Genomic DNA, 230,686 nt, shown 5'->3' on the forward strand with positions numbered 1-230,686 from the left:
AGCGAAGTCACTGATTCAGGTTCTTTTTAGCCCGGTTCAGGCGAGCCTGCTTGGGATCAATCTTGAGTGGGCGGTATAGTTCCACCCGGTCGCCTTCTCTCAGAGCATGCTCGGCCGGGTTCTTCACCACTTTGCCAAACACCCCCATATCGATAGCGTCTGGATCAATCTCCGGAAAGATCTCGGTAATCCTGGAGAGCTTCACGGCTTCAAGAGCTGTAGTGCCCGGAGGCACCGCCACGGGCACAATCTGCTGCTTGTCCGGGCGGGCATAGGCCACTTCCACTTCCATCACACGATCCCTCCGCGATAAACCTCGTCTGCGCGACGACAGAAAGCATCCACCATGGTATTGGCCGCCTGATTAAATACCGGGCCGAAAGTCATTCGTGAAAGCGAGCCTGAAAATTCGAACTCGAGGGTCAGGATTACTTTGCAGGCGTTATCGTCCAGAGCCCGAAAGTGCCAGCGCCCCGTAAGATTTCTGAGCGGGCCGTCCACGAGCTTCATTTCAATGGTCTCTGGCATCAGCAACTGGTTTCGTGTGGTCAGCCGGTGGCGAACGCCCCCTTTGGAAATATCCAGTGAAGCCATGATTTCAGCGTCGTTCTGTTCGTGGACCTCTGCCCCGGCACACCAGGGTAAGAACTCAGGGTAACGAGCAACGTCATTGACCAGGTGGAACATACGCTCCGCCGAGTGCATAACCAATGCGGTCTTGTCGATCTGATGTGCCATGTATAAACCGGATTTCCTGCGTTTCAGACTTCGTTCCAGCCCTGCCGGGCCAGTCAGACACTATGATAAAGGATATCGCCCTCTTTGGGGGCATTTTCATCTGGTTCAGGCTGCCCGTTTTCCGCGGGCAGCACGGCCTCTTCGGGTGTCTTCGGAGGTACATCCTCCTCAACCGGACTGTCTTCAGGCGCCCTATTCTGCGCCTCAGCAGACGCTGTAGGTTGCTGGCACCAGATAGCAGCACTGCCGTTGTCACACAGGTTGCCGAGTGAGAAAAGCGTGTACTGTAGCCCGATCCAGGCCGCCACAACAGGAAGCACCAGGCGCATGACCCAGAACCAGATTCTCCGGAACACAACCGGCGCATTGCCCAGAATGGTTGCCGCGAAGCGCCGGGTGATACACCAGCCGGCAAATGTGGCAATGAGAATAGCCACCGCCGGTATCACAATGCCACCGGCGGCCAGTTCCAGCCATCGAAATACAGTGGCACCGCCTATGCGGTAATCGGCCCACAGATTGAAGGAGAACAGGGAAGCCAGCCCGGCGAACCAGACTGCAAGCCCGACAATGACCGCAGACCAGCCCCGAGGCGCCCCGGTCCACTCCCGGAACCATCCCACCACCGGTTCGAGCAGAGACAACCCCGTCGCCCAGACAATCAGCACCACCAGCAGAAAAACCGACGCGATCACCACCTGACTGTAGGGTAAGCCTGATAGCGCGACCGGCAGGGAAACAAAAAGCAGGCTGAAACCCCGTTCACCCTCAAGGCTGCTACCGTCCGCTGCAACTGAAAACATCATCAATCCGGCCATGATGGCGACCAGGGTGTCCATCAACACCACAGCCAGTATTGAGCGTTTCAGGCGGGTATGGCTGGTGGAATAGGCGCCAAATATTGCCCACACCCCCATTCCGAGACCCAAGGTATAAAAAGCATGGAAGAACGCTGCCTTGATACTGGCCGCTGTTACCTGCTCCGGCCGCATCACCAGAACGTGATCTATCCCGGACTGCAAGCTCCCCCGCATTGCTGCCAGCCCGAACAGCACCAACATCAACAGCAGGGTGCAGGGTACGATCATGCGCATCGATCGCTCCAGGCCCTTGACCACCCCGCGGGCAGAAACCGCAACCACGAGAATCATGAAGAAAACATGCCAGGCCATAAACTGCCGATAGTGGCCCGGGTCCGACACCAACTCCGACAGAACAGCAGTTGCTGAGGCCGCCGAAGCACCCTCGAAACGGTCAGTTGCACCGAAAAAGATGTAAGCCAGAACAATACCGCCAAAAACAGCGGTAAAGGAGAGCACCACGAACGCCGCAAGAATGCTAAGCGGCCCCGCCAGTCGCCAGAACGGTGAGCAGCCAGCGTTTTTCACCATACCGTCCATGGCCAGCACAATCCCATGCCGGGCATGACGGCCAATCACAGCCTCCGTCACCATCAGCGGCAGGGTAACAATCAGCAGACAGGCCAGGTACAGCAAGATAAACAAGCCGCCGCCGTGGATACTGGCCAGATAGGGAAACTGCCACAGATTGGCCAGGCCGACCGTGGCACCCACAGAAGCCCAGAAAAAGGTGGATTTTCGGGTAAACGACCCTATTGACGTCTGGTACTTGCGCAGCATTACTTCCCCAGGCAGTGACGAGCGCATCATTGTAGCCGAAGCAAGCCAGCAGGAACGACACTAAACCCGAGCCAGACGGCGAATCCGTGACCCTTCTTGCACTCCTGCGCTACAATGCGCGCTTTGCTGGCGTACCGACAAGACCAGCATCGTCATTCTTCCGATCCCGGACAGGATTCATGAGCAAGAAGAAAGCAAACGCCCCAACCAGCAACACCATCGCCCTGAACAAGAAGGCGAAGCACGAATACCATATTGAGGAGCGCTTCGAGGCTGGCCTGGCCCTGCTTGGCTGGGAAGTGAAGTCGTTGCGTGCCGGTAAGGCACAACTGGTTGACGCCTATGTACTGCTGAAGGACGGCGAGGCCTGGCTGTTGGGCTCCCACATCACGCCTCTGAACACCGCCTCTACCCATGTGATTGCGGACCCGACCCGCACCCGCAAACTGCTGCTGCACGCCAAGGAAATCGCCAAGATTGTCGGCCAGGTGAATCAGGCGGGTTACACCTGCATTCCCCTCGCCCTGTACTGGAAAAAGAACAAGGTAAAATGTGAGATCGCCCTGGTGAAGGGTAAGAAGCTGTTCGACAAACGCGCTACCGAAAAAGAGCGTGACTGGAACCGCCAGAAACAGCGCATCATGCGCGAGGCCAACACCTGACACCAAAACTGTGCCGCATATGCACCCTCTTTGCTGATTTCAAAAAGCCTCCTATACTTTTAGGCCTTTCGTCAGTTGGCCCCGATGGCAGTACCAGGCGGCCCGGACTCCGGCACAGAGCCTAGGGAGGGCTTATGTCAGCAAAACGGACGGCCATGACCTCCGTCGATCGCTCCTGGTTACGCATGGATACCCCGGAAAATCCCATGATGATTTCCGCGGTACTGGTCTTTGAACACCCCATTCCGCTCAAGCGACTCAAGCGCACCCTGGAAGAACGCTTCCTGAAATTCCGGCGCTTTCGCCAACGCATTATTGATAAAGGTGACAAAGTCTACTGGGAAGACGATCCCCTGTTCGACCTGGACAATCACCTGCACACCATCGCCCTGCCGGGAAAAGCCGGTAAGAGGGAACTTCAAGCCCTGGCCAGCGACTTTAACAGCACCGCCCTCGATTTCCGCCGCCCCCTGTGGCAGATACACTACATCGACAACTATGAGAACGGCTGCGCCCTGTTAATCAGGATTCACCACTGTATTGCCGATGGCATTTCACTAGTGCGGGTACTGCTTTCGCTGACCGATCGCACTCCTGAACCCAAGCTCGAGCGCGTTGCACACCCAAAGCTACCCGCAAAACCCAACGGCACCGCCGCCAGCCGGTTCCTGCACCGGATTGTAGACAGCACCCAGGCGGCCTGGGGACAGGCCAACCTGTTCGTGGATTCCATTCGCAAAGAGCCTGACTACCCACTGAAGCTGGCCACCACCGCCGGCGGTATTGTTCTGGACCTGGCCAAACTGGGACTTGCCCCCTTCGAGCCGAAAACCAGCCTGAAAAGCCCACTGCTGGGCCGCAAACAAGTGGCCTGGGCCGAGCCCCTTGAACTGGAAACCGTGAAACAGTGCGCGCGGACACTGGGGGGAACCGTCAACGACGTATTGCTTTGCGCCGCGACCGGTGCGCTGACCCGGCATTTTACGGAGCACGGCCAGAGCATTCCGGACTGCGGCATTCGGGTTGCCGTTCCTTTCAACCTGAGGCCACTGGACCAGCCCATCGAAACCCTCGGCAATCAGTTTGGCCTGGTGCTGGTGTGCCTGCCTGTTGAGGTAACGGATCCGATCATGTGTTTCCGCCAGGTTCAGGAAAACATGAACCGGCTCAAACGGTCATATCAGGCCCAGGTAACCTATAGCCTGCTGGACCTGTTTGGCCGCGGCCCGGACATTCTCGAACGCCGGGCACTGGACCTGCTCAGCAACAAGGCCTCAGCAGTTCTGACCAACGTTCCCGGACCACGCCATGCGGTTTACCTGGCGGGCAGCAAACTGATTCAACCCATGTTCTGGGTCCCCCAGAGCGGCAACATCGGTATAGGCATGAGCATTTTCAGTTACGCCGGCACGGTACAGTTCGGCATAACCGTCGACAAAGGCATCAAAGCCGACCCGGGCGAGGTGATGGATTATTTCCGTGACAGCTTCGAGAACCTGCATCAGGCTGCACTCGCGAAAGCCGGCGCCGGCGGTTTCCGCCAGGCCTCCTAGGCTCACCAACGCCAGGCGTAGGTACAAATAGTAACGCCGTTACACAAAGAAGCCTTGAAGTCCGGCAATCCGGACACATATACTGAAGGAACAAGGGGACGACTTGGCTTCGACGCCGGTGACGAACCCTTGGGTGCATGCCGAGATGGCAGCGAATCTCGTAAATCCAAAGCTGCAACGTAATAGTCGCAAACGACGAAAACTACGCACTGGCGGCGTAAGCCGTTCCAGTCGTCCTGGCTGAGGCGCCTATAACTCAGTAGCAACATCCCAGGACGTCATCGCTTATAGGCTGCTCCGTTCACCAGAGCTCACTGGTGTTCGGCTAAGATTAAAGAGCTCGCCTCTTGCACCCTGACCTTCGGGTCGCTTGAGGTTAAATCAATAGAAGGACACTAAGCATGTAGACCTCAAGGCCTAGTGCTGGCGGACGCGGGTTCAATTCCCGCCGTCTCCACCATTTCAAAAAGACAAACCCGTCTCTCTGGGGTCGTTCTCCGGGGTGACGGGTTTTCTTTTTCCCCTTGTTTATAAAGGGCTTGCGCCCGTTTCACATCTTTCCAAAGCACCTCTTCGCACCATCGATTCTCCCCATCCTCCCGCCTTTCTTTCTCTGTTTGGCCCCTGATTCTCTGGCATCGAAGGACCAAGTCTGAAGCTCGTCCGGAAAGCTACATCCTTGATTGATATGGGTTTGCGGCTGGTTGCCGTTTTGGGCGATTGTCTTAGGTCATCGCTCGATGCCGCAACCGGACGTTTTTTTCGAAATCGCCCGCCTCGGCCATGAAAAGAAGCGTGGTCAACTCCGGTTTCCTGCCCCCCAAAAGTAGAAAAGCCGACGCTGATGGTCGGCTCTCTGGGGTGGTCTCCGGTCCGGTCGTCAGTCGGTGGCGAAGCCGAACTGGCGGCGCTGCTCGGTCCAGTCCTCAGGGAAGGTCTGGGTCAGTTTGGCCAGCGAGAGCCCGTTGGGTTCCTCACCGTTGATCAGGGCTTCGACGATGTCGGGGGCCAGGGTCGTCAGCTTGAGGATGCGGGCTACATACGAGCCATCAACGTCGAGGGTACGGGCAAGCTCGCTGATGGAATTGATCTGGCCGGATTCGAGGATGTCGGCCCAGGAAAAGGCCCTTGCCAGAGCCTGGAGGACGGCGGACTGTACCGGCTCCTGCGCCCCGGGGATATCTCCATCCAGGGCCTGGGGAGCGATGACCGTCTTGCGGCCACGCATGCGCCGGATCAGCATCGGGATGTGGATCTGCAGGTTGCCGTTGTCGGCAACGGTAATGGTCGGCTTCATTTTCATCGGCTTGCCCTCCGTTCGGTGACTTCGCATGCCAGACCAGCCAGCTCGGCGATGAGCGTTGTCAGCCCGTTGGTACGCAGCTCCATGTCGATTCCGGTCTCGCGGATCTCGACCTTATCCACCAGGAGGCGGATGAGCCTGTTTCGCTCCACCGGGAAAAGATCTTCCCAGAAGCCCTCGACATTCTGAAAGGCCTCCGACACATCCTGTTCCGTGATGCTGTTCCCCTGGTAGGCTCTGCAGCGCTCGCTCACATGGGTCAGTTGTTTCGAGAGCTCGACCGCCTGGCGATTGACCGTCGTCAGCATCTCGGTCTTGCCCGGCTGATCGCTGCCGGGTTTCATCAGTTCGAGTGCCTGCTCCCGCGCCTGCGACAACTCCATCTCGAGCTGGGCTTTTTGCTTGAACAACCGCTCCCGCTCTGCCTGCTCGATGTCCCGGGCTGCGAAGTAAGTCTTGGCCACCAGCGTCGGTGTGCGGAACACCGCGCTCAACTGCTCGATCACCGCCTGCTCGATGTCCCCGGCGGGAATCCGTTTGAGCGGGCACCGGCTCACGGTCCGCTTGCTGTCTTTCTGGCAGATGTAATAGGTGTAGTGGCGGCCGTTCTTGCGGGCGTAGGTCGGTCCCATCGCGCATCCGCAGTGGCCGCATCGGATGACGCCTTTCAGCGGGGCGACCATTTTGGTTCTGGCCATGGAAACCTTGACCGGTTTGTTGTCCTCCAGGATGGCCTGCACCTTGTCCCAGGTCGCCCGGTCGATGATCCCTTCGTGCTCACCGGGGTAGCTGCGGTCCTTGTGGGCGATCTCGCCGATATAGATCCGGTTGTTTAGCAGCCGGTAGATGTGGGCGGTGTTCCATTCGGAGCCCTCGCGCACTCTGCCTTTCTTGGTAGTCCAGGCCTTGGTGCGGTAACCCTGTTCGTTCAGCTCCTGGCCCAGCTTTTTGGCCGAGCCGATTTGGATGAAGCGGCGGAAAATGTATTGCACTGTCCTGGCTTCATCTGGATTGACCAGCAGCTTCTTGTTCTCCCGGTCGACGTCGTATCCGAGGATGGGCACGCCACCGCAGTATTTCCCCCGGCGCTTGGCGGCCGCTACCTTGTCCCGGATGCGTTCGGCAATGACCTCCCGCTCATACTGGGCGAAGGTGATCAGGATGCCGAGAAACATCCGGCCGGTGGGATCGGTGGTGCTGAAGTGCTGGGTGACCGAGACGAAGCTGACACCCTTCTCGTTGAAGAGGTCGATCATCTTCATGAAGTCCAGCAGCGAGCGGGACAGCCGGTCGACCTTGTAGACGACGATCACATCGATCTTCCCGGCGTCGATGTCCGCCAGCAGGCGGCGCAGCCCCGGACGCTCCATGTTCCCGCCCGAGAAACCACCATCGTCATAGCGATCCGGCAGAGCCGTCCAGCCCCGCATCCTCTGAGCTTCGATATAGTGTTCCGCCGATTCCCGTTGCGCATCCAGCGAGTTGAACTCCTGCTCGAGCCCTTCCTCATGACTCTTGCGGGTGTAAATGGCGCAGCGCAGGGTCTTGTTTTTGCCCGGCGCGACATTGCTGTTATCAAGCATCCGAACCTCCCTCGGCTTTTCTGCCGTAAACCTTCTTCAGTCCGAAAAAGACTTTCCCGTTCCAGCGCGTCCCGGTGATCTCTCTGGCCACCGCGCTGAGCGACCGGAAGGTGCGGCCTTCGAACTCGTAGCCATCGGCAAGGACGATCACCTCATAGCGCCGGTCGTTCCATACCCGCACCAGTCTGGTCCCGGGCAGGATCGCCTCGTTTGATTTCCGCTCTTCAGGGATGCGTCGATTGACAGTGGCGACCGGGTCCTCCTTGGCGGCCTGCTGGAGATGGACCTTGGCCTGCTCGGACAGCCCACCGTAGAAAAGCTCCTGGATGCGATAGGCCAGCCGCTTGATGAGGAATTGCTTTTTGTACTGGGGCGGCTCTTCGCCGTAGAGGTCGAGCCATTTTTCCCGGAGCTGCTCCAGGGACATGGATTGCAGCAGGGCCATCTGCCGAAGGACCGAGTTTCGGGTTCGGTCCTGATTCTTGCCGCCCGTGGAGGCATTCTGTAACTCATTCATTTTCAACTCCTTATTTTGGTTTCCGGACGAGTTGTCATGAATGAATGCTCTGTTCCGGCAATGAATCAAGTCCTTCTCCGAGCACAGGGGAAGAATCTTCGAAAACCTCTAACTCATTGCCCACACATGCGTTTTTTGCCTTTCGGCGCAGGATCGCCGTGGCCAGAATGGAGGCGGCTGACTGGAGCCTCGCCTCACCCGACAGGCTGCCGGGTTTGCCGTTTTCGTCAGGGTCATCCGTCCCCGGCACTTCATTCATTTCCTGTACATCCAACATCGAACACCTCCGGTGGGACCGGGGGGCTGGATGGTGTGGATGCCAGAAAACGGTGGCGGTCGGGATGCGCGTTCGATGGCACCCACAACCGCCTCAGCTCCGCCTTTGGTCGGTTATCTGGTTGTGCCCGGCTTTAACCGGACTTGCGTTCGTTACCTACCGGAGGGACGAGCAAGATGTCGGAATCAGATGAAAAGTCCTGTTTTTGATTGACCTGATATTCATCAGGTCGTATATTTCTTGGTCATAAATTGGGCTTAATCCGCTCAGTGGCCATGACACGGAGCAATCGCCATGGGAAAGAAAAAACTATCGGAAATAACCGACCCGCAGGCCAGGACGCTGAGGGTCATTTGCCAAATCATCGATGAAAAGGGGTTGCCGCCAACGGTGAAAGAATTGTCGGAAGTCCTCGGTATCAGCCACGCGAGCGCCCACGAGCAGATCGCTCAACTGGTCCGTAAAGGCTATTTGAAGAAAGAAGCTCGTAAGGCCCGAAGCATCGTCGTCATCAGGAGGCCCGAATAACGATGCCGGGTCGCGACAAATAAGGAGATCGACATGGGGCACGTCAGACTTGGGAGCCTTCCAAGATCGAGGGCATGGAAAGAGGTGGTCGGCCTGATCACGGCCGGTGCCGACGTGTCCCAGATCGCAAACGCCACAATACGGGCGGCTGACAAGGCCTTCTCATTTGTGCTCAACGATGAGGGGTTTACCGAGGCGGTATGGCTGATGACCCAGCTTGCCATTGCCGCCAAGAAGGACAACTTCAACGATCACCTGCTGTCGGTCGGTATCAATCTGCCGCAGGACACCTCATTGCCGGACGTTGCCGCCGCTGTTGCAGAGGCAATGGATCGGAAGCTCGAGTCCAACGGTAGCCGCTCAGACTTGGGTGAGATGTCGCAGCGGGCCTTGGTTGGAGCATTGGTCGAACACATCTCTCCCAAGCTTCCCTCCTTGTTTGCACCAGAGTCCAGCGATGTTCAGGCAGCATTGGCGTCGCTCGGGAAAAAACGGGAGTTCGGCGAGCTGTCCCGCACGTTCTTCGCCAAGCTGACCAACGAGAGCATGAATTATTTCCTGTCAAAAACGCTGGCGACCCATCTGGGCGAAGGCCAGCGCTTTGCCACCATGAATGAAATGGGACAATTCGAGAAAGCCCTGACCACGCACTGCAAAGAAGCATCTCTGATCGTCGAACAGTTTTCGGCGGATTGGTTTTCCAAGCACAAATACGAAGAAGGCGGTGACATCTCCCGGGAGTCGTCCAACGGCTTCGCCTCCTATGCGCTGAAAAAAATGAAGGACGAATTGAAAGAAGGAGCGCGAGCCGATGCAAGATAAGCGTTACATCATCTGCGGAAACGCACCGACCAGCGGAATCGAGGAGAACCCGGATCGGGATTTGCGCCTGCGTTTGTGGGGCAAGGATGGGCCTGACAAGATTACCCTGCGCATCGAGGACATCCACAAAAAGATGAGCAAGGACGTGCCGAATTCCTTCCAGGATCTGCTCGAAATTGCCACCTACGTGTACAGCGCCGACCAGGCCATTCCCCGTGGGGCCGATGACGTTGATTCCTTTGGTCATGGTTGGCGGAGAAATCTGCATTTCATCATTCCGGTCCGGGACCCGGATTTCTGGAATGGTAAGGAGATTCAGCAGGCCCTGTGCTCGACGCTTGGGTTCCTGTCAGATGACAGTTACCACTTCGAATTCACCAAGCTGAAAGAGGCTCAGGCATTCCAGGGCTATCTGGACTTCAACGATGACGGGCGTCTTCTCGGTTATCCGGAGCAGGTGGTGATGTTTTCAGGCGGGCTGGATTCGCTGGCCGGAGCTATCGACGAGGTGTTGAACGAAAAGCACCGGGTCGTCCTGGTGACCCACAAGTCAACCCCGAAGCTCAATAAACGCCACCGCCGCCTGGAAAAGATGATTGCCGACAAGGCCGGTGAAAACGCTCCCCTTCACATCGGAGTTCGCGTCAACAAGAACAAGGGGCTGAACTACGAGTACACACAGCGGAGCCGCTCCTTCCTCTATGTGTCCATCGGGGCGACCATCGCAAAAATGATCAACCTGAAGAGCGTCCGATTCTACGAGAACGGCGTCATCAGTCTGAATCTGCCGGTCTGCGCCCAGGTCGTCGGCGGCCGAGCAACGCGCACCACCCATCCCAGGGTAATCCGAGGCTTCCAGGAAATCATCAGTCTGGTGGCTGGCGAACCATTCACCATTGAAAATCCCTACATCTGGAAAACCAAGGCTGACGTCGTCGGGGTCATCACCAAAGCCGGATGCCAGGAGATGATCGCGGCATCGACCACCTGCACGCACACCTGGGAGATGACCAATCACCATACCCACTGCGGCACCTGCTCGCAGTGCATCGACCGGCGCTTTGCCGTTATTGCGGCGAAGGCCGATCAATATGATCCTGTCGATGCCTACAAGGCCGATATCTTCACCCAAAGCCGAAGCAAGGACGAAGACAAGATCATGGCTGCTGCGTACCTGGAGCGTGCCAACCAGGTCCGTGATCAGGATGACATCACCCAGTTTATCGCTCGATTCAGCGAGGTGAGTCGGGTCTTCCGCTACCTGAATGGGAACCCCGGAAGCGTGGCCCAGAAGGTCTATGACCTTTACAAGCGCCACGCCAAGGAGGTCTGCGAAGCGATGGACACCATGGTCGCCCGCAACATCACGGCCATCCGCCAGCGCACCTTGCCAGGAGACTGCTTGCTTCGGACGGTCTATGAATCGGGATCGGTGATCTCAGTCCCCGCCATTCCGGTCGAGCAGAAGCAGCCGGACAACTATTTCAGGAAGCGCGGGGGTGTCTGGGCCGCACGCTTTAACGGCAACGCCGAGGTGCTCGTGACGGGTGTCGACAAAGGAGCCGAGTACATCAACTTCCTCCTGGCGAGGCCCAACAAAGAAACCTCGGTCTACGAGATCGTTTGCGGCTTCGCCATCGATAGCTGCAACACTTTCCTTGACTCCAACGAGACTGAGGATGGGTTCCAGGTCACCCAGGGGGTTCCATTGGGCGATACCGGCTTCGTTGCCGACCGCAAGGCTGTCGAGCAATACCGGGAGACGGCTCACAACCTTCTCCGAGAGATTGAAGAAGCCCGGGCAGAAAACAACGATGCCGAGATTCAGCGACTTGAAGACGAAATGAACCAGATCACCGCAGCGATCAATGAGGCGGTCGGACTGGGAGGTAAGCTCCGGACGTCCAACGACAAACGCAAGAACATCCGTGACGCCTTCCGGAGTGCCGTGAACCGGGCCATCAAGTATCTGGAGAAGTATGACAAGCCGCTGGCCGCCCACCTGAAGGAGTCCATCAAGTGCGGCAACGAACCGGTCTACCGGACCGAAGAGGAGATCGTTTGGGAGGTCCGCCCGATAGTCAACGAATGACCCGGGACCACCCAGGAAGAAAAAACTAAAAAAAATTTCCGCTACGCCAAATGTAGCCATTGCGACGCCGGATGTAGCGCCTTCCCCAATGAAGGCGCGATCCGGCGTTTTTTATTGGTCAGCACAGGGTTGGCCACCGGGCGTGCCAGAACTTCCGAACAAGGAGACTGGCAGTGGCACAAATCAACAAAGTACATCTCACCCCACCGAAGCGGCGACTCATCGAGTTGATGCAGGACATCAACTTCGGCCGCATCACCAACATTCCGGTCCGCGACGGCGAGCCGGAACTCACCCCTGACACGGTCATCGAGCGCGAGATCAAGCTGGGCGGACAGAGCGGTCCCAGGCCTGAGCGCGACCAAGATGACTTCATCCTCAAGCAAGAGGTCGTGACGCTGCTGGAGCACCTCGCGCAGATGGGCAGCGGAAAAGTCTGCCTGCTCGAGATCAAACACGGTCTCCCGTTCCTGATGCGCATCGAGGAACGGGCAGCCTGAACACGTAACGACCTGAACCCTTAGACACTGGACAACAAGCTGGACGCATGGCGGAGGCTGTTGTGGGTGTCGCCGAGCCGAATACGGCAATTGGCGGCGTACCTGCGACCCCTTCGCCCACGCGACAGCTTTGTCCTGTGATCTGGCCCGTGCCGACACCCACGCGGACCTCCTCCTCGCTCCGAGGAGGCCCCGATGGTTTCACAGAATTCTTACGACGGCATCGACAAGTATGCCGCCGACCTCATTCGGCACAAAGCACGTCAACTCGTAGGCAAGGCCGGATTCACCGAGGACGATAGACCCGACCTCGAACAGGAACTGATGATCGATCTGCTGCAGCGGATGCGACATTTCAATCCCGCCAAGGCCAAGAAGACCACCTTCATGGCCCGGATCGTCGAACGTCACATCTCCACCATTCTGGAGGCCCGGTTCGCCCAATGCCGGGACTGGCGGCTCTGCCAAACATCACTCAACGAACCCCTCGACAACGGTGAAGGCGACACCACCGAGCGGATCGACTTCCTGGACAGCGAAGGCTCTCTGGGAAGCGGCACCCGCGAGACAAGGGAGCATCTCGCCCATGAGATCCGCATGGACCTCGACCGGGCCATCGCCTCGCTGCCGGAAGAACTCCGGGATCTGTGCGTGCGCCTGCACGACAGCACCATGGCAGAAATCGCCCGGGAGATGGGCATTCCCAGAACCACCCTCTACGACCGGCTGAGCAAGCTGCGGGACGCGTTCAGCGAGGCTGGCCTTACCGACTACCTGTGATCTCCGACGCATCGACTCCGGCTCCGGTAAGTAAGCACCGTGCCGCATGGTGCGGCTATCCGGGGCCTCGGAAATCAGAACCTGAACAAAAGAGGAGTTCAACCATGACTCACGACACCTACAAATACCGTTTTGACGAGTCGGTCCCGGCCCAGGAACTGGAAGACACTTTCATGCTGGCGATGCTGGCCGTCGAAAGCCTGCACGGACGTTCCCGTGTGCGGATGGAGAGCCGGTTCAATCTGGACAAGGCCCGCCGTACCTGCGTGATCGACGCCTCCACCGATGTCGGCAGTGATCTCGCCCGCATCTTTACCGGCTTCGCCACCAAGGAGTACGGCGAACGCTCGGTCCTGATCGAACGAACCCAACCGTCGGGCTGCGCCTGCGCCTCCAAGCATCGCGCAGCGCCCGCCGCTGCTACAGCGGGGGTGGCGGTATGAGCGAGCTAATGACCACCACCTATTCCATGTGGCGGCTGTTCCGCAACTGCCGCATGGCCTGCAAGTGGCGCTACATCAACGAGCTGGTGCCGCTCGAGCGCGACCCCAATCTGGCCTTCGGCTCGGTCATTCACGACTGCCTGGAGTGCTGGCACGGCGAGCGGGATCTGGCCAAGGTCCTCGACCACATCGACCGGACCTATCCGAACCGGGCTCAGGACGATCATCAACAGGCCGACTGGCATCTCGCCCGGGCCATGATGAGCGCCTATGCGGAACACTACCCGGCCGAAGAGTTCGAGGTCGTCGCGCTCGAAAAGACCTTCGAAGGTCCCATCGTCAACCCGGCGACCGGCGCGACCTCGCGCAGTTTCATTCTCGCCGGAAAGGTAGACGGCATCGTCCGTCAGGACGGCCAGTATTTCCTGCTGGAACACAAAACCGCCTCGCAGATCGACGCCAGCTACCTGGAACGGCTGTGGACCGATTTCCAGATCATCCTCTACGCCTGGTACCTGGAGCAGACCCTCGGCATCACGGTCAGCGGCATCATCTACAACGTTCTGGTCAAAGCCAAGCTGCGCCAGGGCAAGGGTGAGACCGAAGCCGAATTCGAGACCCGCCGGGCGGAGCTGATCGCCAAGTCGAAAACCGGCAAGAGCAGCGCCAAGCGCAAGCTACCGGAGGATGACGACACCTTTCAGCAGCGGCTCCAGGAGAAGTACCTCGAGCCGGGCATGTTCCATCGCGAGGTGCTCTACATCTCCCGCGACCAGTTCGAGGAACTGCGGGCGGAGCTGTGGGAACTCTCCAAGGCCATGCTCGACGCCCGTCGGCGCGACACCTTCTACCGCAACACCAGCTACTGCTTCCAGTACGGAAGGCCCTGCGCCTACTTCCAGCTCTGCCGCTCAGGCGGCAACCCCAACGTCATCGAAAACCATTTCCAACGGATCGCCCCGCACGAAGAGCTGCGGGACGGAGCCGGTGAAGACGCCGCTCCGGTGTTTTGAAATCCCAACCATAAGGAGACGAAGCCATGCTTCCCAAGACCAAAAGCAAACCCAAACACACGCTCTCGGACCTCACCGCCCTAGTTTACGGCCCGAGCAAGATCGGCAAGAGCACCTGGTGCTCCAAGGCCGATGACGCACTGTTCCTGGCGACCGAGCCGGGCCTGAACGCCCTGGAGGTGTTTCAGACCCCGATCACCTGCTGGGACGATCTTCTGCAGGCCTGCGCGGAAATCGCCGAGGGCAAGCACGAGTTCAAGACCATCGTCGTCGACACGGTGGATAACGCCTACAAGATGTGCTCGGACTACGTCTGCAAGAAATTCAAGATCGAGCACGAATCCGACCTGGGCTACGGCAAGGGCTACGCGCTGATCAACAACGAGTTCCAGCGCGTCATCAACAAGCTCGCCTTCCTGCCCTACGGTCTGATCCTGATTTCCCACTCCCAGGAGCGGGACATTGAGACCCGGACCGGCAAACACACCCGCATCGTGCCGACGCTGCCGGAAAAGGCGCGAAAGCTGGTCACCGGTCTGGTGGACCTGATCCTGTTCTGCGACCTGGACATGAAAACCGGCGAGGACGGCAAGCCGGTATGGCAGCGCGTGATGCGCACCAAGCCCAGTCCCAACTACGACGCTGGTGACCGCACCGGCCGACTCCCCGAAGTCATCCCCCTCGATTTTTCGAGCTTCGTTAAAGCCTTCAACAACACGGCAGCCGGAGCTGCGGCGAGTGCCGCCCGGCCGAAGCCGGAGCCGACCGCGAGTGCGGCGGCGAAACCTCAACAGTAAGGAGATCCGACCATGGAACACTACGAAAACCAATCCAGCAGCAACCTTGACCTGGCGCAGTTCGACGACGCCTTTGAAACCGCCGAAGTCGAGGAACGTGAGTTCGAGGCCGTCCCCGACGGCAAGTACCAGGTCAACGTCGACCGGGTCGAACTGACCCGCGCCCAGACCTCGGGCAATCCCATGCTCAAATGGACTCTGCGCATTCTCGCGCCGACCCACAAGGGTCGTCTGCTCTGGCGCAACAACGTCATGGCCAGCAACGAGAACATCAAGTGGCTCAAGCAGGACCTCTACACCTGCGGGCTGCAGCTTCAGAAGCTCTCCGACCTGCCGGGCCACCTCGAGCAGCTTCTCAACATCAAGCTGGAGGTGACCAAACGCACTCGCGGTGAAAACGAGAACATCTACTTCAACCGTCGCATTGTCATGGCCGACGATGCCGGGGCTCCCGGCGCGGCGATGGACGACATGATCCCGTTCTGATGATGGACCGGATCACCGTTGTCGTCGACACCCGCGAACAGGAGCCCTACAGCTTCGATACAGACAAGGTTTCGGCAGTTCGCAAAGCGCTGCCCGCCGGTGATTACTCACTGGTCGGCCTCGAGGAACGGGTGGCGGTGGAGCGTAAATCCCTGACGGATTTCGTCTCCACCGTCATCCGGGGGCGAAAGCGGTTCCACCGCGAGCTGGAAAAGCTCTCTGCCTACGAATCCGCCTGCGTGGTTGTCGAGTGCAACTTTCGCGATCTGGTCGATGGCCGCTACCGCAGCGATGCCCACCCGCACGCGCTGATCGGAACGGTCGCCTCCATCGTCGTCGACTTCGGTGTCCCCGTCTACTTCTGCTCGGACCGGCAGGCCGCCTGCCGTTTTGTCGAGGAGTACCTGACACGTTTTCACCGGAGGATCGCGAGATGCCAAAAAGAAATGAGAGTAACCCGGCGCGACTCCGGGGAAGAATAGAGCGCGTTTACTATGCCGGACCCAAGTTCTCCGCAGGCCGACTGCTCACCCCGACCGGTGAGGAAGTCCAGTTCGCGGGCAATTTGTTCGCCCGGGAAAATCAGCCTGTGGTCCTGCTCGGGTCGTGGTCCACCCATCCCAAATACGGCCGTCAGTTCAAGGTCGACGGGATGGAGCACGACCTCGAACTCGATCCGGAAGGGCTGATCCACTATCTGGCCAACCATCCGGAGATCAAGGGCATTGGTCCGGCCAAGGCCAGATTGATCGTCGAGAGTTTCGGCGACGCCTTTGAAGAAACCCTTTTAAGTGACCCTGAGCGCATCGCCCTCAAAGCCCGATTGCCCCTGGATGCAGCCAAGCGGCTGCGTGACGAATGGTTGAAGAACCGCAGCGTCAACACCGTCATGGCCTGGCTTTCGGCATTCGGCCTGACCCATCATCAGGTCACCACCCTGGTCGAAAGACTCGGCGGCAATTGCCTCGATATTCTGAAAGAAGACCCGTACATCCTCATTCGGGAGATCCGGGGATTCGGCTTCAAGAAGGTCGACAAGATCGCCCGCAAGCTGGGAACCCCAAAGGACCACGTTCCCCGTATCCGGGCCGGTCTGCTGTTTTGCGTCCGTGATGCCCTGGACAATGGCCACTGCTGGATCGAATACGAGGATCTGGTGGATCAGGCCAATCTGCTGCTGGTCATGGATGCCCTGGACAGCCGGGTCCGTATCGAGAGCGCCCTCGACGCGCTCATCGAAGAACAGGCGCTTGCCTGCGATTCCCACGGCGGACGTTTCGTGGTCGCTCTGCCGGAGATCGTCCGCATGGAGCGGGAGCTGGCCTTGTTGTTCGGCCAGGCCGAAACACCGAATCCTCATTTCCAGTCCGTCAAGAAACTCGATGCCCTGATTCGGCGCTGCGCATCAACGCTGAACGAGAAGCAGCTCGACGCGGTCCGCTCGGCCCTCAATCACAGCATCAGCCTGATTTCGGGTGGAGCCGGTTCGGGCAAGAGCTACACCATTTCGGTCATCAACACCATCTGCGAGGAGAGCGACCTGGAGGTCGTGCTCGCCGCGCCGACCGGCAAGGCCGCCAAGCGCCTGGAGGAAGTCAGCGGCCGTAGCGGCACCACCATCCACCGTCTGCTCGGCTATGACGGCAAGGGTTTCTCGCGTAGCAAGGAGAACCCCATCGATGCCGACGTCTTAGTGGTCGATGAGTTTTCGATGGTCGACGTGCCGCTGGCCTGGCACTTGTTCGAGGCAGTCGACCTGTCGCGGACCACGGTGCTGCTGGTCGGTGACCACAACCAGCTTCCGCCGGTGGGACCCGGAAACATCCTGCGCGATCTGATCCAGACACGCGCCATCCCCACGGTCATCCTCGATAAGGTCGTGCGTCAGGCTGGCGTCCTCAAGGAGAACTGCACCGCCGTTCTCAAGGGCGAGGTGCGCAAGACTAGCGAGGCATCGGTGGCCGGATGCCGGGATTGGTATCTGGTGGATCAGTTCACCGACCCGATGGCGGCACGCTCGTTCCTGCTGGAGCTGTTTCAGGAGCGGCTCGACGCCCTGGGGTTCGACATCATCAAGGACGTGCAGGTGCTGACGCCGACCCACAAGGGGCCGCTCGGCACCAAGGAACTGAACGAGGAACTGCAGCGGCTCATCCAGCGCAAGCTCTGGAACGCCGAGGTACCGCCGGTCGCTATGGGCCGCCGCGCTCCGTTTCTCAAGCACGACAAGGTCATCCAGACCCGGAACAATTACGACCTGAATGTGATGAACGGTGCCATCGGCTATGTGGTCGATGTCCTCGCGAACGGCACCCTGGTCATCGACTTCGACGGCATGCCGGTGGAGATGGAAAAGGGTTCGCCCGACCTTCAGGACCTGCAGCTCGCCTATGCGCTCACCATCCACAAAACCCAGGGTTCCGAATTCCCCTGCGCCGTGGTGGTGGTCCACAAGGCGCATTCCTTCATGCACCACCGCAATCTGCTCTACACCGGGGTGACCCGCGCCCGGCGCACCGCCATTGTTCTGGGTGATCACTGGGGCATCCAGAACTGCGCCAAACGGTGCCAGGTGGATGACCGCCGGACCTTTCTGCCCCTGTTTCTGGACGCCGCCCAGCACGCGGAGGCCGATTTCGCCCGTGTCGCGGAGGCCGAATGAGTATGGGCGGAACGGATAACGTCAGGGAGTATTACCGGCTCGTCACCGAGATGGACATCGGTGACGTGGCCCGGGCACTCCTGCCGGGACGGATCACCCAAGAGACCGGCCAGCGCTTGATGTGCGACTGCCCCAACCATCAGAGCCAGTCGCGTCTGTCGCTGCACGTGATGCTCGACAAGCAGGGCTGGTACTGCTTCGGCTGCGGAGTCGGCGGTGATGTGCTGCAGCTCGTTGAGTTCATTCAGACGGGCTCGGTCACCGCCGGGCAATCCGGTCCGATGCCGGACAGCCACCGTCAGGCCCGGGACTATCTCGCCAAGAAGGCGGGCTTGCCGCCGCTGTCGCGCTATGGCCTCAGCCAGGAGCGTCTGGCCCAGACAGAGGCCGACCGTGCCTTCGAACTGCGGGTCAAGGACGCGCTGACCTCGCTGGCCAGGCTTTACCACGCCAGACTCAAAGAGTCGCCGGAGGTCCTCGACTGGCTGAAATCCAAATACGCCCTGAGCGAGGAGACCATCGACGATCTCCTGATCGGCTACGCGGACAACGCGTCCGGCGCGGTCGCCCAACTGACCGGGGGTGAGGACGGTTTTTCCAAGCGGGAGCTCGCCGCGACCGGCGCTTTCCGTCCCACCAGCCAGGACGGCCTGACGCCATTTTTCGAGCGCCGCATCGTCTTTCCCTACTGGAGCCGTGGCCGGGTAGTGTTCATGATCGGCCGCAAGACGCCGTGGACCCCGGACGTGGGCTGGGAGCAAGGGAAATACAAGAAACTGCCGGTTCATGACGAGCACCAGCGGCCCTACGTCGCAGACTTCATCAACAACGCGCTGCTGTTCAACGAGGACTGTCTGCTGGCCCGGCCCGGCAAGGTGATCATCACCGAGGGGGTGACCGATTGCCTGGCGCTGATGCAACTGGGCCTGCCCACCGTATCTCCGGTCACCGTCCGCATCCGGGCCGCCGATTGGGAGCGCCTGATCCCCAAGCTGCGCGGCGTCGAAACCGTCTACATCTGTCAGGACAACGAGCTCTCCCAGGCCGGTCTCAAAGGGGCGCTGCAAACCGCCCGCACCCTGGCCGAACACAAAATCGACACCCGCCTGGTGACGCTGCCCTTGTCGGAGACACAGCTCTCGGCCCGGCAGGAGCTGACCGAACGCTTCGGCCTGACGGCGAGCGTGGGGCCGAAGGAGCTGGCCAAGCTACTGGCGGGACGTCCCGCCGAGGAAATCCAGGCGGCCGAGGCGCTTCTCGCCATCGCCAAGATCGACGTCAACGATTACATTGCCGCCGGGCATACCCTGGAGGATTTCGAACGCCTGCTCGCCGAGGCCAGCACGCCCATCGAGTTCGGCGTGCGCTCGCTGCCCGAGGGCGCTGAAGAGGAAGAACGCAACCGCCTGCTCGAACCGATTCTGGGGGAGATTTCCGAACAGTCGCCGCTGGAACAGGCACGCCTGCTGAAGCTGGTGCAGGAGCGCATCGGCGGTGGTGTTTCCATGGCCACCCTGAAGGAACAGATCCGCGCCATCCAGAAGGACCGCAAGGTCGAGTTCCGCAACGAAAAGAAAAAGGCCAAGCGGATGTCCGGCGCGATGCCCGGATCATGCCGCGCCAGGGTCGACGAGGTGCTGATCGACACGGAACTGGAGAACGGCGCTCCCGACTACACCCTGGCCGCCGAGGCCGCCTACGACTGGTTCACCTCCAACGGTGCCCAGTTCTTTCACACCCTGCAGGGCGAGCCGTTCATGTATTTCGATAACGCCATCTACTGGATGGATTCACCGGACCGGGGCCGCAAGCGCCATTACGCGGCCATGCTCTACAAACACACGGGCATGGTGCCGACCTCCAACGGCGGACGAACATTTTTCGAGGTACTGCCCAGCCTGGCCATGATCCGTGGCCAGGTGCGCGACCATTTTTCCTGGCTGCACACCGATGTGGCCTCCTACACCGTCTATTTCAATCTGAACAATCCGGAGCACGAGATCGCCAAGATCACCCCGGACGAGATTCAGATCATGAAAAACGGCGGCAACGAGGACGGCATCATCCTGGACGGCTCGCGGAAGATGAAGCCGCTGAAATTCCTGCCCGACGCCGACCTCGAAGAGGCGGACCGGCTCCTGGTCGATCTATTGGTGGGCAACATGACCTGCCCGCAGGGGGATCGCTTTCTCATCCTTTCCTGGCTCTCCTGTTTCCTGCTGATCGACTTCGCCGGGACGCGGCCCATGACCCGCTTCGAGGGTTCGGCCGGATCGGGCAAGACCACCGCCAGCAAGATCACGTCGACGCTGCTTTATGGCGAGCCCCAGCACAAGAAGGCCACCGACGCTGCGAACTACACCGACGGTTCGCAGAACCCGCTCATCGTCCTCGACAACATCGAGGTCAAGCAGATGACCGAGGACCTGACCACCTTCATGCTGACCAGCATCACCGGCATCGCCAAGGAGAAACGCAAGAGCGGCACCGACAGCGAGACCATCACCGAGCGGACCAAATGCCTGCTGAACACCACCGGCATCGAGCCGCTGTGCGGGGAACTTTCGGAGATTCTGTCGAGGTCCTTCGTCATCAACTTCGACCTCGCCAACCAGGCAAGCGACTGCTTTCTGGAATCGGAGGTCATTTCCGCCATCCAGCAGAACCGGGACCTGATCATCTCGGCCATCATGAAGCGAACCAGTTATGTTCTGGCGATGATCCGGGACGGAGCCCAGAAACAGGTCATGCGCCTGCTGCACCGAACCATGCCGACCCATGGCAAGCGCCGGTGCAACGATTATCTGAGCCTGATGTACCTGATGATGCTGGCCGGGTCCGAGGAACACGAAGTGACCACCGGACTCGAGGAGCTGAGCCCGCTGTTCATCGAGCAGATCCATTCTATCAACGACACCAGTCAGGAGATGGCGCGGGAGTCGAACCCCATCGCAACGGCGCTGGCGTCGCTCTTCCACGCTTATCGGAACGCGGTGGAGCTGGATGAGAAGGCCCGCTACGGCGAGGACGACCGGGCAAACCATGTGGTGGGGTTCATCGAACGCTACCAGGTGAGGTTCGAGAACGAGAACACCATGGAACCGGTGTCTGCGGGAAGGCTGCTCGCTGCGCTGCGCAGGGTCGGCCGGGAATTCAACCTCGAGTTCGAATACAAGAAGCCCGCCCAGCTTGGTCGGCGCATCAGCAACGACCTGGACGTCATCCGGGACGCCGGGTTCGACATCGACCGGCAGCGCAACGCCCACACCAAGAATTTCGAGTACCGGATAGTCAAGGCCGCCAATCTCTGATTCCACCCCATACTGACGAAATCATCCAGGACGCTCTCGGGCGTCCTTTTCTTTTGCGGTGGTGCGGTGAACACCGCTGTCCCTTGCGGTGGATGACCACCGCACGCCAAACCCTTACCAGACAAGGCTTTCAGTACCTTTGCGGTGGATGCGGTGGTAAATCCAGAGGTCTCACCCCCTATGGGCTGAAATATTTTTTTGACTCATCGATTCGGCGGCTCCCGCCAGAGAAATTTTGGCCCAGCGTGAGAGACATTCCCAAAATACCACCGCAACCACCGCACTCTATCTTCTCTTTCTTCATAACTATCGAAAAACAATAAACAAACAACGCACCCCCCCTGCGGTGGGACGAGAAAACCTTCCACCGCACGACCACCGCAGCCACCGCACATATCCACCGCAGCTATTGGTCACCGACGGTTTCAGGGCTGCTCCGGTAAGTAACGGGAAAAGCGATTAACCCGTATTTCTGGAGCCTGAAACCATGAGCCTTCTGAAAACCATGATCAAGCACACCGCCGGAGGGCAGGAAGCCTCGGCAGGATGTGAAACCCCATCATTACCACCGCAACCACCGCAGCCTGCCATCTATGTCTCTACCGGACTCGATGTCCACGAGATCGAGGACGCTCGCGACTGGCCTGAAGACAGGGAGATCGACGGCACGCTGTGTCGCCGTCTGTCGCCTGAATACTTCGCCTGGCTACGCTCCCGCATGGTCACCGCCCAAGCCGCGCACAAGGCCGGAAAGCTCCCCGAGGATACCTGGAATACGCTACGGCAGCGATTCAACGCCCTGCAGGAGCTGGCCATCCGGGAGTTCGGCAAGGATAGCCTGCAGGAGGTCCTGCACTCCTTTTCTCCGAAGAACTACCGGCCACCCGCGCTTCGTCCCGAGCCCCAGGAGAAACCCGTCGAAGTTCCCAGAAAGGACTGGATTTATCCCGGGAACCAAGCTTGGAAATGTAAGCAGCCGGTGACTTCCCAGGCTGTCGCCAAGGTCGACACCATCCGTGAGGAGGCCATGGCCAAGGGCTGGTCCGAGGCACGCCTCTATCAGAACCAGGGCCGGTTCCGGTTTCCCTGCGGCGAGGACTACGGTCTGGTCTGCTTCGTCGATGGCGATCAGGAGATTGGCGAGGTCACCGAGCGTTCTATCGAAATTATCCACGGGCCGAAGTCCGGGCGTCCCAGCACGCTGCGGTTCTACAACCCGGACGTGCCGCAGCCGTGGATGAAGAAAGTGGAGGATTGAGCCGTGAAGAAAAAGAAACGCTACGCCAACGCCAAGGATGTCCTGCCCGAGGAACTGTTCGAGCAGATCCAGAAGCACTACACCGGAATTCTCTGGGTCCCGGCACCGAGCAGGTTTTACCAGGAGCGCCGCGACCTGGTGCTTGCCCTTCATATGCAGGGGATCAGCAGCCAGGAGATCTCCAACCTCGCCGGTGTGACCACCCGCCGAGTCAATCAGATCATCGCCGCCGAACGAAAACAGGATCGGGACCGACAGTTGAGCGCCGCTTCCGGTAAGTAACCCCTGAACCGGCGGGAGCGCGTTTGGAGGCTAAATCGGCCTCCCGCCCCGCATCCCGGCTTGGGAAAACAATATTCGGCAGGATTTCCACGTGGCACTGAACAAACCGGACAAAGAGACGCTGGACCGCTGGCACCGCAACGAGGGCAAGACCGAACCGCCCCGGCGCGGGCCTGGTGCGCCCGAGGGCAACCAGAACCGGCTGCGTCACGGCATCTTTGCCGACCGCTGCCTGACACCGGAAGAGAAGGTCATGTTCGACGCGATCATCGACCGCCTCAATCAGGACTTCGAGTTCAACAAGTCCAGCGACTTCCTGCAGGTGGAGCTGGTGGGCGTCTACTCGGTGAAGCTGGTCCGCGCCCAGATCGAGGGGAACACCGACGCTGCCGAGAAGCTCGACCGGATGATCCGCTGCCACATGAAGGATCTCAAGACCACCAAGATCGCCCGTGAGGGTGAGGAGCCGAAAGGTCCGCAGACCTCTCCGGCGGAATGGGCGGCGGCTCTGCTCGAGAAGGTGGCTGAGGCCGCCAACGCTCAGGGCGCGAAACCCTCCGGCCGCAAGAAACGCGGAAAGAATTGCGGATAACACCATGGAGGTCTTTTCCGATGACCCCGACACACGGCGACTTGCGGCAGACGACTTCAGCAGGAATTGCGGATAAGACGTGTTCCTTGCACTTTCGGAATCGGCATTCTTCGGCGGCCGATCATCATTCCCACTCCTCGATTTCTTCCTGCAGCTCCCGATATCCGCTTGGCATGTCTGCGCATAAGCCGAGCCGCATAAGCCAAGTAGATATTGGCATGTTCCCGCCGGAGCTCTCTCACACAACCCAAGTAAATATGGGCATGTCGAGCCCCAGGCAGAACCGGCCAGGCCCCGCAAACAGCCATTCCTTCGGCAGCGGCCCTCACATAAGCCAAGCAGATATTGCCATGTGTGTTCCGCGCCCGGAGCGCACAAGCCAAGCAGTTATAGCGATGTGCGGCCGACAGACAGAAAAGGAGAAATTACGGTCAATCGATATTTCCCGCTCTGCCAGGGAGGCTGAGAACCATCATCATGATCATTCATCATCGGCGGATGTGTTCTTCTGCGGGCACTGTCATTCACTGTCTTCGACACTGTCTCGTCCAACGAAAACAGGAGCAGCCGAGGCCGCTCCCATCATCGGGTCCGGAAGGATCAGAGGCGTTCGAGGGCTTCCTCGAGCTGGCCGTCCACGAGGTGGGTGTAGATCTGGGTGGTGGAAACGTCCCGGTGCCCCAAGGCCCGCTGCACCACGAGCAGGTCATTTGTCGCGCCGTAGAGGTGGGTGGCGAAGGTATGCCGCAGCCCGTGCGGCGTCAGTTCCTTTTCGATCCCGGCTTTCCGCAGCCAGTGGGCGAGCCGGTTGGCTATCTGCCGCTGGCAGAGTCTGCCGTCCCGGTTCGACAGGAACAGGGCTTCCATTTCTGGGCGGCCATGTCGACGACGCTCGGCCAGGTAACGGCGCAGCAATGTGCGGAGGTCGGTCTTGATGAACTTGACCTGCGGCACATTTCCCTTGGCCCGCACCCGCAGATGCTTGGCGTCGAGGTCGATGTCATCCATGTCGAGCGCGGCCAGCTCGCCAAGCCTGATCCCGGTGCCCAGCAGCACCTCGATCATGGCGCGGTCGCGCAGCGCGGAGAACTCGGTCCGCCCCTTGAGCTCCTTGAGAAGACGTTTCTTTTCGGCGGCGGTCAGGAAAACCGGCAGCTTTCTCGGCAGCCGATGCATGCGGATGGACCGGGCCGGATTGTCATCGACCACGCCAGCCTCGGCGGCCCAGGCGAAAAAGGCCCGCACCGCAGCCTTCATCCGATGGAGCGAAGCCGCCGAGCGTGGGCCTCGCCCGCTCTCGGTGACCGCCCCGGCGGAAAACACCTGGTCGAGGAGCCCGGCCGTGACCGCCCGGCAGACGATGCCCGGGACCAGCTCTTCGGCCACGCGGGCCACCAGGGCGAGGTCCCGGCGGTATGCGGCTATGGTCGCAGGGGAGCGTCCTTCGGCCGACAGGCGGGCACAGAACGCCTCTGTCGCGCCCGTCAGACCGAGGTCAGCCGTTCGGTTGCTCATCGCTGGACTCCTTCACCCGGCTGTGGCCCATGGGCGTGCTCTTGGGCAGCGGCAGCTCCTCGATGCGCCCCGACTCCCTGGCCCAAACCATCATCATGCGGAACACCCGGACGGTCTTGGCGACGGTGCGTTCGGCCCGCTCCTTGCCGTCAGGGAGTTTGAGCAGCAGGTCGGACTTGTAGAACTTTCCGACCTGGGGGAGCCGGATCTCGGCGAGCTGGCGATCCGCGCCGAAGAAGGCCTCCACCGCGTCGAGATCCTTCCGGTAGGTGTAGAGGGTCCGCTCCTTCTTTCCGGATTCCCGCAGGTGGCCGATGAAAGCCTCGGCGGCTTGATGCACGGTGCATTCGGTCATGTCGATGTCTCCTTTGTCGGTGGCCCGGTGTGTTCAGGACAGGAACTCCTCCAGCTCCCGCAGCAGTTCCTCGACGTGACCGAGGGAGCCGACGCTCGCCCAGGTGATGTCCGGCTGCTTCGCGTCCGCTTCGAGCTTGCCGCGAATGCCCTCTATCAGCCGGGTGATGTTCTCCTGCTTTTCTCGGTACGCCTTGAGTGCCTGCTGGCGGTTTCTGTCGTAGGTCATGGCCTGCCTCCGGTTCCGGTTTTCGTGGATGCGGGACCATCCCGCGTCACATCCAATGACGCTTCTATTTCGTTGGAAATCAAGTGTTTGCAGAGATCTTTCTGCATGTGCCCCAAACCCATAACCCAAAGGAGATCAACATGTTGAAGAAGACCCTCGAATGGACCATCCCACTGGCCCTGGCCGGGATCATGACCGGCTGCGCCACCTACCGGCCACCTGCCCAGATCCAGTCGGCGGTGGCCACCGTCAACCGCCACACGCCCGAGTACGTGACCGAGGCCAACAAGGCCCTGCGCGAGGTCGGCCACCCGGACGCCGAGCGCCTGACCGGAGTCGGTCTGCGCCTGCAGACCGCCGTGGACGCCCTTGACCAGTGGGCCAACGGCACGAACCAGGAGGCAGGCCAATGAAAGAGATTCTTCAGGAGAACAGCGATGCCGTTCGTCAGGCCGGTGAGGCCCTGGTCGAAATCGGCACCGAGCTGGCGGCGGGACGGATAGAGAACGCCCTCGGCCGTCTGGAAGCGGCCCAGCAGCAGTACCTGGCCTGGGCTGAGTTGGACCAGGCCATCATCGACATTCAGGAGGCTGTCCACGACCGGAAGAACACACTGGCCGTGCAGCAGATCCTGACGGAACTGGTGGGCACCATCCTCGGCAACGCCTTGAGGACGGGAATGCACTGATGGCGGTAACCGACAAGGAGCGCAAACTCGCGGCGACCCTGAGCGATCCCGTGTTGTGGGGGCAAGCCTACCTCTACAACCGGGATGGCTCAGGCCGCGACTACTGGCCGCACCAGGTGGAGGACCTGCGCTGCCCGGCCAAGAACATCATCCACCTCGACGGCCGGGACGTGGGCAAGTCCATCGTGCTCTCGACCGACGCGCTCCATTACGCCTTCACCACCCGGGGCGGCCAGGGCCTCATCGCGGCTCCGCACCAGGGGCACCTCGATACCATCATCGAAGAGATCGAGTTCCAGCTCGACAGCAACCCGGATCTGATGAACAGCATCGCTCTGACCAAGTACGGCAAGCCGAAGATCCACCGCAAACCCTATTTCCGGCTGGAGTTCACCAACGGTTCGGTGCTCTATTTCCGCCCGGCCGGGGCCTATGGTGACGCCTTTCGGTCCTTGCACGTGGGCCGCGTCTGGGTCGATGAAGGAGCCTGGCTGACCGAACGGGCCTGGAAGGCGCTGCGCCAGTGCCTCAAGGCCGGGGGGACGCTACGCATCTACTCCACACCCAACGGCCTGCGCGACACAACCTATTACCGGCTCACCTCGTCGGATCAGTTCCATGTGTTCCGCTGGCCGTCCTGGCTCAATCCCCTGTGGACCGAAGATCGCGAGGCCGAACTGCTGGAGTTCTACGGCGGCCGCGACAGTTCCGGCTGGCAGCACGAGGTGGCCGGTGAACACGGCAAGCCTTCCTATGGGGCCTTCAATGTCGAGCAGTTCAACCTCTGTCGGCAGGATCTGCTGGAGTATCAGAAGATCGTCATCACCGATTCCGAGCTACGCGATTGCGATACCGAGGAAGCGGCCCACGACCGGCTGGAGATGCTGCTCAACCTCACTCCCCGCAGCGGGCAGTTCTGGGTCGGCGGCGACCTGGGCTACACCAACGACCCCACCGAGATCGTCGTATTTCAGGAGATGGAGGTCGGCGAGCGGACGCTGCTGAAGATGATCCTGCGCGTGCATCTTGAACACGTTTCCTATCCGCACATCGCCCAGATCATTGCGCTGCTGGAGCGGTACTACACCCCGGCGGGCATTGGCGTGGACAACGGCGGAAACGGTCTGGCGGTGGTTCAGGAGCTGCTCACCCTGGACAAGTACAAAGGGCTGGAGCTGGAAGGCAGGCTCAAGGGATACGACTTCGGCGGCATGACCCGGCTGGCGGTGCGGGACGGCAAGGAAATCAAGAAGCGAACCAAGGAGCTGATGACCAGCCTCATCAACGGAGCCCTACAGCGTAAGCAGGTCATTTTCCCCTCGGACGACCTGGAGGTGGAAGACCAGTTCACCACCCACACCTACACCCTGCGGGACGGCAAGATCATCTATTCCAAGGGCAACGACCACATCATCGACGCGGTGCGCTGCGCCATGCTGATCCGGGAGGAAGGCAACCTCGACCCGGTCGGCGAAGAGGTGGTCTCGCTTAAGCCGATCCTCACTAACCCGGTCTTCATCTGACCGCATCCTCCGACGCTTTCCACCCCGCTCCGGTAAGTAACCGGCATCGAGCCGGGTTCGGCCCACACGGGCCGAATGTGCGGCTGTCATGGCCGAAACTACCGAGAGGATCACGTGGAAAGCACCGCCCATCAGGACGAACAACCCGAAAGCCTGGATACCACCGGCTTTGTCATCGCACCGTTGGCCGCAGCGGCAGCGCTCGACTCGGCCGCCTTCGCCAAGGTGAACGCCGCCGAAGCGATTCCTACCACCTGGGAAGAACGCGCCCGTAAGGCCTGGGAATACTACGTCGAGGAGCCGCTGGTGAAGAACTGCGTCAACTCCTGGCGCACCTTCGCCGTGGGCGACGAGATCAAGATCACCAGCGATGACGAGACCCTCAAGGAGCAGGCACTGGAGGCCGCCTGGCGGCTGAACGTCTCGCAGTTCATCAAGGACATGGTTCTTCAGCTCCTGGTGAAAGGCGACGCCATCGGCTTCAAGCGCTTTACCAAGTCCGGCCAGGACATCGAGGAGCTGGTCTGCGTCAACCCGGTTTCGGTCAAGGTCAAATACGCCCAGGGCGAACTGATCGAGGCCCGGCAATTTCCCGAGGACACCCCCGGCGGCGGGGAATCCATCCCGCTGCCCGTCGAACAGGTGGTCCACCTCAAATGGGACGCACCGGCCTTCTCGCCCCGGGGCAACTCCCTCGTGCTTCCAGCCTTTCAAGCCATCGAACTGCTGCGCGATTACCGCCGGGCCGAACAGGCCATCGCCAAGCGCTGGGCCACGCCCTTTCGCCTGCTCAAGGTGGGCGGCGCGTTCGGCCAGAAGATGGTGATGCCGGACCAGCGGATGCTCGAACAGGTCCGCGACATGGTCAACAAGATGGACATGAAAAGCGGCCTGGTGGTCCCGTTCTACGTCAATGTCGAAACCCACGGCACGGACGGCCAGGTACTCAACGTCGAGGACAAGGTCAAAGAGGTGAAGGAAGACATAGTGGTGGCCCTGGGGCTGTCACGCTCGCTGGTGACCGGAGACGGCCCGAATTTCGCCACCGCCTCGGTGAGCATGCAGAAGATGATGGTCATGATCCGCGAGATCAAACAGGCCGCACGCAAGCTCCTCGACTGGGTGTTCGACGACTGGATGGAGCTGAACGGCCATGGCGACAAGAGCATCCAGTTTATCTTCAACGACCTCGACCCCAGCGACGCGGTCGATTTCAAGAAGCTCCTCATCGAACTCTACGACCGCAAGCTCATCAGCCGCTCCAGCCTTCAGCTCAAGATGGACCTGGACCCGGACATCGAGGCCGCCAACCGCGAGACCGAACGTAAGCAGATCGACCTGATGGACGAGAAGCAGGTGAAGCCGGTGGTGGATATGGTCGTCTCCGGCATCCTCAGCGTGCCTCGCGCCCGCAAAATGCTCGGGATTCCGGCCGAGGACGATGAACCCACGGCGGAGGCGGCATTGGTCTGGTCAGGCGACCTGGAGTCCACCGGCATTGCTGCCGTGTGCGACGAGTGCAGCCACTTCATTGCTGACACCAACCACTGCCGGGTTCACAACAGCGAGCGCACCTTCGACGCCCCGGCCTGTCGTTTCATCGACCGCCGGGAGCCCCACTGATGCCGTCGGATCTTAAGCAGCGCATCCAGGCGGCCACCCTGAAAAGCCTGACGGCCCGCAACCGCTACAACGACCAGGTCACGGCCCAACTCACCCAGGCCCTGAAACAGGCCGAAGACGAGGTCGCCCGCGCCATCCTCCAGTACCGCTCCCTAGGCTCCCTGCCGGACAACAAGCTCGCCGCCCTCAAGGGGCTGGAAAAGCTCCAGCTCGAACTCGACGACACCATGAAGCGGCTCAAGCGGGAGCAGACCCTGGTCTTTCGCAAGACGACCAAGGACTCCTTCAAGCTCGGTATCCAGCAGGGAATCGGAGAGCTCGCCGACGCGGCGCTGCCGTTCTACGCCGACCTGAAGCCCGAGGGCATCGACAAGCTGGCCACCAAGGTGTTCACCATCGTCGACACCAATGCCCTCGACTTCATGGCGCAGTACAACCTCACGCTCGCCGGTGACGTCCACCGAGAACTCGCAGACGGCATCAAGCGCACCATCCTGAACGGCGTCGCCACGGGCAAGGGGGCCGACGACATCGTCAGGGACATGGGCAAGGTGATCGTCGACAAGGACTCCTTTCGCCAGGCCGGAAGCCGGGTGTTCAGCAAGGCGCAGTACCGCATGGAGATGATCGCCCGCACCGAGGTCCTCCGCGCCCACAACATGGGCAGGCTCAAGTTCCACGAGCGGGTCGGCATCCAGAAGCTGGAATGGCTGGCCATGGAGGACGAGCGCATGTGCCCGGTCTGCGGCGGCCTGGACGGCAAGACCTTTCCCATCGACAAGTTCCCCCAGCAACCCGCGCATCCACACTGCCGCTGCACCAACATCGTGGCCTGGCCGATGACCGTCTGCGGTAGCGAGATGGCCGCCAAGGCCGCCGCCCAGGCATCGCAGGGGGACGCATGCATTCTCCCGCCCCATGTGTTGGAAGGCATGGCCGACGCCCAGGCCAAGGAGAACGCCAAGCTCAAGAGCGCCTTTGAAAACGGCGATATCGCCGACCTCGGTTCGCTGACGGTCAAACAGCTCCAGACCCTGGCGAAACAGAACGGCGTGGCCATTGCCCGGACCAAGGCCGATTTCATCAAGCTGCTCGATCTGGCCGAACCGGGGATCGATCACGGCGACCTGGCCGGAGCGGCGCTCAGCGCCAAGCTCAAGGAACACAAGATCGGTTTGTTGCGGACCAAGGAAGAACTGGTCGAGCTTCTCGGACTGAAGCAGGCGGAACTCAAACAGGCCAAGCTGCTCGCCGCCCAGATGGCGAAGATTCCTCCCGCCGAGGGGCTGGATGGCATGACCGCTCAGCAGCTCAAGGAGATGGCGAAGGAGAACGGTATCTCCCTCAACATGACCAAGCAGGAGACCATCGAGCTGCTGGATAAGCTGGAACCCGGCGTGGATCACAGCGGCCTGATGGGCAAGGAACTCGCGGCGGCCAAACAGAAGCACGGCATCGGCATCCTCAAGAACAAGCAGCAGCTCGTTGAGGCGCTGCAGAAGAAGGCCGGTGCCGACATGGCCGAGTCGGTCAAGAAAAAGGCGGTCGACGAGGCCAAACAAAAGCTGCTCCTGAAACAGAAAACGGCACTCGAAGACGCCGCCAAGGCCGTGGTCGTTCCCGACACGCCGACCGGCTACAAGGATTTCCTCGACGCGATTGCCAAGGCGGAACAGGCGGTTTCCGGTGGCACCGATCTACCCCAGGATCTGCTGGCGGCCCACAGCAAGGAAATCGCCCTCAAGAAACAGCTCTTCCAGGACCAGGTCGGCAAGCTGAAATCGACGGAGCTCAAGACGCTCGCCAAGGAGACCAAGGTTCAGTATTGGCAGTGGGCCAACAAAGACGAGCTGACAACGCTCTTCACCGAGACCGATCCCGCGAAAATCAAGGCGGTTCAGGCCAGCATCGACACCAAGCATGCCGCCTGGGCCGAAAAACATGGCGGCAAGAAGAAAACCGCTTCTGCCAAGCCCGCCACGACGAAGAAAGAGCCGCCGAAACCGGCTCCACAACCGAGTCCGGTCAATCCGCCCGAGCCCAAGATCGTCAAGAAAGGCGCGGAGTTCGCCACCGACGATAACGCATGGCAGCAGAAGGGTTTGCCTTCGAAGTTCAAGAAATCCGGCAAGGCCGCTGTCGGCGGCGCACACGAAAAGGAGTTCTGGACCGATGAGAACGGCGACAAATGGCTGTTCAAGCCCATTGGGCGCAAGGACGACGAGTTCATCGCCTTCGGAGAGGAAGCAGCCTACAAAATCGGCCGCCTGATCGACCCCCATTCCATCGAGGTGCGCACCATCCAGTTGAACGGCCGCACCGGCTCCATCCAGAAATGGCGTACCGATCTGCGGGACGACTTCGATTTTCGCAACATTCTGCCCCAGGATCTGACCACCATCGAACTGGAGCAGATCCAGCGCGAGCATGTGGTCGACTGGCTGATCGCCAACCACGACGGACACTCCAAGCAATTCATCCGCGCCCGGGACGGTCGCGTCTACGGCATCGACAAAGGCCAGGCATTCAAGTTTCTGGGTCAGGACAAGCTCTCGATCGACTATCACCCCAACGGCGTCTGCGGCGAGGAAGAGCCGTTTTACAACAAGGTCTTCCGGGCGGCCAAGGAAGGGAAGGTACGGGTCGATCCGAAAGCGACCCTGCGCTACATCCAGGAAGTCGAAAAGATCGCCGACGAGGATTACCTCGATCTGCTGCGGCCTTACGCCGAGGGACGGTTCGCCAAGGACCCGGCCGGGCTGCGGCATTTCTACGATCTGGCCTTGGAGCGGAAACACAATCTCCGGCGGGACTTCGAGGGTTATTACGCCGATGTGCTGAGGGATCGGGGCTTCCGTTTCGACAAGCTGAGTACCGCCACCGGCAAGAAAAAGCTGCTCTCCTCCGCCGAAGAGACCCTGGTCGAGGAGGCCCGCAAACTCGGCTGGCAAGGCAAGACGTTGCCCTTCGACAGCGGCGACGTGGAGGACCAGAACGCGCTGATCTTCACTGAGAGCTTCAAGGGGAAGAAGCGCACCGTGGTCAAGATGAAGATCCGGCCGGACACCGACCGCCGCATCGACGAGGTGCTGCGCAGGTATGTGCAGACGGCGGCCGGGGAAAAGGGACAACCGCTGGTCGAAGACAGCTTCTTTCCGACGATTCTGGACGCCGTCAAAAACGTCAACTTTCACGTGGGCGACGGCAAGTACAACCGGACCAAGATCGACAAGGCCCTGCGCCTGCGCAAGAAACTGGAGACCCTGCAAAAGAGCGCCGACCCCAAGGTCAAGGAGATGGCGGACCACTATCTGAAATGGGTGAAGGAGATTGAGGAGTCCGTCGATTGGGACCGGGCCACCAATGGCGTTTTCGAGCAGTATCTGCCCAAGCTCGACGCGCAGAAACCCAAGGAGAAACCGCCCTTCAAGGTGGAACGCGGCAAGGTGACCCACACCAAGCGCAGGATCGGTTCCGGCACCATTACCGTCGAGGCCGACGACATCGACAACCGGACGCTGTTCAATCACAACTCCCGCATGCAGGACGGGCACCAGTACACCGTCACCTTCGAGGACGGAACCCGGGTCCGCTATCGCCCCTGGTCCGACACCAACCTCTATGCCCAGCGCGGCGAGCTGGAAATGATCCTGGACGGCGACGCTACCCCCGGACGGGTCGAGGCGATGCTGGAAAAGCTCGAACAGCTTGGGATCGATACCCGGGTGGCCACGGCGGAAAACGCGGAGCAGATGTACCTCGAAAAGCTCGCCTACATCCGCAAGACCGACAAGAGCGCCGACTACAAACGACTGCAGAAATCGCTCGACGACCGCAACGCCACCACCACCGAGCGGGTCCAGGCTTTGCGCGGCTATTGGCAAAAGGAACTTGGCGTCCAGGACATCACCCAGCTTTCCGGATACAACCCGCTGGGCGAATACCAGGCGGGTTTTCTGGACCGCGACGCCAAGGGCGGATACCGGCACCAGCTCCGGTTCGACATCACCGAGGAGGACCTGGAAAAACAGATGAAGGGCTATTCGCTGGTCCACGATCTGACCAACGGTGAGAGCATGTCCGGCTTCATCGACTCGATCATGGAGAACAACGGAGCCATGGTCAGCACGGTCGAGAAGATGCGCATGGGCGTGGCTCCGGGAGGAATGTCCCCGGTGGCCGACATGCAGACCGGGGGCGCGAGCTATTTCTTCACCCGCATCAAGAAGCAACCGGCCAGTGACGCCTCACCGGCCCTCTACTTCAAGAAACAGATGCTGCGGCGCATGGACGCCATCAGCTATGACCATGACGCCTACGGCAAGGTGATCGACGACTACGTGCAGCGCAACCGGGGAGCCAGCATCGACGACTGGAAGCGATTCTCGCAGCGCCATGGCAACGAGACCATCTTCAAATACTCGGTGACGCTGCTGGACAACATCGAGTTCATCGTGGCCAGAAGCGACAACGAACGCCGGGAGATCATCCAGAGTTTCACCCAGCGCGGCATCAAGATACTGCCCGACGGGCGCAAGGTGGAGGACATCGTCCATACCCCGCAAAGCTGGAGCAAACGCAAACAATGACCATGAAGGATTTTATCGAACAGGAGAAACGGCGGCTGCAGGAAGCGCTGCACTGGTTCAACAACCGGGGCAGCCGCATGACGGTCAGAGAATCCGGGGATCTCTTCCTGGATACCCTGGTGGACAGCTTCACCGTCACCCGGATCGCACCCCATTTCGACGCTGCTGGCAACCATCTGCGCACCGATTTCTGGCTGTTGTGGAAGGTACTCGGTTACGACGAGGGCTTCCAGCACGCCCACACCATCAAGGTGGTGGATGTCCGGGTCGAAGACACACTGACAGCCGAACACGACGGTAAGAAGGCCGAAGGGTGGCTGATTGTCGAGCTGACCGACGACCTGGGCCGCATTCACCATGTCGAAATGATCGAGCCGGTCTCGGAGCCCGAACTCGCGGCGGACTGGCAACGCTGGATCTCCTACAGGAAGAAAAACGCCGAGAGATTCCGCCGGATCGACGACCAGCTTCTGGCCGAACATCTCTGGATCGCGGAGGACTGGTCATGAAACTGCGCTATATGATCGACTCGATAGTCGCCGACCGGCAAGCCACCGTCCCGGAATACGTGCCCGTGGGCGTCTGGGTTCAGGGGCCGGGACCCGGCCTGGATGTGGAGATGTATTACCTCGACCGGGGGCCGAACGGGCTTGCCGACCGCAAGGATGAGGCCGTCTGGGTGGTCAACCGTCTGGTCGAGGCCGGGGCCACCTCGCTTCCGGCGGATTTTCTCGAATACCACCGGCTGTCCCGCTCTCCCTACGACGGGGTCTTTTCCGAGATCACCGAGAGCGACGAATACTCCTCCCTCGACGCCTGCGGCAAGGCCGTTCTGGCCCGGCTGAATCCCGCCCGCTGAAATTCGCCGTCACCCTCCGACACATCGCCGACGCTTCCGGTAAGTAACCGCTGAATGCTCCCCGCAGGTCGCGGAGAGCACAGCAAACTGACCGGAGACGTTGATGGAACTGTTCGCCACAGACCTGGAAAGGCTGGCGTTTCTACTGGAGGCCGATGCGGCGCTGACTCTCGATCCCGACACGCTCGGGACCGAGGCCGCCGAACAGTCCGCTCCTGAAGAGCTCCCTCCCGAGAAACGCCCCAAGTACATCACCAACTACATCGGCAGTAAGCAGAAGCTCGTCGACTGGATCTGGAAGCATACCCCGGAAGGCACTGGCACGGTGCTGGACGCCTTTTCGGGGTCTGCGGTCGTGGCCTACATGTACAAGACCAAAGGCCTCCAGGTCATCGCCAACGACCGGCTCCGCTACTGCCATCACGCCGCCAAGGCGATCATCGAGAACAACTCGGTTCGCCTGAGCGAGGACGAGATCGAGGCGCTCCTGGCCGACAACGCCAAGGCGGGCAGCTTCGTTCAGGACAACTTCAAGGGCATCTTCTTCGCCAAGGGCGTCCATGCGCTGATCGACACCATCCGCGCCAACTGCGACAAGCTCTCCGGCTTCAAGAAAGACATCGCCCTGTTCGGCCTCGGCAAAACCTGCATGAGCGGCAAGGGTGGCTTCGGCCACTTCTCGTCGTCCACCGATTATGGCCGCCGCCAGGACACTCCCGACGAGTTCAAGGATCGCCTGCGCAAGAACCTGCAGCGCATCAACGCCCTGGTCTTCGACAACGACAAGGAGAACAAGGCATACCGGCAGGACATCAACGATCTGCTGCCGAAAGCCAAGGCGGATCTGGCCTACTTCGATCCGCCTTACGCCACCGAGTTTTCGACCACCAACTACGAGCGGGCCTACCACTTCGTGGAGGGGCTCATGACCTATTGGGAAGGGCTCGAAATCAAAGCCGACACCAAGGTCAAGTATTACGAGACCGACCACAAGACCGTCACCAAGGCCAACGCCAGCGAGTTCTTCCAGACCTTTCTCGGCAACGCCAAGCACATCCCGCACTGGCTGATCTCCTATCGCGATCACGCCTATCCCAACGAGCAGGAGATGAAGCGGATCATCGGCTCCTTTGGCAAGCAGAGCCGGATGAAGTCCAAGGATCACCACTACGCCATCACTTCCAAGCACGGCGAGGCTTCCAACGCCAAGGAGCGTCTGTTCGTCTGCGCTCCCGGGGCCAAGGCCAGCGCCGAGCGGGAGGAGAAACCCGTTCCGATGGCCGCCGTCGCGAACTTCCACACCAGCATCCCCGTGGACATCCGGCTGGGCGAAGGCGAACGCCTCACGACCGAGGCCATGGATGTCGGCTCGGCGGGCGACCCCCAGTTCAGCTTCGTGCTCTGCCGCACCGGCACCAACAAGAACGGCGACCACTTCACCGCCGAGGAGTTGTCCGGTCGGCACATGACGGCCGTGAACAAGAAGGTCGATCTGCAGCATTCGCAGGAGTTCAACGACATCGTTGGTGGCATCGTCGCCGCCGACTACCTGGAGGACGACAACGGGGGCCGTGTGGAATGCGTCGGCGAGCTGTACGTCCACGACACCCCGGCCGCCCGGCTGGCCTACAAGCTGATGAAGCGCGGGATCATCTCCCAGGTCTCCATGGAGTGCGACTACCAGGAAGGCGAATGCTCGGTCTGCCACAAGCGCTTCCAGAACAAGGCCGACTACTGCACCCACCTGCGCAAATTCAAGGGCCGTGATTTCAACGGCCAACCCGTTTTCGAGATTCTGCACGGCGTCACTTTCACCGGACTGGGACTGCTCGACCGCAAAGGCGCGGACGAGAACGCCAGGATTCTGCAGGTGGCGTCCCTTCAGAGCCAGCCCGACCAATCCCAACCCGAAGGAGATTCCACGATGGAAGACAAAACCAAACCCACCGATGACACGGCCGTCGAAGCGGCCAAGAAGAAACCGGCCCAGCAGGAAGGCGATCCTGCCCGCGTTACCGACCTGGAAAAGGAAAACCGGCAGCTCAAGGCCCAGGTCGCCGAGCTGCAGAAACGCGTCCAGGAACTGGAAGCCGAACAAAAGGCTGCCGCCTGCCGCTCCCGGGCGAAGAAGCTGCTCACCCGGCTGGAGAAGCAAGGGCTCTCCTTCGCTTCCGATGAGGACCGGGAAGCCGAGCTGAAACGCCTGGCCGAACTGTCCGACGAAGCCTTCGCCGCCACCGAGGCCGCTTACGAGCGCCTGCCCAAGTCGGCAAAAGCGGACAAGGACAAGGAAGAGAAACCCGCCGACAGCGACCAGGGCGGCAAGCCCGCCGCCAAGGCATCGACGGAAACCCCGCTGCGCAGCGACGCCGGTGTCAGGCCCCACGATGTGGACGACCGCAAGGTGTCGCTCGAAGACCGTCTGCGCGACGGATTCATGGCCGCTTACCGCAACCGTGTCGGCGAGGACTCTCCCGAACACTCGCAAATCAACGCATAAGGAGGAAACACCATGTCATTCATCAATCCGTGTCACCGCAGCCTCGCCTATGGCGACGGCCACATCCAGGGCGACGGCCAGCTCGGCCAGGTGGTCCGCGTGGTCGGCGACGACCTGTTCGCCGTCAACACCGATCCCACCAAGCGCTCCTTCGGCATCCTGATCAAGGACTACGCCGGTGGCGAAATGCCCGGCATCTACTGTGACGGCGGCGTCTACGAGACCGACGCCTTCGAAGGGACCGTCGTCGCCGGAGACGACCTGAAAGTTTCAGCGGGCGGTCGCCTGACCAACGGCGTCGCGGCCGGAGAGCACGTCGTCGCCCACGCCATATCCGTACAGAGCGGCGTCCTCAAATTCCGCCTGCTCGTCTAACCCAAGGAGCCAACGCACATGAAAACCAATCAGTTGAAGATCCATTCCCAGGAATACATGGAAACCATGGCGCGGCTCATGAGCGAGGCTCTCGAGTCGCCCGAAGGCATGCGGGCGCTTGCCGCCGCCATTGCCGCGCCCATCGAACAGGAGATCAAGCGCAAGGAGATCTCCTCGCTGCTGCTCACCAAGCACACGCTGCCCAAGGGCGAACGTCCGGTCTACCAGAAGAAACCGACCGTCAAGGCCCACTGGATCAGCAAGGACGGCGACGCCCAGGAGCAGGAGGTGGGCAAGGACGAGGTCGAGTTCCCCACCAACCGCATCCACTCCAACCCGATGGTGGACGTTTCCGTCCTCAAGAACGGCAACATCGGCACGCTGATGGACATCCAGACCAGCGCCGCCGACGCCATCCGTAAGGAGATGGATCGCCGCACCATCTCGGTGCTCTCCTCGGCCATCCCGGCGGCCAACACCATCGAGGTCACCGGCGATTTGCTCACCGAGGATGCACTGAACGAGGCCATCTCGATCATCGAGGACCTGGAGCTGTCGGTGAAGTACATCGTCATGCGCGGCCGCCGGTTCAACGACATGCGCGGCTGGAACCTCGATCCCCAGACCAAGCTCGAGCTGCGCCAGAAGGGTGTCATCAAGAACTACGGCACCGGCGGCATTCTGCTGACCGCCTCCATGCCACTGGACGAGATCATCATCGTCCCGGATGAAGAGGTCGGGAAGATGCCGGTGCGCGAAAACCTGAAGACGGAGTCCATCGACCAGAAGACCCGCTTCAAGACCGGCTGGCTGGTGTGGTCCGAGATCGGTCAGGGCATTACCCGCCCCGACATCATGGCCAAGGTCAAACTGGTTCCGTAATCCGGGAGGTGACGTGAGATGAATCGAATCAAGAACATCCGTCCCGGCGTTCTGGTGATCCCCGACGCCGGGTTGAAACTCAAGCCCGGCCAGGTGGTCGAGGTGGAACGCCTCACCAAGCAGATCCAGGCGGCGCTCAAGAACGGCCGCCTGGCCATGGCCGACAAACCGAAGCAGGAACCGCTCGCCCCTCCAGAGCCCGACCAGGACGCGGAACCGGTGGACCTGAGCAAGCTCTCCGCCACCGACGCCATCTCCAGGGTCAACGAGGAAGCCAATCCAGAGACCCTCAAAGGCTACATGGACACCGAGAAACGCCGCACGGTGATCGACGCGCTCAAGAGCCGTCTGGAGGGTCTGCAAGGTGCTGCTGAGTGACCTGATCGCCGACCTGCGGCTCGACCTGTCCGATCCGGGCGCATCTCTCTTCGAAGACCAGACTCTGGAGAGATGCGTCCGGAAGGCCGTTTTCCGGGTCGGCCGTGACCTCGACCAATCGCTGACGGTCACGGCCGGAGAGATCACCCCCGATCCCACCGGCGAGGTCCGCGAGCTTCTGGTGATCATGGCGCAGATCCACGCCTGCCAGGTCATGCGTTCGGCCACCGCCAACGCCTTCTCCTTTTCCAGCGGCGACAAGCGGGTGGACAAAACCGGCCAGCCCGGCCACTGGGCCAAGCTTGAGGCCGATCTGCTCGCCGACTACCGGCAGCGGCTCACCGAGCTGCGTCCGGCCACCCAGCTCGACCAGGAAGCCTACATCCTGACCCCGAGCGGCCTTACGCCGGTCATCTACGAACAAGGGATCGATCTCGATGTTGTTGAATGACCGGGAGCGCGCCGAAGCCGTGGCCGACGTCGCCCGGCTGATCCTCTCCTCGGGCCAGACTGCACGCGTCCTGCGCGTGGTTCCCGGCGAGCGGCTCTACGGCACCGACGATGCCGAATACACGGAAATCTCCGTCATCCCCCTCGAACTGAACGAAACCCCGCCGGAGGAGCTGAGCGGCAAGATCGACGCGCTCGCCAGCGTCCTTCCGGATGCCGATGTGCGGGGTGAAGACCGTTTGGCCGCAGACCGGGAAACCTATCGCATACAGAGTGTGGAAGAAGAACACTTTTTCGGGGCCGTCACTCACAAGAACCTGCAACTGGTGAAGCTCAATGGGCGTTAGGCGAACCGGTGACTGGGACAAGGCCCGCGCCAAGCTGACCACCGGCATGGGGCCGCGCCTGGCCACGGCCCTGCGTCAGGCCACGATCCGCAACGCCCTTTTTCTGGTGCGCGAGATCCAGCGGGGGATTCGCTCCCAGGCCCCGGGCGGACAGGCCTTCGTGAAACTCGCCGAAAGCACCATCGAGCGCAAAGGCTCAAGCAAGGCGCTCATCGACACTGGCTTTCTCGTCAACGCCATCACCCAGAAGATCATGGCCGACAAGGCGTTCGTCGGCCTGCTGCGTGGCACCGTCAACAAGGACGGGGAAGACATGGTGAACATCGGTGCCGTCATGGAGTACGGGGCCACCATCAAACATCCGAACGGCGCGACCATCATCATCCCCGCCAGACCCTTTCTGCATCCGGTGATGGAAAAGTACCGCGAGCAGATCCTCCAGAACTATCGCGAGGCGATCCGCTCCGCGCTTTGAGCCTCCGACACATCGCCAGCGCTTCCGGTAAGTAACCAGGCAGAAAACGGAGGCGTCCCTTGAGCACGATACAGACCGTCACAGAAACCCTGATCCGCCTGGCCAAACAGGCCATCCACCCGGACACCGTGCTGGTGTTCCCGGATGACCTGTTCGAGGTCCAGCGTACCCCCAGCGTCATCCTCCAGGGGCCGAAGCTGACGGAAGACCGTTTCCGCCGCAGCCAGAGCCGCCTGTTCGAGAAGAATGTCGCGGAGCTGAGTTTCGAGGAGTGCCGGTTTCCCCGTCTCTATCACCTCGATTTCGACCTGGTGGTGACCGTGGACCGGGAGGCCGAACTGCTCGGGTTTCATGAGTCGGTATCGCGGTTCCTCCAGCTTCACCCGGAGATCGCCATCGCCGACCAGGGCAGCCTGAACCTTACCGAACTGGTTCCTCTGGGCGGCCTGGCCCGGGTGAACCTCTCCAACCTCCGGCAAAGCTCCGGACGCATCCGCATCGAATCCTGCCCGGTGTACGACGGTGACCTGCGCGACGGTCGGCTGATCCGGGACCGGACCTTCCAGTTTCACGGCGACGTGACAGAGCAACGAACCATTCAACCGTAAAGGAGAACTACCGTGATCGAGATCAGAAACCTGCAGTTCCAACCCCTGACGTTCAACCTCTCCGGCCAGGGAACCCTTCACCTCGGGCCGCGAGAACGCAAGAGCATCGCCCGCAAGGACCTCTCCGCCGAGATCAAGACCGCCGGAAAACGCGGCCTGGTGCGCATCACCGACCTGACCGGCGGCGTGGAACCGGAGCCGGAAAAGCCCACTGCAACCGATGACACCGCAGCCGATGAGGCCAAGACCACCAGCAAGCGGAGGAAATAACCATGCCGACCTATCTATCGCCCGGGATTTACACCCGGGAAACGGACTTCAGTTTCTATGTGAAGCAGATCTCGACCTCGTCGGCCGCCATGGTCGGAGTGGCCGAGAAAGGCCCGATCAACAAGCCCGTGCTGGTGACGAGCTGGGAACAGTTCATCAACCGTTTCGGCTCCTATATCAACGAGAGCTATCTGGCCTACGCCGCACGGGCGTTTTTCGACAACGGCGGCTCGGTCCTCTACGTCACCCGCATCGCCCATCTCACCGACTCCACCGACCGGGACACACTGACGGCGCTCAAATCTTCCATCGTGCTGCAGAACCGGGAGGCGACGCTCGCCGACGCCCTGCGGATCGAGGCCGTGAACGAAGGCGTCTGGGGGGACCGGCTCTCCGTCTCCATCGAGGACGGCTCCCTCGACCCGGCCAACCATTTCAACCTGGTGGTCCGGCATAAAGGCGATGTGGTCGAGGTGTTCAAGGATCTGAGCATGGACGAGACGCTGCCCAACCATGTGGAGCTGGCGATCAACGACCGTTCGGATTTCATCCTGGTCCAGGATCTGGCAGCCGTGTCGGGAACGCCCGGCGACCGTCCGGCATTGGGCGTGTTCACACTCACCGGCGGTGACAACGGGCTGACCGACCTGGCCGATGCCGATTTCATCGGCGATCCCTCGCAGCATACCGGCCTCTATGGCTTTGACGAGATCGACGCCCTGAACCTGCTGATGGTTCCCGGCGTCACGACGGTGCCGGTGATCAACGCCGGAATCGCCTATGCCGAAGGGCGCAAGGATCTGCTGTTCATCGCCGACATGCCTATGCATCTGGAGCCGCTCGAAGCGGTCGACTTCCGCAAGGGACAAGGGATGTACAGCCACGCGGCCTTCAACTCCTCCTACGCGGCGCTCTACTACCCTTGGCTGGAGATCAGCGATCCGGTCAACTCGCGCAAGAAGCTGGTGCCGCCCTGCGGCGCGGTGGCGGGCTGCATCGCCCGCAGCGACCAGAAGACCAACGTCTGGAACGCGCCCGCCGGTATCGACCGTGGCCGTATCTTCAACACGCTCTCCCTGGCCTACAAGACCAGCCGTGGCGAGCGCGATGTGCTCTATCCGGAGGGGGTCAACGTCATTGCCGTGTTCCCCGACACCGGCATCAACATCTGGGGCCAGAAGACGCTGCAGAGCCAGCCATCGGCCGTGGACCGCATCAACGTCCGCCGCCTGATGATGTACATGGAGGAAGCCATCTCGGAGTCCTCCCGCTTCGTGGTGTTCGAGCCGAACCATCCCCAGACCTGGCGTGCCCTCGGCCGCCTGATCAATCCCTTCCTGCAGGACATCAAGGACAAGGGCGGCCTCTACGACTTCGCCTTCCAGTGCGACGAGGAGACCAACACCCCGGCGGTCATCGACCGCAACGAAATGGTGGCCCGCGTGTTCGTCAAGGCGACCAAGACGGCGGAGTTCATCGAGCTGAACTTCATCCTGACCAGCACCGGCGCGGACTTCAAAGAAATCATCTAACGGGAGAACACGGCTATGAGAAGCGGAAACATGCCCAAGAGCCTTTACCAGAACTGGCAGTTCGCCATCGAGGTAAACGGCTTCGACGTGGCCCTGTTCCACAAGGGACAGGAGCCCAAAACCGAATTCGAGGAAGTGGCCTTTGCCCCGGCCGGTTCGATGTTCGACCAAAAGGTGGCGGGGCGGGTCAAGTTCGAGGACATCACCCTCGAGAAAGGCACCCTGCAGGACGGCTCCGACGAGGCGGCCCGTGAATGGATCAAGAAACAGGTGGACGTGAACGCCGTCACCGGCGGCCTTCCGGCCGACTACATGCGCGACATCGACGTTGTCCGCTACGACCGCACCGGCAACGAGACCCGCCGCTGGACCCTGCACGGGGCCTGGGTGAAGGCGCTCGAATACGACGAGCTCGAAGGCGGCAACACCGAGAACACCATCGAGAAGCTCACCATCTGCTTCCAATACTGGACCTAAACCGGAGGATCGACCATGTACAGCTTTGAACTGCCAAGCGGCACTGAACTCGAGCTTCGGGAAATGACCGGGACCGAGGAAGAACTGCTCACCAACCAGCGCCTGATCCGTTCCGGAGAGGCGATCAACCAGGTGCTCCGCAACTGTTTCGTCCGGCTGGGCGAGAAGACCGATCCCGATCTCGCCGAGGTGATGAACCTGCTCTCGGGTGACCGGCTGTTCGCCCTGGTCCGCCTGCGCCAGATTTCCCTGGGGGACGAGGTGGAGCTGGAGCTGAGCTGCCCGAACAGCGCCTGCCGCATGACCAACTTTGTGACCATCAATCTCGAGGATCTCAAGGTCACCCCCTACGGCGAGGAGCGGGAGTTCTCCTTCAAGCTGCCCGGCTCGAAGAAAACCGTGCGCTTCGGATATCTCGACGGCCACAAGGAAAAGCGTCTGGCCAGCCTGCGCGAGCCCAACATCACCTCGGCCATGCTCATCCGCGTCCTCGACATCGACGGCAAGGCTCCCTCCAAGAAGAGCCTGGCGGAAATGTCGATGCGCGACCGCAACGCGCTGCGGCAGGAGATGTCGCGGGTCGACGCGGGAATCGACACCTCGGTCGAGACCGAATGCGATGGCTGCGGCACCAAGATCCGCACTCGCCTGGAGGCCGAACCGGCTTTTTTGTTCCCTGGAGTTCGCTTGTAAGCGACGCATTCTTTCTCGCTTACGGCGGACTGCACTGGGGCTGGTCGGAAACCCGCTCGCTGCCGCTCAGGGTCCGGCGTCAGTTCGTCGAGGCCCTCGAGCGGCAGCTTGATTTTGAACGTGAGCAAACGGAACGGCGATAGATGAACGGCGATCTCGGACTGGGCATAGTGGTATCGATGAAGGATGCGTTCTCGCAGAACGCGCAGCGCATCCGTGGCTCCATGATGGACCTCGATTCCACCGTCGCGGATGCCAGCGAGCGGATGACCCGCAACCTGGACCGCATCCAGCAAGGCACCATGATGCTGGGGGCGGGTCTGGCCCTGATGGCCATGCCCGCAGCCCTGGTCGCCTCCACCGCCGCGACCCAGAAGGCCCTGGGAGAGCTGGCGTCCTTGGGCGTGCAGGATCTCCGTGCCATCGAGGACGCCGCCGAATCCTTCACCAACCAATGGTCCGGTGCCGACAAGGCCGCCTTCATCACCGCCACCTACGACGTGAAATCGGCCCTGTCCAACCTCAGCGACGAGGCGGTGGGCGTCTTCACCTCCATGGCCGCCATGACCGCCAAGGCGACCAAGGCCACCACCCAGGAGATGGTCGGCACCTTCACCACGGCCTACGGGATCTTCAAGCCCATCATGGCCGACATGAACGACATGGAATGGGCGACCGCCTTTTCCGGAGCCATGGCGCAGACCGTGGCCTCGTTCAAGACCAACGGCACCCAGATGGCCGACGCCATCAAGAACATCGGCGCGGTGGCGGCGGCGAGCAACATTCCCCTGAATGAGCAGCTCGCCGTGCTTGGCCAGCTTCAGACCACCATGCCCGGCTCCGAGGCGGGCACGTTGTACAAGGCGTTCATCATGAAGGCGGCCGAGGCCGGTGACGAGCTTGGCCTGTCCTTCACCGACACCAGTGGCCGCCTCAAGGGCGTGGTTCCCATCCTGCAAGAGATCAAGCGCCAGTTCCCCGATCTCTCCAACGCCGCCGCCCAGGTGAAGCTGAAGAAGGCCTTCGGCTCCGACGAGGCGGTCAAGTTCCTGCTGCAGATGTCGGCGGGCATGGAGAGCCTCGAAGGCAATATCCAGTCGGTGGGCCGGGCCATGAAGACCGGCACGGCGGTCACCGAACAGATGGCTGACGCCATGAATCAGGACATCGGAGCCCGGTTCCTGCTCCTGCGCCAGCAGATGGCCAACCTCAGCGAAATCCTGGGCCGCACTCTACTGCCGGTGGTCACGCCGGTGATCAACGGCGTATCCCGCTTCATTCTGTTCCTGCAGCGCATGGCAAAATCGATGCCGGGCGTCACCCGGGTGGTCCTGGGGCTGTCCATGGCCCTCGGCACCATTTTGGTCGTGGCCGGAGCCGTCACCGCCGCCGTAGGCATGGTGGGACTCATGCTTCCCGCCATCAAGGCCGGGTTCGTGGCCATCAGTGCCGCGCTGGCCGGGGTGGGTTCGGCGGTCGCGACCTATTTTCTGCCCGTCACCGCGATCATCGCGGGTGTGATCCTCTCAGTGTATCTGCTCAAACGCGCCTGGGAAACCAACTTTGGCGGCATTCAGGAGGTCATCACCGGGGCCTGGAACAAGGTCTCGCTGGTGTTCCGGGGGATCAGGGAGCTGGTGGGCTCGCTCAGCGGCGGCGTCGGGCAGATGTCGGCCGAACTGGCCCAGAAGCTCCAATCCGCCGGACTGCTGGGCTTCGTGGTCACCGTCTTCAAGGCCTATTACCGCGTTCGTGAGGCACTGGCCGGATTGTGGGGCGCGTTCTCCCATGCCTTTGGCCGCATCCACGCCATCCTCGAACCCACCGTCCGCACCCTGATGAGTGCCTATGCGGCGCTGGCCAGCGCAGTCTTTTCGGTGGTGGAGATCTTCGGCGTGGCCGCCAGCGCCACTGACGGGTCGTCCTGGCGCACCTTCGGCACGGTTATCGGCACCGTCGCCGGTGTGCTTCTGCAGGGGTTGGCGTTCGCCCTGAAGATCGTGGTCTGGAACCTGTCGCTCATCGTGCGAGCCCTGGCGGTCGTGGTGCGCGGCGTGGTCTGGGTCGGCAAGGCCATCGTCGGGTCAATGGTCGGAGCAACCAAGTTCATCTACAAGTTCCTGCTGCCCGTGCGCATGATCGGCGAGGCCTTCGTGGCCGCCGGGAAGATCGTCTATGCGGTTTGGCAAGTGCTGACCGGCGACATCTCCCTGCTGGACGGTCTCAAGGCCATTGGCGGCGCGGTCTACGATTTTGTTGCCACCCCGTTCCGCTGGGCGCGGGATGTGGTGGTCGGTGTCTGGAATTTCATTTCCGGCATCTTCACCTCCATCGGACGCCTGGTGGCCGACGCCGCCGGGCAGATCGGCCAGGCGATTCTGAATCTACCGATCATCAGCACTCTGCGGGAGCTGTTTGCCACCGTGCGCTCCTTCTTCGCCGGGGACACCACCTTCTTCGAGGCAGGCAAGAATCTGCTCATCACCTTGGGCGAAGGGATCTGGTCGGCGGTGACCTATCCCTTCACCATGCTCAAGAACGCCCTGGGCAAGCTGCGCAATCTGCTGCCGTTCTCCGATGCCCGCGAGGGACCACTCGCCAGCCTGACCGCCTCCGGTTCCGCGCTGCTCAAGACCCTCGCCGACGGCATGAGCCTTACCCAGTCGCTGCCTGCGAAAGTGTTCGGCTTCGCCGCTCGCGGGATTCTCTCGGCCGCTGTGGGAGCCTGGCAGCAGATCAAATCGGCAGGCGGCAACCTCATGGACGCTGCCTCGGCTCCCTTCCAGATGGCTGGCAAACTCTGGGACGGGCTGACCTCCGGGGCTCAAACCGTCGCGGCCAAGGCCGGTGCCATCTTCGGCGGTCTCAAACAATCCCTGTTTGGCGACACGCCTGAGCTGGCAATCACGCCGCCCAAGGTCAATGCCTGGGATGCGCTGGCCACGGGAGCCGTCACTGTCCGCGACCGGATCGTTGCCACGCTGTCTGCCGTCCCCGGGGCTCTGGGCCGAATCTTTGCCAGTGCCGGTGCCGAGGGGCAAACCCTCTGGCAGAGGCTTTCCAGCGGCGCGAGCGCGGGCATTCAGGCGATCAAGGATAGAAACGCCGGGATCGCCAACGGTTTGCTCTCCTCCGCTCGCGCCATGCTGGGAGTCCAGACCCCGATTCAGCAGGTGGCCGAGCAGAAGGAACCGCTCAAGGCCGCGCCGCCCGCCGAATCGATTGGGCAACGCATCATCGAAAGCGTGCTGAGTCTCGTACCGCGTCTGGACGAGCGCCTGGTGCCCAAGGCCCTGAGCGCCATGCTGATGCTCCAGCCGGTCATGGCCACGGCCGCGCCGCCTCCGCAACCGATGAACGGCACCATGCAGACCGTCGCGGCGGCCGTCGAGCCGGTAAGTAAGAGCTATATCCAGCCGTTCGCGGTGGAACCGGCACTGGAAAAGGGAGACGCCTCTCTGGCTCCGGCCGGGATCGAGCGGCCCATAACGGCCGCTCCAACTCCGATAGCGAAGCCCCTGCAATCGGGACTCGCCGAGACGGTGCCTTCCGAACGGTTGATCGCTCCGGCTCGCACCGCTCCATCGACACCCCAGCGCGGAGAGGAAGCCGGTCCGGGGCTACGCGAACTGCTGGAATCGCTGCTCTCGCGCCTCGATGGCCTGGCCGACCGCCCGGTGGAACTGAGCGTGACCACCAACATCGATGGCCGGAAGGTGGCCGAGGCCGTCTACAAGGATCTTCGGGAGCGGAAGATCAGAAACTACGAAACACTTTGAGAGGACCGATGAAACGCATCTTTGTCTGCAGCCCGTTCGCGGGTGACATAGCCCGAAACGTCAGGGTCGCCGAGGCGCTTTGCCGCCAGGTCATGAGAAGCGGTCACGCGCCGTTCGCGCCGCATCTGCTGTATCCGACCTTCACCGACGACAGCGTTCCCGAGCAGCGGGAGACGGGCATCGCCTGCGGCCTGGCCTACATGGAATGTTGCGACGAGGTGTGGGCGTTCACCGGCAACGGCATTTCCAACGGCATGCGGCGGGAACTCGACCGGGCCGGACAACTGGGCAAGCCGATCCTCGAGATCGCCGAGGTGTAAGGAATGGCCTGGGATCAACAGCCCATCAAGGGATATCTGGTGGACGCCGACACGGGGGAGCGGCTCGAATTCCAGTACAACCCCAACTCCATCAGCGACGAGAAGTCGACCGACTACGCGACGATCAAGATCCCTGGCATGAGCCACCCGCGCTACCAATACGTCGCCGGGGAACCGCGCCGGATCGCCTTCAAGGTCGAGCTGTTCAAGGGGCCGGTGAAACAGAAGGTCGACTGGCTCCGCTCGCTGCAATATCCGGAACACGCCGGAACCATGCTCAAGAACGCGCCGCACCGTGTGCTGCTGATTTTCGGAGATCTCTACCCGGGCGTGACCTGCATCGTCCGGCAGGTGAAGGCGCGTTTCTTCGGCCTGTTCGACCGGGACAACCTGCTGCCGCAACGGGCCGAGGTGGACATCGTCCTCGAAGAATATGTGGACCGTTCCATCAACTGGTCGGAGGTGCGCTCATGATCGGCCGTGATTCCCGATACGCCCGCAGTGTTCTCTACCGGGACAGCGACGGTACCTCCCTCGGTATGCGCCAGCGCATCGACACTACTCCGAGATATGACGACCGCCTGCACACCATAGTCGAGGGCGACCGTCTGGATCTGCTCGCGCACCGCTACCTGGGTGACGCCAGGCTCTGGTGGATCATCTGTGATTACAACGACCTCTTTTTCCCGTTGGCGCTCGAGCCCGGCCTGGCCCTGCGCATTCCCTCTCGCGAACACGTCCAAATGCGCCTGCTCGACTGAAGCGTCCGACACCTCGCCATGCCTTCCGGTAAGTAAGCAGGGAACTGCGAACCGCCGGAGAAACGCATGGATCTGGATACCTTCAAGCCGACATTTCTGATTCAGATCGAGGGGCAAGACCTCTCGAAGGACATCACCCAGGAGATCACTTCGTTCGTCTTCACCGACAATGAGGAGGAGCTGGATGTCCTCGAGCTGTCGGTGACCGACCGCAACCTGCAGTTCGTCGACGATCCCCTGTTCCAGGAAGGCAATGAGATCGTCGCTCGCTTCGGCTACGTGGGTAACCTCTCTCCGCGCAAGAAGGCGGTCATCAAGGACATCGATTACGACTTCCCGGAAAACGGCGATCCAACTATCCGCATCAAGGCCTACGACAAGGGCTTCAAACTGGCGGGCAAGGAGAACCAAAAAGTCTGGCAGAAACCCGCTCCAGGCATCCTCTATTCGGAAATCGCCGAACAGATCGCCGCCGCCAACGGCCTCACGCCAGTGGTCACGGCCACCAAGGGAACCCATCTCCGCGTCACCCAGAGCAACATCTCGGACGCCCAGTTCCTCAAGGAGCTGGCGGAAAAGGCCCGTGACCGCGATGGCGACGGCGTGAGCGGCTATGTCTTCTACATCCAGGACGACGAACTCCATTTCCATCCCCGCGAGCTCGACCAGACGCCGCTTCTGACCCTCGAATATTTCACCGACACCAAGGGCCTGCTGCGCTCGTTCCGCCCCAGCACCCAATCCCAGGGAGCCAAGGGCGCGGGTGTCGAGACCAAGACGGTCGGTATCGACCCGCGCAAGAAGGACGTGGTCGAGCACAAGGCCAACAACGCCACCACGCCCGAGCGGACGGCCCTGGGCAAGCAGACTTATCTGGTCGACGGCAACACCGGCGAAGGCAGCTTCAAGGAACAGGAGACGGGGCAGATCGTGCCCAGCTTCGACCGTTCCGAAGGCTTTCACGAAGAGCCGCGCCAGGAGCCCGCCCAGGACAACGCCGAAGGCAAATTCCGCGAGGCCGAGCTGCGGCAGGTCGAGGCGGACGCGGCCACCATCGGCATTCCCCAGCTACGCGCCAAGAAGAACGTCGAGATCAAGGGCGTGGGACGGAAGTTTTCCGGGATCTACTACTGCCACTCGGTGCGCCACAGCATCAGCGGCGCTGGCTATCTCTGCGAACTCAAACTCAAGAAGAACGCCCTCGGCAAAGGCGCGGGCGACAAGTCCGCCGAGTCCCAGGGCAAACCCAACGATAAGGAGGCCCCGCCCACGCCGCAAAACGAGCCGCCAGCCATGGTGACCATCGACGCGGATTCCGGCGCGGTCACACAAGGAGGCGGCAATGGGTGATCTCAGTAAGAATTTCAACCGTTCGGAATTCGCCTGCAAGGGCAAGAACTGCTGCGGCCATTCGGCTGCGGTCCATCCCGACCTGGTCGACGCCCTGCAGACGCTGCGCGACCGCATCGGCAAACCGCTGTCCATCACCAGCGGCTTCCGATGTAACCGGCACAATAAGGCGGTGGGCGGCGCGGAGCAGAGTTTCCACACGCTGGGCATGGCGGCCGACGTGAGCTGTCCCGCAGGCGTTTCGCCCGAGGAACTGGCGGTCATCGCCGAGGAAATTCCGCTTTTCCGCGAGGGCGGCATCGGTGTCTATGCCTCCTGGGTCCATCTCGATGTGCGCCAGTCGGGCAAGGCGAGGTGGCGGTCATGAGCGCCGAAACCAAGACCCTGTTTTCGGGCACCGCGCTGGGACTGTCCGGGCCTCTTCGGGTGGAGATCCTGCCCAATGGAATGACCGCGAGGCTGACCCAGCCGTTCCGTATCCGCACCGGCGCTGGCCGCATCATCGAAGTGCCCGCCGGGTTCGAGACCGACTTCGCCTCGGTGCCGCGCCTGTTCTGGCGCGTGGTGCCGCCCTGGGGGCGATATTCCCCGGCGGCCGTCGTTCACGACTACCTCTACCACACCGGCAAGGTCTCGCGGTTTGCGGCCGACCGGCTCTTTCTCGAACTGATGGCGGCCCTGGGCGTGCCTCTGTGGAAACGCCAGTTCATGTATTGGGCGGTTCGCCTGGGCGGCTGGCTGGCCTGGAACGCCAGTCGAAAGCGGGAGGCGGAGCATGCTTGAAACCCGCGACCGTCAATCCGAGGAACGCTACCGCAACCGCTGGTACGGCAAGTACCGGGCCTTCGTGCGCGATAACAACGACCCCGAACGCCTCGGCCGGGTCCGCCTGGAAATCCCCGCCGTGCTCGGCTGCGGGCGTGAGAACTGGTCCGAATGGGCCGCGCCCTGTTTTCCCTACGGCGGTAACGACGACACCGGCATGTTCCTGGTCCCCGAGGAAGGGGCCTCGGTCTGGGCCGAGTTCGAGGGCGGCGTCGTCCAGCATCCGATCTGGACCGGGGTCTGGCTGGCCAAGAGCAATCCCGGTGAGCAGCCCGAAGAATCCAAGCGCACCTGCGCGAACGCCTTCTGTCATGACTGCGAGGACAAGGTCGAGCATCAGACCAACCGGCACGACGATCTCGAACACAAGAAGTACCACGGCCATCCGCCGTATTACTGCCCTCGCCTGAAGGTCCTGCTCAAGACCGAAACCGGCCACACCATCCTGGCCGATGACCGCGACGGCGACGAGCTGCTGCGGATCATCGACCGCGCCGGACAGATCCTCACCATGGAAGGGAAAGTGAAGCCCGAGATACAGAGCGGCAACGCCCTGCGCCGAGGCACGAAGGACGCCGAGAAAGGCGACCAGCTCGACATCGCTTCGCAGATCGTCGGCTCCCGCGCCCGCATCCAGCTCACCGACCTCTGCCGCCAGCAGGTAATCCTCGAAGCCTGGCAGGACAAGGAGAAGGTCCACATCCTCTCGTGCGACAAGGGTCGCTCCCGCTGGCAGAAGATCCTCATCGATACCACCAAGGATCGGGAGAAGGTTCACATCTGGGGGCTCAACGGCACTCAGGAAATCCTCGTCGACTCCACCGCCGCCGCCGAACAGATCCGGCTCACCGACAAGGCCGGTCAGGTGGTGCGCATGAACGCCGCGCCCGGCCAGGAGAGTATCAGTGCCACCGACAAGTCCGGCAGCCTCGTGTTCATGGATGGGGTGGCCGGAAACATCATCATTCGCTCGACGAACACTGTCTTGATCAACACCTGAAGGAAGCATCGCATGGGAGAAAGAACAACAACGCCCTCCGGACTCTCGGCCAGCGAGGAATTGCTGGCCCGGACTTTCGATCATTGGCGGGAGGAATTCCGCAGCATCCTCGAAAGTCATCGCCGGGAAATCCAGGATCGCCTCGAGAAGATCGAGCGCGAAATCGAGAAGAAATCGGACAAGGAAAACGTCGAGGTGCTGGTCCGCTCGATCTATTCCGATCTGCACCGGCACGCCGAGGAGATCGACCGGCTGCACGCCCGGGTCGGCTCCAAGATGGGGACCGAGACCATGTGGAAGATCGTCGGCCTGGTGTTAACCATCGGCAGCACCATCGGCGGACTCATCGGCTTTCTGATCCATCTTCTGCTGAAGGTGAACCCATGAGCTCCCAGGCGCGACTTGGCGACATCAGCAGCCACGGCGGCGTCATCATCACCGGGGCCAGTCGGACGCTGGACAACGGCATGCCGGTGGCCCGCATGGGGGACCTTCACGTCTGTCCTATTCCGGGGCATGGCGTGACGCCCATCGTGACCGGCAGCTTCGACACCATCACCGAAGGATTGCCCAACGCCCGCATCGGCGACATCACCGCCTGCGGAGCCATCATCGTCACCGGCAGTCCCGACACCATCGACAACTGAGGGGGATGCCATGAACAATCTCGAACAACCGCAGGAACCGCACTACTGGGATGTCTTCCCGAAGCTGATCCGGGTCTCGCGATCCCCATTCGTTCAGCGCATTCCGCTCTCGATCCGGGGTCTACCAGAAGCGCCAGTGTTCGAATCGTCCAATCCCGACGTGGCCAGTGTCGATGAGGACGGCAATGTCGAGTGCGGCTTCGTTCCCGGGGCAGCCATGATCCTGGTCTGGGATTCGCCCGAGCGGCTCAGCCTGCGTCACGTCCAAGTCGAGGTCTATGGCGGCGGCGTCTCCGCACCGGTGGAGGTCCCTTCATGACCGATACCGCGCCAGCCTATAGCCACTGGGAGGTACAGCCTCACTCCATCCGCCTCTCCGCTGGCGAGTTCGAGCAATGGGTTCCGCTCTCCCTGCGCGGCAACGTGGACGCCCCGGTCTTTGCCTCCAGCAACCCGGAGGTCGCGGAGATCGGGCCGGACGGTGTCGTTCGCTGCGGCTGGACCATCGGCAATGCCGTGCTCATGGTTTGGAGATCCTCGGTCCGGGACAGCCTCCGCCATGTACTGGTGGAGGTTCGCGATCCGTCCTGGTTTGCCGACCACCCGGACTTTGCCAGCGGAGCCACAGTCTTCCTCAGCGGCACGGTAGTCAACGCCCTCAACACCAGCGGTGTCGGCAACGCGCTGATCGAATTCCGCCGCTCGGAAACCGGCCCCGCTGCGTACCAGACCTTCGCCAACGCCTATGGCGGGTTCGAGCTGTCCGTACCCGAGGGGTTCTATTACGTGGAGGTCACCGCGCCGGGATACATCGCCTGGCATGGCTGGGTGAATGCCGACCCCAACACCTCCGGCGACATCCAGATCGTTCTCTCGCCCGAGCTCGACGGCCAGGTCGCCCGCATCGTGTTGCAGTGGGGCCTGAATCCCCGGGACCTCGATTCCCATCTCACCGGACCGACGCCATCCGGCGGCAGGTTCCATGTGTTCTATTCCCACACCATCGAAAACGAGGCGGCGGAATTGGACGTGGACGACACCAGTTCCTACGGGCCGGAGACCATCACCATCCATCGGCTCATCCCCGGCGTCTATCGCTACGCGGTCCACGACTACACCAACCGCAACGCCAATCCGAGCACCGGCCTGGCGCAGTCCGGAGCATCGGTGAAGGTGTTCTTGAGCGATGGCCGTGAGCAGACCTTCAACGTTCCCAACGCCCCCGGCACGGTCTGGACCGTGTTCGAAATCGACGGCGCGACCGGAACAGTGACGGCGGTCAACGCCATGAGCTATCAATCCCAACCCGCCAATGTCGGCATGTAATGGAGGTTGTCATGATTTCCGAAGAACCCGCCGACTTGCAGGCCACTATCGAGCAGACCGATTCCGGCGAACAACAGTATGTGCTGCGAGCGCTCTGCGATCACCTATCCGGCATCCGTGAGGAGCTTTCCGGCATCCGCACGCTGCTGGAGGCCGGTCACGCCGCCTCGGAGGCGATGCGCGGCCAGGCCCAGGCCTATCTGGAGGCCCAGCAGGCCAGGACCCAGGAGTACCTGGAGCAGGTACAGATCGAGCCGGAGCCCGATTTCTATCCCTTCGTCGAACTACCAGCGGGCACCGAGCCCCGGGATCTGCCGGACGGCAACCGGCTCTTCACCTTGCCCGACGGCATGATCCTGCGGACCACTGACGACCAGCGAATCTGCGTCATCGACGCAGGGGAACAGCAGGTCGTCACTCCCGGACCCGGCACGGCCATCGAGGTCGCCCCGGGACGCCTTTACACCCTGGTCGAGTCCTATCTGAGCGCGACCCAGGAGGCGGCCGGTATTAGCGGACTGCCCGCCGGGACAGCGCCGACCGCCATGGGCGCGGAACGCTTCGCGGTGGATCTGCCCGAGGGCATCCGTCTCGACGTCGATCACCGGGAGCGGTTCATCACCCTGATCAATCCAGCCGGACCAATCGACATCATCGGCATCGGCCGCATCGAGGGCATCGGCGAAACCATCGCCGTCCGTCTGCTTTCCGGCGGAGCCAAGGGATTCCAGTGCGGCCAGTCCGGCCACGGCGGGCTGATCGAGGCGGACGGAACCATCCATCTGGGACTCAAGAGCTGTCTGGATCTGGTGATCCGATTCCAGGGAGAAGCTATCGATGACGACACTTCGGAAAATGGCTGCTCTGGACAGTGCGGCATCGACTGCGAGGAGCGTACCTGATGAGCTACGACTTTCTAGGCAAGGGGCTGCGTTACCCGTTCCGGTTTCAGTCGGTATCCGGCGGCACCCAGATCTCGGCCGCCACCTCGCGGGAGCACGAACATATCCGCGAAAGCATCCTGCAGATCCTCGGCACCCGGATCGGCGAACGGTTCATGAATCCGGAGTTCGGCTCCAGGCTGAAGGATCTGGTGTTCGAACAGAACGACGAGGTGCTCAAGGGCTTGCTGCGTCATTACGTGATCGACGCCATCAAGCGCTGGGAAAAGCGGGTGATCATTACGGAGGTGCGCTTCGACGACGGGCCGCTGAACATCGACGCCAACCTGCTGCTGGTACATATCGCCTACCGGGTGATCCAGAGCCAGGTGGACGGCAACCTGGTCTATCCCTTCTACAGAGAAGACCCGAACAATCCCGCGCCCAGCTATCCCCAGCCGGAGCCCGAGCCGGAACCGCCGCCGGTTCGCAGCGTGCGCCTGTCGCCAGATGTGCGCTCGCTGTTCAATCTGCTCTGGTTCGACGCGGCCGAGATGAGCCCCGATCCGGACGACTCCTTGATCTGGCCAGCCGGGGAATACGAAGTCGCCTACATCGAGGGAGCCTTTCAGGACCGTAACGGCAAGTGGATCGTCAGCGATCCGGGTGACAACCACGGTCATTACCTGACATTCGAGGGAGCGCCAGAAACCGAAGCGCCCCAGGCCGAGCACGCCCTCTATCTGGCCGCGAGCGGTCTGGGCTTCGACACCCAGAGTCAGGCGGAAGACAACGCCGCTGGCACCGTTCACCGGATCACCACCCTGGAGCCGGGCCGCATCGGTCTGTTCTATTTCGAGGGCAAAAAGGAATCCCACTACCTCAACAACACCTCCGGGCAGCCCAATCCCGTCTGGCAATTGCGCGGCCCGCTCTGAGGCATCCCGCCTCCGACACATCCAGGTCCCTTCCGGTAAGTAACCGGCGTGGCGAGAGCATCAGGCGCTCTCGCATAACCGCCGAAAACCGGAGAGACCATGGGCCGCGCAAGCATCGAATACATCAACAAGGATTACGAATCGATCCGCCAGGAGCTGCTGGCGAAGATCCCGCAGCTCACCGACCGCTGGACCGATTTCAACCACTCCGATCTCGGCGTCGTCCTGCTCGATCTGTTCTGCGGCGTGGGCGACATGCTGGCCTACTACCTGGACGCCCAGGCGGCGGAGGCCTTTCTGCCCACGGCCCGCCAGCGCCAGAACGTCATCAACCTCTGCAAGCTCATCGGCTACCGGCTGGACTCGCCGGTGGCCTCCACCACCACGCTGCGTTTCCGGCTCTCCGCCCCGCTCGGCAAGGATCTGACCATTCCGGCGGGGACGGCCTGCCGCGCCTTGCTGAGTGACGGCGAGGCGGATTTCGAGACGGTCGAGGACGGCCTGCTACCGCGAGGCGTGCTCTCGGTGGATATTCCGGCCCGGCAAGGCGTGCGCCGCACCGAGACCTTCACTTCCACGGGGCTGCCATTCCAGCGCATCCGCCTGACCGGCGACGTCATCGCCCAGGGCACCATCACCGTTACGGTGGGGGACGACGCCTGGAGCGAGGTCGATCACTTCCAGGACAGCCTGGCCGACAGCCGCCATTTCATGGCCGACCTGGACGCCCTCGACATCTCCACCCTGATTTTCGGCGACGGGCAAAGCGGCGCTGTACCCGCTCAGGGAAGCGCCATCGCCGTCAGCTATCTGCAGACCATCGGGGACCAGGGAAATCTCGGTCCGAACCGGATCACTCAACTGCTGAGCCCGGTCTACCTCGACGGCGGCCAGGTTTCCCTGACCGTCACCAATCCTGTGCCCGCCACCGGCGGCGCTTCGCGGGAAGCCCTCGAACACGCCCGCCGACAGGCACCGGCGGAGCTGCGCAGTCTCTGGAAGGCCGTCACCCTGGAGGATTACCAGGCGCTCGCCGAAGGTTACCCAGGCGTCGCCAAGGCCAAGGTGCTCGACACCAATGCCTGCCAGAACATTCGCTATTACAACGTTCAACTGGCCATCGCCCCCAACGGCGGCGGAATGCCCTCGGCGCTGCTCAAGCGGGACCTCGCGGAGTTTCTCGAACGCCGCAAAGTCATCACGGTCGAGATCAATCTGTTCGATCCGATCTACCGCCCCGTTTCCATCGACGCCGAGGTCTACGTCTGGCCCGGTGAACCGTTGGAAAACGTGCGCAGCCGCATCGAAGCAGCGCTCTCCGATTTCTTTTCCTTCGACGAGGTCTCCTTCGGTCAGACCATTCACTTCTCCGACCTGGTGGCCCTGATCGATGGCGTGCGTGGTGTCAGCCACATGCATCTCTACGCGCCCCAGCAGGACATCGAGCTGCGCCACGGCGAAATCCCGGTTCTCGGCAGTGTCAACCTCGATCTGCGGAGGGCCGGTTGATGTCGGATTGGTTCAAGGACAATCTGCTCGGTCTGCTGCCGCCGCTTTACGAGCACAACGACGAGGCCGGTGACCTGCGCACCTTTCTGAGCCTTCCCGCCGGAACGCTTGACGAGCTCAAGCAGGCCATCGACGACTTCCCGACCATCTTCGATGTGGATCATTGCGACGAGCGCTTCCTGCCGCTGCTGGCAAGGCTCGTCGGTCTCGAGGTGGACGGCACCTGTTCGCCGGACTGCCAGCGCCGCCGTGTGCGGGAGGCGGTCGAAATCTATCGTCGCAAGGGCACCATTCCGGCCATCGAACGCGACTTCGACGCGCTCGGTTGGCAGGGGGAACTGCAGGAGACCTTCCGCTCGGCTCTGCGTCTCAATGCCCGCTCCAGACTCAGCAGCGCCAAGCTGCCCGGGCTGGTGTTCAGCCTCGGCGTGTTTCGCGTACTGTGTCTCAACCAGACCGAGGGGCTGCGCGACGCCCTGGTGTTTCACCACCCGGCGGGCACGCGCTGTTTCTGGCTCCAGTTCCTCCTGGAATGGATCGAAGGCGGCGCGATGCTCGACTTCGGGCATGCCAACGCGGTGCGCCGGATCGTATTGGCGTTTCTCGACGAAACCTTCGTCCTCGGCCGTTCCTCGCTCGGTTCCTGCCGTCACCTCACCAACAAGCAGAGGGCCTGGGAGCTGCTGCAGCTCACCAGCACCACGGAGATGATCCCGGAGATCGACCGGGCCGCCGTGAAGGTTTCCCGTTTTCACGGCCGCCAGAACCGGATGCGCCTGAACCACAAGGCCCTCAACGACTGGCGGCTGCCGTACACCCGCGTGGGCGAGGATCGGGTTTCCTTCTGCACGCCCATCTATACCGGCCGCGATTTCGAAGGCGATGTGCTGGAAAGCGGCTTCGGGCTGGGTGAGAGCCATCTCAACCGCAAGCCGCTGACCCATGGCGAGACCGCGCTGCGCTACTGCTTCCGGCAGAAGGATTTCTTTTTCGACACGCAGGCGGAACCGGTCGAACGGGCTGAGGCCAAGTACGACCTGCGCCTGCCCCTGGAATCCCGGCACCGCCTCTGCTTCCAGCTTGGCCGCACCCGGCTCAACGCTGGTCTCGATCTCACAGCCAACCAGGGCGGCATCAGCAATCTGCTGCTCGCCTCCACCGCTGGCTGCGACGCGGACGTCACCTTGGCCGTCGACCGGATCGACCGATGGCGGCGGAGAGGGCCTGTGTTCCGGCTCAACGCGAACACCCTGAACACCCGGTATCTGAGCAATGCGAATCTGACCGGCGAACGGGCTTCGCTTGAAGTCTACGTGGACACGGGCTCTCTCCAGCGCCATCGCGTGGAGACCATGAAGCTGGGCGCGAGCCCGCTCAATACCACCGGCCTGCGCCTTTCCGTGGACCGGACCCGCCCCATGCGCGTCAGCCGCATGCGCCTCAACCAGGCCGGATTCCGCTGGTCGCGGCCTTCCTACCGCTGGCTGTTCCGTCAGCAGGATCTGCACGCACCGACGCAGGCCGGGTTCGAGGCCGCCACCAACAACTATCGCGCCACCCAGTGGCCCACATGAAGGAGAACCCATGGCGATACATCTCTATCTTGACGAAGCGCTGACTCAGCAGATTTCCGAGGGGGATTTCAGCCGCCCCGAGGCCGAGAGCTACAACGGCACCGACGGCGACATCAAGGATCGGCAAATCTACGTGGCCAACGAGCAGACGAGCCTCCCCTCGGTCATCGACGCGGCGCAGACCGCCATCGCCCTGGCCGAACCGCGCTTTGCCAACGGCGAACTCATCATTATCGACGGCGAGCAGATGCTCGTCGAAAGCGGCGGCGGCACTGCCAATCTCACCGTGCAGCGGGGCGTGACCAACACCGCTCCGGCCGCACACGACGCTGGGACGTCCGTCTATTCAGGCTACGACTACACCGGGCTGGTGCTCGATCCCATCGATGAAACCGGCACCGACGAAGCGGTCTGGTACCGGCTGGCCCTGACCCAGGCCGATCTCGACACCGCCACCCAGGGCGCACCGCTGAATCTCGGCGACAAGGCCTTCCAGCAGACGCTGTCTTTCTGGCGGCGTTGCACCGTGCTCCCGGGCACCCCGGTGCAAAACAAACTCGACATCAAGCTGCGCCTGACCGGCACGGAAAACCCGATTCTCTAAGGAGGCCGCCATGGCATACCACAGTATTCAAGGACTCGCCCACGGTCGGCTCGACCTGCTCAATCAACTGCGGACCTTCCTGGTGACCACCACCGGCTGGACCCTGCATGACGACCAGTCGGCCGACCCGCAGCCGTATTTCGTCTTCAAGTCTCACGGGGAATCCGGGGCCGAGGACGTCTATCTGCAGTTCCGTATCAGCACCACCTCCGGGCGGATTCACGTCGCGGCATTCCAGTATTGGGACGCGGCCACCCACACCGGCGTCAACGAGGCGTCGCACACCAGTTACACCTACCTGCGGGTGGAGGACAGCGCCGACTTCATCTTCTGGCTGTTCGCCGACCTGGATCACGTCTTTGTGGTGACCAAGCTTGTCTCCACTTACTACGGCCATTACAGCGGCTTGCTGAAACGCTTCTGGTCCGGGGCCATCGCGCTCACGCAGGCGGCGGTCACCGCCGGAAGCGGTGTGGTGCTTCAGGTCAACGACGCCACCGTGGTCACGCCCGGACAGGACTATGTGATCAAGGACGACGCGGGCATCGAACGCGTGCGGGTGAGCGCCACCGACACCGTGGCCACGCCGAACACCATCACCGTCGAAACCCTCGTTCGGGATTACGCCTCGGGGGCCAAGATCGGCGAGGACCCGCAGCCGGTCATCAACAGCTACTACAACGCGCCGGGCACATTTTACGCCGTGAACAAGTTCGACGGCTGGACCTCCGCGTCCGGGCAGCAGGGCCGCTGTGGCGCGGCTCACGGCGGTCTCCAGGGCGAAACCGATCCGGAGATGCGCTACGGCACCACCATCCTTTTTCCCTGGCTCGCCTCGATGTCCGGCTCCGCCGCCTACCAGGAACTGCGCGGCGAACTCATCGAGATCTTCGCCGTGGGCGGCGGCAACGTCGCCTCTGAAGACACCATCCAGATCGGAACAGACAGCTACCGCGTGTTCAACCTGACCACCGGCGGCTGGTGCGCGGTGAAGGAGTAACGCCATGGCAACGCATAGCGGAAAGCTCAAATTCGTCACCAGGATCACCGGTCAGCGTCGTCCGGAAACGCTTGTGTCCATGAACCGTGGCCAGGCTCTCAAGCTCTGCGGGAGGATTCGCCGTGGCCGTGCATAAGGGACAACTGGCATCCATCACCACCCGCAGAGGCATCCGGCGGCCGGAACTGCTCGCCATCGGCGCGGCGCAACCCGGAGCGCTCTTCGAGCTGTTTTCCGGGGCACCGGCTAGGCGCACGGTGATGGTCCGGGCCGACAGCGCAGTACGGGTCGCCCATCGGCTCGAACGTCGGTCCGACCTCGCGCTTCGCGTGAACAACCACCTGAACCGGAACACCGACCTGTGGCTCATCATCCATGGACGCCTGGGCGTCGATGCCGACACGGCGGTGCGGGTGACGCGCCCCTGGCTGCGGCGCATCGACACCAGCGTCCGGACATCCGGCGCACACATCAGCCGATCCGACACCGTTCAGCGCATCGCGATCCCGGCCGGGCTGCTGGCCGACACGCGCCAGATCCTGTTCGCGGTGCTCATCGATCAAGACCACGAAATTCAGACCTAAAGGAGAACAGCAATGGCACTGGGACTCATCGTCAAAACCGGCCGGATACTGACGGCCAAACTCCTCCTCGGCCAAGCCGTGGACGGCATCACCCACTGCGCCATCGGCGACGGGGATGCCAGCTTCACCGACCCGCAGAATCCGCCCGCGCCGGACATCGGCCAGACCGGGCTCAGAAACGAACGCGCCCGCAAGCGCTACTACAAGCGGACCTTCCTCAAGGAGGACGCCGAAGGGGCGCTGCTGGTCAACGGCGTGCGCTACCTGGAAACCGGCGAGGAGACCAACACCATCGGTGTCTTCTTCCGCTTCGACGAGGCCGAGGCCAACGGCATCACCATCCGCGAATACGGCTTCTTCGGCGGCGACGTGCAGTACGTGGAAAGCGTCACCGGGGATCTCGCCATGGGCGGCGTGTTCCATCAGGACACCAACCCGACCGGCGAGGTGCTGCGACCGGGCTATCTGTACGAGGTGAAGAACATTCCCGACTTCAACAAGATTTCCGACACCCGCGTGGAGCTGGTCGGGATCATCAAGATCTAACTGGAGGATTCAAACATGAGCATCTCACGCGAGACATTCGACCCGACCAAGAATTACAAGCGCATCCGTTACCATCAGGATCGCGACCTGCTGGATTCCGAACTCAACGAGCAGCAGGACATCATCAACCTGGAGCGGCGCAAGATCGCCGACATCCTGTTCAAGGAAGGCTCCATCATCATGGGCCTCGAGGTCAGCGCGACCGCCAACGTCCTGACCCTGGCCCCGGGCGTGGTCTACATCGACGGCCATCTGGAACAGGTGAGCGGCGCGACCCTGACCTATGACCCGGCCACCACCAGCGGGGCCGATTACGTTTACGTGGAGCTGCTGAAGTACAACTACGGCTACACCCAGGACCCGGCCCTGATCAATCCGGCCACCGGCGAGCCCACCGCCGAACGGGAAAAATGGGTTCTCTCTCTCAAGGCGACTGACACCAGCGGCCAGACGCTGCCCAACAACGTGACCGAGCGCCGGGTGATCCCGATCTACAAGTTCGACCGCGAGAGCGGCGACGTCACGCCCACGGTGCAGGAGAAGTCCAACCTCTACCTGCGGGATCTGCTGGGTACGCTGCCGGGCAGCCGGATCACCGTCTCCTCGATCACCGAGGACCAACTCTCATTCGCCGCCGCCGAGGGGCTCAATTCCCTGATTCAGAATCTCGCCGAACGCACCTTCGATCAGGCCGGAAGCTACCTGGTGCGTGGCTTCGATACCTTTATCGGCGGCGTCGACGACGACAGCGTGGAGGCGATCACCAACGCCGGACGCGCCTACATCCAGGGCTTCCGGCATCAGCGCGATCTGCCCACCTCGACCCTGGTACCTAAATCCATCGCCACCAAATCGGTGCGCGGTGAGCAGAAAACCTTCGACATCAACAAGCGCCGCTATCCGGTCAACTCCACGCCGCTCAAGGAGACGACCCAGGTGGAGGCCATCGTCGAGATCACCCGCAACGTCACTCGCGGCTCGGTGGGCGGCGGCGAAGACCTGCTCGATCCCAATCCCGTCGTGGACATCCTCGAGGTCAGCCAGGGGGCGACCATCTTCCAGGAAGGCGTGGACTGGCAGCAGTCGGGTAACCATGTCGACTGGCTTGGCTCCGGCAACGAACCGGCCATCGGCACCACCTACACGGTGCGCTGGACCTACACCAAGCAGATGATCAAGGGCACCGACTATGTGGACAGCGGCTGGTTCGGGCAGGCCAACCATCCGGCGGCCGGAAACTACTTCTATCTGGTGACCGCCTACAACGCCACCGGCGAGACGGCCTTCAACACCGCTGCGGTCATTGCCCGAGCCACCGCCGCCGGGGAGATGAACAAGCTCTCCTGGCTGCCGGTCAGCGGCGCGACCGGCTATCGCGTCTACCGGGCCGCCACCAACGGAGCACGCACCGACTACAAGCGCCTGATGGAACTGGGCAGCGAGGCGCTCTCCTACGTCGACGACGGTGTCGAGGAGATCGGCACCGCTTCGCCTCCGGCCACCAACACGGCTGGGCTCACCATGTCGCCGGTCCAGCTCGAGCTGGGCAATCTCAATGTGATCAATTTCGGGCGCGGCAGCCTCGGCGATCAGCCGGTGAACGGTTCCAACTGCAGCCTGGACTACGACTATTACCTCGGCCGCCGCGACATCGTTTACGCCACCACCACCGAGATCAAGCGGCTGGAAGGGGCTCCGGCGGATTTCCCGAAGCTGCCCATCGTCCCGGAAAACGCCCTGGGGCTGTGCAGCATCGACTGCCCGCCCAACTCCACCGACATGGAGATCCGCAACTTCGGCCTGACCCGCATCACCATGGACCAGATCCACGACATCATTCAGGACGTCGAGGACCTGAAGTACAACGATGCCCAGTACCAGATGAACAACGAGCTGCAGAACCGGGACGCCCAGACCAAGAAAGGCATCTACTCGGACGACTTCTCGAACACCGCCCAGTCGGACATCTACCACGCCGAATGGGATGCCCGGGTCAACGAGATCGCCCGCTTCGTCGCGCCGGACCGCATTCCGCACTCCACCGTGCTCTCGGTCGATCAGGCGGGCAGCAACGCGAGCTTCTTCGGCAGCCTGGCGCTGCTGCCGGGCAACGAGACCGTGCTGGTGGAGCAGAACGACTGGTCCGAGGAGCGCAACATCAACCCCTACGCGGTGTTCGACAAGCCCCCGGCCATGCTGCAGATCACGCCCAACCTCGGGCGGCGCGGCCAGACCGGCATCGCCGTCACCGGCATCAACTTCACCCCGAGCAAATCCGGCATCGTGCTGCGCTGCGACGGCCAGGTGATGGCCAGCAACCTGATCAGCGACGAAGCCGGTCGGGTCAGCGCCTCCTTCACCATTCCGGAAAGCGCCCGCAACGGCAACCGCATCGTGGAGATGGCCGACGGCGTCTACTCGGCCCGGGCCAGCCTGCAGATCAACGATCCGCTGGTCATCACCCGCATCGAGCGCATCATCGAGAACCGCATCATCCGCGTGCCCGTGGTGCAGGTGGTCTGGCGCACTCAGACCATCTTCGTACCCCGCGATCCGCTGGCCCAGACCTTCAGCTTCACCCAAAACCAGGTGATCTCCAGCATCGGACTGCAGTTCACCGCCAGGGACCCGAGCATTCCGGTCACGGTGCAGATTCGCGGCGTCACCACCGGTCTGCCCAACGGCGTGGTGTTCGCCGAGAAGGTATTGGCCCCGAACGAGATCAGCCTGAGCGGCGAGACCCGCATTCGCTTCGACGACCCGTTCTACGCCGAGGCCAATACCAGCTATGCCGTGGTGCTGCTGACCAACAGCACCAATTACAAGGTGCGCACCGCTACCTTGGGCAAGATGGGCCGCTGGGGCATCATCACCCGGCAGACCTACATGGAGGGTGTGCTGCTGGAGAGCTCCAACGCCGAGACCTGGACGCCGCTCAATGGCTCCGACCTGGCGATGAAGATCTACGGCTACAACTTTCAGTCCGAGGGGATGATCCGCTTCCAGCCGATCACCGGCGTGCAGTTCTCCGACATCAACCTCGACGAATACTCGGCCATCCCCCAGGGCACCGGCCTCGACTGGGAATACTCCACCGACGGCGGCGTGACCTGGGACGCCATGGTTCCCGCCGAGGAGGAACGGCTGCCCAACCTCGCCACCCGGGTCCAGATCCGCGTGCGCCTGAGCAGCTCGCTTCCCAACGACACCCCGGCCATCAACTTCCGCGACGTCAACCTGGTGGGCTACCTCAACAAGACCACCGGGGCCTACCTGACCCGTGAAAACGAGCTGACCCAGGGGGTGGAATCGACCAAGGCCTATGTGCAGATGCAAATCCCCAGCGGCACCACCCTGCAGTGGTTCGCCAGCAACGACGGCGGCCTGACCTGGGAGGCGATGACCATCCAGGACACCCGGCCCATCGACGAGAACTGGACCGAGTACACCCTGGTGCGCACCTTCACCGACAACACCGGCAACAAGGTCCGCTACAAGGCCGAGATGACCGGAACGCCGCTGATCTACCCGCGCATCCATTCGCTGGGCGCGACCCTGAGCTAAGGAGGCACGGCCATGATCGTTCGACGCAAAGGCGGCCTGACCGAGTTCATCCCCACGCCGCAGGAGAAGCGCGACGGGCTGATCCGCGACCACGCCCTGGGCCTGCTGGAGAATCTGCACCAGCGCCTGGCGCGGCTGGAACGGGCATCAAAGCTCCCGACCGACGAAGCGGAGGCCTTCACGGCGCTGCTGGCGCGGATGCGGGCCGATGAGTCGCGCAACCTCGAGCTGCACGCCAGCCTGATCACCTCCGATACCGCCTCCGGCTGACCGGCTCACTGCCACCGCCAACCCAGAAACCCCGGATACGGCCAGCCCGTTCCGGGGTTTCTGCCGCCTGTGCGCCGCCCAATCCGACCAAACTCGCAAGTCATTGAAAATAAACGTGTTAAATGTCGTCTTCGGCTGTTCTTCTACTTGATTTGTGTCCGGAAAGAAGCATTCATTCATGGTGTAAGCGGAGGCTAAAAAGCCTTTCAAGACAACGACTTAGAAGCGCAATGAACGACGGAGGCACCATGAACCTGAATGAGATCCACTACGGGATCGAGATCGAGACCGTAAAACGCACCCGGGAGCAGATCGCCTGGGCCATCCACTCGGTGGTGGGCGGCACGGTCCGCCATGTCGGCATCCCCAGCAGTTATGACCCCTGGGAGGTCGAGGACCTGCGCGGCCGCGTCTGGAAGGTGGTGGGGGACGCCTCCCTGACCAGTGTCCCGGCCCATCTGCGGGCTGAGGTGGTCAGCCCGGTTCTCGGCTACGACGACATCCCGCAACTGCAGGAGGTGGTCCGGGCCATCCGCCGCGCCGGGGGCAAGATCAACAGCCAGTGCGGCATCCACATCCATATCGACGCCGCGCCCTTCGACGGCAGGCACCTGGGCAACCTGGCCAAGATCATCTACAAGCAGGAGCCGCTGATCCTCCACGCCCTCGGCATCAGCCGCGACCGGCTCAACCGCTACACCCGGCCGGTCAGCGACGAACTGATCCAGCGCATCGAACAGCATCGCCCCCGCACTAAGGACCAGCTCAACCGCATCTGGTACGGCTACCACAACCGCCAGCCCCAACACTACGACAACAGCCGCTACCACGGGGTCAACCTGCACAACGTCTGGTACCGGGGCACGGTGGAGTTCCGCTGGTTCGAGGCGACCCTGCACGCCGGACGGATCAAGGCCTACCTGCAGTTCTGCCTCGCCGTCGCCGCCAAGGCGCTCAATGGACGAGCCGCCTCCAGCCGCAAGCGGGATTTCGATCCCCAGAGCGCCAAGTACGACTTCCGGGTCTTCCTGCTCCACCTCGGCCTGATCGGCGACGAGTTCAAGACCGCCCGCAAGCATCTGATGGCCAACATGCCCGGCGATGCCGCCTTCAAGAACGGACGGCCCAAACCGGAGGACGTCCTTCCGGACGAAACCGAAACCACTACTCTCACCAACGAGGCCGGGCAAGTTCCCGGCCTCACTGTTTAAGGAGGTGCCCCATGAAGATTCTGATCCGCTCCACCACGCTGGACGGCGAACCGATCCCCGGTAGCGGGGAAACCCTGCAGGCCGCCGACTGCCTTGAGGTGGTCGAGCTGATGCGCGGCCAGACGCCGTTTACCGCCAGCCGAGCGCCCTGGGACTACATGACCGAGGTGCTCTCCGGCATCGAAGGCGGGCCGACCCAGCCGTTGCCGGAGGACGCCCCCGCTGCGGCCGCCGAGTTTCTCACCCGTCTGGCCCGGCACGGCCTGATCGAATTCCTGCCCGGCGACAAGGCCAGCGATCCCTGGCCGGAACGCTTCCTCGAAGCCCTGGAAACGGTGCGGCTCTCCGGGCGCACCAACATGCTCGACCACCCGGAGGTGACCCGCCTGACCGCTGAGATGGGCTACCCGGATGTGGCTGAGTGGCTGGCGGACCACCGGCGCGAATACGCGACTTTCGTCCTCGAAGGGACGAGACCGCTCGGTAAGAACTTCGGCGGCAAGGAGGACCCGTCTCCATGTGCGGACAAGTAGGCATCATCTTCGGCCGCAAGGGCAGACGGCCCGACGAGCGGGATTACCTGCGCGAGCTCTTCATCCGCATGCTGCTGCACAGCGAGGAACGCGGCCCGCACGCCTCCGGTCTGGCCTGGCTCAAGACCGATGGCAGCCACCGGATTTTCAAACGGCCGATGCGGGCGCACGAGCTGGTCTACGAGAAGCCGTTCCAGGAACTGCTCGGGCAGGTCGACAACGAGACCACCATCCTCATGGGCCACACCCGCTGGCGCACCCGTGGCAACGAGTTCAACAACCGCAACAACCATCCCATCCAGGCCGGGATCGTCATCGGCACCCACAACGGCACCATCTACAACGCCGATTATCTGTTCCGCCGTCTCGGTCTGCCGCGCTACGCCGAGGTGGACAGCGAGCCGATCTTTCGCCTGGCCGACCGTTTCACTCCCGAAGGCCCCATCGACCAGGAGGGCCTTGAAGAAGGCGCTCGCCCTCTGTCGCGGCCAGATGAGGGCCGTGCTGACCTCGCGGCTCGACCCCGGCACCATCACCGTGTTCAAGGGCAACAAGCCGCTCTGCCTGCGCATCCACCGCCAGCACCGGGTGGTGCTCTACACTTCGGAGGCCGCCTTCATCTACTTTGCCGTGGACAACGAGACAAAACCACAGGACATCGGTTTTGGACGTGCCGAAGGCACGCCCGAAGGGCGAGCCCCAGGGACGGGGCGAGTCAACGGCTGGCGCGAGCTGGAGGTGCCGCCAATGACCATGCTCACCATCCGCCATGCTGATGTGCGGGCCATCGAAAACAGCGAATTCCGCTTCATCCCCCAGGAGCGCAAAGGGACACTGCCCGAAGGAGTGAATGCATGAACATTGGAGAATCCTCGAAGCTGACAAATCCGCAGGCCAGCGGATTTGGACGCACTGAAAGTGCGCCCGCAGGGCGAGGGCCAGGGACGGCCCGAGTCAGCACAAACCCGGAAGACACTTCTGAGACCATCTTCCGGCTCTTCGTCTACGGCACCCTGAAACGGGGCTACTGGAACCATCAACGCTTCTGCGCCCAGGCCCGCAGTATCGAACCAGCCGTGGTCTGGGGCAGGCTCTACCATCTCCACGCCGGATTCCCGGCGCTCGAGGTGCCGGAAGGGCTGATCCTGGCCTGGGGCACCGCCGACCCGCTGGCCGACGCCCGCAGGCAGCAGGAGATCGGCACACCACGCTTCGGCCGACCGACCGGCGATTGGGATCTGATCCATGGGGAGCTGGTGACCTTCACCGACCCGCAACGCGACCTGCCGCCCATCGACCGGCTGGAAGGCTTCCGGCCCGGCGGCCAGAGCATGTACCAGCGGGTGATGGTGGCCGCTGGATGCCGGAACGCTTCAATTGCAGTGTGGATTTACAGGATGGCTCGGGTTACAAACGGGGAGCGAATTGACCGGGAGTGGCGGGGCTAATGGGTGTTGGCCTTGATGCTTTCGGCTGCCTGGATGAGGCTCTTGATCTCATCCTCGGTAAAGCTGGCTTCCTTGATGTAGCGAAGCAAATTCATGACTTCGGGTTGGTCATGAAGGTAGTCGACAACTTCCGGGTCCGTGGACGAGGACAAACGGAACAGCACGTCGGGATCGGCGGCCAGCACCTTGGCCAGCTCCTTGATTACCTCTGGCCTTGGCGGACGCTCCTTGCCACGCTCGATGCGGCTCAGGTAGGCGGGGGAGATGCCTACCTTGGTCGCCGTCTCGCGCAGCCCGAGGTCTTGGGCGACCCGAAGGTCGCGGATGGTTTCACCAAAGTTTTTCATAGCGTCTAATATACCCCGCTGTTTAGTGTTTTGCAACACAAAATTCCTCTGGCAATCTTTGGCGTAATTTGGTATATTCTGGTTGATTTTTACTCAGAGGCAGGTAACTTACCCCTGTTCTGGTACTGTGCCCTGACGGCCAACAGCCCTGCAGGAGAGGCGACATGAGCAATGAAGAGGTTCTGAAACTAAAGGATGTCGCCGCCCTACTTAAGGTCGGCGAGAAGACGGTCTATTCCATGGCCCAGACCGGGGAACTGCCTGCTTTCAAGGTCCGAGGCCAGTGGCGATTCTCCCGAAAGGACATCGACGCATGGATAGAGCAACAGAAACACACAACCCAGGATTTCGGCGAGGACGACCAGAAATGACACCAGCCTCGGTGAACGGAGTTTTTATATGAGCAGAAAGAAGAACAAGCAGGCCGAGAACACGATCCCGGCGGGATACACGCTCGACTACGTTTCCGGAAAACAGGTCAAGGAAACGAAGAAGGAGCTGGTCCGACAGCGGGTCGTTCGCGCCTTGATCCACGAATACGGATTCTCGCCGGAAGACATGGAGCTGGATTTTTCCATTGGCGGCCGCAAGAAGGTGGACGTGGCCATCTTCCACCATGGCAAGGAACATACCATCGAGAACCTGGGCCGCGCCGTGCTCTGCCGTCCGGAACCAAACTTTGGCAAAAACGCCGCTCGTATCCGTGACTTCGAGCAGGCCGCAAAAGACCTCGAAGCAATCGAGTCCATCTTGCGCGATATTGAGTCCGTAAAGTACGGCTTGTGGACCAACGGCTTGGAGTTCTTCTTTGTCGAGAAAGAACAGAAGCGCTTTGAAACCAAGTGCAACCCCATCGGCGACTGGCCGATGGCCGAAGAGTCGGTCGGCACCAAGGAGGTCATCTCCGATGCCCATACCCGCATCGCCGACAACGAGATGCTCAAGATCACCTTCCGCCGCTGCCACAACTACATCCATGGCAACGAGGGCATGCCCAAGGATGCCGCCTTCTGGCAGTTCCTCTATCTGATCTTCTGCAAGATGCACGATGAGAATCTGCGCGGCAAGCAGCGCCAGGCCTGGAAACGCCGCTTCTGGGCTGGCCCGAAGGAGCAGTTCGAGCCACAGGGCCGCAAGGCCATTCGTGCCCGTATCGAGGAGCTCTTCACCGAGGTCAAGAAGCAGTACAAGAACATATTCCGGGGCAACGAGGAGATTACCCTCTCCGACCGGGCGCTGGCCTTTATCGTTTCTGAATTAGCCAAATACGATTTCACCCGCACGGATGTCGATGCCAAGGGTGTGGCCTACCAAGAACTGGTGGGCGTCAATCTGCGCGGCGACCGTGGTCAGTATTTCACTCCCCGGGGCGTGGTGAAGCTGGTCGTGGAAATGCTTGACCCCAAGGAGAACGAGACGCTGCTGGACCCGGCTTGTGGGACCGGCGGCTTCCTGGTCGCCACCCTGGGACACATGCTGCAGAAATTCCGCGAGGAGCAGAATACCCAGGTCGGCAACGAGAACACCACCGAGTTTCTGAACGTCCATGAGCGGCTGAAAGAGTATGCCGCCGCCAAGGTGTTCGGGGCCGACTTTGACCCATTCCTGATCCGCGCCGCCCAGATGAACATGGTGCTGGCGGGTGACGGCCGGGGGCACATTTACAACATCAACTCCCTGGAGTTCCCCCATGGGCACCTGGCTGATCTCGCCGCTGCCCAGAAGGATATTCCGCTAGGATCGGTGGATATCATCGCCACCAATCCTCCGTTCGGCTCGGACATCCCGATCACCGACAAACACATCCTGGAACAATACGAGTTGGCGCGTAACTGGGAGCCGGATGGCGAAGGCGGCTTTCGCAACACCGGGCAACTCAAAAGCAGCGTCGCGCCGGAGATTCTTTTCATCGAGCGCTGCATCAAGTGGCTCAAGCCGGGCACCGGCCGCATGGGCATCGTTTTGCCCGACGGCGTTCTCGGCAACCCGGCGGCGGAATACATCCGCTGGTGGATCATGCGTGAAACCCAGGTGCTCGCCTCCGTCGACCTGCCGGTGGAGGCTTTCATCGCCGAGGCCAACGTCAACATCCTCACCAGCCTGCTGTTTCTGCGCCGCAAGAGCGAAGAGGAAAAACGCGCCGAAGCCCTGGGCGGCATCGATGAATATCCGGTGTTCATGGCGGTGGCCGACAAAGTTGGCTTCGACCGCCGTGGCAACAAGCTTTACAAGCGCACCCCGGACGGTGAAGAGATTGTCGAGCCCAAGCAGCATATCGAGCGCATCCGCATCGGCGGGCGCTTCGTGGAACGGACCCTGACCCGCAGTGAAAAGATCGAGGACAACGATCTGCCGGTCATCGCTGAGAAGTACCGCGAATTTCTCAAGGAGCAGAACGGATGAGCGATCAAGACGACATCATTGAAGCCCCGCAGGATGCTGCCGAAGAGAGCGGTCCGGATAACTTTTTCATCGACATCCTGACCGGTAACAAGGAAAGCGCATCTCCCAAGAAGCTGCTGGTGCAAAAGGTTCTTCGCCAGCTCATCGAGAGCTACGGCTTTGACCGGAACGATCTGGAGATCAACTACAACCCGCAGATCCCCGGCCAGGGGCGCAAGCGCATCGACATCGCGATTTTCCGTCCTGATGCCGAGCACAACAACGACAACCTGCAGCGGATCATCGTCTGCAAGAATCAAAAGAAGCGCGACAAGCTCCGCTCCATTGCCGAGGCCGATGCCGACCTGCGTGAGCTCAAGGAGCTGCTGGAACTGATCCCCGGCGCGACGCTGGGCATGTGGACCAACGGCCAGGAGGAGTTCCTGTTCCAGGTCGAGCGCACCCGCTTCGAGGTCCGAGCCAAGCCCCTGGGTGTCTGGCCGGTGCCGGGCGAACGGACCACCGATCTTGACCGCACTGGCGGCGTCATTCAGGTCAGCGCCGAGGCGGAGGATCTTGAAGACGCCCTGATGCGCTGCCGCCAGTACCTGAACCGCAACCTGGGGCTCGATCACAAGGATTCTTTCAAACAGTTGGCCGTGCTGATGCTGGCCAAGATCCATGATGAGACCCTGCCTACCGGCGAGCGCAGATTCTGGATCAGGGGCGACGAGCCTTTCACCGAGGCGGGCCAACAGGCCATTGCCCAGCGCATCAACGAATCCATTGCCGCCGCCAAGGCCTGGCAGCCGAACCTGCTGACCCGTGGCTGGGATTTGACGCTGGAACCCCACGAGACTGCCCGCGTGGTCATGGAGCTGGCCCGTTACTCCCTGAGCGAAACCCAGCCGCGCTACCGCACCGGGGCCTTCCGTGCGGTCGCCCGCAGCGTGATGGACGGCCGCGAGGGCCGCTACCCCACGCCGCTCAACGTGGCCGAAATGGCGGTGGAGATGCTCGACCCAGAGCCCGGCGAACGCATCATGGACTGCTCCAGCGGCACTGGCACTTTCCTGGCCATGACCGCCGCGCACATTTTCAAGAAGAAACTGGCAGACCTCGGCACCACGCCTGAAGAGGCCACCTTTGAGCAGATCCGCCAGGCGCAAAATGAAACCGCCGCCTGGGCGGCCAGTAATGCCCTGGGCTGTGACATCGATCCCTTCCTGGCCGTGGCCAGTCGCATGAACCTGCTGTTCACCACCGGCAACCCCGGTCGCGTGTTCCGCATCGATGCCCGCACCTTCCCGGACGGCGATCTGGATGGCATCGAAGCCGCCCGCCCGGCCATGCCGCTGGACAGCATGGATATCGTTCTCGTGAACCCCTGGTTCTCGACACAAGACACGGTGAGCGACACCTCCATCCTGGAGCGCTATGACCTCGGCCATACCTGGGAGCGGGATGAAGACGGTGGCTACCGCAACACCGGCAACCTGAATACCGGCGGCGTGCCGCCCGAGGTGCTGTTCATCGAACGCGCCCTGCAGTGGGTGAAGCCCGGCACCGGCCGCGTAGGCATCTTGCTGCCCGATGGCTTGCTGGGTAATCCCAGCGATGAATACGTGCGCTGGTGGATTCTGCGTCACTGCGAGGTCATGGCCTCGGTTGACCTGCCGGTGGAACCCTTCAAGGTCACCGTTAAGGAATATGGTCTGACGCCCGCCTTGCCGAGCTTTTTGGTGCTTCGCCGCCGTAGCCAGGAGGAGCTGATCAACACGGAACACCCAGAATACAAGGTTTTCATGGCCGTGGTGGATCGGGCCGGTGTTGATGCTCGGGGCAATCTCCTGTTTCAGCGAGCTCCTGATGGTGAAGAGCTGGTTTTCGATGAGGAAGTGATCGAGCGGGTTCGTGAAGGCGGCGAGGTTCAAATCCGCCGAACCACGCGCCGCAACCGCCGCATTCATGACGAGCTGCCGCTGGTGGCAGAGAAATACAAGGAACTCGGCGCAACCGGCGAGGTGACGTTATGAGCAGAAAATTTCAGTGTAGAGCGATACCAAGCACATGGCTTGAAAACAACGGCCGTCGCCTTGACTGTGGTCCGTATATGTCAGGAGCAGTCGAAGCAAAGGAGCTACTAAAAAAGCATAAAACCGTTGCGCTTGCTGATATCACGGATGATATATACCACGCCGGTCGGGAAAGTCGCGTATGGGTTGAATCACCCGATTACGGCGTTCCGTTCATGGGGAGCACAGATATCCTTGCATCTGATCTTTCCTATTTGCCTTTAATTTCAAAAAAGCAGGTGGCTTCAAATCCAAGATTCACTATTCGTGAAGGATGGACCCTTATAACACGCTCAGGGACTGTCGGGCGAATGGCTTATGCGCGTTCAGACATGGATGGAATAGCCTGTTCCGAGCACGTGATGAGAGTTGTACCCGACACTACGAAAATAACTCCGGGTTACCTCTACGCATACCTCTCAAGTCGATTTGGCGTTCCAATGGTGGTTTCTGGCACCTATGGAGCGATCATTCAACACATAGAGCCCCATCACATCGCAGACCTCCCTGTTCCACGCCTCGGCGCGGTGGAAGATCAAGCACACGAGTTGATTCAAGGCGCTGCTGATCTGAGAGTAGAAGCGGCAGAGTTGCTCAAGACGGCGGGACAGATGGTCAATGACCAGTTCGGCTTCCCGGAAAAGCTGGCGTTGTCACACCGGGTCTTCTCATGTTCAACGGCTTCATCAACGCTGGTTCTCAAGCGGTTGGAAGCGACCTTCCACGATGCCGTTGCCCAAGAAAGTGACCGGCTGATCGCTGGCGTTCCATGCAAGGATGAATTCTCGACACTCGGTATCGCGATTAGCGAAACAGGACGGCTCAAACAGGTCTTCGTCGATGAAGACTACGGTGCCCCATTCCTGACCAGCGGCGAGATTTTCCGCCAGCGTTATGAGCCGACGCGTTTCCTGTCCAAGCGATTACTTCCTGACGAAAGCGAGTGGGCGACTCAGGAAGGCGACCTGCTTCTTGCTCGAAGCGGGCAAGTCGGCGGCATTATTGGTCGTGGTGTTTGGGCTGACCGTCGATTCGCCGGTGGTTGCGTGTCGGTAGATGTGCTGAGGTTGAGTGCGCAGAACTCGCAAATTCTTCCCGGCTACCTCTACGCATACCTATTCCTTACGGATGTCGGTTACCGTCAACTGATTCGGACAGCCGCTGGGAGTTCCATCCCGCATCTGTCGGCACCTGACGTATCACGCCTGCTTATTCCCAGATGCGACAGCACCCTCGAAGCCGAGATCAACGAGTTGGTCTGGAATGCTGGACATAAGCGGGCTGAGGCTCAGGAAAAAGAAGACCAGGCTCGCACCCTCGTCGAGCGCACCATTGAGGAGGGAGGTCGCTAATGGCGAAGGTCATACCCATCGGGCAACCCGCGAACGAATCTGAACGCCAGGCCATCGGTTTCCTTCGGGATCATCTGCCCGATGGCTGGCTGATCTTCCACAACTTCGAGATGCGGCAGGGTGAGGAGGTGTTCGAAATCGACATCGCCATCCTCGCGCCTCACGCGGTGTACCTGGTGGATGTCAAAGGGACGCGGGGCAACATCGATGTGTATGGCTCCAAGTGGTATCCCGAGGGGCGGCAGCCGTTTTTCTCGCCGCTGGCCAAGCTGCGCAGCCACGCCAAGACCATGGCTACCATCATTCGCGAGAGCAACACCGGCCTGATCGAGCTGCGCAAGGCCCATGTTCACGCCGCCGTGCTGCTCACCGCCGATGACGCCGCCGTGTTCGACCAGGCGGGCATCGACAGTCCGGACGTGACCGATTACAAGCACTGCCTGAAATACTTCCGCGACGCGAGCCGCATCCCCGACAACCGGCTGGACAACATCACCCGCTTTCACTCCCAGATCGCCAAGGCGATCACCGGCAACGCCAAGCCCAAGAGCGCGGCGCTGGTGTTCCGCGACTGGCAGGTGGAAGAGAAGCTCGGCGGCACCGACCGCTACACCGAATACCGCGCCAAGCACAACCTGTTGGGCAAGAGCGGCGGCATGGCCCGCCTGCGGGTCTATCAGGCCGACCCTTACCAGGACGAGGCCGCCCGCAAGGAAGAGTTCAAGAAGATCAGCAACGCCTATCGCGCCGTGGCGCACATGCCGACCCACGCCAACGTGCTGGCGGTGAAGGATCTGTTCGTCTCCGACGATGAAGATAAGGTGGTGTTGGTCACCGAAGACTTGCCAGGCCAGGCCCTGCGCCTGCATATCAACAAGGCCTCCCTGGCGCTGACCTTTGACCAGAAGCTCCAGGTGATGCGGGATGTGCTGTCGGCCTTGGACCATGCGCACCGGCACGAGGTGATCCACCGCAATCTCACCCCGGACGCCATTCTGGTGACCAAGGGTGGTCAGGCCCGGGTGACGGGTTTCGATTTCGCCCGGGTGGGCAAAAACCGCACCTCCACCATCGCCGATCAGGTGGTGGATGATCTGGAAGCCGCCTACCAGGCTCCGGAGTGTTTCAAGGACCCGACCCAGGCCAGCATCGCCTCCGACCTTTACGCCGCCGGGCTGATCTTTTACGAGCTGCTGACCGGCGAGCTGCCCTTTGAAAGCGTCGACCAGATGATGGAAGCCGACGGCCGGTTTCCGATGAAGCCCTCGGAACACAAGCCGGACCTTCCCAAGGGGATCGACGAGTGGCTGCAGAAGTTCTGCGAGTTCGACCCCGAGGAGCGGCATGCCAGCGCGGCCATCGCCCGCAAGGGCCTGGATGACCTCATTCTGCCCGAGGCCAAGAATGACCAATCGACAGGAGAGTCGATTGGTACGCCCGAGCAGGGCGCCCGAAGGGCCGCGCCCAAGGACGGGCGCGGTGACTCCGCCCCTGAAATCGACCTGATGAACCTTCCGCAGGATTTCATCCTGGCGGATCGCTTCCGCATTCAAAAGAAGCTGGGCAGCGGTGGCTTCGGCGTGGCTTACAAAGTGTTCGATTCCCTGGGCGATGTGGTGCGGGTTATCAAGCTGGTGACCAAGGACCGCCGCAGCGTGTACGAGCGGCTGCGTCGCGAATACAAGACCCTGACCAACCTGCCCGACCATCCGCATGTGGTGAAGGTGATCTGGGCGGACCGCATGGCCGACGCCAAGCAGACGCCGTACATCGTCTTTGAGTATGTGGAAGGTCTGGATGTCTCCGATTTGATCGATGCCGAGGCGCTGTCGCTGGATGATGCCGTGCGCATCGTGCGCGAGGCCGCCGATGGGCTGGCCCATCTACACAAGCACGGGGTTTACCATCAGGACGTCAAGCCCTCCAACCTGCTGTGGACCGATAAGGGCGTCCGCATCATCGATTTCAACGTTGCGGTCTCCGAGAACGACGAGGTTCAAGGCGGTGGCGGCACGCGCCGTTACCTGCCGCCGGATTACGATTACAACTCCGAGCCGGATGCATCGGATCGGATGGACCGCGACCTCTACGCCCTGGGCATCACTTTCTACGAATGTCTGACCGGCAACAAGTATCCGTTCGACGACCCCACGCCGCCGATCAAGACTCAGCCCAAGGACCCCAGGCAGTTCAAAGGCTGCGCCGACCTCAGCTCGTCACTGGTCAATGTGCTGGTGAAGATGATCGCGCCGGAGCGCAAGGATCGCTTCGCGTCTGTCGATGAGTTCTTGACCGCCATGACCGAGGTCAAGCGCCTGCGCGCAGGTAGTACCACCGGCGAGATTGCTGCCGGACCCAAGGTGGTATCCAAGCTCGGCTTCGAGCCGACCAAGCCCAACACTAACCCCTTTGTCACCCACCTGCTGACCCTCTACAGCCAGAGTCAGGTATCCAACGCGGGCACCCGTGGCCTCGACGAAGTTGGCAAGGCCACCTACGTGCCGACCTATCTGGATGAGAAGCTCAAGCCCTCGCTACTCAAGGGCGAGTTCCGCCTGGTCATCATCAGCGGTAACGCCGGGGACGGCAAGACGGCTTTCATCCAGCAGTTCGAGGCCTTTGCCGAGAGCAAGGGCGCACAGATGCAGCGCGGCGCGAATGGGGCTGTGTTCCAGCTCAAGGGGCATACCTACCAGAGCAACTACGACGGCAGCCAGGATGAAGGCGACGAGCGCAACGATGCCGTGCTGCAGAAGTTCTTTGCCCCCTTCGCGGGCAAGGACGCCTCCGGCTGGCCCGAGAATCAAACCCGCCTGATCGCCATCAACGAGGGGCGGCTGGTCGATTTCTTCCTCGAACACGAAGAGGAGTTCCCGCTGCTCGCCAAGCAGATCCAGCAGGGATTGGCCGGGGCTGCTCCTGAAGGCGGTATCGCGGTCATCAACCTCAACCTGCGCTCGGTGGTCGCCGAACCCGAGGAAGGTCAGCCTTCGATTCTGGAGCGGCTGATCGCCCGCATGACGCAGCAGGAATACTGGCAGGCCTGCGAAAAGTGCGACCTCAAGGGCAAGTGCTTTGCCTACCATAACGCCCGAACCTTCCAGGACCCGGTTGCCGGACCCAAGGTGATCGAGCGCCTGAAGATGCTCTACACCATTACCCATCTGCGCGGCCGACTGCATATCACCATGCGCGACCTGCGCTCGGCGCTCGCCTTCATGCTGGTGGGCACCCAGGACTGCGACGGCATTCACCAGCTCTATCAGAACGGTGGTGAGGAAACCCAGAATCGCATTCTTGACGGTTTCTATTTCAACTCGTGGCTTGGCGGGGCGGAAGGCTCCAATGACCGGCTGATTGCCCTGCTGCGCGAGATCGACGTTGCCCAAGTCAGTAACCCTGATCTGGACCGAAAACTGGGTTTTCTGGCACCGCATACTCACAAGCCGTCGCGCTTCAGTTTTGATGAACGAGGGGATTACGACGAAGTTCTACTTGAGACGCTGTTCCGCAATCTCCCCCGCGATTACTCATCGAAGAACCGTGCCCGATTGATCGCCAAGCACCGTAATTACCTCTCGCACATGCGCCGCCGCCATTTCTTCGAACGACGGGACATCGGCTGGAAAGAGATGCTGCCCTACGGAAGTATCGATCCCTTCTTGGATGCCATCGAGGAACCTGGAGCGAAGAGCCAGGATGAAGTAACCATCATTCTCCGGGCCATCAACCGGGGCGAAGGTCTGAGCGATCCGGCGCGACTGGGCAACCAGTTGGCGCTGCGTGTTCGCCAGGTGGATAAAGGCACCATCCGCAGTTACCGCCTCTTTGACGGCGACCATTTTACGCTCCGCACCGAGCAGGAAACGGCGGCTCATCCTTTTCTTGAGCGCCTGTCTCAGACGCTGGTGCTGCTTTACGACGGAGACAGAGGCCACAAGGCCAGCCTGCGCATCAATCTCGACATCTATGAAATGCTGATGCGGCTCAACAACGGCTACCGTCCCAGCATCGAGGAGCAGGAAGGTTTCTACCTGAGTCTGGCGGTGTTCAAGAATCTACTGGCCTCAGTTCCATACAAAGAAGTGTTGTTAACAAAGGCTGGACACAAGTTTTATGAAATATGCCGGGAGGACGATGGCCGACTGGTGATGGGTGTATCAGATAAGGGGGCTGAATACCATGTCAATTAAAGGACGCGACAAGGAGTTCAGAATCCCAAAAGTTTCCTATCTCGATTTCAAACATATCGAGATGGACCGTGTGTTAACGATGCTCTTCCCTCGACTCAAATATGAGGGGTACGCCAGCCGCAGGCCGCCGAGAGGTGGAGACCTTTCTGTAGATGAGTTTCTGGAGGACTTTTTAGAGCACCCAGAGTGGTTTGCCGGGTTCGATAAGCACCCCGAGATTACTCGCGCATGGATTGAAACCGACCTGATGGATTTGGTTAATCGCGGCAAGAGCAACCAGGCGCTTGCGGCGCCCAGGCCCCTGCACGGCAACACCTATAAGTTCCGCAACGCCAAGCATACCCGTGACTACGGCGCGGCCGAGCAGATCTACTGGATGCTTTTCTATGCCCGCAAAGGCAAAGGCCAAGCGGCGCGAGATGCCTTGAAGCGCTTCTTCTTCCCGGGAATCGACCTAGTGACGGACCGCTACGATCCCAACGCATCCGTGGATGTGGAAACGCAGGCCATCCTGCGTCTGGATCATCAAGTTACCCAGGACATGAAGGACTCCAAGGAGCCCTCACGCTTCCAACCGCTGTGTATCGGCCAGGCCGATATTATGGCCGACGACATTCTGCGGCTACTGGCCTATGAACCCTATATTCCGCGTTCGGTGCTGGTGGATTACCTCAAAACCCTGATGGCATTCCATCTGGCGCTTTACCACCTCAAGCTGCTGCAGATGCTGCCCAAGCTGGTGAAACAGCGTTCCGGCAACGATCTCTGCACCACCAAGGAATGCCCGATCAACCCGGGCCTCGACAATGCGTTGGAAGGCTGCCCTTACCGCGTGGCGCTGGTCGTGGACATGGGCGACGTCAACAATCCGCACATGGCCGAGTTGGCCCGCAAGTCCACTGACCGGCTCTACCGTCAGATACCGGCCTTTGTGCAGGCCAACTTCGTCATCAAGAAGCTCGATGAGATGGCGGAATACCTGAGCAAGAAGACGGGCAAGCTGGCTACCCCTGGGGGCGGCGTGTTCACCGTTGGCGACCTGGTATCCCTGCTGAAACCCGAGCACGACGCCGAGCGCCAAGCCTACTTCAAATTCCGTCTGGCCAGCCTGATCGAGGAATCGACCTCCGGGAACGAGGACATTGATCCGGAGATCCGGGAAGTCACCGGCATGGGCCTGGGCGAGTTCGAATCCTTCATCGAAATCCTGATGGCGTATCGCGGCAAATATCACCGCCAGTACATCACGGAGTGTCTGGACTCGCTGCTGCTGAAGAACAAAGAGAACGGCCTGCTGGCCCAATCCCGGACCAAGGGAAGCCCCCGCCGGTTCGTGTTGGGAAGCAAGCTGCTCGAAGTGCTCCTTCAGATCGCTGTGCTCACCCAGGACAGCGGGCGCTTTGTGACCCGGGAGATCCGCATCGAGGAATTGCTGGCCTTCTTGAGAAACCGCTACGGCCTCCACATCGACAGGCTGCCGGAAGGAAGCCAGGCCAACACCAGCATCCTGGATAGACGCGCCCTGCGCCTCAACCTCGAAGCCTTCAAGCGCCGCCTGCGTGAAATCGGTTTCTACGAGGACCTGTCGGATGCCTACGTGACCCAGAAGGTATCGCCCCGCTATGCCATTGAGAGAAATGACGGAACTGACAAGAACGGGAGGCACGCATGAGTAACGCGTTCACCAAGCTTTCCCAGGATAAATTGAACGCGGCGGTCGCTGGTCTGCTGTGCCCTCGTATCGAAGCGATCCTGGGTGATCGTGGCCCAGGCCACTGCATGCGGGTCACCGATCTTGATGACGATGTCATGGAATCGGTTTGCAAGGAACTGCGGCGAACCCGGCCCGACGGAAACATCTTTATCCTCGGCAGCCATGACCAGGAGGGCATGCCTTTCCGGGTGACCTCCACCAAGCTGGTGGAACTTCGTAACCCTGACGCGAACGGCGAGTTGCGCCAGCCTTTGTTGGTCTTCATACCGACCTCGCTCCGTACTAGCGCCGAGGACTCTTTTGGCGTGGCGACCTTCGAGGAGCTGGCTTTCACCGGCATCTACGAGGACCTGATCGACTCGCTGCTTGACCGGCTCCCGGCAACGCTGGTCGGCCATGTCCGCGATCTCTTGGGCATCCTCACCGAAGAGGAATGGCTGTTTGCCGACGATGTTTCCCGCGTGCGGTATCTGCTCACCGCGCTCGAAAACGGGATTGATGGAGAAACCCTCGGGGCCAGCCTGTATGAATTGACGTTGATCCCGGACTTCAAGCTCTTTGCCGACCCCGGCATGGTCAATGGCAAGATTCGCCGCAACCTCGGCAGCGTCCGCAGTCTGATGACCTCACACAAGTCGGTGCGTGGCCGTATTGCCGATCTGGGGCTCAGCGACAAGGCATTGGAGTCGCGCCTATTCGCCTACTTTGAAAAATACGATGTCCAGGAGCCCGAATCCTGGACGCCGCCCATCGCGACCGACAAGAGCTGGTGGAGCATCTCTTTCGACAAATGGACCTTCCAGGAAGAGCTTTCGCTGGACAAGGTTCTTCTGACGGTGCTGGAGACCGACTTGCCGGTCGTTGCGGAGGATGAGACCGACGACCAACTCTCCGGCCTCATCGGACAACAGGTTCTGGTCCCGAACGACCGCCGCAAAATGAACGTGGTGTTCGAGGTTAACCCTCACCCCGGCAAGGTCAGCGGGCTTGACCATTTTACGGTGCAAATCATTTCACAGAATGACGGCCCGGTAGGAAAATCCAAAAAGGTCAAAGCCTGGACGCCCAACCGCCTGCAATGCACGACCAACCTGGCCAAACTCAATAAAATCGAATTCGAGGAAGGATGGCATTTCATCCGTGTAATGCCTTGGACGGCCGATGGCGATCCGATTCCGCTCGAAGCAGATTCCGCCTCCGAGGGAGCTAAACGCTCTTACGAGAGTGAACCTTTCTACGTCCTGCCCGGTGGCAACATTGAGGAAGAACCGCCGCAACGCGCCATCCCAATTGAGCAAAGTTTGGAGCATGCACGTTTCCGGCTGCAACTGACTGCCCTGGGCGACGAACGCGATCCCGATGATATCGCCATCAGTGGTGTCGCCTGGGCCGAGGGCGGTCGTTCCAAAAAGACCTCCCGCCAGGAAACCCTGCACGCAAAATTCGGCCGTGAGGGCGCTGTTCAGATCCCGCTCTCGCGTATGCTCAAAACCATCGAGCAGCGCATCTTGGCGGAGCCCAAGCACCCGTCGGGCTGGCGAATGCAGATCAACCTGGATACCGCCGAACCGCCTTCCGAAGTCGGACTCACACTGCCTTCTTCCGCCGCGATGGCTTCCTTCCTGGCTGCCCGCGAAGAGTTTTTTGCAGCGGTGCGCAAAGACACTGCCGAGCTGATCATGCAGGGGCTTTCGTTCCGGGACTCGGAAAAGGAATGCCTCGCGTATGCTGAAAGCTACCTTGATCTGGTCAGGAACCTCATCCGTCAGGCCGAGACTACTTCCGGTGCCGAGCGTCAGCAGCACCTGCAAGCGCTCAGAAACGTGCTGGCCGTCGATTCCATTCATGTCATCTTGACCGACTTCCGTGGAAGGCATCGTGAGGCTGTTTTGGTCTCCCCAACCCATCCGCTCCGTGCCTTGTGGCTGAGCAGTTGGGTCACCCTGGGCAAGGATTGGATCGAGAAGATCAAGTCAGGTGGGAAGGATCACATTCCTCATGTCCGTTCCGCGCTGTTGGATGGCCTTGTGCCCTCTGCCTATCCGGTCGGTATTCCCGTCGAGGATGGCCGCATCTTCACGCCGGTGGACAACCTGAATGCGTTTTGGGCGCTCTACGCCCCGACCACCGAGGAGAATTCCCGTGGCCTGATGGCGGAGATCTGTTCGGCCCTCGGCTTGGCCGAGCCCTCTGCGGCGGGAACCGATATTTCCGGAAAGGTCATTGCGGACAAGATCGAGCGCTATCTCTCCCAGCATCCGTATGTGCGAGAGCTATCCCTGAACATCTTCAACCCCGGGGCCGGATCGGTGATAGCGGAGGCCCTGATTTCGCTCCAGCAGAAACGTGAGCATGCCGATTTGCGCTATGACATCCGGCTCTTTACCTCCGATCCCGACTCGCCGGTTTTGGGTGAGGCGCTTGAATCCATGGTCCGTCCTGGAGCCACGGTAAACGAGGCAGCCGACGCGTTTGCGACTTCAACTGGCAGCCATCTGTTTTCCAAGCTGAACTTGGCCAAGCACGCGCTGAATGAATTCCATGCAAATTCCAAGGAGTTTCCGGCGCACATCAGCGTTCTTCTGGATGTGTTTCCCGCCGAGGAGCTTTCCATCGCCGAGAAATCGATGGGAGTGACGCCACTGCACGGGTTGATACAGGACTTCGACACCGAATTCGTCGATGACGATTCGGGCACATTCTGGAATAAGCGGCCGATTGTCGGGCGCTCCCTCGGCGCGGACAACCACGCTGCGTGCTTCGATTTGCTGTCGTCGCTGAGCCGTCACCTCTGTTTTGCCACCTCAGCGGTTGCTGCTTCTGGTGCCAGTTTCAAAGCCGTACCCGTCGTGACCCTTGGCCTCGATGTGGCCCAACGAGAACTGATCTACGAGGTTCACCAGATCAGCGATTGGGTGTTCACCATCGACCGAAATATGGGGATTGAGTTTTTCGACCATGGCGGCCGGAAGAACAGACCGGACTACCTGATTGACTATGTGCCGGGAGCCAGCTCCCAGGCGACACATAACCTGATCATATCCTCGCGCTCGAACGATGAGCTGGAGGCTATGCTGAAGCCGGTGCTGCTTGAGCACGGCTTGTCCGCCGACGGCGAGCAGTCAGTTCAGATCTTGGCAAACCTGCGGTCGCTTTCCGGTCAGCTCGCCCTGAAACTGATTTCCGCACGCACGCAACAGGCGGAGGCTCTTGGCCTGGCCCTGGCGAGGCTCTATCTCGAATATCAGGGCGCGTTGAGCAATCAGGTCATTGTGCCGCTGGATGCACACACGGACCTCTACCGCTCAAGCGGTGAATCAGACGACGTCAACGATGCCATCAGCCTGCAACGCACCGACTTGGGTTTGTTCGACCTGGATTTGAACACCAGGACGATCACCTGCAACCTGGTCGAGGTGAAGTGTTATTCGCAGGTCGGCGACTTTGCGGCCTTCAACCAACTGAAGGAGCGGATCTCCGCCCAGATCAATCAGAGTGAGCGCATCCTCCAGCGCCACTTCGACCCGGCCCTGAAAAAACCGGACCGGCCGGATAGGTTGCTCAAGAGCCGGGAGTTGGCTCAGATCCTTCGGTTCTATTTGGAACGCTCACTGCGGTATGGGATCTTTGATGTGACTGCCGCGCAGGAAGCGCGAGGGCTACTTGAATCCATCGAACAGGGCTACTCGCTTCAATTCAGGCGGTGCGCCCTGATCTTCGACTTTGACAAGGCCGGAACCGAAGCCCCTGACAACGAGGTGGGCATCGAATTCCACCGCATTGGCAAGGATCTCATTCACGCCTTGCTGGAGAATTGCCGTAAGCCTGTGTCCGTCGAGATTGAGGAAGAGCCGACCGCCCATCTCCTGAGCGAGCAGTTCATTCCGAACGTGCCGAAACTCGAGACAGCCGCGTTCATCGCGCCCAAGAGAGCCCGGTCAACGTCCTGGACGGTGGATGAGCTCTGGGACGAAGAGCCGGAGGCACCAATCACCCAGTCAACAGCTCCTGCCGCAGAGGAAACACACGCACCTGCGCAAGAGGAAAAGGAAGGACAGGCGGAACCCGTCGAGCAAGCACCTCGAACTTCCACCATCGAGCCTGAAGAAGAAAAGGAAGCCGAACAGCCCGCTGTCGTTGCTGTTGAACCGGAAGCACCTGTTCAACCCGAGCATGAAGCGCCTGAGCATCCGACCCCCGAGCCCGCGCCTCAAACCGAGGTCAGTTATGACATCATGCTGGGTGTCAATGGTGACTCGCCTCAGTACGGTTTGCTCGGAGAGGTTTCCGGCAGAAAGATCGCCCTGGACCTCAACCACACACACACGATCAGTCTCTTTGGGGTTCAAGGCGGCGGCAAGAGCTACACCCTTGGAACAGTCATTGAGATGGCCTCTATGCCGCTTCAGCACATCAATGTGCTGCCAAGCCCGCTCGCCACGGTCATTTTCCATTACAGCCCGACGCAGGATTATGCGCCGGAGTTTACCTCGATGATCAATGCCAACTCGGTGGATGAGGAGATCCGCATCCTTCGTGAGCGTTACAAGGCCAACCCGGAAGCCCTGAAGGATGTCCTGATTCTTACCCCGGCAAACAAGGTGGATGATCGCCGGGCCGAGTACCCAGATATCGAGGTTAAGCCAATTGCCTTTTCTGCCCCCGAACTCAAGGCGGCGCACTGGAAATTCCTGATGGGAGCGATTGGCAGCCAGAGCATGTATATGCGGCAAATCAACCTCATCATGAGGGGGCTGCGGGATAACCTGACCCTGGATGCCCTGCGAGCAGGCATCGATAACTCTGGTCTGTCCGATCACCTGAAAGAGCTGGCCCAGACACGTCTACTGTTCGCCAGCGAATATATCGATGATAACCAGCGTCTCCAGGATCTGATTCGCCCAGGCCGGTTGATCATCGTGGATCTGCGAGATGAATACATCGAAAAGGACGAGGCCCTCGGCCTGTTCGTGGTGATGCTCCAGATTTTCTCGGAAGCGACCTATCAAGGAAGCGCCTTCAATAAGCTGGTGGTCTTCGATGAAGCCCACAAGTACATCGAGAACGATGACCTGGTTTCCGGCCTGGTAGAGGTTGTCCGTGAGATGCGACACAAGGGAACCAGCATCATGGTCGCCTCTCAGGACCCGCCATCGGTCCCGGTCTCGCTGATCGAGCTGTCTTCACAGATCATCATGCATAAATTCAACTCGCCCGCCTGGCTGAAACACATCCAGAAGGCGAACGCCGCGCTTGGCGAACTGACCTCCGACAAGATGAGCCATCTCGGAACCGGCGAAGCCTATGTGTGGTCGAGCAAGGCCTCGGACGACTCATTCACCCGGGGCGCGGTGAAGATCAAGTGCCGTCCTCGCATCACGCAGCATGGTGGCAGCACCAAAACGGCCGTGGGACGGTAGGAGACGCAATGGATCTGCTAAAGGCCATAGAGGATGTTCTCAAGTCTGCTCACCAACCACTGCACGTGGGGGTGATTACCGAGAAGGTGATCAGTGGCGGTCTCTGGAAGTCGTCAGGGAAGACTCCCGAGGCGACCATCAGCGCTCGGCTGTATTCGGACATCAAGAAGAAAGGCGAGGCTTCGCCCTTCGTGAAGGTCTCTCCTCAGACCTTTGCTCTTCGGGATTCCTCCATGGAAGAAACCAACAGCGGATCAACACCAGCGCCCACCAAGGAAGCACCAAAGCCGCCATCTGTAAATGCGGGCTTTTCCTTCATCGATTGTGCTCAGAAGGTTCTTGAGGAGTTCGGCGGCAAAAAGCCGATGCACTACAAGGAAATCACCGGGAAGGCATTGGAAAAAGAATGGTTGGTGACGAGCGGAAAAACGCCGGAAGCATCCATGTACGCCCAGGTGATCACCGAGATCAAGCGTCAGCAGAAACGCGGTGAGCGGCCCCGCTTCGTTCAACACGGCCGTGGCTATATCGGCCTGAGCCAATGGATGGGACGCGGCTTGGCATTTCAAATCGAGCAGCACAACCACCAGGTTCGGAAGGCGCTGCGTGAGCGTCTGCTGGCCATGAAGCCCGGCGAGTTCGAGGAGCTCATCTCGCAGTTGCTGGCGGAGATGGGCTTCGAGATGGTCGAGGTAACCAAACTCAGCGGCGACGGCGGAATCGATGTCCGGGGCACCTTGGTGGTCGGTGACGTGGTCCGCATCAAGATGGCCGTCCAGGTCAAGAAGTGGAAGCTCAAAAACAACATCCTGGCCCCGGTGGTTCAGCAGGTGCGCGGCAGCCTCGGAGCACACGAGCAAGGGCTGATTATAACCACCAGCGACTTCAGTGCCGGAGCCATCAAGGAAGCAGCTCAGCCCGACAAGACTCCCATCGCCCTGATGAACGGAGAACAACTCGTGATGCTGCTGATGGAAAACGGCATCGGCGTCCATCGCTCCACACCTGATCTGTTCGAGATCGATGAGGACGCTTTGGTAACTGGGGAAGGGAAATAATAATGGAGACCTGGATATGAATTCTAAGCCTGAAGGAGCCGGAGCCCGAGCCTGTTGGTTTGTCGGAGCCACATACGGCGGAACTGATGATCAGACACCCCGCTTTCTACAGGAAGGCATTTGGGAAAATGGGTATCAGGACAAATACCTCGACGCAGTGAAGTCTATCCAGGTGGGGGACCGCATTGCGATTAAGTCGTCCTATACGCGAAAGCACGATCTCCCCTTTGATAACCGAGGCCAAACCGTTTCCGTCATGGCGATCAAAGCCATTGGCACGGTAAAAGAGAACCTCGGCGACGGCCGCACCTTGAAGGTTGACTGGACACCTTTCGATCCTCCGCGTGAGTGGTACTTCTACACCAATCGAAGCACGGTCTGGCGGGTCTTACCTGGGGACTGGACCACAGATGCATTGATCGGATTCACCTTCGAGGAAAAGGCACAAGACATCAACCGATTCCGCAATGCTCCTTACTGGCGTGAACGCTTCGGTGATAGTGCTGTCGACAAGCGCCGTTTCAACTGGACCCGCTTTTACGAAGCGGTAGCAGACAAGCTCCTTACCTTTCGGAATAGGCGGGATGAGCTGATTGCCGGAATCCACGTTATTGCCTCGAAGGTGGATGGCCTCTCCAACCTGCAGGATCAATTCGCGGATGGTTCCTCTGGTCCCCTGAAGGACATCTGCCCATTTACGGCCATGGGCATATTCAACAGGGGGATCACCGATGCAAATCGCAAAGCTATTGCAAGCGAGCTTGCCAGTCTGCTTGGAGTATCTGAGCCGGTTCCGGATTCCTTTGAGGGGATTCCTATTCTCAACAACCAGAAGTCATGGTTTTTCGGGTTCGACAACAAACGCCAACCAGACGACATTGACATCCTCTGGGAGGCCTTCGCCCAGGCAATTGCTTTTGCGGAATCGGATGACGCGGAGGCGCGGTCGGCATTTGTCTCAGCCTACGACAACGCGACGCAGCGCTATGGTGTGGGATGGAACCTTACCATGGGGCTGTACTGGATTCGTCCCTGGAATTTCCCGACCCTTGATGGTCAGTCCCAGCGTTACATCAGTAAGAAGCTCAACATTCAGATTGGCATGAACGGCCCCAAGGGCCGCTGCAACGCAACCGATTATCTGGCGGTGCTGGACACCCTTGAGGCTCGTTTCCAGGAGGATGCGTATCCCGTCCACTCATTCCCGGAGCTGTCGCTTGCCGCCTGGCTTTTCAAGGATAGTGGAACCTCTGCCCACCCGAATGCGACAGACCCTGATGCGCAGGATGATGAAGCAGATGCTACACCCGAGGCGGAGGTCACGGCCGCACCCATCGAACCGTACTCCGTCGATGACATCCTTACGGATGGATGTTTCATCGCCCGGGGAAAACTCGAAAAGATTCTCGAGCGCCTTCGGACCAAGAAAAACCTGATTCTCCAAGGTCCGCCGGGCACCGGAAAGACTTGGCTGGCCAAGCGATTGGCTTTCGCCCTTATGGGGCAACGTGACGACAGCAAGGTCCGAGCTGTTCAGTTTCATCCGAACCTTTCCTACGAGGATTTTATTCGCGGCTGGCGGCCGGTGGGAGACGGCAAACTCACGCTGGTCGATGGGCCTTTTGTGGAGATGATGAAGGCCGCCGCGAAAGATCCAACGTCAAGACATGTCGTCGTCATTGAAGAGATCAATCGCGGGAATCCCGCACAGATTTTCGGCGAGATGCTGACGCTCCTCGAGGTCGACAAGAGAACGCCGAATGAGGCCCTGGAGCTTTCCTATAAACGGTCAGATGGCGAGCGTGTATTCATCCCGGACAATCTCTATGTCATCGGCACGATGAATATTGCCGACCGCTCCCTCGCTCTGGTCGATCTGGCGTTGCGTCGCCGTTTTGCCTTCATCGATTTGGAGCCCGCGCTCGGCAAGCCCTGGCACGATTGGGTTCAATCCCAGTGCGGTATTGACTCAGAAATCCTTCTCGAAATCGAGAAGCGTCTCATTGCCCTGAACAGCGAGATTTCAGCCGACACCGGTCTCGGGCCTCAGTTCCGAGTGGGGCACAGCTATGTCACTCCGCCGTTCGGTATTCCCATCAGTGATGCCCGGGAATGGTTCCGTCAGGTGGTTGATACCGAGATCGGTCCGTTGCTCGATGAATACTGGTTCGATGCGCTTGAGAAATCCCAGAAGGCGAGAGAACGCATGCTGGAAGGATTCTGATCGTGACACTTGCTGCGGCCAACTTGATATCAGACGCCCATGAAGGGATTGGCCGAATAGGCCGCATTCCGGTGCGCAACCTTTGGCTGCTCATGCTGTACGCATCGGATTTATTCAGGGAACTCGAAAAGGCGAAGGTCGCCGTAGAGGATAACCCTGATGACATACCAGACCTGGTCGCAGAGATGCTTTGCCGTCGCGTCGAGCGTCGTATTCAGCGCAACTTGAGTTATGGCTACCAATCGCGTGAGGCTGTTCTTGGCCGCGTGCGCGGGCGCATCGACCTACTGAACACTGAGAGGCATCGATTACTGGATCGTGGAAAGGTTGCCTGTCGATTCCATGAATTGACCATTGATACTGCCCGAAACCGCTATGTACGGACGGCCCTGGAGGAAATATCCAAAATCGTTCTCCAGGGGGCGCTGGCACACCGATGTCGGTCGTTGGCGGCAAGCTTGAGACGCATGGGCGTAACCGGGGAACGTCCGAATCGTGGCGAAGTTTCCATCGACCGCTTTGGAAGACACGATGCAGATGATCAGCCTATGGTTGCTGCGGCCCATCTGGCCTTCAATCTTGCTCTGCCTACAGAGGCCGCAGGCGCAAAGCAATTGTCGTTGCCGGATAGAGAAATTACCTGGATTCGGAAGCTTTACGAGAAAGGGGTCGCCGGGTTCTACGATGTCGTGCTTTCCAAAAGAGGATGGCGCGTCGATGCGGGCAAAACCATTGGCTGGCAGATTGCAAGCAAGAGTATGGGCATAGACAAGATCCTCCCCTCAATGCGAACCGACATCATCCTCGACCACTCGGACGCGGGACGCCGTATCGTCATTGACACGAAGTTCAACTCCGTTGTGACACGAGGCTGGTATCGAGAAGAAACATTGCGCAGCGGATACGTCTATCAGATATACGCCTATTTGAGGTCCCAGGAAGGTAATGGTGATCTCCTCGCTGAAAACGCCTCGGGTCTGCTCCTTCATCCTTCGGTGGGCGATATGGTTAACGAGGCCGTCGTGATCCAGAACCATGAGATTCGATTTGCCACCGTTGATCTGGGAGCGACGGCAAAGGAAATCCGGGAACAGCTTGTACAGGTTCTGGGGGTGTCTTATGCCGGTTAATCGTGCCCAAGGCTGCCTCCTTGGCCAGCTTGCCGGAGACGCGCTCGGCAGCCTGGTCGAGTTCCAGTCGCCGGAGGAGATCCGCCGCAACTACCCTGACGGCGTGCGGGAACTGGCCGATGGCGGCACATGGAACACCATTGCCGGTCAGCCGACCGATGACTCGGAAATGGCGCTGCTGCTGGCCCGGATGCTGACAGAACGTGGGACCTATGATCCCGATGCCGCGCTTCGGGCCTATCAGTTCTGGCACGACTCCGATCCTTTTGACTGCGGCATGACCATCGCCACTGGCTTACGGGGTTGTCCGAATCCCGACAGCCAGGCCAATGGGGCCATGATGCGGATCAGCCCATTGGGCATCTTCGGGGCCAACCACCCGTTGGAGACAGTGGGCGACTGGGCCAAACAGGACGCCGCTCTGACACATCCGAACCCGGTGTGCCTGCAGGCCAACACACTTTTCACCATGGCGATTGCTCACGCCATTGCCTCCGGCTGCGAGGCCGGGAAGCTCTACCAGAATATCAAACAGTGGGCAGCCGACCTGGCAGCCGACCCGGCTCTCATGGACGCTATCCATGGAGCCGCCGAAGCGCCACCTGCTGACTACGTCCAGCAACAGGGCTGGGTGTTGCTCGCGTTCCGTAACGCCCTGTGGCAATTGCTCAATGCCCCGAGCTTTGAAGCTGGCGTTGTCGATACGGTCATGCGAGGTGGCGACACCGATACCAATGCAGCCATTTGTGGGGCGTTACTGGGCGCGGTGTACGGCTTGGAAGCCATACCCGCCCAATGGGTCGAGCGGGTCCTGAACTGCCGCCCCAAGGCCGGACATCCAGGCGTCAACCGCCCGCGATCAGAGTGCTTCTGGCCGGTGGATGCTTTGGAACTGGCAGATTGCTTAATTCAGGATTGACGGCACTGACTACGGAGTTGTTCATGAGCTTATTCACCGACAAAGAGGTTAAGGCACTCGACGAACTATTCCACGAAGTTGGCGTATATCGGCACAGTAAGGATTTGAAGGAGCTATTCGACTTCATTAAGAAATTTCCGAAGATAGCGCCATTTAATGCTTTCCTCCTCCATATCCAGAAGCCAGGCAGTCAGTATGTGGCTTCTGCCTCAGAATGGAGGGAGCAATTCAACCGTACCATCAAGCCCGGTGCTCGCCCACTCGTAATCTTGTGGCCGTTTGCGCCCGTGCGCTTCGTTTTCGAGCTGGAAGATACCGACGGCAAAGATCCGTTTCCAGAGGCGTTACTCAAGCCATTCCAAACTAATGGAACCCTTGCAAAGCCTGCCTTGGATCGCCTGATTAGAAATCTCCCTCGTGATGGCGTTTCGTACCATGAAGCGGACCACGGCACGGGAAGCGCTGGCTTTATCGAGGTAGCGAAAGGGCATGGGACCCAAGATGCGGGAAAGAAAAAGGGTAAGGTGCTGTACCACCTGGTGGTAAACCAAAACCACTCGAAAGAAGAAAAATTCGCAACGATTGCCCACGAACTAGGCCATCTCTATTGCGGCCACCTCGGAACGCCAAATGAAAACTGGTGGCCAGATCGCCGTAAGGAACACATCAACATTCGAGAGTTCGAGGCCGAAAGCGTTGCCTGGCTTGTGTGTGAGCGGGCTGGGATAAAAAATCCGTCGGCAGAATACCTCAGCGGATACATGAACGAAAACGCTCAGATCCCCCAAGTTAGTCTGGAAAATGTTCTGAAGGCTGCCGGAATGATAGAGGCCATGACCTTGAGAGGCCTTTCGCTGCGCAAAGAGGTTGTTGTCTGATGTTGGCTGGCACCTCAGTTCGATTCCCGTTTTGGGAACCGAACCGGCGTCCGAAAACCGGATTCGAAGTTGTTGCGGCTCGACGCCAGGTATCCGGTTTTACTGCAAACCCGTCACCCTCGTCCGGTGCTGGGAAATCGGGGGAGAAAATCGTTTCTTTGGTCGGGTTGTTGGGAAGTTGTTGTGCAAGATGACTTCGTCGTTTATTATCAAGGAGTTACGAGGAACGCGGGCTTTGAGGCTGTTTTGCGGTAGGTCGTCGTTCCCTCCACCACCTTGCAAGAGAAAAGCCCCTGATTTCAGGGGCTTTTTTCGTTTCTCTCCCACTAAAAAGAAAAGGGATGTCCACCAAAAGAAAAAGTGTGCTTCGAAAGCTGTGGGATTCAAACTGCTAGCCAGAGTCTATCTCAGCAATAACTATCCCGGTCGGCCCTTTATATGCGGGTGATTAATCCGTTTCAATTCGTTCTGCCTGGCCGGTTTGCTCCAGGGCCGCAGGTGATCTTATGGGTTCTACCAGAAGTGGTTGCCGGATTCGGGTTTTGAGTAAGTCCTGGAATGGGTCTGTGTTGGTCAGGTTTGGGTCCAGCCACATGTCGAAGTCTTCCCGATTGAGCATGAGCGGTATGCTTTTCGAGTGGATATGACTGAACCTGGGGTGTGGTGGCAGGGTGATGATAGTGAACGACGGTACCACTTCTTCCTGGAAGTCCCACAGTTCATACAGGCCGGCAAAGGCTATGGCGCTGTCGGCCGGGTGGATGTTGTAGCCCTGTTTGTGGCCTTTCTCGCCTGTCCATTCATGGAAGCCGCTGGCCGGTATGATGGCGCGCTGACTGTGAAACCGCTTCTTCCAGAGTGGGCTGGTGCCCAGGCTGCCCGATCGGGCGTTGAAGGTGCTGTACTTTGGCGAGGGGCGGTAACCGGTGCCGTCTGGTTTGCGCTCTATGAGCAGTGACCAGATGGCGTCCTGCAGGATGCGGCCCTGGAGGGTTTCGTAGACGATTTGGGCTTTGGCTCCGGGGGCGATGTTAACGCGGGGCTCTATCCGGAGCGGTATGCCGAGTTCGTCCAGGAGGCCTTGGACTATGGGGTCGTCGGATACGTTGAATCGGCCGCACATACCCCTCCCAAGTGTGTACGAAACCCACTGAACTACTTTTTCTTTTTGTATTTTACAGTCAGCTTATTATCGATAGGATGCTTGGCGATCTCATAATCTGGGTTGAAGGTAGCTACATTATGAGCAGCCATGCCAACCGCAGAGGCAACACCAAGCACGCCGGTAATGCCTCCAAAAAAGCTAGCGCCAGCTGCAGCTACCCGGCCATATGTGTAGATTCGACAACGCAGTCCCTGGGATTCAATCAATTGCTCGACTTTCGTAGCAGCTTCTGTCAGCCGACCACCGCAACCAGTGACCTCAAAACTCTCCTTTTTCTTGATCAGTTCGTTTGTGGCCGCGACCATAGAATCATCAAAGCTAACCCTTTCCATCACTCAATCCTGTAATTAGATGTGTAGCTAATTAGTACTTTATATCTAGGAATTGGGTCAACCGCGCTTTTGTGAAGGAATGAAACAGAAGTGTCAACAAGGTGTCGAACCGCCAAAGGTTGCGTATGGGCTTTAACAGCCTTAGATTTCAATAACCAACTGATTATTAAGGCTTTACGTCCTTCCCTCATTGCCTCAAATAGCTCTGCAGCCTCGTACAGGCCATATCCCGATAGGCTCGGCTTTTGGGGTCGTTGTCTTTTTGATACTGCGTTCTCCAAAAATTGCAGTTTTCACGGGCTCCGGCAATAGCGGCCTGTTTTTGCTGTGCCTGCTGCTCTCTCCACTTCCGGTCTGCAGCCAGTTGACGCTCCCTTTCTTTACGCGCCTGGATCTCCTGGGGCGTAGGTGGCGGTGGCGTTGTTATCTGAGGAAACTCGATTTTAGGGCCGCTGGACATTCTGCGCTCAAACTCATCACCAAGGGCGTCCATAAAGACGAAGAAGACGAGCCACCCGATGATGGTCACGATGACCCAGGAGACAATATTGGCAACCAGAACCGCAGAGAACATTTTAAACCAGGACATTTTTCACTCCTTTGAATCGGTACTGGAAAGACTACCCAAAGCTATCGTTAGCTAGCAACTGAGCTTCGACTTTCGTTCGCTAAAAACAGGGATCTTTTTTTGGCCCTTTTTTTAGGTCTATTTTTTGGTATACTTTTTTTGTGCCTACAAAACTTCGAGCAGCACGACCAACCAAGAAGCCGCAAAATCACTATGAAATACAAAGCGGCCAAAACCCAAACCTAGGGATAACGGCACAGGGGAATGTTTAATGAGAAGCCTATTTGCAAGGCTTGCGGCCACCATTTCGGAGCTGAAGGCTAATCCAAATGAGGTGCTCAACCAGGCTAATGGCGAACCGATTGTGATCCTGAGTCACAACAAGCCAAGAGCCTATATGGTGCCTGTCGAGACATTCGAACAGATGCAAGAGCAGCTTGAGGATTACCGGTTACTCCAGGAGGCTCGCAAGCGTATGGATGACGAATCAATACCGGTGAGCATCAATGAGCTACGAGCTGGAATTCAAGAAAAAAGCGCTCAAGGAGTGGAACAAGCTTAACCCTACTGTCCAGGCAGAGTTTCTGAACATTCTGGAACGCCGCCTGGAGAATCCGAGGATTCCGAAGCATCAACTTAAGGGATCTTCGGATTTCTACAAAATCAAACTGAGATCCCAGGGCTTTCGCCTGGTCTACCACGTAGACGATGGGAAAGTGGTTGTCACTGTGATCACAGTTGGCCGTAGAGATACCGTTTACAAGTCCTTCTAGGTGTCCACAAAGTGTCAACGTAACTGCGGTTTTGAGTGGTTATGTGTGGAACGCCATTTTTGTAAGTGACTGTTTTATGGGCTATTGTGGTTTTCTGTGGGCGTAAAAACAGGTGCGGCATCGGGTTCAATTCCCGCCGTCTCCACCAAATTTAGGTTTCTCCGGAATACCCCAGAACCCAAAACCTCCTCAAAAGCCCCGCCAGTCGGGGCTTTTCTCGTTTTAGCCGTCCAAATTATTCCAACGAGTTCCACTGGAATCCGCATATCGTTGTGGGTAAATTTGTGGGTAAAGATCGGGCCTACCCACACTGGCCCACTTCCATACCCACAATGAAAGCAGGCAGCTATGAGCAGAGCGGCCAACAAGCTAACCAACACCGCAATCAAGAACGCCACGACGGAGGGCAAGGCACAGCGCAAGCTTGCAGACGGTGGAGGGCTGACCCTGGTGGTGAAGCCAGAATCGAAAGTGTGGTGGCTCCGGTATCGTTACGACGGAAAGGAGAGAACCCTCACCCTCGGGGCATACCCACAAACCTCACTCAAGGAAGCCAGGGCCAAGCGCGACGAAGCAAAGCAACTGCTGGCTGAAGGGATCGACCCCGTTACCCACAGGGCTACCCACAAAACCAAGCGGGTAGAAGCCACCGCCAACACCTTCAAGGCCGTGGCAACCGAATGGCTGAAGGAAGTACACCAGAAAGCCGTGGTAGAGGAACACTACAACCGGAACGTTCGCCGCCTGGAGCAACACGCCTTCCCCAAGCTGGGCCGTCGCCCCATCAGTGAGATAGAGCCCTCTGACATCCTGGAGCCATTGCGTGATATTGCAAAAACGGGCCGGAGAGAAACAGCAAAACGGGTAAAAACCCTGATTGGCCAAGTATTCCGCTACACAGTCAGCACCGGCCGCGCGCAGCGAGATATGACCGCAGACATACGCGGCATCCTCCCCGCTTCAGAAACAAAACACCACGCCGCTGTAGTGAAGCCAGACGAAATAGCCGACCTTCTCAAGCGAATCGATACCTACTGGGGAACACCAACCGTTTGCATGGCGCTGGAGCTATCGCCCCTACTGTTCCTTAGGCCCGGCGAGCTTCGCACCATGAAGTGGGAGCAAATCGATTGGGATGATGCCACCTGGACAACCGAGCGCACCAAAAACGGAGAGCCATTGGTAGTGCCTCTCGCACGCCAGTCCATCGAGCTGCTGAGTCAGATCCAGGAAGTTAATGGCAAGTGGGAGTGGGTGTTTCCTGGCGGTCATAGCAAGACCAAGCCCATGAGCAACAACGCGATCAGAACGGCCCTGACCCGGCTGGAGCTGCACGGCATCATGTCTGCCCACGGATTCAGGGCCATGGCCCGAACCGTTCTTACCGAACGTCTGGGCTTCAGAGCATGAGGAACTGCCGAATCTGAAGTGTGAAGTAAAGCAGATCGAATTTCCCCGCTTCGACTCAGACGGTAATCACTCAGAACCATGGCGAGGTAACGCGATATTCCGCACGCTGTTTTCACTCACAGACGGCACACACGCCGGGTACGAGCGCATCCTAGATGAGAAAGTACAGCGGAGCCCCGACGACAAGCCCAACGACAAATACGTCACCAAAGGCTCAACAACAGCCGGAGCCGCCACACCGATAAGCTACCAGCCCCACGACCTGGCCTCGCTTAAAGGCGAGGTGATCGTTTGCGCTGGCCTGGCTGATGGATACCGATTGAATGAGGCAACCGGCCTGCCCGTAATCTGCGGAGTCGGTGAAGCGAACATCCCCGGCAACGTGGCGCTACTGCAAAATCACTATCCAGCATTGGTGCCAATAGCAGCCGTGGATAACGACAAAGCGGGAAAGTTGGATGGCGAAAAATCCGGCTGCACCTGGACCTGCCCGAAGTCTGCGAAAGACTGGAGTGATGTATACCAGCAATCAGGACGCGAGGCCGTGCTGGCGGAATATCAGGAAGGCATGACCGTGCCGGTAAAACCCGAACTGGAGACCCGAGAAGAAGCCGACGATGAACGCAAGGCTCAGTCCGATCTGATTGTTGAATTCGTCCTGGCCTCCAATGATCTATTCCACGATGAAAACGATGTAGCCTATGCGCAGAACATGGATTCTGGTGAAGTGTGGCCGCTGGCGGGAAAAGCCTTTCGTCACTGGCTGACCGCAGCTTTCTATGGGCAAACGAAAAAGGCAGTCCGGGATCAGTCCCTGCGTGAAGCAAGGATGACGCTGGAGGGTATAGCGATGCAGGATTGCCGCCCGGTTTATATTCGAGTCGCCAGCATTGAGGGCTGGCACTGGATCGACCTTGCTGAGCCCGGCAGGAATGATGCTATCTGCCTGATGCCCGGAAAATGGGCAATCTATAGCGCTCCGGTGATGTTTTCACGCTCCGAGAGTGCACAGGCGCTTCCGCGACCAATACCCGGCGGCAACATTGACCTGCTGTGGAGCATTGCCAACATCGTGCCGGATCAGCGGATCCTGGTGATTGCCTGGCTAGTAGAATGCCTGCGGACAGACACCCCCTTTCCAATCCTGGAAATGTTTGGCGAACAAGGCTGTGCGAAGTCTACCACCCAGACCGCGCTCCGCCGGCTGATTGACCCAAACGCCGCCGACCTGCGGGCAGTCCCGAAATCTGCCGAAGACCTTTATGTGACCGGCGGAACCAACCACGTGATCAGCATTGAGAACGTCAGTCACCTGCCTGCACCGATTCAGGATGCGCTGTGCGTGATAGCAACTGGCGGAGGGTTCGCCGAAGGGGCTTGGTGATGCCATGCGGCGGGCTGCGCCTGCACTCCGCCAGCTAGGTATTGAATGCCGGTGCCTTGGCAAGATCGGTTCAACGGTCAAATGGCGTATCGGTCAGAGAAAGTCTTTAGAACAAAGTCGTCAATGTCTTGAAATCGTGCATGGATCCGGAGATCAGCACGACTTTACGACTTCTACGACTTCAGATCAGTCAGTTTCTTTAAGTGAAAGCCAGAACTCCAACCGGTCTGCCGACGAACGGAGAGTGTTCTGATGAGCGCCCTTGCCTATCTGCACGAGCATGGCCTTCAAGCGGAGAGCCTGCCCGGTGATCGAATCGCAGTCTGGCCAGGAGAAGCCATCACCCCCGCCCTCGAACGCTGGATTGCCGAACATAAGCCAGAGATCGTTTCCGAGCTTCGCAAATCCGCAGCCCCGGCAGAAAAGAAAAACCAGAACCCTCACGCCATTTTGCTGAAAATGGCCGAGCAACTACAGGCCAGCCCCGCAATCCTGCGAGCCCTGCTGGACTCGGACGATATGCAAGACATAGCCGAAGGGGTAATCAGCCGGGCTCACCTGCTGGCGTACTTCCGCCAGATGTATACCCCTTAACCTTGCCTAACCCCACCAACTCACGTAAAACAAACCCTATATCGAGTGGTTAGCAAGCAATACACCCCGGTATTGCCCGTCACTCCCCGGAACAACCAAAGGCACGAAACGACACAGCCTGTCGCTCCGTGCCTTTACGCTTTATCAGAGAGATAGCAGTAACTTCTCATAGGGAACAACCGAGCAATGAACAACACGGAACAGCAATTCCTCAAAGCCCTGGACGACAAACTCTGGAAAGCCGCCGACAAGCTCCGCGCCAACCTGGATGCCGCCAACTACAAGCATGTGGTACTGGGCCTGATCTTCCTGAAGTACGTCTCCGATGCCTTCGAGGAGCGTCAGGAAGAATTGCTGGAACGGTTCAAGGATCAGAACGACGACATCTACTACCTGCCGCCGGAAGACTACGACGGCCACGAGGACTACCAGCAAGCCCTGCTGGAAGAACTGGAAATACTGGATTACTACCGCGAAGCCAACGTGTTCTGGGTACCCAAGCCCGCTCGCTGGAGCACCCTGAAAGAGAAAGCCGTGCTGCCCGTGGGCACTGTGCTCTGGCAGGACGATGCCGGTAACGATGTGAAGCTGCGCTCCGTGTCCTGGCTGATCGACAACGCCCTGGAAGAAATCGAGAAAAGTAACGCCAAGCTCAAGGGCATCCTCAACCGCATCAGCCAGTACCAGTTGGACAACGACAAGCTGCTGGGCCTGATCAACACCTTCTCCGACACCTCCTTCACCCGGCCGGTATTCGAGGGCGAGAAGCTGAGCCTGCACAGCAAAGACATTCTCGGCCATGTGTACGAATACTTCCTGGGCCAGTTCGCCCTTGCCGAAGGTAAGCAGGGCGGCCAGTATTACACCCCCAAGAGCATCGTCACCCTGATTGTCGAAATGCTGCAGCCCTACTCCGGCCGCGTATACGACCCGGCCATGGGCTCCGGCGGCTTCTTTGTCTCCAGCGACAAGTTCATCGAAGAACACGCCAGCGAACAGCACTACGACGCTGGCGAGCAGAAGAAGCACATCTCCGTGTACGGCCAGGAATCCAACCCCACCACCTGGCGCCTGGCCGCCATGAACATGGCCATCCGGGGCATCGACTTCAACTTCGGCAAGAAGAACGCCGACACCTTCCTGGACGACCAGCACCCGGACCTGCGCGCCGACTTCGTGATGGCCAACCCACCGTTCAACATCAAGGACTGGTGGAGCGAATCCCTGGCCGACGACGTGCGCTGGAAGTACGGCACCCCACCCAAAGGCAACGCCAACTTCGGCTGGATGCAGCACATGCTCCACCACCTGGCACCCACCGGCAGCATGGCCCTGCTGCTGGCCAACGGCTCCATGAGTTCCAACACCAACAACGAAGGCGAAATCCGCAAGCGCCTGGTGGAGGAAGACCTGGTGGAATGCATGGTCGCCCTGCCCGGCCAGCTGTTTACCAACACCCAGATCCCGGCCTGTATCTGGTTCCTGACCAAAGACAAAGCCAACGGCATGGTACGCAACGAGAAGAAGCGAGACCGCCGGGAAGAGTTCCTGTTCATCGACGCCCGCAACCTGGGCTTTATGCGGGATCGTGTGCTGCGGGACTTCACCAACGACGACGTCGCCAAGATCGCCGACACCTTCCATGCCTGGCAGCGTGGGGAAGGCTACGAGGATGTCGCCGGTTTCTGCAAATCCGCCAGCCTGGATGAGATCAAGAAGCATGACTTTGTGCTGACGCCGGGGCGCTATGTGGGGGCTCAGGAGCAGGAAGACGATGGCGAGCCCTTTGCCGAGAAGATGGCGCGGTTGACTGGGCAGTTGCGGGAGCAGTTTGCTGAGAGTGATCGGCTGGAGGCTGAGATCAAGCGGAATCTTGGGGGGCTGGGGTATGAGTTCTAAGATGGCCTCTTATCGACTGGGCGACCTCACTGACTGGCTCTCTGGTGGGACCCCTTCAAAGAAAAATCCAGAATACTGGGGCGATGATATACCGTGGATTAGCGCCTCCTCGATGGGCGGTTCTCGTTATTCCCATTCCGACCTGAAAATTACGAAAAAAGGCTTGGATGCCGGCTCCCGACTTGCACTTGAGGGCTCAATTCTTTTGCTTGTACGAGGGAGCACTCTTCATAACAGGATTCCTGTCGGCATTGCGGAGCGAGACGTTGCTTTCAATCAAGACGTAAAGGCTATCAGAGTCAAGCCTGAGCTTATTGCCCGCGAAGTAACCGATGAAATGTATGTGTATTATTGGCTCAAAGCTAATGAGCAACGATTGCTTGAAATGGTAGAACATACAGGTATTGGAGCCGGAAAGCTCGATACAAAACGTCTTCAAAATCTTGAGATACACTTACCACCTTGGCCCGAACAACGACAAATTGTCGCATCGGCAACAGCAATTGATGAAAAAGAAATTCTAAACTCCCGCATCAACCAAACCCTGGAACAGATGGCCCAGGCCATCTTCAAAAGCTGGTTTGTCGATTTCGAGCCGGTCAAAGCCAAGATCGCCGCACTGGAAGCGGGCGGCAGCGAGGAAGACGCCCTGCTCGCCGCCATGCAGGCCATTTCCGGCAAAGGCGAAGCGGAGCTAACCACGCTCCAGGCCGAACAGCCCGAGCAATACGCCGAACTCCGCGCCACCGCCGAGCTGTTTCCGTCGGCTATGCAGGATAGTGAGTTGGGAGAGATTCCGGAGGGGTGGATTTATGGCACACTCAGTGACCTTGCAGACTTCAGTAGCAACCGCATTTCAAAAGATGAGTTGTCACTGGAAACATACATCTCAACAGAAAACATGCTCGAAAACAGGAAGGGAGTTTGCACAGCTTCATCATTGCCTTCCTCAGCCTCGGTTCCGAGCTTTGAATCGGGAGAGATACTAATCTCAAACATCAGGCCCTATTTCAAAAAAATTTGGCTTGCCAATAAGAGTGGTGGCCGATCACCAGATGTCCTCGGATTCACCTGCAGACACAAAGGCACGAACGAGTACCTCTTTAATCTTCTATATCAAGACGATTTTTTTGAGTACATGATGCTCACGTCAAAGGGCGCCAAAATGCCCCGTGGTGACAAGAAGGCAATCATGCAGTTCGGCTCCGTTATCCCACCTATTGGTCTGATGAAATACTTTTCTGAGCGCGTAAAGCCATTTTATGTGCTCGCCACCTCGCAAACCCGGGAATCGGAGTCGCTTGAATCATTACGAGATACTCTACTTCCCAAACTGCTCTCCGGTGAACTCTCAGTATCCAACATAGAGGATCAACTAGCGGAACTGGAGGAGCCAGCCCATGTTTAAGATCGACCCAACCGCCAACCGCATCAACCCACTGGAAGTAAAACGCTTCAGCGACCTCGGCTTTACCGAGCGCAAGCACCTGCAAGAATGGCTGGAGAACTACCCGCAAGCCCTGGCCCAAGAAGATGGTGAGGAACTGCTGATCATCCAAAAGGAGTTCGATGGTTTCGACGACACCCGCGAGCGGCTGGATCTGCTGGCCATCGACAAGGACGGCAACCTGGTCGTCATCGAAAACAAGCTCGACGACAGCGGCCGGGATGTGGTGTGGCAGGCACTCAAGTACGCCAGCTACTGCGCCAACCTGAAGAAGCAGCAGGTGGTGGAGATCTTCCAGCGCTACCTGAACCAGAAGGCCCAGAACGAAGGCAGCACCCCAGCCGATGCAGAGAGCGTGTTACTGGAATTCCTGCAGGCCGACGACCTGCAATCCGTGCAGCTCAATACCCTGAAAAGCCAGCGCCTGATTCTGGTGGCCGCCCACTACCGCAAGGAAGTCACCAACACCGTGCTCTGGCTGAGCCAATTCGGCGTCAACTGCCAGTGCTTCAAGGTGACGCCCTACCAGGCCGGTGCAGAGCTGTTCCTGAACGTGGAGCAGATCATCCCCCCCCCCGGAAGCCTCGGACTTTATGATTGGCATGATGGCCAAGGAGGCCGAGGAAAAGAGCGCCAGCAATGAACAAAAGAGCCGGCATACGCTGCGTCTGTCTTTCTGGGAACAAACCCTGGAGGCCTTTGGCCGTAGTAACTGCTCGCTGTTTAACAACATCAGTCCAGCCAAAGATCACTGGTTAAATGCTGGCTCCGGGATCAGTGGCATGGGTTACCAGTTAATCTTTGACAAAAATGAAGTGCGTGTTGGATTAAGTATGCAAAGCAGCCGTGCCGAGGCGAACCGCTTTGTATTTGACCGACTGCAGACCATGAAATCCCAGATTGAAACTGCTTTTGGTAACGAACTGGTATGGCTGCCCCTACCAGACAAGATTGCGTGCCGTATCCAGTATGAAAAGCCTGTCGATGGCTACAACAAGGCCAACTGGCCCGAGATGATCGAATGGTTGGTGGAGCACATGACCCGGCTGGAAAAAGCGCTGAGCGGGCCGCTGGACAAAGTTCGGCAGGAGCTCAGAACCACAAACTTCAGTAAAGAGCCAGGCGCAGGGCACGATGCATAAGCTGTTGGCTATACTGACCGGTTTGCAAACAACGACAAGGAACTGTCATGACTGAACAACAGGTACGAATCTTCACTTCAACCGACGGCCAGGCGCAGCTGGAAGTGGCACTGGAGCAGGAAACCGTCTGGCTCAGCCAAGTCCAGATGGCGGAGCTGTTTGGCAAAGACGTGCGCACCGTCAACGAGCACGTGGGCAATGTGTTCCAGGAGGGGGAACTAGAGAAAGAACCAACTATCCGGAAATTCCGGATAGTTCGCCAGGAGGGCAAGCGTCAGGTTCAGCGGGAAATTGATCACTACAATCTGGACATGATCATCTCTGTTGGCTACCGGGTGAAATCCCAGCGTGGCGTGCAATTTCGTAAATGGGCCACCCAGGTTCTCAAAGACCACCTCGTTGAGGGCTACACCCTCAACCAGCGCCGCTTGGCCGAGCGCGGCATCGAGTTTGAACAGGCCGTTGATCTGCTGAGCCGCACACTCACCAATCAAGGCCTGGTATCCAATGAAGGCGAAGCCGTTGCCCGGGTAATCAGCGACTACGCCCGCTCCTGGAGCCTGCTGCAAGGCTACGACGAGCAACAGCTGGCCGAGGTGGGCATCAAGCAGCCGGATATGCAGCCGCTGGAGCTGGACGAGGCACTGAAAGCCATTGGAGAACTCAAGCAAACGCTCATGGCCAAGGGCGAGGCCACCGAGCTGTTCGGCCAGTTACGGGGTAACGGCCTGGCTTCTGCGTTGGCCACTATCGAGCAGGGCTTTGGGGATGAACTCTTTTATCCGAACGTGGCTACCCGTGCCGCTCACCTGCTCTACTTCGTGATCAAGAACCACCCGCTGGCCGATGGCAACAAGCGCTGTGGCTCGTTTCTGTTTTTGTGGTACCTGCGCCGCAACGCCGCTTTGCTGGCGCGGCCGGTAGAACAACTGATTAATGACAACACCCTGGTGGCCTTGGCCCTGCTGGTGGCGGAAAGCCTGCCGGATCAGAAAACCCTGATGATCCGGCTGATTGAGCATTTCCTGCTGCTGAAGGAGCCCATTGGGGAATAAGGATTGTTTTATGACGGAAGATCAGCTGGAACAACAATGCCTGGAATGGTTCGCCGAAGGCGGCTGGGAAATCGCCCACGGGCCTGACCTGGCACCGGAGGGCGAAGCCCCGGAACGGGCTGATTACCGGCAGGTATTGTTGCTGGCGGATCTTGAGGCGGCTATTCACCGCATCAACCCTCACCTGCCCCAGAGCGCCGTTGAACAGGCTGTGGCGGTCGTCCGCAAACCCGAAAGCCTGGACGTGGTGATCAGCAACCGGGCCTTTCACCGCCTGTTGCTGGACGGTGTGCCGGTGGAGTACAAGCTGCCCAGAGCGAACGATAAAGAGCACGATAAGGTAGTTCACGACCAGGCCTTTCTGGTGGATTTTAGCGACCTGAACGCCAACCGTTTCCGGGCCATCAACCAGTTCACCCTTGAAGGCGCCAAACAGCTGCGCCGGCCGGATGTGATCTGCTTTATCAACGGCCTGCCCCTGGCGGTGCTGGAGCTGAAGAGCCCCGGTGCCGAGAACGTGAACATCTGGGATGCCTACAACCAGATCCAAACCTACAAAGACGAATGCTCCGATCTGTTCGCCTACAACGAGGCGGCGATTATCAGCGACGGCTATCTGGCCCGAGTGGGCTCGCTAACCGCCAGCCAGGAACGCTACATGCCCTGGCGCACCATCAAGCATGAGGACGACAAGCCCCTGCTGGAATGGCAGCTGGAAACCATGGTGCGGGGCTTCTTCGACCGGGAGCTGTTTCTGGATTACATCCGCTACTTCGTGATCTTCGAAACGGATTCCGACAAGCTGATCAAGAAGATCGCCGGTTACCATCAGTTCCATGCGGTGCGTGAGGCTGTTCGTGCAACTGTGATTGCCGCTCGGGATATGAGCGGCGATGGTATCAGCGAGAAGCGGGCCACCTACGGCGACGAGGTTCAACCCGGCAGCAAAAAAGCTGGCGTGGTTTGGCATACCCAGGGCTCCGGCAAGAGCATTTCCATGTGCTGTTACGCCGGCAAGCTGCTGCAGCAGCCCGAGATGAACAACCCCACGCTGATTGTGGTCACCGACCGTAACGATCTGGATGGCCAGCTGTTCGCCACTTTCAGCGCCGCCCGGGAATTGTTGAAGCAGGAACCGGTGCAGGCCGATGACCGGGATACCCTGCGCCGCCTGCTGTCAGAGCGGGAATCCGGCGGTATCATCTTCACCACGGTTCAGAAATTCGCCCTGCTGAACGACGAATCCGGCCACCCGATTCTGAACGACCGCCACAACATCGTGGTGATCTCAGACGAAGCCCACCGCAGCCAATACGGTCTGAAAGCCACCCTCAAGAAAGACGGCACCTACAAGTTCGGCTACGCCCGCCACATGCGCGATGCCCTGCCCAATGCCTCGTTCATCGGCTTTACCGGCACCCCCATCGAGAGCGAAGACAAAGACACCCGGGCCGTGTTCGGCGATTACGTGTCCATCTACGACATCCAGGATGCCGTGGACGATGGCGCGACCGTGCCCATCTTCTACGAATCCCGCCTGGCCAAGCTGGACATCAACCGCGAACAGATCGAGGAGCTGTCCGATCAGGTGGAGGAAGTGGTTGAGGACGACGAAGACGTTGGCAGCCGCGAGAAAACCAAGGGCGAATGGAGCCGGCTGGAAAAGCTGGTCGGTGCCGGCCCGCGCCTGAAACAGGTGGCGAAAGACCTGGTAAACCACTTTGAAACCCGCTCCAGCACCATCGATGGCAAGGCCATGATTGTGGCCATGAGCCGGGAGATTGCGGTTCACCTCTATAACGAGATTGTCGCCCTGCGCCCGGAGTGGCACGACGACGATCCGGAGAAAGGCGCCATCAAGATTGTGATGACCGGCTCCGCCTCTGACCGCCCCCTGTTGCAGCCGCACATCCATAACAAACAGACCAAGAAGCGGTTCGAGAAGCGCTTCAAGGACATCAACGACCCGCTCAGGCTGGTGATCGTGCGGGATATGTGGCTGACCGGCTTCGATGCGCCCTGCTGTCACACCATGTATGTGGACAAGCCCATGAAGGGCCACAACCTGATGCAGGCCATTGCCCGGGTAAACCGCGTGTTCAAGGACAAGCCCGGCGGGCTGGTGGTGGATTACATCGGCATTGCCAACGAGCTTAAACAGGCTCTGAAAACCTATACAGACGCCAAGGGCAAGGGCTCCCCCACCCACAGCGCCGATGAAGCCTACGCCATCCTGCTGGAGAAGCTGGACATCATCCACGGCATGTTTGCGCCCGGCCCCAAAGGTAAGGGATTCAGCTACAGCGGATTCGAAACCGAGCCCCACAAGTATCTGGTGCCCACCGCCAACTACGTGCTCAGCCTGGAAGACGGCAAGAAGCGCTTCCTGGATACTGTGCTGGCCATGAACAAGGCCTTCTCCCTGTGCGCCACCCTGGACGAAGCCCAGGAACTTCAAAAAGAAGTGGCGTTCCTGTCGCAGGTGAAGACAGCCATCACCAAATTCACCAGTGTGGACAAGAAGCTGACCGAGGAAGAGAAGAACACCGCCCTAAAGCAGATCCTGGACAACGCGCTGGTCGCCGAAGGGGTAACCGATGTCTTCGCCCTGTGCGGCCTGGACAAGCCCAACATCGGGCTGCTCTCTGACGAGTTCCTGGAAGACGTTCGGCAGATGCCCTACAAGAACTTCGCCGTGGAGCTGCTGGAAAAGCTGCTCAAAGACGACATCAAGGCCAAAACCCGCAACAACGTAGTGCAGGAGAAGAAATACGCCGACCGCCTGCAGGAGACGTTGCGCAAATACAACAACCGGGGCATCGAAACTGCTCAGGTGATCGAAGAGCTGATCGCAATGGCCAAGCAGTTCCAGGCTGAAATGGAGCGGGATGCTGCGCTGGGCCTGAATCCGGACGAAGTGGCCTTCTACGACGCCCTGGCCAGCAATGAAAGCGCCGTGCGGGAGCTGGGCGACGAGATCCTGAAGAAGATCGCCGTGGAGATCACCGACAAGCTGCGCAAATCCACCACCGTGGACTGGCAGGTACGGGAGAGCGTGCGGGCCAAGCTTAGGATTCTGGTGCGGCGGACGTTGCAGCGGTACAAGTACCCGCCAGACAAGGCGCCAGCGGCGATTGAGTTGATTATGGAGCAGGCGGAAGCCTTATCTAACCACTGGACAAGGTGAGTAATGAATTACTATACCGAGGGATTCGAACGTAAGGTGAAACGCGGAATCGAGATCACTGCCGTCCCCTAGATCTGCCCGGCAGGGTTCTGGACGATTGGGTACGGCCACCTCTGCGACGCCGCATGAACCAGAGATTCAACTGAATCAAATCCCGGGCTGCAACTCCACCTGCACCTCTCGCGATTTGCCGGCCCGTTCCACGGACAAGACCACCACATCGCCGACCTTCCTGTCGTCGAGCCAGGCGAGCAGGTTGGCCACATCGTCGATCGCCGTGCCGTCGATGCGAACGATGCGGTCGCCGGGCACGATGCCTTGCGGGGTAATCTCGACCCCAGCGAGCCCGGCTTTGTGTGCTGCAGAGCCGGGGGTGACACGCAGCACGAACACGCCCTTGTTTCCGGTCAGTGCAAGCAGGCGCTGATTGAGCTGTTCGTCCACCTCGATGCCAAGCGCCGGGCGGATGTACTTGCCGGACTTGATGAGTTGCGGCACTACCCGCATGACGGTGTCCACCGGCACTGCAAAACCGATCCCGGCCGAGGCGCCGGAGGGGCTGTAGATCGCCGTGTTGATGCCGATAAGCCGCCCGGCCGAATCGAGCAGGGGGCCGCCCGAGTTGCCGGGGTTAATGGCGGCGTCGGTCTGGATCAGGTGATCAATAGCCGGGCCGCCCGCTTCTCCCGGTAACGAGCGGTCGAGCGCGGAGACGATGCCGGTGGTGAGCGTCCAGTCCAGGCCAAAGGGGTTGCCGATAGCAAACACTTTCTGTCCCACCTTGAGGTCGGCGCTGGTGCCGACCGGCACTGCAGGCGGGCGTTTGAAGCCGACGCCGATCTTGAGTACGGCGATGTCGTGTGCTGGGCTAGCCCCCACCAGTGCGGCCCGGTAGTCGCGGCCATCGGCGAGTTTGACGGTGGCTTCGGACGCGCCCTGGATAACATGGAAGTTGGTGACGACGTGGCCGGCGTCGTCCCAGATGAAGCCCGATCCCGTGCCACGGGGCACGGAGAAGACATTGCGCGTCCAGACGTCGCGCACCAGCTGCGCGGTGGTGATGTAGACCACCGATGCTCGGGATTTCTCGAACAGTTCGATGGTGGCCTGTTCGTCTGCGGCCAGATCGCCACGCGGCGTGACGGTGCGCTCAGCGGCTTCGCGCGGGCTGAACCAGGCTTCGATGGCGGGCAGGAACTGCCAGAACAGCATGAGTGCGGCAACGCACGTAGTGATGAAGAGCCACCGCCGGACGAATTGATCCGGAGCTGGGCGTTGTGGGTAAGGATCGGGGTAAGCCATGACGGGGGTTCCTTTCGAGTGATTTAGCGCCAAAGGCCGCTCAGGCCCCGGCGTGGTGGGCGCATCGGGGCGAACGACCTTGGTACGAGATATTCCGTTTGGAACGGCAGGGTCTGCGATGACTGAGGCGCCAACTCCATCAGGCGCGCGATACGATCCTCTGTCGTCGGATGCGTGCGCAACCAGGACGGTTCGGGATTGCCCCAACCGGGCAACATCCAGGCGCGCCACGAGCGGCTCACCCGTTCGATCTTCGCCAGCGCCGAGGCGAGTCCGTGCGGATCCCCCGTCAGCTCTACGGCCATCCGGTCGGCATCGAACTCTCGCACGCGTGACAGGCCCAACTGCGCGAGCAGTGCCAGTTGCGGCGAAGCGGCCAACAGCAGTAAGCCAAGCCAGTTAATTTCTACGGTACCGGCCAACAGCGCCGGCATACTGATCAGGAGCGTAATCTGACCCAGCAATGCCAGCAGGCTCGTGAGCCGGCTGATCGAATCAGCCAGACCCATGACACGCAGATCGTCTTGAGCGATGTGCGCGACCTCATGCGCCAGCACGGCTTGCAGTTCCCGGATACTCAGGCTGCGGAGCAGGCCATCAGTGAGGGCAATAGAGGCATGGCGTCGCGAACCAGTAGCAAAAGCGTTGACGATGCCGCTGGGCACATAGTGGGGAACCGGCGTATTCGGTAATCCGGCGCGCACGGCCAACTCCCGCAACAGCGACCAGATTGCGGGGGCTTCCTGGTAATGCAAGGGACGGGCGCCATAGAGGCGCAAGGTCATCGCAGGGGCGGCGACAGGCTCGATCAGCAGGGTCAATGCGCAGGTTGCCAGTGCCAGCCAAAGGCCAATCTCGCCGAACAGCAGACTACCAGCGGTTGCTGCGATCCCCACCAGGGTCAAAACCAGCAGCGCGGTTTGAAAGCGATTGAGCCAGCGGTGCCTCGACCTGGCATCGTGTCGATCGTCTAGACTATAAAGAGCCATGGTCCAATTGCTCGCTCATCCGGTCGTCGCGTTCACGCATGAGCCAATAGGTCAGACCCAAGGCCAGTATCGTCCCCGCCAGGGCGGCCACTTTGGCAGGATCAACGTCAGGGCCAAGGATGATGAACTTGCGGGCCAGTGCCAGGATCGCGATCAGAATGACGGTCTTGACCTGGATGATGCTTTCCTTACGCAGCGCCACTCTGACGATCGAATGTTTGAATTCCATCGCGATCAGGAGCGTCATGATCATGCCGAACACATTCTGGAATACCTTGTGATCCAGGGGATTGAAGGCATCGAGGACCAGCAGCGTGAAGACGATAGCGATGAGCTGGAACAGCGACACCACGATGATGACGGCAATTACCGCTGACAGAACGAGGGCGACGACCTGCTCGAAGCGCTCGTAAACCGTCATCAGCCGCCACTGGGAGCGCATCTCGTCAAGGGTCGTGTGGCCAGGTTCTTTAGGCATAAGCGTTGCTCTCTCTTTCAATGAAACGTTAATGGAACGGGGAGTGCGAGAAGACGACTCGATCAGCCTCTTGCACGTCAACCCTTCGTCCCATGCATGGCATCAATCCGGCTTCTGGTCCGGCGGCAGCAATCCCAGCAGATCTGCCTGCAAATGTTGCAACTTGTCGATGCCAGCCCTCAATGCCTCGACACGGCCGGCTTTTTTCATTTCACTCAGGGTGTGAGCCAACTGCTGGATGCTCTGATGCAGGACATCGACCTGATCATCAGGATCCTTGCCGAAGAACGTAGGGCGACCACTTTGATCCCGCCAGTATTGGAGTGTTTCGGATTGAGGAGGCACTTGGGTCTTACCTGACAGATAGTCGATCATCTGGGAAATCCAGACCCGGTGGTCAGCGTATGTGAACGGCACGGGCAGCGCGGAGCGACTGTCAGGTTTGAATCCCTTCCAGGATAAGGGTACCTGCCAGGTGTGTAGCCATTGCTCGAATTCATGCGCCGGCATCGGATGCCCGATGGCATAACCCTGGCCCCACTCGCATCCCAGACGCAGCAGCATTTCACCATGCTGAATGGATTCGACTCCCTCCGCGATGCAGTTCCTGCCAAACGACCTTGCCAGTGCCAGTAGCGCATCCAGGATGGCGATATCGTCCGGATCCTCGAGCATGTCGCGTATAAAACCTTGGTCGATCTTGAGCAGGTACGCGGGCAGGCGCTTCAGATAGGTCAGCGATGAATAGCCGCTGCCGAAATCGTCGAGGGCAAAACGCAATCCCATCCTCTCGCACAGCGCCATCAACTGAGACACTTGAACGAAGTCCTCCACGGCGCTGGTTTCGAGGATTTCCAGTTCAAGGTCTTGCGGCTGGACACCGGGATGTCGTGACAACATACCCCGTAGATGCATGATGAAGTCCGGTTGCAGCAAGTGCCGCGCACCGATATTCACGCTGATCGGGACATGAAGGCCGGCCTTGCGCCAAACTTCGATCTGGGTCAGCGCAGCCTCGATGGTCCATTTCCCCACGTCAATCCCGAGCGGATGGTTCTCAATGATGGGTATGAAGGAGGCAGGAGATAACAAGCCACGCGTCGGATGTTGCCAGCGGATCAAGGCTTCGGCGCCCAGCACCTCACCGGTGCGCATGTTGACCTTAGGTTGGAAGTAAAGCAGAAACTGCCCATTGGCAAGTGCATTCTCTATGCTGTCCAATCCTTCGTGACGGGTGCGCAGCGTACGATCCTTCTCCGTATCGAAAACGTGATATCGATTCTTGCCAGCTTGCTTGGCGAAATACATGGCCTGATCTGCCTGCCGCAGTAGTTGGTCGGCGTCGATGTCTTCGCCTTGCGGGTAGTAGCTCACACCGATACTCGCGCTCACTTCGCACAGTGCGTCACCAATCGGTACGGGCTGTGAAGCCACCTCGATCAGGCGCTCGAGAATCGGTACGCTGACGGAACTATCCGGCAGGTCGACCAGAATAGCGACAAACTCATCACCACCAAGGCGGGCCAAGGTATCGTCTTCGCGCAACACCTGCGTCATACGCCTGGACAGGACGGAAAGCAATTTGTCGCCGACTGCGTGGCCGTGCTGGTCGTTGACCTTCTTGAATCCATCCAGATCGATGAAGACAACCGCCAGGTGCATGCCACGCCGACGTGTCTGACGAATGGCCTGCTTAAGGCGGTCTCCAAGCAATAGTCGATTGGGCAAGCCGGTGAGCAGGTCGTAATGAGCAACGCGTTCAAGCTGTTGCTGGTTCTCCTTCAGCGCTGTGATGTCGGAAAACATGGCGGCGTAATGCTCGATATTGCCCCGCATATCCGGGACCGCACTGATCGTCAGCAGCGCGGCAAACTGACTGCCGTTCTTGCGTCGGCACCAGAGCTCTCCGTGCCAATAGTCGTGCTCACGCAGAGCCTGCCAAACGGTCTGATAGAACTCATCGTCATAGCGATCGGACTCGAGCAGACGAGGTGTCTGACCCATTACTTCCTCCCGCGCATAACCAGTGATCACGGAAAACGCCCGATTGACGTTGACTATGTGGCCTTGAGCGTCCGTAACGAGGATGCCCTCTCCTGCGTGCTCAAAAACTTTAGCCGCAAGGCGAAGCTCTTCCGCGGATCTTCTGCGTGAGGTGACATCATGGATATAACCGTGCCAGAGGATGCTCCCATCAGGCATGGCTTCAGGCGACGCCTCGCCTTCGACCCAGATCACCCGACCGTCTGGAAACTGCACCCGGTACTCGTCATGCCAAAGCGCGAGTGACTGCCCCGACGCCTGTAGGGTTTCATGCACACGGTCGCGGTCTTCAGGATGGAGCGCAGCGAACGCAGGAGTGGCATCTTCGACAACATCCTGCGGTGCAACCCCGTATATTTCCCGCATCTTCGCGCTGGCATAAGGGAAGTGCGAGCTGCCGTCCGGACGAAGACGGTATTGGTAAAGCATACCGGGAACGTGGCTGGCCAACTCTTCTCGCTGTAGGCGCATAGAGTTCAGCGCCTGCTCGACCCTCTTGAGATCGGTGATGTCCTCTACCGTCGCTGTGGTCAGCTCGATGGGTTCTCCGGTGAACAGCGGGTGCTGGCACCGCCCGCAATTGGGCTTCTCTGCCAACTTGTTGGCTGGCACGCCATTGATGGATTGGCAGTGTGGGCAGACGATATGAAGTCTGTCACTCATTAGGGGCTCCCTGAGACACAGAGGAAGCAATGGCTCCGGCAGTTGGACCACTGTGACATGGGGATTCGAGCTGTAGCCCTTGCGTCAGTTGCCGGATGCTGTATTCATCCAGCGTTTCCCGTGCGAGCAGTTCGCGCGCGCACCGCTCCAGCACTTCTCGGTTAATTTCGAGAATTCGGTATGCACGATCAAACACACCCATCACGATGTCACGGATGGCTTGGTCGATGCGTGTCTGAGTCGATTCGGCTACCCGGCAGCCACCCTGTACCAGTTCAGGCGCATCAAGAAAACGCGGCCTCTGTGCCTCAAAAGCAACGTACCCCAAACCCTCATCCATGCCGAAGCGCGTAATCATGTCGCGGGCGATGTCGGTGGCCCGCGCGAGATCGTCTGATGCCCCTGTGGACAGCTCGCCAAACACGAGTTTCTCAGCCGCCCGCCCGCCCAGGAGCACGGCGATCTTGTGCTCCAGGTCGGCACGTGTCATCAGAAATCGGTCTTCTGTGGGCCGCTGCAGGGTGTAGCCGAGTGCACCGATGCCACGCGGAACGATTGAAATCTTGTGTACCGGATCGGTGCCGGGCAGCGCCAGCGCCACCAGAGCGTGTCCCATCTCGTGATAGGCGACAGTTTCCCGCTCCTTCGGATTGAGCACACGGTTCTTCCTTTCCAGGCCGGCCACGATGCGCTCGATGGCGGCGGTGAAGTCCTGCAGTTCCACAGCCTGCGCCTTGCGCCGGGTCGCGTTCAGCGCTGCTTCGTTCACGAGATTGGCCAGATCGGCGCCGGAAAAGCCGGTGGTCAGTGCCGCCACCTGTTCCAGATCGACATCGTGGGCCAGGGTGATCTTCTTGACATGGACCTTCAGGATATCCAGGCGACCTTTCTTGTCGGGGCGGTCTACCAGCATCTGACGGTCGAAGCGGCCGGCGCGCAGCAAGGCCTGATCCAGGACCTCCGGCCGGTTGGTGGCTGCGAGGATGATCAGTCCGACCGAGCTGTCGAAGCCGTCCATTTCAGTAAGTAACTGGTTCAGCGTCTGCTCACGCTCGTCGTGTCCACCGTTCGGTCCTCCGACACCGCGTGCACGGCCCAAAGCATCCAGCTCATCGATGAAGATGATCGCCGGTGCCTGCGCACGCGCCTGTTCGAACAGGTCGCGCACACGGGCCGCTCCCACGCCGACAAACATCTCGACGAACTCTGATCCGGAGATGGAGAAGAAGGGCACCGCCGCCTCGCCGGCCACGGCCTTGGCCAGCAGTGTCTTGCCCGTGCCCGGTGGGCCAACCAGCAACACGCCCTTGGGAATGCGCGCCCCGAGCCGTCCATACTCCTGCGGATTCTTGAGGAAGTCGACGATCTCAACCAACTCCGCCTTGGCTTCATCAACGCCAGCGACATCGGCAAAGGTCACGCCAGTATTCTTCTCCATGAATACCTTTGCACGGCTCTTGCCAATGCTCAGGAAGCCCCCCATGCCCTGTTTCTCAGCGAAGCGTCGGAACAGGAAGAACCAGACGCCGAAGAAGGCCACCGCCGGCAGAGTCCAGGAGAGCACATCACGCAGCCAGGTGCTTTCCACCACTCGCGCGTAGGACACATCGTATTTCGACAGCTGCTCGGCCAGGTCGGGTTCGACGCGGGTGGCCACGATGGAGGTCTTGCCACGACTGTCCGGTGATTTCAGGCGCCCGGTAACCGTGCGGTCCGACACCAATACTTCGGCGACGCGCCCCTCGGCCAGCGCTTTCTCGAACTCACTATAGGGAACGGGTTCAACCGTCTTCGCCGCCTGCCAGTAGTTCTGCAGCGTCAGCAGCAACAGGCCGGCGACGATCCAGTAGCCGATGTTCCATTGATCTTTCTTTTCCATGGGCAATGTTCCTCGCAAGTCGTGTCGCTAGAGAATGGGGGTGAACAGACGGGCCACCCCGTCGCGCAAGCGGATGGCCAGCGGGCGGGCGCGCAACGCCATCGCCGATATCTCGTCCGCCGCATCACGGGCGGCATCAAAAAGGGATGACAGCCGCGTAGACAACGCGGTGTCGTACACCTCCACATTGAACTCGAAGTTCAGGCGCAGGCTGCGTGCATCCCAATTGGCCGAACCCAGGCAGCACCACGCTCCGTCTACCAGCATCAGCTTGCTATGGTCGAACGGGCCAGGCCGTTCGAAGATGCGCACACCGTGCTCCAGCACCTGCCAGTAGTGGGCGCGCGCGGCCCATTGCACCATGGGATGGTCACCGTTCGCAGGCGTCAGCACGTCGACACGCACGCCGCGCAACGCAGCCGTACTCAGCGCCGCGATCATGGGCTGATCGGGGACGAAATACGGTGTCCAGATGCGCACCGAATGCTTCGCGGCGCTCAAAGCGCCCATGAAGGTCCAGCGCATCCGGTCCAGGGCCTCGTCGGGACCGGCCTCGATGCCGCGCGCCCAACTGGTTCCCGGCTCATCAGCCGTTACGGGCGGTTCGCCCCAGAAACCCTTACTGAGCCGCTCGCCCGTGGTATCGCACCAATCATCGGTGAAGCTCCGCATCAGATGCTCTACCACCGGCCCGCGCAGACGAAAGTGCAAATCGTGACAGGCCTGGCCCGGCGCATCGGGCCGCCAACACGGACCGAAGATGTTCATGCCGCCGGTGAAACCCGTCTCGCCATCGATCACCAGCAGCTTGCGGTGATTGCGCAGATGCGCGGCATGCAGGCGCGCGGGAATCAATGTCGGGTTGAACGTCGCCACCGGAACGCCGGCGCGCTGCAAGGCGCGGTAGGCGCTGCGGGGCGTCCAGCGGGCATACACGTCGTCGATCAGCACCCGTACTTGCACGCCGCGCTCATGAGCCCGGCGCAGCGCATCGACGAACTGCGCCCCGATGCCTTGGCTGTCGAAGATGTACGAGGTCAAGGCGACGCTGTACCGCGCCGATTCGATGGCGGCGAGCATGGCCGGGTAGGCCTGCTCGCCATCGACAAGCGGCTCGATGCGGTTGCCGCCGGTCAGCGACTGGCCGGTGGCGCGTCCCACTAGGTGGGCCAGACCGGCAAGCGGCGGCGATACAGCCTCGGGCATCGTGGGCGAGAGGTCCTGCCGAGCAGCAGGATCTGCCCCCGAGAAGAGCCGCCGCGCCCGCCGCCGGTAACGGTTGATGCCGAACAGCCCATACAGCAGCGAACCGCCCAGCGGCAACAAGGCGATCAGCAGTACCCACAGCGTGGCCGATCGAGGGTCACGCTTGTAGATGACCGCGTGCCCCGCTGTGGGGATAGCGACCGCCAGCGACACGAGGGTGGCTGCCCATGTCAGCCCATTGGGGTCGGACACGACAGCCTCCCATCGCTCAAGATTCGCCGCCCGCTGACTTCTTCTTGCGCGCAGGCTTGCTCGCGTCGCCAGGCGGTGCCTCGGCCACGTTCGCGGCATCGGGCTTTTCAGGCTCGGTCGGCTTCGCGGGTGGCTCCTGGCGCTCGAAGACCACCCGTTCGGCCTTGTCGTCCCAGCGGGCGCTGGCGTGATCGTCCTTGCCGATACCGCCACCCAGCATCTCGCGCGCCAGTGCCGTCTCCAGCTCGCTGCGGATCAGCCGCTTGAGCTCACGCGCGCCGAACTCGGGCTTGTAGCCTTCCTCCGCGAAGTGGTCGATCAAGGTCTGATCGAAGGTCAGCGTCACGCCCTGGCTGGCGGCGTTGCGGGCCACACGATCGAGCTGCAGGCCGACGATATGGCGGATCTCCTCCTTGCCCAGCGCATGGAAGACGATGATCTCGTCGATGCGGTTGAGGAACTCGGGGCGGAAGCGTCCGCGCAGCACGTCCATCACCTCGGACTTGGTCTTCTCGTATTCCTCGCCGGCGGCGCCACGGGCCTTCAGTCGACGCTGGATGATGTCCGAGCCCAAGTTCGAGGTGGCGATGATGATGGTATTGGTGAAATCCACCACCCGGCCCTTGCCGTCGGTGAGCCGCCCGTCGTCGAACACCTGCAGCAGGATGTTGTAGACGTCGGGGTGAGCCTTCTCGATCTCGTCCAGCAGCAACACGCTGTAGGGCTTGCGACGCACCTTCTCGGTGAGCTGGCCGCCCTCGTCATAGCCCACATAACCCGGAGGTGCGCCCACCAGGCGTGCCACGGTATGGCGTTCCCCGTACTCGGACATGTCGATGCGCAGCAGCGCACCTTCATCGCCATAGATGGACTCGGCCAGCGCCTTGGCGAGCTCGGTCTTGCCCACGCCGGTCGGCCCGAGGAACAGAAAAGTCGCCACCGGCTTGCTGCCTTCGCGCAGGCCCGCGCGCGACAACCGCACGGCATCGGCCACCGCGCGCACTGCTTCGTCCTGGCCCACCAGGCGCTCGTGCAGCCGCTGCTCCAGATGCAGCAGCTTCTCGCGTTCTTCCACCGTCAGCTCGTTGACCGGAATGCCGGTCAGGCGCGAGACGATCTGCGCGACATGCTCGGCCTTGACTTCGGCGCTGCCCGAGGCGCGCTCGCGTTCCCATTCCTCGACCAGCTTCTTGAGTTCAGTCTCCTTGGCCTCGATGCGCTTGCCCAGCTCGGCGGCCTTGTCGTACTGCTTGCGCGAGGCCACATAGTCCTGCTCACGCCGCAGCTGGTGCAGTTCGGACTCCAGCTCTTGCACCGCCACCGGGCGGGCCGTGGCCGACAGCTTCACGCGTGCGGCCGCCTGGTCGAGCAGGTCGATGGCCTTGTCAGGCAAAAAGCGCGCGGTGATGTAGCGGTCCGACAACTCGGCGGCGGCGATGATCGCATCCTCGGTGATGCTGACCTTGTGGTGCGCCTCGAAGGTGTCGCGCAGGCCGCGCAGGATCATCATGGTCTGCGCTATCGTCGGCTCGGGCACCATCACCGGCTGGAAGCGACGCTCCAGCGCGGCGTCCTTCTCGATGTACTTCTGATACTCGTTGAGCGTGGTAGCGCCGATCAGGTTCAGTTCGCCGCGCGCCATCATCGGCTTGAACACGTTGGCCACGTCCAGCCCGCCTTCGCCGCCACCCTGGCCTGCACCGACGATGGTGTGCACCTCGTCGATGAAGAGAATCAGCTCGCCCTGGTGCTCGGTCACTTCCTTGAGAACCTTCTGCACGCGCTCCTCGAACTCGCCGCGGTACTTGGCGCCTGCCACCATGGCGTTGATGTTGAGTTCGACCAGACGCTTGTCGCGCAGCGTCTCGGGCACTTCGCCGGCGACCATCCGCTGCGCCAGCCCTTCGACAATGGCGGTCTTGCCGACGCCGGGCTCACCGATCAACACCGGGTTGTTTTTCTTGCGCCGGGCCAGCACCTCGATGGTGGTCTCGATCTCCTGCGCACGGCCGATGACCGGATCGAGCTTGCCCTCGCGCGCCATCTTGGTGAGGTCGCGCGAGTATTTATCCAGCTCGGGCGTGTTGGTCGGCGTCTCGGCGCGGCCATCCTCGGCCCCTTTGCCGACCACCTTGCTTACCTGCTGGCGCAGCGCTTGCGGCGTGAGACCGTAACGGCGCAGCAGGTTGGCCGCCAAACCTTCGCCTTCCTCGGCGAGCCCGATCAGGAAATGCTCCGGCCCGACATAAGAGTGGCCGAGTTCGTTGGAGGCCACGAAAGCACGGCTGAGCGCGTCCTTGACCCGGGGCGACACGCCGATCTCGCCCTCGAACGGCTTCTCGCCGCGCTTGGCTTCGGATTCGATTTGCCGCTTGAGATCATCGACCTTGATCTTGAATTGCCCCAGAATGGTCTTGACCACGTCGCTGTCGGCGAGCGCCAACAGCAGGTGTTCGGTATCGACTTCGGGGCGGCCAAATTCGGCGGCATGTTTGGCGGCCTCCTGCAACAGGGCCTCGGACTGTTCGCTGATACGGCTGGCCAGCCCACTGCCGCGCCGGCGCGCGGTGCCCGTACCGGCCGGGGCGGGTTCGCCGAATGAGGCATCGACTACCTCATCGGTATCGGCCGCCATGGACGGTGCATCGTCACCGATGCGGAAGAAGTCGCTGCCGAGGAAGTCTTCGAACAAACCGCTGCGCGAGCCAAACAGAGCCTCCAGCGGCGAGACGGTGCGCTTTTGCTAGCGCGCCAGTTGGCGATAGTGATCGTCACACAACAGCATGGTGCTGTGACGACCATTGAGATTGGCTTCCACCCGCACCGTGGCGGGCTGGCCGCAGACCTGGCATTGTTTTCTGGCCATGCTCATGCTCCTTGAGAGGACTGATTTGACGAGGCGCTGAAGGTCACGGCGCCTCGCCATTCACTTGGTTTTTCTGTAGAGAACAAGCCGATCGGCGTCAGCCGTTGATCGGGATCGAGCGGCCCTGCTGCTTAGGCGCACTGGCCTCGCGCTTGTCCATCGTGATCGTGAGCACGCCGTTCTTGAAGGCGGCCTTGATCGATTCCTGATTGGCGTTGTCAGGCAGGTTCAGGACACGCTGGAAACTGCCGTAGGAGCGTTCGACGCGATGGAAGCCACCCTCCTTCTTTTCCTGCTCCTGGCGTTTCTCGCCCCGTACCATCAGCACATCGTTGTCGAGCGTGATCTGAATGTCCTTTTCCTCGACGCCAGGAACCTCCAAAGAAATCTTGTACTGCTTGTCGGTTTCCTGGATGTCAAGTACCGGCTTCAGCATGCCCGGCAAGTCCGACGGCCATCGAGGCATGGCCTGTGCCGGAAAGCCGAAGCCTCGAAACGCATCGTCAAAGAGGCGGTCGATCTCGCGATGCAATTGCAGGATGGGACTGACGGGACCGCCTGCCACTGGCAGGTCATTGCGCTGCACGGGCAGCGAGGCAGCGCTCTGTTGTTCTTCCTGTTCTTTCTTAAACCAGTTCCAGGGAGCCAACTTCTTGAAATCAATGTCCATGTCACACCTCCAGAAGAAAAATTGAAGACTCTCGCTCACTCCGTTTGCCTGCGGCGACGGACAGCGCGCCCAGACGACACGGAGTGTTCCGCTGACTTCGGCTGCTCATCTGTACGTATCACCTCCTTCTTTCTGCCTGCTTGGGTCTGATCATTGATCCATCGATCGATTTCACTTTGACGAAACCGCCATGCCCCCCACAATTTCCGCCGTCGTACAGCCTCAATCGAGGGTTTTTTTCAAGACCTTGCAAGGTATGGCGCCTAACATGCAGAAAGTCAAGAATCGACATCTCGCGATCTGCTGGGCGATTGATGTGACACAAATTTCCAGAGAGGGTGTGCTGGGGCGGTCCGATCCGGCGTTAGGCAAAGGTTTAATCGGGAGCCTACATGTGCTCCGGGCAGCCGCAGATCAAACACCGATCCTCACGTTATAACCGAGCGCCCGCAGCCCCTTGCTTGTCCGCATGTTCCTTGGTGGAAACTCGTCTGAACGCGCCCAGCCGACGATTTCATCGAGTCTGCTCGGACTATCGCAACCCGACGCCGACCCAGCCGAGATTTTTCACGAAGCAAAACGGCCACTTGGTACGGGCGGGCACCCTCAAGAACAGTGCTTTGCTAACGAACCTCATATGCGGGCGCGGGTTCGGTTCCGTGTTCCATCACCACCTTGCAAGAGAAAAGCCCTTGATATCAGGGACTTTTCTCGTTTCTGGAATAACCCAATCCATGTAGCTCACTCTCAACACTCCGGAAAATGAGGCCATCCATGAACCAACCAGACGACCCGGAAAGCCTCACAGAGCTGGTGGCCAGAATCGGGACCATACCCGGGATAAAGATCGGGTGTCGGTTGGGGATCTGATGGCCGCGGTGGGCGAACGTTCTTTTGGCCCACTGGTGCTGCTGGCCGGTTTAATCACGGTGGCGCCGCTTATTGGCGACATTCCCGGCGCGCCCACCTTGCTGGGCCTGCTGGTCCTACTCACCCTGGGCCAGTTGCTGTGCCAGCGTCGCTCGGTTTGGATTCCCTCCCGTTTATCGAACCGCCGTATTTCCAAACAGAAACTGTTTAAAGGCCTGCAATGGACGGACAAACCTGTCACCATTTGATACAAAGCTGATAACGAATGGCTGCGTATAAAGCTGCTACTATTGCTACATAACCTTTTGATCGCTGGCACCTTGTTTGTGGTCGTCAGCGCATGAATCAATACTGTGAGCTCCGGCAAGGAGCTTTTATCTTTTTTGCAAGGATCGGTTTATGTCCAGCAAAGCGAAGCAGTCCCAGAAACTCCTGCTGTTCCGCCTGTTCGGCTCGCGGCTGTTTGGCATCGGCACTTTGAAAATCCGGGAAATACTCCCATTTCAGCGGTTAACCAAATTGCCCCACAGCCACCACGCTGTGATCGGAACCGCGACCTTCCGGGGCTCGGCCGTGCCGGTCATCGATATGTCTGCGGCCGTGGGCTACCCGGCGCTTACCCGCGAGGAGCAGGAAAAAGCTTCCATCATTGTCACCGACATACAGCGCCAGGAAATCGGTTTTCTGGTGCGCAGTGTTCAGCAGATCATCGAGACAGACTGGAAAAGCGTGATGCCGCCGCCCAAGGCTCTGGGCACCAACGCCTTTATTACCGGCTTGCTGGATTTGGATGGCGACATTATCCAGCTACTGGATGTGGAGTTGCTGTTGGCCAAGGTGTATCCGGAATCCCTGGATGCCCAGGACGTAGTGCTGTCAGATCTTCAGAGCGAAACACTCAAGTCTCTGAATATTCTGCTGGTAGACGATTCTCAGGTGGCCCGTAAACAGCTGAGCGATGTGCTGGACAGCAAAGGCATCAGCTACCACGTCACCACCAATGGCGATGAAGCTCTTCAGGTGATGCTCAGAGAGCACGAGCTGGGGCACCCGATCGAGATTCTGGTAAGCGACATCGAAATGCCGGGGCTGGATGGCTACGAGCTGACCTTCGATGTCCGGGATAACGCCAGCCTCAAGCAACCCTACATTATCCTGCATACCTCACTGAACAGTGAGATGAGCCTGAGCTACGCCAATCAGGTCGGGGCCAACGAGGCCCTGACCAAGTTTGACGCGGATGAACTGTTACAGGCCATGCTGCGCGGAGCTGCCCAGGCCGGCTAAAGCCGGCAGGTGAGCTCCGCCAGCTCTTCATCAAAGACTCGCCGGTTCTCGCTGTAGTCCACCGGCACATCCACCAGGTGAACACCCCCAGCCTCCAGTGCACGCTCGAGGGTCGGGCGCAATTCTTCGGTACGGTTAACCCTGTGGCCAACGGCACCGTAGGAGTCCGCGTATTTCACGAAATCCGGGTTGCGGTAATCCAGCCCGAAATCTTCGTAGCCGTCCTGCCCCTGCTTCCATTTGATCATGCCGTACGCGCTGTCGTTGATGATCAGCACGACCAGGTTCAGCCCAAGGCGAACAGCCGTCTCCAGCTCCTGGCTGTTCATCATGAAGCCGCCATCGCCGCAGATCGACATAACCTTCAGCTCCGGATAAAGCATGGCCGCCATCATGCCGCTGGGCAGGCCCGCGCCCATGGAGGCCAGAGAATTGTCCAGTAGCACGGTGTTGTTGTCGTAAGCCGGGTAGTTGCGGGCAAACCAGAGTTTGTACATGCCGTTATCCAGCGCAATGATGCCATCATCCGGCATCACCGATCGGACATCGTGGACAATGCGCTGGGGAATCACCGGAAAACGGTCATCAGTGGCCCGCTCCTGAAGATGTTTGTCGACCGCCTGCTTCACTTCCATCAGGCCGGTGAAATCGTGGTTGGCACATTGTCCGCAGTGCTCGGCCATGTACTCCACACTGTTGGCAATGTCACCCACCACCTCATGCTGCGGAAAATACACCGGGTCGACATCGGCCCCGCTGAAATTCACATGGATGACTTTTTTACCGCCCGGAGTCATAAAGAACGGCGGCTTCTCCACCACATCGTGGCCAACGTTGATCACCAGATCCGCCCGGTCAATGGCGCAGTGAACAAAATCGCCGGCGGACAGGGCCGCATTGCCCATGTAACGGGGGTGACGCTCATCAATCACACCCTTGCCCATCTGAGTGGTGAAGAACGGAATGCCCGTCACATCCACCAGATGCAGCAAGGCTTTGGATACCCGTTTACGGTTGGCGCCGGCACCAATCATGATCAGTGGATGATGAGCCCTGCGCAACATGTCGCAGGCCATATCCAGGCTCTTTTCGCTGGCCGTTGGCCGGCGGGCATCACTGGGATTAAAGATATGAATGCCCGCTTCGGCGGATTCCTCGGCGATGTCCTCAGGTAACTCCAGGTGCACCGCACCGGGGCGTTCTTCCGAGGCAAGGCGAAAGGCTTCACGAACCTTGGCGGGGATGGTGTTAGCGTTACTGATCTGGCGGGTGTATTTGGTGAGCGGCCGCATCAGATCCACCACATCCAGAATCTGAAACAGCCCCTGTTTGGAGGACTTGATGGGCTTCTGCCCGGAGATCATCATCATGGGCATGCCGCCCAGCTGGGCGTAGGCCGCGGCCGTCACCAGATTGGTGGCACCGGGCCCGAGCGTGGACAGGCAAACTCCCACCTGGCCAGTCAGTCGCCCATAGGTCGCTGCCATAAAGCCGGCGGCCTGTTCGTGCCGGTTCAACACCAGGCGGATACTGGAATTGCGTAACGCTTCCAGGAAGGCGAGATTCTCTTCGCCGGGCACGGCGAAAATGTATTTTACGCCTTCATTCTCAAGTGCCCGGATAAATACTTCGGCGCCGTTAAGCGCCTGACGATGATCATTGGCCATAACTGTCCTCTTGATCTGAGAATTCTCAAATCAAGAGGATAGCATTACCTGAGCTTGAGCGTTGACAGGGTCCGTTCACGAACGCTGTTGAGCAGTTCTTCGTTATCGACCAGAGACTGGCCATAAGATGGCACCAGCTCCTTCATGCGGGACTGCCACTGCTCGCTCTTGATCTTCTCCGGGAAGCAGCGTTCAAGCACATTGATCATGGCGTTAGCCGCAGTAGAGGCCCCGGGAGAGGCACCCAGCAAGGCGGCGAGGGTGCCGTCTTTGGCTGCGACAATCTCGGTGCCGAACTCAAGCTTGCCGCCACCCTCTTCGGTCTGCTTGATAATCTGCACCCGCTGGCCAGCCATCTGCAACTTCCAGTCATCTTCGCGGGCATCCGGGAAGAAGTTGCGCAGGGAATTCACGCGGTCTGCATGAGACTGGAACACTTCGCCGATCAGATAACGGGTGAGGTCCATATTGCTCTTGCTGACTGACAGCATCGGGCGCAGGTTGGTCGCGCGCACCGAACCAATCAGATCGAAGATGGAGCCCTGCTTCAGGAAGCGGGTGGTGAAGCCAGCAAATGGCCCGAACAGCAGGGCGGGTTCGCCATTGATGATGCGGGTATCCAGGTGCGGGACAGACATCGGCGGCGCGCCAATCGGTGCCTTACCGTACACTTTGGAATGGTGCTCCTTGACGATGTCCGGCTTCTGGCACACCAGCCACTGGCCGCTGACCGGGAAGCCACCGTAACCGCGGGCCTCATCAATGCCAGACTTCTGCAGCAACGGCAGCGCGCCACCACCGGCACCAAGGAACACGAAACCGGCTTCCAGCTTGGTCAGTTCGCCTGTCTTCTGGTTTTTCACCCGCAGTTTCCAGCGGCCATTGTCGCGCTGATCAATGTAGTGCACCGGGCTGCTGAGCATCAGCTCAAAGTTGGGCTGGGTTTCCAGCCACTTCACCATGCTTCGGGTCAGTGAACCGAAATCCACGTCGGAACCATGTTTGATTCGGGTCGCGGCCACACGCTGCATAGGATCACGGTGGCGAACCACCAGCGGCATCCACTCTTCGAGATCCTCCGGGCTTTCCGTGTATTCCATTTCCTGGAACAGGTGGTGCCCGCTCAGACGCTCGTAACGGCGCTTTAGAAACGCCACGTCTTTCTCGCCCCAGACGAAACTCTGGTGCGGCGTACGATTAATGAAAGAAGTCGGCTCCGGCAGGATGCCCTGCTCAACCAGGTAAGACCAGAACTGCAACGACACCTCGAACTGGGCATTGATTTTCAACGCCCGCTCAATCTCGACATCGCCATCATCGGTTTCGGGGGTGTAGTTCAGCTCGCAGTAGCCGGCATGCCCGGTACCTGCATTGTTCCATCCGTCGGTGCTCTCATGGGCAACGTGGTCAAGACGTTCCACCATGACGATGTCCAGGGACGGATCCAGCTGCCTGAGCATCATGCCGAGGGTCGCGCTCATGACGCCCCCACCGACCAGCACTACATCTGCCTGTCTAACGGCCATTGGTTTTCACCCTAGCTTAGTGTTGAAGCCTGCTGCCACTCCACGATCAGCAAAGTGGCCTGTCGGAAGCCGGCCTGGCGCGAGGTAGACGGCGCTGCCGTGAGCTTCCGGTCTGAAATTGCGCGCAATTATCCCGATTTTCGCCGAAAGAATAAATTGCGATTATCAATTGATGCGTGTCGGTTGTGGGCATGGCTGGCACCAGCGGTGCGATTTCCGGTGTGCTGGCACATTGCCCGTCATCTTATCGTTTTGCCGGGATTATCTCGTGTTTTGTTAACAATATCAGCGCCACTTTAGTCTGATACCCCGGAGTCCAACCATTGGATCATCCGTATTTACCTGCAAAGGCGCGCATCTGAGTGCTGACCACTCGCCCCTTAATACGGTATCTTGTGCGCCAAACACTCAGCTCCGGGCCTTGGGCCGGGGTTTCTGACGTTAATCTGCTTGAGGTTTCTCTATGTTGATGGCCATCGGTGCCGTTATTGCCGGCCTGATCCTGCTGGTCTGGAGTGCGGACAAATTTGTGGAAGGAGCCGCCGCCACCGCGAAACACCTGGGCATGCCTACGCTACTGATCGGCATGGTCATTATCGGCTTCGGCACATCTGCTCCGGAACTTGCGGTCTCTGCCATGGCTGCGTCTGACGGCAACCCCGGCCTGGCTCTCGGAAACGGGTACGGCTCCAATATCACCAACATCGCCCTGATTGTTGGCCTGACCGCCATCATCGCGCCGATCGCCGTGCACTCACAGGTCATCCGCAAAGAACTGCCACTACTGGTCGTACTCACTCTGATTGCCGGTGCGCAACTGATCGACGGAGAGCTGAGCCGACTGGATGGCTGGGTGCTTCTGGGCGTTTTTGCTGCTGTGATGGGTTGGTCTATCTATCAGGGTATACGCGGAAAAGGTGACCCGCTCGGAGGGGATGCCGAGTCCGAAATCGTTGCCCACCCAATGCCACTGAAAACCGCCGTTATCTGGCTGGTGATCGGGCTGATTCTGCTGATTGTCAGTTCACGGCTGCTGGTTTGGGGCGCGGTCGCCATTGCCCAGAGTCTGGGTGTGAGTGATCTGATCATCGGCCTGACTATTGTCGCTATCGGCACATCACTGCCGGAACTGGCTTCGGCCATTGCCGCCGTCAAAAAGAACGAACACGACCTAATCCTGGGCAACATCCTGGGCTCAGGCATCTTCAACACCCTGGCCGTGGTGGGGCTCGCCGCAGCGATTCAACCGTTGTCGGTAGACCCTGAGGTGCTGTACCGGGACTGGACGTTAATGCTGGGCCTGACTCTGGCGCTGCTGGTCATGGGCTTCGGCCTGACCGGTTGGCGCAAGCTCGTATCGAGGGTTGACGGTGCCCTGCTGCTGGCCGTTTACATCGGTTACACCGGCTATTTGTTCTCCACCGTGGTCTCTGCCGCCTGAGCATCGCCGGCGGGGCAGTTTATTCTGCCTCGCCGTCGCCCAGTAATTCCTCCAGGTTCTTACGCACGCCCGCCATAATCTCCGCGATGTCGTCCTTGCTTTTTCCTGCCGTGTCGATGGGAGTGCCCACGCGCACGTCCACCGGCTGCCCCAGGTTAATTTGCCAGGTGCGCGCGGGCAGCACCCGATGAATCCCCCGAATCGCCACCGGCACAATCACAGCCTGGGTATCCAGAGCCAGGTGAAAGCAGCCTTTCTTGAACGGTAACAGCTGACCATCCGGAGAACGGGTGCCTTCCGGGGCTGCCCACAACACAATGCCACTTTCCATCATCTGACGGGCTTTCTCCAGATCCTTCACCGCCCGGTTGCGCCGGGAACGGTCAATAGACGGAAACTCGGCGGCTCTCATGGCCTGCCCCAGCAGGGGAATGCTGAACAGCTCTTTCTTGGCGAGCATGCGGATTGAACCTGGCAGTGACACAAAACTGACCGGTATGTCGTAGTGGCTGGCATGGGTGCTCATGATGATGTAGCGCCGGCCATCGTTGAAGTCCGGCACTTCTCCGCGAACAACCAGGCTGGCCCGAACCAGCCGCAACAACGCCGCCGACCATTCCCGGCAATATTTGTCGACAATCGGCCGGTTCAGGCGTCCGAACAGGGCCCGCAACAGGACCAAGAGCGAGTACAGCGCTGTCAGCCCCACGGAGCCAATCACGACGCCGGCACGTCGGAGCAGGGTAGCCGACTCGGTAAGCGGGCTCAGATTCAGTCGCTTCATTTTGAATACCTCAGGAACATTCCGGCCGGCGCCTGCAGGGGCCGGACAATAGCGGCGGATTATACCGGCTCCCGGACCCACTGAATAACACCTGAATATTTGATCAATTATTAACCAGGATCTATACGTAATAAGGTTATACATACGCAAACCGAACCGCGTATTCGCCCGTCCGCAAACAAGACCAAAGACTGGAGACGGAACATGAAAACCGAAACAACCCTGGAGCGGGGCCCTAACGACCCGGGCCTTGCCAACCCTTCCCGGCGCAGCATTCTGATCGGCAGCGCCGGCGCCATGGCGGCAGTCAGCTTGCTGGGATTCAGCCGGCTCAGCGCCGCGGAAGAACCAAAATCGCTACCGGATTATGCCGCCTGGAAAGAACGCAGCGCGCTGATTATCCACAGCACCAACACCATGGAAACCCAGCGCGGCGCCATCGGCAACGGCGTCATCACCGCCAGCGACCGACTGTTTGTGCGCAACAACCTGCCGGCTCCGCCCGCAAGCGTTACCGACAACCCGGATGCCTGGGAAGTCCGTGTCGAAGGCGTGAAGAATCCGAGAACCCTGACCGTGGGTGAGCTGAAATCCATGGGCGTGACCACCGTTGCCTCGGTACTTCAGTGCTCCGGCAACGGTCGGGCGTTCTTCCCTCACGGAGCCAGCGGTACCCAGTGGTCCGTAGGCGCTGCCGGATGCGTCATGTGGACGGGAGTACCCCTGCGTGATGTGGTCGACGCGCTCGGCGGAGCTGTGGACGGTGTACGTTACATCACCGGAACCGGCGGTGAGAGTCTGCCCGATGGAGTCGACCCAAAATCCATCATGGTTGAGCGCTCAATTCCCACCCGCGCCCTGGACAGCGCCCTGCTCGCCTGGGCGATGAACGACGAGCCTCTGCCACACACCCACGGGGGACCACTGCGGCTGGTGGTGCCCGGTTACTACGGTGTGAATAACGTTAAATACGTGAAACAGATTGCCCTTACCGAAAATCAGACTGACGCCAAGATCCAGGCCTCGGGTTATCGGGTGCGGGATGTGGGCATGAAGGGCTCACCAGACCAGCCCTCCATGTGGGAGATGAACGTTAAATCCTGGGTCACTTCACCACTGGAGTCCGGCCGGAAGGGACGCAACATGATCTACGGTGTGGCCTTCGGCGGTACGGTCGCGCTGGATAAGGTGGAAGTATCGACCGACGGCGGCAAAAACTGGAAACCGGCGCGGTTCCTGGGGCCGGATCTGGGGCCTTTTGCCTGGCGTCCTTTTGTGATGGCTGTCGATTTCGGCCCTGGCGAGCACCGAATTGTCAGCAAGGCCACCGATGTGGAGGGTAACAGCCAGCCCGAAGGGCGGATAGATAACGAGCGTGGCTACGGCCACAACGGATGGAGTGACCATGGCGTAACGGTCACCGTGGGTTGATCCTCAGTGGGCGGAGCCGGAGATAGCGCTGCCCGCTGATTCCAGATGTAGAAGACCATGAAGAGACAGCCTCAGACACTGATGGCCGCCAGCCTGACCCTGGCCTTACAAACCGCCCATGCCGACAACGAATCGGGAAGGGCGATTTTCACGGAAGTGGCGCAACCGTCCTGCACCATTTGCCACACGCTGGCCGATGCCGGCGCCTCCGGGTCTATCGGCCCCAACCTGGATGAGCTGCGCCCGAACCGGGATCAGGTAATCCGGGCCGTGACCAGTGGCGTTGGCGTTATGCCCGCCTTTGAGGAATCCCTCACCGAAAGCCAGATTCAGGCGGTAGCAGACTATGTGGTGTCCGTCACCAGCGCCAAGTAGCAGGACCCTATTCCGTTTCGCGGAAGTCCATGGCAATGGAGTTCAGACAATAACGCTGCCCGGTAGGTGGCGGCCCATCAGGGAACACGTGGCCCAGGTGACTGTCGCAACGGGGGCAACGAATTTCGATACGGGTCATTCCAAGACTGGAGTCCTCCAGGTATCGGATATGCTCCGGGTCGAAGGGCTGGAAAAAACTTGGCCAACCAGTGCCGGAATCAAACTTGGAATCGGAGCTGAACAGCGGCAGATCACACAACCGGCAGTGATAGGTGCCGGACGTTTTGTTATCCAGCAACGTGCCACAGAAGGGACGCTCGGTGCCGTGATCGAGCAGCACCCGGCGTTCTTCCTCAGAAAGATGCTCAGCCCGGGCTTCCACTTCTGCCCGGGTTAACGGTGTCAGGTCATAGCCTGCTGCAGATACAGACATCGGTGCCTCCTCAAGCCTGGTCCGGGTCGTCTTTGCTGAATTCGGGCTTCAGCTGTTCGGGCCAGGTGTTGGCCAGCTTTTCCATTTTTGGTGCCGCTACCGCCATGATGTACGGTTGCCAGGGATTACGGGCGGCAAAGTTCTGGTGGTGCTCCTCGGCCGGATAAAAGGCTTCCAGGGGTTCCAGGGTCGTCACGATGCGATCCGGATACACGCCGGCGGCATCCAGCTGGCGGATATACGCCTCGGCTACATCGTGCTGCTCTGGGGTCTCATAGAATATCGCGGAGCGATACTGGCTGCCGACATCGTTACCCTGTCGGTTGAGCTGGGTGGGATCATGGGCCACCGAGAAGAACAGCTTCAGCAGTTGGCCGAAGCTGACCCGTGCCGGATCATAATGCACCTCGATGACTTCGGCGTGCCCGGTTTTCCCGGTACAGACCGCCTCGTAATTCGCGGTACTGGCTTCACCGCCGGCATAACCAGAGGTCACACGTTGAACACCGTCAACCGCCAGAAAGACCGCTTCCACACACCAGAAACAGCCCCCCGCCAACACCAGCCGGGACTCACCGGCCGCTTCAGGCAGATCCTGTTCAGGGTCCGGGAAACGACTCCTGGGAACACTCAGGCCGGGCAGATTACATGCATCGGTCATGGGCCACTCCGTACACTATACATCGTCGAATGATCACTGATTGTGGCGTCTCAATACTGAAAAGCCAAATCAGCACCTGTAATTTGCACTACCCAGGGCAACAACCATAATTAAGACAGGAACCACTGATAAGGTTCCGCTCGGCATCAGGGATAACAGCATGACCGCAAGGGTTCGCGTATCGGAAGATCAGGACGAGCTGCTCCACTACCGCCTGAGCCTGAGGCTCGGGCCCGTCCATGCCCGTCAACGCCTCGGCATTGAGCGGGAAACCGAAGCCCGGGTGTTCGGGCGGGACAAGCGCTCGTTCCATCTGGAGAACCTGACCAACGCTCCGAAACTGATTCGCTTCTGCCTGAAGGCCGTGGGCCTGCTACGCCGGGCTCAGGCCAACAGTTTGAAACTGACCACCGAGCACAACACCTTCGTGTTGCCCGATCTCCCATCGGCCTTCGAAGGCTTCCGCATCCTTCACCTGACCGACCTGCATGTCGATATGGACGAAGCCAACCTGCAGGCAGTTATACGGCAAATCGCCCCGCTGGATTACGATCTGTGCGTTCTGACCGGCGATTACCGCCAACGCACCTGGGGCCCTGTAGACGATGCTCTGGACGGTATGGACAGACTGCGCCAGGCCGTTCACGGCGACGCCTATGCCGTGCTGGGCAACCACGACAGTGTACGAATGGTGCCGACTCTTGAAGACATGGGCTATCGCCTGCTGATGAATGAAATGGTGCCGCTGGAACGGGGCGACAGTCGCCTGTACCTGGCCGGCGTGGACGATGCCCACTACTACAAGGTTCACAACCTGCACCGGGCCGGCGACGATATACCCGCAGGGGGAATCAGCCTGTTGCTCAGTCATACGCCGGAAATCTGGCGGGAAGCCGCCCATGCCGGTTACGACCTGTTCCTCTGCGGCCACACCCACGGTGGGCAACTCTGTTTGCCCGGCGGCATCCCGCTGACGCTGGACTCCGATTGCCCGAGACGCCTTGGCCGCGGGCTCTGGCAGGTAAACGGCATGCAAGGCTACACCTCACCGGGAGCCGGCACTTCGGTCCTGAATGTGCGTCTGAACTGCCCTCCGGAAGTGACCATTCACACCCTCACTCGCGGGCCCTGAGTTCAGTGTGGCTGTTTACGTATACCGAGGCGGTAAAACAGCGGAGAGAACAACATATTGGACAATGCGAACAGAAGGGCAACGGCGACCGCCTCCCACAGTGGCAGCGGCAGCCAGTACCAGGCCATCACCATAGGTAACAGCGCCTCGGGCAGCTGATCCAACCAGACCGCCCTGGCGCTGGAAGCCAATCCCATACGGCGCTTGGTGAAACTGCTGAGCATATCGCCCCACAGCGACAGGAAAGCAAACAGCGCTCCGAACAACCAGCCCAGACCCACCCACAGGGCGAACAGCGCGCAGGTCAGAACGCCGGAAACCAGCCCACGCCAGGTTTTGCTGGGCCCCAGCAGCGGTCGGCCATCGCGCCACAGCCGGCCACCATCGAGGGGCCAACTGCCATGCTGATGAAACAACCGCGCCACAACCACCGGAGACCCGTTGGCCAGCACCAGCATGACAAACAACTCAAGCGACAACAGCACTCTGCTTTCCCCTGTTAACAGCCGGCCAGATCAGGTCAGTCCTCCTCGGGTCAGCTTGAGCGGGTCCATCAGTTCCTCAAGCCGTTTGCGGCTCAATCCGCTCCGCTCCTCGGCAACGTCGATAACCGGGCGCCCGCTACGGTATGCCTCTTTGGCAATATCCGCGGCCAGCGCGTAGCCGATTTCAGGGTTCAATGCCGTCACCAGAACCGGGTTTCGCCCCACCCCCGCGTTCAGGTTTTCGGTATTAACGGTGAACCCTTGCAGGGCCTTGTCCGCCAGCAGGTTCGAGGCATTGGCCAGCAACCCGCACATATCCAGCAGATTTGCGCCCACCAGTGGCAGCATTACATTCAACTGGAAGTTGCCGGACTGGCCCGCCATGGCGACAGCCGCATCCAGCCCGGTCACCTGGGCACTCACCATCGCCACCGATTCCGGTATCACCGGATTCACCTTACCAGGCATGATGCTGCTGCCCGGCTGCAAGGCCGGCAGGCTGATTTCCGCCAGACCATGGATCGGCCCACTATTCATCCAGCGCAGGTCATTGGCGATCTTGGTGAACACCACGGCCACACCACGGAACTGGGCAGACAGTGCCACAGGCGCATCAACCGCACTCTGCCCCAGAAACTTGTGCTCCAGCGACCGGAACGGATAGCCCGTATTCTGCTTCAGAAACTTCACAAACTGGCCAGCAAACTCCGACGCCGCATTCACCCCGGTACCCACGGCAGTACCGCCCTGGGGTAATGCCGCCAGGTCCTCCATGGCCCGTTCAAGACGCAGCTCGGTCGCCGCGACCTGCTCCCGCCAGGTTCTGAGCTCCTGGCCAAGTGTCACCGGCATGGCATCCATCAGATGGGTGCGCCCGGTCTTCACCTGCCCGGACAGTTCAGCCTCCCGGCCGTAGATCACTCCCCGGAGATGCGACAGCGCCGGCAGCAGCCGGCTTTTCACTGCCAGCACAGCGCTGACATGGATCGCAGTCGGGATCACGTCGTTGGAACTCTGGCTCATGTTGACGTGATCATTGGGATTAACCTCCACGCCCTGCTCGCCCGCCAGAGCCGCGATCACCTCGTTCACGTTCATGTTGGTGCTGGTGCCGGAGCCGGTCTGGTAACGGTCCACCGGAAACTGATCCGCATGTTCCCCTTTCAGCAACCGGTCGCAGGCGTCACAAATGGCATCACGCAGCTCCGGCTCCAGCAAGCCCAGTGACGCGTTGGCCTGGGCCGCCGCACGTTTAACCTGAACCACAGAGGCAATGAATTCGGGCGGCATCGGCTGCCCGCTGACCGGAAAATTGTCCACCGCACGCTGGGTCTGCGCGCCCCAGAGCGCACTGTCCGGTACCCGGACCTCACCCAGGCTGTCTTTTTCAGTTCTGAACTCGGTCATCACATCCTCCTTACGTCACGCTCGATAGCTTCCCACAGCGGCCCTCAGGTGCCGTTACCATGGGATTTCAGGCGGACATGGTCGCAGATACCGGTCACCTGCTCAAAATTCAGAATCAGTGTGTGCACGGTATTGGTGTAGGTGTCGTGCAGGTGAAACTTGAAGCGGCTCTGCTTCTCGCCCTGCAGAAAGGCATCGTACTCGCGCACCAGCTCTCGTACATCACCGCCGGAGTCCTGGCTCCAAGTGGCATTGAACGGACCCAGCACGGCGCCACCGGCAAGGCAGATGGTGACTTCGTGGTTAGTGAGATGGCCGTCTTGAGTGGTCATGACATTTCCCTCCTGAAAGCACTCAGCGATAAGTGTAGTCGCTCTCAGGCACCGGGCTCTGGCAATTGCCAAAGTCATCACAGAAACAAACATTTCCGGCAACCCATCCTGCATTTGTAGGATTTTCTTACAAAACGACGAATGCCACCCTGATAACCTGTCCAGCCGATTCGATATCAAGGAACGACCGGTAAACATGGGGCACTTCCACTCACCTGCGGTTTTACTGCGCTACCATAGCGAAGAGGCAAAGCAGACGTTCGAGGCCTTGTTCGCGCAGGACTTCTCGATACACGCCTTTAGCTCGGATGAGGCAGTGCTTGAGCACATAGTGGCCGCTGAAGCACCGCCCGCAGCGCTGGTGATAGCCGGATGCGAAACCTCAACCGCCATTAACTCCGCTCTGCTGGCCAAGGCCAGAACACAATATCCCACCGTGCTCCGGGTGTTGATAACCGAGCGCGTTATCCTGAGCGAACTGGTGGCGCTGCTGGACACCCAGGTAATCGATCGTTGCTTCGAGCAGCCCCTGGACCCAGACCTCATACGCTCACACCTTTTGACAGCGGCCCTGACAAGCCCGGAGCTGTCCGGCCAGACCAAACACCAGCCATCGCTGCCGAACACCGAGGGGCAGCGCCCCGTTGTGCTCATTGTCGATGACGAACCTGCCGCCACGAAATATCTGATCCGTCAACTCGAACACCTGCAGGATGAGTTCTCCCTGCTTTCCGCAGACACTGCGGAAGCGGCACTGGAACATCTGCGAACGCCAGGCGCGCCGATTGCAGTGGTGATGACGGACCAGCGGATGCCGGGCATGCAGGGCAAAGAGCTGCTGGATGAGTTGCGTCAGTCTCATCCGGCCGTTGTCCGGATTCTGACTTCCGCCTGGGGCGAGGTGGACGTTGCCCTCAATGCCGTGAACGAAGGCCGTATCTTTCGTTACCAGAAAAAACCCTGGCAAGCACAAACCTTGCTGCCACTGTTCCGGGAAGCCATCGCTCGCCACAGTGAGCTAGCGTCGGCTCTGGACAACACCCGCTGCGAAACCCGGAAACGCTTTGCCGAGCTGCGCCTGCAACGCCACGGCAGGCTCCTCGATCATCTGAGACCGATCCTGAGTTCACAGGTTCCAGATACCACACTGAACGCTTTTCTGGATACCGTGGCCAGCATTGACCACCTGCCTGCGGCGAAAGCACACCTCAGGGCCAGCCAGGACATGCATCTGGAACAGGAGCTTGTCCGGCGGTTCTGCGACCGTGTGCGGCAGGAACTCAGTCGGCTGGAAAACATCGTCCCGGCAGGCCCCGGGCAGAGCCGGATGACGTCACTATTCAGCGGGACCCCGCCCCAGGAACGGGCCACATCGTCTCCACCCTGCTCGCCGGCAGAATTACTGGGGCAAGCCCTCAACACCCTGCTTGTCAGCTCCGGTCTTGACTGGAGCCACCTGGTGCTAACCGAAAGTCGCGATCAGCTTCACGTAGCCCCGGAACAACCGCTACGCATCTACAGCCATCTACTGGCTCCGCTCACGCGGCTCTCCGATCCGCTTCTTGAACAACAGGCAGCACTTCTGATGCTGTTCGTCACCACCAGCCTGCTGGGCGGGGACGTCAGTGCTGAGGCAGATGGCCAGTGCCTGCATCTGGCCATTACCCTGCCGGTACTCCCGGGATCGGGTAACTGACCGTGAACCCTCAGCGCAGACTCCGGCTGTTCGCGACCGTCAGCCACCGTCTTTTCCGCGACGGTTTGCTATTCCAGATTCTTCATAACGAAGACATTGAGTTAGTAGGCGAATCCGAGACCGGCGTTGAGACGCTGCAACGCCTGGCTGCTGTCAGACCCGGCGTGCTATTGATTGAAGAGAATCTGAAAGACAATGATGGACTCACCATTGCTGAAAATGCCCTCAGCCTGCACCCGGCGCTCTCGGTGCTGCTGATCTCCGACACTCCGGTCAACAGCTCGCGCATGGCGATTTACCTGGAATCAGGAATCAAGGCGGTGGTCTCGAAACAGCAGTCGATCCAGGAACTGATCAAAACCCTGTTCTACATTCGCAGCGGCCAGGTATACCTTGGCAACTGGCAATCAACACGCGACCGGGCTGATGACGCTCTTACCGCTTACCAGGCGTTGTCCGGCCGCGAACGGGAGGTGGCGAGACTGATGTCACAGCGGGTCGCGGTTCGAGATATCGCTGAGGAGCTGGGGGTGTCCTGTAAAACGGTGCATTCCTACAAGGACCGGATCTTCGTCAAGCTGGGCTTCGAACGCTTGCCGGAGCTGATTCTGTTTATGCAAAGACATCACCAAAGGGCGTTACCATGAACCTGCTCTCCGGTATTGAGCAGATCAAACAGCTGCCTGTTGATCGGCAACGGCGGTTCGAACGTTTTTCGCGCACCCAGTACCGGTACCGCGTGCTGCCGCTGTTCGCCGATGTCTACCTGATCATCGCGTTTATCGGCACCCTGCTATTCCTGGCCGGGCAGCTCACGCACTCAGTGGAGCCCCCGGTGTTTGCCGGTTACCTGCTCTACACCGGAGTGCTGACAGCGCTTATTCTGGCTCATCGCTTCACCCGGTTGCGGCGAGCGGCACCGCTGGTTGTCTATCTCGTATTCATCAACATGGCGACATTCAGCTACCTCGGCTATATCGGTGCCGGCGCCGCCATCGCGCCTGTGGTGGGGCTGTTCTTTTTTATCAGCTCGGTCGGCATCATCACCCTGTCGCTGAAGCACACCAGCATCATTTTGGCGGCCAACCTGATCCTTCTGGTGCTGGCCACCGCCGTCACGGTCCCGACCGATCAGGTTGTCACCGTGCTTATCGGCGTAATCACCAACTGGCTGATTCTGATGTGCCTGGTGGTTTCGCCGTTATCGGCGTGGTTTTTCTCCCAGTTCCTGCGCAACCTGCTGGCCCTGCAGTTTCTGCTCAGAGATCGAAACCGGCAACTTTCCCGCGCCTTGCAGACACTGGAGGCCACCGAGGACAAACTGGCCCAGGAGCAGAAACACCAGGCCCTGAGCCACATGGCCAAGGGTCTGCTGCACGAGATTACCAATCCGCTCAATTGCGCCATACAGGCGGTAGACTTTTCCGCGGCGATCAACCGGAATCCGGACGTAGCCGAGGCGCTGGACGATGCGGCAAGCCATCAACACCGGATTGCAGAGATCGTCTCGGATCTGATCGAATTCTCCCGCCCGGCGCCGGATCATGGCCCGGAGGCTGTAAATCTCGACAAGCTGGTGCAAACGGCGCTGCGATTTTGCCGGCACCAGTTGCAGGGCACCGCAGTCACCACCCAGATCCCCGCTGGCCTCTCGGTCGCCTGTTTTCCGTCACCGCTGATTCAGGTGTTCGTCAACCTCCTGATGAATGCATCGTCAGCCATCCGTGCTGCTAGCCCTGCACGACCGCAAATCCGGATTACCGCTGCCTCCACCGCAGCCGTGACCAGCATTACCGTCCGGGATAATGGCAAAGGCATCGACTCCAGTAACCTGCAGCGACTGACTGACCCGTTTTTCTCCACCAGCGAGACGCCGGATAACCTGGGGCTGGGGTTGAGTATCTGCCACACCATCATGCGGCATCATCGTGGCACCATGAAAATTGCCAGCGAACCCGGGCAATGGACCGAGGTGATACTGGAACTACCCCGGCATATCGATGGGCCCGACAAAAGCACTCGCCCTTCCAGCTAAAACCGGTAAACCAGCCGCAGGGTCGCGGCATTACCCCCGGGATCCGGCGACAGACGATTACCGCTGATCTCCGGCATCAGGTAATTCAAGCGAAGCTGAATGTCTTTACCCAGATAGTAATTCAGGCCCACGGTGGTGACGCTGGCTTCCGCCCCGATGCTTCGATCCCTCAGATCAACGGCACTGTAACGCGCCACCAGTTCCAAGGCGCCGCCGTTACTCTTTGGTTTGATGCGTTTGAACTCACCCCGCTCGTAGGGGCGCTGGTCGTCGGTCAACAGCAGGCCGGCCTGGACATAGCCCCCGGTAAACCGCCACCATTCTCCGCCTTTACGACGCACCTCCTGAGCCATGACTTCTGCTGTCACGGTCAACCGATGAAACTGCCAACCGGCCTCCACGCCCGCAAGCCTGCTTTCACGGGCCTCAAAGCGGGGACTGCGAACCACGTTGTCAGCGCTGAACACCTCGGCCTCATCCTTGATCTGGAATTCCTCCTCACGATGCTGGCGCCAGGATGCTGCTGCACCGAGATGGAGTACCTGATCCTCCGAGCGGACGGGAGCACGGGAGACCCTGGCAGTTACAGCGCTGCCGTCTTCCGGTTTACGCTCATCGCTGAATAACCCCAGCGCCCAGGTTGAGGATTTCCGGTACTGCCCCACCATAACCCCCAGTGAACGGCCCGGCGCAAAAGCCGAGGTAGCCATTGAGCGCTCCCCCGTACTGAGACTTGAGTAGCTGGTCAGCCGTTCCATACCGAACGGCTCCTTGAACTGGCCCAGCCGGACGGCAAGGCGATCAGGGCCGTTGTACTGAACATAGGCATCGCCCAACTCTGCGTCTCTGTTGTCGCCTTCAATCTCGTAGCCGCCGTCAATCTCGGCCTCCCAGGCGTCGCCCCACGCCAGTTCAACCTGGAGCTTGGCGTTGCGCAACACGCCACGCGTCGTGGATTCTTCTCCGTCCTCATCATGGAACGCGCCGTAGTGGTCGACACCCGCCGCGATGTAACCACTCACCTCCGCCAGAGCCCCCCCGTCGCCATCGCTCGCCAGGGCGTCTGAACCAATCATCGGCAGCAGCGCAAAGGCCAGCAGTTTGCCCGCTTGCTCATTCATGTCCCGCCTCCAGGTGATAGTGCATTCGAAGCATAGCGGTGTCTCTCAGGTAGCTGACAGACACCACATCAACCCGGAACACGTCCAGCCCGGTGCGTTCCCTGAGATCGGCAATCAAGGCTGCCTGTTGTTGCCGGTGCACGTTCTCGATCTTTTCGTATTCCACCTCCTTCTCACCGTGTCGCGGTAACAGGATGCGGGTTTCGAGCACAACCGCCAGGGCGATGACCAGGCCATTCAGCATGATCAACTCCAGGTGGTGCATGGTCCCGACTGCGGCCAGCAGGGCCATGGCGATCACCAGGAACAGGTAGGTCATCTCCTTGATACCCAGGGCTTCGGTGCGATAACGCAGCATGGAAAACACGGCAAACAGGCCAAAGGCAAAGCCCATCGTAACCGTCACCGAATGCAGCAGCGCCGTCACCAGAAACACGCCAACGCCGAAGAGAATGAAAGAGGCGGCATTCTCCCGGTGACGGGAATAGCGGTAATAACAGCGAATCAATACGAATACCGAGGCCGCGTTAATCAACAGCCGGATAACAAAATGGAGGTCAACTGCAGATTCCATGAACGCCCCTTAACAACGGTTTGAATCGATTGGTTTTCAGGTTGTCTCCGTCCAGAAAAACCCGACCAACGCAGTACTTGCTGAAAGTCACCGGCCTGTATCCGAGCGCGGCCAGACGCGCCATCAAAGGCGAGCCAGAGGCTTTCCGGTCATATTTGATTTCGAAAATGGCAAGACCTGGGAGCGCAACGGAATGCTGTCGATCAGGCGTCTGGAATGAGAGCCCGGTATCCACCGTCACCCGCTCATGGCCGTCCCGCCGGAGCAAAGTCATCCGTTCATACCGGACAAAAAGTGCCGGCCGCATCCCTGCAGCCGGAAGGCCGAATTGCCCGGAAAGGAAATCATTGATGACGCGCGGGTCCCGACCGTCTCCGGTTAACGACAAGCGGGTTTTGATGATGCGTTGCCGGTTGCTCTTCTTCTTGACTTCAAGAAAGCTCTCTCCGCTTTGCCGGTAGTGACGAATCCGCAGCTTGAAACGATTGAGCTTGCCGTTGTGATGATCCAGATACAGCTGGCTGTCCGGCGTATCCAGATACAGGGTGTCGTAGGTAAAACGCCGAGCCGCCCCAATCTCAAGCATCGAATACTCGCGCTCCAGGCCCTGAAGACACTGGTCTAGCTCATGAGCCGGAATCATGAACTTGGTGTCCACACGGTTCATCAGGAGCGCTCTTGACTGCGCCTCAAGGGAATGCCCGGCAAATCTCGCCACCGGGCTACCAACGGCCATGTTCATGGCACGTCGGCCACGTACTCCAGGGTGGCATCCAGGGTGATTGCCACGTCCCCGGCCTGCTCCCCGGTGCCAACACTGGTCAGGGTAATCTGCCCTTGAGCTCCCAGAGCAATCGTCCGGACATCTCCGGGCAGGCTCTCATCCACCTCAAACAGCAGCGCATTGGTGGCAAAGCCATGGAGGTGATGGCTACCCGGTACGTAGTCCGACGATTCAATAAACAGCTGAAGCACATAGGGTTTGAAGCTGTCTCCGGCATCCACGCCGATCATCAGGAGGCTAACGACCGCCGGTTTGGTTTCCCGGTCCACGGAATACACCAGGCTGTCCACTTCAAAGGCGGCGTAGGTCAGGCTGGCACTGACGTTGCGCCCGTCCGGCAAGGTGAAATTGAATTCGCCTCGGTCATTTCCACTCTGGGATGTGATGTTGCCGGTCAAAGCCGTCGTGGCGGGCGCGCTGCAATCCGGCTCCTTATCCGCCAGTAGCGAGACTTCGCCAGTCGGCGTCTCCGCCGCCATCGCCTGCTCCAGAACAACCCTGCGGGCGGGCTGGTAATCATCGTCGCCCGGCTCACCGTTGCCGATGATAAAGCGTTCCAGGCTGGCCGCCGCTTCCTCGGTGGTTCCGGTCAATTGCCGGATGCGGGCCAGGCGGTCGGTCAAGGCATTCTCATCCCACTGGGTTTCCAACAGGTTCTCCAGCTCCGCATAATAGGCTGCCCGGTATTCGGGTATCTGGAACAGACGATCTGCGAGCCGGAAGTTGCGATAGAAAACACCGGTTAGCGGCTTGAGCGGATGGTCCCCTCGAAAAGCCGTGTCCGCCCCCCAGGGAATGAAATGGAACAGTCCGTCCTCCGGATTACGGTAAATGTGGAAGTTGTTGGCATTGCCGGTGGCGGAATCCCAGGCGCCGAGCAAGGTCTCCACCGCCCAGAACCGGATGAACTGGTCCACATCGACCAACTGCGGCAACACGTTCAGCATCTGCTCATCTGGCAACGCCAGAGCTTCTGCAACGGCTTGCAGATCGCTGCGGTCGTTTTCCTTTTCGTTGGTCTTCTTCTCGAATCGCTGGCTCAGCCAGGTACCAAAATCGGCGGTCTGCGCCTCATACTGATTACCCTCATCGTTGCCGAACGCACGGGTCAGGAAAGGCTTTTTAAGAGGCTCTACATTGGTAAACACGCCGAGTGTTTCGCCGTTCACGGTTACCCTGGCGTAGTTGCATCTTGGCGCCGCAATGCCGGCTTCACGGAACTGGTCATACGCCATGCATTGCCTGGCATTGGAAGGATCCTGGCGATTGTTGTTCAGGGTCATCCGTGAGGAATTCTGGTAGGTCCGGCCTTTTTGCAGGTCGTTGAAATCCAGCTTGAGAGAGGGAATGCTCGGGCTCAGGGAGCCCATGTAGCCTTTTTTGCGAACGACGACCTTGTCCATCGATTCGCCATCGATCGTTACCCGGGCCGTAAACTCGGTGTATTCGAATGCCGGCACACACTCTCGATCGGTACTGGCCAGGGTTCGGGCCTCGCTGCGGAGTTGGCGAAACTCGTCAGCCGGCATGCGGATGTCTACGGCCAGCACCCGATCCGGTGCGTATAGATCGCCGTCACCTCCGACGTTCACCGGCTCAACCGGGGCATCAAAGTCCGAGGGATCAGAAGAGTCCGAGCCTCCGCCCCCGCAGCCCTGCAACAAGATCAATACCGCGCAGGCCACCAGCCAACGATAGCCACCCCTGAATGTTCTGGATTCCGTCGTTATTGTTTTCATGTACCACTCCCTGAATATTATTGATCTCTGCCGGAACCGAACCGGCTTCAGGGAGTATTGCGAGGAGATGTTCAGGAGTATGTAAGAAGGTCTTACAGGGGAGACGGTAGGCCGGAAAATCCGGGGCGAAGCCCCGGCTGTTTATCGTCCCAGGGAGTAGAACTCGGGATTTGCGCGCATGCTGGTAACATTGGCCATGCGGTTGGACAGGCCGAAGAAGGCCGCGATGCCGGCAATATCCCAGGCGTCTTCATCGGTGAAGCCATGCTCGTGCAGTGTTTGAAAATCGCCGTCATTGACTTCGTATGCCGACTGGGAAACCTTCACGGCGAAATCCAGCATGGCCTTCTGGCGCTCGGTGATATCGGCTTTGCGGTAATTCACCGCCACCTGATCGGCCACCAGCGGGTTCTTTTCCCGAATCCGCAAGATTGCCCCGTGGGCCACCACACAATACTGGCACTGGTTCAGGTTGCTGGTGGCCACCACGATCATTTCACGCTCCCCCTTGGTGAGGTTGCTGTCTTTTTCCATCAAGGCATCGTGGTAATCGAAGAACGCCCGGAACTCCGCTGGCCGGTGCGCCAACGCCAGGAACACGTTGGGGATGAAACCGGACTTTTCCTGAACCTTGAGAATGCGGCTGCGGATATCCTCCGGCAAAGCATCCAGCTCGGGCACCGGGAAGCGGCTGATGGGCAACTCATTCTGTGCTGACATGGTACGTCCTCTGTTTCTTTGTATCGTTAGGGAGACGGGCCGGCATTTACCCGGCCACGGGAATCACAATCCGGCCCCGGATCTTGCCGTCCATCAGCCGGCCGGCGGCGTCGATGACGTCGTCAAAGGCCACTTCGGTGATCATACTGTCCAGCAACTCCGGGGACAGATCCTCAGACAGACGCTTCCAGGCGTACAAACGGTCTGCTTTCGGCGCCATCACACTGTCGATGCCACACAAGGTCACGCCACGCAGAATGAAAGGCGCCACTGTCGCCGGGAAATCCATGCCCGCTGCCAGCCCGCAAGCGGCCACCACACCGTGGTATTTCATGCCGGCACAGACGTTTGCCAGCACCTGGCCACCGGCCACATCCACCGCCCCGGCCCAGGTTTCACGGGCCAGCGGCTTACCGGGCTCGCTCAGCTCGGCCCGATCCAGAATCTGTTTGGCACCCAGGGATTTCAGGTAGGCTTCTTCTTCGGGCCGGCCGGTCACTGCCGTTACCGAATAACCCAGCTTGGCCAGGATGGCGACGGCTACGCTGCCGACTCCGCCAGTGGCCCCGGTCACCAGAATGTCGCCGGAATCCGGTGTGACGCCGTGCTTCTCCAGCGCAATCACGCACAACATTGCGGTATACCCCGCGGTACCTATGGCCATGGCCTGACGGGCCGTGAATGGCGCCTGCAGCGGGATCAGCCAGTCCCCGGACAGTCGTGCTTTCTGGGCCAGACCACCCCAGTGCTTCTCGCCCACGCCCCAGCCATTAAGAACCACTTCGTCTCCGGCCTTGAACTCAGGGTTGGACGATTCCGTCACCACGCCAGCCAGGTCAATGCCCGGCACCATCGGATAGGTTTTCGCGATGGGCGCGCGGCCGGTAATGGCCAGTCCATCTTTGTAGTTCAGGGTGGTGTAGGCCACCTCAACGGTCACATCGCCTTCGGGCAACTGGGACTCATCAACGGATTTCAGCGCCACCTGCTGGTCGCCACGGCTGCCTTCTATCAGGATTGCTTTGAACATGTTGCCTCCACTGTTTCGTGAACGTGAGTAGATCGGTTGTCATCAGGAACCGCGCACCAGCGCCATAAAGCCCTGGGCAAATCGGTCAAGCGGTTCCGGGGATTGTTCCAGCTTGGCCCTTAGCACCGCACCTTCCCACCCTGTCCAGAAGAATTGTGCCATCTGGTCGCAGGACAGACTCTGGGACACTTCACCAAGCTTGCGAGCTTCTTCGAGAACCCGCTCAACCCGCGACTCCCAGTCCCGGAAAACGGCGCACAACAAACTCCGAAAGCTCTCTGGCAAAGCCGCCATTTCCTGACCGAGATTGCCAATCAGGCATCCCCGGCGATAATCGAACTTCTGCATGCCCGCTTTGGCGCCATCCACAAAGGCCTGAATCCGCGCCAGGGGGCTGAGGGACGCATCGGACAACGAGCGCTCCAGCTTCTTCGCAAAGAACTGGCCGTAAGCCTCAATCAGGGCCCTGCCGAAGGCTTCCTTGTTGTCGAAGTAATGATAGAAGGAGCCCTTGGGCACGCCCGCCTGTCGCAGGATTTCGTCTATACCGGTGTAGGAGTAGCCCTTCTCTGTCAGAACCCCCAGGCCCACTTGGATCAAGGCATCCCGTGTGTTCTGATAACTCGCTGCCGAGGATTTGGGCGGCCTGCCCCGTCGGCGCTTTACTGGTAGCTGATTCATCCATCACCCTTAATTAGACCGAGCGTCTAATTAATATCCCAGAAATTAGACCGAGTGTCTACAAAATATAAAGTTGGACGAATAAAGCGGCCACGGAAGCCCGCGGCCGCGCACCCACATTATTCAGAAGAATCCGAGTGGGTTGGTGTCGTAGCTGGTCAACATACACTTGGTCTGCTGGTAGTGCTCCAGCGCCATCTTGTGGGTTTCCCGGCCAACCCCGGATTTCTTGTAACCACCGAACGCGGCGTGGGCCGGATAAGCGTGGTAGCAGTTCATCCAGACCCGGCCGGCCTGGATGTTGCGGCCCATGCGGTAGGCCAGGTTGGTGTCTCGGGTCCAGACACCGGCGCCCAGACCAAACTCGGTGTCGTTGGCAATCGCCAGCGCCTCTTCCTCGGTCTTGAAGGTGGTAACGCCCACCACCGGGCCAAAGATTTCTTCCTGGAAAACCCGCATCTTGTTGTCGCCCTTGAACAGGGTTGGCTGGATGTAGAAGCCGTTGTTGAACTCACCTTCCAGGTGCTCACGGTCACCGCCGGTCAGTACCACCGCGCCTTCCTGGCGACCGATTTCCATGTACGACATGATCTTGTCGAACTGTTCCCTGGAGGCCTGGGCACCCACCTGGACGTCAGTATCCAGCGGGTTACCACGTTTAATGGCCTTGGTACGCTGAACCACCTTGTGCATGAATTCTTCGAACATGTCTTCCTGAACCAGCGCCCGGGACGGGCAGGTACAGACTTCTCCCTGGTTGAAGAAGGCCAGCACCAGGCCTTCCACACACTTGTCGATGAACTCCGGCTCGGCCTTCATAACATCCGAGAAGTAGATATTCGGCGACTTGCCACCCAATTCCACCGTAGATGGGATAATGTTTTCCGCCGCGCACTTGAGGATATGCGAACCAACCGGCGTGGAACCGGTAAAGGCGATCTTGGCGATACGCTTGCTGGTCGCCAGGGCTTCGCCGGCTTCCGGGCCATAGCCATTGACGATGTTGATCACCCCCGGAGGCAACAAGTCACCAATCAGCTCCATCAGCACCAGAATACTGGCTGGAGTCTGTTCGGCAGGCTTGAGCACCGTACAGTTGCCGGCTGCCAGGCAGGGACCCAGCTTCCAGGCCGCCATAAGCAGCGGGAAGTTCCAGGGAATGATCTGACCAACCACGCCCAGTGGTTCGTGGAAATGGTAGGCAACGGTATTATGGTCGATTTCGCCCATGTGCCCTTCCTGGGCCCGGATACAACCGGCGAAATAACGGAAGTGATCGGCGGCCAGCGGGATGTCGGCATTCAGGGTTTCACGAACGGCCTTGCCGTTGTCCCAGGTTTCGGCAACGGCCAGTTTTTCCAGGTTCGCCTCGATGCGGTCCGCGATTTTCAGCAGGATGTTGGAACGTTCGGTGGGCGACGTTTTGCCCCAGGCCGGTGCGGCCTTGTGGGCGGCGTCCAGAGCCAGGTCGATATCCTCGGCAGTCGAACGGGGTACTTCACAGAACACAGCGCCAGTGACCGGGGTGATGTTGTCGAAGTACTGGCCTTTTACAGGCGCCACCCACTCGCCGCCAATGTAGTTTTCGTAGCGGGATTTGAAGGAAACAACGGAGCCTTCTTGTCCGGGTTGTGCATAGATCATGACTTCTGCCTCTTTGTTGTGATTGTCGCAGGGCAACGCAGCCTTTTGCGTTAACACAACAAAGGTAGACCCAATCCGGAAGGTTTGTAGGCAGACGCAGCAAGAATCGGCTAAGCCAATGGTCGTATGGTCAGTCCAGCTGATCCAGTTCCGCCAGGCAATCCTCCAGAAACGCCGCAGGATCCGCCATCACCGCCTCATCAGCCACAACGCCAAACTGCACCTGCCCGGCATAGCTGACAATGCTCACACCCAGGCCGATATTCCCGGCCTGGGGCACCCAGAACATCTGCTCGGTAATGGGGCAACCGGCCAGGTAACGGGTTTCCGGAGTGCCCGGTACGTTGGAAACCACGGCCGAGGCCTTGCGAAAGAATAGATCGGCCAGGGGTTTGCGGCCGATGTCTGGCAGCAGGGAGGCACAGGCAGTCAGGCCCCAGGCCAGGCCCGGTTGCCAGCTCTTCTTGAGTTTCCGGGTTTCATGCTTGATCCGGAACAACCGCTCCAGGGCACTCTCTCCATCCACCGGCAAAGGCACGAACACTGTGCCGAAGCAGTTACCGGGCTCGCCCTCTTCCGGCCGCACGCCGTCGGGCAGGCGAGCCCGGATGTCGACCGGCACGGCCGCGTGCATCACCGCCTCATCCAGTTGCTCCGGGGTCATGCCCAGTCGGGGCTTGACTGCCGCCGCCACGCAGGCGAGCAGGACATCGTTGATGGTTGTACTGGTTGCCCGGGCAATGGTTCGGAAGCGGGACAAACGTACCGGGGAGGACCAGCGGCAGCTGCGTCGGCCCAGTAGCGGACGTTTCAGCTCAGATGGAGAGTCCTCTGGGCTCACCAGAAACTCACTGAATTCGTGCACCAGGCGCAGACTGTTTTCCAGGGCACGGCCTGCCATGCTCTTGCCAGTGCCTGGCATTGATGGCGTATCGACAGAACCTGAGACAGCCGGAATCGCCTCTGCCATCCGAGCTTCCAGCCAGCTTTGGGCAGCCGCCATCCAGGCTCCTGCGCGAGGCTCCTCCTTTGATCCATAAACGGCCGGATACTGGCGCGGCGATGCCGGGCACAGGCGGTCAAAAATACCCAGCAGGGACAAGCCATCAGCGTAACAGTGATGCAGCCTCAAAACTAACGCAGCGCCACCCTGTGCGTTGGGGGCCAACCAGAATTTCCAGCGTGGACGATACAGCGGTAAGGGCTCGTTCAGGCGCTCCGAGACCCAGTCCTGCAACTGTTCCGGCTCGAACCGGTCCAGCGCCACGTCAAGATGCTGGGGCGCGGAGAAGGTCAGGTCTTTTTCCCAATACCAGGCGGGCGCACGCCATACCGGGCGGCAACGGAACCGCTCCCAGGCCAGCCAGTATACCTCCAGAAACTCCCGGAAACGGGTCGGCGTCAGCCCGTCGACCCTCAGCATAATGGTGATGGTCATCGGGTTTTCGGGCCGTTCCAGAGCCAGCCAGGCTGAATCCGAAGGCAGCATGAGATGCGATTGCTCCTGGCTCAAACCCGATTATCCCCGATCAATAGCGTGCCTGTATAAAAGAAAACCAATCCGGCATTGTGCCAGAGTCCGGATAGCGGCTCCATCCTCGGACGCTCCGCACACAGTTACAAAAAATTACACGTGAGTAACTGTTCAGTCCTATACTGGTTATATGGCCCGGTGCCATGGTTATAAAACCGTGTCCCGGATCGGCCAATTGGCCCCAACACACCATTTTTTAAGGCACTGGCGCCACTAAACCCGTTCGGCATTCACGGTACAAATGTCATACCGGCTCAGCAAAACCAATAACACAACGAAAAGCGGCCGGAGGGAGATGAATCATGAAAGCCAGTCATGTTCGCAAGCTGATCAAACCGATCGAAAGCGCCTATTCCGAAATGTTTTCCGGCCGGGTTTACCGCGTGGGCCGGGGTGCGGTGTCTGTTCGAAATCACAGTGGCACAGCAGCGCACACCGTGATTGGCGTACATGGTTTTCTTGAAAATCACTGTTACTTCACCCAGGCCTACGATGGCCCCACCACAGAACTTATTCTGCTCACCTGCAGCAACTATCACATCCCGGTGAACGGTGTGACACCTGAGAATCCAGCCTGGGAAGTGCCCATCAAGCACCTGGAAGGCACCATCGAATACGACGCCTGCATCCTGAATCAGTCGTTGCAGAACCTGCCCAGCACCGAGAACATCCGGATCCATGGCCACTCCCGGGGTGGCGCGGTCATTCTGGAGGCTATCCGGCAGTGGCCGGAGCTCTACGAAAACGTGGAAGTGGTACTGGAAGCACCGGTCCTGCCCCAGGGCAAACTGCATGCGCTAGTAACCACATTGCTGGAGCCGGTCAGCCATGGCATGTGGCCCTGGTTGATTCGTCTGATCAACAGTGCCCCCCAGTCGGCCTATGGTCAGACCTTCTTTGGCAAGATGAATCCGCGCAAACGCCAATTGTTGAGCAAACTGTTCTACGCCACCAAAGACCATCTGACCATTGTTCGCAACATCGAAAACATCATGGAATGGATGGCGCGTACCGACACCTCGGTCTATCGCCATGTGCGCCACGGGACTTTCCTGATACCGGCCACCGACCGAATACTGGATCGCCAGGCCATGCTGGCCAGCGCCCGCACCAGCCCCACCACCATGCGCATTGTCGAAACCGAAGCCCCCAGCCACTTCATCACGCTGGACAGCAAGGAATGGGTGCCGGGTCTGGAAACCCTGGAGGCTGCGGCCCAAGGCTGAATTCAACGCAAACGGGCAGGTGCGTCACACCCAAGGCTTCGTTAAACTGGCGTTTTTCTGCCCGGTTGATTGGAGCCTTTAATGTATCGTGAGCGGCTGGTTGCCACGGATGTGCACACGGAGAACGCCCACCGCCTGAAACGCCTGCTGCTGGAATACCACGATTTCCGCCAACACAAGGCCGGGCACCCTCTGCGGGACGAGGCCCACCAGGTGGCGGACTGGCAGGCAGAGCGGCTGAAAAATACGCACCAGGATTTATACCGTCACCCGGGCTACCACACCGGCCTGGAATTTCTGCTGACCGACCTCTATGCCCCTGCCGGCATGACCCGCCGTGATGACAACATCGACCGGGTGTTCCCGAAAATGGCGAAATGGCTTCCCGACCACCTGCTAGCCACCTTTGCCGGCCTGGTCGAGCTCAACCTGATTACCCAGAGCCTCGATCTTGAGCTGGCAGAGATACTTTCGCAGCAGGGCTTTTCGGCAACAGGTCTTGATGATGAGCGTTACTGCGAGGCTTATCGCGCCAGCAAACAGCTTGCAATTCGCGAGCGACAACTGGCTCTGGTAGCGGAAACCGGGCAGGAACTGGATCGCTACGTTCGCAACCGCACCCTCGGTTGGCTACTGTCCATGACCCGCGGTCCGGCCGAGATGGCCGACCTGGGTGATCTGCACAGCTTTCTACACCGGGGCTACAGCGCCTTTCGGAAAATGAATCGGGTCGACCTGCTGATTGATCGCCTGCTCAGCCGGGAACAACGAGTGATGGACAACATTCTGGCGGGCCACCCGACCCCTTTCTCCCTGCCGGATGACCTGTAGCGGGATTCAGGCCTGGATGATCTGGTCCAGCTGGGAGTGAATCTCCTGCTCAATGCGGGATTTGAAGGGCCGAAGCATCAACCCCAGCTCCAGTCGGATATGCAGGTCGTTCTCGGAAATATCCAGTTGCCCTTTGACACCGCTGCGTTTGAACTTCAGCAGATCGCCTTCCCACTGGTAATTGACATCGAATTGTTTGGACAAGTCCTTGGCCAGGGTTTCGGCCGCCTCGCGGGCGTGCTCCTTGTCCAGGGAATGGGCGCGATGGATATCGATAACAGACATGAATCAGTTTTCTCAGTGATTTGGAAACGGTTTTACAGTGTAAGCCGGCAATAAACTTGTAGCCAACCCCTCAAAGGTTAGAATACAGGGCTTAGATTCTGACAGGACCAACTTCCATGAGCGAGCAGCAAGCACCGGGCACCCAAGGCAACGGCCAGGACGACGTTACCCACTTCGGCTTTCGCAATGTGCCGAAAAGCCAGAAGGCCGGTCAGGTGGCCCAGGTTTTCCACAGTGTCGCCGGCAAGTACGACCTCATGAACGACCTGATGTCCATGGGCATTCATCGCCTGTGGAAGCGCTTTACTATTGAATTGAGCGGCGTACGCCCGGGCCATCAGGTGTTGGACATTGCCGGCGGTACCGGCGACCTGACCATGAAGTTTTCCGATCTGGTGGGCCCGTCCGGCAAAGTGGTGCTGGCCGATATCAACGCCTCCATGCTGCAGGTGGGTCGCAGCCGCCTGACCGACCGGGGTTACGCCGGCAACATCGAATACGTGCAGGCCGATGCCGAACACCTGCCGTTCCCGGACAACAGCTTCCAGGCAGTGTCTATTGCTTTCGGCCTGCGCAACGTGACCGACAAGGATCAGGCCCTGCGGGATATGGCCCGGGTACTTAAACCAGGCGGCAAGCTGATGGTGCTGGAGTTCTCGAAGCCCACCAACCCGCTGCTGAGCAAGGCCTACGATACCTACTCCTTCACCGCCCTGCCCCTGATGGGCCAGCTAATTGCCGGGGACAGCGAGAGTTACAAGTACCTGGCCGAGTCCATCCGCATGCATCCGGATCAGGAAACCCTGAAGGGTATGATGGAAAATGCCGGCCTGGTGAACTGCAAGTACTACAACATGACCGGCGGCATCGTGGCCCTGCACGTGGGAATCAAGCCCTGATGTTTCCCGGGCCGACCCTGCTGTCTGCCACAGGCGCCATTATTGAAGGCGCACTAAACCGGGCACTGACACTGGACCCGGCGGGCCAGCGCGCCTTGCTGGGTGCCTTGGGCGGGCCGGTTCAGTTCACCGTTACGGCCCCGGTCACCATGCACTGGACCCTGAATCGCGTTGGCGAACGGGTGCAGGTTCGCAGCCAGCCGGATCCGCAACCGGCGTTAATCATCACCGGGCGACCGGTCGCCTTTGCCGCCCTGGCACTGGGCGATGACCGGGTATTTGCCGACGAACGCCTGACGGTGGAGGGCGACACGGCCCTGGCCCACCAGCTACAGCGCGCCCTGAACCAGCTGCAACCGGATTGGGAAGCGGCCATGGCAAACCACCTGGGCGATGTGCCGGCCCATTTCATCGGCAAACGCATCCGCCAGGCGGTCAAGTGGAGCCGCCAGGCTTTCAGCACCATGAACGCCAATGTGGAGGAATATGTCCACGAGGAGAGCCGCACTCTGCCCGGCCGGCGGGAGCTGGAGGCCACCTTTCAGGATATCGATGAGCTGAGCCTGCGCACCGAACGCCTGGAGGCTCGGCTGAAGCAACTGCAAGCACCCGGTAGCGATAACAATACGGAGACCCTGTGACCCGCCTGCAACGCCTGTTCCGAATTGCCTGGGTATTCTGCCGCTACCGGCTGGACACGTTTCTGCCCTTGTCTGAACTGCCTACACCGCTGAAAATCTTTTTTCTGCTGGCACCATGGCACCTGTTCCCGCAGCCAAAACTGAGCCGGGGTGACCGCCTGCGCCTGGCGCTGGAAGAGCTGGGCCCGGTTTTCGTCAAATTCGGCCAGATTCTCTCCACCCGCCGGGACCTGTTACCGGATGACATGGCCGAATCCCTGAAACAGCTGCAGGACAGGGTCCCACCTTTTCCCAGCGAACAAGCCCGAGGCATTATCGAGAAGTCGTTGGGGGCGCCCGTCTCGGAACTGTTTGCCGAATTCAGTCCGGATCCGATGGCTTCCGCCTCCGTGGCCCAGGTGCATGCTGCAACCCTACCCAACGACCAGAAAGTGGTGGTCAAGGTTTTGCGCCCCGGCATCGAAAAAGTCATCCGCCAGGATCTGGGCCTGATGTACCTGATGGCCGGCCTGCTCGAAAAGTACTGGTCTGAGGGTAAGCGCCTGCACCCCGTGGAGGTGGTGGCAGACTATGACTCCACCATCCACGACGAACTGGATCTGCAACGGGAAGCCGCCAACGCCAGCCAGTTGCGCCGGAATTTCGAGAACTCCCCGCTGATCTACATCCCCTCTATCGACTGGGACTACACCCGCAAGTCGGTGCTGGTGATGGAACGCATTCACGGCATTCCCATTGCCGATGTAGCCGCCCTTGAAAAGGCGGGCGTCAACATGAAGGTGCTGGCGGAAAAAGGAGTGGAGATCTTCTTTACCCAGGTATTCCGTGACAGCTTTTTCCATGCCGACATGCATCCGGGCAATATCTTTGTCGATGTCAGCAATCCCGCCGACCCGAAGTACATTGCCATCGACTTCGGTATCGTCGGCACTCTGGCCCCCGACGACCAGAGCTATCTCGCCCGTAACCTTTTGGCCTTTTTCCGCCGGGATTACCGCCAGGTAGCGCAACTGCACATCCAGTCTGGCTGGGTGCCGCCGGAAACCCGCGTCAACGAGTTTGAGGCCGCCATTCGGACAGTGTGCGAACCCATCTTCGAGCGCCCCCTGAAGGATATTTCCTTTGGTCACTTCCTGTTACGCCTGTTCCAGACCGCCCGGCGCTTCAACATGGAAGTGCAGCCACAACTTGTGCTGTTACAGAAAACCCTGCTCAATGTCGAAGGCCTTGGCCGCCAGCTCTATCCGGACCTGGACCTGTGGAGTACCGCCCAGCCGTTTCTGGAAGACTGGATGCGGAAACGCATCGGTCCGTCCGGCCTGATCAAGTCTCTGCAGAACCACCTCCCATCATGGCTCGAGCAATCGCCAGAGATGCCCCAGTTGGTTCACGACGCACTACTACAGATACGCTCCAGCGGCCCCACCGAAGCGCAAAACCGGGCAACCCTGGCGCTGATGAAAGAGCAGCAAATGCGCAGCGAACGCCGTTGGCGCCGGGGCTTCATCGCCCTGGTTCTGGCAGGCGCGGCCCTGGTGGGCAGCCAGCCCCACGCCGGGCAGTGGCTGGCCGATCTGCCGGTCTGGAGCTGGGTCTTGCTTGCCGGAGCGGCAGGCGTCATGCTCCGGGGCAGTCGCTGAACCTTCAAAGATTCAGGATTCATAAAAATGCAAGATTCTCCCGCTAACGTCGTACAGCCTGACTGGCTCGACGAGATCCAATGGACAGAAGACGGTCTGGTGCCGGCCATTGCCCAGGACGCCAATAATGGCGATATCCTGATGATGGCCTGGATGAACCGGGAAGCTCTCCGGCTCACGGTTGAGGAAGGACAGGCGGTGTACTGGTCCCGTTCCCGTGGCAAACTCTGGCGCAAGGGCGAGAGCTCCGGGCACCAGCAGGTGCTCCGGGATATCAGGCTCGATTGCGATGCCGATGTGGTGCTGCTGAAAGTGGAACAAAAAGGCGGCATTGCCTGCCATACTGGCCGGCGAAGCTGTTTTTACCGAACCCTGAAAGATGGTCAGTGGGTGAGCGCCGATCCGGTTCTCAAAGACCCGAATACCATCTACGGCAGCAACTGAGGAGCAGACACCGTGAGTGATGTACTGGAACGACTGGCACAGGTACTGGAAGCCCGCAAAGACGCGGATCCCGACACATCCTACGTCGCCAGCCTGCATGCCAAGGGGCTGAACAAGATTCTGGAGAAGGTGGGCGAAGAGTGCACCGAGACGCTGCTCGCTGCCAAGGATGCAGAGCATTCCGGCGAAACCCGGGACCTGGTGTACGAGACGGCCGACCTCTGGTTTCACAGCCTGGTGATGCTGTCACGGTTAGGCCTGGGCCCGAAAGATATTCTGGATGAACTGGCCAGCCGCTTCGACCTGTCAGGCCTGGAAGAAAAAGCCTCCCGGAATCCGTAAAGGAGTACCCCCAAGGGGTATTTCCGCAAGGGGTAGCGGTTGGCGTACAATGTCATGCAACAGCAACATTTGAACGAGGAACCCTCATGGGTATCAGCATCTGGCAACTTCTTATCGTACTTGGCATCGTCATCCTGTTATTCGGAACCAAGAAACTCCGAAACATCGGCAGCGATCTCGGCGGCGCCATCCGTGGATTCAAAAAATCCATGAACGACGAGGAAGAGAAGAACGCCGAACAGCAACCGCTGGAAAAACAGAACGCCGAGCAACAAGCCCAGGCGGAAGACAAGCCCAAAGAAAAGCAAGGCTGAGCACCCCCTGAATGTTCGACATCGGCTTTCTAGAGCTGCTGATCTGCGGCGTGATTGCATTGCTCGTGCTCGGCCCGGAGCGTTTGCCGACGGCGGCGCGGGCGGCTGGCCGCTGGATCGGTGGCGCCCGGCGCATGGTCAGCCAGTTCACCAGTGAGCTGGACCGGCAGTTGAAGGCGGAAGAACTCCGGGAGGAGCTGCGCAAGGCGGGTGATGTGGGCCTGGACGATGTGGAGAAGACCGTGCGCGGCGCCCTGGATGAGGCGAAAAAGTACGAGCACATGATCCTGCCGGACGATCAGACCCGCAAGCCCAGGCCGGCACCGGCAACCCGGCGGGTCACGCCCCCCTCTCCGGAGGCGGGCGAACAGCCCGAACCTCCGCATGAACCCGTCAGGGATGAGACGGCGGCCAGCGATCAACCCAGTGAATTCTCACCGACCAGCCCCTCGGACAAGCATTCATGAGCGCCACCCAAGACGGCCAGCAGACATCGGCTGAACAGCAGGAAATGCCCCTGATCGAGCATTTGCTCGAGCTACGCAACCGGCTACTGAAAATGGTGCTGGCGGTGATTATCTGTTTCGCCGTCATCTATCCGTTTGCCAACGAGCTCTACCTGCTGTTATCCCAGCCGTTGCGCGAACTTTTGCCGGTCGGCCAGACCATGATCGCCACCGACATCACCTCGCCGTTCTTTGCGCCCCTGAAGCTGGCGCTGGTTCTGGCGGTATTTGTCGCCATTCCGATCATTCTCTACCAGCTCTGGAGTTTTGTGGCGCCCGGGCTCTATGCCCATGAAAAGCGCCTGGCCTTCCCGCTGTTGTTTACTTCCGTGCTGTTGTTCTACGCTGGCGCGGCTTTCGCCTATTTCGTGGTCTTTCCGCTGGTGTTCGGTTTCTTTACCGCCATCGGCCCGGAGGGCATTGTCGAACTGCCTGACATCAGCAGTTATCTGAACTTCGTGCTCAAGATGTTTTTTGCCTTCGGTATTGCGTTTGAAATCCCCATTGCGACGGTACTGCTGATTCTGACCGGCGCCACCACGCCGCAAGACCTGGCCGCCAAGCGCCCCTATGTGGTCGTGGCCTGTTTCATCATCGGCATGCTGCTGACCCCACCAGATATCATCTCCCAGACGCTCCTGGCCGTGCCCATGTGGATTCTGTTCGAGTTCGGCATCATCTTTGGTCGCCTTGCCTACCGGGAACGGGAAGAGGCCGACGGAGAAGAGCCCGAAGCCTGATGAATCTGGCCCTGCTGTTTGAGGAAGACTTCGTCGCCCCGGACCGGGTGCGTCTCCGCGGCCGTCGGCTGGAGCACCTGAAAACGGTGCTTAAAGCCGACACCGGCCATCGCATACCGGCTGGCCGGGTAAACGGCCTGATGGGCCATGGTGAAGTGCTGTCAATGACAGAGACCGAGGCCGAATTGCTGGTAACCCTGGATCAGCAACCCCCTGCCCCCTTACCGCTCACGCTGATACTGGCTATGCCCCGGCCCAAGATGTTCCGGCGGGTACTGCAGACCTGCGCTTCTCTGGGTGTGAAGGATCTTTGGCTGATCAACAGCTACAAGGTGGAAAAGAGTTTCTGGCAAACGCCCTGGCTCACCGAGGATCATCTGAGAGAGAACCTGGCCCTCGGCCTTGAACAGGCCAAAGACACGTTGATGCCTCAGGTCCATATCCGCAAGCTGTTCAAACCCTTTGTGGAGGATGAACTACCGACACTGCTAGGTGGCAAACAGGCACTGGTGGCGCATCCGGGCATGGCGGCCCCCTGCCCCACCCACCTCAATGAGCCGGCTGCCCTGTGCATTGGTCCGGAAGGGGGCTTTACCGATTACGAAGTCGGAAAGCTGGAGGAGGCCGGCTGCCGGAGCGTGCATCTGGGCCCGAGAATTCTTCGGGTTGAAACCGCTGTGCCAGTGCTGATCAGCCGGCTGTTTGACGCCTGCCTGTGAACGGGCCGGCCCCGCCACGGATTACGCCACCCGGCGCTCCCAAAGCTTCGCAACGGGCGTAATAACAAGAACCAGAATAGCACCGGCCAGCAGGCCAAACAGGCCATCCCCGACCGTGGTGACCAGCACTTCCGGCACTGAAGAAATCATTCCGGCCACATGGTGAATGGCCCCGTACACCGCCGGTATACCATGGGTCAGAATACCTCCGCCCACCAGGAACATTGCAATGGTGCCCAGTACCGACAGGGCTTTCATCATCCAGGGCGCCAGCCACAGAATGCCCTGCCCCAGCTTCTGGGCGAAGGCACCGGCTTTCTGGCTCAGGTAAAGGCCGGCGTCGTCCAGCTTCACAATACCCGCCACCAGCCCATACACACCGACGGTCACCATCAACGCCACGACGGTCAGCACCGCAAACTGCATTCCGAAGCTCTTGTCGGCCACGGTTCCTAACGTGATGGCGATGATTTCGGCGGAGAGAATAAAGTCGGTCCTGACAGCGCCCTTGATCTTGTCTTTCTCAACCGCTTTAAGGTCCACCTCCGGCTTTTTCAGAGCGTCCCGCAGCTCTTGCCGGTGCTTTTCTTCCTGCTCTTTGTGCAGGAACTTGTGAACCAGCTTCTCGGCCCCCTCAAAGCACAGGAAGGCACCACCGAGCATCAACAGCGGGGTAATGAGCCAGGGTACAAAAAAGCTGATGGCCAGTGCCGCCGGCACCAGAATGGCCTTGTTAATAAGCGAACCCTTGGCGACCGCCCACACCACCGGGATTTCCCGGGCAGGTCGAACACCGGTGACCTGCTGCGCATTCAACGCCAGGTCATCGCCCAGCACACCGGCGGTTTTCTTGGTAGCAGCTTTGGTCATCACCGCCACGTCATCCAGTACGGCAGCAATGTCATCAAGTAATACGAGCAGGCTGGAGCCGGCCATAGACAGTTCCTTTGCAAATTGAACACGAAGGCGAGGAGTTTACGAAAACAGGCCGCCGGAAAACAGTTCCGGCGACTCAGAATGGACAACCGTTAGCGTTTTATACCCATAGCCTCGGCGGCAATGCGGTTCTTCAGCGGCGCCAGGTTGTCCAGCCAGCGCATACCGGTATTGCGCAACCACCGGATGGCCAGCTCATCCCGGGCAAACAACTGCTTGAAGCCCTCCATGGCCGCCATCATCGCCAGGTTCTCGCCTTTACGGCGGCGCTGATAACGAGCCAATACGGTCTGGTCTGCCGGCGAAAGTGCCAGTTCTTTGGCCCGTCCCAGCTCGGCCAGGAGGGCCGACACATCGCCATAGCCGAGGTTTGCACCCTGGCCGGCAAGCGGGTGAATGGTGTGGGCAGCATCGCCCACCAGTGCCAGGCCGTCGGCAACATACTCCTTGGCATGACGCTGACGCAGCGGAAACGCAAAGCGGCGCGAAACGGATTCGATAACCCCGAGCTGCTGCTCAATCGCCCGCTCCAGCTCCAACCGGAATTGCTCGGTCTCCAACGCCATCAGGCGGCGGGCTTCGGCCGTATCCTGTGACCAGACGATAGAGCAATAGTGCTCGTCTCCAGACTCCGTCAACAACGGCAAAAACGCCAGCGGCCCGGTGGGCGAAAAACGCTGCCACGCAGTGTACTGGTGCGGCTGCCGGGTACGGACGGTGCACACAATCGCTTGCTGATCGTAATCCCATTCCCGGGTAGCCAGTCCCGACCACTGGCGCAGCCGCGACTGGGCACCATCGGCCCCGACCACCAGTTTGGCGGACTGCATTCGGCCATCGTCCAACTGGATTCCGGCTCCGGCACTCCAGCCCTGCACACGCACACCATCAATCACCGTAACGTTACTGTCCGCCAGCTCGGTAAACAAAGCGCGGACAATCGACCGGTTCTCAACAATGGTACCCAGGGTATCAGCATGAAGTTCAGCCGCATCGAAGTGAATTCGACCGGTGCCGTCGGCATCCCAGACCGTCATGCCACGATAGCCGCAATGCCTGCCGGCCTGGACATGGCGCCAGGCCCCTAGACGCTCCAGCAGCTGCTCACTGGCCAGGGAGATGGCGCTGACCCGGGGCTCGAAGTCATCGGTATGGCTGGCGGTCGCTCCCGGGGCCAACAGATCCTGAACCCGGGCTCCTTCCACCAGCCCGGTATTCCAGCCTTGCCGCGACAACCCCAGAGCCAGGGCCGAGCCGACCATTCCGCCACCAACCACCAGAATGTCAAAACACGCCGCACCCACCGACTCACCTGTCATGTTTTTCCGCCTCGAAAGATGACACTCCGGAACCTACCAGCGGCTTGCGCCCACCGGTGCCCATGGCTTTGCGAGCGAACCAGCGTTTGGCCCCCGGCAACAGATCCAGCCCCACCAGCCCTGCATCCCGGGCGGCGGCAACGGGCGCCAGCGGCTGCCCAAATATCCGGATCAGGGAATCGGAGAACTGCACCGTCTGCTGCCAGTCCTGCCGATGCAGTTGTTGGTAACGCCCCAGTACCGAAAGTTCACCAATAGAAATCCCTTCATCAACCGCCCGACGAAACTGTTCCACCAGGGTCATCAATCCTCTGAGTGCCAGGTTAAAGCCCTGGCCAGCCACCGGGTGCAGGGCATGAGCGGCATTACCAACCAGCACAACCCCCGGGCGGGCGGGTTCATCTACCGTAGTCAGGTTCAGGGGATAATGATGGCACTGGCCAATGTGGGTAAAACGCCCAAGGCGCCAACCGAACCGTTCCTGCAGTTTCTGGCATTTCTGTTCATCCGACAGTGACAGGATCTCGTCCAGAGCCTCGTTTTCCAGGGTCCAGACCAGGGCCGATTGATGCCCCGGCCGCTTCGGGGAACCATGGGGCAGCAAAGCCATGGGACCGGCCTCAGTAAAACGTTCATAAGCCGTAAACTGATGGCTGTCGCTGGTGGAGACATTGGCTATCAGCGCGTTCTGACCATAGGCTTCGGTGCGGGTTACAAAGCCCAGCTTCTCCCGCAGCCCGGAACGCCCGCCATCGGCGATCACCAGACAACGCGCGGTCAGCTCCTTCTGTGCACCATCCTTTCGGATGGCCACCCGGACACCGCCAGCCACGGGCTTCATGCCTTCCACCTGAGCCGGCGCCTGCCAACTTACCCTGGTGTCCAGCAAAGCCCGCATCAGACACAGGCCCATCCAGCGGTTGTCTGCCACATAACCCAGGGCATCCTGACCGTGTTCGTTGGCATGCAGACGGGTAGCGCCAAAACGACCCCGGTCAGAGACATGAATGTGGCGGATCGGGGTGGCGTGCTCAGACAACTGCCGCCACAGCCCCAACTGATCAAAGATCAGGCGGGAGCCCCAGGCCAGTGCCGTCGACCGGCTGTCATAGCTGGGCTGGTAATCCTCCGGCAACGCCTCTGGTGACAGCGGAAACGCCTCAACTACCGTTACCTTCAGTTCCGGCACCAGGCGCGCCAGGGCCAGGGCCAGAGTGGCCCCGGCCAGGCCGCCACCGGCAATGATCAGGTCAGTATCCACGCGCTCGGTATTCACTGAATCAGTCCGCCATCAGAGCTTCAATATCGGCAATGGTCTTCGGCACGCCCTCGGTCAGGTTTCGGCAACCCTCTTTGGTGACCACCACATCGTCTTCAATACGGATGCCAATACCCCGCCAGCGCGGCTCTACGTCGGTATTGTCGGGCGCAATATACAGCCCTGGCTCAACGGTCAACGCCATCCCCGGTTCCAGTACCCGCCAGGCATCGCCCACCTTGTAATCGCCAACATCATGGACATCCAGCCCCAGCCAGTGGCCAGTGCGGTGCATAAAGAAAGGTTTGTAGGATTCGTTGGCCAGAGCATCGTCCAGCGTGCCTGCGAGCAGGCCCAGATCGATCAGGCCCTGGGTCAGCACCCTCAGAGCCGCTTCATGGGGCTGGTTCCAGTGATTGTCCGGCTTCACCGCATCGATCGCCGCGTACTGGGCCGCCAACACCACTTCGTAAAGCGCCTTCTGTTCCGGGCTGAACTTGCCACTGACCGGGAAGGTGCGGGTGATGTCCGAGGCGTAGCATTCCAGCTCACAACCCGCGTCTATCAGTACCAGGTCGCCGTCTTTCAGCGGTGCCGCATTTTCGATGTAGTGCAGGATGCAGCCGTTGGCACCACCACCTACGATGGAGGGATAAGCGGTAGAGCGCGCACCATGTTCCATAAAGGTATGAATCAGTTCAGCTTCAAGATTGTACTCATACCCGCCCTGACGAGCCCGCTTCATGGCCCGGCAGTGGGCCTCGGCACTGATCTGGCCGGCCTTTGCCATCACCTTGATTTCGGCAGCACTCTTGTACAGCCGCATATCATGCAGCAGGTGCTCCAGCGCCACCAGTTCCCCAGGGGGGTGCGCTCCGGAACGAACCTTGCTGCGAATCACCTTGAGCCAGTCCATCACCCGGTTATCGAATGCCGGATCCTTGCCCAGCGGATAGTAGACCCGGCTGCGGCCTTCAATCATGCCGGGCAGAATATCGTCGATATCTGCAATGGGGAAAGCATCGTCGAAGCCGTAAAGTTCGATGGCGCCCTCAGGGCCCACCAGAAAGCCATCCCAGAGCTCTTTCTCCGGGTTCCGCTCCTTGCAGAACAGCACCGCCTCACCGTGCTCGCGGCCTGGAATCAGGGCCAACACCGCTTCGGGCTCGCCGAAGCCGGTCAGATACTGAAAATCGCTGTCCTGACGAAACGGGTGCAACACATCGCGGTTACGCACCCGCTCCGGCGCCGCTGGCAGAATGGCGATGCTGTCCGGGGCCATCCGGTCCATCAACTTGCGACGGCGCTCGGCAAACTCTTTCACGGGAATGGTCACAGCCATGATAGCTCCTGATCAGTGCAGGGTGGGCGAATCGCCTGCCGGCTTCTCCGGCTCGTTGAACTCGGTGAACACCGCCAGCGCGCCAAGGCGCACGTACTCGGTAATTTCAAGCAGTTGCTGTTCACTTTCGTCGTCGGATTCTTCGTCCTCCGACAGCTGGCTGATGGCCACCATATCCTCGATCAGCTCCCGGATCTCATCCGGAGCCTGGCCAAGGGAAGCGCCCGCCGCCAGCGCCATGCCTTCCAGAAATCCTCGAACCCAGGCCACCAGGGCTTCCAGTCGTTGTTCGATGGCATAGTCGTCATCTGGCAATAACGGCTGAAAACTCATGTCGGTGGACTGCAATTGCTTGAGCGTTTTGCCGTAGGCGCTGTTCATAAAGGGGGCGAGGTCATCCGACTCTTCAGCCGCTTCATCAGCCAGCCCCATGTGTTCGCAAACCATGGCCAGCCACTCGGGCTCGTCAATACGGGAGCCTGCCGCCAGCCGGCCACAGAGCACACCGTGCAGCTCAGAGGGGTGGCTGAACGCCTTGTGTGCGGTAAACACGTTGGCCCAGCGTTCAAATTCAGCCGCACGGGCGGCGGAGGTATCGGTTTCGGACATGAAGCTGCCGTTTCCTTAAATCGGTGGTGTACGTTCAGATACGCGCTGGGGCGGTGCCCCGACGAATACCGTATCCTAGCATTCTGGGGAAATCCTGGCACGAATACCCGGGCACACGGGGTTGCTTTTATCTTCACACCAGACAAAAATGTTATAACATATCAAATATGGACAGGATGACCCGATGCGCAGAAACGTTATGCCTCTCATGACCGTGGCACTGGCAAGCGCCGTACTGGCTCCGCTGACCGCGGGCGCGGCCAACAACCCCAGCGCCCATCAACATGGCCACGCGGAACTCCAGGTAGCCATAGACGCCAACACCGCCGATGTCTTTGTTCGCTCACCCGCATACAATCTGCTTGGCTTCGAGCACGAGCCACGCACAGAGCAACAGCATCAGCAACTGGCGGATCTGGAGCAGTGGCTGATGTCGACCCCTCTGATTAACACTGAGGATGGCAACTGCAACGTGGAAGATGCCAGCTTTCACAGCTCGTGGCCCGAGGCGACCCGTCATCACAGTGACCATGCGCACGAACACCATGACCACGATCACGATCACGATCACGGGCAAGCAAACAACCACAGCGATATCGAGATTACCCAATCACTGACCTGCGACGGACTTGCCGAACACCAGACACTGACCACACCGCTGGTGAAGCACTTTCCGGCACTGGAACACCTGGATGTTCAGTGGATCGGCCCTGAAGGCCAGGGCGCCACAAGACTGGAAGCCGGCGACCAGCAATTCCGGGTTGGCCGCTGACCCGTTACTCGGTGTAAGGTTCTACCGACTGCGCCACTATGGAATAGGAGGAGGTGCCGAGATCATTCTCGGTTCGCTCAATCACCAGTTCCCCCTCGATCCAGACAGGGTCGTATAGAGCCTCCAGGGTAAACCCTTCATGGTATTTTACGTGGATGATCTGGTTTGGGGGTGGTGGTGGCACATGGATGCAGGCGCCGTAGTAGGGCACCAGGAAGAACTCGAGAATGCGCATATCCTCCGTGGTTTTCAGCGGTACCACGAAGCCCGGAATCCGGCCCTCGACGTTGCCCATTTCCGGAACCACCCGCCCGGTCATGATTTCGTCCGGCAACAGGGGCGGGCCATCGCCCTCATGTTCGATTTCCGGCATAGTCTCGAGCAGCGCCAGATCTTCCGCAGGCATTAACTCAAGCCAGTCGATCTCCCGGGGCTCGGCACGGACCGCCAGGGAAACCAATAACAACAAGCCCAGTCCAAGGCAGGCAAGCGACTTGCGGAACAGAACATCAGTGAACATCAACACGGATTCTCCAAAAAACCAGATCAGCAACCGGCGCCATCATACAACGGCGAGCACGATACGGATATGAACAGCGAGACACGACAACCGCCGGACAGTTCCCGCCCGGACACTCTGGCCATCCGAACCCGGAATCTGCACTTCCGATGGCAAAACCAGGCTCGGGAACTGGCCTTCCCCGATATTCAGCTGACACGCGGTGAACACCTGTTCCTGCACGGCCCCAGTGGTACTGGTAAAAGTACGCTGTTGGGACTGCTCGCAGGCATGCACACGCCCAGCCGTGGCAGCCTTCAGCTGCTGAATCAGGAACTGACCACCATGAAGGCCGGCACCCGGGATCGACTGCGCGCCGATCATATGGGCGTCATCTTCCAGCAGTTCAACCTGGTGCCCTATCTGAGCGCTATGGCCAATGCACTTTTGCCTTGCCGGCTATCAAATCTGCGCCATTCGCGCGCGTTACCCTCCGCCACCGAAGCTGCCCAACACCTGCTGACACAACTGGGCATTCCGCAAAGCCACTGGCACCAGGGAGTGACCCGGCTATCGATCGGCCAGCAGCAGAGGGTGGCTGCCGCCCGCGCGCTGATCGGTGCTCCGGAGATCATTCTTGCAGATGAGCCCACGTCCGCGCTGGATAGCGACAACCGGGACCGCTTTCTTGAACTACTGCTAACGCTGGCCGAGCGCAGTAACAGCTCGGTTGTATTTGTCAGCCATGATCAGTCACTGGCCGGGCACTTTCATCATCGCATGGCCCTGGAGGTGGCGCCATGAACAAGCTCAAGCTCACCATCTTCCTGTCCGCCGCCAGCCTGTGGTACCGGCGCCGTGTACTGGCCCTCGTTTGCCTGACCCTGACCCTGAGCGTAACCCTGCTGCTTGGCATCCAGTACCTGCGCACAGAAATCCGACAGTCATTCACCAGCACCATCAGCGGCACCGACCTTATCGTAGGGGCCCGCAGTGGCCAACTGAATCTGCTGCTTTACACGGTGTTCCACATCGGTGATGCCACCAACAACATTCGCTGGTCCACCTATCAGTCCATGACTGAGGACAGCCGCATCGACTGGCTTATACCTATTTCCCTGGGCGACAGCTACCGCGGCTTTCGGGTTGTCAGCACCAACGAGCAGTTCCTGGCCCGCTTCCGCTATGGCAACGACCAACCGCTGACACTGGCGAGCGGAGACTGGTTTTCTGACCTGTTTGACGTGGTGATCGGCGCCGGCGTGGCACGGCAGCTTGACCATAAACTGAACGACGACCTGGTCCTTTCCCATGGCGGTGGCCGCACCAGCTTCTCGAATCACAAGGACCTGCCATTCAGGGTATCCGGCATTCTCGCGCCAACCGGCACGCCCGTCGACCAGGCGGTTTACATCAGCCTTGAAGCCATGGAAGCCATGCATGTGGGCTGGGAATCCGGCGTGGCCATCCCGGGCCGGACCCTGTCGGCCGACCAGGCACGCAACCGGGACTACACACCGGACACCATCACCGCCGTGTTCATTGGCCTGGACCGCCCGATCCTCACCTTCCAGGTTCAACGGGAGCTGAACCAGGCCCGCGAGGAACCTCTGTCGGCCATCCTGCCGGGTGTGGCCCTGAGCGAGCTCTGGCGGATGATGGGGCAATTTGAAAAAGCCCTGCTGGGCATCAGCGGCTTTGTCGTGATCACCAGCCTGGTGGGACTGATTGCGGTTTTGCTCACCCTGCAAGCCCAGCGGCAACGGGAGATTGCCGTTTTGCGAGCGACCGGAGCTTCACCGGGGCTGATTGCCGGCCTGTACAGCTTGGAGTGCGTCGGGCTTGCCCTGGCCAGTTGCCTGTTCGCCCTGCTGCTCGGCGCTGCCGCCATCGCCGGCCTCAGCCCCTGGCTACTGGAACACTACGGACTGCAAATCCGGCTTCGGCCGCTGGCCCGGGAGGAGTGGCTGTTACTGATGGCAGTGCCGCTCTCTGCGTTGGCAGTGTCCGCCCTGCCCGCACTGAACACCTGGCGAGCAGGCCGACAACAGGGGTTCGGGGCACAGGATTCCAGCTGAACTGACGCAAAAGGTGACAGGCCTCACGGCGGGCACGCCATGACAATGCGGTAAATTGACCGGTCTGGCGCGCGCACTTATAGTAACTCTCATCAAAATCACCGATGTTGGGCAGGTCATGGAACAGTCCGAAGTACAGGCATTAGCGGACAAGCTGGACAAGCTGATCGAGCGCTGCGACAAGCTGGAGAAAGACAACGCCCTGCTAAGGGAGCTGCAGGACGACTGGAACCGGGAACGGGCCCAGCTAATGCACAAAAACGATCTTGCCAAAAACAAGATTGAAGCCATGATCGGCCGTCTTCGGGCACTGGAGCACCACTGATGTCACAGACCCCAACCACCGTGGAAGTCAGGATTCTCGACAAGGAATACCTGGTGGCCTGTCCGCAGGAAGAGCAGGAAGCCCTGCTGCGTGCGGCCCGGCATCTGGACACCAAAATGCGTGAAATCCGCTCCAGCGGCAAGGTATTCGGTACCGAGCGCATTGCCGTAATGGCCGCCCTGAACATCACCCATGAACTGCTGGAGCGCGACACCATGTCGGACGCCACCAGCAGCATCCTGCGTGCCATGGATAACCGGCTTGATGAAGCACTGGGAGAGCCTTCGGGCAACTGATCCGGAAAGAATCCGGAAACGGGGTTGCAATCCTCCCCGGCCCTGCCCGTATAATGGAACCAACTTCCTGGGCTGTTCGCTGGTCGGGTACGTCCTCGAGCCGATGCGCATTACCCAGGTGGCTACTTCAGGGCATTGTGAGCATGTCCCCCAAGGGGGAAAGCCTAATATGTCACAGCGGCCACCGACCTTGAACTTCTGGGTTCAAGGGCTACATCCGATAACGGCAGCCCGGGAAGCTTTTCACCGTTACTGCGATTGCGACTTCCTGAATCTCAAGTGCAGCAGAGCGTCCTGAACCTCCTGGTTACCGAACCGCTCATCGAACAACAGTCCAGACCACACTGAGTCGTCCGACCTGGCCTGATCCTTTCGTTGCTGGTAGAGCGAATCCCAGCGTTCCAGGTACTGATAGGCCAGCTCATCGTCCGCGGCAACCCGGTCACCCCGGTAGTACATCAGCCCGAGGTACGCCAGAGCGGCCATGTTCTCCTCCTCCGCCGCCATCTCCAGAAGCTTTCGAATTTCTTCTGTATGAACCTCGGCCTGACCGGCGTAATACATTGCCTGTCGATAGCGCGCATTGGAGACAGCTTGACGCAGGTTTTCCGGCACATCGGCAACCGGCATAAGCACAAACCGCTCGCGAGCTTTCGCAGCGCTCTCATCCCGGCCGTCCTGCCACAACTCTCGCGCCAAAAGCAGTTGTGCGGGCAGGTGGCCCTTATCAGCGGCGCGCCTCAACCAACCTACAGCATCCACCAGACTGGGGGGAATACTGGCCAGCCCCTGACTGTAGATCGCACCAAGTTTGTAGGCCGCCTCCGCATCCCGGTAAGCCATGCCTTCCAACAGTTCCAAGGCTCGGCGATGCTGTTCTTCGGCCATACCAGGCAGGCTCGAGAGATAGATATCAGCCAGCAAGTGCTTGGCCCGATCGTCTTCCCGTTCTGTCTGTTCGAGACGCGCAACGGCCAGACCGACCCGCTTCGAGCGCCCCTCTGCGGGATTCAGATACAGGTGAGCCAGCCAGAGATTCGCCTCTTTCTCGCCCAGGTCGGCCGCACGCTCCAGTTGATCCAGCGCCTCAAGATAATCAGCCTCGGAACGCTGCTGTCCGCGAGCCAGTACCACACCTCGGGCCAGTAATGCTTTCGGGTAGTTCTGATCGGCCGACCGTTGCAGCCATTGCTCTGCTTCGGCAGGGTTAAACCAAGGTGAATCTGGCGCTCCGTATATTTGGGCCATCATGTACTGAGCGCGGGCGCTGCCTTTATCTCCGGCATACCGGTACCACGCTACCCGGCGTTGCGCACTGGGATCCACCAGGGCCGGATACAATGTAGCCAGGTAGCGCATGGTGCCTGCATCGGTGTCCGGACGACTTGCGCGCCATACCTCGTCTGCACTCTGGAGAATAAACTCGCCTTCCTCATCCAGACAGGCCCAGGCAGGTACCCTGTCCCGGGTGTCGGGGCCGCAGTATTCAGCCAGAGCCCGGTGATGAAACAGATTCGAAGCATTATCTAGCTCACCGATTTCGGGGATCAGTGCCACCGCCTGTTTGCGATCCTGCTCGACCAGCTCCCCGGACCAATAGATCATCGCGAGATCAATCAAGGCTCGCGGATAGTCCGCCGCACGGAGAAGCACTAACGACCTGGACACATCACGGTTCTCTGCCTGCCCTCGCCGATAGATCTCGGCCAACAAATGCCGCGCTTCGCGCTCGTAGACCGAAAACGGTTTCTGAAGCTCTCGCTCCAGCAAATCGGCAGCTGCCCGCTCATCCGCTGGCCCGCCCAGGCCAAGATACGTCAAGCGAGCCAGTTCATAGCGCGCCCGACTGCTTTCATAACTCTCGGTCTCACCGTCAAGGTAACTCTGGAGATGGTGGCGGGCACCGGAATATTCAGCAGAAGCCAACGCACGAACACCCACCTGGTAAACCTCGGGGGATCCGGTCGCGCAACCAGACAAAGCAACAATCAAAACCGCAGGAAGCAACAGGCGAGCGTATCGGGGGAAATCCATGGCAGAATACAGCCTCTGAAAAAACAACGGACTGCAGACTAGCAGAATTTTAACGGGGCGTTATTGATGTGATACAACATAGGCCGAATTCACGACGCAGCAGCAGGTAATCGCCATCTTGAATCCGCATCATCAAGCAAGGACGTTTGACGCCGGCAATGATCGGGCCTCACGCCGCCAGCTCCGCCAAACTCTTCGCCAGAAACGGAGAAGCCTGTCGTTTGAAGAACAGCGGCAAGCTTCCGAACGTCTCGCCCTTAACCTGCTGAGGCACCCCGACCTGCACCGGGCACGCCACATTGGCATCTACCTGGCCAACGACGGCGAAATTGACCCGTCCCTGTATATTGATCTGGCTCGCAAAAAAGGCATCCGGTTCTACCTGCCCATTCTGCACCCGATCTACCCGGGCAAGCTGGTTTTCAGCCCCTATTATGATGGAGTGCAACTGACGGCAAACCGCTTCGGCATTCCAGAACCCCCGTTCCCGCGTTCAAGACGCAAGCCGGCCTGGGCACTGGATGCGGTGCTGTTTCCATTGGTGGGGTTTGACGAAACCGGAGGGCGACTGGGTATGGGCGGCGGCTTCTACGACCGAACCTTCGCGTTCAGCCGGATCAGGCCCTGCATGGCACCAAAACTGGTTGGCCTGGCCCACGATTTTCAGCGCGTGGAGCAGTTGCCGGTTGAGCCCTGGGATGTGCCTTTACACGGTGTGGTAACGGATAAGCGTTGTTACCGTTTCAGGCCCTGATTGGCAGACAGAACATAACCTACTGCAGATGCTTCGCGGTCGGCACGCTTGTCCTCAGACGCCTGAATGGACGTAAAACCCGTAATCACAAGGCCGACAGCAAAGATGAGCACAATGGCACGAATGATGTCAGGCTTGCTCCCCATTTCTTGGATTCCCGTTATTCTTTCATTCAATTGGCAGGAAAATCAGACAACTATTACTGATTCGCAGAATTAGACGAAAGACTAACACGTAACTTGATTTTTACAATTTTTGACAGATTACCGTTATGTAAGAGTTGTAACGTTCCACCCTCAGGTGGAACGCCCGTTGCCTGCTCCCAAAAACAGCCGATAGGCCCCGTTGTCAGTCATGTTTTCATAACGAAAACCGACCTTGTCGAGCATGCCCTCAAAGTCCGCCACCTCATTGTCCTCAACCTGCGCGCCCAATAGCACCCTGCTGTAGGCCGCACCATGATTGCGGTAGTGGAACATGGAAATATTCCAGCGCGTTCCCAGCGACATCAGGAACTTCAGCAAAGCTCCCGGGCGCTCGGGAAATTCAAACTGGAACACCTTTTCATTGGTAATCGTCGGTGCATGGCCCCCGACCATATGGCGAATATGCTGCTTGGCCAGGTCGCTGTCGGTAAGGTCGACCACCGAGTACCCACTTTCCCGAAGATCCTGCACCAGTTCTTCCCGGCCATGTCCGCCAGCGGCAATCTGGATTCCCACGAAAATGGTGGCGTTCTGAGCATCCGCATAGCGGTAATTAAACTCGGTGATGCTACGCTTGTGCAGCGCATTAATGAACGTTTTGAACGCGCCCGGCTTCTCCGGGATCGTTACCGCCAGAATCGCCTCGCGCTTCTCTCCCACTTCGGTGCGCTCGGACACATAGCGCAGTCGGTCGAAGTTCATGTTGGCACCACTGAGGGTGGCAATCAGGTTTTCATCCTCGATCTTTTCCCTCGCGATGTACTTCTTGATACCCGCTACACCCAGAGCGCCTGCCGGTTCGGCAATGGAACGAGTATCTTCAAACACATCCTTGATGGCCGCACAGATCTCATCCGTGGACACTGTGATCACTTCATCTACGTGATCCTTGCAGATTTCCCAGGGATACTTACCGATCTGTTTGACCGCCACGCCATCGGCGAAGATGCCCACCTCATCCAGCACCACACGCTCACCGGCCTTCATCGCCGCCTGCAGGCAGTTGGAGTCTTCCGGCTCCACACCGATCACTTTGATTTCCGGGCGCAGGTACTTGATGTAAGCGGCCATGCCGGCAATCAGCCCGCCGCCGCCAACACAGATAAAGATGGCGTGAATCGGCTTGCTGAACTGCCACATGATCTCCATGGCCACGGTACCCTGACCGGCGATAACGTCCGGGTCGTCGTAGGGCGGGATGTAGGTGTACCCGTGTTTCTGGATCAGCTCCTGGGCGTGGGCCGCAGCCTCGTCAAAAGCATCCCCCTTGAGAACCACTCTGGCACCGTGGTCGCGAACTGAGCGTACCTTGATCTCCGGCGTCGTCTGCGGCATCACGATAACGGCTTTGATGCCCAGCTTCTTGGCGGCCAGAGCCACGCCCTGGGCATGATTGCCAGCGGAGGCGCAGATAACTCCCTTGGCCTTTTGTTCTTCCGACAGCTGAGCAATCCGGTTGTAGGCGCCGCGAATCTTGAAGGAAAACACCGGCTGAAGGTCTTCACGCTTGAGCATAATATTGTTGCCAAAGCGCTTGGAAAGACTACGGGCTTCAGTCAGGGGTGTTTCGATGGCCACGTCGTAGACGCGCGCATCGAGTATCTTCTTGATATAGCGTTGCGGCATGATGGTTCCGGTTGCTGGTGAGTGATCAGGAAAAACCCACAGTGTAGAAAGTTTGCACGCTTGCCGTCTATAAGCAGAGTTGCTGCAGGCGTATAATAGTGCCCAAATTCAACGCAAACCTCCGGGAGCCCCCCATGACCCAGGACGAACTGAAACAAGCCGTTGCCAAAGCTGCAGTGGATCACATCGCCCCTCACCTGGAACCGAGCAGCATTGTCGGGGTGGGCACCGGCAGCACCGCCAACTTTTTCATCGACTATCTGGCGGAATACCGCAACGACTTCGACGGCGCCGTCGCAAGCTCCGAGGCAACCGCCGAACGACTGAAAAAGCACGGCATCCCGGTATACGACCTCAACGCCGTCAACGAAATCGAGTTTTACGTCGACGGTGCCGACGAAACCAACGAGAGCCTGGAGCTGATCAAAGGCGGTGGCGGTGCCCTGACCCGGGAAAAGATTGTGGCCGCCGTCGCCAAGACCTTTATCTGCATCGCCGATGAGTCCAAGCAAGTAGGCATCCTGGGAGAATTCCCGCTGCCCGTGGAAGTTATCCCCATGGCCCGCAGCCATGTCGGCCGCGAGATCGTAAAACTCGGGGGCGATCCGGTTTACCGGGATGGTTTTGTCACCGACAACGGCAACATCATCATCGACATCCACAACATGGATATCTCCCGCCCGCTGGTGGTGGAAGAAAAGCTCAATAACATTGTCGGCGTGGTCACCAACGGACTGTTCGCCCGCCGCCCGGCCGACCTGCTGCTACTCGGCACCCGTGACGGGGTGAAAAGCATTGCCCGCGGTGCATAACCCCCTGTAAGGCACTCCGCCTGACAAGCTGGCCATTCGGGCCAGCTTTTTTATTGCCTGAACAAACCCAAACCAAGCGCTTGCTTGGTAGCCAGGATTGCGCGACACTCACCTCATCGCAAAACAAGAACACAGGGAGCCAATCCGTGTCTGACTACTTCAACGAAACCCATGAACAGGTGCGCCAAACCGCCCGGAAATTCATCGAGACCCACGTCCGGCCCCATATTGACGACTGGGAAGAGGCCGGTGAATTCCCCCGTGAAATCTATAAACTCGCCGGCGACGCCGGACTCCTTGGCATCGGCTTCCCTGAAACTCTGGGCGGCATCGGTGAAGGCGATATTTTTATGAAAGTCGCAGTTTCCGAGGAACTGATGCGATCCACCTCTGGCGGCTTCGTGGCCAGTATCGGTTCCCTGGATATCGGCCTGCCGCCGGTGGCCAAGTGGGCCAAACAAGACATTCGGGAACAGATCGTGCCGCCCGTCCTGCGCGGCGACAAAATCGCGGCCCTGGCCGTGACCGAACCCGGTGGCGGCTCCGACGTCGCCAACCTGAAAACCCGTGCCGTAAAAGACGGCGACCACTACATCGTCAACGGTAGCAAAACCTTCATCACCAGCGGTATCCGCGCCGACCATTACACCGTCGCCGTGCGCACCGGGGGCGAAGGCCACGGCGGCATCAGCCTGTTGCTGATCGACAAAGGCACACCAGGTTTCACCACCGGCAACAAACTCCGGAAAATGGGCTGGTGGGCCAGCGACACCGCAGAACTCTTCTTCGAGGACTGCCGGGTACCGGCCGACCGCCTGATCGGCGCCGAAAACGCCGGTTTTATCGCCATCATGAGCAACTTCCTGGCTGAACGCCTGAGCCTGTCCATCATGGCCTACATGACCGCCCAGATCGCCTACGAAGCCGCTCTGGATTACACCAGACAACGCCAGGCCTTCGGCCGCCCCGTTGCCGGCTTTCAGGTCACCCGCCACAAACTCGTTGACATGGCCACCCAGATCGACATCGCCCGGGAATACACCTACCGCTGTGCCGCACTGATGCAGGCCGGCAAAAACCCCATTAAACAGGTGGCTATGGCCAAGAACTTCGCCGTGGACGTGTGCGAAAAAGTCACCCGCGAGGCGGTGCAGCTGTTTGGTGGTATGGGGTATATGCGGGAGTCGGTGGTGGATCGGCTGTACCGGGATGCCAAGATTCTGTCCATTGGCGGCGGCACCACGGAAATCATGAAGGAGCTGATTGCCAAACAGATCAGGCTGTGACCAAGGTTTAGTTTCGAATGGCAAGAGACTTCCGTATAATTGCGCCCACTTTTTAAACGCAGTTAAACGAACCCTAACGTACCAGGAAGGATCGCACATGCAATTCGACAACATCCCCGCTGGCAAGAACCCGCCAGAAGACATCTACGTTGCCATCGAAATCCCGGCCAACAGCTCTCCGGTCAAGTACGAACTGGACAAGGACATGGGCGCCCTGCTGGTTGACCGTTTCATGGCCACTCCGATGTTCTACCCGGCCAACTACGGCTTCATCCCCCACACCCTGGCCGACGACGGCGACCCACTGGACGTCCTGGTGGTCACCCCTTACCCGGTGCAGGCTGGTTCGGTCATTCGTTGCCGCCCGGTAGGCGTACTGAACATGGAAGACGAAGCCGGTGGTGATGCCAAACTGGTGGCCGTGCCCCACGACAAGCTGACCCAGACCTACCACAACGTTCGTGAAATCGAAGACCTGCCGGAACTGCTGCGTGATCAGATCCGTCACTTCTTCGAGAACTACAAGACTCTGGAGCCCGGCAAGTGGGTGAAAGTGCAGGGCTGGGACAACGCTGCAGCCGCCAAGAAAGCTATCGAAGACGCCATCAACGCCTACAAGGGCTGATCACGCTTCGAACATAAAAAAGCCGGGCAAGTCTAACGACTGCCCGGCTTTTTTGTGCCTGAGCCAAAGCTCAGACAACGGCGCTTATCAGCCCCGCGACAACAGGTCCCGCATATCACTGATCGCAGCATTCGCCCGTGACAGATAAGCCGCCATGGTCAACGAATGGTTGGCCAGCACACCGAAACCACTGCCATTGAGAATCACCGGACTCCACATGGAAGCCTGGGTGCCCTCCAGTTCGATAATGATCTGCTTTACGCTCGCCATGGCGTTCTTGTCCTGCAACACCTTCCGGAAGTCCACTTCCACCGCCCGGAAAATATGCAGCAACGCCCAGGCACTGCCTCGCGCCTCGTAAAAGACATCATCAATTTTGGTCCACGAGGTTTTGACATCCTCGCCACCGGTCTCTTCCGCCAGAGGATCATCCGGATTCAGATTAGCCACGGCATCCGACACCGACGCCTTGCCCACGCTCTCGCTGAGCGTACGGGACAAGCTGCCCAGCCGGGTTTCCAGATCCGCCAGCCAGTTGTTCAGGTTATCCGCCCGGGCAAAAAACTGGGCGTCCGCCTGGGCCGGATCAGACAGGCGATTCAAATAGCGCTTGAGCGCATTGATGCCACGCCGGTACTCGTTCTCGGTCGATGGAATGGCCCAGCTTTCACTGTCGAAGTGGAACTGGGGTTCGGCAATGGTCAGGTCCGGGTCTTCCGCCGACTGGCTCTGGGAACGGCTGATATCCTTGCGCATCGCCCGGGAAAGATCCCGCAACTGCACGAGCACGCCATATTCCCAGTTCGGCATATTGTCCATCCAAAGACCGGGAGGCGCGATGTCGTTGGAAATATAACCGCCGGGCTTATCCAGCAATGTCTCGGCAATGCGGATCATGGTGGCGGTGGTGGCAAAACCGGTCACCGGCTCCCTATCCATGGTGCTTGCCAGCGTACGGGTGTGATCACGTACAGAAAAGGTATCTGGCTCACTGCTCCAGTAGATACCCAGAACCATCGCAATCAGCAGGTACACCACCAGCAAGGCAACCACCAACTTGCCAATAACACCGCTACCGCCGGTGTAATCCTGCACATCGTCTTTCTTGTCCCTGAAGTACTGTCTGATCTTGCCAGGCATAAGACTCCTGATCTCCTGTTGATTACGTGTCTGCGGCAAATGGTCTGCCAAGATGGTAGCCCATGGCGCCGTCAATACCCAGCCTACAGAGTACCGAGTATTCCGCCGCGGTTTCTACTCCCGTAGCGTACACCTTTACCCCCCGACTGTGGGCAATACCGACAACCGACTCCAGCCAGAACTGGTTTTCATCATGACGATCCAGGTTGTGGATGAAGCTGTGATCAATCCGGACGGCCCTGAACGGCAGCCGTTTAAGATAACTGAACGGCACCCCGCCCACTCCGAACCGGTCAACCAGCACCGGTACACCAAGCCGCGACAACTCTCTTATCAGAGAGCTGACGGCTTTGCGGTGATGCTGAATGGTTACTTCGGCAATGCCAACCCACAAGCGCCCGGCTGTGCGCCCGGCCTTGGCAACCATGGTCAGCAGATCGTCACGGAAGCTATCAGACGCGATCGAACTACTACCCAGTGATACCGCCAGCCGCCGCTCCGGGTGGCGTTCAAGACACTCCAGCGCCCGGGTAAGCAGCATACGGTCGATATCGCTCACCAGCCCCAATCGCTCGGCCATCGGTACAAACAAACCGGCTTTCAGCGGCCCTTCTGCAGACTCAATACGGGAGAACACCTGATAATGGACCAGTGTCTGCCTTTCACCATGCACCATGGGCTGGAGCCAGAGAGACAGCTTATCTTCCCGAATCGCCTGGGTAATGATCGTGCGCCAGGTCTCCATATTGTGATGGCTCTCAACACCGGGATCGGGTAGCAGCAGGCTGCAGGAGTCCCCCCTTTGCTGGGCTGCCCTGAGAGCTTCATCGGCGGCGGCCAACAAGACCCTGATGCCATCACCGGGTCTGGCCACCGCCAGGCCAGCATGAACATGAGCGTCCATCGGGGCGGAGAGGTCCGAGTAGATTCCATCCAGCTCCCGCACCAGCTGCTCGGCCCAGATTCGCACGTCCGCTGCGGAGGCACCGGGCACAAACACCGCAAATTCTGCACCGGTTCTGCGCCCGGCAAAGGATTCGGCATGTCGGGCGACAAACGCCCGGATGCCACCGGCCACCTGGCGCAACAACCGGTCCCCCTCGTCCCGGCCATAGGCCAGGTTATAATCTGCAAAATAGGCCAGCTGCAGCATGATCAGAACGCCAGGCGCCGACTTCTCTTCCGATTCCACTTCCACCTTCATGCGTTGGTCAAAGGCGCTGCGGCTCGCCAGCCCCGTCACCGGATCTTCATTGTTCACGCGCCGCAAGTGCTGGATAAGCTTGCCCTGCCCCTCAAACAACTGACCCAGGTCATCCGCCATCTGGTTCATAGCCTCTGTCACCCGGTTCAACTCCCGGGTGGAGCGAATACTCACTCGCTTCCGGAAATCCCGCTGGCCAAGGGCCCGGGCCTGGGCCTCGACCTCTTTCAGGGGCCTCAAAGTCCTCCGGAGTAACAGAAACAGCCCCAGCAAGCCACCAGTGGCGATCACCAGGGCGGATAGCAGTAGCCCCAGGGAAATATGCCAGAGGTCGTCGTAGGCCCGCCCGGGATGACTCACCACCCGCACCTTACCCAACCGGCTCCAGCCCCTGACCACCTCCGCTTCCGCCTCTGGCAAGGGCAACGCAGCCAGGGAGACAAACCACTCCGGTGCACGATTAGCCTGCAATGGCATGCGCCGACCGGCAATCACCTCGCCATCGTGCCCCAGGTACTCAACCGCCAGATAGCGGCCACTGTCGAACACCGCATCGATCAGGGACGCCGAGGCGATCGGGTCAGCGCCGTCAATGGCATTGGACAGCGAAAGCCCGGTTGCAGTGGCTCCATCGCGGGCATGAGCCGCCAGCTGATCGGCAACATAGTCCCGAAAATAGCCATAACTGGTCACGAACGCGACTACCAGGGTCAGTGTCAGCAGAGTGCCGGCGAACAGCAACAGCAGGGTCTGCAAGGTAATCTCCCCTCGCTGCCTGCGGGTAGGAAAGTTGTCGAGCATCCCTGCCATCACATCGGGGCTCCATCAGAGAAACGAGTATCAGGTTAGCTGTGACCCGGGCCGCAGAGTTGACAAACATTTACATAGCGCAACCTACGCCCACAACATTAAACACTATAGACTCTACACAAGGACCATAAAGCCTCTGTATAACTCATAAATGGCAAAAATTCGCGCAGACGGATATCGCGATCAACAATTGGACAGACAGGCCGGAGCACCATGAACGACGAAAGCCAGAAAGAGAAACTCAGGCAGCATTTCGCCCGCCGTGTCACCACCCAGGCCCGGGTGGTGCTTGATACCTGGCAGAAAATCCGCGACGACCGCAGTCAGGCGCCGGCCCACCGGGACGATCTGACTGCCGCAGCCGACAAACTCGTTCGTTATGCCCGGCGTTTCGAAATGGACAGCCACGCGGCTGCCGGCGAATTGATCCTGTCCCTGTTGACCGACTGGCATCAGGACACCCCCCTGGACGATGCCAAAGCCAAGGCACTGGAAGATGCCACCGAGAATCTGCGCCTATCCACCCAGCGTCGCACCGACCAGGACACCTCCAGCGCGCCCCAGCAGTATCGTCGAACGCCGGTTTATATCGCCCTGTCGAACGAAGAGATGGCCTCGCGACTGATCCGGCAACTGGAATTCTTCGGCTTTCGCGCTTCCGCCTTTAATGCGTCGGCAGACCTGATTGAGGCTTGTGCGCTCAGTAAACCGGAAACCATCCTGATGGACGTGAACTTCAGCGGCAAAGATAAAGATAATGCCGGCATAGCCACCGTTGAACAGCTGCAAGAACAACACGACACGCCGATTCCCATCATTTTCGTCAGCGACGAGGACGGCAGCATCGAAACCCGGCTGCGCGCCTCCCGCTGCGGCGGGGAGGAGTTCTTCTACCCGGCGGTGGACCCCGGCCAACTGATAGAAAAGATCGAAACCTATACCCACGGCAACACTGTCGAGCCCTACAAGGTGCTGGTCCTGGACGATTCCCGGGCCCAGGCCAAATACATGGAAACGGTATTGAAAAAGGCGGGAATGACCGCTCACATCATCACCGACCCGATGCAAATCATTCATGCCCTGGAGGAGTTCTCGCCGGAAATCATCATCCTGGACATGTACATGCCCGGCTGCACCGGCATGGAGATTGCCCGTGTCATCCGCCAGCAGGATCGTTTCCACAGTGTTCCCATCATTTACCTGTCGGCGGAAGAGGACGTCAGCAAACAGCTGCACGCCATGAGCCTGGGCGGTGACGACTTCCTGACCAAGCCCATCGATCCCAAGCACCTGATTGCGACCCTGCACAACCGGGGTCGGCGGGCCCGCTCACTGCTGGCACTGATGATCCGCGACAGCCTGACCGGCCTGTTTAATCACACCCACACCCTGCACCTGCTGGAGCAGGAAATCGTGCGTGCGCGCCAGAAAGATCAGCCCATGTGCTTTGCCATGATCGATATCGACTTCTTCAAGAAGGTAAACGACACCTTTGGCCACCCGATTGGCGACCGGATTCTGCGCAGCCTGTCCATGTTCCTGAAGCAACGTCTGCGCAAGACCGATCATATTGGCCGCTACGGTGGAGAAGAGTTCGCCATCATCCTGCCGAACACCCGCCCGGGCGATGCCCGCAATGTCCTCAACGAAATTCGTGAGCGCTTCTCCGAGCTGACCCAGCAGGCCGGCGACCGGGAATTCAATGTCACCTTCAGTTGCGGTATTGCCGACTGGCAGGGTGAAACCGCCCAGGCCCTGTGCGAGCGCGCAGACCGCGCCCTGTATACGTCCAAGGAGCACGGCCGCAACTGCGTGACCCTGGCCGAGACCTGACCTTCCGGGCCGGGCAATCGCCCGGCCCATGAAACCAATGTCGAATACCGACATTCACCGCCATGATCAACAATGATTGTCATCAACGAAATGTCATCGCGTGACAGCAGGTTGCTGTGTAACCTTTTCAGAGCAATGGACAACCGGCAGGATTGTCAAAAAGTGTTGATCTGGGGATAACAAGCACGCACCATTGGGGTAACGTGCCGTTATCTTCGGCGATCCTGTTCAAAATTCATCAAGGCAGACAGAACCATGTCGACCATTCTTGTGCTCCACGGCCCGAACCTCAATATGCTCGGCACCCGAGAGCCCGAGGTCTATGGCCACGAGACCCTGGCCGATATAGACGACCGCCTGCGCAGCAAGGCGGCTGAGAAAGGCCATCATCTGCTACACCTGCAATCAAACGCGGAATACGAATTGATAGAAAGAGTGCATGAAGCCAGGGCTGAAGGGGTGGATTTCATCATCATCAACCCCGCCGCCTTCACCCACACCAGCGTGGCCCTTCGGGATGCCATGCTGGCGTCGGGCATCCCCTTTATCGAAGTGCATCTTTCAAACGTGCATGCGCGGGAACCTTTCCGCCATCACTCCTATTTTTCAGATATCGCTGAAGGCGTTATCTGCGGGCTGGGCAGCCAGGGCTACGATCTCGCCCTGAAGGCGGCCCTGCAACGAATTCACCGATAGAACACAGAAACGGGACTGGAACAGTTATGGATATTCGCAAAATCAAGAAACTCATTGAGCTCCTTGAGGAATCAGACGTCGAAGAACTGGAGATCCAGGAAGGCGACGATTCGGTTCGCATTTCCCGCCGTCGCGAGCCCGCCGCCGGTGGACATTACGTCAGCCATTACGCGGCACCGGCCCCCCAGGCTGCCCCAGCTCCGGCGCCTGCGGCTGAAGCCGCTCCGGCTGCGGAATCTTCAGCCCCAGCAGCGCTCTCCGGCCACGCCGTGAAATCCCCGATGGTTGGTACCTTCTACCGTGCGCCGTCCCCCACCGCCAGCTCCTTTGTTGAAGTGGGCCAGAAAGTTAACGTGGGTGACGTGATCTGTATTGTTGAAGCCATGAAGATGATGAACCAGATCGAAGCCGACAAGGCCGGTACCGTTACCGAAATCCTGGTCGAAAATGGCCAGCCGGTTGAGTTTGACCAGCCCCTGGTCGTCATTTCCTGAATTCGGTGATTGCTAACCATGGCCATGTTAGAGAAAGTTCTGATCGCAAACCGCGGTGAAATCGCCCTGCGTATTCTCCGTGCGTGCAAGGAGCTGGGCATCAAAACGGTTGCGGTACATTCCCAGGTAGACCGCGACCTGATGCACGTTCGCCTTGCCGACGAATCTGTCTGCATTGGCCCGAACAGTGCCACAGACAGCTACCTCAATATTCCGACCATCATCAGCGCCGCTGAAGTGACCGATTCCGTGGGCATCCACCCGGGTTACGGTTTCCTGGCCGAGAATGCCGATTTTGCCGAGCAGGTCGAGAAGAGCGGCTTCCGCTTTATCGGCCCCCGGGCAGAGACCATCCGCCTGATGGGTAACAAGGTGTCCGCCATCGAAGCCATGAAAAAGGCCGGCGTACCCACAGTTCCCGGCTCCGACGGCCCGCTGACGGACGACGACGAACGCACCCTCAAGCTGGCGAAGCAGATTGGCTACCCGGTGATGATCAAGGCGGCCTCTGGTGGTGGTGGCCGAGGCATGCAGGTGGTGCACTCTGAAGCCGCCCTGCTGAAAGCAGTACAGATCACCCAGAGCGAAGCCAAGAATGCCTTCGGCGATCCCACCGTGTATCTGGAGAAGTTCCTGGAAACCCCACGCCACGTGGAAGTCCAGGTTCTGGCCGACATGCACGGCAACGTCATCCATCTGGGTGACCGGGACTGCTCCATGCAGCGCCGCAACCAGAAGGTCATTGAAGAAGCGCCGGCGCCAAACATCAACCAGGAATCCCGCGAGCGAACGCTCAAGGCCTGCGTGGATGCCTGCAAGGAAATCGGCTACGTCGGCGCCGGCACCTTCGAATTCCTGTATCAGGACGGCGAGTTCTACTTCATTGAAATGAACACGCGGGTACAGGTTGAGCATCCGGTCTCTGAGATGGTCACTGGTGTGGACATTGTGCGCGAGCAGCTGCGTATTGCCAGCGGTCTGCCACTGCAATACAGCCAGGACCAGATCCACATTTCCGGCCATGCCATTGAATGCCGGATCAACGCCGAAGACCCGAAAACCTTCGTGCCCAGCCCTGGCAAGATCAGTCATTTCCACGCTCCTGGCGGCAACGGCATCCGCGTGGATTCCCACCTGTACAGCGGCTACACCGTACCGCCGTACTACGATTCCCTGGTGGCCAAACTGATCACCTGGGGCGACGACCGGGAGATCGCCCGCCGGCGCATGAAGAATGCGCTGGACGAAATGCTGGTCGAGGGCATCAAGACCAACCAACCCCTGCATCGAAAACTGGTACGCGATGGTGGCTTTAAACAGGTAGACTTCACCATCCACTACCTTGAGAAACTGATGCGGGATTAACCATGCCCTGGATACAACTCCAGATTCCAGCTGATCCGGACACTGCGGATCAGCTGGAAGATCTGTTAATGGAAATGGGCGCCGATGCCGTTTCCATGGAAGACGCCGCCGACCAGCCGCTGTACGAGCCCGACCCGGGCACCACCCCCCTCTGGAGCCAGACCACCGTCACTGGCCTGTTCCAGTCTGATCGCAATATCGAACAGTTACTGGCGGAGATTCGCGACGCCTGGCACCAGCAGACCCAACAGTCTTTGGCCGACATTGACGTTACCCTGGTGGAAGACAAGGACTGGGAGCGGGCCTGGATGGACGACTTCCACCCGCTGCAGTTCGGTGAACGCCTGTGGATTGTGCCCAGCTGGCACGAGGCGCCAGACCCGGACGCCGCCAACCTGTTGCTCGACCCCGGCCTGGCTTTCGGCACCGGCACCCACCCGACCACCGCGCTGTGCCTGGAATGGCTTGACGGCCAGGATGTCGCGGGCAAGCAGGTGACCGACTACGGTTGTGGTTCCGGCATTCTGGGCCTGGCCGCCCTGTTACTGGGGGCAGAGCATGTCGTTGGCGTGGATACCGATCCCCAAGCCCTGGAAGCCAGCCGTGACAACGCCCGCCGGAATGGCGTTGAAGATAACCGCCTGGATTTGTACCTGCCCGGCAACGATCCGGACACCCGAGCCGATATCATGTTGGCCAATATCCTTGCCCAGCCGCTGATCGGCCTGGCACCGAGACTGGCCGAACTGACCAGGCCCGGCGGGGATCTGGTACTGTCTGGCATCCTGTTCAATCAGGCCCGTGACGTGATGGAAGCCTATGAGCCCTGGTTCATCATGGACGAACCGGAACAGAAAGAAGACTGGATACGCCTCACAGGACGGCGCAAGGACGGATGACGACACAGGCGTTTATGTCTAAACTGCCTCCATCGTAGTGATCGACCAGAGATCGAGCTTTCAGGAACGAAGCATGACCCAGAGCAGCCTGCAGACCCAATGCCCCAACTGTGAGACCCGTTTCCGGGTAACAGACGAACAGCTGAGCGTCGCCAGGGGCAAGGTACGCTGCGGGAACTGCATGAAGATTTTCAATGCGGTCGAACACCAGGTGGTCTCTGGCAAAGATAATGCCGGGGCCCGCCCGTCGCCCTCATCATCAAGCTCTGAAACCGGAGCAACCAGGCCCGGCCGGTTCGACGATGAAGAGGAACTGATCTTTGCGGACAACCCCGAGGAAGATGCCACCGAAGGCCGCTATGCCGGCAGCAAACTGACGTTCTCAGATGATGAGCTCAGCGACAGCTTCCGCAATTTCGACGAGCCCGAGGAATCCGGCTTCAGCGACGACGACCTGACGCCGGAAAACCAGAATATCGACGAGAGCTGGGCCGAGGCCATGCTCAACGACGACGAGCCCGCGAAGCCATCGGCTCAGCCAGAATCAGCGAAGCCTCAGCGTCCTGCCCCGCCGCAGCCCGAACCGGAACAGGCATCGCTTCAGACGCCCCCTGCTGCCGAAACACGGCCGGAGCCGCTGCGCCGTGAGGACAGCGAGTCCAATGAAACAACCCTGCCCGCCAACGAGGCCACTTCAGCGGAGCCGTCCACGGAACCGGATATCACGGACCTCAGCCTGGCGGATGACGATCGCGTGGGCGACCCGATTGTCAGCCGCACTCGCAAGCAAGCGGCGCCAGACACCCTCTACCATGACCTGCGACGGGATCCTGTATCCGTCGGTAACGGCAGAGGCCGGCTCAGAACCGTATTCTGGACACTGGCGGTGCTGGCCCTGCTGGGCGTACTGATTGCCCAGGTTACCTGGTACCAGTTTGACCGGCTTTCTGCCATCCCCCAGCTCCGACCGTTCTACGAGAAGGGCTGCGAGATTGCCGGATGCGAACTCAAACCCCTGGTGAATGTCGAGGCTATCCAGAGCCGTAAACTGGTGGTGCGTACCGACCCGGAGAACCGGGATCAACTCATTGTCGATGCCGTGATTCTCAACCGCGCCGGCTTTGAGCAGCCGTTCCCGGCGATAGCTCTGACCTTCTCCAACCTCAATGGCGATGTGGTGGCCCAAAGCACCTTTACGCCAGAAGAGTACCTGGCCGGTGAGGCCGCAGAACTTGCCAGCATGCCGGTAGAGACGCCGGTGCGGATCGCCATCCGGATACGCGACCCCGGACGGGATGCCGTCAACTACAACCTGAGCTTTCGTCCCTGGGCGCCTTGATGCGAATCAATAGCCTTCGAGCCGACAGTTGACAGCGCAAAAGTCAACCAGAAAGCGCGAAAAATAATCAATTTTTTAACGCTTTCGCCCCTTCAATCAGCTTGCCCCCGGCGGTATCATTACCGCCCTTCGGAGACCGGAGCGGTCAGAAATTGAACAACCGCTCCAGCCGAATTTTGCTTAACCCGCTGTGACACGGACTCAGATCATGCTGCCAACGGCAAAAATCGGGCCGTACACCCTGCCCAACCCGCTGATTGTTGCACCCATGGCCGGTGTAACCGATCGCCCTTTCCGGCTTTTATGCCGACGAATGGGGGCCGGGCTGGCGGTATCGGAAATGGTCATAGCGGACAGCAAGCTCTGGCATACGCGTAAATCCCGGACTCGCCTGAATCACGAAGGCGAACCGGAACCCAGATCGGTCCAGATCGCCGGCGGCGACCCCGAGATGCTGGCCGATGCAGCCCGGCAAAACGCTGAATTCGGTGCTCAGATCATCGACATCAACATGGGGTGTCCGGCCAAGAAAGTCTGCAACAAGGCCGCCGGTTCGGCCCTGATGAAAGACGAGAAGCTGGTGCGGGAAATTCTGGAAGCCGTGGTGAAGGCGGTGGATGTGCCGGTGACCCTGAAAATGCGAACCGGCTGGGACAGAGACAACCGCAATGCTCCGGTCATCGCCAGGATGGCGGAAGATGCCGGCATTCAGGCTCTGGCCGTACACGGCCGTACCCGCGCAGACAAATACAACGGCGACGCGGAGTACGACACCATCGCAGAGGTCAAGGCCAGCGTTGGCATACCGGTGTTCGCCAACGGCGACATTACCACGCCGGAGAAGGCCCGGCAGGTACTCAGCCATACCGGTGCCGACGGCTTGCTGATTGGCCGGGGTGCCCAGGGCCGGCCCTGGATTTTCCGGGAGATTCTTCATTATCTGGAAACCGGAGAACACCTGCCCCAACCGCCCATGGATGAAGTAGAGCGCATTCTGGCCGGGCACCTGGAAGAACTGCACCGTTTCTACGGCGAATTGATGGGCGTGCGTATCGCCAGAAAACACGTGGGCTGGTATCTGCAGTCCCATGATGACAGCAAACAGTTCCGACAACGCTTCAACGCCATCGATGATGCGCTGGAGCAGAAAGACAGCATCGCACAGTATTTTGCAGGCTTACGAAATGGAGAGGTATTCGCAGCATGACCGCTGAGACTTTGGCAAATCAATCCCTAAGCACCCCGGCCAACGATGATCTGCATCAGTTGCACACGGTAAACCACAGCGGCAACAGCGTCACCCTGCGTGACAGCGTAGAAGTTGCCCTGAAGAACTACTTTGAGCAACTCGATGGCGCGCCGGTTACCGACGTGTACCAACTGGTACTGTCAGAAGTGGAAGCCCCGCTGCTGGAGCAGGTGATGAAATACACCCGCAACAACCAGACCAAGGCCTCCACCATGCTCGGGCTGAATCGCGGCACCCTGCGCAAGAAACTCAAGCAATACGGTCTGCTATAATCAGACCTGACCCCACAAGGGCCTCCCGGATGCGTTCGCGAGGCCCTTGTTATTTGCACCCAGGCTTACAATCCGGCTTATCTGACCAGCGAAGAAAGTGACCCATGGCAAACCAGGCAAACACCCCCGTCCGTCGCGCCCTGATCAGCGTGAGTGATAAAACCGGCATCGTCGATTTCGGCCGTGCCCTCACCGAACGCGGCGTCGAGCTGCTCTCCACCGGCGGAACCTTCCGCCTGCTCAAGGAAAACAACGTACCGGTCACCGAAGTGTCCGATTACACCGGTTTCCCGGAAATGATGGATGGCCGGGTCAAAACCCTGCACCCGAAAATCCACGGCGGCATTCTGGGCCGGCGTGGCACCGACGATGCCATCATGGCTGAGCACGGAATCAATCCCATCGACATGGTGGTGGTGAACCTGTATCCGTTCGAGGACACCGTGGCCAACCCGGACTGCGACCTGGCCACCGCCATTGAAAACATCGACATTGGCGGCCCCACCATGGTTCGTGCCGCCGCCAAGAACCACAACGATGTTGCCATTGTCGTGAACGCCTCCGACTACAACCGCGTTCTGAAAGAACTGGCGGACAACGACGGCGAGCTGACCTACAGCACCCGCTTCGACCTGGCCGTGAAGGCCTTCGAGCACACCGCCGGCTACGACGGTGCTATTGCCAACTATCTGGGCGGGCGCACCCCGGATAACGACAACGCCGACTTCCCCCGCACCTTCAATGCCCAGTTCGTGAAAGTTCAGGATATGCGCTATGGGGAAAACCCGCATCAGCGCGCTGCCTTCTACGCCGAGCGCCACCCGAAGGAAGCCTGTGTCGCCACCGCCAAACAGCTTCAGGGCAAGGAACTGAGCTACAACAACGTAGCCGACACCGATGCGGCGCTGGAGTGCGTCAAACCCTTCGCCGACCCGGCCTGCGTCATCGTCAAGCACGCCAATCCCTGTGGCGTGGCCATCGGTGCCGACATACTGCAGGCCTACGACCTGGCCTTTGCCACCGACCCGACGTCGGCCTTTGGCGGCATCATCGCCTTCAACCGTGAACTGGATGCGGCGACCGCCAAAGCCATTGTGGATCGCCAGTTCGTGGAAGTGATTATCGCCCCGAGCGTTGCGCCGGAAGCGGTCGAGATTGTTGCCGCCAAGAAGAACGTACGCCTGCTGGCCTGCGGCGAATTCGACGGTGAACGCGCCCAGACCATGGACTACAAGCGAGTGACCGGCGGCCTGCTGGTGCAGGATCGTGACCTGGGCATGGTGGCCATGGAAGACGTGAAAGTGGTCACCGAGCGCCAGCCCACCGAACAGGAACTCAACGACCTGCTGTTCGCCTGGGAAGTGGCCAAGTACGTGAAATCCAACGCTATCGTCTATGCCAAAGCCGGCCGCACCATCGGTGTGGGCGCAGGTCAGATGAGCCGTGTTTACAGCGCGAAAATTGCCGGCATCAAAGCCGCCGATGAAAACCTGGAAGTGAAGGGCTCCGTGATGGCCTCAGATGCGTTCTTCCCGTTCCGGGATGGCATTGATGCGGCTGCGGAAGCCGGCATCACTGCCGTGATCCAGCCGGGCGGCTCCATGCGCGACCAGGAAGTGATCGATGCCGCCAACGAGCATGGCATTGCCATGGTCTTCACCGGCATGCGCCATTTCCGTCACTGATCGAAGAACTCAGGAGTAACACATGAACATTCTGGTTATTGGCAGTGGCGGACGTGAGCACGCCCTGGCGTGGAAAGCCGCCCAGTCACCGCATGCGGATAAAGTGTTTGTCGCACCGGGTAACGCCGGCACCGCCCGGGAACCGAATCTGGAAAACGTCGACCTGGACGTGATGGACCTGGACGGCCTGGCCAACTTCGCCGAGCAGAACAACGTCGGCCTGACCATCGTTGGCCCGGAAGCCCCGCTGGTGGCCGGCGTGGTGGACAAATTTGAAGCCCGCGGCCTGCGCATCTTCGGTCCCAGCGCTGGCGCCGCCCAGCTGGAAGGCTCCAAGGCCTTCACCAAGGACTTCCTGGCCCGCCAGAAGATTCCCACCGCCGACTACGCCAATTTCACCGATGTCGACGAGGCCCTCGCCTACGTGCGTGAAAAAGGCGCACCCATCGTGGTCAAAGCCGACGGCCTGGCCGCCGGCAAAGGTGTAATCGTCGCCATGACCCTGGCAGAAGCCGAAGATGCCATCCGCGACATGCTCGCAGGCAACGCCTTTGGCGATGCCGGCAGCCGCGTGGTGGTGGAAGAGTTTCTGGACGGCGAAGAAGCCTCCTTCATCGTGATGGTCGACGGCAAGAACGTACTGGCCATGGCCACGTCCCAGGACCACAAGCGCGTAGGCGACGGCGACACCGGCCCCAACACCGGTGGCATGGGAGCTTATTCTCCCGCCCCGGTGGTCACTGCCGATGTGCACCAGCGGATCATGGACGAGGTGATCTACCCCACGGTCAACGGCATGGCGGCGGAAGGCCATCCGTACAAGGGTTTCCTGTACGCCGGCCTGATGATCGATACCAGCGGTGCACCCAAGGTCATTGAGTTCAACTGCCGCTTTGGCGATCCGGAAACCCAGCCGATCATGCTGCGCATGAAGTCCGACCTGGTGGAACTGTGCCAGGCCGCCGTGGATGGCAAGCTGGACGCGTGCGATTCCGAGTGGGATGAACGCGCCTCTGTCGGCATCGTACTCGCTGCCGGTGGCTATCCCGCCAGCTACGACAAGGGCGATGTCATCTCCGGCCTGCCGGACGGTGAAACAGAAGGTGAGAAGGTCTTCCACGCCGGCACCAAACTCAACGGCGACGACGTAGTCACTGCCGGGGGCCGCGTGCTCTGCGCTACCGCTCTGGGTAACACCGTCACCGAAGCCCAGCAACGGGCCTATGAGCTGGCAAAGAAAATCAGCTGGAACGGCATGTTCTACCGCAACGACATTGCCTACCGGGCCATTGCCCGGGAGCAGAGCTGAGGCTCCGGCTCGTCGAGTAACAGCGTCAGCCCGGTCATTGACCGGGCTTTTTTATGGGTTAGTGTTGGCATTCAATAATAGTCATAACGAAAAGGAGTTCCCTGTGCGCCGTACTCACCTGAAGCTGTTCCTGCTGCTGATCGTTACCCTGCTGGTCAGCGCCTGCTCCCGCCAGAGCATCTACGAAAACGCCATAGACTGGGAACGCTCAAGCGCCGGCCTGAAGGCCGCACAGGTCACCGTTGGCGATCTGGACATTGCCTATCTTCGCAGTGAAGAACCGGTCGATGGCGACACTCTGGTTCTGATCCACGGCTTCGGCGCCAACAAGGATAACTGGACCCGTCTGGCCAAAGAGTTCCAGGGTGAGTTCAACATCTATGCCCTCGATCTGCCAGGCCATGGCGACAGCAGTAAACCCCTGGACATCGGCTACCGTTTTGAGGATCAGGTAGATTACGTCCACCAGATACTGAAGGAACTCGGGGTGGAACGCTTCCACATGATGGGCAACTCCATGGGCGGTGCCATCACTGCCCTCTACGCTGCCACCCATCCAGAACAGGTTCACACAGCCGTACTGTTCGACCCTGCCGGTATCTTCGAATATGAAAGTGAGCTGGTGGACCTGGTCATGGATGGCGACAACCCGCTCATCCCGAAACGGGAAGGCGATTTCGACCGCCTGCTGGACTTCGCTCTGGAAAAACGCCCTTTCGTGCCCTGGCCGATCTTTGACGTGATGGAAGAAAAGGCCATCGCCAACCGGGAAGTCAACGAAGTCATTTTCCGGGCCATCCGAGACACCGGCTTCGAGCCGGATTTCCGCAACGCCATCACCAACATCCAGGCGCCGGTTCTGGTGGTCTGGGGCAAACTCGACCGGGTAATTGACTATCGCAATGCCGATGTCTTTGTTGAGGCTATCCCGAACGCGCGCAAGGCCATTCTCGATGATATCGGCCACGCGCCGATGGTGGAGGCGCCGGAGGAATCGGCAGCCCTGTTCCGGGACTTTCTTGCCGACCGGCAGCCCTGAAACCAATCGCCACTACAGCTAGGCCCGAAAAAAAGGTAGGCTTCAGAGCTTTGGATTCCGTCGTCAGAAGATTCGCCCATGCCTGAAGCCATCTGGATAAGTTTTGCCTTTGTTATCGGCCTTCTCGTCAAGGGAATCGGTTTGCCTCCGCTGGTGGGCTATCTGGCCGCCGGCTTTGTGCTCAGCGGCCTCAGCGCAACTACCAGCATCACTGCAGAGCCCACCGATGTACTGGCCCACATTGCTCATCTTGGCGTTTTGCTGCTCTTGTTTACAGTCGGCCTGAAGCTGAAGCTACGCTCCATTGTCAGCCCGGAAGTCATCGGCGGCAGTCTGCTCCACTTTGCGATTACCTGTGTGGTGTTTGCCCCCGGCCTCTACCTGCTTTTTGACCTGGACTGGACAACGGCCCTGATGCTGGCGATCGCCCTGTCCTTTTCCAGCACCGTACTGGCCGCCAAGGTACTGGAAAGCAAACGGGAACTCAGAGCCTTCCACGGCCGGGTCGCTATTGGCATATTGATCATGCAGGATCTGATTGCACTGGTGGTGATGAGTCTCGCGGCCGGCAAAACACCCTCAGAATGGGCCGTCATTGTCTTCGGCCTTCCGTTGCTCCGGCCGCTGCTCTACAGGCTGCTGGATGCCAGCGGGCACGACGAACTGCTGGTACTGCTCGGGCTTCTGCTGGCCCTGGTGGTTGGTGGCCTTGGGTTTGAGGCCGTGGGTCTGAGTTCGGAATTGGGTGCATTGGTGTTCGGTGCCATGCTGGCCAACCATCCCCGTTCCCAGGAACTGGCCAAGTCCCTTTGGAGCGTGAAAGAAATCTTCCTGGTCGGTTTTTTCCTGCAGATCGGCATTGACGGCCTGCCAGACCAGCAAGTTCTGATCTTTGCGGCAGTAGCAGCCTTGCTCTTGCCACTCAAAGGCATCCTGTTCTACTTCCTGCTGCTGGCTTTCCGCCTGCGGGCTCGCAGTAGCTTCCTCACCTCGCTGTCACTCACAAACTACAGTGAATTCGGGCTCATTGTCGCCAGTGTTGCCCTGCCAGAATGGCTGGTTCCGCTGGCGATATCGGTTTCCCTGTCGTTTGTATTTTCGGCGCCGCTCAACCGGTTTTCCCACAGTATTTACGAGCATGTTGCCCACAAGCTGGTTCGTTTCGAGAGTCAGAAACGTCATCCTGATGAGCAACCTATCTCGCTGGGTACTACACGGGTTCTGGTGATGGGCATGGGGCGAACAGGCACTGCGGCTTACGATTGGCTTGCGCCCCATGAAACGCGAATCATGGGGATCGACTCAGACCCTGCCAAAACCGAGAAACACCAGAAAGATGGGCGCAATGTCGTCTTTGCAGACGCCGAAGACACCACCTTTTGGGAAGGTCTGCACATGCCGGAACTCAACTCGGTGGTACTGGCAATGAGTGACATCGAAGGCAAGCTTATCGCCGCGCGGATGCTGCGCAAGCTCGGCTTCGAGGGCTATATCGTGGCGCACACCATGTATGCCGATGAAGCCGTAAAAATTCGCGAAGCCGGCGCCAATGATGCCTACCTCACGATGAGTGAGACCGGCGTGGCCCTGGCAAGTCACCTTATGGACAAATCAGGAATTCAGGCGGCGCAGGTGCGGAACCCGGTGTAAACATCACTGCGAAACGGCAGATACGCCTGCCGGTAGGTGCCACGGATCAGGTTGGATGAGGTGGCACAGCTGCCGCCCTTGGTGACTTTGTGCGTGGCAAACTGCAGGGTCGACATGAATGGGTACATATCTACCTTGAAGCCGTCATAGGGCAGGAACTCGTTGCTGGTCCATTCCCACACCGAGCCAACCATCTGCCGGCAGCCAAACGGGCTATCGCCGGCCGGGTAATCCGATACCGGGTTGCGAGCCATGGTCCGGGCATTCATATCCGCCCGCACAGCATCCGGTGACTCATTACCCCACGGAAAACGCCGAAAAGGCCTACCCGGTTTATTGCCCAGCGCCGCCACTTCCCATTCATACTCGGTCGGCAACCGCCTCCCGGCCCAGGTACAGAAGGCTTCCGCCTCCCAGTAGCTGACATGGGTAACCGGAGCGTCTGGCTGCAACGGCAGCCAGCGGTCGAACACCCGTACCTGCCACTGTTCGTCATGCCACCGCCAATACAGCGGATGCCGGGGCAACCGCATCATTGGCTCGTTTACCCCATGGAGCAGACTGACGTCCTGCTCGGTTTCCAGCCACTTGCGGCCGCCGAACGACCAGAGTTCGGGACGCCTGTAACCATCATCGTCTACAAACGCCTGGAATTCCCGGTTGCTCACCAGCGTGCGACTGATGGCAAACGCCGGCAGCTCGACCTCAAAACGGGGCTTCTCGGCATCAAAGGCAAAGTCTTCGGTCGCGTACTGTTGCGACTCACCGGGCATGCCAATAACCCAGCGACCGGCCGGGATCTGAGCATCACCGCTGATCGACTCGCCCAGAGCAGGCCGATCACCTTTGTAATCCAAAGGCGCCGGATAGCCGACTGTCTGCCGACACCAGATGAGCGACTCGATGTGCATGTTCTGGTGATAAATGGCGTAGCGGTAGAGATACAGCTCCTGGTCGCTCAGCTCCCCACCCTTGATGCGTTCGGCAACCCGGTCGTAGATGGTGTTGAAATACCTGAGAGTTTCCTCCCTGCCCGGAAACAGATCCCGACTCCAGCGATCTTTGTGATCGACATGGAATGAATCCCACAGGTCATCCATGGAGGGATCGTAGCTCGGTGTTCCGTCCAGCAGGTTGAAGACAAAGACTTCGTAGAAGAAGGCGGCGTGGCCCATTTCCCAGAGCGGTGGGTTCACGCCCGGATGATACGGAACATCCAGTTTCTCTTCAGGCAAGGTAATAATCAGCTGTTCGGTCCGGCTGCGAGCCAGCTCAAGTTCGGCCAGAAGCTGAGGTTTCATGTCGTCAACCGCCATTAGTGCCACGCTCTCTCGTGTTATTCCCAAGGTATGGGAAGACGTGTCGGGAAGGCGTGTCCAAAAATGTGCGGAGCCATGGATGGCGGAGCAGAAGCGCCACATGGATGTGCCGCAAGGAGCGGTTTTTGGACACGCCTTCCCGACGCGGCTTCATACTCCAGTGAAGAGTACCAAAGAAAAAACCGCCGAGGACAGAAACCCACGGCGGTTCGGTCGCTATCAGCACGATAGGCGACGGAAATCAGGCCACCTCAGGCGGTCTTCTTGCGTTTGCGCCGCCAGTCCGCCAGGTCTTCGATCAGCTTGTAGAACAAGGGCACGAAGAACAGGGCCAGGGTACTGGCCACCAGCATGCCGCCAACCACCACGGTACCGATTTCCTGCCGGCTCACAGCACCCGCGCCGGTACTGAATGCCAGCGGCAGGGAACCCACGATGAACGTCAGCGCGGTCATCATGATCGCCCGGAAGCGCTGGCGGGCTGCAGTGCTGGCCGCCTCGAACGAGCTCATGCCCGTTTGCCGGTTCTGGGCGGCGAACTCAACGATCAGAATCGCGTTTTTCGCCGCCAGGCCAATCAGCACCAGCAACCCTACCTGGAAGTAGATGTCGTTGGGGAAGCCACGCAACAGCGAGGCCAGTGCCGCCCCGAATACCCCGAAGGGCACCGCGGTAGCCACTGCCACCGGCAGACCCCAGCGCTCGTATTGGGCGGCGAGGATCAGAAACACCAGCAGCAGCCCCATGCCAAAGGCGAGGGTGCCGGAGTCCGCAGAGTCCTGCAGCTGATAGGCTTCACCGGTCCAACCCAGCAACGTGTTTCGGTCAAACTGCTGATTGGCAACTTCCTGCAGCGCAGTCAGGGCTTCGCCCGTGGTGTGGCCCGGCGTCGGGTCCGCAAGCAGTTTGGCCGCGGGGTAGACGTTAAAGCGGTTCAGGATGTCCGGTCCGCTCACCCGCTCCAGCTCCACGAGTGAGCTCAGGGGAATCATCTCCCCGTAGGAGGAACGCACAAACACCTTGCGCAGGTCATCCGGGTGGCTTCGGAATTCGCCTTCAGACTGCAGCGTCACCTGCCAGTTTCGCCCCTGCAGGGTAAAGTCGTTTACATACAGGCCGCCAAACGTGCTCTGCATGGTGGTGAAAATCTGATCCACCGGCACACCTGCCGCCTGGGCCTTCTCCCGGTCAACAATCGCCTGATAGCGGGGAATACCGGTATCCAGGGTCACCCGGACGTTGGTCAGTTCCGGGCGCTGGTTGGCGGCCTGGGTGAACCGGTCCGCCATCGCCTTGATCTCGGAAGGTGTGCGGCCACCACGGGCCTGGATGTAACCTTCCACACCGCCGGTGGTCGACAGCCCCTGGATCGGCGGCGGGGTAAAGGCAATGACAAAGGCTTCGGGCATACCAAACCCGATACCCATAATCTTGTTGGCAATATCGGCCGCGCCCTGGCCTTCGCCTTCCCGCTCAGCCCAGTCCTCCAGCGTTACGAACGCGACACCGCTGTTGGTGCGCAAGGCACTGGAAATAATGTCAAAACCGGCAAAGGCGACAACGTCTTTCACCTCAGGCAGCTGCAGCATGTTCTGCGCCAGCTCGTCCCGGGTGGCTTCGGTGCGGCTGAGAGATGAGGTGGCCGGCAATGAATAAGCCGTCAGCACAAAGCCCTGGTCCTCCTGGGGGACCAGCCCGGACGGCATCTTGTTGAGCAGGAAAACGGTGCCACCGATCATGGCTGCGAACAGCAGTACGCCGATCACGGCGTGGCGCAGTAGCCAGTCCACAACCGCCGAAAAACCGTTGGTGAGCTTGTCGAAACCGGCATCGAACCAGCGGAATACGGTGAGCTGTTTGCCTTCATGGCCGAGCAACAGGGCGCACATGGCAGGCGTCAGCGTCAGGGCGACGACACCGGAGATCACCACAGATACGGCAATGGTGATAGCAAACTGCCGATAGAGTTCACCACTGAGCCCACCCAGGAACGCAACCGGTGCAAACACCGCAACCAGCACCAGGGTGGACGCCACCACGGCTCCGGATACCTGGCTGACCGTGGTCACGGCGGCATTGTAGGGCGACATGCCCTCTTCCTTGATCAGCCGTTCTGCGTTCTCCATGATGATGATGGCGTTATCCACCACCACACCGATGGCCAGTATCAAGCCAAACAGGGTCAGCAGGTTGACCGAGAACCCCATGGCCTGCATGCCGGCAAACGTGCCCACCAGGGATACCGGAATCGCGATCAATGGAATCAGCGTGGCATTGAAATGCTGCAGGAACAGGAAAGTCACCACAACCACCAGCAGAACCGCAACGATGAAAGTCGAGATCACCTCCTGAATGGAGATATCAATGAAGCGGGTGGTGTCGTAGGGTACATTGTATTCGAGGCCTTCCGGGAAACGGTCGGCAATTTCCTTCATGGCTTCGTTCACCGCTTCCGCAGCATCCAGCGCATTGGCGCCCGGCTGCAGATACACACCCATCGGCACCGTGGCTCCGCCGTTGTAGATGGCGGCGAAATCATAGTTCTGGGCGCCCAGCTCTATCCGTGCCACGTCTTTCAGACGTAACGACGCGCCCTGATCATCACTGCGAAGAATCACTTCGCCAAATTCTTCCGGGCTGGTGAGCCGGCCCGGAGCGGACACGCTGAAGGTGAACGCCTGGCCTTCCGGCGCCGGCTCTGCCCCTATCCGGCCAGCGGCAAACTGGGCATTCTGGGCCCGCAGGGCGCCAGCCACATCCGCCGGTGTCAGCTCAAACTGCGCCAGTTTGTCCGGGCGCAGCCAGATACGCATGGAGTAATCCTGGGCGCCAAACAAAGAGGCGTCCCCGATGCCGGGCAGGCGTACCAGCTCATCCAGCACGTTCAGCAGCGCGTAGTTGGAAATCTCCACCACGTCCATGGAGTTGTCCGGTGAGGACAGGGTAATCACCTGCAGGATTGAGGTGGAACGGGATTCCACCTTCAAACCCTGGTCCCGGACGGTCTGGGGCAACCGGGCCAAAGCCTGCTGCACACGGTTGTTGACGTTGATCGTAGCCTGGTCCGGATCGGTGCCGATTTCAAACGACACCGTCACTCGAAAGCTGCCGGAGTCGGTCGCACTGGACTCCATGTAGATCATGTCGTCCACGCCGTTGATTTCCTGCTCAAGCGGTGCCACCACCGAATCGGAAATCACATCGGCACTGGCTCCCGGGAAGCGGCCGTCCACCACCACCTGAGGCGGCACCACGTTGGGGTACTGTTCTACCGGCAAACCCAGCAGGGCCAGCGCACCACCGAGGGTAATGATGATCGAGATAACCGAGGCGAAAATCGGCCGGTCGATGAATGTTCTCAGCATCAGTTGGCCTCCTCCGGGCTATCCGGATTGGTGACGTTAACGGCGGCGCCATCTCGGAGGTTCACCAGGCCACTGACAATATAACGATCACCCTCATCCAGGCCGCTCAGGAGGATCTGCCGGCCATCACTCACCGGCCCAAGCTCCACCTCCCGGACCCGGGCTTTGCTGTCGTCATCAACCACATAGACCACAGGGCCATTCTGCCCCTGGGTTACCGCCCTCTCAGGCACCGTTATCACATCGTCAAAACTCTGCAGTTCCACCCGCACCCGGACAAACTGTCCCGGTACAATCACTTGCTCCGGATTCGGGAACACAGCTCGGGCGGACACCGTGCCGGTGCGGGGGTCGAGGGTTGAAGCGGTAAAGTCGATGCGTCCATCCAGGTCGTATTCGCTGCCGTCCGCCAGAACCAGGCGCGCCGAGACATTCTGTTCCTGATCTGTTCTTACCATGCCCTCACGGGCAGCACGGCGAATGTTGGCGTCGTTTTCCGGCAGCGCAAAGCGAACGTGAACGGGATCGAGCTGAACAATAGTGGTCAGCAAGGTGCCGGTATCGATCAGGCTACCCTCCGGAAAATCCTCCAGACTGGTCACGCCGCTGATTGGCGCCGTGACATCGGTGTAGCCGAGATCCAGTTCAGCCTGGGCCACGCCGGCATTGGCCACCGCCAGGTTGGCCCGGGCCAGTTCCAATGCAGACTGGGCTGAATCCCGATCTCGTTCACTGACGGCGTTACGCTCAAACAAGGAGGAAATACGGTTCCATTCCCGCTCCGCTTGCTGAACATCCGCCTCGGCAACCTGGCGTTGGGCCCGGGCTCGCTGCAGTGCCGCCGCTGCGGGCTTGCGATCTATGCGGAACAAGGCATCACCTTCCCGCACCATCTGGCCTTCTTCGTATAGCCGCTGTTCCAGAATGCCGCTGATGCGAGCCCGGACTTCCACCTCCCGGGCACCCCGGGCACGGCCGGCGTAATCCTGCCTCACCGTGACATCGGCCAGCGTCGCCTGTTGCACCACAACCGCCGCCGGAGGCATCCCGCCCGCGCCGGCCTGCTGGCCTTCACCATCCTGACCGCTGCACCCCGTTAGCATCAGCAGTGTCGACAAACCAGCAAAAAGCAGCCCCTTACGGGCGTTAGGGCGATGAGACATTTCAACGGGCATGGCGCGCTCTCCTGAACACCGAAACAGATCGTGTCATCAATTATGTAAATGTGTCCGGGCCAGCCAGCCCGGAGTGGCAATCGGTAAGATCAGGCAAGATACATTCATCCGTGTATGTATGTAAACTGTCTTCAGGTATACTTACGTAGTTCCCGCAAGCGGTTCATACCCTGACGGGCCGGGACAAAGCCGGCGCAACACACCACCGGAAGACTTCATCATGGCGAGAAAGACAAAAGCCGAGGCGGAAGCCACCCGCGAATCCCTGCTCGATGCCGCCGAGAGCATGTTCATGGAGAAAGGCGTTGCCCGGGCATCGCTGGAAGAAATTGCCCGTACCGCCGGTGTAACCCGGGGCGCGGTCTACTGGCACTTCCGCAACAAGCAGGACATCCTGGATGCCATGCTGGAGCGGGTTCGCGCGCCGCTCGGCGAAATGCTCGATGAAGCGGCCATCAGCCAGGACAGCCTGACCAACCTGAAGCATCTCTGCGTTATCGCTCTCAGCAAGCTGGCCGAAGACGAACAGTACTTCCGGGTGTACTACATCCTCTTCCACCGCAACGAATCTGATCAGGCGCTGAACAAACACCGGGAGCTCGCGGAAGAGGGAATTGCCTTTGTGACCGACATTTTCCGCAGTCCTGAAAACGCGAAAAAACTGCGTCCGGGCCTGAGCCCGGAACTGGCGGGCTATCTGGTGCATACCCAGATGCTGGGACTGTTTTTCGACTGGCTGGCCAAACCTGAGCGCCTTCCGCTGGCCGAGGTTGCACCGATACTGGTGGAAACCGTTTTCAGTGGTCTGCTGGGTGAGCCGGAAGCCTGAGCTCCAGTCAGCCCCATACCCAAAGAATAACCGGCACCGCCGTGGCGGTGACCACCACAGACAGTGGCAACCCCAGGCGCCAATAATCGCCGAACCGGTAACCCGCGGGTTCCATGACCAGCGCATTGGATTGATGCCCTATCGGGGTCAGAAACGCGCAGGATGCGCCAATGGCGACGGCCATCAGCGTTGCATCCGAAGACAGCCCCAATTGACCAGCAACGCCCAGGGCAATAGGTGCGACCAGAATGGCCGCCGCGGCATTGTTCACCACATTGGATAACAACATGGTGCCAATCAGAATAATCGACAGCACCAGCCAGGGCGCCTGTCCCTCACCGATGGCCAGAATCTGACGGGCGATAAGATCGGCGCCGCCGGTGGTCTCCAGGGCCTGCCCCACCGGAATCATCGCCGCCAGCAATACCACCACCGACCAGTCGATGGCCTTGTAGGCATCACTGGCTTCCAGCAGTCCGGCCAGCACCATGGCGACCGCACACGCCACCAGCGCAACGGGAGGCGTCACCCAGCCGGCGACAATAACGAGGATGGCAACGGCAAACAGCCCACCGGCCAGTCCGAGGCGTTTCTCCCGGCCAAACGCCAGCCCCCGCTCAGCCAGCGGCAGACAGCCCAGCGTCCTCAGATTAGCCGGAAGAGTCTCCTCGAAGCCCTGCACCAGCAGGATATCACCGGAACGAAAACGGATATCCGCCAGCCGCTGTTTGAGACGGTGGCCCTGCCGGGCGACGGCCACGACGTTGACACTGTAGCGCTCCCGAAGATTCAGACGGTTTGCGGTACGGCCGACCAGCTGTGAACCGGGAGTCACAACCGCCTCGATCAAGCGGGCATCGCCAGCAACCAGCTCATCCTCCGCCTGTTGCCGACGCCCTTTGCCCCCGGTGCCATCCTTCTCTACTTCCTCGTTCGGCGCGCCCGAAGCCAACGTCAGACCGGTGATCTCCAGAAACTCGCCCAGACTCTCAGTATCGGCTTCCACCAGCAGGACATCATTTTCACGCAGAATGGTAAAGGTTGAGGGTGCCGGCGTTGTTTTGTCATCGCGGATCAACGACAAGACCACCAGATTGTTCTGGCTGTCTCCGGCCGTCAGCAGGTTGTGCAGGGTGCTACCGGCATAGTCAGAACCTTCGGTCAGTTTCAGCTCCGTCAGGTAATCGCCCACGCTGAACAGTTTCTCGCCGGCGGCCGGGTCCTCCCGTTTCGGTGTCAGACGCCAGCCGATCAATCCGATAAAGACGATACCCGCCAGGCTAATTGCCAGCCCCACGGGCGCAAAGTCAAATAGCCCGAAGGTGCCCGCCTCTCGATAGCTGGCAATGATGATGTTGGGCGGGGTACCGATCAGCGTAATGGTGCCGCCCAGTAGCGACCCGAACGCCAGAGGCATGAGCAGCAGTGAAGGCGACCGCCCGGCTTCCCGGGACATCCAGATGGCGACCGGCATCAGAAGCGCCAGTGCCCCCACATTGTTGATAAATGCCGAACACACGGCCACCACGAGAGTCAGGGTCAGCACCTGAAGCACGGCATTGTTCCCTGCCCGGGCCAGCAGCCGCGCCACCTCGTCTACCACACCACCGTTAACCAGCCCCTGACTGATAACCAGCACCGCCGCCACCGTAATCACGGCCGGGTGCCCGAAACCGGCGAATACACTGTCAACCGGCACCAGTCCCGCAATGGCAACCGCCAGCAGCGCCAGCATGGCGACAACATCAAACCGCAACCGGTTCCAGATAAACGCTGCCAGGGTGACGAGCAGAACGGTAAAAACAATCCATTGGTCAGCCACCATAATATCTCCAGGTTCCCTGCATCACCTTGCACAAGTCTCCCAGATCGCCTTGGTGCTAGCCAGACTGATGACCTGCCATTGGAAAAAAACAAAACCCCGCAGGGCGATAGCCATGCGGGGTTTCTGGTAGCTGGCAGGCACCTGCGGGTGCCTGCCGGACAACCTGAACCGGTCGATTAACCGAACTGGTTCATGGTGTTGTCTTTACCACCGGCCTTCAGAGCCGCTTCACCAGCGAAGAACTCTTTGTGGTCATCACCGATGTTGGAACCGGCCATGTCCTGGTGCTTCACAGTAGCGATACCCTGACGGATTTCCTGACGCTGTACGCCAGCAACGTAAGCCAGCATGCCTTCGTCACCGAAGTAGCCTTTGGCCAGGTTGTCGGTAGACAGAGCCGCAGTGTGGTACGTCGGCAGAGTGATCAGGTGGTGGAATACACCGGCTTCACGGGACGCATCACGCTGGAAGTTACGGCACCACTCGTCGGCCAGCTGACCCAGCTCGGTGTTGTCGTACTCGGCGCTCATCAGATTGGCGCGGTCGTAGGCAGAAACGTCCTTGCCTTCTTCCTTCCATGCGTCGAATACCTGCTGACGGAAGTTCAGAGTCCAGTTGAAGGACGGGCTGTTGTTGTAAACCAGCTTGGCGTCGGGTACCACTTCCTTGATGCGGTTAACCATGCCAGCAATCTGGCCAACGTGCGGCTTCTCGGTTTCGATCCACAGCATGTCTGCGCCGTTCTGCAGGCTGGTGATGCAGTCCAGAACAACACGGTCTTCGCCAGAACCCGGCTTGAAGCAGAACAGGCCAGAGGCCAGACGCTTCGGCTTCAGCAGCTTGCCGTTGGACTTGATCACAACGTCGCCGTTCTCGATCTGGGAAGCGTCATCAATGTACTCGCCGTCCAGGAAGCTGTTGTACTGGTCGCCCAGGTCACCCGGCTCGTTGGTTACCGCGATCTGCTTGGTCAGGCCAGCACCCAGGGAGTCAGTACGGGCAACGATAACACCGTCGTCCACACCCAGTTCCAGGAACGCCAGGCGAACCGCGTTGATCTTGGACAGGAAGTCAGCGTGCGGAACGGTTACTTTACCGTCCTGGTGACCACACTGCTTCTCGTCAGAAACCTGGTTTTCGATCTGGATACAGCAAGCACCGGCTTCGATCATCTGCTTGGCCAGCAGGTAGGTGGCTTCGGCGTTACCGAAACCAGCGTCGATGTCCGCAATGATGGGCACAACGTGGGTTTCGTGGTTGTCGATCTGCTGCTCGATTTCCTTGGCCTTAGCGGTGTCACCAGCTTTCTCGGCCTCATCCAGAGCGCGGAACAGGTGGTTCAGTTCCCAGGCATCAGCCTGACGCAGGAAGGTGTAAAGCTCTTCGATCAGGCCAGAAACCGCAGTCTTCTCGTGCATGGACTGGTCAGGCAGCGGGCCGAACTCGGAACGCAGGGCAGCAACCATCCAGCCAGACAGGTACAGGTAGCGACGCTTGGTGGTACCGAAGTGCTTCTTGATGGAGATCATCTTCTGCTGACCGATGAAACCGTGCCAGCAACCCAGGGACTGGGTGTACTTGGAAGAATCGGCATCGTAAGCAGCCATGTCTTCACGCATGATCTTGGCGGTGTACTTGGCGATGTCCAGACCAGTCTTGAACTTGTTCTGGGCGCGCATGCGGGCCGCGTGCTTCGGGTTGATGGCGTTCCAGGTGGGGTTCTGCTTCACGAGGGAAGCGATTTGGTCGACGTCTTGTGCGTAAGGCATGGTCTCTATCCTTTCTACGTTTGTGTTCAAAAGGTTCGGAGTGCTGCTGCCAGCAGCCTCCGGAGTCAGCCACCGGCCGGATTAACCGGGCTGGTGGTGACGTTGGGCGTAACTTTAGTGCTTTCGAATTTATAATTGAAATTTATATGGTGTATTTTCGGCATTTTTTAAATGAATACACATAATCCCTGCCGACAGGCTGAGGGCCTATTATTGAGGCGGGTCATTTCGGACAGACTACAGCGTGCTATGATTCAGGCACTTGACCCAGATCAGCAACCTCCCTCACCCACGGGCTACAGGGGCATTCTGTGTTCTACGTCCGCGCCTTCAATCATTCACTCCTGCACGCACTGAAGAACCTGCTTCCCATTGTGATCGTGGTGGCGTTCTTTCAGATCGCCATTCTCCAGCAGGTGCCAGAGAACCTGTTCAGCATGGTTGCCGGCCTGTTTGTGGTTGCCATCGGTGTTGCCCTGTTTCTGCAAGGGCTCGAGCTTAGCATCTTCCCGCTCGGAAAGAGCCTGTCGAATCAGTTTGCCCGGCGCGGTTCCCTGGTCATTCTCCTGGCCTTCGGCTTTGCTATGGGCTTCTCTGCGGTGATCGCCGAGCCAGCCCTGATTGCGGTGGCCGAGCAGGCGCAAACCATCAGCGAGGGGCGCATCGACAGCCTGACACTCCGGGTGCTGGTGGCACTGTCCGTGGGTTTCGTGGTGGCCCTCGGCATTTTCCGGACCATCTTCGGCTACCCGTTACACTGGTTCATGATTACCGGTTACGTCATCGTAGTGATCGTCACCTGGTTTGCACCGGAGGAAATCGTCGGTCTGGCATACGATTCCGGCGGTGTCACCACCAATGTCGTGACCGTGCCACTGATTGCCGCACTGGGTATCGGACTGGCGGCCTCGATACGTGGCCGGAACCCGCTGATAGATGGCTTCGGGCTGGTTGCATTGGCGGTGATGGTACCGATGATCACCGTGCAGGTTTACGGCATGTTGGTGTACTCAGGTTCTGCCGAAGCCGAGGGTGTCCCGCTCTCACCAGATGTCGGAGAAACCAAGCCTTCCGGCGTGGTCGGCGCACTGCTGGACCTGGTCACCATGATTCGGGATGTTCTGCCCATCATCATTACGGTGCTCTTCTTTCAGTATCTGGTACTGCGCCGCAAACTTCCCAATCCACGCAAGGTCATCTTTGGTTTTACCTTGGTGATTCTGGGGCTTTATGCCTTTGTGATCGGTCTCAAGATGGGGTTGTTTCCGATTGGTACCAGCATGGCCGAACAACTGACGGCCAGAGACAACTATCTTTACGTGTACCTCTTTGCACTGATGATCGGCTTTGCCACGACCATGGCGGAACCGGCGCTGATCGCCATCGGCAGACAGGCGGAAGAAGCCGCCGGGGGAACCCTGAACGGCAATGTCATTCGCATACTGGTGGCGGTCGGGGTAGCCGTCGGCATCACTATCGGCGTTCACCGGATCATCACCGGCGACTCCATTCACTACTACATCATGGGCGGCTATATTCTGGTCGTCGGCCTGACCCTGATTGCGCCCCGCTACATCATCGCGCTGGCCTATGATCTGGGTGGGGTCACCACGTCGGAAGTAACCGTCCCTCTGGTTACCGCCCTGGGCATTGGCCTGGCCAGCAGTATCGACGGACGCAGCATTCTCATCGACGGCTTCGGGCTGATTGCCTTTGCTTCAATCTTTCCTATCGTAACAGTGATGGCCTACGCCATCGCATCCCAGTATCTTGCAGAACCACGTAAGGAGACACCATGAAATTCTCGGCACTGGTGGCCATCGTTCCTGAAGACCTGGAGCAGAAGTGTATTGATGCTGCCCGGGATTGCGGTGCCGGAGGAATCACTGTGATGTCCGGCCGGGGCATCAGCAATACCGCGAAAAAAACGTTCTTCGGCCTGACCTACGACGGCAGCCAGAGCGTGCTGCTGATGGTCCTGGAGAAGGGGCTGTCGCTGGATGTGCTGAAAGCCATCCAGAAAGTCATCATGCCGGATGGCAAAGATTCCCAGGGTATGATCTTTACCGTACCACTGGAACACCTGGGCGGCATCGACATGGCCCAGGTGGAAAAATTTGAACAACACGTGAAAGACTCTCTGTAAGCGGAGCGCAGATAATGAAACTGGTCAAAGACGTGATGGTGACCGACATCATCAGGATTTCGCCCTTCGCCACCATTCGCGAGGCGCTTTCCCTGATGAAGCGCCACAATGTCAAATCCCTGGTGGTCGAACGCCAGAATGAGCACGATGCCTGGGGGCTGATTACCTATACCAATATTCTCAAGTCAGTTATCTCGGAGGACGGCGACATCGATTTGCTGAACGTCTACGATGTGTGTGCCAAACCGGTGATCAGCGTAGGTGAGAACCTGGCTCTGAAATACGCGGCCAGACTGATGACCGAATACAGGGTCAAGCGCCTGCTGGTGCTATGTGACAACGACATTTCCGGGTTCGTGGTCATGGACGACATCATGCAGGCACTGCTGGAGACCGTCGACTAGAGACGCCGGCTCAACGTTCAGCCCCCAGACAAAGCACCAACAGCTGATCGCCATCGCGCAGATCCAGGTACTGGTTCCGGGGCGGATTCAGTTGCAAATGGCGCCCGCGTTCATCCGCTTCGGCCCGATAAACGCCCAGGGCAATTTCCCCGCGCTCCGCCACAATCTTCTCCAACACCTGGAAATCCGCGCTGGCCGGCAACGGGTAGTCGTGAGGCCTCCGGAACTGGATTTCTGCCCCACCCTCCGTGAACAATTCATCCAGCACCACCCTCAGTTCCCGCCGTAACGCCACCTGAGCCAACACATGACTGAGAATCATCGGGCTGATCAGCATCTCGCTCTTGTGGCCATACAACAGATGGCGGTTATCCGGGTCACTCAGTTCCATTATGACCTGCGGTCGCCTGGGGGCGGCCGACAGAACATCTTCCAACTGGAGATAGCCCACCATGGCACGGGCATCGGCTTCCTCTCCGGAGCCAACTCGATCGCTGCTGAGCAACATCACTGTGTCGTATCCGGCTGGATCAAGGCGCCGAAGGTCCTCTTCCACCATGTAGTCGGCTTCCAGCAGGCGACCGTTTACTTTCGACAGGTCAACGCCGTAACGCTGCATTTCCCGATTCCGGTCATCCAACGGAATCGCCGACACCAGGTCCAGCTCAAAAGCCCGGTGGCCATAGCTGGCAAACTCGGCTGCGAGGGTCGGCACCCTGCGGTTCCAGCCCAGCACCAGCACCCGGTGAACACCCGGAACCGGCTCTGTCCGGGCCTGGTTGTGTTTTCGCTCCAATATCGGCAATGCTGCCGCCTTTGGTACGGCCGCTGTATGCTCATAATCCCGGGCCAGAAGCACAACCCGGTCTTCGTTGCGGATGACCGTGCCTGAATCTGCCAACAGATTGACCTGCCAGCCCCCGCTCGGGTTTGGATGCAACAAACCCAGGACGATGGCATTGGGCCGCTGGCTTGCCAGCTCTGCCAAAGTCAGGCCTTCAGCAGTTTCTCCCCCACGCACGAAAATCTCGTTGCCTTCACCAGCGGTCAGCAACTCGTTGTAGACCTCGGAAAGGTTCGGGTGGATGACGTTCTGAACCATCAACCTGCTGATGGTGGCATCACCGGCCACCACTTCCACGGCCCCGGGGTAGGCCCGCTCGATAACGGGCAGTTTACGCATGTCCTGAATTTCAGCCACCACAAAGGGTAGCTGGGCGCTGTAGTGCCTGGCCTGGGCGGCGATGGACAACAGCGCTTTCACGGTTTCAACATCGGAGGTTACCAGCGAGCCACCCTCATGCACCTGGCTGGGCACAATCACCGCCGCCGCATCCAGGCAGGCAACCCGATGCAACGCTTCCGGCTGAATGGCAGAACCGCTGCGCAGAATCACTTCCCGGGCTCGCCGGCCAATACCAGGCTCCCTGATCAGTTCGTGCAAATGCTCGACACTGGCCTCTTCCGCCAAAAGAACCAGCCGCAGTTTCTGGGCGTCATGTTTCTCCAGAAACCGGGCCATACGTCCGGACGAACCAAATAACTCCGCTACCAGCGGCGGCGTCTGGGCGGTCCAGCCCAGCACGACGATATGGTTTTTCAATGTCACCGGAGTAAGGCCACGCTCCAGATCTTCCATCTTGGCAATCAGCCAACGGGTGAGAATGGCCACCAGGGTACCCATGAACACCACGTAGCCCATTATCGTCAGAAGAGTAGAGACAATACGTTGCCAGGTGCCCACGTCGTCTCCCAGGTAACCCGGATCGGTCAGACGCAAAAACGCCCACCAGATGGCGTGCCCGGCACTTTCAAACTCGCCGGCCTGAGGCAGCACCACCAGTAGACCGCCAATCAGCGATATCAGCGCAATAAAACAACCGACCACCAGCAACTGAAAGCCAGCCCCCTTGACCAGCTGGCGCTCCACGATGAACTTGATCCGATCAACAATTCGAAATGGCAGCATTCGGTCCCTTATAGCGTCGTTCCCGCGGCAAACGGTTTGCCGGTTTCTGATTCTGTCGCCTAGGATAGTTCAAACAGTCCCGGAAGGTGACCCCTGACATGATGCCGCCTTCAGGCGTTCTTGTGTTGATCACTGGCGTGTTATGCCAACTGCCTGTTTTTTTAGGTCTGCCAGTCCATCTCTGACAACTCAGCCAGCGCCGCCTCCAGAGTCGGGTAGAAATAGCTCACGCCGGGCTCCGGTTTTACGCCGGCCCGGGCCAGGGTTCTCAATGGCTGGAACTGCAAGTCGGCAATTACAATGCGGGTACCGGTTTTCCGGCAACTGGCGATCAGTTTGTTCAACGCCGCCAGGCCGCCAGCGTCGAGGATGGTCACTCCGTCCATGTACAACACCAGACCCTCAGCCTGCTGGGACAAGTCTGCCAGCTCGCCGAAGATGCGGTCAGCAGCCGCGAAAAAAAGCGGACCATTGATCTTGAACACCTGCCAGCCCTCCGGCACTCCAACCTGCTGCACCCGTTTGTTGCCGGTAATGTCAGTCACCCTGGTCATTTGTGCCATTTCACGCATGAACAGCACAGCGGCCAGTAACACCCCGGTGGTGATGGCAATTACCATGTCCAGGGCCACGGTCAGGCCGAAGCAGGTCAGGAAAACCAGGATGTCGCTGCGAGGCGCGGTTCTCAGCAGGTGCACGGCTTTCGGCGCCTCACTCATGTTCCAGGCCACCATCACCAGCAACGCGGCCATGGCCGGCATGGGCAGATAGGCAAGAATGCCGGCCAGGGAGACCAGCGCCAGCAGCACCACCAGCGCATGAATCATCGCAGCCACCGGCGATTCAGCGCCGGCCCGGTAATTGGCGGCGGACCGGGCAATAGCGGCGGTGGCCGTGATACCGCCAAAGAATGGCACCACCATATTGCCAATGCCCTGCCCCATCAGCTCGCTGTTGGCACTGTGGCGTTTACCGGTCATGCCATCCAGCACCACGGCACAGAGCAGGGATTCGATAGCCCCCAGCATGGCGATGGCGAAGGCGGCCGGAATCAGCTCCCGGAACAGGTCCCAGGACAGGCCGAGGGGTCGCCCATCGGCCCCGGCCTGCTGCCAGGGCCAGGCGAATTCCGGTAAAAACGGCGGTATGCCGGCGCCGGTACTGCCATCGGGAAGCAGGTAGCTGAAGCGTGACCCCACGGTCTCAATCGCCGCGCCACCAGCGTTCAACCACAATGCCAGAAGACTGCCGACAATCACTGCTGGCAGATGAGGCGGCACCGGGGTTCTCAGCCTTGGCCAAAGCAGCATCACCGCCAGGGTAACCACCGCCACCAGCGTACTCAGTTCATCCAGCGCCGGCAGTTGCTGACCCAGGACCGCCAGCTTGTCCCAGTAATGCTCTGGCATAGTGTCTACGGAGAGCCCGAAGAAGTCCTTCACCTGCAAGGTGGCAATCACCACGGCAATACCACCGGTGAATCCCAGAGTGACGGATTCGGGGATATACTCAATAAAGCGGCCCAGGCGCATCACCGCCATAATCACCAGCAACACACCGGACATCAGCGTAGCCAGCAGCAAGCCACCCAGGCCATAGCTCTGGGCAATGGGATAGAGAATCACGACAAAAGCGGCCGTTGGTCCGGAAATGCTGTAGCGGCTGCCGCCAAACAGGGCAATCAGAAAACCGGCTATGATAGCGGTATACAGGCCATACTGCGGCGCAACCCCGGAGGCAATCGCCAGCGCCATCGCCAGCGGAATGGCAATGATGCCAACGGTGGCGCCAGCCATCAGGTCCTTGAAAAAGCGCCCGCTGCTGTAGGGTTCATCAACGCAGGCCTCGCGAACGGCGTGAGCGGTACGAAGAGAAAACAGATGGGCGCGATGGGGCATGAACAGACTCTCTCAGGCCAGGCATTTGGTTACATTATATGCTCATCATCTGTACACTCAATGTTAATATGATTAACATGCCATCTGTAACCATCTTCGCTGAACCTGTTGAGAACCAGAAACACCATGGAAAACCGAACTGCCCGGCTGACCCTGTTGATTGACCCTGAAAAGAAGAAAATTTTCGAGGCCCTTTGCAAGCAGGAGGACGTGACTCCCTCCCAGAAGGTTCGTCAGTTCATTCGTGAATATGTGGAAGAGCGGCTCGGGCCAGACTGGCGCGAGAGCAGCGCCCAGAAAACCGACTGACTCCGGCAACGTATAATCGGACATGAATCTTTACGCCACCCGCCTTGCCCTGACACTTGCAACCATCGTCGCCTTCACAGGATGCACCGCCATGCGCGCAGAAAACCTGCCCGAGCCTGTCAGCCAGTACGATGCAGTCATCGTCAATGCCGGTACCGGCGAGATCATCACCGTGACAGAACTGGCCCGGCAACTGGCAGACACCGATGTGGTGGTGACGGGGGAATACCACGGCCACCATGCCTCGCACCTGTTACAGGCCCGCCTTCAACAGGCGCTGTACCGGCACAACCCCCGGCAGATCCTGTCCATGGAGCAGTTCAACCTGAACCACCAGGACGCCCTGGATGCCTACCTGGCCGGACAAACCGGTGAAACGGAAATGATCGAAGACGCGGACGCCTGGGAGAACTACAAAGCCTCCTACCGGCCCCTGGTGGAGTTTGCCCGAGAACACCAGCTGCCGGTTGTCGCGGCTAACGCCCCGGCGGATATCGTGCGCTGTGTCGGCCGTGAGGGTAAGGACTATCTGAAGCGCCTGCCAGACGCGCAACGCGCCGCCCTGCCCGCACAGGCCTTCCTGGATACCCCGGACTACCGTGACAAATTCGTCGACGCCATTGCCGGCAGCCACGGTGCAGAACAGACAGAACTGGCCGGGCGCCTGCTGAGCACCTATCAGGCCCAGCTGTTGCGGGACAACACCATGGCCGAGCGGATACTGACTGCACTGAATGAACACCCCGGACATCAGGTTTTGCACACCACCGGCACCTTCCACAGCGAACAGCGGCTCGGTACCGTTGCGGTCCTTGAGCAACGGACACCAGAGCTGAGCATTGCAGTGCTCTCACCGGTTGAATGGTCGCCCCCGGAACAGGCGATGCCGGTGGCAGCAAACCGTCACAAGGGTGACTACCTTTACTTTATTCTGCCCCTGCCTCCGGAATACCGGGATGCGGAACGCCAGCGCAGCGCCATGCAGAAACGCTTCAGCCGCCATCCAGGCACCCGCTGCGAGTGATCAAAGTGGCGCGTAAGGCGCGCCTTCCCAGCAGCCCCGGTTCCCGTTAACCTGCGCAGACATCAGGACGTTTTCCGAACCGCAAGGAGTAAGCCATGAAAGTTGTCTCTGCCCTGATTATCGGCCTGTGCGCCATTGTTGCCGCTTCCCTGTTGAGCCAGGGCTTGATGGGGCTGCGCACGGCCGATCGCTACGTAACGGTCAAGGGCATGGCCGAACGGGAAGTGCAGGCAGACCTGGCGCTCTGGCCCATCCGCTTTGTTGCCACCGGTAGCACGCTGGACGAAGCACAGAACAAAGCCCGAGGCAGCCGGGAAGCCATCATGGCGTTCCTGAAACTGCAGGCCATTGACCAGTCTGCGGTTGAACTCCAGCGCCTGGATGTAACCGACACCCGCGCCAATCCCTACGCCGGCAATAACAACGAGCAACAGTACATCATCAACCAGACCCTGATGGTGCGCAGCACCGATATCGAGCGCATCCGGCAGGCGGCACAGAACGTCAGCGAGCTGGTGGATTCCGGCGTAGTGTTGTCCTCGGACTACGGCCCGAGCGGCCCCACTTACCTGTTCAACGGCCTGAACGATATCAAACCGGCCATGATCGCCGAGGCCACAGCAGCGGCCCGTGAATCCGCCCAACAGTTCGCTCGGGATGCCGAGGCCAAACTCGGCAGCCTGCGCCGGGCCAATCAGGGTGTGTTCCAGATTCTGGCAAGGGATCAGGCACCAGGCGTGTCGGAGCAACAACAGCCTGTGAAAACCGTGCGGGTGGTCTCCACCTTCGATTACTACCTGGAGTAACCGAAAACAGGTGCCTACTGGGTGGCCACCATTTCGTCGGTCACCTGATAGTCGCCGGCCAGCCAGCGCAGGATCTCGTGAGCCGCCGGGTGATCAAAGGCGTCGTAGGTGTGCATCAATGCCTGCTTTTTCTCATCGCTGATGCGTGCCAGCCCGGTGTCCTGCAGGGTCAGCAAATCCCTGTGCAACTGCCCCGCAAGCTCCAGCCCAAGCACTTCCCGCGCTGCATGCAAAAACGCCTGACCATACTGGTAATCCGGCCCCTGGCGGTAGCATTCCGCCAGCGTGATCGCCGGGATCGTGGTCAGCACCGGCTGCAGTGCCGGATTGATGGCGTGGCCGGAAAGGTAGGCGGCATTGCCGGCAGGGCGGCCGGTAAAACCACGCAGATGCAGATGCCGGGACATGCGGTCGCCATCATTCACCGGGTAATTATCCCAGAGCAGTGGCTTGCGCCCCAGCAACTTGCTGACACGCTTGAGATGGCCCGGAGAGACTTCACGGGAACAGACCTCTTCCCCGGTCCAGAAAATTCTCACTTCACGGTCCAGTTCCGCCCCCAGGGTTTCCAGATAGTCCGCCGGCCGCTGCCCGAACACCCGGTCCAGCACCGGATCATCGGAGTAGTAGGTGGGGCACACGCTAAGCTTGCTGGCACTGGTGTTGGCTTTTACCCAGTCCACAATCTGTGCCTGGGTTCGGGCCAGGTCCGGGGTAGCCGGGTGCATGTCATCAAACAGGATAGCCAGCTCCTGGATACCGAGGCGATCCAGCATTTTCAGTTTCTTCGCCAGGGCCTCCCGGGCCGCCTCATCGAAGTTATTGAAGATTTCGAACGGGCTCAGCCCAATACCAAACCGCACACCTTCACGCCGGCAGAATCTGGCAAAGTCCGCCATTGCCTCAGCCTGCTCCGGAGGGTGCGGCTCCTGCCAGCGACGACGCAGGTAAGGATCGGCCTTGGGGGCATACAGATAGAAGCCGTAACCATGGGCAAGCAGGGTATTGACCAGTTGGCGCCGTTCGGACCAGCTCCACAGGGGGCCGTAAAATCCTTCAATAATTCCCAGTTCCACCGTCATAAACCTGTTGCTCCCTGTCTGCCACCCAAGCGAGTACTATACCGGACCAGCCGCCTTGATGACGGGATCGTCAGATCTCAGCAAGCATACCGTATGATTAGATCCTAGCCGCTACTGTCACAACCTGCCTAGAATAAACGATCCGGTAAAATGTTGAGTTTTCAGGAGCACAGCTTTCATGCCCAATGGTCAAGACCGACTGCCCGCACTGGACGCGCTTCGAGGCATCGCGGCCCTGGGTGTGGTGCTGTTCCACTACCTCCCCTACTACGACAAACTCTACGGCCACAGTTTCAGCACGCCGGACACCCTCGGTTTCGGGCGCTACGGGGTTCACCTGTTCTTCATCCTCAGCGGCTTTGTCATCTTCATGACCCTGGAGCGCACCCGCAGCGCCAGCTGGTTCGGACTGGCCCGGGCCTTCCGCCTGCTGCCGGCACTCTGGGCCGGCATTGTATTGACCTGGATTGCCGTTCAACTGATGGGGCCAGCTGACCGCATGGTGAGCCCGGGCTCGGCACTACTGAACATCACCCTGCTGCACGAATACCTGGGCCACCCCCATGTCGATGGCGCCTACTGGAGCCTGGTTATTGAAGCCACGTTCTACGTCTGGATTGCCTTGCTGTTCTACGGGCTGGGGAGCTGGCAGCGCATGCGGCCTGTACTCTGGGCCTGGACTCTGGCCAGCTACGCGGCGGTAATCTGGTGGAAGGCCATTCCCGACGGGCTGGAATTCCTGATCAAAGACCTGTTGTTTACCCGCTACGCGCCCCTGTTTATCAGCGGCATGCTGATCTACCGCTGGCACCGCCACAATCGCTTGCCGGTCGCGGATCTTGCGCTATTGACACTAACCATCAGCCACTGTCTGCTCGCTTACAAGGCACCGTTCAACCTCTTTGTGCTCGGCTGTTATGGCGTTTTCGGGCTGGCTGTCGCCGGCTACCTCAACGTTCTGGCCCGGCCGGGACTGCTCTGGCTGGGCAGCATTTCATACACCCTGTACCTGGTGCACCAGAACATTGGTTATGGCGTGATTGATCTGGCTTACAAAGCCGGACTACCCGGCCAACTTGGTGTGATGATGGCCCTGGCCGTTGCCATTGGTCTGGCGGCAGCCCTGCATTACGGTATCGAAAAACCCGCTCTGCGCTGGTTCCGGCAGTGGCGGAAACGTGCCGTACCGGATACCGGTCTGACGTTGATCAACGCCCCGGTGCCGAAAAAAGCGGAAAATCTTGACTAGACTGAACACAACAAAAAACCTGAAACCCATTGCCTGACAAGAGTAAGACGCCATGGAAATCAAAACCTTCGCAGACCTGATTGACTGGACACGCCAGCTCCACGCCCACCTGGCCCGGTGCCTGCACGAATCCGCCCAGAAAAATCAGAACGAACGCGCCAGCGCCTTGCTCGATTACATCAGTTCCCACGAGGCACTGCTGGAACAGGCTGTTGCCGAGTACGAGAAACAGGCCGACCCGAAAGCCATGACCACCCGCCTGTACGATTATGGCGTGCATAAACCCATCGAGAAGAACCGCACCTGCGATACCCGCTATAACGATCTGGATTTTGACGGTATTGCCCGGGAGATCTTTGATTTCCACGACCAGGTGATGGACCTGTACGACGCCCTCATCGGCAAAGCCGAGATTCCCGAGGCCAAATCCCTGCTGGAGGATCTGAAATCCCTGGAGGAGCACGAGGCCATGCTCCTGGCCAGCCAGATCGGTCGAATGAACGACATCTAACGTTAGACCAATGTCGTAGTCCGGCAATTTTTTGCTGCAGCCCACCCGCCATAGTTGCTAATCTGAACTACACTCTTGAGTTCCGGACCCCACGAGGGGCCGGGCTCTACTACAACAATGACAAGAGGTTAGAAGAGCAATGAAGATCCGTTCTGTTCTTTCCGCGGCTGTGCTGGCTGTGGCAACTACCTTTGCCGCCACCCAGGCGCTTGCCCAAGACAAGTTCACCCTGCGACTGGCAGAAACCTGGGGCCCGAACTTCCCCATTTTTGGTGATACCACCAAACGCTTCGCCGAAACCGTTAACAAGATGTCTGATGGCCGACTGACCGTCCGCATTGACTCAGCCAACAAGCACAAAGCCCCGCTGGGCGTATTCGACATGGTCAAGGCCGGTCAGTACGACATGGGCCACTCCGCCTCCTATTACTGGAAGGGCAAGGTGCCGGAAACCCTGTTCTTCACCAGCATGCCATTTGGCATGAATGCCATGGAACAGTATGCGTGGTTCTACCACGGTGGCGGTATGGAGCTGATGCAGGAAGTGTATGAGCCCCACAACATGCTGTCGTTCCCTGGCGGCAACACCGGCGTACAGATGGGCGGCTGGTTCCGCAAGGAAATCAAATCCCTGGATGACCTCAAGGGTCTGAAAATGCGTATTCCCGGGTTTGCCGGCGAAGTCTTCGCAGAAGTGGGTGTTAACCCCACCAACATCGCCCCGGGCGAGCTCTACACCGCCCTGGAGCGCAATACGATTGATGCCGTTGAGTGGGTAGGCCCTGCGCTGGATCTGCGTCTTGGTTTCCAGCAGATTGCTGACTACTACTACACCGGCTGGCACGAACCGGCAACCGAGCTGCAGTTCCTGATCAACAAACGCGTCTGGGATCGCCTGCCGGCAGACCTTCAGGAAATCATGCGGGTAGCCATGCGTACCGCTTCCTATGACATGCTGGTTCACTCCCAGCACGCCAACGCCGAAGCCTGGGCGAACATCAAGGAAGAGTATCCGAACGTGCAGATCAAGCGTTTCCCGGATGACATTTTCCAGGCCATGTACGAGGCCAACGAGAAGCTGTTGAAAGAGGCCGCGGCAGAAAGTGAGATGGCTGCGAAGATCATTGAATCCCAGCACAATTATCTGGAGCAGAGCCGCGCTTACACTGACATTTCGGAGCGGGCTTACCTCAACACCATGGCCGAAGTCGAGTAAACTATTCGTTTATGACGAATCAGAGCCGGGATCGCTCTTCCAAGTGATCCCGGCTTTTTCATTTCCAACATTCAGAAATTCCGCGATGCGGAGGAAGAAGTTCGATGCGCTGGATTATCCGACTGGACGAGAGCCTGGCCTGGCTCTCCAAACTTTGCGGCTGGATCGCCTGTGTGGCCATGATCCTGATGGCTGCCAACGTCTTCTATGACGTCGTCGCACGCTATGCTTTCAACGATGTGTCCATCGCCATGCAGGAAATGGAATGGCACCTTTATTCAGTCGTCTTCCTGCTTGGCATTCCCTATGCCCTGCGCACTGATGGTCATGTACGTGTGGACGTTTTCTATACCAACTGGAGCCAGAAGCGCAAAGCCTGGATTAACCTGATTGGCGCCGTTCTTTTTGTTATTCCGTTCGCCTACCTGATTGCCACCTATGGCTACAGCTACGCCATGGATGCCTACCAGATGGGCGAAGGCAGCGGCGACCCCGGTAGCTTACCGCACCGCTGGGTGATCAAATCCGTGATTCCGGTCAGCGCTTTCTTTATGGGAACGGCCGGTTTGAACATGGTCACCTACGCTATCCGTGTGATGGCCGGTGACAAGCGGTACGAAGGCGAGCACAGCGCAGGAGGTCTGGCATGATCGGTATGATTATGTTCGGCGTGGCGCTGGTCATGCTGATGTTCGGTTTCCCGGTAGCCTTCACCTTCGGCGGCGTCGCACTGTTTTTCGGTATCTACGCCGAAGGCATGGATCTGTTTGCCTTCATGCCCTTCCGGATCATGAGCGTGATGCAGAACACCGTGTTGATGGCAGTGCCTCTGTTCATCTTCATGGGTGTGGTACTGCAGCGCACCAGACTGGCTGAACAGTTGCTGACCTCCATGGGACGGCTGTTTGGCGGGTTGCCCGGCGGCCTTGCCATTTCCACCATTCTGGTCGGTGCCCTGCTGGCTGCCTCCACCGGCGTTGTTGGCGCCAGCGTGGTTGCCATGGGCCTGATTTCGCTTCCGGTCATGCTCGCGCACAAGTACGACAAGCGCCTGGCCACCGGCACCATCTGCGCCTCGGGCACCCTGGGCCAGATTGTGCCGCCATCGATCATCCTGATCATTCTGGGTGACGTCCTTGGCCTGCCCGTGGGCGATCTGTTCAAGGCTGCGGTCATGCCCGGCGTGGTACTGATTGGCCTGTACATTGTCTACATTCTGATCCTGACACGTTTCAAGCCGGAAACCGCACCGGCCATGCCGGCCCAGGATGAATCGGTCAGCCGGGGCAAGGAAATCCGGGATGCCCTGCTCGCGATTATTCCGCCACTGGCGTTGATCGTGATTGTGCTGGGCTCCATCTTCACCGGCATCGCCACTCCCACGGAATCCTCCGCACTGGGCGGTGTTGGTGCCGTGGTTCTCGCGATCATCTACCGCCAGTTCTCGTTCAAAATGGTCTGGGATGCCGCCAAAGACACCGTCAGCGTGACCGCCATGGTGTTCGCTATCCTGATCGGCGCGACCGCCTTCTCCATGGTCTTCAGCTATACCGGTGGCGATTATCTGCTGGAAGAGTGGCTGATGATGCTGCCCGGCGAACAATGGGGCTTCATTATCCTGGCCATGGTGGTCATTCTGGTGCTGGGCTTCTTCATCGATTTCGTGGAGATTTCCTTCATCATCGTGCCCATTCTGGCACCGGTGGCCGAGGCCATGGGCATCAACATGCTCTGGTTCGCCATCCTGATTGCCATGAACCTGCAAACCAGCTTCCTGACACCACCATTCGGGTTTTCGCTGTTCTACCTCAAAGGGGTGGCACCACCGGAAGTCCGAACCACGGATATCTACAAGGGTATTATTCCGTTCATTCTGATCCAGATTCTGGTGCTGGCGCTGATCGTCATCTTCCCGGAATGGTTCGGCATGAGCGCCACCTACTGACCCCCGAATACCCCTGCAACTCTGGCGGAGCCGGCCAATGCCGGCTCCGCCCATCCCCCCGCTCTGCCCCTCCGTCTTCAGTCCGCCGACCTGACAAAACCTGATCATTTTCTATACTGAGTCAAAAAGCCGCGACTCTCAGTTCAGTTTTCGGGATTGCACGGACCATAACGAATCAGAGGAGAGAGCATTCCATGGCACAGAGTACCGCTCATAAACCGGAGTTCCCGGACAAGGAAGAACACCGGGCCCACGTCCTCAGCCTGCCCCTGGAGCGCGGTCAATCCGATCGCGAACCCCACAGTTATGAACGCTGGCTGATCCATAAACTGATGCGTATGGCCGGCTCTCCCCCCATTCGTTTCCGGCTCTGGAACGGTGATGTCATAGAACCGGAAGTTCAGGACGCCCGCTTCACCCTGCACCTGACCGACCACAAGGCTCTCTACTCCCTGGTGGCCAACCCCAATCTGGCCTTTGGTGACCTGTATGCCGCCGGTCGACTGGAAATCGACGGGGATCTTCCAGATCTGATGGAGAGCCTGTACCGGGCCGTCCATGCCGCCCGCCAGAAGTGGCCACGCTGGCTGGACGCCCTGTGGCGCAACCACAACCCGCGTGCCACCGGCATCTCCGAGGCCAAGGAGAACATTCACCACCACTACGACCTGGGCAACGCGTTTTACCACCTGTGGCTGGATGAGGCCGAAATGCAGTACACCTGCGCCTATTACGAGCAGGCCGACAACACCCTGGAACAGGCGCAACTGGCCAAACTGGAACACGTTTGCCGCAAACTTCGGCTGAAACCGGGCATGACCGTGGTCGAAGCCGGCTGCGGGTGGGGCGGGCTGGCCCGATATATGGCCCGTCATTACGGGGTGAAGGTGCATTCCTACAATATCTCACGGGAACAGCTGGCCTACGCCCGGGCTGAAGCAGAGCGACAAGGCCTGGACAACCTGGTCACCTATGTCGAAGACGACTACCGCAATATTGAGGGCCAGTATGACGCGTTCGTTTCTATTGGCATGCTCGAACACGTGGGCAAGGATAATTACCCCGCTCTGTCGGAACTGATCAAACGCTCCCTGAAGCCGAATGGTATTGCCTTGCTCCACAGCATCGGCCGCAACCGGCCCATGCTGATGAACGCCTGGATCGAGAAGCGGATTTTCCCCGGCGCCTATCCGCCCAGCATTGGCGAGTTCATGGAAATCTGCGAGCACAGCGATTTCTCGGTACTGGATGTGGAAAACCTGCGGCTGCATTACGCTCAGACCCTGACCCACTGGATGGACAATTTCACCGCCAACCAGGACCAGGTCACCGAGATGTACGACGAACATTTCACCCGGGCCTGGCGACTGTATCTGGCTGGTTCCATCGCCGCGTTCCGGGCCGGTTCTTTGCAGTTGTTCCAGGTGGTGTTCACCCACGGCGACAATAACCAGCTGCCCCAGAGCCGGCAGGAACTCTACACGTTTCCAGCCACGCCAGAGGGGGTCTGATGGAATACTACGACATCATTATCGTGGGGGCCGGCCCTGCCGGCTCAACCCTGGCCCGGGCTCTGGAGGACTCCGGCAAACGGGTACTGATCATCGACAAGCAAGCCTTCCCCCGGGACAAGACCTGCGCCGGCTGGGTTACGCCGGCAGTGATGGCCAGCCTGGACATTGATCCGGGGAAGTATTCCGTCGGCCGGACACTGCAACCCATTCGCCGGTTCCGGATCGGCATGATGGGGCAAAGTGCGGTGGAGAACGACCACGGGGATATTGTCAGCTACGGTATTCGTCGCTGCGAATTCGACGACTACCTGCTTGACCGTGCCGAGTGTGAAAAGCAACTGGCAACCGCGGTAAAGTCCATCAACCGGAACAACGGCAACTGGGTGATCAACGATCAATGGCAGGCGCCGCTGCTGGTGGGTGCCGGGGGCCATTTCTGCCCGGTGGCACGGCTGTTGGGCGACGGCCCGGGCAAGCATGAAACCGTGGTGGCCGCCAAGGAAGTGGAATTCGAGATGACGCCAGAGCAGGCCCGCGCCTGCGAAGCCCGCGGCGACACGCCAGAGCTCTGGTTCTGCCGGGATCTCAAGGGCTACGCCTGGGTTTTCCGGAAAGGCAGCTATCTGAACATCGGCCTGGGCCGTGAGGACAACCACCGGTTATCTGATCATCTGGAAGCTTTTGTCGAGGAAATGAAACAGTCGGGCCGCATCCCTTCCGACCTGCCGGGCCGCTTCAAAGGCCACGCCTATCTGCTGTATGCCCATGCCAACCGCCCCCTGGTGGATGACGGCGTGCTGCTGATTGGCGATGCGGCCGGTCTGGCCTATACCCAGAGTGGCGAGGGCATTCGGCCCGCCATAGAATCGGCACTGATGGCGGCCAATGTGATCAAGGCCGCCCCGGATTATTCCGCGCTCTCGCTGCAAAGCTATGGTGAACGCATTGCCGAACGCTTCGGAACCCGGGCCACGGACCAGGAGCCCGGCTTTGAGGTGCCGGACTGGCTGAAACAACCCATCGCCAGCACCTTGATGCGCTCACACTGGTTTACCCGCAAGGTGGTCACGGAGAAGTGGTTCTTGCATCAGGAGGTGCCACCGCTGGAGGTGGCGGTATAAACAAAACCGGGGCTCAACTGAGCCCCGGCAGATAGACGCTAAATCAAAGGCGTTTACATAGAGAACTTGTGCTCAAAGCCGATACCGAAGGTACTGTCGTCTCGAGCGCCCTTATCGGCCTCAACCGCAGCGTAGTAGCCAAACACTTTGCTGTTCTTGGCAACTTTGTAGTCAGCGCCAACAGCCATCAGCGTGAGGTCATCGTCTGAAGTATCCATATCGGTCATGCCATACTGGGCTTTAAGCTTCCAGCGATCCAGTTTCACCGCACCACTTACAATGTAGGTAGTGTCTTCAAAATCTCCGCCATCTACCGCTGAATCCGAGTTTTCAGACTGCTGGAACAGCGCGCCCACCTCAAAATTGTCGATGCTGAGCATACCGGCAATATGAAGAGCATCAACCAGCGTATCGTTGCCACCGAAATCAGCAAGATCAGTCTTGATTTCAGAGTCGTAGCCGACAGACGCGTAGATGGTACCGTTATCAAATACCGCAGAGGTTGAGAAGCCATCACCAACACCATCACGGCGATCATTGCCAACAGTACTGCCCTCACCCGGAATCATCGCCAGGTTCAGGGTAATCGCATCGGCCAGCTTCGGTGTGGAGTACTGGATGATGTTGCTAACGCGCTCGGAACCACCGACGATTTCATTGATATCGCCGCGCAGGTCACCGAACTGGTCAATCTTACCCTGGGATTTCTTGAACGGGGAATCAAACTTACCGGCGATCAGGGTGCCAAGGTTCGCGTGTTTGAAACCACCGTAGATGTTGCGCTGGGAGAAGGTCTGACCACTGTTGTCACCGTCGTCAACAGCGATCTGGAACTCGGCCTGGTAAATGGCAACAACGTTGTCGACATCCAGATCCAGCTCACCCTTCACACCGACCCGTGAAGAGTTGCTTTCCAGCTCCCACTGATCATCGTTGCCGTTATCCTGATTTTCGTAGGAGACGTTCACTTTACCGTAAACAGTCGGTCCCTTGTCAGCCAGTGCTACAGACGGCGCAACAACCATGGAACCAATAGCCAGGGCCAGCAATTGCTTTTTCATTACGTTCTTCTCCATCAGTGATCATTGTTGATCGGGTGTTGAATTTCGTGAGGACACTATGGCGATGGTTTATGAACGATTTGTTAATGCTATATGTCGTTTTCATGAAGCCTCTGCAGGTACCACGCCTGAATAAACCAAGAAGCCCCGCCATAAAGACGGGGCTTCTTGTTCAGGGAGCTGAATTAATCAGTCAGCTCAAGTTTCACTCGGTAGATCGCCGTGGTACCGCTGACTTCGTTGCCAGTGATGAGCAACGGCTCGCCGGACGGCGAATCATCACTGGATACCACTGTGATGCTCTCTACACCCAGATCGCCTGCGGTTTCGAGCACTGAAGCCGTGTCGACAGTGGTCCAGTCGTCACGGGTGTTCAGGTAATCCACCTGAACCGGACTGGCCGGGTCCGTTACGTCGTAGACCAGAATACCGCCCATGCGCTCCAGGCCCAGGAAGGCAAAGGTTTTATTGCCGAACGTCGCCACGGTCACGGTTTCAGGTTCCGGACCTTTGGCGTCCGACCGGGAATCGAACGCCATGCCCTCGTCATGGGCGGAGTTGAAGTGGTCTGCGCAGGGAATAGAGCGATCCGTACCCAGACGACACTCGTCACTGGCAAGGAACTGCTCGATCGCATCACCGGAGTCCCATACCAGCTCACCGTCCTCATTCCAGATTGCCAGAGAACGCGCGCCATAGGAGTACAGCGTGTCATACATCAGGAGGGTGCCGTCAGGGTCCTCTGCGCCCGACGCGTTGAACATGACGGGATCACCATTTTCTGCAACCCGGTAACCCTGCACCCAACTGATGTTGAGCCTTCCCAGTTGGTCGTCATCACGACAGGCATTGGCTGCGCCGGCTGTGGCACCGCAGTAATCGAAGACCTCAGGATTCAGCAGCGCCCCTTCGGCCAGCGCAGTCAATTGAGGTGGCATATCATCACCAACCCGGCGAGCAAAACCATCCGGGTGGACCAGGTGTTTAACCCGCAACTCTTCGACAAAGCCCTTGGAACTGTCGCCATTCCAGTAGTCGGCGTCATCTTCACCCCAGGCCCTGGCATCACCCTCATTGGCCGTCACGATAAAGGTTTCACCATTTGCCTGGTAACTGGTGATGGCATCGGGATGGTAGATACCCACCACACCCGGCCATCTCTGGATATTGATGACGCCGTCATCGTCCGAGGCATCAATACCCTGCCCCTCAACACCGTAATCCTTGAAGCCCAGAGGCAGAATATCGGTGACCGTTGCCGTATCGATATCCAGCTTCGCCAGGGCGTTGTTCTCCTGTAATGACACCCAGGCGGTGCGGCTGTCGGCACTGACGGTGATGTACTCCGGCTCGAGATCCTGGGCCACGGTGGCCCCCGGGCCATAAATTCGAACACCCGATGCCTTCAGGGCGCCATCCTGGCTGTTGAAGGCCAGAAAATCGGCTGTCCGTACCGTGAGATTCCCCGGATTGGAAACATCAACCACACTGATCGACCCTTCCGGATCGATCTGGTAGTCATCGCTTGGCTCGCCTTCGTTTGCTGCCAGGACATATTGCCCATCCGGCGTAAAGGTCACCATATCCGGCTGCGCACCTACCTGGATACTGTCACGCAGCTGCAGGTCTGCAGCTCCAAATACCGCAACATAACCGGGGTCAGTTTTCGGATTCGATTCAACAGCAACCGCAACGAGCCCGTTTGCCACCGCCACACTGTTAACCACCGCATCAGCGGCAATGTCAGCAACTGTCAGCGTGTCGATTTTGGCTGGATTGACCGGGTCGCTCATATCCAGCACATCCACAGCCCCGGACAAGGCATTAACCACAAACGCCCTGCGACTGGCAGGGTCAAACGCCGTGATTTCCGCAGCAGACTCGTCAAACTGTCCGGTGCTGTATCGACCGGCGAATTCGAGCGTCAGGCCAGTGACCTGAGCTTCCGTTGCCAGGTCATCATCGTTGTCCGAGGAATTACAGCCGGATACCAGCACGGCGCTCACAGCGAGAACGAGCAATGACAGTTGAAATGGGTGCGATGTCTTGGGCACAGCGGGCTCCTTTGCTTATTTAATGATGCAAGAGCAAAGAAGGCTAGGCGACAGACGTGACGAACGCGGGAAAGGAAAGTGACAGTGCAGTGACGTTTCTGTGACAACTCCCCGGCCCGATGCCGGGCCGGGGAAAAGTCGGAGCATCAGCCGGAACTTACTGGCCCAGGTAGCTCCGGTACATCCATACCGTTTTTTCCTGCTGAGAGATGTAGTCACTCATCAGTGCCACGGTACCTTCATCTTCTGCTTCACCGGCCAGGTTCAGCAGGCCACGCTGCTTGGCGATGAGCTTACCGAAACTCTCGACGATGTTACCCACCGCTTCTTTGCCATCAGATACGTCCTTGCGCTCCGGCACTTCGGACTTTTCAATGTAGGTGCTGTAGGCGTGTGCAGGACGATGGCCCAGGGTGAGAACCCGCTCGGCAATTTCATCAATCTTGAGCAGCAGGTCATCGTAGAGTTCTTCAAATTTGGCATGCAGCTCAAAGAAATTGTCACCCTTGATGTTCCAGTGATAGCCACGCACATTCATGTAGAAAATCTGGTAGTTGGAGAGCAGTTCGTTCAGTGCATCTGCCAGCTTCTGGGTTTTGTCTGTGTCGAGACCAATAAAATTCTTGCCCATGTTGAACCTCCTGATTCGTTTTGGGGTGTCATCTAACAGCTACTGTATGACAGCTCAGTGTCAGAACGAAAGTTTGGGTATTCAATATCGCTCATAGCAGAAACTTATATCACCAACCCTAAAATCATAGCTGAACCCTATCGAGAAAAATGTCACTTTCTATTTGGAAACAATTCTCGTTTGTCCTTAAATGGGGTTATAGGCATTCATCACGCGGAGTTAATTCCATGAGTACCCTGAAACTGTTTGTTCACAATCACAGCTCGAAGGGCGATCAGTCGTTTCTGAAAACGATCACCTTCGCGATTACCCACTTTACGGTGGCTTTTACCGTCGCGTTCCTGCTGACCGGAGACATTCTGATCGGCAGCCTGATCGCGATGGTCGAACCGGCCATTAACACCGTTGCTTACTTCTTCCATGAAAAGATATGGGCACGGCATCAGCGGAATACAACCGCCAATGCCATGAATCTAGGGCAAAATACGCTTTAATGGCTTGCCCTCTGTCAAAGACGGAGGGTAAAGCTACACACCCGGCCCGCAATCCATGCAACCCTCCCCTGGCTCAGGGCCTATCCGGAGTTTCTTGCTCAGGTCTTTAATTGCGGTTCGCAGCCCCTCCTCAATCACCGGATGGTAAAACGGCATCTCCAGCATCTCGCTCACGGTCATTCGCTTTTGCACGCACCACGCCAGCAAATGGGCAATGTGCTCCGCAGCAGGTCCGAACATCTGGGCGCCCATGAACAGGCCACTGCCGTGCTCGCCGTACACTCGAAGCAGCCCCCGATTCTTGCCGATAACCTTGCTGCGTCCCTGATCCTCGAATGACACCTCACCAACCGCAAAACAGCCCTGGCAACGTTCATCTACCTGGTGGATATTCAACCCCACCGAGGCAATCTGGGGCTCGGTGAACACCACCGCCATGGGGGTTTTTCTGAAGCCAGTCCGGACTTCCGGCCAGGCCCCGGCATTGTCGCCGGCAATCCGGCCTTCGTCTGCCGCTTCGTGCAACAGAGGTCGGTCGTTGTTCACGTCGCCGGCAATAAAGATATGGCTGTCGCCGCAGCGCAGGGTGAAAGGATCAAATACCGGCATGCCGCGTTCATCCAGTTCGATGCCGGCATTCTGGATATCCAGGTGATCAATGTTTGGTCGCCGTCCGGTGGCTGCCAACAGATAATCAAAGGTTTGCTGATGCTCCTCACCGCCCTCGCTCCATCTGATGCGAACACCTTCCTCGATGCGTTCAACCCGCCGGGTCTCCGCTTTTGGGCTGATGGCAAACTCTTCACGGAAGGTGTCCAGCGCATACTCCCGCACCTTTTCATCCTGAATACCACCGATGCCGCCGCTAACGCCAAACATGCGGACCTTTACGCCCAGCCGGCTCAGTGCCTGACCTAATTCAACACCAATCACTCCCGGGCCGAACACCGCCACCGACGACGGCAGATCCTGCCAGTCGAACACGTCATCGTTGACCACCAGTCGATCTTTCGCTTCTTTCAGAATGCCCGGAATATTGGGACGGGAGCCGGTGGCGATAACAATACGGCCTGCGGTTACTTCGGTATGATCACCGACCACAAGACGATGGCTGTCAACAAAGCGGGCGTGCCCCATCAACCGATGTTCTTCCGGTAGCGATTCCATGGATCGCACCACCGGTGCCACAAAACGATCCCGTTCTTTACGCACTCGCGCCATCACTGCCCGGCCGTCAATACGCACATCGCCCGGAAGCACACCAAACTGTTCAGCCTGCCTTACCTGATGGGCCCTTTCCGCAGCGGCAATCAGCAACTTGCTGGGCATGCACCCTACCCGGGCACAGGTGGTGCCGTATTGTTCACCTTCAATCAACACAATCCGATCTGTGGCCCTGCGGGCGCGCTGATAGGCGACCATACCCGCCGTACCTGCACCGATAACCGCCACATCCACTTCTCGCTTGTCCATCCTGCCTCCTGGAGACTGACTGAAATTTCAGGTGGTTTGGGCTATTAAACTTAAGGAGCCTTTCGGTAAAGTATAGAAAGCTTATTATCCGCTGACAGGGGAATCACAGAAAAAATCCCCGTGCTTACTGGCTGCGGGCGCAATACCCTGATCACAAGTGCAAACAACCCGGAGAATGACTGTGCAGAATTACTGGCTGGAGTTTCTGACCGTTGCCCTGGTACACCTGTTGGCGGTGGCCAGCCCCGGGCCGGATTTTGCGGTCATGCTGCGCCAGGCACTGACCCAGGCCCGGCGCAATGCTCTGCTGACCGCCATGGGTATTGGCATCGGTATTCTGCTGCATGTGGGCTATTCACTGCTGGGCATCGGGCTGATTATCCAGCAGTCGGTGATGCTGTTTACCGTGCTGAAGGTAATTGGCGCCGTCTATCTGCTGTACATCGCCTGGCACTGCCTGCGGGCCAAACCCGGTGGCGTTCATGTGCAGGCCAACGGCGGGCACGCTCAAAGCGGCTGGGCGGCGTTCCGGCTCGGGTTTCTGACCAATGCCCTGAACCCCAAGGCCACCCTGTTCTTCGTGTCCCTGTTCTCGGTCATCATCAACCCGGGCACGCCGGTTCTGTTGCAGGCCGGATACGGCATCTATATGGCACTGGCCACCGGCCTGTGGTTTGCCATGGTGGCGGTGTTCTTTACCCACCCCCGTGTCCGCCGGGGTTTCAACCGGTTCGGACACTGGCTCGACCGGGCCATGGGGGGAATTCTGGTGCTGCTGGCCGGGCAGCTGCTGTTGTCTACAGTGAGCGGATCAGAGCCTCCGTCTGTTCCCAGCCCAGGCACGGATCGGTAATCGAGCAACCGTAGACCAGCTCTTCGCCGTCGTCCTGGCGGCCGAATTCCAGGAAGCTTTCCAGCATCAGGCCCTTGATGTGCCGGTTGCCGTTGCGCTTCTGGGTCATCACCTCCCGGGCGATATCCACCTGCCGTTCGGCCTGCTTGCAGGCGTTGTCGTGGCTGCAGTCCACCATCACAGCGGTCGACACGCCGGCTTTTTCCAGCTCTACCACCGCTTTGGCAATGCTCAGTTCATCGTAGTTGGTCACGCCCCGGCCGCCGCGCAGCACCAGGTGGGTATCCGGATTGCCGGCGGTGGATATCATTACCGGGGCGCCGCTGTGGGAAATGCCCATGTGGTGGTGCGGGTGCGAGGCCGATTTCATGGCGTGGCTGGCAACGGTAATGCCGCCATCGGTGCCGTTCTTGAAACCGGTCGGCATGGGCAGGCCGCTGACCATTTCCCGGTGGATCTGGGATTCGGTGGTGCGGGCGCCGATGGCGGTCCAGCTAACCAGGTCCCCCAGGTAATCCATCATGAACGGGCTCAGGGCTTCAGTGGCCAGCGGCAACCCAAGCTCGGATAAAGCCAGCAACAACTTGCGGGAACGCTCAAGGCCCTGTTTCAGGTCGCCCTGGCCGGTACGCTCCGGGTCGTACAGAAGGCCCTTCCAGCCCACCGTGGTACGGGGTTTCTCCAGGTAGGCGCGCATGACAATCAGGAAGCGGTCACTGACTTCGTCGGAAAGGGCTTTCAGTCTGGTGGCGTAGTCCAGAGCAGCCTGTTCGTCGTGAATGGAACACGGGCCCATAACGATCAAAGTGCGGTCGTCCTGACCGTGCAGCACGGCGCGGATCTGATCACGGTAACCGGCAATGGCCCGCACCCTTTGCTCATCGGCCGGAAACTGCTGGCGCAACTCGGCGGCGGTGGGCAATCTGGCTTCCTGGCGGTGCTGGCAGGCGCTTGAGGTTTGCGCATCCAGTGTTTCAGATTTCAGCGGCATGTTCATGTCTGTGTTCCCGTTTCCCTGTATCAGAATCAAAAAAGCCCCGGCTGGGCTACCAGTCGGGGCTTTTCGGAGTCCGGTGGCAGCCTGGGTTGCTTGCCGGGCTGCCTTCCTCGTTGTATTCGGTCGATGAAGATCTTATGGGCGGCCCGGGCTCTGGCTAAAATAAAAGCCATAACCAAACCACCAAAAATACACAGCAGAGCCTGCGGCCTTCAGTTTTTCACCGAAAGCTTTCAGAACATTCAATTGACAGGCTGCGTGTAAGGTCTTCATGCTTTTCACTATATACCTACGGTTTTAACGATGGCAACCCGCAAAACGGATTATTTAATGCGGGCGTGGCCGTCATGGCTCTGGAGGCCTGCATGCGAAACACCGAGCACCGCTCTGTTCTCTCGCTGATGACTGTTCTGTTTCTTGCTCTGTTAACGGTTTCCACCGCCGCCTGGGCACAATCAGAAGCCAGGGTCTATGAGCTGAACAACCGAACGGCCGACGATATTGCGATACAGATTCGCGAACTCTACCAACAGGCGCCGGTTACAGTGACGGCACGCGGACAGCAATTGGTAGTCCGTGGTGAACCAACACTGCTGGACGAAATCGGAACGCTGGTGCAATCGATGGATGTACCGCCGGTACAGATGAGGATCAGCGTTCGCTATCGTCAGGATATCGGGGGCAAACAATCCGGAGGCAGCGTCACCCTTTCGAACGGTTCGGCCGGCGCCAGCGTCGAGCGCCGTACCATCAGCACCAATTCCACCCGGGAGCGTCAGCTTATTGTGCAGGATGGCCAGTCGGCCCACATTACCTCCGGCAATGTGCGCACCCTGCCATTTGCCGTTAAGGGTGGGCGCAACCCCGCCGCCATACTGCAGCAGGTCGAAACCCGAAGCGGCTTTGTGGTGAGCCCCCAGGCCATCTCGAGCCAGGCGGTAGAGCTGAGTATCGTGTCCTTTGAGGAAGACCCCGCCGCACTGCCCGGCTACGAAACCGAAGCCCTGATGACCATCCGGCGGGTCGAGCCGGGGCAATGGGTCAGCCTCGGGGGAACTCGCAGCTCCATGAATCAGGAGCAGCAAGGCATCACCTACCGTGTGAACGGCAAGCGTGCAGAAAACCTGTCCATCGACGTCAAAGTGGAAATTCTGCCCTGATCAGGCCTGATTACGCTTGCCCAGCAAGACATCTCGGGCCTCATTGAGCTTGGCGGCCAGGTAATCGTTGCCGCCGCGGTCCGGGTGCACCTTCAACATCAGTTTGCGGTGGGCAGCGGTCACCTCCTCACGGGAGCAACCGGGGTTAACTCCCAGAATATCGCAGGCTTCCTGCGTGCTCATTGGCCCCCGGGTGGCAGCCCGATCGCCCCCGGCATTCGCATGGCGCGTCGAGTCATTACCGGATGAATCGCCCATGGCCTTGCGAAACATCGGCGCATAACGCAGTAGTGCCGGCACCTTTCTCAACAGGGGAATAAGAGCGGCAATACCGGCCGTGATCACATGCACCCGGCCCGTCAGCACCATGAACAGCAACAGCACACCGCCAGCCACCAGAATGACTTTCCAGATTGCCGCCTTCTGCCCTTCCGGCGACAGCGCGCCCCATTTTTTCAGGATCACAAATACAGCGGCAGCCAGGGCCAGGCCGAGAATCAGTTGCATTGCATGTATCTCTGTCAGGTTTTAGTCCACCAGTTGGACACTCAACTTGGTGCTGTTACTCTAATCCGGCATCCAAACACCAGCGTAATCATTCTGCAGTATTTATACTGCTTCATGAATGCAAACGGGTGACAAATAGCAATAGCTTTTGTAGCATCCTATTCGTTAAATTGAACTGACGTTCTATAACTTTGTCCCCGAGCCCTGATTTGCAAGGATAGCTGTCAGCCTTCCCTTCCGGGCGACTTTATCAGATTCAGGAAATTCACTCCCAGGAACAGACTTATGCGCACTGCTTCCCGTTTCGTCATCGTTCTCCTTTTTCTCGGCGTCGTGCTGGGTGGAATCTTTGGTTACAAGTTCTACCAGTTCGGCCAGATGAAAGAAATGATGTCCCAGCCACAGCCGCCGGCCATCATTTCTGTGACCAAAGCAACTACCGAAAACTGGCAGCCGGCGATCAAGGCTGTCGGCAGCATCACTGCTATCAACGGCATCGAAGTGGCCAACGAAGTGCCCGGTGTGATTGAGAGCATTGGCTTTGAGTCCGGCGATACCGTCAACAAAGGCGATGTTCTGGTGCGCCTGGATGCCGCCATCGACGAAGCAGCGCTGCGCACACGGCGGGCAGAAGCCCAACTGGCAGAACAGGAATTCAAGCGGGTTTCGGATCTGCTGCCGAAGCGGGCCGTGTCTCAGTCCCAGTATGATGAGGCCAAGGCCAATTTCGATGCCGCCCGAGCCCGTGTCAACGAGGCCGAAGCTCAGCTCAACAAGAAGGTGATTCGCGCGCCCTTCGACGGCAAGCTGGGTATCCGCATGGTGGATCAGGGCCAGTACGTTGCCACCGGCACGCCGATCGTCGAGATCAACATGCTGAACCCCATCTATGTGGACTACACCCTGTCCGAGAAATTTCTGCCAGATGTGGATCAGGGCTACCCGGTATCCGTGACGGTCGCTGCTGTGCCGGACCAGTCCTTCGAGGGTGAGGTGAGCGCTATCAACACCTCGGTAAACCCGGAAACCCGTACCGTGCGTATACGCGCCACCCTGGATAATGAAGAAAACCTGCTGCGCCCCGGCATGTTTGCCACCATTCAGACCGGTCAGCCCCGGGACAATGAAGTGGTTACCCTGCCGCGCACCGCCATTTCCTACAACACCTACGGCAATTTCGTGTATGTGGTTGAAGAAAACGACAACGGTGAACTGATTGTCAGCCGCCGCACCGTCACCACGGGCGAAGTCCGTGATGGCCGCTCAGCCGTGCTTTCCGGTCTGGAAGAAGGCGAAACGGTCGTCGCCAAGGGCCTGCTGAGGCTGCGCGCGGGCCAGCGTGTTGAAATCCAGGACGAGTCCGGCCAGGAGGCGTCTGAGTAATGAAATTCACCGACATTTTTGTCCACCGGCCGGTTCTCGCCACGGTGGTCAGCCTGCTGATCCTGTTGATCGGCGCGCGGGCCGCCATGGAGATGGAAATCCGGCAGTATCCGGAGCTGGAAAGCACCACGGTGACCGTCTCCACGGCTTACCCCGGCGCCAGTTCGGACCTGATCAAGGGCTTTATCACGACTCCGCTGCAGCAGGCCATTGCGGAAGCCAGCGGCATTGATTACCTGACGTCCACCAGTTCCCAGAGCGTATCGACCATTCAGGCCAAGATGATCCTGAACTACGACGCCAACGATGCCCTGGCAGAGATCCAGGCCAAGGTGGCCAGTCAGCGCAACGTGTTACCGGCGGAAGCCGAGGACCCGGTGATTACCTCTACAACCGGCGACAGCACGGCACTGATGTACATTGCCTTTTACAGCACCGAGCTGGATGTCCCCCAGATTACCGATTATCTGACCCGGGTGGTGCAGCCCAAGCTGCAGGCGCTGGCCGGCGTGGGCAAGGCTGAACTGCTGGGCCGGACGTTTGCCCTGCGTATCTGGCTGGACCCGGAGCGTCTCGCCGCCGTGGATATGACCCCGGCCGAGGTGGCTGCCAAATTGCGGGCCAACAACTATCAGGCCGCGGTGGGTAAGACCCGCGGCAAGTACACCGAGGTCAGCCTGACCAGCGACACCGACATCGCCGACCCGGACGCCTTCCGGAACCTGGTGGTTAAACAGTCAAACGGCACTCTGATCCGCCTGCAGGACATTGCCCGGGTGGAGCTGGGCTCCCAGACCTACGACAGCCTGGCGCTGTACAAAGGCCAACCAGCCACCTATGTGGCCATTGAACTGGCACCAGGAGCCAACCCGCTGACGGTGGCTGAACTGGTCAAGGCAGAACTGCCGGATATCGAGAGTCAGTTGCCCAGCGGCCTGAATGTACGCCTGGCCTACGACGCTTCCGACTTTATCGACGATTCCATCAACGAGGTTATCCAGACCTTGCTGGAAGCCATGATCATCGTACTGGTGGTGGTTTTCCTGTGCCTGGGTTCGGTTCGAGCCTCAGTGGTGCCATCTGTAGCGGTTCCGCTGTCCCTGATCGGTGGCGCCTTTGTCATGCTGATGTTCGGCTTCTCCCTGAACCTGCTGACGCTCCTGTCCATGGTGCTAGCCATCGGCCTGGTGGTGGATGACGCCATCATCATGGTGGAAAACGTGCACCGGCATATTGAACAGGGCGAATCCCGGTTCGATGCTGCCATCAACGGTGCCCGGGAAATGGCCACCCCAATCATCGCCATGACCACCACCCTGGTTGCGGTTTATGCGCCCATCGGCTTTATGGGAGGTCTCGTAGGCTCACTGTTTACCGAGTTTGCCTTCACCCTGGCCGGCACAGTGGTCATTTCCGGTATTGTTGCACTGACCCTGTCACCCATGCTGTCTGCCAAGGTCCTCAAACCCCACGGCGACCCGGGCCGCTTTGAAAAGGTTGTCGAAAAGAGCTTCAACGGTCTGGCAAACGGTTACAAGGCAGCGCTGGCGTCATTGATGCAAACCAAGTCCGTCGTGGTGTTCTTCGCCTTTGTGGTACTTGGATCCATCTACTTCATGTTGATGATGAGTCAGAACGAACTGGCCCCCACCGAAGACCAGGGCATCCTGTTCTATCAAGGCCTGGGGCCCGAGACCTCCACCCTGGACTACCTGTACGACCACGGTCAGGAAGTGCAGAACCGGATGTCTGAGGTGCCGGGTTACAGCGAAGACTTCATGATTCTGGGCATCACCAGCCCCAACGCCGTCTTCGGTGGCTTCAAGCTGGCGCCCTGGAGCGAGCGGGAGATTACCCAGTTCGAGGTTCAGCCCAAGCTGGATGCCGAACTGAAAAAGGTCACCGGGCTGCAGACCGCGGTATTCCCCCGGCCGTCCCTGCCCGGCTCCGGCGGCGGCCTGCCGTTCCAGTTTGTCATCACCACCGGCGGCAGCTATGAACAGCTGGACCAGGTGGCGGATGAAATGCTGGGCAAGGCCATGCAGAGCGGTAACTTCATGTTCCTGAAGAAGTCCATCAACTTCGACAAGCCGGTTACCCGCATTAATGTTGATCGTGATCGCGTGGCCGATCTGGGCCTGTCAATGCAGGATGTTGGGCAGTCCCTGGCCAGCATGCTCAGTGGCGGCTACATCAACCGCTTCAACATGGAAGGCCGGTCGTACCAGGTGATTCCGCAGGTGGATGATCAGTTCCGCCCGAGCAAGGAAGCCCTGCAGGACTACTACATCCGTGCCGGCAATGGCGAACTGGTGCCGCTGTCCAGCGTCGTCAGCTTTACCGAGGAAGTAGAGCCGTCGAACCGCACCCAGTTCAACCAGCAAAACTCGCTGACCCTGGAGGGCGTGGTGATGCCGGGCGTGGCGGCAGGTGCCGCCATGGAGTTTATGGAGCAAACCGCCAGCGACGTCTTCCCTCAGGGTTTCAGCTACGATTACACCGGGGAAACCCGCCAGTTGGCCACCCAGGGCAGCGCTCTGATGGTGACCTTCTTCCTGTCATTGCTGGTGATCTATCTGGTCCTGGCCGCGCAGTTTGAAAGCTGGCGCGACCCTATCATCATTCTGGTATCGGTTCCCATGTCGGTAGCCGGGGCCATGGCGTTCATCGTACTGGGCTTTGCCACCATGAACATCTACACACAGGTGGGGCTGATTACGCTGATCGGGGTGGTCTCCAAGAACGGCATCCTGATTGTGGAATTCGCCAATCAGTTGCAGAAAGAGAGGGGCTTGAACAAGGTCGATGCAGTCATCGAGGCGGCGGCTATCCGCTTGCGCCCGATTATCATGACCTCTCTGGCATTGATCTTCGCCATGGTGCCTCTGCTGATTGCCATCGGCCCGGGTGCCGAGAGCCGGTTTGCCATCGGCCTGACCATCAGTGCCGGCCTGGGCATTGGCACCCTGTTTACGGTATTCGTGCTGC

Annotated in this window: 210 protein-coding genes, 2 other RNA genes and 4 pseudogenes (1 of these 216 cut by a window edge); 149 read left to right on the plus strand and 67 right to left on the minus strand. The window is 59.5% G+C overall.

The window, feature by feature from the left end; translation table 11 throughout:
• Positions 1–7: 7 nt before the first annotated feature.
• Genes Q669_RS15435 through Q669_RS15445 form a run of 3 tightly spaced genes read right to left on the minus strand, consistent with a single transcriptional unit; the run spans position 8 to position 2,378 of the window.
• Positions 8–292 carry an RnfH family protein gene (locus Q669_RS15435; RefSeq protein ID WP_022992969.1) on the minus strand — a complete coding sequence of 95 codons (285 nt, stop codon included), beginning with the start codon at positions 290–292 and terminating at the stop codon, positions 8–10.
• Positions 292–738, minus strand: a complete 447-nt coding sequence (locus Q669_RS15440; protein WP_014422610.1) for a type II toxin-antitoxin system RatA family toxin — start codon at positions 736–738, stop codon at positions 292–294. Before Q669_RS15440 ends, Q669_RS15435 begins: the two co-directional genes overlap by 1 nt.
• Before the next feature lie 53 nt (positions 739–791).
• Positions 792–2,378, minus strand: coding sequence for a sodium-dependent transporter (locus Q669_RS15445; RefSeq protein ID WP_022992970.1), 1,587 nt, complete (start codon positions 2,376–2,378; stop codon positions 792–794).
• A 179-nt stretch (positions 2,379–2,557) separates the two neighbouring features.
• On the opposite strand from Q669_RS15445, the gene smpB reads away from it, so the two are divergent.
• The 3 genes from smpB (at position 2,558) to ssrA (ending at position 5,053) form a co-directional block, all read left to right on the plus strand.
• Positions 2,558–3,040, plus strand: coding sequence for an SsrA-binding protein SmpB (gene smpB / locus Q669_RS15450; RefSeq protein ID WP_011786782.1), 483 nt, complete (start codon positions 2,558–2,560; stop codon positions 3,038–3,040).
• Between the two features lie 134 nt (positions 3,041–3,174).
• Positions 3,175–4,593 (plus strand): WS/DGAT/MGAT family O-acyltransferase, encoded by a 1,419-nt coding sequence (locus tag Q669_RS15455; protein WP_031210350.1) that lies wholly within the window; start codon positions 3,175–3,177, stop codon positions 4,591–4,593.
• Between the two features lie 94 nt (positions 4,594–4,687).
• Positions 4,688–5,053, plus strand: a transfer-messenger RNA (tmRNA) gene (gene ssrA, locus Q669_RS19425).
• A gap of 420 nt (positions 5,054–5,473) precedes the next feature.
• On the opposite strand, the gene Q669_RS15460 is transcribed toward ssrA, so the two are convergent.
• From Q669_RS15460 to Q669_RS15475, 4 genes are read right to left on the minus strand one after another with little or no spacing between them, the layout of a single operon-like run.
• On the minus strand, positions 5,474–5,896 hold the full coding sequence (locus Q669_RS15460; protein WP_022992972.1) for a hypothetical protein: 423 nt from the start codon (positions 5,894–5,896) through the stop codon (positions 5,474–5,476).
• Positions 5,893–7,479, minus strand: a complete 1,587-nt coding sequence (locus Q669_RS15465) for a recombinase family protein (protein WP_022992973.1) — start codon at positions 7,477–7,479, stop codon at positions 5,893–5,895. The genes Q669_RS15460 and Q669_RS15465 overlap by 4 nt, the downstream gene beginning before the upstream one ends.
• Positions 7,472–7,996: a DUF2924 domain-containing protein gene (locus Q669_RS15470; protein WP_022992974.1), complete on the minus strand. Its 525-nt coding sequence runs from the start codon at positions 7,994–7,996 to the stop codon at positions 7,472–7,474. Before Q669_RS15470 ends, Q669_RS15465 begins: the two co-directional genes overlap by 8 nt.
• Positions 7,997–8,030: 34 nt before the next feature.
• Positions 8,031–8,273, minus strand: coding sequence for a hypothetical protein (locus Q669_RS15475; RefSeq protein WP_022992975.1), 243 nt, complete (start codon positions 8,271–8,273; stop codon positions 8,031–8,033).
• Between the two features lie 294 nt (positions 8,274–8,567).
• Between Q669_RS15475 and Q669_RS15480 the strand changes: the two genes are divergently transcribed.
• The 15 genes from Q669_RS15480 to Q669_RS15550 all read left to right on the plus strand — a co-directional run bounded on the left by Q669_RS15480 (position 8,568) and on the right by Q669_RS15550 (position 23,839).
• A complete protein-coding gene (locus Q669_RS15480; RefSeq protein WP_022992976.1) occupies positions 8,568–8,801 on the plus strand; it encodes a LexA family protein in 234 nt (77 codons plus the stop codon).
• 84 nt (positions 8,802–8,885) lie between these two features.
• Positions 8,886–9,623 carry a hypothetical protein gene (locus Q669_RS15485; protein WP_022992977.1) on the plus strand — a complete coding sequence of 246 codons (738 nt, stop codon included), beginning with the start codon at positions 8,886–8,888 and terminating at the stop codon, positions 9,621–9,623.
• Positions 9,613–11,715, plus strand: coding sequence for a 7-cyano-7-deazaguanine synthase (locus Q669_RS15490; protein ID WP_022992978.1), 2,103 nt, complete (start codon positions 9,613–9,615; stop codon positions 11,713–11,715). Before Q669_RS15485 ends, Q669_RS15490 begins: the two co-directional genes overlap by 11 nt.
• Before the next feature lie 173 nt (positions 11,716–11,888).
• The gene (locus tag Q669_RS15495) at positions 11,889–12,215 is read left to right on the plus strand and encodes a hypothetical protein (RefSeq protein ID WP_022992979.1); all 327 of its coding nucleotides are present in this window, start codon (positions 11,889–11,891) and stop codon (positions 12,213–12,215) included.
• 195 nt (positions 12,216–12,410) lie between these two features.
• On the plus strand, positions 12,411–12,995 hold the full coding sequence (locus tag Q669_RS15500; RefSeq protein ID WP_022992980.1) for a sigma-70 family RNA polymerase sigma factor: 585 nt from the start codon (positions 12,411–12,413) through the stop codon (positions 12,993–12,995).
• Between the two features lie 104 nt (positions 12,996–13,099).
• Positions 13,100–13,438, plus strand: coding sequence for a hypothetical protein (locus Q669_RS15505; RefSeq protein WP_013258642.1), 339 nt, complete (start codon positions 13,100–13,102; stop codon positions 13,436–13,438).
• 8 nt (positions 13,439–13,446) lie between these two features.
• Positions 13,447–14,451, plus strand: a complete 1,005-nt coding sequence (locus Q669_RS15510) for a PD-(D/E)XK nuclease family protein (RefSeq protein WP_022992981.1) — start codon at positions 13,447–13,449, stop codon at positions 14,449–14,451.
• Between the two features lie 26 nt (positions 14,452–14,477).
• A complete protein-coding gene (locus Q669_RS15515; protein WP_013219084.1) occupies positions 14,478–15,248 on the plus strand; it encodes an ATP-binding protein in 771 nt (256 codons plus the stop codon).
• A 12-nt stretch (positions 15,249–15,260) separates the two neighbouring features.
• Positions 15,261–15,734: a DUF669 domain-containing protein gene (locus Q669_RS15520; RefSeq protein ID WP_013219083.1), complete on the plus strand. Its 474-nt coding sequence runs from the start codon at positions 15,261–15,263 to the stop codon at positions 15,732–15,734.
• On the plus strand, positions 15,734–16,216 hold the full coding sequence (locus Q669_RS15525) for an ERCC4 domain-containing protein (RefSeq protein ID WP_011367843.1): 483 nt from the start codon (positions 15,734–15,736) through the stop codon (positions 16,214–16,216). Before Q669_RS15520 ends, Q669_RS15525 begins: the two co-directional genes overlap by 1 nt.
• Complete coding sequence (locus tag Q669_RS15530) at positions 16,168–18,396, plus strand: AAA family ATPase (RefSeq protein ID WP_036149884.1); 2,229 nt, start codon at positions 16,168–16,170, stop codon at positions 18,394–18,396. The genes Q669_RS15525 and Q669_RS15530 overlap by 49 nt, the downstream gene beginning before the upstream one ends.
• Positions 18,393–21,707, plus strand: coding sequence for a CHC2 zinc finger domain-containing protein (locus Q669_RS15535; RefSeq protein ID WP_022992983.1), 3,315 nt, complete (start codon positions 18,393–18,395; stop codon positions 21,705–21,707). Before Q669_RS15530 ends, Q669_RS15535 begins: the two co-directional genes overlap by 4 nt.
• A 487-nt stretch (positions 21,708–22,194) precedes the next feature.
• Positions 22,195–22,965 (plus strand): hypothetical protein, encoded by a 771-nt coding sequence (locus Q669_RS15540; protein ID WP_022992984.1) that lies wholly within the window; start codon positions 22,195–22,197, stop codon positions 22,963–22,965.
• Positions 22,966–22,968: 3 nt separating this feature from the next.
• Positions 22,969–23,247, plus strand: coding sequence for a hypothetical protein (locus Q669_RS15545; protein ID WP_022992985.1), 279 nt, complete (start codon positions 22,969–22,971; stop codon positions 23,245–23,247).
• Positions 23,248–23,338: 91 nt separating this feature from the next.
• Entirely contained in the window at positions 23,339–23,839 is a 501-nt protein-coding gene (locus Q669_RS15550; RefSeq protein WP_022992986.1) for a hypothetical protein, read from the plus strand.
• A gap of 600 nt (positions 23,840–24,439) precedes the next feature.
• Here the strand turns inward: Q669_RS15550 and Q669_RS15555 are convergent.
• Genes Q669_RS15555 through Q669_RS15565 form a run of 3 tightly spaced genes read right to left on the minus strand, consistent with a single transcriptional unit; the run spans position 24,440 to position 25,937 of the window.
• Positions 24,440–25,354 (minus strand): tyrosine-type recombinase/integrase, encoded by a 915-nt coding sequence (locus Q669_RS15555; RefSeq protein WP_022992987.1) that lies wholly within the window; start codon positions 25,352–25,354, stop codon positions 24,440–24,442.
• Entirely contained in the window at positions 25,335–25,709 is a 375-nt protein-coding gene (locus Q669_RS15560) for a hypothetical protein (protein WP_011367834.1), read from the minus strand. The genes Q669_RS15555 and Q669_RS15560 overlap by 20 nt, the downstream gene beginning before the upstream one ends.
• 33 nt (positions 25,710–25,742) lie before the next feature.
• Positions 25,743–25,937, minus strand: coding sequence for a hypothetical protein (locus tag Q669_RS15565; RefSeq protein ID WP_022992988.1), 195 nt, complete (start codon positions 25,935–25,937; stop codon positions 25,743–25,745).
• Between the two features lie 140 nt (positions 25,938–26,077).
• Here Q669_RS15565 and Q669_RS15570 point away from each other — a divergent pair, with 140 nt between their 5' ends.
• From Q669_RS15570 to Q669_RS15790, 47 genes and pseudogenes are all read left to right on the plus strand, one after another.
• Complete coding sequence (locus Q669_RS15570) at positions 26,078–26,350, plus strand: hypothetical protein (RefSeq protein WP_022992989.1); 273 nt, start codon at positions 26,078–26,080, stop codon at positions 26,348–26,350.
• Positions 26,347–26,625 (plus strand): hypothetical protein, encoded by a 279-nt coding sequence (locus Q669_RS15575; protein WP_022992990.1) that lies wholly within the window; start codon positions 26,347–26,349, stop codon positions 26,623–26,625. The genes Q669_RS15570 and Q669_RS15575 overlap by 4 nt, the downstream gene beginning before the upstream one ends.
• Positions 26,625–28,148, plus strand: coding sequence for a terminase large subunit domain-containing protein (locus tag Q669_RS15580; RefSeq protein WP_022992991.1), 1,524 nt, complete (start codon positions 26,625–26,627; stop codon positions 28,146–28,148). Before Q669_RS15575 ends, Q669_RS15580 begins: the two co-directional genes overlap by 1 nt.
• 114 nt (positions 28,149–28,262) lie before the next feature.
• Positions 28,263–29,771, plus strand: a complete 1,509-nt coding sequence (locus Q669_RS15585) for a phage portal protein (RefSeq protein WP_036149915.1) — start codon at positions 28,263–28,265, stop codon at positions 29,769–29,771.
• Complete coding sequence (locus Q669_RS15590; RefSeq protein ID WP_022992993.1) at positions 29,771–34,360, plus strand: minor capsid protein; 4,590 nt, start codon at positions 29,771–29,773, stop codon at positions 34,358–34,360. Before Q669_RS15585 ends, Q669_RS15590 begins: the two co-directional genes overlap by 1 nt.
• Positions 34,357–34,869: a hypothetical protein gene (locus tag Q669_RS15595; RefSeq protein ID WP_022992994.1), complete on the plus strand. Its 513-nt coding sequence runs from the start codon at positions 34,357–34,359 to the stop codon at positions 34,867–34,869. Before Q669_RS15590 ends, Q669_RS15595 begins: the two co-directional genes overlap by 4 nt.
• Positions 34,866–35,219, plus strand: a complete 354-nt coding sequence (locus Q669_RS15600) for a hypothetical protein (protein ID WP_022992995.1) — start codon at positions 34,866–34,868, stop codon at positions 35,217–35,219. Before Q669_RS15595 ends, Q669_RS15600 begins: the two co-directional genes overlap by 4 nt.
• A 103-nt stretch (positions 35,220–35,322) precedes the next feature.
• A complete protein-coding gene (locus Q669_RS15605; RefSeq protein WP_022992996.1) occupies positions 35,323–37,719 on the plus strand; it encodes a DNA adenine methylase in 2,397 nt (798 codons plus the stop codon).
• 12 nt (positions 37,720–37,731) lie between these two features.
• Positions 37,732–38,094 carry a hypothetical protein gene (locus Q669_RS15610; RefSeq protein WP_013219066.1) on the plus strand — a complete coding sequence of 121 codons (363 nt, stop codon included), beginning with the start codon at positions 37,732–37,734 and terminating at the stop codon, positions 38,092–38,094.
• A gap of 18 nt (positions 38,095–38,112) precedes the next feature.
• Positions 38,113–38,976, plus strand: a complete 864-nt coding sequence (locus tag Q669_RS15615; RefSeq protein WP_022992997.1) for an HK97-fold major capsid protein — start codon at positions 38,113–38,115, stop codon at positions 38,974–38,976.
• An 18-nt stretch (positions 38,977–38,994) separates the two neighbouring features.
• Positions 38,995–39,354 carry a hypothetical protein gene (locus tag Q669_RS15620; RefSeq protein ID WP_013258624.1) on the plus strand — a complete coding sequence of 120 codons (360 nt, stop codon included), beginning with the start codon at positions 38,995–38,997 and terminating at the stop codon, positions 39,352–39,354.
• The gene (locus Q669_RS15625) at positions 39,341–39,805 is read left to right on the plus strand and encodes a hypothetical protein (RefSeq protein WP_022992998.1); all 465 of its coding nucleotides are present in this window, start codon (positions 39,341–39,343) and stop codon (positions 39,803–39,805) included. The genes Q669_RS15620 and Q669_RS15625 overlap by 14 nt, the downstream gene beginning before the upstream one ends.
• Positions 39,792–40,151 (plus strand): hypothetical protein, encoded by a 360-nt coding sequence (locus tag Q669_RS15630; RefSeq protein WP_022992999.1) that lies wholly within the window; start codon positions 39,792–39,794, stop codon positions 40,149–40,151. Before Q669_RS15625 ends, Q669_RS15630 begins: the two co-directional genes overlap by 14 nt.
• A complete protein-coding gene (locus Q669_RS15635; RefSeq protein ID WP_013514555.1) occupies positions 40,141–40,626 on the plus strand; it encodes a hypothetical protein in 486 nt (161 codons plus the stop codon). The genes Q669_RS15630 and Q669_RS15635 overlap by 11 nt, the downstream gene beginning before the upstream one ends.
• Before the next feature lie 59 nt (positions 40,627–40,685).
• Positions 40,686–41,234, plus strand: a complete 549-nt coding sequence (locus tag Q669_RS15640; RefSeq protein ID WP_013514556.1) for a hypothetical protein — start codon at positions 40,686–40,688, stop codon at positions 41,232–41,234.
• Between the two features lie 12 nt (positions 41,235–41,246).
• Positions 41,247–41,504 (plus strand): hypothetical protein, encoded by a 258-nt coding sequence (locus tag Q669_RS15645; RefSeq protein ID WP_022993000.1) that lies wholly within the window; start codon positions 41,247–41,249, stop codon positions 41,502–41,504.
• A gap of 2 nt (positions 41,505–41,506) precedes the next feature.
• Positions 41,507–43,036 carry a phage tail sheath C-terminal domain-containing protein gene (locus tag Q669_RS15650; RefSeq protein ID WP_022993001.1) on the plus strand — a complete coding sequence of 510 codons (1,530 nt, stop codon included), beginning with the start codon at positions 41,507–41,509 and terminating at the stop codon, positions 43,034–43,036.
• Positions 43,037–43,066: 30 nt separating this feature from the next.
• Positions 43,067–43,513: a phage tail protein gene (locus tag Q669_RS15655; RefSeq protein WP_227501130.1), complete on the plus strand. Its 447-nt coding sequence runs from the start codon at positions 43,067–43,069 to the stop codon at positions 43,511–43,513.
• A gap of 15 nt (positions 43,514–43,528) precedes the next feature.
• On the plus strand, positions 43,529–44,206 hold the full coding sequence (locus tag Q669_RS15660) for a hypothetical protein (RefSeq protein WP_022993002.1): 678 nt from the start codon (positions 43,529–43,531) through the stop codon (positions 44,204–44,206).
• Between the two features lie 143 nt (positions 44,207–44,349).
• The gene (locus Q669_RS15665; protein ID WP_022993003.1) at positions 44,350–47,985 is read left to right on the plus strand and encodes a phage tail tape measure protein; all 3,636 of its coding nucleotides are present in this window, start codon (positions 44,350–44,352) and stop codon (positions 47,983–47,985) included.
• Positions 47,986–47,993: 8 nt separating this feature from the next.
• On the plus strand, positions 47,994–48,305 hold the full coding sequence (locus tag Q669_RS15670; RefSeq protein WP_022993004.1) for a DUF4406 domain-containing protein: 312 nt from the start codon (positions 47,994–47,996) through the stop codon (positions 48,303–48,305).
• A gap of 3 nt (positions 48,306–48,308) precedes the next feature.
• On the plus strand, positions 48,309–48,779 hold the full coding sequence (locus tag Q669_RS15675; RefSeq protein ID WP_011366981.1) for a hypothetical protein: 471 nt from the start codon (positions 48,309–48,311) through the stop codon (positions 48,777–48,779).
• Positions 48,776–49,066, plus strand: coding sequence for a LysM peptidoglycan-binding domain-containing protein (locus tag Q669_RS15680; RefSeq protein WP_022993005.1), 291 nt, complete (start codon positions 48,776–48,778; stop codon positions 49,064–49,066). The genes Q669_RS15675 and Q669_RS15680 overlap by 4 nt, the downstream gene beginning before the upstream one ends.
• Before the next feature lie 66 nt (positions 49,067–49,132).
• Entirely contained in the window at positions 49,133–50,416 is a 1,284-nt protein-coding gene (locus Q669_RS15685; protein WP_022993006.1) for a phage late control D family protein, read from the plus strand.
• A complete protein-coding gene (locus Q669_RS15690; protein WP_022993007.1) occupies positions 50,409–50,783 on the plus strand; it encodes a YcbK family protein in 375 nt (124 codons plus the stop codon). The genes Q669_RS15685 and Q669_RS15690 overlap by 8 nt, the downstream gene beginning before the upstream one ends.
• Entirely contained in the window at positions 50,780–51,199 is a 420-nt protein-coding gene (locus Q669_RS15695; RefSeq protein ID WP_022993008.1) for a DUF1353 domain-containing protein, read from the plus strand. Before Q669_RS15690 ends, Q669_RS15695 begins: the two co-directional genes overlap by 4 nt.
• On the plus strand, positions 51,192–52,241 hold the full coding sequence (locus Q669_RS15700) for a phage baseplate assembly protein V (protein WP_022993009.1): 1,050 nt from the start codon (positions 51,192–51,194) through the stop codon (positions 52,239–52,241). The genes Q669_RS15695 and Q669_RS15700 overlap by 8 nt, the downstream gene beginning before the upstream one ends.
• A 12-nt stretch (positions 52,242–52,253) precedes the next feature.
• Positions 52,254–52,628, plus strand: a complete 375-nt coding sequence (locus tag Q669_RS15705) for a hypothetical protein (RefSeq protein WP_013514566.1) — start codon at positions 52,254–52,256, stop codon at positions 52,626–52,628.
• The gene (locus tag Q669_RS15710) at positions 52,625–52,888 is read left to right on the plus strand and encodes a PAAR domain-containing protein (protein ID WP_011366988.1); all 264 of its coding nucleotides are present in this window, start codon (positions 52,625–52,627) and stop codon (positions 52,886–52,888) included. The genes Q669_RS15705 and Q669_RS15710 overlap by 4 nt, the downstream gene beginning before the upstream one ends.
• Positions 52,889–52,898: 10 nt before the next feature.
• Positions 52,899–53,207 (plus strand): hypothetical protein, encoded by a 309-nt coding sequence (locus Q669_RS15715; protein WP_020886740.1) that lies wholly within the window; start codon positions 52,899–52,901, stop codon positions 53,205–53,207.
• On the plus strand, positions 53,204–54,214 hold the full coding sequence (locus tag Q669_RS19925) for a carboxypeptidase regulatory-like domain-containing protein (protein WP_022993010.1): 1,011 nt from the start codon (positions 53,204–53,206) through the stop codon (positions 54,212–54,214). Before Q669_RS15715 ends, Q669_RS19925 begins: the two co-directional genes overlap by 4 nt.
• Before the next feature lie 11 nt (positions 54,215–54,225).
• Positions 54,226–55,116 carry a hypothetical protein gene (locus Q669_RS15725; RefSeq protein WP_036149916.1) on the plus strand — a complete coding sequence of 297 codons (891 nt, stop codon included), beginning with the start codon at positions 54,226–54,228 and terminating at the stop codon, positions 55,114–55,116.
• Positions 55,116–56,033 carry a GPW/gp25 family protein gene (locus Q669_RS15730; protein WP_022993012.1) on the plus strand — a complete coding sequence of 306 codons (918 nt, stop codon included), beginning with the start codon at positions 55,116–55,118 and terminating at the stop codon, positions 56,031–56,033. Before Q669_RS15725 ends, Q669_RS15730 begins: the two co-directional genes overlap by 1 nt.
• Positions 56,034–56,132: 99 nt before the next feature.
• Complete coding sequence (locus tag Q669_RS15735; protein ID WP_022993013.1) at positions 56,133–57,542, plus strand: baseplate J/gp47 family protein; 1,410 nt, start codon at positions 56,133–56,135, stop codon at positions 57,540–57,542.
• On the plus strand, positions 57,542–59,116 hold the full coding sequence (locus tag Q669_RS15740) for a phage tail protein (RefSeq protein WP_022993014.1): 1,575 nt from the start codon (positions 57,542–57,544) through the stop codon (positions 59,114–59,116). Before Q669_RS15735 ends, Q669_RS15740 begins: the two co-directional genes overlap by 1 nt.
• Before the next feature lie 10 nt (positions 59,117–59,126).
• Positions 59,127–59,720 carry a hypothetical protein gene (locus tag Q669_RS15745; protein WP_022993015.1) on the plus strand — a complete coding sequence of 198 codons (594 nt, stop codon included), beginning with the start codon at positions 59,127–59,129 and terminating at the stop codon, positions 59,718–59,720.
• A gap of 10 nt (positions 59,721–59,730) precedes the next feature.
• Positions 59,731–60,720, plus strand: coding sequence for a hypothetical protein (locus Q669_RS15750; RefSeq protein ID WP_022993016.1), 990 nt, complete (start codon positions 59,731–59,733; stop codon positions 60,718–60,720).
• Between the two features lie 4 nt (positions 60,721–60,724).
• Positions 60,725–60,856 carry a hypothetical protein gene (locus tag Q669_RS20035; protein WP_264673069.1) on the plus strand — a complete coding sequence of 44 codons (132 nt, stop codon included), beginning with the start codon at positions 60,725–60,727 and terminating at the stop codon, positions 60,854–60,856.
• The gene (locus Q669_RS15755) at positions 60,843–61,304 is read left to right on the plus strand and encodes a hypothetical protein (protein WP_022993017.1); all 462 of its coding nucleotides are present in this window, start codon (positions 60,843–60,845) and stop codon (positions 61,302–61,304) included. Before Q669_RS20035 ends, Q669_RS15755 begins: the two co-directional genes overlap by 14 nt.
• Before the next feature lie 12 nt (positions 61,305–61,316).
• On the plus strand, positions 61,317–61,850 hold the full coding sequence (locus Q669_RS15760) for a hypothetical protein (RefSeq protein ID WP_022993018.1): 534 nt from the start codon (positions 61,317–61,319) through the stop codon (positions 61,848–61,850).
• Positions 61,851–61,865: 15 nt separating this feature from the next.
• Positions 61,866–65,414 (plus strand): DUF4815 domain-containing protein, encoded by a 3,549-nt coding sequence (locus Q669_RS15765; protein ID WP_022993019.1) that lies wholly within the window; start codon positions 61,866–61,868, stop codon positions 65,412–65,414.
• Between the two features lie 12 nt (positions 65,415–65,426).
• Positions 65,427–65,684, plus strand: coding sequence for a hypothetical protein (locus Q669_RS15770; RefSeq protein ID WP_022993020.1), 258 nt, complete (start codon positions 65,427–65,429; stop codon positions 65,682–65,684).
• Positions 65,685–65,932: 248 nt separating this feature from the next.
• Positions 65,933–66,895, plus strand: a complete 963-nt coding sequence (locus Q669_RS15775; RefSeq protein ID WP_022993021.1) for an amidoligase family protein — start codon at positions 65,933–65,935, stop codon at positions 66,893–66,895.
• A gap of 11 nt (positions 66,896–66,906) precedes the next feature.
• On the plus strand, positions 66,907–67,428 hold the full coding sequence (locus tag Q669_RS15780) for a DUF5049 domain-containing protein (RefSeq protein ID WP_022993022.1): 522 nt from the start codon (positions 66,907–66,909) through the stop codon (positions 67,426–67,428).
• A 236-nt stretch (positions 67,429–67,664) separates the two neighbouring features.
• A pseudogene (locus Q669_RS20155) lies at positions 67,665–67,796 on the plus strand (glucosamine 6-phosphate synthetase); the annotation flags it as partial.
• Positions 67,797–67,887: 91 nt separating this feature from the next.
• Entirely contained in the window at positions 67,888–68,286 is a 399-nt protein-coding gene (locus Q669_RS19935; protein ID WP_227501141.1) for a hypothetical protein, read from the plus strand.
• Entirely contained in the window at positions 68,283–68,876 is a 594-nt protein-coding gene (locus tag Q669_RS15790; protein ID WP_022993023.1) for a gamma-glutamylcyclotransferase, read from the plus strand. Before Q669_RS19935 ends, Q669_RS15790 begins: the two co-directional genes overlap by 4 nt.
• On the opposite strand, the gene Q669_RS15795 is transcribed toward Q669_RS15790, so the two are convergent.
• Positions 68,873–69,223, minus strand: a complete 351-nt coding sequence (locus Q669_RS15795; protein WP_022993024.1) for a helix-turn-helix domain-containing protein — start codon at positions 69,221–69,223, stop codon at positions 68,873–68,875. The two genes, Q669_RS15790 and Q669_RS15795, sit on opposite strands and share 4 nt — an antisense overlap.
• 164 nt (positions 69,224–69,387) lie before the next feature.
• Between Q669_RS15795 and mads1 the strand changes: the two genes are divergently transcribed.
• Genes mads1 through Q669_RS15855 form a run of 12 tightly spaced genes read left to right on the plus strand, consistent with a single transcriptional unit; the run spans position 69,388 to position 92,568 of the window.
• A complete protein-coding gene (gene mads1, locus Q669_RS15800) occupies positions 69,388–69,594 on the plus strand; it encodes a methylation-associated defense system helix-turn-helix domain-containing protein MAD1 (protein ID WP_022993025.1) in 207 nt (68 codons plus the stop codon).
• 28 nt (positions 69,595–69,622) lie between these two features.
• Positions 69,623–71,626 carry a methylation-associated defense system DNA methyltransferase MAD2 gene (gene mads2 / locus Q669_RS15805; RefSeq protein WP_022993026.1) on the plus strand — a complete coding sequence of 668 codons (2,004 nt, stop codon included), beginning with the start codon at positions 69,623–69,625 and terminating at the stop codon, positions 71,624–71,626.
• Positions 71,623–73,641 (plus strand): methylation-associated defense system DNA methyltransferase MAD2, encoded by a 2,019-nt coding sequence (gene mads2 / locus Q669_RS15810; RefSeq protein ID WP_022993027.1) that lies wholly within the window; start codon positions 71,623–71,625, stop codon positions 73,639–73,641. Before mads2 (Q669_RS15805) ends, mads2 (Q669_RS15810) begins: the two co-directional genes overlap by 4 nt.
• On the plus strand, positions 73,638–75,032 hold the full coding sequence (gene mads5 / locus Q669_RS15815) for a methylation-associated defense system restriction endonuclease subunit S MAD5 (RefSeq protein ID WP_022993028.1): 1,395 nt from the start codon (positions 73,638–73,640) through the stop codon (positions 75,030–75,032). The genes mads2 (Q669_RS15810) and mads5 overlap by 4 nt, the downstream gene beginning before the upstream one ends.
• Complete coding sequence (gene mads6, locus Q669_RS15820; protein WP_022993029.1) at positions 75,032–79,225, plus strand: methylation-associated defense system protein kinase MAD6; 4,194 nt, start codon at positions 75,032–75,034, stop codon at positions 79,223–79,225. Before mads5 ends, mads6 begins: the two co-directional genes overlap by 1 nt.
• Positions 79,215–80,897 carry a methylation-associated defense system protein MAD7 gene (gene mads7 / locus Q669_RS15825; protein WP_022993030.1) on the plus strand — a complete coding sequence of 561 codons (1,683 nt, stop codon included), beginning with the start codon at positions 79,215–79,217 and terminating at the stop codon, positions 80,895–80,897. The genes mads6 and mads7 overlap by 11 nt, the downstream gene beginning before the upstream one ends.
• Positions 80,894–86,359, plus strand: a complete 5,466-nt coding sequence (gene mads8 / locus Q669_RS15830) for a methylation-associated defense system ATP-binding protein MAD8 (RefSeq protein ID WP_022993031.1) — start codon at positions 80,894–80,896, stop codon at positions 86,357–86,359. The genes mads7 and mads8 overlap by 4 nt, the downstream gene beginning before the upstream one ends.
• A gap of 8 nt (positions 86,360–86,367) precedes the next feature.
• Entirely contained in the window at positions 86,368–87,417 is a 1,050-nt protein-coding gene (locus tag Q669_RS15835; RefSeq protein ID WP_022993032.1) for an HTH domain-containing protein, read from the plus strand.
• 16 nt (positions 87,418–87,433) lie between these two features.
• On the plus strand, positions 87,434–89,641 hold the full coding sequence (locus Q669_RS15840; RefSeq protein WP_022993033.1) for an McrB family protein: 2,208 nt from the start codon (positions 87,434–87,436) through the stop codon (positions 89,639–89,641).
• Positions 89,642–89,643: 2 nt separating this feature from the next.
• Positions 89,644–90,771 (plus strand): 5-methylcytosine-specific restriction endonuclease system specificity protein McrC, encoded by a 1,128-nt coding sequence (gene mcrC, locus Q669_RS15845; RefSeq protein ID WP_022993034.1) that lies wholly within the window; start codon positions 89,644–89,646, stop codon positions 90,769–90,771.
• Positions 90,761–91,690: an ADP-ribosylglycohydrolase family protein gene (locus Q669_RS15850; protein ID WP_022993035.1), complete on the plus strand. Its 930-nt coding sequence runs from the start codon at positions 90,761–90,763 to the stop codon at positions 91,688–91,690. Before mcrC ends, Q669_RS15850 begins: the two co-directional genes overlap by 11 nt.
• 23 nt (positions 91,691–91,713) lie before the next feature.
• The gene (locus tag Q669_RS15855) at positions 91,714–92,568 is read left to right on the plus strand and encodes an ImmA/IrrE family metallo-endopeptidase (protein WP_022993036.1); all 855 of its coding nucleotides are present in this window, start codon (positions 91,714–91,716) and stop codon (positions 92,566–92,568) included.
• Positions 92,569–93,016: 448 nt separating this feature from the next.
• Here the strand turns inward: Q669_RS15855 and Q669_RS15860 are convergent, their stop codons facing one another.
• The 3 genes from Q669_RS15860 to Q669_RS15870 form a co-directional block, all read right to left on the minus strand.
• Positions 93,017–93,691 (minus strand): SOS response-associated peptidase, encoded by a 675-nt coding sequence (locus Q669_RS15860; protein ID WP_011786784.1) that lies wholly within the window; start codon positions 93,689–93,691, stop codon positions 93,017–93,019.
• A gap of 32 nt (positions 93,692–93,723) precedes the next feature.
• Positions 93,724–94,065, minus strand: coding sequence for a hypothetical protein (locus Q669_RS15865; protein ID WP_022993037.1), 342 nt, complete (start codon positions 94,063–94,065; stop codon positions 93,724–93,726).
• A gap of 187 nt (positions 94,066–94,252) precedes the next feature.
• Positions 94,253–94,654 carry a hypothetical protein gene (locus Q669_RS15870; protein ID WP_022993038.1) on the minus strand — a complete coding sequence of 134 codons (402 nt, stop codon included), beginning with the start codon at positions 94,652–94,654 and terminating at the stop codon, positions 94,253–94,255.
• Between the two features lie 250 nt (positions 94,655–94,904).
• On the opposite strand from Q669_RS15870, the gene Q669_RS19430 reads away from it, so the two are divergent.
• The 11 genes from Q669_RS19430 to Q669_RS15915 all read left to right on the plus strand — a co-directional run bounded on the left by Q669_RS19430 (position 94,905) and on the right by Q669_RS15915 (position 107,524).
• Entirely contained in the window at positions 94,905–95,195 is a 291-nt protein-coding gene (locus Q669_RS19430; RefSeq protein WP_011786787.1) for a type II toxin-antitoxin system Phd/YefM family antitoxin, read from the plus strand.
• Entirely contained in the window at positions 95,140–95,406 is a 267-nt protein-coding gene (locus Q669_RS15875) for a type II toxin-antitoxin system RelE family toxin (protein WP_011786788.1), read from the plus strand. The genes Q669_RS19430 and Q669_RS15875 overlap by 56 nt, the downstream gene beginning before the upstream one ends.
• A gap of 348 nt (positions 95,407–95,754) precedes the next feature.
• Entirely contained in the window at positions 95,755–96,816 is a 1,062-nt protein-coding gene (locus tag Q669_RS15880; protein ID WP_011786789.1) for a tyrosine-type recombinase/integrase, read from the plus strand.
• Positions 96,817–97,135: 319 nt separating this feature from the next.
• The gene (locus Q669_RS19135; RefSeq protein WP_022993039.1) at positions 97,136–98,200 is read left to right on the plus strand and encodes a hypothetical protein; all 1,065 of its coding nucleotides are present in this window, start codon (positions 97,136–97,138) and stop codon (positions 98,198–98,200) included.
• A 252-nt stretch (positions 98,201–98,452) separates the two neighbouring features.
• Positions 98,453–98,794 carry a hypothetical protein gene (locus tag Q669_RS15890; protein WP_011786791.1) on the plus strand — a complete coding sequence of 114 codons (342 nt, stop codon included), beginning with the start codon at positions 98,453–98,455 and terminating at the stop codon, positions 98,792–98,794.
• Positions 98,795–98,980: 186 nt separating this feature from the next.
• Entirely contained in the window at positions 98,981–100,693 is a 1,713-nt protein-coding gene (locus tag Q669_RS15895) for a type I restriction-modification system subunit M (protein WP_022993040.1), read from the plus strand.
• Positions 100,683–102,101 carry a restriction endonuclease subunit S gene (locus Q669_RS15900; RefSeq protein ID WP_022993041.1) on the plus strand — a complete coding sequence of 473 codons (1,419 nt, stop codon included), beginning with the start codon at positions 100,683–100,685 and terminating at the stop codon, positions 102,099–102,101. The genes Q669_RS15895 and Q669_RS15900 overlap by 11 nt, the downstream gene beginning before the upstream one ends.
• Positions 102,094–102,783 (plus strand): hypothetical protein, encoded by a 690-nt coding sequence (locus Q669_RS19940; RefSeq protein WP_022993042.1) that lies wholly within the window; start codon positions 102,094–102,096, stop codon positions 102,781–102,783. Before Q669_RS15900 ends, Q669_RS19940 begins: the two co-directional genes overlap by 8 nt.
• Positions 102,734–103,282: a DUF4268 domain-containing protein gene (locus Q669_RS19945; RefSeq protein ID WP_022993043.1), complete on the plus strand. Its 549-nt coding sequence runs from the start codon at positions 102,734–102,736 to the stop codon at positions 103,280–103,282. The genes Q669_RS19940 and Q669_RS19945 overlap by 50 nt, the downstream gene beginning before the upstream one ends.
• 47 nt (positions 103,283–103,329) lie before the next feature.
• Positions 103,330–104,337 (plus strand): virulence protein RhuM/Fic/DOC family protein, encoded by a 1,008-nt coding sequence (gene rhuM, locus Q669_RS15910; protein WP_022993044.1) that lies wholly within the window; start codon positions 103,330–103,332, stop codon positions 104,335–104,337.
• Positions 104,338–104,347: 10 nt separating this feature from the next.
• Positions 104,348–107,524, plus strand: a complete 3,177-nt coding sequence (locus Q669_RS15915) for a type I restriction endonuclease subunit R (protein ID WP_022993045.1) — start codon at positions 104,348–104,350, stop codon at positions 107,522–107,524.
• A gap of 147 nt (positions 107,525–107,671) precedes the next feature.
• Here Q669_RS15915 and Q669_RS15920 read toward each other — a convergent pair whose 3' ends face one another.
• The 10 genes and pseudogenes from Q669_RS15920 to Q669_RS20160 all read right to left on the minus strand — a co-directional run.
• Positions 107,672–108,826: a S1C family serine protease gene (locus Q669_RS15920; protein ID WP_011786799.1), complete on the minus strand. Its 1,155-nt coding sequence runs from the start codon at positions 108,824–108,826 to the stop codon at positions 107,672–107,674.
• Between the two features lie 23 nt (positions 108,827–108,849).
• Positions 108,850–109,815 (minus strand): zinc metalloprotease HtpX, encoded by a 966-nt coding sequence (locus tag Q669_RS15925; protein WP_011786800.1) that lies wholly within the window; start codon positions 109,813–109,815, stop codon positions 108,850–108,852.
• Positions 109,802–110,293: a phosphate-starvation-inducible PsiE family protein gene (locus Q669_RS15930; protein WP_011786801.1), complete on the minus strand. Its 492-nt coding sequence runs from the start codon at positions 110,291–110,293 to the stop codon at positions 109,802–109,804. The genes Q669_RS15925 and Q669_RS15930 overlap by 14 nt, the downstream gene beginning before the upstream one ends.
• Before the next feature lie 102 nt (positions 110,294–110,395).
• Entirely contained in the window at positions 110,396–112,999 is a 2,604-nt protein-coding gene (locus Q669_RS15935) for an EAL domain-containing protein (protein ID WP_022993047.1), read from the minus strand.
• Entirely contained in the window at positions 112,992–114,878 is a 1,887-nt protein-coding gene (gene ftsH, locus Q669_RS15940; RefSeq protein ID WP_022993048.1) for an ATP-dependent zinc metalloprotease FtsH, read from the minus strand. Before ftsH ends, Q669_RS15935 begins: the two co-directional genes overlap by 8 nt.
• Before the next feature lie 27 nt (positions 114,879–114,905).
• Entirely contained in the window at positions 114,906–116,336 is a 1,431-nt protein-coding gene (gene cls / locus Q669_RS15945; RefSeq protein WP_022993049.1) for a cardiolipin synthase, read from the minus strand.
• Between the two features lie 16 nt (positions 116,337–116,352).
• Positions 116,353–119,202: pseudogene (clpK, locus tag Q669_RS15950) on the minus strand (heat shock survival AAA family ATPase ClpK).
• 97 nt (positions 119,203–119,299) lie between these two features.
• Positions 119,300–119,872 carry an Hsp20/alpha crystallin family protein gene (locus Q669_RS15955; RefSeq protein WP_022993052.1) on the minus strand — a complete coding sequence of 191 codons (573 nt, stop codon included), beginning with the start codon at positions 119,870–119,872 and terminating at the stop codon, positions 119,300–119,302.
• 35 nt (positions 119,873–119,907) lie between these two features.
• Positions 119,908–120,078 (minus strand): annotated as a pseudogene (locus tag Q669_RS19955) (DNA-binding protein); the annotation flags it as partial.
• A gap of 208 nt (positions 120,079–120,286) precedes the next feature.
• A pseudogene (locus tag Q669_RS20160) lies at positions 120,287–120,400 on the minus strand (phospholipase); the annotation flags it as partial.
• Between the two features lie 323 nt (positions 120,401–120,723).
• Here Q669_RS20160 and Q669_RS15965 point away from each other — a divergent pair.
• Both Q669_RS15965 and Q669_RS15970 read left to right on the plus strand, forming a co-directional pair.
• Positions 120,724–120,990 carry an exopolysaccharide biosynthesis protein gene (locus Q669_RS15965; RefSeq protein ID WP_022993053.1) on the plus strand — a complete coding sequence of 89 codons (267 nt, stop codon included), beginning with the start codon at positions 120,724–120,726 and terminating at the stop codon, positions 120,988–120,990.
• A 151-nt stretch (positions 120,991–121,141) separates the two neighbouring features.
• Positions 121,142–122,029 (plus strand): chemotaxis protein, encoded by an 888-nt coding sequence (locus Q669_RS15970; RefSeq protein ID WP_011786808.1) that lies wholly within the window; start codon positions 121,142–121,144, stop codon positions 122,027–122,029.
• Here Q669_RS15970 and Q669_RS15975 read toward each other — a convergent pair.
• Entirely contained in the window at positions 122,026–123,696 is a 1,671-nt protein-coding gene (locus Q669_RS15975) for an acetolactate synthase large subunit (RefSeq protein ID WP_022993054.1), read from the minus strand. The two genes, Q669_RS15970 and Q669_RS15975, sit on opposite strands and share 4 nt — an antisense overlap.
• Positions 123,697–123,740: 44 nt before the next feature.
• The gene (gene mqo / locus Q669_RS15980; protein WP_011786810.1) at positions 123,741–125,222 is read right to left on the minus strand and encodes a malate dehydrogenase (quinone); all 1,482 of its coding nucleotides are present in this window, start codon (positions 125,220–125,222) and stop codon (positions 123,741–123,743) included.
• Between the two features lie 463 nt (positions 125,223–125,685).
• On the opposite strand from mqo, the gene Q669_RS15985 reads away from it, so the two are divergent.
• Positions 125,686–126,663, plus strand: a complete 978-nt coding sequence (locus Q669_RS15985; RefSeq protein WP_022993056.1) for a calcium/sodium antiporter — start codon at positions 125,686–125,688, stop codon at positions 126,661–126,663.
• 19 nt (positions 126,664–126,682) lie between these two features.
• Here the strand turns inward: Q669_RS15985 and Q669_RS15990 are convergent, their stop codons facing one another.
• Positions 126,683–127,447 carry a lysophospholipid acyltransferase family protein gene (locus Q669_RS15990; protein ID WP_022993057.1) on the minus strand — a complete coding sequence of 255 codons (765 nt, stop codon included), beginning with the start codon at positions 127,445–127,447 and terminating at the stop codon, positions 126,683–126,685.
• A gap of 204 nt (positions 127,448–127,651) precedes the next feature.
• Between Q669_RS15990 and Q669_RS15995 the strand changes: the two genes are divergently transcribed.
• Positions 127,652–128,878, plus strand: a complete 1,227-nt coding sequence (locus Q669_RS15995) for a sulfite oxidase (RefSeq protein ID WP_022993058.1) — start codon at positions 127,652–127,654, stop codon at positions 128,876–128,878.
• A 57-nt stretch (positions 128,879–128,935) separates the two neighbouring features.
• The gene (locus tag Q669_RS16000) at positions 128,936–129,253 is read left to right on the plus strand and encodes a c-type cytochrome (protein ID WP_022993059.1); all 318 of its coding nucleotides are present in this window, start codon (positions 128,936–128,938) and stop codon (positions 129,251–129,253) included.
• Positions 129,254–129,260: 7 nt separating this feature from the next.
• Here Q669_RS16000 and msrB read toward each other — a convergent pair whose 3' ends face one another.
• Together msrB and msrA are read right to left on the minus strand one after the other, a co-directional pair.
• Positions 129,261–129,686, minus strand: a complete 426-nt coding sequence (gene msrB, locus Q669_RS16005) for a peptide-methionine (R)-S-oxide reductase MsrB (RefSeq protein ID WP_014422632.1) — start codon at positions 129,684–129,686, stop codon at positions 129,261–129,263.
• Between the two features lie 10 nt (positions 129,687–129,696).
• On the minus strand, positions 129,697–130,347 hold the full coding sequence (gene msrA, locus Q669_RS16010; RefSeq protein WP_014422633.1) for a peptide-methionine (S)-S-oxide reductase MsrA: 651 nt from the start codon (positions 130,345–130,347) through the stop codon (positions 129,697–129,699).
• A gap of 160 nt (positions 130,348–130,507) precedes the next feature.
• On the opposite strand from msrA, the gene Q669_RS16015 reads away from it, so the two are divergent.
• Positions 130,508–131,479 carry a metallophosphoesterase gene (locus Q669_RS16015; RefSeq protein ID WP_022993060.1) on the plus strand — a complete coding sequence of 324 codons (972 nt, stop codon included), beginning with the start codon at positions 130,508–130,510 and terminating at the stop codon, positions 131,477–131,479.
• Between the two features lie 2 nt (positions 131,480–131,481).
• Here the strand turns inward: Q669_RS16015 and Q669_RS16020 are convergent, their stop codons facing one another.
• The 3 genes from Q669_RS16020 to Q669_RS16030 are packed head-to-tail and all read right to left on the minus strand — an operon-like array spanning position 131,482 to position 133,703.
• A complete protein-coding gene (locus Q669_RS16020; RefSeq protein WP_011786816.1) occupies positions 131,482–131,964 on the minus strand; it encodes a CDP-archaeol synthase in 483 nt (160 codons plus the stop codon).
• 30 nt (positions 131,965–131,994) lie between these two features.
• Complete coding sequence (locus Q669_RS16025) at positions 131,995–133,371, minus strand: class II fumarate hydratase (RefSeq protein ID WP_022993061.1); 1,377 nt, start codon at positions 133,369–133,371, stop codon at positions 131,995–131,997.
• Between the two features lie 44 nt (positions 133,372–133,415).
• A complete protein-coding gene (locus tag Q669_RS16030) occupies positions 133,416–133,703 on the minus strand; it encodes a hypothetical protein (protein ID WP_014422636.1) in 288 nt (95 codons plus the stop codon).
• 196 nt (positions 133,704–133,899) lie between these two features.
• On the opposite strand from Q669_RS16030, the gene Q669_RS19140 reads away from it, so the two are divergent.
• The 3 genes from Q669_RS19140 to Q669_RS16045 are packed head-to-tail and all read left to right on the plus strand — an operon-like array spanning position 133,900 to position 137,434.
• Positions 133,900–135,399, plus strand: a complete 1,500-nt coding sequence (locus Q669_RS19140; protein ID WP_022993062.1) for a response regulator — start codon at positions 133,900–133,902, stop codon at positions 135,397–135,399.
• 2 nt (positions 135,400–135,401) lie between these two features.
• Positions 135,402–136,046: a response regulator transcription factor gene (locus tag Q669_RS16040; RefSeq protein ID WP_022993063.1), complete on the plus strand. Its 645-nt coding sequence runs from the start codon at positions 135,402–135,404 to the stop codon at positions 136,044–136,046.
• The gene (locus Q669_RS16045) at positions 136,043–137,434 is read left to right on the plus strand and encodes a sensor histidine kinase (RefSeq protein WP_022993064.1); all 1,392 of its coding nucleotides are present in this window, start codon (positions 136,043–136,045) and stop codon (positions 137,432–137,434) included. The genes Q669_RS16040 and Q669_RS16045 overlap by 4 nt, the downstream gene beginning before the upstream one ends.
• Here Q669_RS16045 and Q669_RS16050 read toward each other — a convergent pair.
• The 9 genes from Q669_RS16050 to Q669_RS16090 all read right to left on the minus strand — a co-directional run bounded on the left by Q669_RS16050 (position 137,431) and on the right by Q669_RS16090 (position 147,216).
• A complete protein-coding gene (locus Q669_RS16050; RefSeq protein WP_022993065.1) occupies positions 137,431–138,555 on the minus strand; it encodes an OprO/OprP family phosphate-selective porin in 1,125 nt (374 codons plus the stop codon). The genes Q669_RS16045 and Q669_RS16050 overlap by 4 nt on opposite strands.
• Positions 138,548–139,129 carry a DUF4956 domain-containing protein gene (locus tag Q669_RS16055; protein WP_022993066.1) on the minus strand — a complete coding sequence of 194 codons (582 nt, stop codon included), beginning with the start codon at positions 139,127–139,129 and terminating at the stop codon, positions 138,548–138,550. The genes Q669_RS16050 and Q669_RS16055 overlap by 8 nt, the downstream gene beginning before the upstream one ends.
• Positions 139,113–139,796: a polyphosphate polymerase domain-containing protein gene (locus tag Q669_RS16060; protein ID WP_022993067.1), complete on the minus strand. Its 684-nt coding sequence runs from the start codon at positions 139,794–139,796 to the stop codon at positions 139,113–139,115. Before Q669_RS16060 ends, Q669_RS16055 begins: the two co-directional genes overlap by 17 nt.
• 71 nt (positions 139,797–139,867) lie before the next feature.
• Positions 139,868–141,652 (minus strand): CotH kinase family protein, encoded by a 1,785-nt coding sequence (locus tag Q669_RS16065; RefSeq protein WP_022993068.1) that lies wholly within the window; start codon positions 141,650–141,652, stop codon positions 139,868–139,870.
• A gap of 141 nt (positions 141,653–141,793) precedes the next feature.
• Positions 141,794–142,372 (minus strand): peroxidase-related enzyme, encoded by a 579-nt coding sequence (locus Q669_RS16070; protein ID WP_022993069.1) that lies wholly within the window; start codon positions 142,370–142,372, stop codon positions 141,794–141,796.
• 46 nt (positions 142,373–142,418) lie between these two features.
• On the minus strand, positions 142,419–143,402 hold the full coding sequence (locus tag Q669_RS16075; protein ID WP_022993070.1) for an MDR family oxidoreductase: 984 nt from the start codon (positions 143,400–143,402) through the stop codon (positions 142,419–142,421).
• Between the two features lie 42 nt (positions 143,403–143,444).
• Positions 143,445–144,083 (minus strand): TetR/AcrR family transcriptional regulator, encoded by a 639-nt coding sequence (locus tag Q669_RS16080; RefSeq protein ID WP_022993071.1) that lies wholly within the window; start codon positions 144,081–144,083, stop codon positions 143,445–143,447.
• Between the two features lie 123 nt (positions 144,084–144,206).
• Positions 144,207–145,727: an aldehyde dehydrogenase family protein gene (locus Q669_RS16085; protein ID WP_022993072.1), complete on the minus strand. Its 1,521-nt coding sequence runs from the start codon at positions 145,725–145,727 to the stop codon at positions 144,207–144,209.
• Positions 145,728–145,857: 130 nt separating this feature from the next.
• On the minus strand, positions 145,858–147,216 hold the full coding sequence (locus Q669_RS16090; protein WP_022993073.1) for a WS/DGAT domain-containing protein: 1,359 nt from the start codon (positions 147,214–147,216) through the stop codon (positions 145,858–145,860).
• A 347-nt stretch (positions 147,217–147,563) separates the two neighbouring features.
• Between Q669_RS16090 and Q669_RS16095 the strand changes: the two genes are divergently transcribed.
• The gene (locus Q669_RS16095; RefSeq protein WP_011786824.1) at positions 147,564–148,487 is read left to right on the plus strand and encodes a hypothetical protein; all 924 of its coding nucleotides are present in this window, start codon (positions 147,564–147,566) and stop codon (positions 148,485–148,487) included.
• A gap of 81 nt (positions 148,488–148,568) precedes the next feature.
• Positions 148,569–149,318 (plus strand): FFLEELY motif protein, encoded by a 750-nt coding sequence (locus tag Q669_RS16100; protein WP_022993074.1) that lies wholly within the window; start codon positions 148,569–148,571, stop codon positions 149,316–149,318.
• 6 nt (positions 149,319–149,324) lie between these two features.
• Here the strand turns inward: Q669_RS16100 and Q669_RS16105 are convergent, their stop codons facing one another.
• Entirely contained in the window at positions 149,325–149,603 is a 279-nt protein-coding gene (locus Q669_RS16105) for a polyhydroxyalkanoic acid system family protein (RefSeq protein ID WP_011786826.1), read from the minus strand.
• A gap of 116 nt (positions 149,604–149,719) precedes the next feature.
• On the opposite strand from Q669_RS16105, the gene ubiE reads away from it, so the two are divergent.
• From ubiE to Q669_RS16150, 9 genes are all read left to right on the plus strand, one after another.
• Positions 149,720–150,502 (plus strand): bifunctional demethylmenaquinone methyltransferase/2-methoxy-6-polyprenyl-1,4-benzoquinol methylase UbiE, encoded by a 783-nt coding sequence (gene ubiE / locus Q669_RS16110; RefSeq protein ID WP_011786827.1) that lies wholly within the window; start codon positions 149,720–149,722, stop codon positions 150,500–150,502.
• On the plus strand, positions 150,502–151,143 hold the full coding sequence (locus Q669_RS16115) for an SCP2 domain-containing protein (protein WP_022993075.1): 642 nt from the start codon (positions 150,502–150,504) through the stop codon (positions 151,141–151,143). Before ubiE ends, Q669_RS16115 begins: the two co-directional genes overlap by 1 nt.
• Positions 151,140–152,783, plus strand: a complete 1,644-nt coding sequence (ubiB, locus tag Q669_RS16120; protein ID WP_022993076.1) for a ubiquinone biosynthesis regulatory protein kinase UbiB — start codon at positions 151,140–151,142, stop codon at positions 152,781–152,783. Before Q669_RS16115 ends, ubiB begins: the two co-directional genes overlap by 4 nt.
• A gap of 27 nt (positions 152,784–152,810) precedes the next feature.
• On the plus strand, positions 152,811–153,227 hold the full coding sequence (gene hisI, locus Q669_RS16125; protein WP_022993077.1) for a phosphoribosyl-AMP cyclohydrolase: 417 nt from the start codon (positions 152,811–152,813) through the stop codon (positions 153,225–153,227).
• Between the two features lie 12 nt (positions 153,228–153,239).
• Positions 153,240–153,569, plus strand: coding sequence for a phosphoribosyl-ATP diphosphatase (locus Q669_RS16130; protein ID WP_022993078.1), 330 nt, complete (start codon positions 153,240–153,242; stop codon positions 153,567–153,569).
• A gap of 86 nt (positions 153,570–153,655) precedes the next feature.
• The gene (gene tatA, locus Q669_RS16135; RefSeq protein ID WP_014422690.1) at positions 153,656–153,883 is read left to right on the plus strand and encodes a Sec-independent protein translocase subunit TatA; all 228 of its coding nucleotides are present in this window, start codon (positions 153,656–153,658) and stop codon (positions 153,881–153,883) included.
• Positions 153,884–153,894: 11 nt separating this feature from the next.
• The gene (tatB, locus tag Q669_RS16140) at positions 153,895–154,350 is read left to right on the plus strand and encodes a Sec-independent protein translocase protein TatB (protein WP_022993079.1); all 456 of its coding nucleotides are present in this window, start codon (positions 153,895–153,897) and stop codon (positions 154,348–154,350) included.
• On the plus strand, positions 154,347–155,129 hold the full coding sequence (tatC, locus tag Q669_RS16145; RefSeq protein ID WP_022993080.1) for a twin-arginine translocase subunit TatC: 783 nt from the start codon (positions 154,347–154,349) through the stop codon (positions 155,127–155,129). Before tatB ends, tatC begins: the two co-directional genes overlap by 4 nt.
• Positions 155,129–155,848, plus strand: coding sequence for a 16S rRNA (uracil(1498)-N(3))-methyltransferase (locus Q669_RS16150; protein ID WP_022993081.1), 720 nt, complete (start codon positions 155,129–155,131; stop codon positions 155,846–155,848). The genes tatC and Q669_RS16150 overlap by 1 nt, the downstream gene beginning before the upstream one ends.
• A 21-nt stretch (positions 155,849–155,869) precedes the next feature.
• Here Q669_RS16150 and Q669_RS16155 read toward each other — a convergent pair whose 3' ends face one another.
• The 5 genes from Q669_RS16155 to Q669_RS16175 all read right to left on the minus strand — a co-directional run bounded on the left by Q669_RS16155 (position 155,870) and on the right by Q669_RS16175 (position 161,312).
• The gene (locus Q669_RS16155; protein WP_022993082.1) at positions 155,870–156,784 is read right to left on the minus strand and encodes a DUF808 domain-containing protein; all 915 of its coding nucleotides are present in this window, start codon (positions 156,782–156,784) and stop codon (positions 155,870–155,872) included.
• Positions 156,785–156,876: 92 nt separating this feature from the next.
• Positions 156,877–158,103 (minus strand): UbiH/UbiF/VisC/COQ6 family ubiquinone biosynthesis hydroxylase, encoded by a 1,227-nt coding sequence (locus Q669_RS16160; protein ID WP_022993083.1) that lies wholly within the window; start codon positions 158,101–158,103, stop codon positions 156,877–156,879.
• Complete coding sequence (gene ubiH / locus Q669_RS16165; RefSeq protein WP_022993084.1) at positions 158,093–159,379, minus strand: 2-octaprenyl-6-methoxyphenyl hydroxylase; 1,287 nt, start codon at positions 159,377–159,379, stop codon at positions 158,093–158,095. Before ubiH ends, Q669_RS16160 begins: the two co-directional genes overlap by 11 nt.
• A 4-nt stretch (positions 159,380–159,383) precedes the next feature.
• The gene (gene pepP, locus Q669_RS16170; RefSeq protein ID WP_022993085.1) at positions 159,384–160,703 is read right to left on the minus strand and encodes a Xaa-Pro aminopeptidase; all 1,320 of its coding nucleotides are present in this window, start codon (positions 160,701–160,703) and stop codon (positions 159,384–159,386) included.
• A gap of 12 nt (positions 160,704–160,715) precedes the next feature.
• Complete coding sequence (locus Q669_RS16175; protein ID WP_011786840.1) at positions 160,716–161,312, minus strand: UPF0149 family protein; 597 nt, start codon at positions 161,310–161,312, stop codon at positions 160,716–160,718.
• A 184-nt stretch (positions 161,313–161,496) separates the two neighbouring features.
• Here Q669_RS16175 and Q669_RS16180 point away from each other — a divergent pair, with 184 nt between their 5' ends.
• On the plus strand, positions 161,497–162,084 hold the full coding sequence (locus tag Q669_RS16180) for a ZrgA family zinc uptake protein (RefSeq protein ID WP_011786841.1): 588 nt from the start codon (positions 161,497–161,499) through the stop codon (positions 162,082–162,084).
• Between the two features lie 4 nt (positions 162,085–162,088).
• On the opposite strand, the gene Q669_RS16185 is transcribed toward Q669_RS16180, so the two are convergent.
• Positions 162,089–162,604: a DUF3299 domain-containing protein gene (locus Q669_RS16185; RefSeq protein WP_036149924.1), complete on the minus strand. Its 516-nt coding sequence runs from the start codon at positions 162,602–162,604 to the stop codon at positions 162,089–162,091.
• A 69-nt stretch (positions 162,605–162,673) separates the two neighbouring features.
• Between Q669_RS16185 and Q669_RS16190 the strand changes: the two genes are divergently transcribed.
• The 5 genes from Q669_RS16190 to ssrS all read left to right on the plus strand — a co-directional run bounded on the left by Q669_RS16190 (position 162,674) and on the right by ssrS (position 165,524).
• The gene (locus Q669_RS16190) at positions 162,674–163,387 is read left to right on the plus strand and encodes an ABC transporter ATP-binding protein (RefSeq protein ID WP_022993087.1); all 714 of its coding nucleotides are present in this window, start codon (positions 162,674–162,676) and stop codon (positions 163,385–163,387) included.
• Entirely contained in the window at positions 163,384–164,661 is a 1,278-nt protein-coding gene (locus Q669_RS16195) for an ABC transporter permease (RefSeq protein ID WP_022993088.1), read from the plus strand. The genes Q669_RS16190 and Q669_RS16195 overlap by 4 nt, the downstream gene beginning before the upstream one ends.
• 118 nt (positions 164,662–164,779) lie before the next feature.
• Entirely contained in the window at positions 164,780–164,986 is a 207-nt protein-coding gene (locus Q669_RS16200; protein ID WP_011786845.1) for a TIGR02449 family protein, read from the plus strand.
• Positions 164,986–165,282 (plus strand): cell division protein ZapA, encoded by a 297-nt coding sequence (locus Q669_RS16205; RefSeq protein ID WP_011786846.1) that lies wholly within the window; start codon positions 164,986–164,988, stop codon positions 165,280–165,282. The genes Q669_RS16200 and Q669_RS16205 overlap by 1 nt, the downstream gene beginning before the upstream one ends.
• A 61-nt stretch (positions 165,283–165,343) precedes the next feature.
• Positions 165,344–165,524, plus strand: a non-coding RNA gene (gene ssrS / locus Q669_RS19440) — 6S RNA.
• Positions 165,525–165,531: 7 nt separating this feature from the next.
• On the opposite strand, the gene Q669_RS16210 is transcribed toward ssrS, so the two are convergent.
• Positions 165,532–167,316: a tetratricopeptide repeat protein gene (locus Q669_RS16210; protein ID WP_081699752.1), complete on the minus strand. Its 1,785-nt coding sequence runs from the start codon at positions 167,314–167,316 to the stop codon at positions 165,532–165,534.
• A gap of 118 nt (positions 167,317–167,434) precedes the next feature.
• Between Q669_RS16210 and Q669_RS16215 the strand changes: the two genes are divergently transcribed.
• On the plus strand, positions 167,435–168,070 hold the full coding sequence (locus Q669_RS16215; protein WP_022993091.1) for a 5-formyltetrahydrofolate cyclo-ligase: 636 nt from the start codon (positions 167,435–167,437) through the stop codon (positions 168,068–168,070).
• On the opposite strand, the gene Q669_RS19760 is transcribed toward Q669_RS16215, so the two are convergent.
• Positions 168,052–168,216, minus strand: coding sequence for a hypothetical protein (locus Q669_RS19760; protein ID WP_022993092.1), 165 nt, complete (start codon positions 168,214–168,216; stop codon positions 168,052–168,054). The two genes, Q669_RS16215 and Q669_RS19760, sit on opposite strands and share 19 nt — an antisense overlap.
• A gap of 150 nt (positions 168,217–168,366) precedes the next feature.
• Complete coding sequence (gene ilvA, locus Q669_RS16220; RefSeq protein ID WP_022993093.1) at positions 168,367–169,902, minus strand: threonine ammonia-lyase, biosynthetic; 1,536 nt, start codon at positions 169,900–169,902, stop codon at positions 168,367–168,369.
• Between the two features lie 134 nt (positions 169,903–170,036).
• On the opposite strand from ilvA, the gene rpiA reads away from it, so the two are divergent.
• From rpiA to ppa, 3 genes are all read left to right on the plus strand, one after another.
• Positions 170,037–170,714: a ribose-5-phosphate isomerase RpiA gene (rpiA, locus tag Q669_RS16225; RefSeq protein WP_011786849.1), complete on the plus strand. Its 678-nt coding sequence runs from the start codon at positions 170,037–170,039 to the stop codon at positions 170,712–170,714.
• Positions 170,715–170,860: 146 nt separating this feature from the next.
• The gene (locus Q669_RS16230; protein WP_022993094.1) at positions 170,861–172,000 is read left to right on the plus strand and encodes an acyl-CoA dehydrogenase family protein; all 1,140 of its coding nucleotides are present in this window, start codon (positions 170,861–170,863) and stop codon (positions 171,998–172,000) included.
• Between the two features lie 97 nt (positions 172,001–172,097).
• Complete coding sequence (gene ppa / locus Q669_RS16235) at positions 172,098–172,625, plus strand: inorganic diphosphatase (RefSeq protein WP_014422707.1); 528 nt, start codon at positions 172,098–172,100, stop codon at positions 172,623–172,625.
• Positions 172,626–172,712: 87 nt separating this feature from the next.
• Here the strand turns inward: ppa and Q669_RS16240 are convergent, their stop codons facing one another.
• Positions 172,713–173,765 (minus strand): DUF2333 family protein, encoded by a 1,053-nt coding sequence (locus Q669_RS16240; protein ID WP_011786852.1) that lies wholly within the window; start codon positions 173,763–173,765, stop codon positions 172,713–172,715.
• 22 nt (positions 173,766–173,787) lie between these two features.
• Positions 173,788–175,779, minus strand: a complete 1,992-nt coding sequence (locus Q669_RS16245; RefSeq protein WP_022993095.1) for an EAL domain-containing protein — start codon at positions 175,777–175,779, stop codon at positions 173,788–173,790.
• Positions 175,780–175,992: 213 nt separating this feature from the next.
• On the opposite strand from Q669_RS16245, the gene Q669_RS16250 reads away from it, so the two are divergent.
• The 12 genes from Q669_RS16250 (at position 175,993) to Q669_RS16305 (ending at position 189,609) form a co-directional block, all read left to right on the plus strand.
• Complete coding sequence (locus tag Q669_RS16250; RefSeq protein ID WP_022993096.1) at positions 175,993–177,612, plus strand: diguanylate cyclase; 1,620 nt, start codon at positions 175,993–175,995, stop codon at positions 177,610–177,612.
• A 255-nt stretch (positions 177,613–177,867) separates the two neighbouring features.
• The gene (gene aroQ / locus Q669_RS16255) at positions 177,868–178,308 is read left to right on the plus strand and encodes a type II 3-dehydroquinate dehydratase (RefSeq protein ID WP_011786855.1); all 441 of its coding nucleotides are present in this window, start codon (positions 177,868–177,870) and stop codon (positions 178,306–178,308) included.
• A 26-nt stretch (positions 178,309–178,334) separates the two neighbouring features.
• Complete coding sequence (accB, locus tag Q669_RS16260) at positions 178,335–178,802, plus strand: acetyl-CoA carboxylase biotin carboxyl carrier protein (RefSeq protein WP_022993097.1); 468 nt, start codon at positions 178,335–178,337, stop codon at positions 178,800–178,802.
• Positions 178,803–178,820: 18 nt separating this feature from the next.
• The gene (gene accC, locus Q669_RS16265) at positions 178,821–180,167 is read left to right on the plus strand and encodes an acetyl-CoA carboxylase biotin carboxylase subunit (RefSeq protein WP_011786857.1); all 1,347 of its coding nucleotides are present in this window, start codon (positions 178,821–178,823) and stop codon (positions 180,165–180,167) included.
• A 2-nt stretch (positions 180,168–180,169) separates the two neighbouring features.
• Complete coding sequence (gene prmA / locus Q669_RS16270) at positions 180,170–181,066, plus strand: 50S ribosomal protein L11 methyltransferase (RefSeq protein ID WP_022993098.1); 897 nt, start codon at positions 180,170–180,172, stop codon at positions 181,064–181,066.
• A gap of 73 nt (positions 181,067–181,139) precedes the next feature.
• Positions 181,140–182,405: a DUF3426 domain-containing protein gene (locus Q669_RS16275; protein WP_022993099.1), complete on the plus strand. Its 1,266-nt coding sequence runs from the start codon at positions 181,140–181,142 to the stop codon at positions 182,403–182,405.
• Positions 182,406–182,613: 208 nt separating this feature from the next.
• Positions 182,614–183,612: a tRNA dihydrouridine synthase DusB gene (gene dusB / locus Q669_RS16280; RefSeq protein WP_011786860.1), complete on the plus strand. Its 999-nt coding sequence runs from the start codon at positions 182,614–182,616 to the stop codon at positions 183,610–183,612.
• A complete protein-coding gene (fis, locus tag Q669_RS16285; protein WP_011786861.1) occupies positions 183,609–183,926 on the plus strand; it encodes a DNA-binding transcriptional regulator Fis in 318 nt (105 codons plus the stop codon). Before dusB ends, fis begins: the two co-directional genes overlap by 4 nt.
• Before the next feature lie 104 nt (positions 183,927–184,030).
• A complete protein-coding gene (gene purH / locus Q669_RS16290) occupies positions 184,031–185,611 on the plus strand; it encodes a bifunctional phosphoribosylaminoimidazolecarboxamide formyltransferase/IMP cyclohydrolase (protein ID WP_014422717.1) in 1,581 nt (526 codons plus the stop codon).
• Between the two features lie 22 nt (positions 185,612–185,633).
• A complete protein-coding gene (gene purD / locus Q669_RS16295) occupies positions 185,634–186,920 on the plus strand; it encodes a phosphoribosylamine--glycine ligase (RefSeq protein WP_022993100.1) in 1,287 nt (428 codons plus the stop codon).
• A 103-nt stretch (positions 186,921–187,023) separates the two neighbouring features.
• A complete protein-coding gene (locus Q669_RS16300) occupies positions 187,024–187,959 on the plus strand; it encodes an alpha/beta fold hydrolase (RefSeq protein ID WP_022993101.1) in 936 nt (311 codons plus the stop codon).
• Positions 187,960–188,037: 78 nt separating this feature from the next.
• Positions 188,038–189,609: a cation:proton antiporter family protein gene (locus Q669_RS16305; RefSeq protein ID WP_022993102.1), complete on the plus strand. Its 1,572-nt coding sequence runs from the start codon at positions 188,038–188,040 to the stop codon at positions 189,607–189,609.
• Here the strand turns inward: Q669_RS16305 and senA are convergent.
• The 3 genes from senA to Q669_RS16320 form a co-directional block, all read right to left on the minus strand.
• A complete protein-coding gene (gene senA, locus Q669_RS16310; protein WP_052000833.1) occupies positions 189,579–190,910 on the minus strand; it encodes a selenoneine synthase SenA in 1,332 nt (443 codons plus the stop codon). The two genes, Q669_RS16305 and senA, sit on opposite strands and share 31 nt — an antisense overlap.
• Before the next feature lie 269 nt (positions 190,911–191,179).
• Entirely contained in the window at positions 191,180–194,293 is a 3,114-nt protein-coding gene (locus Q669_RS16315) for an efflux RND transporter permease subunit (protein WP_022993104.1), read from the minus strand.
• On the minus strand, positions 194,293–195,468 hold the full coding sequence (locus tag Q669_RS16320) for an efflux RND transporter periplasmic adaptor subunit (RefSeq protein ID WP_022993105.1): 1,176 nt from the start codon (positions 195,466–195,468) through the stop codon (positions 194,293–194,295). The genes Q669_RS16315 and Q669_RS16320 overlap by 1 nt, the downstream gene beginning before the upstream one ends.
• Positions 195,469–195,688: 220 nt before the next feature.
• Between Q669_RS16320 and Q669_RS16325 the strand changes: the two genes are divergently transcribed.
• The gene (locus tag Q669_RS16325) at positions 195,689–196,297 is read left to right on the plus strand and encodes a TetR family transcriptional regulator (protein ID WP_014422725.1); all 609 of its coding nucleotides are present in this window, start codon (positions 195,689–195,691) and stop codon (positions 196,295–196,297) included.
• Positions 196,298–196,304: 7 nt separating this feature from the next.
• Here the strand turns inward: Q669_RS16325 and Q669_RS16330 are convergent, their stop codons facing one another.
• Positions 196,305–198,122 (minus strand): SLC13 family permease, encoded by a 1,818-nt coding sequence (locus Q669_RS16330; RefSeq protein ID WP_022993106.1) that lies wholly within the window; start codon positions 198,120–198,122, stop codon positions 196,305–196,307.
• A 176-nt stretch (positions 198,123–198,298) separates the two neighbouring features.
• Positions 198,299–199,891 (minus strand): isocitrate lyase, encoded by a 1,593-nt coding sequence (locus Q669_RS16335; protein ID WP_022993107.1) that lies wholly within the window; start codon positions 199,889–199,891, stop codon positions 198,299–198,301.
• A gap of 311 nt (positions 199,892–200,202) precedes the next feature.
• Between Q669_RS16335 and Q669_RS16340 the strand changes: the two genes are divergently transcribed.
• From Q669_RS16340 to Q669_RS16350, 3 genes are read left to right on the plus strand one after another with little or no spacing between them, the layout of a single operon-like run.
• Positions 200,203–201,690 (plus strand): DUF1538 domain-containing protein, encoded by a 1,488-nt coding sequence (locus Q669_RS16340; protein WP_022993108.1) that lies wholly within the window; start codon positions 200,203–200,205, stop codon positions 201,688–201,690.
• Entirely contained in the window at positions 201,687–202,037 is a 351-nt protein-coding gene (locus Q669_RS16345; RefSeq protein ID WP_022993109.1) for a P-II family nitrogen regulator, read from the plus strand. Before Q669_RS16340 ends, Q669_RS16345 begins: the two co-directional genes overlap by 4 nt.
• A 14-nt stretch (positions 202,038–202,051) precedes the next feature.
• Positions 202,052–202,441, plus strand: a complete 390-nt coding sequence (locus Q669_RS16350) for a CBS domain-containing protein (RefSeq protein ID WP_022993110.1) — start codon at positions 202,052–202,054, stop codon at positions 202,439–202,441.
• Positions 202,442–202,451: 10 nt separating this feature from the next.
• Here Q669_RS16350 and Q669_RS16355 read toward each other — a convergent pair whose 3' ends face one another.
• Positions 202,452–204,410: a CASTOR/POLLUX-related putative ion channel gene (locus Q669_RS16355; protein WP_022993111.1), complete on the minus strand. Its 1,959-nt coding sequence runs from the start codon at positions 204,408–204,410 to the stop codon at positions 202,452–202,454.
• 161 nt (positions 204,411–204,571) lie between these two features.
• On the minus strand, positions 204,572–206,308 hold the full coding sequence (gene dauA / locus Q669_RS16360) for a C4-dicarboxylic acid transporter DauA (protein WP_022993112.1): 1,737 nt from the start codon (positions 206,306–206,308) through the stop codon (positions 204,572–204,574).
• A 126-nt stretch (positions 206,309–206,434) separates the two neighbouring features.
• On the opposite strand from dauA, the gene Q669_RS16365 reads away from it, so the two are divergent.
• The 3 genes from Q669_RS16365 (at position 206,435) to Q669_RS16375 (ending at position 208,447) form a co-directional block, all read left to right on the plus strand.
• Positions 206,435–206,617 (plus strand): hypothetical protein, encoded by a 183-nt coding sequence (locus tag Q669_RS16365; RefSeq protein WP_022993113.1) that lies wholly within the window; start codon positions 206,435–206,437, stop codon positions 206,615–206,617.
• Positions 206,618–206,708: 91 nt separating this feature from the next.
• Complete coding sequence (locus Q669_RS16370) at positions 206,709–207,641, plus strand: ChaN family lipoprotein (RefSeq protein ID WP_036149925.1); 933 nt, start codon at positions 206,709–206,711, stop codon at positions 207,639–207,641.
• Positions 207,642–207,736: 95 nt separating this feature from the next.
• The gene (locus tag Q669_RS16375) at positions 207,737–208,447 is read left to right on the plus strand and encodes an SIMPL domain-containing protein (RefSeq protein ID WP_022993115.1); all 711 of its coding nucleotides are present in this window, start codon (positions 207,737–207,739) and stop codon (positions 208,445–208,447) included.
• 14 nt (positions 208,448–208,461) lie between these two features.
• Here the strand turns inward: Q669_RS16375 and Q669_RS16380 are convergent, their stop codons facing one another.
• On the minus strand, positions 208,462–209,529 hold the full coding sequence (locus Q669_RS16380) for a beta-N-acetylglucosaminidase domain-containing protein (RefSeq protein ID WP_022993116.1): 1,068 nt from the start codon (positions 209,527–209,529) through the stop codon (positions 208,462–208,464).
• 178 nt (positions 209,530–209,707) lie between these two features.
• On the opposite strand from Q669_RS16380, the gene Q669_RS16385 reads away from it, so the two are divergent.
• The 7 genes from Q669_RS16385 to Q669_RS16415 all read left to right on the plus strand — a co-directional run bounded on the left by Q669_RS16385 (position 209,708) and on the right by Q669_RS16415 (position 217,085).
• Entirely contained in the window at positions 209,708–210,778 is a 1,071-nt protein-coding gene (locus Q669_RS16385; protein ID WP_022993117.1) for an acyltransferase family protein, read from the plus strand.
• 52 nt (positions 210,779–210,830) lie between these two features.
• Positions 210,831–211,289 (plus strand): hypothetical protein, encoded by a 459-nt coding sequence (locus Q669_RS16390; RefSeq protein WP_014422754.1) that lies wholly within the window; start codon positions 210,831–210,833, stop codon positions 211,287–211,289.
• 139 nt (positions 211,290–211,428) lie between these two features.
• On the plus strand, positions 211,429–212,505 hold the full coding sequence (locus Q669_RS16395; RefSeq protein ID WP_011786889.1) for a TRAP transporter substrate-binding protein: 1,077 nt from the start codon (positions 211,429–211,431) through the stop codon (positions 212,503–212,505).
• Between the two features lie 104 nt (positions 212,506–212,609).
• Positions 212,610–213,155, plus strand: coding sequence for a TRAP transporter small permease subunit (locus Q669_RS16400; RefSeq protein ID WP_022993118.1), 546 nt, complete (start codon positions 212,610–212,612; stop codon positions 213,153–213,155).
• A complete protein-coding gene (locus Q669_RS16405; RefSeq protein WP_011786891.1) occupies positions 213,152–214,450 on the plus strand; it encodes a TRAP transporter large permease in 1,299 nt (432 codons plus the stop codon). Before Q669_RS16400 ends, Q669_RS16405 begins: the two co-directional genes overlap by 4 nt.
• A 194-nt stretch (positions 214,451–214,644) precedes the next feature.
• Positions 214,645–215,961: an SAM-dependent methyltransferase gene (locus Q669_RS16410; protein ID WP_022993119.1), complete on the plus strand. Its 1,317-nt coding sequence runs from the start codon at positions 214,645–214,647 to the stop codon at positions 215,959–215,961.
• Positions 215,961–217,085, plus strand: a complete 1,125-nt coding sequence (locus Q669_RS16415) for an NAD(P)/FAD-dependent oxidoreductase (protein ID WP_022993120.1) — start codon at positions 215,961–215,963, stop codon at positions 217,083–217,085. Before Q669_RS16410 ends, Q669_RS16415 begins: the two co-directional genes overlap by 1 nt.
• 53 nt (positions 217,086–217,138) lie before the next feature.
• On the opposite strand, the gene Q669_RS16420 is transcribed toward Q669_RS16415, so the two are convergent.
• From Q669_RS16420 to Q669_RS16430, 3 genes are all read right to left on the minus strand, one after another.
• Positions 217,139–218,146 carry a porin gene (locus Q669_RS16420; RefSeq protein ID WP_022993121.1) on the minus strand — a complete coding sequence of 336 codons (1,008 nt, stop codon included), beginning with the start codon at positions 218,144–218,146 and terminating at the stop codon, positions 217,139–217,141.
• 185 nt (positions 218,147–218,331) lie between these two features.
• Entirely contained in the window at positions 218,332–220,200 is a 1,869-nt protein-coding gene (locus tag Q669_RS16425; protein WP_022993122.1) for a choice-of-anchor I family protein, read from the minus strand.
• Between the two features lie 157 nt (positions 220,201–220,357).
• Entirely contained in the window at positions 220,358–220,831 is a 474-nt protein-coding gene (locus Q669_RS16430) for a Dps family protein (RefSeq protein ID WP_014422762.1), read from the minus strand.
• A gap of 227 nt (positions 220,832–221,058) precedes the next feature.
• Here Q669_RS16430 and Q669_RS19145 point away from each other — a divergent pair, with 227 nt between their 5' ends.
• Positions 221,059–221,325, plus strand: coding sequence for a DUF2061 domain-containing protein (locus Q669_RS19145; RefSeq protein ID WP_014422763.1), 267 nt, complete (start codon positions 221,059–221,061; stop codon positions 221,323–221,325).
• 33 nt (positions 221,326–221,358) lie between these two features.
• Here the strand turns inward: Q669_RS19145 and Q669_RS16440 are convergent, their stop codons facing one another.
• On the minus strand, positions 221,359–222,798 hold the full coding sequence (locus Q669_RS16440; protein ID WP_022993123.1) for a dihydrolipoyl dehydrogenase: 1,440 nt from the start codon (positions 222,796–222,798) through the stop codon (positions 221,359–221,361).
• A gap of 175 nt (positions 222,799–222,973) precedes the next feature.
• Between Q669_RS16440 and Q669_RS16445 the strand changes: the two genes are divergently transcribed.
• Complete coding sequence (locus Q669_RS16445; RefSeq protein ID WP_022993124.1) at positions 222,974–223,651, plus strand: LysE family translocator; 678 nt, start codon at positions 222,974–222,976, stop codon at positions 223,649–223,651.
• On the opposite strand, the gene Q669_RS16450 is transcribed toward Q669_RS16445, so the two are convergent.
• Positions 223,596–224,648: a 3-deoxy-7-phosphoheptulonate synthase gene (locus tag Q669_RS16450; RefSeq protein WP_022993125.1), complete on the minus strand. Its 1,053-nt coding sequence runs from the start codon at positions 224,646–224,648 to the stop codon at positions 223,596–223,598. The genes Q669_RS16445 and Q669_RS16450 overlap by 56 nt on opposite strands.
• Before the next feature lie 365 nt (positions 224,649–225,013).
• Here Q669_RS16450 and Q669_RS16455 point away from each other — a divergent pair, with 365 nt between their 5' ends.
• Entirely contained in the window at positions 225,014–225,808 is a 795-nt protein-coding gene (locus tag Q669_RS16455) for a secretin N-terminal domain-containing protein (RefSeq protein WP_052000834.1), read from the plus strand.
• Here the strand turns inward: Q669_RS16455 and Q669_RS16460 are convergent, their stop codons facing one another.
• Positions 225,809–226,315, minus strand: coding sequence for a DnaJ domain-containing protein (locus Q669_RS16460; protein WP_022993127.1), 507 nt, complete (start codon positions 226,313–226,315; stop codon positions 225,809–225,811).
• A gap of 285 nt (positions 226,316–226,600) precedes the next feature.
• Between Q669_RS16460 and Q669_RS16465 the strand changes: the two genes are divergently transcribed.
• A complete protein-coding gene (locus tag Q669_RS16465; RefSeq protein WP_022993128.1) occupies positions 226,601–227,698 on the plus strand; it encodes an efflux RND transporter periplasmic adaptor subunit in 1,098 nt (365 codons plus the stop codon).
• A protein-coding gene (locus Q669_RS16470) for an efflux RND transporter permease subunit (protein ID WP_022993129.1) crosses the window boundary here: on the plus strand, positions 227,698–230,686 show its 5' portion. Its footprint extends 107 nt past the window's final position; the window shows 2,989 of its 3,096 coding nt (coding positions 1–2,989); it begins with the start codon at positions 227,698–227,700; its stop codon lies beyond the right edge, outside the window. Before Q669_RS16465 ends, Q669_RS16470 begins: the two co-directional genes overlap by 1 nt.

The sequence above is a fragment of the Marinobacter sp. C1S70 genome, assembly GCF_000475355.1.
GTDB lineage: Bacteria > Pseudomonadota > Gammaproteobacteria > Pseudomonadales > Oleiphilaceae > Marinobacter > Marinobacter nauticus.

What these genes read in the sequence shown, in the direction of transcription:
- Q669_RS15435 (WP_022992969.1), bottom strand. Translation starts at nt 292, where the DNA reads ATGGAAGTGGAAGTGGCCTATGCCCGCCCGGACAAGCAGCAGATTGTG.
- Q669_RS15440 (WP_014422610.1), bottom strand. Translation starts at nt 738, where the DNA reads ATGGCACATCAGATCGACAAGACCGCATTGGTTATGCACTCGGCGGAG.
- Q669_RS15445 (WP_022992970.1), bottom strand. Translation starts at nt 2,378, where the DNA reads ATGCTGCGCAAGTACCAGACGTCAATAGGGTCGTTTACCCGAAAATCC.
- smpB (WP_011786782.1), top strand. Translation starts at nt 2,558, where the DNA reads ATGAGCAAGAAGAAAGCAAACGCCCCAACCAGCAACACCATCGCCCTG.
- Q669_RS15455 (WP_031210350.1), top strand. Translation starts at nt 3,175, where the DNA reads ATGTCAGCAAAACGGACGGCCATGACCTCCGTCGATCGCTCCTGGTTA.
- Q669_RS15460 (WP_022992972.1), bottom strand. Translation starts at nt 5,896, where the DNA reads ATGAAAATGAAGCCGACCATTACCGTTGCCGACAACGGCAACCTGCAG.
- Q669_RS15465 (WP_022992973.1), bottom strand. Translation starts at nt 7,479, where the DNA reads ATGCTTGATAACAGCAATGTCGCGCCGGGCAAAAACAAGACCCTGCGC.
- Q669_RS15470 (WP_022992974.1), bottom strand. Translation starts at nt 7,996, where the DNA reads ATGAATGAGTTACAGAATGCCTCCACGGGCGGCAAGAATCAGGACCGA.
- Q669_RS15475 (WP_022992975.1), bottom strand. Translation starts at nt 8,273, where the DNA reads ATGTTGGATGTACAGGAAATGAATGAAGTGCCGGGGACGGATGACCCT.
- Q669_RS15480 (WP_022992976.1), top strand. Translation starts at nt 8,568, where the DNA reads ATGGGAAAGAAAAAACTATCGGAAATAACCGACCCGCAGGCCAGGACG.
- Q669_RS15490 (WP_022992978.1), top strand. Translation starts at nt 9,613, where the DNA reads ATGCAAGATAAGCGTTACATCATCTGCGGAAACGCACCGACCAGCGGA.
- Q669_RS15500 (WP_022992980.1), top strand. Translation starts at nt 12,411, where the DNA reads ATGGTTTCACAGAATTCTTACGACGGCATCGACAAGTATGCCGCCGAC.
- Q669_RS15505 (WP_013258642.1), top strand. Translation starts at nt 13,100, where the DNA reads ATGACTCACGACACCTACAAATACCGTTTTGACGAGTCGGTCCCGGCC.
- Q669_RS15510 (WP_022992981.1), top strand. Translation starts at nt 13,447, where the DNA reads ATGACCACCACCTATTCCATGTGGCGGCTGTTCCGCAACTGCCGCATG.
- Q669_RS15515 (WP_013219084.1), top strand. Translation starts at nt 14,478, where the DNA reads ATGCTTCCCAAGACCAAAAGCAAACCCAAACACACGCTCTCGGACCTC.
- Q669_RS15520 (WP_013219083.1), top strand. Translation starts at nt 15,261, where the DNA reads ATGGAACACTACGAAAACCAATCCAGCAGCAACCTTGACCTGGCGCAG.
- Q669_RS15525 (WP_011367843.1), top strand. Translation starts at nt 15,734, where the DNA reads ATGATGGACCGGATCACCGTTGTCGTCGACACCCGCGAACAGGAGCCC.
- Q669_RS15530 (WP_036149884.1), top strand. Translation starts at nt 16,168, where the DNA reads ATGCCAAAAAGAAATGAGAGTAACCCGGCGCGACTCCGGGGAAGAATA.
- Q669_RS15535 (WP_022992983.1), top strand. Translation starts at nt 18,393, where the DNA reads ATGAGTATGGGCGGAACGGATAACGTCAGGGAGTATTACCGGCTCGTC.
- Q669_RS15540 (WP_022992984.1), top strand. Translation starts at nt 22,195, where the DNA reads ATGAGCCTTCTGAAAACCATGATCAAGCACACCGCCGGAGGGCAGGAA.
- Q669_RS15555 (WP_022992987.1), bottom strand. Translation starts at nt 25,354, where the DNA reads ATGAGCAACCGAACGGCTGACCTCGGTCTGACGGGCGCGACAGAGGCG.
- Q669_RS15560 (WP_011367834.1), bottom strand. Translation starts at nt 25,709, where the DNA reads ATGACCGAATGCACCGTGCATCAAGCCGCCGAGGCTTTCATCGGCCAC.
- Q669_RS15565 (WP_022992988.1), bottom strand. Translation starts at nt 25,937, where the DNA reads ATGACCTACGACAGAAACCGCCAGCAGGCACTCAAGGCGTACCGAGAA.
- Q669_RS15570 (WP_022992989.1), top strand. Translation starts at nt 26,078, where the DNA reads ATGTTGAAGAAGACCCTCGAATGGACCATCCCACTGGCCCTGGCCGGG.
- Q669_RS15575 (WP_022992990.1), top strand. Translation starts at nt 26,347, where the DNA reads ATGAAAGAGATTCTTCAGGAGAACAGCGATGCCGTTCGTCAGGCCGGT.
- Q669_RS15580 (WP_022992991.1), top strand. Translation starts at nt 26,625, where the DNA reads ATGGCGGTAACCGACAAGGAGCGCAAACTCGCGGCGACCCTGAGCGAT.
- Q669_RS15590 (WP_022992993.1), top strand. Translation starts at nt 29,771, where the DNA reads ATGCCGTCGGATCTTAAGCAGCGCATCCAGGCGGCCACCCTGAAAAGC.
- Q669_RS15595 (WP_022992994.1), top strand. Translation starts at nt 34,357, where the DNA reads ATGACCATGAAGGATTTTATCGAACAGGAGAAACGGCGGCTGCAGGAA.
- Q669_RS15600 (WP_022992995.1), top strand. Translation starts at nt 34,866, where the DNA reads ATGAAACTGCGCTATATGATCGACTCGATAGTCGCCGACCGGCAAGCC.
- Q669_RS15605 (WP_022992996.1), top strand. Translation starts at nt 35,323, where the DNA reads ATGGAACTGTTCGCCACAGACCTGGAAAGGCTGGCGTTTCTACTGGAG.
- Q669_RS15610 (WP_013219066.1), top strand. Translation starts at nt 37,732, where the DNA reads ATGTCATTCATCAATCCGTGTCACCGCAGCCTCGCCTATGGCGACGGC.
- Q669_RS15615 (WP_022992997.1), top strand. Translation starts at nt 38,113, where the DNA reads ATGAAAACCAATCAGTTGAAGATCCATTCCCAGGAATACATGGAAACC.
- Q669_RS15620 (WP_013258624.1), top strand. Translation starts at nt 38,995, where the DNA reads ATGAATCGAATCAAGAACATCCGTCCCGGCGTTCTGGTGATCCCCGAC.
- Q669_RS15630 (WP_022992999.1), top strand. Translation starts at nt 39,792, where the DNA reads ATGTTGTTGAATGACCGGGAGCGCGCCGAAGCCGTGGCCGACGTCGCC.
- Q669_RS15635 (WP_013514555.1), top strand. Translation starts at nt 40,141, where the DNA reads ATGGGCGTTAGGCGAACCGGTGACTGGGACAAGGCCCGCGCCAAGCTG.
- Q669_RS15650 (WP_022993001.1), top strand. Translation starts at nt 41,507, where the DNA reads ATGCCGACCTATCTATCGCCCGGGATTTACACCCGGGAAACGGACTTC.
- Q669_RS15655 (WP_227501130.1), top strand. Translation starts at nt 43,067, where the DNA reads ATGCCCAAGAGCCTTTACCAGAACTGGCAGTTCGCCATCGAGGTAAAC.
- Q669_RS15660 (WP_022993002.1), top strand. Translation starts at nt 43,529, where the DNA reads ATGTACAGCTTTGAACTGCCAAGCGGCACTGAACTCGAGCTTCGGGAA.
- Q669_RS15665 (WP_022993003.1), top strand. Translation starts at nt 44,350, where the DNA reads ATGAACGGCGATCTCGGACTGGGCATAGTGGTATCGATGAAGGATGCG.
- Q669_RS15670 (WP_022993004.1), top strand. Translation starts at nt 47,994, where the DNA reads ATGAAACGCATCTTTGTCTGCAGCCCGTTCGCGGGTGACATAGCCCGA.
- Q669_RS15675 (WP_011366981.1), top strand. Translation starts at nt 48,309, where the DNA reads ATGGCCTGGGATCAACAGCCCATCAAGGGATATCTGGTGGACGCCGAC.
- Q669_RS15680 (WP_022993005.1), top strand. Translation starts at nt 48,776, where the DNA reads ATGATCGGCCGTGATTCCCGATACGCCCGCAGTGTTCTCTACCGGGAC.
- Q669_RS15685 (WP_022993006.1), top strand. Translation starts at nt 49,133, where the DNA reads ATGGATCTGGATACCTTCAAGCCGACATTTCTGATTCAGATCGAGGGG.
- Q669_RS15690 (WP_022993007.1), top strand. Translation starts at nt 50,409, where the DNA reads ATGGGTGATCTCAGTAAGAATTTCAACCGTTCGGAATTCGCCTGCAAG.
- Q669_RS15695 (WP_022993008.1), top strand. Translation starts at nt 50,780, where the DNA reads ATGAGCGCCGAAACCAAGACCCTGTTTTCGGGCACCGCGCTGGGACTG.
- Q669_RS15700 (WP_022993009.1), top strand. Translation starts at nt 51,192, where the DNA reads ATGCTTGAAACCCGCGACCGTCAATCCGAGGAACGCTACCGCAACCGC.
- Q669_RS15705 (WP_013514566.1), top strand. Translation starts at nt 52,254, where the DNA reads ATGGGAGAAAGAACAACAACGCCCTCCGGACTCTCGGCCAGCGAGGAA.
- Q669_RS15710 (WP_011366988.1), top strand. Translation starts at nt 52,625, where the DNA reads ATGAGCTCCCAGGCGCGACTTGGCGACATCAGCAGCCACGGCGGCGTC.
- Q669_RS15715 (WP_020886740.1), top strand. Translation starts at nt 52,899, where the DNA reads ATGAACAATCTCGAACAACCGCAGGAACCGCACTACTGGGATGTCTTC.
- Q669_RS19925 (WP_022993010.1), top strand. Translation starts at nt 53,204, where the DNA reads ATGACCGATACCGCGCCAGCCTATAGCCACTGGGAGGTACAGCCTCAC.
- Q669_RS15725 (WP_036149916.1), top strand. Translation starts at nt 54,226, where the DNA reads ATGATTTCCGAAGAACCCGCCGACTTGCAGGCCACTATCGAGCAGACC.
- Q669_RS15730 (WP_022993012.1), top strand. Translation starts at nt 55,116, where the DNA reads ATGAGCTACGACTTTCTAGGCAAGGGGCTGCGTTACCCGTTCCGGTTT.
- Q669_RS15735 (WP_022993013.1), top strand. Translation starts at nt 56,133, where the DNA reads ATGGGCCGCGCAAGCATCGAATACATCAACAAGGATTACGAATCGATC.
- Q669_RS15740 (WP_022993014.1), top strand. Translation starts at nt 57,542, where the DNA reads ATGTCGGATTGGTTCAAGGACAATCTGCTCGGTCTGCTGCCGCCGCTT.
- Q669_RS15745 (WP_022993015.1), top strand. Translation starts at nt 59,127, where the DNA reads ATGGCGATACATCTCTATCTTGACGAAGCGCTGACTCAGCAGATTTCC.
- Q669_RS15750 (WP_022993016.1), top strand. Translation starts at nt 59,731, where the DNA reads ATGGCATACCACAGTATTCAAGGACTCGCCCACGGTCGGCTCGACCTG.
- Q669_RS20035 (WP_264673069.1), top strand. Translation starts at nt 60,725, where the DNA reads ATGGCAACGCATAGCGGAAAGCTCAAATTCGTCACCAGGATCACCGGT.
- Q669_RS15760 (WP_022993018.1), top strand. Translation starts at nt 61,317, where the DNA reads ATGGCACTGGGACTCATCGTCAAAACCGGCCGGATACTGACGGCCAAA.
- Q669_RS15765 (WP_022993019.1), top strand. Translation starts at nt 61,866, where the DNA reads ATGAGCATCTCACGCGAGACATTCGACCCGACCAAGAATTACAAGCGC.
- Q669_RS15770 (WP_022993020.1), top strand. Translation starts at nt 65,427, where the DNA reads ATGATCGTTCGACGCAAAGGCGGCCTGACCGAGTTCATCCCCACGCCG.
- Q669_RS15775 (WP_022993021.1), top strand. Translation starts at nt 65,933, where the DNA reads ATGAACCTGAATGAGATCCACTACGGGATCGAGATCGAGACCGTAAAA.
- Q669_RS15780 (WP_022993022.1), top strand. Translation starts at nt 66,907, where the DNA reads ATGAAGATTCTGATCCGCTCCACCACGCTGGACGGCGAACCGATCCCC.
- Q669_RS15790 (WP_022993023.1), top strand. Translation starts at nt 68,283, where the DNA reads ATGAACATTGGAGAATCCTCGAAGCTGACAAATCCGCAGGCCAGCGGA.
- Q669_RS15795 (WP_022993024.1), bottom strand. Translation starts at nt 69,223, where the DNA reads ATGAAAAACTTTGGTGAAACCATCCGCGACCTTCGGGTCGCCCAAGAC.
- mads1 (WP_022993025.1), top strand. Translation starts at nt 69,388, where the DNA reads ATGAGCAATGAAGAGGTTCTGAAACTAAAGGATGTCGCCGCCCTACTT.
- mads2 (WP_022993026.1), top strand. Translation starts at nt 69,623, where the DNA reads ATGAGCAGAAAGAAGAACAAGCAGGCCGAGAACACGATCCCGGCGGGA.
- mads2 (WP_022993027.1), top strand. Translation starts at nt 71,623, where the DNA reads ATGAGCGATCAAGACGACATCATTGAAGCCCCGCAGGATGCTGCCGAA.
- mads5 (WP_022993028.1), top strand. Translation starts at nt 73,638, where the DNA reads ATGAGCAGAAAATTTCAGTGTAGAGCGATACCAAGCACATGGCTTGAA.
- mads6 (WP_022993029.1), top strand. Translation starts at nt 75,032, where the DNA reads ATGGCGAAGGTCATACCCATCGGGCAACCCGCGAACGAATCTGAACGC.
- mads7 (WP_022993030.1), top strand. Translation starts at nt 79,215, where the DNA reads ATGTCAATTAAAGGACGCGACAAGGAGTTCAGAATCCCAAAAGTTTCC.
- mads8 (WP_022993031.1), top strand. Translation starts at nt 80,894, where the DNA reads ATGAGTAACGCGTTCACCAAGCTTTCCCAGGATAAATTGAACGCGGCG.
- Q669_RS15835 (WP_022993032.1), top strand. Translation starts at nt 86,368, where the DNA reads ATGGATCTGCTAAAGGCCATAGAGGATGTTCTCAAGTCTGCTCACCAA.
- Q669_RS15840 (WP_022993033.1), top strand. Translation starts at nt 87,434, where the DNA reads ATGAATTCTAAGCCTGAAGGAGCCGGAGCCCGAGCCTGTTGGTTTGTC.
- Q669_RS15850 (WP_022993035.1), top strand. Translation starts at nt 90,761, where the DNA reads ATGCCGGTTAATCGTGCCCAAGGCTGCCTCCTTGGCCAGCTTGCCGGA.
- Q669_RS15855 (WP_022993036.1), top strand. Translation starts at nt 91,714, where the DNA reads ATGAGCTTATTCACCGACAAAGAGGTTAAGGCACTCGACGAACTATTC.
- Q669_RS15860 (WP_011786784.1), bottom strand. Translation starts at nt 93,691, where the DNA reads ATGTGCGGCCGATTCAACGTATCCGACGACCCCATAGTCCAAGGCCTC.
- Q669_RS15865 (WP_022993037.1), bottom strand. Translation starts at nt 94,065, where the DNA reads ATGGAAAGGGTTAGCTTTGATGATTCTATGGTCGCGGCCACAAACGAA.
- Q669_RS15870 (WP_022993038.1), bottom strand. Translation starts at nt 94,654, where the DNA reads ATGTCCTGGTTTAAAATGTTCTCTGCGGTTCTGGTTGCCAATATTGTC.
- Q669_RS19430 (WP_011786787.1), top strand. Translation starts at nt 94,905, where the DNA reads ATGAGAAGCCTATTTGCAAGGCTTGCGGCCACCATTTCGGAGCTGAAG.
- Q669_RS15875 (WP_011786788.1), top strand. Translation starts at nt 95,140, where the DNA reads ATGAGCTACGAGCTGGAATTCAAGAAAAAAGCGCTCAAGGAGTGGAAC.
- Q669_RS15880 (WP_011786789.1), top strand. Translation starts at nt 95,755, where the DNA reads ATGAGCAGAGCGGCCAACAAGCTAACCAACACCGCAATCAAGAACGCC.
- Q669_RS15890 (WP_011786791.1), top strand. Translation starts at nt 98,453, where the DNA reads ATGAGCGCCCTTGCCTATCTGCACGAGCATGGCCTTCAAGCGGAGAGC.
- Q669_RS15895 (WP_022993040.1), top strand. Translation starts at nt 98,981, where the DNA reads ATGAACAACACGGAACAGCAATTCCTCAAAGCCCTGGACGACAAACTC.
- Q669_RS15900 (WP_022993041.1), top strand. Translation starts at nt 100,683, where the DNA reads ATGAGTTCTAAGATGGCCTCTTATCGACTGGGCGACCTCACTGACTGG.
- Q669_RS19940 (WP_022993042.1), top strand. Translation starts at nt 102,094, where the DNA reads ATGTTTAAGATCGACCCAACCGCCAACCGCATCAACCCACTGGAAGTA.
- Q669_RS19945 (WP_022993043.1), top strand. Translation starts at nt 102,734, where the DNA reads ATGATTGGCATGATGGCCAAGGAGGCCGAGGAAAAGAGCGCCAGCAAT.
- rhuM (WP_022993044.1), top strand. Translation starts at nt 103,330, where the DNA reads ATGACTGAACAACAGGTACGAATCTTCACTTCAACCGACGGCCAGGCG.
- Q669_RS15915 (WP_022993045.1), top strand. Translation starts at nt 104,348, where the DNA reads ATGACGGAAGATCAGCTGGAACAACAATGCCTGGAATGGTTCGCCGAA.
- Q669_RS15920 (WP_011786799.1), bottom strand. Translation starts at nt 108,826, where the DNA reads ATGGCTTACCCCGATCCTTACCCACAACGCCCAGCTCCGGATCAATTC.
- Q669_RS15925 (WP_011786800.1), bottom strand. Translation starts at nt 109,815, where the DNA reads ATGGCTCTTTATAGTCTAGACGATCGACACGATGCCAGGTCGAGGCAC.
- Q669_RS15930 (WP_011786801.1), bottom strand. Translation starts at nt 110,293, where the DNA reads ATGCCTAAAGAACCTGGCCACACGACCCTTGACGAGATGCGCTCCCAG.
- Q669_RS15935 (WP_022993047.1), bottom strand. Translation starts at nt 112,999, where the DNA reads ATGAGTGACAGACTTCATATCGTCTGCCCACACTGCCAATCCATCAAT.
- ftsH (WP_022993048.1), bottom strand. Translation starts at nt 114,878, where the DNA reads ATGGAAAAGAAAGATCAATGGAACATCGGCTACTGGATCGTCGCCGGC.
- Q669_RS15955 (WP_022993052.1), bottom strand. Translation starts at nt 119,872, where the DNA reads ATGGACATTGATTTCAAGAAGTTGGCTCCCTGGAACTGGTTTAAGAAA.
- Q669_RS15970 (WP_011786808.1), top strand. Translation starts at nt 121,142, where the DNA reads ATGTCCAGCAAAGCGAAGCAGTCCCAGAAACTCCTGCTGTTCCGCCTG.
- Q669_RS15975 (WP_022993054.1), bottom strand. Translation starts at nt 123,696, where the DNA reads ATGGCCAATGATCATCGTCAGGCGCTTAACGGCGCCGAAGTATTTATC.
- mqo (WP_011786810.1), bottom strand. Translation starts at nt 125,222, where the DNA reads ATGGCCGTTAGACAGGCAGATGTAGTGCTGGTCGGTGGGGGCGTCATG.
- Q669_RS15985 (WP_022993056.1), top strand. Translation starts at nt 125,686, where the DNA reads ATGTTGATGGCCATCGGTGCCGTTATTGCCGGCCTGATCCTGCTGGTC.
- Q669_RS15990 (WP_022993057.1), bottom strand. Translation starts at nt 127,447, where the DNA reads ATGAAGCGACTGAATCTGAGCCCGCTTACCGAGTCGGCTACCCTGCTC.
- Q669_RS15995 (WP_022993058.1), top strand. Translation starts at nt 127,652, where the DNA reads ATGAAAACCGAAACAACCCTGGAGCGGGGCCCTAACGACCCGGGCCTT.
- Q669_RS16000 (WP_022993059.1), top strand. Translation starts at nt 128,936, where the DNA reads ATGAAGAGACAGCCTCAGACACTGATGGCCGCCAGCCTGACCCTGGCC.
- msrB (WP_014422632.1), bottom strand. Translation starts at nt 129,686, where the DNA reads ATGTCTGTATCTGCAGCAGGCTATGACCTGACACCGTTAACCCGGGCA.
- msrA (WP_014422633.1), bottom strand. Translation starts at nt 130,347, where the DNA reads ATGACCGATGCATGTAATCTGCCCGGCCTGAGTGTTCCCAGGAGTCGT.
- Q669_RS16015 (WP_022993060.1), top strand. Translation starts at nt 130,508, where the DNA reads ATGACCGCAAGGGTTCGCGTATCGGAAGATCAGGACGAGCTGCTCCAC.
- Q669_RS16025 (WP_022993061.1), bottom strand. Translation starts at nt 133,371, where the DNA reads ATGACCGAGTTCAGAACTGAAAAAGACAGCCTGGGTGAGGTCCGGGTA.
- Q669_RS16030 (WP_014422636.1), bottom strand. Translation starts at nt 133,703, where the DNA reads ATGACCACTCAAGACGGCCATCTCACTAACCACGAAGTCACCATCTGC.
- Q669_RS19140 (WP_022993062.1), top strand. Translation starts at nt 133,900, where the DNA reads ATGGGGCACTTCCACTCACCTGCGGTTTTACTGCGCTACCATAGCGAA.
- Q669_RS16045 (WP_022993064.1), top strand. Translation starts at nt 136,043, where the DNA reads ATGAACCTGCTCTCCGGTATTGAGCAGATCAAACAGCTGCCTGTTGAT.
- Q669_RS16050 (WP_022993065.1), bottom strand. Translation starts at nt 138,555, where the DNA reads ATGAATGAGCAAGCGGGCAAACTGCTGGCCTTTGCGCTGCTGCCGATG.
- Q669_RS16055 (WP_022993066.1), bottom strand. Translation starts at nt 139,129, where the DNA reads ATGGAATCTGCAGTTGACCTCCATTTTGTTATCCGGCTGTTGATTAAC.
- Q669_RS16060 (WP_022993067.1), bottom strand. Translation starts at nt 139,796, where the DNA reads ATGAACCGTGTGGACACCAAGTTCATGATTCCGGCTCATGAGCTAGAC.
- Q669_RS16065 (WP_022993068.1), bottom strand. Translation starts at nt 141,652, where the DNA reads ATGAAAACAATAACGACGGAATCCAGAACATTCAGGGGTGGCTATCGT.
- Q669_RS16070 (WP_022993069.1), bottom strand. Translation starts at nt 142,372, where the DNA reads ATGTCAGCACAGAATGAGTTGCCCATCAGCCGCTTCCCGGTGCCCGAG.
- Q669_RS16075 (WP_022993070.1), bottom strand. Translation starts at nt 143,402, where the DNA reads ATGTTCAAAGCAATCCTGATAGAAGGCAGCCGTGGCGACCAGCAGGTG.
- Q669_RS16080 (WP_022993071.1), bottom strand. Translation starts at nt 144,083, where the DNA reads ATGAATCAGCTACCAGTAAAGCGCCGACGGGGCAGGCCGCCCAAATCC.
- Q669_RS16085 (WP_022993072.1), bottom strand. Translation starts at nt 145,727, where the DNA reads ATGATCTATGCACAACCCGGACAAGAAGGCTCCGTTGTTTCCTTCAAA.
- Q669_RS16090 (WP_022993073.1), bottom strand. Translation starts at nt 147,216, where the DNA reads ATGCTGCCTTCGGATTCAGCCTGGCTGGCTCTGGAACGGCCCGAAAAC.
- Q669_RS16095 (WP_011786824.1), top strand. Translation starts at nt 147,564, where the DNA reads ATGAAAGCCAGTCATGTTCGCAAGCTGATCAAACCGATCGAAAGCGCC.
- Q669_RS16100 (WP_022993074.1), top strand. Translation starts at nt 148,569, where the DNA reads ATGTATCGTGAGCGGCTGGTTGCCACGGATGTGCACACGGAGAACGCC.
- Q669_RS16105 (WP_011786826.1), bottom strand. Translation starts at nt 149,603, where the DNA reads ATGTCTGTTATCGATATCCATCGCGCCCATTCCCTGGACAAGGAGCAC.
- ubiE (WP_011786827.1), top strand. Translation starts at nt 149,720, where the DNA reads ATGAGCGAGCAGCAAGCACCGGGCACCCAAGGCAACGGCCAGGACGAC.
- Q669_RS16115 (WP_022993075.1), top strand. Translation starts at nt 150,502, where the DNA reads ATGTTTCCCGGGCCGACCCTGCTGTCTGCCACAGGCGCCATTATTGAA.
- hisI (WP_022993077.1), top strand. Translation starts at nt 152,811, where the DNA reads ATGCAAGATTCTCCCGCTAACGTCGTACAGCCTGACTGGCTCGACGAG.
- tatA (WP_014422690.1), top strand. Translation starts at nt 153,656, where the DNA reads ATGGGTATCAGCATCTGGCAACTTCTTATCGTACTTGGCATCGTCATC.
- tatB (WP_022993079.1), top strand. Translation starts at nt 153,895, where the DNA reads ATGTTCGACATCGGCTTTCTAGAGCTGCTGATCTGCGGCGTGATTGCA.
- tatC (WP_022993080.1), top strand. Translation starts at nt 154,347, where the DNA reads ATGAGCGCCACCCAAGACGGCCAGCAGACATCGGCTGAACAGCAGGAA.
- Q669_RS16150 (WP_022993081.1), top strand. Translation starts at nt 155,129, where the DNA reads ATGAATCTGGCCCTGCTGTTTGAGGAAGACTTCGTCGCCCCGGACCGG.
- Q669_RS16155 (WP_022993082.1), bottom strand. Translation starts at nt 156,784, where the DNA reads ATGGCCGGCTCCAGCCTGCTCGTATTACTTGATGACATTGCTGCCGTA.
- Q669_RS16160 (WP_022993083.1), bottom strand. Translation starts at nt 158,103, where the DNA reads ATGACAGGTGAGTCGGTGGGTGCGGCGTGTTTTGACATTCTGGTGGTT.
- pepP (WP_022993085.1), bottom strand. Translation starts at nt 160,703, where the DNA reads ATGGCTGTGACCATTCCCGTGAAAGAGTTTGCCGAGCGCCGTCGCAAG.
- Q669_RS16175 (WP_011786840.1), bottom strand. Translation starts at nt 161,312, where the DNA reads ATGTCCGAAACCGATACCTCCGCCGCCCGTGCGGCTGAATTTGAACGC.
- Q669_RS16180 (WP_011786841.1), top strand. Translation starts at nt 161,497, where the DNA reads ATGCGCAGAAACGTTATGCCTCTCATGACCGTGGCACTGGCAAGCGCC.
- Q669_RS16185 (WP_036149924.1), bottom strand. Translation starts at nt 162,604, where the DNA reads ATGTTCACTGATGTTCTGTTCCGCAAGTCGCTTGCCTGCCTTGGACTG.
- Q669_RS16190 (WP_022993087.1), top strand. Translation starts at nt 162,674, where the DNA reads ATGAACAGCGAGACACGACAACCGCCGGACAGTTCCCGCCCGGACACT.
- Q669_RS16195 (WP_022993088.1), top strand. Translation starts at nt 163,384, where the DNA reads ATGAACAAGCTCAAGCTCACCATCTTCCTGTCCGCCGCCAGCCTGTGG.
- Q669_RS16200 (WP_011786845.1), top strand. Translation starts at nt 164,780, where the DNA reads ATGGAACAGTCCGAAGTACAGGCATTAGCGGACAAGCTGGACAAGCTG.
- Q669_RS16205 (WP_011786846.1), top strand. Translation starts at nt 164,986, where the DNA reads ATGTCACAGACCCCAACCACCGTGGAAGTCAGGATTCTCGACAAGGAA.
- Q669_RS16210 (WP_081699752.1), bottom strand. Translation starts at nt 167,316, where the DNA reads ATGGATTTCCCCCGATACGCTCGCCTGTTGCTTCCTGCGGTTTTGATT.
- Q669_RS19760 (WP_022993092.1), bottom strand. Translation starts at nt 168,216, where the DNA reads ATGGGGAGCAAGCCTGACATCATTCGTGCCATTGTGCTCATCTTTGCT.
- ilvA (WP_022993093.1), bottom strand. Translation starts at nt 169,902, where the DNA reads ATGCCGCAACGCTATATCAAGAAGATACTCGATGCGCGCGTCTACGAC.
- rpiA (WP_011786849.1), top strand. Translation starts at nt 170,037, where the DNA reads ATGACCCAGGACGAACTGAAACAAGCCGTTGCCAAAGCTGCAGTGGAT.
- ppa (WP_014422707.1), top strand. Translation starts at nt 172,098, where the DNA reads ATGCAATTCGACAACATCCCCGCTGGCAAGAACCCGCCAGAAGACATC.
- Q669_RS16240 (WP_011786852.1), bottom strand. Translation starts at nt 173,765, where the DNA reads ATGCCTGGCAAGATCAGACAGTACTTCAGGGACAAGAAAGACGATGTG.
- Q669_RS16245 (WP_022993095.1), bottom strand. Translation starts at nt 175,779, where the DNA reads ATGGCAGGGATGCTCGACAACTTTCCTACCCGCAGGCAGCGAGGGGAG.
- Q669_RS16250 (WP_022993096.1), top strand. Translation starts at nt 175,993, where the DNA reads ATGAACGACGAAAGCCAGAAAGAGAAACTCAGGCAGCATTTCGCCCGC.
- aroQ (WP_011786855.1), top strand. Translation starts at nt 177,868, where the DNA reads ATGTCGACCATTCTTGTGCTCCACGGCCCGAACCTCAATATGCTCGGC.
- accB (WP_022993097.1), top strand. Translation starts at nt 178,335, where the DNA reads ATGGATATTCGCAAAATCAAGAAACTCATTGAGCTCCTTGAGGAATCA.
- accC (WP_011786857.1), top strand. Translation starts at nt 178,821, where the DNA reads ATGGCCATGTTAGAGAAAGTTCTGATCGCAAACCGCGGTGAAATCGCC.
- prmA (WP_022993098.1), top strand. Translation starts at nt 180,170, where the DNA reads ATGCCCTGGATACAACTCCAGATTCCAGCTGATCCGGACACTGCGGAT.
- Q669_RS16275 (WP_022993099.1), top strand. Translation starts at nt 181,140, where the DNA reads ATGACCCAGAGCAGCCTGCAGACCCAATGCCCCAACTGTGAGACCCGT.
- dusB (WP_011786860.1), top strand. Translation starts at nt 182,614, where the DNA reads ATGCTGCCAACGGCAAAAATCGGGCCGTACACCCTGCCCAACCCGCTG.
- fis (WP_011786861.1), top strand. Translation starts at nt 183,609, where the DNA reads ATGACCGCTGAGACTTTGGCAAATCAATCCCTAAGCACCCCGGCCAAC.
- purH (WP_014422717.1), top strand. Translation starts at nt 184,031, where the DNA reads ATGGCAAACCAGGCAAACACCCCCGTCCGTCGCGCCCTGATCAGCGTG.
- purD (WP_022993100.1), top strand. Translation starts at nt 185,634, where the DNA reads ATGAACATTCTGGTTATTGGCAGTGGCGGACGTGAGCACGCCCTGGCG.
- Q669_RS16305 (WP_022993102.1), top strand. Translation starts at nt 188,038, where the DNA reads ATGCCTGAAGCCATCTGGATAAGTTTTGCCTTTGTTATCGGCCTTCTC.
- senA (WP_052000833.1), bottom strand. Translation starts at nt 190,910, where the DNA reads ATGAAACCTCAGCTTCTGGCCGAACTTGAGCTGGCTCGCAGCCGGACC.
- Q669_RS16315 (WP_022993104.1), bottom strand. Translation starts at nt 194,293, where the DNA reads ATGCTGAGAACATTCATCGACCGGCCGATTTTCGCCTCGGTTATCTCG.
- Q669_RS16320 (WP_022993105.1), bottom strand. Translation starts at nt 195,468, where the DNA reads ATGCCCGTTGAAATGTCTCATCGCCCTAACGCCCGTAAGGGGCTGCTT.
- Q669_RS16325 (WP_014422725.1), top strand. Translation starts at nt 195,689, where the DNA reads ATGGCGAGAAAGACAAAAGCCGAGGCGGAAGCCACCCGCGAATCCCTG.
- Q669_RS16330 (WP_022993106.1), bottom strand. Translation starts at nt 198,122, where the DNA reads ATGGTGGCTGACCAATGGATTGTTTTTACCGTTCTGCTCGTCACCCTG.
- Q669_RS16335 (WP_022993107.1), bottom strand. Translation starts at nt 199,891, where the DNA reads ATGCCTTACGCACAAGACGTCGACCAAATCGCTTCCCTCGTGAAGCAG.
- Q669_RS16345 (WP_022993109.1), top strand. Translation starts at nt 201,687, where the DNA reads ATGAAATTCTCGGCACTGGTGGCCATCGTTCCTGAAGACCTGGAGCAG.
- Q669_RS16350 (WP_022993110.1), top strand. Translation starts at nt 202,052, where the DNA reads ATGAAACTGGTCAAAGACGTGATGGTGACCGACATCATCAGGATTTCG.
- Q669_RS16355 (WP_022993111.1), bottom strand. Translation starts at nt 204,410, where the DNA reads ATGCTGCCATTTCGAATTGTTGATCGGATCAAGTTCATCGTGGAGCGC.
- dauA (WP_022993112.1), bottom strand. Translation starts at nt 206,308, where the DNA reads ATGCCCCATCGCGCCCATCTGTTTTCTCTTCGTACCGCTCACGCCGTT.
- Q669_RS16365 (WP_022993113.1), top strand. Translation starts at nt 206,435, where the DNA reads ATGGAAAACCGAACTGCCCGGCTGACCCTGTTGATTGACCCTGAAAAG.
- Q669_RS16370 (WP_036149925.1), top strand. Translation starts at nt 206,709, where the DNA reads ATGCGCGCAGAAAACCTGCCCGAGCCTGTCAGCCAGTACGATGCAGTC.
- Q669_RS16375 (WP_022993115.1), top strand. Translation starts at nt 207,737, where the DNA reads ATGAAAGTTGTCTCTGCCCTGATTATCGGCCTGTGCGCCATTGTTGCC.
- Q669_RS16380 (WP_022993116.1), bottom strand. Translation starts at nt 209,529, where the DNA reads ATGACGGTGGAACTGGGAATTATTGAAGGATTTTACGGCCCCCTGTGG.
- Q669_RS16385 (WP_022993117.1), top strand. Translation starts at nt 209,708, where the DNA reads ATGCCCAATGGTCAAGACCGACTGCCCGCACTGGACGCGCTTCGAGGC.
- Q669_RS16390 (WP_014422754.1), top strand. Translation starts at nt 210,831, where the DNA reads ATGGAAATCAAAACCTTCGCAGACCTGATTGACTGGACACGCCAGCTC.
- Q669_RS16395 (WP_011786889.1), top strand. Translation starts at nt 211,429, where the DNA reads ATGAAGATCCGTTCTGTTCTTTCCGCGGCTGTGCTGGCTGTGGCAACT.
- Q669_RS16400 (WP_022993118.1), top strand. Translation starts at nt 212,610, where the DNA reads ATGCGCTGGATTATCCGACTGGACGAGAGCCTGGCCTGGCTCTCCAAA.
- Q669_RS16405 (WP_011786891.1), top strand. Translation starts at nt 213,152, where the DNA reads ATGATCGGTATGATTATGTTCGGCGTGGCGCTGGTCATGCTGATGTTC.
- Q669_RS16410 (WP_022993119.1), top strand. Translation starts at nt 214,645, where the DNA reads ATGGCACAGAGTACCGCTCATAAACCGGAGTTCCCGGACAAGGAAGAA.
- Q669_RS16415 (WP_022993120.1), top strand. Translation starts at nt 215,961, where the DNA reads ATGGAATACTACGACATCATTATCGTGGGGGCCGGCCCTGCCGGCTCA.
- Q669_RS16420 (WP_022993121.1), bottom strand. Translation starts at nt 218,146, where the DNA reads ATGAAAAAGCAATTGCTGGCCCTGGCTATTGGTTCCATGGTTGTTGCG.
- Q669_RS16430 (WP_014422762.1), bottom strand. Translation starts at nt 220,831, where the DNA reads ATGGGCAAGAATTTTATTGGTCTCGACACAGACAAAACCCAGAAGCTG.
- Q669_RS19145 (WP_014422763.1), top strand. Translation starts at nt 221,059, where the DNA reads ATGAGTACCCTGAAACTGTTTGTTCACAATCACAGCTCGAAGGGCGAT.
- Q669_RS16440 (WP_022993123.1), bottom strand. Translation starts at nt 222,798, where the DNA reads ATGGACAAGCGAGAAGTGGATGTGGCGGTTATCGGTGCAGGTACGGCG.
- Q669_RS16445 (WP_022993124.1), top strand. Translation starts at nt 222,974, where the DNA reads ATGACTGTGCAGAATTACTGGCTGGAGTTTCTGACCGTTGCCCTGGTA.
- Q669_RS16450 (WP_022993125.1), bottom strand. Translation starts at nt 224,648, where the DNA reads ATGAACATGCCGCTGAAATCTGAAACACTGGATGCGCAAACCTCAAGC.
- Q669_RS16455 (WP_052000834.1), top strand. Translation starts at nt 225,014, where the DNA reads ATGCGAAACACCGAGCACCGCTCTGTTCTCTCGCTGATGACTGTTCTG.
- Q669_RS16460 (WP_022993127.1), bottom strand. Translation starts at nt 226,315, where the DNA reads ATGCAACTGATTCTCGGCCTGGCCCTGGCTGCCGCTGTATTTGTGATC.
- Q669_RS16465 (WP_022993128.1), top strand. Translation starts at nt 226,601, where the DNA reads ATGCGCACTGCTTCCCGTTTCGTCATCGTTCTCCTTTTTCTCGGCGTC.